General features: G+C 58.0%; 192 protein-coding genes, 4 tRNA genes and 1 pseudogene (1 of these 197 running past the window's edge). 94 read left to right on the top strand and 103 right to left on the bottom strand.

The features are described 5' to 3' along the window. The first annotated feature begins 110 nt into the window (after positions 1-110). Positions 111-1277, top strand: coding sequence for an alpha/beta hydrolase (locus DRW39_RS01175; RefSeq protein ID WP_116105795.1), 1167 nt, complete (start codon positions 111-113; stop codon positions 1275-1277). Between the two features lie 88 nt (positions 1278-1365). Here DRW39_RS01175 and DRW39_RS01170 read toward each other — a convergent pair whose 3' ends face one another. Beyond that, positions 1366-1848, bottom strand: a complete 483-nt coding sequence (locus tag DRW39_RS01170; protein WP_116105158.1) for a ferritin-like domain-containing protein — start codon at positions 1846-1848, stop codon at positions 1366-1368. Between the two features lie 189 nt (positions 1849-2037). Here DRW39_RS01170 and DRW39_RS01165 point away from each other — a divergent pair, with 189 nt between their 5' ends. The 12 genes from DRW39_RS01165 to DRW39_RS22460 all read left to right on the top strand — a co-directional run bounded on the left by DRW39_RS01165 (position 2038) and on the right by DRW39_RS22460 (position 15194). Then, positions 2038-3465, top strand: coding sequence for a c-type cytochrome domain-containing protein (locus tag DRW39_RS01165; RefSeq protein ID WP_157975849.1), 1428 nt, complete (start codon positions 2038-2040; stop codon positions 3463-3465). Positions 3466-3473: 8 nt separating this feature from the next. Beyond that, entirely contained in the window at positions 3474-4496 is a 1023-nt protein-coding gene (locus DRW39_RS01160; protein ID WP_116105156.1) for a twin-arginine translocation signal domain-containing protein, read from the top strand. Between the two features lie 47 nt (positions 4497-4543). Beyond that, positions 4544-7189: a DUF1553 domain-containing protein gene (locus DRW39_RS01155; protein WP_116105155.1), complete on the top strand. Its 2646-nt coding sequence runs from the start codon at positions 4544-4546 to the stop codon at positions 7187-7189. A gap of 1 nt (position 7190) precedes the next feature. Beyond that, positions 7191-8669 carry a DUF1501 domain-containing protein gene (locus DRW39_RS01150; RefSeq protein WP_116105154.1) on the top strand — a complete coding sequence of 493 codons (1479 nt, stop codon included), beginning with the start codon at positions 7191-7193 and terminating at the stop codon, positions 8667-8669. 243 nt (positions 8670-8912) lie between these two features. Beyond that, entirely contained in the window at positions 8913-10478 is a 1566-nt protein-coding gene (locus DRW39_RS01145; RefSeq protein WP_116105153.1) for a hypothetical protein, read from the top strand. 217 nt (positions 10479-10695) lie between these two features. Beyond that, complete coding sequence (locus DRW39_RS01140; protein ID WP_116105152.1) at positions 10696-10878, top strand: hypothetical protein; 183 nt, start codon at positions 10696-10698, stop codon at positions 10876-10878. Positions 10879-10924: 46 nt separating this feature from the next. Then, entirely contained in the window at positions 10925-11239 is a 315-nt protein-coding gene (locus DRW39_RS01135; RefSeq protein WP_116105151.1) for a transposase, read from the top strand. 2 nt (positions 11240-11241) lie between these two features. Next, positions 11242-12096 (top strand): IS3 family transposase, encoded by an 855-nt coding sequence (locus tag DRW39_RS01130; protein WP_232830029.1) that lies wholly within the window; start codon positions 11242-11244, stop codon positions 12094-12096. Between the two features lie 102 nt (positions 12097-12198). Next, positions 12199-13152: a hypothetical protein gene (locus tag DRW39_RS01125; RefSeq protein WP_116105149.1), complete on the top strand. Its 954-nt coding sequence runs from the start codon at positions 12199-12201 to the stop codon at positions 13150-13152. Positions 13153-13837: 685 nt separating this feature from the next. Beyond that, complete coding sequence (locus DRW39_RS22170; protein WP_157975848.1) at positions 13838-14122, top strand: hypothetical protein; 285 nt, start codon at positions 13838-13840, stop codon at positions 14120-14122. A 346-nt stretch (positions 14123-14468) separates the two neighbouring features. Beyond that, entirely contained in the window at positions 14469-15041 is a 573-nt protein-coding gene (locus DRW39_RS01115) for a class I SAM-dependent methyltransferase (RefSeq protein ID WP_198664742.1), read from the top strand. Between the two features lie 6 nt (positions 15042-15047). Next, positions 15048-15194: a hypothetical protein gene (locus DRW39_RS22460; RefSeq protein WP_198664741.1), complete on the top strand. Its 147-nt coding sequence runs from the start codon at positions 15048-15050 to the stop codon at positions 15192-15194. 264 nt (positions 15195-15458) lie between these two features. Here the strand turns inward: DRW39_RS22460 and DRW39_RS01110 are convergent, their stop codons facing one another. Both DRW39_RS01110 and DRW39_RS01105 read right to left on the bottom strand, forming a co-directional pair. Then, positions 15459-16850 (bottom strand): polysaccharide lyase family 1 protein, encoded by a 1392-nt coding sequence (locus tag DRW39_RS01110; RefSeq protein WP_116105147.1) that lies wholly within the window; start codon positions 16848-16850, stop codon positions 15459-15461. Between the two features lie 213 nt (positions 16851-17063). Beyond that, a complete protein-coding gene (locus DRW39_RS01105; protein ID WP_116105146.1) occupies positions 17064-17822 on the bottom strand; it encodes a hypothetical protein in 759 nt (252 codons plus the stop codon). 79 nt (positions 17823-17901) lie between these two features. On the opposite strand from DRW39_RS01105, the gene DRW39_RS01100 reads away from it, so the two are divergent. Together DRW39_RS01100 and DRW39_RS01095 are read left to right on the top strand one after the other, a co-directional pair. Continuing rightward, complete coding sequence (locus DRW39_RS01100) at positions 17902-18201, top strand: hypothetical protein (protein ID WP_157975847.1); 300 nt, start codon at positions 17902-17904, stop codon at positions 18199-18201. 142 nt (positions 18202-18343) lie between these two features. Continuing rightward, positions 18344-19903 carry a hypothetical protein gene (locus tag DRW39_RS01095; RefSeq protein ID WP_116105144.1) on the top strand — a complete coding sequence of 520 codons (1560 nt, stop codon included), beginning with the start codon at positions 18344-18346 and terminating at the stop codon, positions 19901-19903. A 69-nt stretch (positions 19904-19972) separates the two neighbouring features. Here the strand turns inward: DRW39_RS01095 and DRW39_RS01090 are convergent, their stop codons facing one another. Together DRW39_RS01090 and DRW39_RS01085 are read right to left on the bottom strand one after the other, a co-directional pair. Beyond that, the gene (locus tag DRW39_RS01090; RefSeq protein WP_116105143.1) at positions 19973-21370 is read right to left on the bottom strand and encodes a TlpA family protein disulfide reductase; all 1398 of its coding nucleotides are present in this window, start codon (positions 21368-21370) and stop codon (positions 19973-19975) included. 53 nt (positions 21371-21423) lie between these two features. After that, the gene (locus tag DRW39_RS01085; RefSeq protein WP_116105142.1) at positions 21424-22425 is read right to left on the bottom strand and encodes a S41 family peptidase; all 1002 of its coding nucleotides are present in this window, start codon (positions 22423-22425) and stop codon (positions 21424-21426) included. A 9-nt stretch (positions 22426-22434) separates the two neighbouring features. Between DRW39_RS01085 and DRW39_RS01080 the strand changes: the two genes are divergently transcribed. The 4 genes from DRW39_RS01080 to DRW39_RS22165 all read left to right on the top strand — a co-directional run bounded on the left by DRW39_RS01080 (position 22435) and on the right by DRW39_RS22165 (position 24813). After that, a complete protein-coding gene (locus DRW39_RS01080; protein ID WP_116105141.1) occupies positions 22435-23580 on the top strand; it encodes a sensor histidine kinase in 1146 nt (381 codons plus the stop codon). Further along, positions 23580-24284, top strand: a complete 705-nt coding sequence (locus DRW39_RS01075; protein WP_116105140.1) for a LytR/AlgR family response regulator transcription factor — start codon at positions 23580-23582, stop codon at positions 24282-24284. Before DRW39_RS01080 ends, DRW39_RS01075 begins: the two co-directional genes overlap by 1 nt. Positions 24285-24429: 145 nt before the next feature. Beyond that, complete coding sequence (locus DRW39_RS22850; protein ID WP_116105139.1) at positions 24430-24621, top strand: transposase; 192 nt, start codon at positions 24430-24432, stop codon at positions 24619-24621. Between the two features lie 27 nt (positions 24622-24648). Next, positions 24649-24813, top strand: coding sequence for a hypothetical protein (locus DRW39_RS22165; RefSeq protein WP_157975846.1), 165 nt, complete (start codon positions 24649-24651; stop codon positions 24811-24813). A 230-nt stretch (positions 24814-25043) separates the two neighbouring features. Here DRW39_RS22165 and DRW39_RS22765 read toward each other — a convergent pair whose 3' ends face one another. Next, on the bottom strand, positions 25044-25178 hold the full coding sequence (locus DRW39_RS22765; RefSeq protein ID WP_255419224.1) for a hypothetical protein: 135 nt from the start codon (positions 25176-25178) through the stop codon (positions 25044-25046). Positions 25179-25235: 57 nt separating this feature from the next. Between DRW39_RS22765 and DRW39_RS01065 the strand changes: the two genes are divergently transcribed. After that, entirely contained in the window at positions 25236-25844 is a 609-nt protein-coding gene (locus DRW39_RS01065) for a YceI family protein (RefSeq protein ID WP_116105138.1), read from the top strand. Between the two features lie 39 nt (positions 25845-25883). Then, positions 25884-27164, top strand: a complete 1281-nt coding sequence (locus DRW39_RS01060; RefSeq protein ID WP_116105137.1) for a hypothetical protein — start codon at positions 25884-25886, stop codon at positions 27162-27164. Positions 27165-27485: 321 nt separating this feature from the next. Here DRW39_RS01060 and DRW39_RS01055 read toward each other — a convergent pair whose 3' ends face one another. The 8 genes from DRW39_RS01055 to DRW39_RS01020 all read right to left on the bottom strand — a co-directional run bounded on the left by DRW39_RS01055 (position 27486) and on the right by DRW39_RS01020 (position 41565). Next, the gene (locus DRW39_RS01055; RefSeq protein WP_116105136.1) at positions 27486-28331 is read right to left on the bottom strand and encodes a helix-turn-helix domain-containing protein; all 846 of its coding nucleotides are present in this window, start codon (positions 28329-28331) and stop codon (positions 27486-27488) included. A 65-nt stretch (positions 28332-28396) separates the two neighbouring features. After that, positions 28397-30055, bottom strand: coding sequence for a DUF1593 domain-containing protein (locus DRW39_RS01050; RefSeq protein ID WP_198664740.1), 1659 nt, complete (start codon positions 30053-30055; stop codon positions 28397-28399). A gap of 359 nt (positions 30056-30414) precedes the next feature. Beyond that, complete coding sequence (locus DRW39_RS01045; protein WP_116105135.1) at positions 30415-30654, bottom strand: hypothetical protein; 240 nt, start codon at positions 30652-30654, stop codon at positions 30415-30417. 545 nt (positions 30655-31199) lie between these two features. Beyond that, positions 31200-32720 (bottom strand): family 43 glycosylhydrolase, encoded by a 1521-nt coding sequence (locus tag DRW39_RS01040; protein WP_116105134.1) that lies wholly within the window; start codon positions 32718-32720, stop codon positions 31200-31202. A gap of 211 nt (positions 32721-32931) precedes the next feature. After that, positions 32932-35673 carry a beta-galactosidase GalB gene (gene galB, locus DRW39_RS01035; RefSeq protein WP_116105133.1) on the bottom strand — a complete coding sequence of 914 codons (2742 nt, stop codon included), beginning with the start codon at positions 35671-35673 and terminating at the stop codon, positions 32932-32934. 174 nt (positions 35674-35847) lie between these two features. Then, positions 35848-37542 carry a RagB/SusD family nutrient uptake outer membrane protein gene (locus tag DRW39_RS01030; RefSeq protein ID WP_116105132.1) on the bottom strand — a complete coding sequence of 565 codons (1695 nt, stop codon included), beginning with the start codon at positions 37540-37542 and terminating at the stop codon, positions 35848-35850. Positions 37543-37566: 24 nt separating this feature from the next. Next, on the bottom strand, positions 37567-40650 hold the full coding sequence (locus DRW39_RS01025; RefSeq protein WP_116105131.1) for a SusC/RagA family TonB-linked outer membrane protein: 3084 nt from the start codon (positions 40648-40650) through the stop codon (positions 37567-37569). A 522-nt stretch (positions 40651-41172) separates the two neighbouring features. After that, the gene (locus DRW39_RS01020; RefSeq protein ID WP_255419229.1) at positions 41173-41565 is read right to left on the bottom strand and encodes a tyrosine-type recombinase/integrase; all 393 of its coding nucleotides are present in this window, start codon (positions 41563-41565) and stop codon (positions 41173-41175) included. A 448-nt stretch (positions 41566-42013) separates the two neighbouring features. On the opposite strand from DRW39_RS01020, the gene DRW39_RS01015 reads away from it, so the two are divergent. From DRW39_RS01015 to DRW39_RS01000, 4 genes are all read left to right on the top strand, one after another. Further along, positions 42014-43051 (top strand): hypothetical protein, encoded by a 1038-nt coding sequence (locus DRW39_RS01015; protein ID WP_116105129.1) that lies wholly within the window; start codon positions 42014-42016, stop codon positions 43049-43051. A 105-nt stretch (positions 43052-43156) separates the two neighbouring features. Beyond that, a complete protein-coding gene (locus DRW39_RS01010; protein WP_116105793.1) occupies positions 43157-43894 on the top strand; it encodes a class I SAM-dependent methyltransferase in 738 nt (245 codons plus the stop codon). Between the two features lie 148 nt (positions 43895-44042). Next, a complete protein-coding gene (locus tag DRW39_RS01005) occupies positions 44043-45014 on the top strand; it encodes an aldo/keto reductase (RefSeq protein WP_116105128.1) in 972 nt (323 codons plus the stop codon). Then, positions 45015-45857: a helix-turn-helix domain-containing protein gene (locus DRW39_RS01000; protein WP_116105127.1), complete on the top strand. Its 843-nt coding sequence runs from the start codon at positions 45015-45017 to the stop codon at positions 45855-45857. It abuts the gene before it with no gap. A gap of 131 nt (positions 45858-45988) precedes the next feature. Here DRW39_RS01000 and DRW39_RS00995 read toward each other — a convergent pair whose 3' ends face one another. Further along, positions 45989-46243, bottom strand: a complete 255-nt coding sequence (locus DRW39_RS00995) for a hypothetical protein (protein WP_116105126.1) — start codon at positions 46241-46243, stop codon at positions 45989-45991. After that, positions 46209-46688, bottom strand: a complete 480-nt coding sequence (locus DRW39_RS00990; RefSeq protein ID WP_116105125.1) for a hypothetical protein — start codon at positions 46686-46688, stop codon at positions 46209-46211. Before DRW39_RS00990 ends, DRW39_RS00995 begins: the two co-directional genes overlap by 35 nt. A gap of 143 nt (positions 46689-46831) precedes the next feature. Between DRW39_RS00990 and DRW39_RS00985 the strand changes: the two genes are divergently transcribed. The 3 genes from DRW39_RS00985 to DRW39_RS00975 all read left to right on the top strand — a co-directional run bounded on the left by DRW39_RS00985 (position 46832) and on the right by DRW39_RS00975 (position 49162). Then, positions 46832-47929, top strand: coding sequence for an MBL fold metallo-hydrolase (locus DRW39_RS00985; protein ID WP_116105124.1), 1098 nt, complete (start codon positions 46832-46834; stop codon positions 47927-47929). A 414-nt stretch (positions 47930-48343) separates the two neighbouring features. Next, the gene (locus DRW39_RS00980) at positions 48344-48793 is read left to right on the top strand and encodes a hypothetical protein (protein WP_116105123.1); all 450 of its coding nucleotides are present in this window, start codon (positions 48344-48346) and stop codon (positions 48791-48793) included. Between the two features lie 132 nt (positions 48794-48925). After that, a complete protein-coding gene (locus DRW39_RS00975) occupies positions 48926-49162 on the top strand; it encodes a nuclear transport factor 2 family protein (RefSeq protein WP_157975845.1) in 237 nt (78 codons plus the stop codon). On the opposite strand, the gene DRW39_RS00970 is transcribed toward DRW39_RS00975, so the two are convergent. Next, positions 49128-50882: a sigma 54-interacting transcriptional regulator gene (locus DRW39_RS00970; protein ID WP_116105121.1), complete on the bottom strand. Its 1755-nt coding sequence runs from the start codon at positions 50880-50882 to the stop codon at positions 49128-49130. The two genes, DRW39_RS00975 and DRW39_RS00970, sit on opposite strands and share 35 nt — an antisense overlap. A gap of 447 nt (positions 50883-51329) precedes the next feature. On the opposite strand from DRW39_RS00970, the gene DRW39_RS00965 reads away from it, so the two are divergent. Both DRW39_RS00965 and DRW39_RS00960 read left to right on the top strand, forming a co-directional pair. Continuing rightward, positions 51330-51587, top strand: coding sequence for a hypothetical protein (locus tag DRW39_RS00965; protein WP_116105120.1), 258 nt, complete (start codon positions 51330-51332; stop codon positions 51585-51587). Positions 51588-51658: 71 nt separating this feature from the next. Continuing rightward, a complete protein-coding gene (locus DRW39_RS00960; protein ID WP_116105119.1) occupies positions 51659-51940 on the top strand; it encodes a hypothetical protein in 282 nt (93 codons plus the stop codon). A gap of 22 nt (positions 51941-51962) precedes the next feature. Here DRW39_RS00960 and DRW39_RS00955 read toward each other — a convergent pair whose 3' ends face one another. Then, on the bottom strand, positions 51963-53741 hold the full coding sequence (locus tag DRW39_RS00955) for a sigma 54-interacting transcriptional regulator (protein ID WP_157975844.1): 1779 nt from the start codon (positions 53739-53741) through the stop codon (positions 51963-51965). Positions 53742-54279: 538 nt separating this feature from the next. Between DRW39_RS00955 and DRW39_RS00950 the strand changes: the two genes are divergently transcribed. Beyond that, positions 54280-54564, top strand: coding sequence for a hypothetical protein (locus tag DRW39_RS00950; RefSeq protein ID WP_116105117.1), 285 nt, complete (start codon positions 54280-54282; stop codon positions 54562-54564). A 118-nt stretch (positions 54565-54682) separates the two neighbouring features. Here the strand turns inward: DRW39_RS00950 and DRW39_RS00945 are convergent, their stop codons facing one another. Together DRW39_RS00945 and DRW39_RS00940 are read right to left on the bottom strand one after the other, a co-directional pair. Next, entirely contained in the window at positions 54683-54997 is a 315-nt protein-coding gene (locus DRW39_RS00945; RefSeq protein ID WP_116105116.1) for a hypothetical protein, read from the bottom strand. Between the two features lie 86 nt (positions 54998-55083). Beyond that, entirely contained in the window at positions 55084-57603 is a 2520-nt protein-coding gene (locus DRW39_RS00940; RefSeq protein WP_116105115.1) for a T9SS type A sorting domain-containing protein, read from the bottom strand. 197 nt (positions 57604-57800) lie between these two features. Here DRW39_RS00940 and DRW39_RS00935 point away from each other — a divergent pair, with 197 nt between their 5' ends. Beyond that, positions 57801-58454: a DUF1080 domain-containing protein gene (locus DRW39_RS00935; RefSeq protein ID WP_116105114.1), complete on the top strand. Its 654-nt coding sequence runs from the start codon at positions 57801-57803 to the stop codon at positions 58452-58454. Positions 58455-58719: 265 nt separating this feature from the next. Here the strand turns inward: DRW39_RS00935 and DRW39_RS00930 are convergent, their stop codons facing one another. From DRW39_RS00930 to DRW39_RS00920, 3 genes are all read right to left on the bottom strand, one after another. Continuing rightward, positions 58720-61827: a TonB-dependent receptor gene (locus tag DRW39_RS00930; RefSeq protein ID WP_198664738.1), complete on the bottom strand. Its 3108-nt coding sequence runs from the start codon at positions 61825-61827 to the stop codon at positions 58720-58722. A 208-nt stretch (positions 61828-62035) separates the two neighbouring features. Continuing rightward, positions 62036-62617, bottom strand: coding sequence for a Crp/Fnr family transcriptional regulator (locus DRW39_RS00925; protein WP_116105112.1), 582 nt, complete (start codon positions 62615-62617; stop codon positions 62036-62038). A gap of 64 nt (positions 62618-62681) precedes the next feature. Continuing rightward, positions 62682-64049, bottom strand: a complete 1368-nt coding sequence (locus DRW39_RS00920; protein ID WP_116105111.1) for an alkaline phosphatase family protein — start codon at positions 64047-64049, stop codon at positions 62682-62684. 237 nt (positions 64050-64286) lie between these two features. Between DRW39_RS00920 and DRW39_RS00915 the strand changes: the two genes are divergently transcribed. Further along, on the top strand, positions 64287-66662 hold the full coding sequence (locus tag DRW39_RS00915) for a GH92 family glycosyl hydrolase (RefSeq protein WP_116105110.1): 2376 nt from the start codon (positions 64287-64289) through the stop codon (positions 66660-66662). An 81-nt stretch (positions 66663-66743) separates the two neighbouring features. On the opposite strand, the gene DRW39_RS00910 is transcribed toward DRW39_RS00915, so the two are convergent. Both DRW39_RS00910 and DRW39_RS00905 read right to left on the bottom strand, forming a co-directional pair. Then, a complete protein-coding gene (locus tag DRW39_RS00910; protein ID WP_157975843.1) occupies positions 66744-67235 on the bottom strand; it encodes a hypothetical protein in 492 nt (163 codons plus the stop codon). An 83-nt stretch (positions 67236-67318) separates the two neighbouring features. Further along, entirely contained in the window at positions 67319-68500 is a 1182-nt protein-coding gene (locus DRW39_RS00905; protein ID WP_116105792.1) for an MFS transporter, read from the bottom strand. 376 nt (positions 68501-68876) lie between these two features. Between DRW39_RS00905 and DRW39_RS00900 the strand changes: the two genes are divergently transcribed. Further along, positions 68877-69536, top strand: a complete 660-nt coding sequence (locus DRW39_RS00900) for a phosphatase PAP2 family protein (RefSeq protein WP_116105108.1) — start codon at positions 68877-68879, stop codon at positions 69534-69536. Between the two features lie 257 nt (positions 69537-69793). Then, on the top strand, positions 69794-70942 hold the full coding sequence (locus tag DRW39_RS00895) for a hypothetical protein (protein WP_116105107.1): 1149 nt from the start codon (positions 69794-69796) through the stop codon (positions 70940-70942). A 12-nt stretch (positions 70943-70954) separates the two neighbouring features. On the opposite strand, the gene DRW39_RS00890 is transcribed toward DRW39_RS00895, so the two are convergent. The 4 genes from DRW39_RS00890 to DRW39_RS00875 form a co-directional block, all read right to left on the bottom strand. Next, the gene (locus DRW39_RS00890) at positions 70955-72244 is read right to left on the bottom strand and encodes a hypothetical protein (protein WP_116105106.1); all 1290 of its coding nucleotides are present in this window, start codon (positions 72242-72244) and stop codon (positions 70955-70957) included. Positions 72245-72400: 156 nt separating this feature from the next. Continuing rightward, entirely contained in the window at positions 72401-75088 is a 2688-nt protein-coding gene (locus DRW39_RS22160) for a carbohydrate-binding protein (RefSeq protein WP_157975842.1), read from the bottom strand. A 260-nt stretch (positions 75089-75348) separates the two neighbouring features. Then, positions 75349-76071: a hypothetical protein gene (locus DRW39_RS00880; RefSeq protein WP_116105105.1), complete on the bottom strand. Its 723-nt coding sequence runs from the start codon at positions 76069-76071 to the stop codon at positions 75349-75351. Then, the gene (locus DRW39_RS00875) at positions 76068-76925 is read right to left on the bottom strand and encodes an ATP-binding cassette domain-containing protein (RefSeq protein WP_116105104.1); all 858 of its coding nucleotides are present in this window, start codon (positions 76923-76925) and stop codon (positions 76068-76070) included. Before DRW39_RS00875 ends, DRW39_RS00880 begins: the two co-directional genes overlap by 4 nt. Before the next feature lie 431 nt (positions 76926-77356). On the opposite strand from DRW39_RS00875, the gene DRW39_RS00870 reads away from it, so the two are divergent. Next, complete coding sequence (locus tag DRW39_RS00870; protein WP_116105103.1) at positions 77357-78244, top strand: cyclase family protein; 888 nt, start codon at positions 77357-77359, stop codon at positions 78242-78244. Here the strand turns inward: DRW39_RS00870 and DRW39_RS00865 are convergent. The 4 genes from DRW39_RS00865 to DRW39_RS00855 form a co-directional block, all read right to left on the bottom strand. Beyond that, complete coding sequence (locus DRW39_RS00865) at positions 78241-80430, bottom strand: cation:proton antiporter (RefSeq protein WP_116105791.1); 2190 nt, start codon at positions 80428-80430, stop codon at positions 78241-78243. The two genes, DRW39_RS00870 and DRW39_RS00865, sit on opposite strands and share 4 nt — an antisense overlap. A 275-nt stretch (positions 80431-80705) precedes the next feature. Continuing rightward, positions 80706-81191, bottom strand: a complete 486-nt coding sequence (locus DRW39_RS00860) for a hypothetical protein (RefSeq protein WP_157975841.1) — start codon at positions 81189-81191, stop codon at positions 80706-80708. Positions 81192-81471: 280 nt separating this feature from the next. Then, a complete protein-coding gene (locus DRW39_RS22155; protein ID WP_157975840.1) occupies positions 81472-81927 on the bottom strand; it encodes a hypothetical protein in 456 nt (151 codons plus the stop codon). Positions 81928-82031: 104 nt separating this feature from the next. Continuing rightward, positions 82032-82403 (bottom strand): hypothetical protein, encoded by a 372-nt coding sequence (locus DRW39_RS00855; RefSeq protein WP_116105101.1) that lies wholly within the window; start codon positions 82401-82403, stop codon positions 82032-82034. A gap of 62 nt (positions 82404-82465) precedes the next feature. Between DRW39_RS00855 and DRW39_RS00850 the strand changes: the two genes are divergently transcribed. Next, on the top strand, positions 82466-82813 hold the full coding sequence (locus DRW39_RS00850; RefSeq protein WP_116105100.1) for a DoxX family protein: 348 nt from the start codon (positions 82466-82468) through the stop codon (positions 82811-82813). Here the strand turns inward: DRW39_RS00850 and DRW39_RS00845 are convergent. Next, positions 82808-83185 carry a DoxX family protein gene (locus tag DRW39_RS00845; RefSeq protein ID WP_116105099.1) on the bottom strand — a complete coding sequence of 126 codons (378 nt, stop codon included), beginning with the start codon at positions 83183-83185 and terminating at the stop codon, positions 82808-82810. The two genes, DRW39_RS00850 and DRW39_RS00845, sit on opposite strands and share 6 nt — an antisense overlap. A gap of 354 nt (positions 83186-83539) precedes the next feature. On the opposite strand from DRW39_RS00845, the gene DRW39_RS00840 reads away from it, so the two are divergent. Next, positions 83540-86626, top strand: coding sequence for a discoidin domain-containing protein (locus tag DRW39_RS00840; RefSeq protein ID WP_198664736.1), 3087 nt, complete (start codon positions 83540-83542; stop codon positions 86624-86626). Positions 86627-86691: 65 nt separating this feature from the next. Here DRW39_RS00840 and DRW39_RS00835 read toward each other — a convergent pair whose 3' ends face one another. The 4 genes from DRW39_RS00835 to DRW39_RS00820 form a co-directional block, all read right to left on the bottom strand. Further along, positions 86692-87831 (bottom strand): hypothetical protein, encoded by a 1140-nt coding sequence (locus DRW39_RS00835; protein ID WP_157975839.1) that lies wholly within the window; start codon positions 87829-87831, stop codon positions 86692-86694. A 107-nt stretch (positions 87832-87938) separates the two neighbouring features. Further along, on the bottom strand, positions 87939-90047 hold the full coding sequence (locus tag DRW39_RS00830; RefSeq protein WP_198664735.1) for a hypothetical protein: 2109 nt from the start codon (positions 90045-90047) through the stop codon (positions 87939-87941). 375 nt (positions 90048-90422) lie between these two features. Beyond that, the gene (locus tag DRW39_RS00825) at positions 90423-91106 is read right to left on the bottom strand and encodes a potassium channel family protein (RefSeq protein WP_116105096.1); all 684 of its coding nucleotides are present in this window, start codon (positions 91104-91106) and stop codon (positions 90423-90425) included. Between the two features lie 6 nt (positions 91107-91112). Continuing rightward, positions 91113-92861, bottom strand: a complete 1749-nt coding sequence (locus DRW39_RS00820) for a TrkH family potassium uptake protein (RefSeq protein ID WP_116105095.1) — start codon at positions 92859-92861, stop codon at positions 91113-91115. A gap of 298 nt (positions 92862-93159) precedes the next feature. Here DRW39_RS00820 and DRW39_RS00815 point away from each other — a divergent pair, with 298 nt between their 5' ends. After that, positions 93160-93807: an MSMEG_1061 family FMN-dependent PPOX-type flavoprotein gene (locus tag DRW39_RS00815; protein ID WP_198664734.1), complete on the top strand. Its 648-nt coding sequence runs from the start codon at positions 93160-93162 to the stop codon at positions 93805-93807. A gap of 213 nt (positions 93808-94020) precedes the next feature. After that, positions 94021-94431 (top strand): hypothetical protein, encoded by a 411-nt coding sequence (locus DRW39_RS00810; protein WP_157975838.1) that lies wholly within the window; start codon positions 94021-94023, stop codon positions 94429-94431. A 395-nt stretch (positions 94432-94826) separates the two neighbouring features. Here DRW39_RS00810 and DRW39_RS00805 read toward each other — a convergent pair whose 3' ends face one another. Further along, complete coding sequence (locus DRW39_RS00805; RefSeq protein ID WP_116105093.1) at positions 94827-96182, bottom strand: TrkH family potassium uptake protein; 1356 nt, start codon at positions 96180-96182, stop codon at positions 94827-94829. A gap of 133 nt (positions 96183-96315) precedes the next feature. Here DRW39_RS00805 and DRW39_RS00800 point away from each other — a divergent pair, with 133 nt between their 5' ends. Further along, positions 96316-97161, top strand: a complete 846-nt coding sequence (locus tag DRW39_RS00800) for a bacteriorhodopsin (RefSeq protein ID WP_116105092.1) — start codon at positions 96316-96318, stop codon at positions 97159-97161. Further along, positions 97161-98006 carry a Brp/Blh family beta-carotene 15,15'-dioxygenase gene (locus DRW39_RS00795; protein ID WP_116105091.1) on the top strand — a complete coding sequence of 282 codons (846 nt, stop codon included), beginning with the start codon at positions 97161-97163 and terminating at the stop codon, positions 98004-98006. Before DRW39_RS00800 ends, DRW39_RS00795 begins: the two co-directional genes overlap by 1 nt. A gap of 36 nt (positions 98007-98042) precedes the next feature. On the opposite strand, the gene DRW39_RS00790 is transcribed toward DRW39_RS00795, so the two are convergent. Then, positions 98043-98735, bottom strand: coding sequence for an SDR family NAD(P)-dependent oxidoreductase (locus DRW39_RS00790; RefSeq protein WP_116105090.1), 693 nt, complete (start codon positions 98733-98735; stop codon positions 98043-98045). Positions 98736-98805: 70 nt separating this feature from the next. Here DRW39_RS00790 and DRW39_RS00785 point away from each other — a divergent pair, with 70 nt between their 5' ends. Further along, positions 98806-99216 (top strand): OsmC family protein, encoded by a 411-nt coding sequence (locus DRW39_RS00785; RefSeq protein WP_116105788.1) that lies wholly within the window; start codon positions 98806-98808, stop codon positions 99214-99216. Between the two features lie 195 nt (positions 99217-99411). Here the strand turns inward: DRW39_RS00785 and DRW39_RS00780 are convergent, their stop codons facing one another. The 14 genes from DRW39_RS00780 to DRW39_RS22760 all read right to left on the bottom strand — a co-directional run bounded on the left by DRW39_RS00780 (position 99412) and on the right by DRW39_RS22760 (position 116015). After that, positions 99412-100341: a DUF302 domain-containing protein gene (locus DRW39_RS00780; protein WP_198664733.1), complete on the bottom strand. Its 930-nt coding sequence runs from the start codon at positions 100339-100341 to the stop codon at positions 99412-99414. Positions 100342-100540: 199 nt separating this feature from the next. Further along, positions 100541-102007 (bottom strand): cell division protein FtsZ, encoded by a 1467-nt coding sequence (gene ftsZ, locus DRW39_RS00775; RefSeq protein ID WP_116105088.1) that lies wholly within the window; start codon positions 102005-102007, stop codon positions 100541-100543. 96 nt (positions 102008-102103) lie between these two features. Continuing rightward, positions 102104-103432: a cell division protein FtsA gene (gene ftsA / locus DRW39_RS00770; RefSeq protein ID WP_116105087.1), complete on the bottom strand. Its 1329-nt coding sequence runs from the start codon at positions 103430-103432 to the stop codon at positions 102104-102106. A gap of 72 nt (positions 103433-103504) precedes the next feature. Beyond that, positions 103505-104323 carry a cell division protein FtsQ/DivIB gene (locus tag DRW39_RS00765; protein WP_116105086.1) on the bottom strand — a complete coding sequence of 273 codons (819 nt, stop codon included), beginning with the start codon at positions 104321-104323 and terminating at the stop codon, positions 103505-103507. Next, a complete protein-coding gene (gene murC / locus DRW39_RS00760) occupies positions 104313-105695 on the bottom strand; it encodes a UDP-N-acetylmuramate--L-alanine ligase (RefSeq protein ID WP_116105085.1) in 1383 nt (460 codons plus the stop codon). Before murC ends, DRW39_RS00765 begins: the two co-directional genes overlap by 11 nt. Beyond that, positions 105682-106803, bottom strand: coding sequence for an undecaprenyldiphospho-muramoylpentapeptide beta-N-acetylglucosaminyltransferase (murG, locus tag DRW39_RS00755; RefSeq protein WP_116105084.1), 1122 nt, complete (start codon positions 106801-106803; stop codon positions 105682-105684). The genes murC and murG overlap by 14 nt, the downstream gene beginning before the upstream one ends. After that, positions 106793-107953: an FtsW/RodA/SpoVE family cell cycle protein gene (locus DRW39_RS00750; RefSeq protein ID WP_116105083.1), complete on the bottom strand. Its 1161-nt coding sequence runs from the start codon at positions 107951-107953 to the stop codon at positions 106793-106795. Before DRW39_RS00750 ends, murG begins: the two co-directional genes overlap by 11 nt. Then, the gene (gene murD, locus DRW39_RS00745) at positions 107950-109269 is read right to left on the bottom strand and encodes a UDP-N-acetylmuramoyl-L-alanine--D-glutamate ligase (protein ID WP_116105082.1); all 1320 of its coding nucleotides are present in this window, start codon (positions 109267-109269) and stop codon (positions 107950-107952) included. The genes DRW39_RS00750 and murD overlap by 4 nt, the downstream gene beginning before the upstream one ends. A gap of 5 nt (positions 109270-109274) precedes the next feature. Beyond that, positions 109275-110531 (bottom strand): phospho-N-acetylmuramoyl-pentapeptide-transferase, encoded by a 1257-nt coding sequence (mraY, locus tag DRW39_RS00740; RefSeq protein ID WP_116105081.1) that lies wholly within the window; start codon positions 110529-110531, stop codon positions 109275-109277. Next, positions 110521-111999: a UDP-N-acetylmuramoyl-L-alanyl-D-glutamate--2,6-diaminopimelate ligase gene (locus DRW39_RS00735; RefSeq protein WP_116105080.1), complete on the bottom strand. Its 1479-nt coding sequence runs from the start codon at positions 111997-111999 to the stop codon at positions 110521-110523. Before DRW39_RS00735 ends, mraY begins: the two co-directional genes overlap by 11 nt. A gap of 1 nt (position 112000) precedes the next feature. Then, positions 112001-114124: a penicillin-binding transpeptidase domain-containing protein gene (locus DRW39_RS00730; protein WP_116105079.1), complete on the bottom strand. Its 2124-nt coding sequence runs from the start codon at positions 114122-114124 to the stop codon at positions 112001-112003. A gap of 57 nt (positions 114125-114181) precedes the next feature. Continuing rightward, positions 114182-114493 carry an FtsL-like putative cell division protein gene (locus tag DRW39_RS00725; protein ID WP_116105078.1) on the bottom strand — a complete coding sequence of 104 codons (312 nt, stop codon included), beginning with the start codon at positions 114491-114493 and terminating at the stop codon, positions 114182-114184. 142 nt (positions 114494-114635) lie between these two features. Then, positions 114636-115538, bottom strand: coding sequence for a 16S rRNA (cytosine(1402)-N(4))-methyltransferase RsmH (rsmH, locus tag DRW39_RS00720; protein ID WP_116105077.1), 903 nt, complete (start codon positions 115536-115538; stop codon positions 114636-114638). Further along, a complete protein-coding gene (locus DRW39_RS22760) occupies positions 115539-116015 on the bottom strand; it encodes a division/cell wall cluster transcriptional repressor MraZ (protein WP_116105076.1) in 477 nt (158 codons plus the stop codon). A 372-nt stretch (positions 116016-116387) separates the two neighbouring features. Between DRW39_RS22760 and DRW39_RS00710 the strand changes: the two genes are divergently transcribed. Both DRW39_RS00710 and DRW39_RS00705 read left to right on the top strand, forming a co-directional pair. Continuing rightward, positions 116388-116879, top strand: coding sequence for a fatty acid hydroxylase (locus DRW39_RS00710; protein ID WP_116105075.1), 492 nt, complete (start codon positions 116388-116390; stop codon positions 116877-116879). A 10-nt stretch (positions 116880-116889) separates the two neighbouring features. Beyond that, a complete protein-coding gene (locus DRW39_RS00705; protein WP_116105074.1) occupies positions 116890-117459 on the top strand; it encodes a hypothetical protein in 570 nt (189 codons plus the stop codon). A 4-nt stretch (positions 117460-117463) separates the two neighbouring features. Here the strand turns inward: DRW39_RS00705 and DRW39_RS00700 are convergent, their stop codons facing one another. The 5 genes from DRW39_RS00700 to DRW39_RS00680 form a co-directional block, all read right to left on the bottom strand. Further along, complete coding sequence (locus DRW39_RS00700) at positions 117464-118363, bottom strand: histone deacetylase (protein ID WP_232830027.1); 900 nt, start codon at positions 118361-118363, stop codon at positions 117464-117466. Beyond that, positions 118363-119883: an ABC transporter substrate-binding protein gene (locus DRW39_RS00695; protein ID WP_157975836.1), complete on the bottom strand. Its 1521-nt coding sequence runs from the start codon at positions 119881-119883 to the stop codon at positions 118363-118365. The genes DRW39_RS00700 and DRW39_RS00695 overlap by 1 nt, the downstream gene beginning before the upstream one ends. Beyond that, entirely contained in the window at positions 119840-121381 is a 1542-nt protein-coding gene (gene guaA, locus DRW39_RS00690) for a glutamine-hydrolyzing GMP synthase (protein WP_116105072.1), read from the bottom strand. The genes DRW39_RS00695 and guaA overlap by 44 nt, the downstream gene beginning before the upstream one ends. 91 nt (positions 121382-121472) lie before the next feature. Continuing rightward, on the bottom strand, positions 121473-122318 hold the full coding sequence (locus tag DRW39_RS00685) for a bacteriorhodopsin (RefSeq protein ID WP_116105071.1): 846 nt from the start codon (positions 122316-122318) through the stop codon (positions 121473-121475). Between the two features lie 50 nt (positions 122319-122368). Continuing rightward, positions 122369-122689, bottom strand: coding sequence for an ArsR/SmtB family transcription factor (locus tag DRW39_RS00680; protein WP_116105070.1), 321 nt, complete (start codon positions 122687-122689; stop codon positions 122369-122371). 368 nt (positions 122690-123057) lie between these two features. On the opposite strand from DRW39_RS00680, the gene DRW39_RS00675 reads away from it, so the two are divergent. After that, positions 123058-123471, top strand: a complete 414-nt coding sequence (locus DRW39_RS00675; protein ID WP_116105069.1) for a hypothetical protein — start codon at positions 123058-123060, stop codon at positions 123469-123471. A 96-nt stretch (positions 123472-123567) separates the two neighbouring features. Here DRW39_RS00675 and mdh read toward each other — a convergent pair whose 3' ends face one another. Beyond that, positions 123568-124500 (bottom strand): malate dehydrogenase, encoded by a 933-nt coding sequence (mdh, locus tag DRW39_RS00670; RefSeq protein WP_116105068.1) that lies wholly within the window; start codon positions 124498-124500, stop codon positions 123568-123570. 180 nt (positions 124501-124680) lie between these two features. Between mdh and DRW39_RS00665 the strand changes: the two genes are divergently transcribed. After that, the gene (locus tag DRW39_RS00665) at positions 124681-126207 is read left to right on the top strand and encodes a zinc-dependent metalloprotease (protein ID WP_157975835.1); all 1527 of its coding nucleotides are present in this window, start codon (positions 124681-124683) and stop codon (positions 126205-126207) included. A gap of 39 nt (positions 126208-126246) precedes the next feature. Here the strand turns inward: DRW39_RS00665 and DRW39_RS00660 are convergent, their stop codons facing one another. From DRW39_RS00660 to alr, 3 genes are read right to left on the bottom strand one after another with little or no spacing between them, the layout of a single operon-like run. Beyond that, positions 126247-128400: a S46 family peptidase gene (locus DRW39_RS00660; RefSeq protein ID WP_116105066.1), complete on the bottom strand. Its 2154-nt coding sequence runs from the start codon at positions 128398-128400 to the stop codon at positions 126247-126249. 9 nt (positions 128401-128409) lie between these two features. Next, positions 128410-129357, bottom strand: a complete 948-nt coding sequence (locus DRW39_RS00655; protein ID WP_116105065.1) for an NAD(P)-dependent oxidoreductase — start codon at positions 129355-129357, stop codon at positions 128410-128412. A gap of 37 nt (positions 129358-129394) precedes the next feature. Further along, the gene (gene alr, locus DRW39_RS00650; protein WP_198664732.1) at positions 129395-131773 is read right to left on the bottom strand and encodes an alanine racemase; all 2379 of its coding nucleotides are present in this window, start codon (positions 131771-131773) and stop codon (positions 129395-129397) included. A gap of 38 nt (positions 131774-131811) precedes the next feature. On the opposite strand from alr, the gene DRW39_RS00645 reads away from it, so the two are divergent. Continuing rightward, entirely contained in the window at positions 131812-132516 is a 705-nt protein-coding gene (locus DRW39_RS00645) for a hypothetical protein (RefSeq protein ID WP_116105063.1), read from the top strand. A 1-nt stretch (position 132517) separates the two neighbouring features. Here DRW39_RS00645 and DRW39_RS00640 read toward each other — a convergent pair whose 3' ends face one another. Next, entirely contained in the window at positions 132518-133306 is a 789-nt protein-coding gene (locus DRW39_RS00640) for a hypothetical protein (RefSeq protein ID WP_116105062.1), read from the bottom strand. 239 nt (positions 133307-133545) lie between these two features. Here DRW39_RS00640 and DRW39_RS00635 point away from each other — a divergent pair, with 239 nt between their 5' ends. Both DRW39_RS00635 and dinB read left to right on the top strand, forming a co-directional pair. Then, positions 133546-133977: a hypothetical protein gene (locus DRW39_RS00635; protein ID WP_116105061.1), complete on the top strand. Its 432-nt coding sequence runs from the start codon at positions 133546-133548 to the stop codon at positions 133975-133977. After that, positions 133937-135049 (top strand): DNA polymerase IV, encoded by a 1113-nt coding sequence (gene dinB / locus DRW39_RS00630; protein WP_116105060.1) that lies wholly within the window; start codon positions 133937-133939, stop codon positions 135047-135049. The genes DRW39_RS00635 and dinB overlap by 41 nt, the downstream gene beginning before the upstream one ends. A gap of 350 nt (positions 135050-135399) precedes the next feature. Here dinB and DRW39_RS00625 read toward each other — a convergent pair whose 3' ends face one another. The 7 genes from DRW39_RS00625 to rpsO form a co-directional block, all read right to left on the bottom strand. After that, on the bottom strand, positions 135400-136224 hold the full coding sequence (locus DRW39_RS00625) for a methyltransferase domain-containing protein (RefSeq protein ID WP_116105059.1): 825 nt from the start codon (positions 136222-136224) through the stop codon (positions 135400-135402). An 85-nt stretch (positions 136225-136309) separates the two neighbouring features. After that, complete coding sequence (locus tag DRW39_RS00620) at positions 136310-136678, bottom strand: hypothetical protein (RefSeq protein ID WP_116105058.1); 369 nt, start codon at positions 136676-136678, stop codon at positions 136310-136312. Then, entirely contained in the window at positions 136678-137772 is a 1095-nt protein-coding gene (locus tag DRW39_RS00615; protein WP_116105057.1) for a vWA domain-containing protein, read from the bottom strand. Before DRW39_RS00615 ends, DRW39_RS00620 begins: the two co-directional genes overlap by 1 nt. Positions 137773-137915: 143 nt before the next feature. After that, positions 137916-138464: a uroporphyrinogen-III synthase gene (locus DRW39_RS00610; protein WP_116105056.1), complete on the bottom strand. Its 549-nt coding sequence runs from the start codon at positions 138462-138464 to the stop codon at positions 137916-137918. An 83-nt stretch (positions 138465-138547) separates the two neighbouring features. After that, the gene (locus DRW39_RS00605) at positions 138548-139504 is read right to left on the bottom strand and encodes an NYN domain-containing protein (protein WP_116105055.1); all 957 of its coding nucleotides are present in this window, start codon (positions 139502-139504) and stop codon (positions 138548-138550) included. Between the two features lie 207 nt (positions 139505-139711). Continuing rightward, positions 139712-139785 (bottom strand) — tRNA-Lys (locus DRW39_RS00600). An 86-nt stretch (positions 139786-139871) separates the two neighbouring features. Further along, positions 139872-140147, bottom strand: coding sequence for a 30S ribosomal protein S15 (rpsO, locus tag DRW39_RS00595; RefSeq protein WP_116105054.1), 276 nt, complete (start codon positions 140145-140147; stop codon positions 139872-139874). Positions 140148-140291: 144 nt separating this feature from the next. Here rpsO and DRW39_RS00590 point away from each other — a divergent pair, with 144 nt between their 5' ends. After that, positions 140292-141734, top strand: a complete 1443-nt coding sequence (locus DRW39_RS00590) for a lipase family protein (RefSeq protein ID WP_116105053.1) — start codon at positions 140292-140294, stop codon at positions 141732-141734. 21 nt (positions 141735-141755) lie between these two features. Next, entirely contained in the window at positions 141756-142205 is a 450-nt protein-coding gene (locus DRW39_RS00585; RefSeq protein WP_116105052.1) for a GNAT family N-acetyltransferase, read from the top strand. Here the strand turns inward: DRW39_RS00585 and DRW39_RS00580 are convergent. Next, a complete protein-coding gene (locus DRW39_RS00580) occupies positions 142202-143200 on the bottom strand; it encodes a polyprenyl synthetase family protein (RefSeq protein ID WP_116105051.1) in 999 nt (332 codons plus the stop codon). The two genes, DRW39_RS00585 and DRW39_RS00580, sit on opposite strands and share 4 nt — an antisense overlap. Positions 143201-143376: 176 nt before the next feature. Between DRW39_RS00580 and DRW39_RS00575 the strand changes: the two genes are divergently transcribed. The 13 genes from DRW39_RS00575 (at position 143377) to ruvB (ending at position 157801) form a co-directional block, all read left to right on the top strand. Beyond that, entirely contained in the window at positions 143377-144345 is a 969-nt protein-coding gene (locus DRW39_RS00575; protein WP_116105050.1) for a YpdA family putative bacillithiol disulfide reductase, read from the top strand. Positions 144346-144376: 31 nt separating this feature from the next. Beyond that, positions 144377-145735 (top strand): dihydrolipoyl dehydrogenase family protein, encoded by a 1359-nt coding sequence (locus DRW39_RS00570; RefSeq protein ID WP_116105049.1) that lies wholly within the window; start codon positions 144377-144379, stop codon positions 145733-145735. Positions 145736-145786: 51 nt separating this feature from the next. Next, positions 145787-147451, top strand: coding sequence for a DNA polymerase/3'-5' exonuclease PolX (locus tag DRW39_RS00565; protein WP_116105048.1), 1665 nt, complete (start codon positions 145787-145789; stop codon positions 147449-147451). Between the two features lie 225 nt (positions 147452-147676). After that, on the top strand, positions 147677-150685 hold the full coding sequence (locus DRW39_RS00560) for a SusC/RagA family TonB-linked outer membrane protein (protein ID WP_116105047.1): 3009 nt from the start codon (positions 147677-147679) through the stop codon (positions 150683-150685). A gap of 28 nt (positions 150686-150713) precedes the next feature. Next, on the top strand, positions 150714-152048 hold the full coding sequence (locus DRW39_RS00555; protein ID WP_116105046.1) for a RagB/SusD family nutrient uptake outer membrane protein: 1335 nt from the start codon (positions 150714-150716) through the stop codon (positions 152046-152048). Between the two features lie 78 nt (positions 152049-152126). After that, entirely contained in the window at positions 152127-152342 is a 216-nt protein-coding gene (locus tag DRW39_RS00550; protein ID WP_157975834.1) for a hypothetical protein, read from the top strand. A 39-nt stretch (positions 152343-152381) separates the two neighbouring features. Next, complete coding sequence (locus tag DRW39_RS00545) at positions 152382-152594, top strand: hypothetical protein (RefSeq protein ID WP_116105044.1); 213 nt, start codon at positions 152382-152384, stop codon at positions 152592-152594. A gap of 106 nt (positions 152595-152700) precedes the next feature. Then, positions 152701-153237, top strand: coding sequence for an NADPH-dependent FMN reductase (locus tag DRW39_RS00540; RefSeq protein WP_116105043.1), 537 nt, complete (start codon positions 152701-152703; stop codon positions 153235-153237). A 31-nt stretch (positions 153238-153268) separates the two neighbouring features. After that, positions 153269-155857: a type I DNA topoisomerase gene (gene topA, locus DRW39_RS00535; RefSeq protein ID WP_116105042.1), complete on the top strand. Its 2589-nt coding sequence runs from the start codon at positions 153269-153271 to the stop codon at positions 155855-155857. Between the two features lie 37 nt (positions 155858-155894). Then, positions 155895-156230 carry a DUF3467 domain-containing protein gene (locus DRW39_RS00530; RefSeq protein ID WP_116105041.1) on the top strand — a complete coding sequence of 112 codons (336 nt, stop codon included), beginning with the start codon at positions 155895-155897 and terminating at the stop codon, positions 156228-156230. Between the two features lie 68 nt (positions 156231-156298). Then, positions 156299-156373: transfer RNA gene (locus DRW39_RS00525), tRNA-Val, on the top strand. Between the two features lie 24 nt (positions 156374-156397). Next, positions 156398-156471: transfer RNA gene (locus tag DRW39_RS00520), tRNA-Pro, on the top strand. Between the two features lie 301 nt (positions 156472-156772). After that, a complete protein-coding gene (ruvB, locus tag DRW39_RS00515; protein WP_116105040.1) occupies positions 156773-157801 on the top strand; it encodes a Holliday junction branch migration DNA helicase RuvB in 1029 nt (342 codons plus the stop codon). Between the two features lie 782 nt (positions 157802-158583). Here the strand turns inward: ruvB and DRW39_RS00510 are convergent. From DRW39_RS00510 to panC, 5 genes are all read right to left on the bottom strand, one after another. Beyond that, a complete protein-coding gene (locus tag DRW39_RS00510) occupies positions 158584-160023 on the bottom strand; it encodes a hypothetical protein (RefSeq protein ID WP_116105039.1) in 1440 nt (479 codons plus the stop codon). Positions 160024-160128: 105 nt separating this feature from the next. Next, a complete protein-coding gene (locus DRW39_RS00505) occupies positions 160129-161139 on the bottom strand; it encodes an aspartate-semialdehyde dehydrogenase (RefSeq protein WP_116105038.1) in 1011 nt (336 codons plus the stop codon). Between the two features lie 238 nt (positions 161140-161377). Beyond that, a complete protein-coding gene (locus tag DRW39_RS00500; RefSeq protein ID WP_116105037.1) occupies positions 161378-161656 on the bottom strand; it encodes a hypothetical protein in 279 nt (92 codons plus the stop codon). A 182-nt stretch (positions 161657-161838) separates the two neighbouring features. After that, positions 161839-162183, bottom strand: a complete 345-nt coding sequence (gene panD, locus DRW39_RS00495) for an aspartate 1-decarboxylase (RefSeq protein WP_116105036.1) — start codon at positions 162181-162183, stop codon at positions 161839-161841. A gap of 53 nt (positions 162184-162236) precedes the next feature. Next, a complete protein-coding gene (panC, locus tag DRW39_RS00490; protein WP_157975833.1) occupies positions 162237-163112 on the bottom strand; it encodes a pantoate--beta-alanine ligase in 876 nt (291 codons plus the stop codon). A gap of 165 nt (positions 163113-163277) precedes the next feature. Between panC and DRW39_RS00485 the strand changes: the two genes are divergently transcribed. The 4 genes from DRW39_RS00485 (at position 163278) to DRW39_RS00470 (ending at position 168461) form a co-directional block, all read left to right on the top strand. Continuing rightward, a complete protein-coding gene (locus DRW39_RS00485) occupies positions 163278-164102 on the top strand; it encodes a glycogen/starch synthase (RefSeq protein WP_116105786.1) in 825 nt (274 codons plus the stop codon). A 136-nt stretch (positions 164103-164238) separates the two neighbouring features. Further along, positions 164239-165672 (top strand): DUF4270 family protein, encoded by a 1434-nt coding sequence (locus DRW39_RS00480; RefSeq protein ID WP_116105034.1) that lies wholly within the window; start codon positions 164239-164241, stop codon positions 165670-165672. Between the two features lie 191 nt (positions 165673-165863). Further along, positions 165864-167702: a glutamine--fructose-6-phosphate transaminase (isomerizing) gene (gene glmS, locus DRW39_RS00475; RefSeq protein WP_116105033.1), complete on the top strand. Its 1839-nt coding sequence runs from the start codon at positions 165864-165866 to the stop codon at positions 167700-167702. Between the two features lie 75 nt (positions 167703-167777). Next, positions 167778-168461 (top strand): DUF4290 domain-containing protein, encoded by a 684-nt coding sequence (locus DRW39_RS00470; RefSeq protein WP_116105032.1) that lies wholly within the window; start codon positions 167778-167780, stop codon positions 168459-168461. A gap of 85 nt (positions 168462-168546) precedes the next feature. Here the strand turns inward: DRW39_RS00470 and rpsT are convergent, their stop codons facing one another. The 5 genes from rpsT to DRW39_RS00445 all read right to left on the bottom strand — a co-directional run bounded on the left by rpsT (position 168547) and on the right by DRW39_RS00445 (position 174848). Next, the gene (gene rpsT / locus DRW39_RS00465; RefSeq protein WP_116105031.1) at positions 168547-168801 is read right to left on the bottom strand and encodes a 30S ribosomal protein S20; all 255 of its coding nucleotides are present in this window, start codon (positions 168799-168801) and stop codon (positions 168547-168549) included. Between the two features lie 82 nt (positions 168802-168883). Next, positions 168884-171109, bottom strand: a complete 2226-nt coding sequence (locus DRW39_RS00460) for a TonB-dependent receptor (protein ID WP_157975832.1) — start codon at positions 171107-171109, stop codon at positions 168884-168886. A gap of 46 nt (positions 171110-171155) precedes the next feature. Then, positions 171156-171713 (bottom strand): type 1 periplasmic binding fold superfamily protein, encoded by a 558-nt coding sequence (locus tag DRW39_RS00455; protein WP_116105029.1) that lies wholly within the window; start codon positions 171711-171713, stop codon positions 171156-171158. A 228-nt stretch (positions 171714-171941) separates the two neighbouring features. Continuing rightward, positions 171942-172949 carry a serine hydrolase gene (locus tag DRW39_RS00450; RefSeq protein WP_232830026.1) on the bottom strand — a complete coding sequence of 336 codons (1008 nt, stop codon included), beginning with the start codon at positions 172947-172949 and terminating at the stop codon, positions 171942-171944. A 312-nt stretch (positions 172950-173261) separates the two neighbouring features. After that, positions 173262-174848, bottom strand: a complete 1587-nt coding sequence (locus DRW39_RS00445) for a peptide chain release factor 3 (RefSeq protein WP_198664731.1) — start codon at positions 174846-174848, stop codon at positions 173262-173264. A 35-nt stretch (positions 174849-174883) separates the two neighbouring features. Here DRW39_RS00445 and DRW39_RS00440 point away from each other — a divergent pair. Beyond that, positions 174884-174959: transfer RNA gene (locus tag DRW39_RS00440), tRNA-Thr, on the top strand. Positions 174960-175019: 60 nt separating this feature from the next. On the opposite strand, the gene DRW39_RS00435 is transcribed toward DRW39_RS00440, so the two are convergent. The 4 genes from DRW39_RS00435 to DRW39_RS00420 all read right to left on the bottom strand — a co-directional run bounded on the left by DRW39_RS00435 (position 175020) and on the right by DRW39_RS00420 (position 177098). Then, positions 175020-175394, bottom strand: coding sequence for a hypothetical protein (locus tag DRW39_RS00435; RefSeq protein ID WP_116105028.1), 375 nt, complete (start codon positions 175392-175394; stop codon positions 175020-175022). A 23-nt stretch (positions 175395-175417) separates the two neighbouring features. After that, positions 175418-176599 carry a hypothetical protein gene (locus DRW39_RS00430; protein ID WP_116105027.1) on the bottom strand — a complete coding sequence of 394 codons (1182 nt, stop codon included), beginning with the start codon at positions 176597-176599 and terminating at the stop codon, positions 175418-175420. Between the two features lie 36 nt (positions 176600-176635). Then, a complete protein-coding gene (locus tag DRW39_RS00425) occupies positions 176636-176857 on the bottom strand; it encodes a hypothetical protein (RefSeq protein WP_157975831.1) in 222 nt (73 codons plus the stop codon). 76 nt (positions 176858-176933) lie between these two features. Beyond that, the gene (locus DRW39_RS00420; RefSeq protein WP_104420433.1) at positions 176934-177098 is read right to left on the bottom strand and encodes a DUF1328 domain-containing protein; all 165 of its coding nucleotides are present in this window, start codon (positions 177096-177098) and stop codon (positions 176934-176936) included. Positions 177099-177252: 154 nt separating this feature from the next. Between DRW39_RS00420 and DRW39_RS00415 the strand changes: the two genes are divergently transcribed. The 3 genes from DRW39_RS00415 (at position 177253) to DRW39_RS00405 (ending at position 180700) form a co-directional block, all read left to right on the top strand. Next, positions 177253-177846 carry a hypothetical protein gene (locus DRW39_RS00415; protein WP_157975830.1) on the top strand — a complete coding sequence of 198 codons (594 nt, stop codon included), beginning with the start codon at positions 177253-177255 and terminating at the stop codon, positions 177844-177846. A gap of 87 nt (positions 177847-177933) precedes the next feature. Then, complete coding sequence (locus DRW39_RS00410) at positions 177934-178197, top strand: hypothetical protein (protein WP_116105024.1); 264 nt, start codon at positions 177934-177936, stop codon at positions 178195-178197. A 76-nt stretch (positions 178198-178273) separates the two neighbouring features. Further along, complete coding sequence (locus tag DRW39_RS00405) at positions 178274-180700, top strand: S9 family peptidase (RefSeq protein ID WP_116105023.1); 2427 nt, start codon at positions 178274-178276, stop codon at positions 180698-180700. Here the strand turns inward: DRW39_RS00405 and DRW39_RS00400 are convergent. Next, complete coding sequence (locus tag DRW39_RS00400) at positions 180697-182517, bottom strand: M61 family metallopeptidase (RefSeq protein WP_116105022.1); 1821 nt, start codon at positions 182515-182517, stop codon at positions 180697-180699. The genes DRW39_RS00405 and DRW39_RS00400 overlap by 4 nt on opposite strands. Positions 182518-182526: 9 nt before the next feature. Then, positions 182527-184356: a S8 family serine peptidase gene (locus tag DRW39_RS00395; RefSeq protein WP_116105021.1), complete on the bottom strand. Its 1830-nt coding sequence runs from the start codon at positions 184354-184356 to the stop codon at positions 182527-182529. 148 nt (positions 184357-184504) lie between these two features. Here DRW39_RS00395 and DRW39_RS00390 point away from each other — a divergent pair, with 148 nt between their 5' ends. The 3 genes from DRW39_RS00390 to DRW39_RS00380 all read left to right on the top strand — a co-directional run bounded on the left by DRW39_RS00390 (position 184505) and on the right by DRW39_RS00380 (position 188253). Beyond that, a complete protein-coding gene (locus tag DRW39_RS00390; protein WP_116105020.1) occupies positions 184505-185056 on the top strand; it encodes an RNA polymerase sigma factor in 552 nt (183 codons plus the stop codon). A 2-nt stretch (positions 185057-185058) separates the two neighbouring features. Further along, positions 185059-186546: a hypothetical protein gene (locus tag DRW39_RS00385; RefSeq protein WP_116105019.1), complete on the top strand. Its 1488-nt coding sequence runs from the start codon at positions 185059-185061 to the stop codon at positions 186544-186546. Positions 186547-186663: 117 nt separating this feature from the next. Then, positions 186664-188253, top strand: coding sequence for a M28 family peptidase (locus DRW39_RS00380; RefSeq protein ID WP_116105018.1), 1590 nt, complete (start codon positions 186664-186666; stop codon positions 188251-188253). Positions 188254-188282: 29 nt separating this feature from the next. Here the strand turns inward: DRW39_RS00380 and DRW39_RS00375 are convergent, their stop codons facing one another. Then, positions 188283-189563 carry a Pycsar system effector family protein gene (locus DRW39_RS00375; RefSeq protein WP_116105017.1) on the bottom strand — a complete coding sequence of 427 codons (1281 nt, stop codon included), beginning with the start codon at positions 189561-189563 and terminating at the stop codon, positions 188283-188285. Between the two features lie 59 nt (positions 189564-189622). Between DRW39_RS00375 and DRW39_RS00370 the strand changes: the two genes are divergently transcribed. From DRW39_RS00370 to DRW39_RS00360, 3 genes are all read left to right on the top strand, one after another. After that, the gene (locus tag DRW39_RS00370; RefSeq protein ID WP_116105016.1) at positions 189623-190003 is read left to right on the top strand and encodes a YkvA family protein; all 381 of its coding nucleotides are present in this window, start codon (positions 189623-189625) and stop codon (positions 190001-190003) included. 78 nt (positions 190004-190081) lie between these two features. Then, positions 190082-190603: a hypothetical protein gene (locus DRW39_RS00365; protein ID WP_116105015.1), complete on the top strand. Its 522-nt coding sequence runs from the start codon at positions 190082-190084 to the stop codon at positions 190601-190603. Between the two features lie 12 nt (positions 190604-190615). After that, positions 190616-191668, top strand: a complete 1053-nt coding sequence (locus DRW39_RS00360; protein WP_116105014.1) for a PspA/IM30 family protein — start codon at positions 190616-190618, stop codon at positions 191666-191668. 2 nt (positions 191669-191670) lie between these two features. Here DRW39_RS00360 and DRW39_RS00355 read toward each other — a convergent pair whose 3' ends face one another. Next, positions 191671-192717 carry a trypsin-like peptidase domain-containing protein gene (locus DRW39_RS00355; RefSeq protein WP_116105013.1) on the bottom strand — a complete coding sequence of 349 codons (1047 nt, stop codon included), beginning with the start codon at positions 192715-192717 and terminating at the stop codon, positions 191671-191673. A gap of 80 nt (positions 192718-192797) precedes the next feature. Between DRW39_RS00355 and DRW39_RS00350 the strand changes: the two genes are divergently transcribed. From DRW39_RS00350 to DRW39_RS00330, 5 genes are all read left to right on the top strand, one after another. Continuing rightward, positions 192798-194573 (top strand): MutS-related protein, encoded by a 1776-nt coding sequence (locus DRW39_RS00350; protein ID WP_116105012.1) that lies wholly within the window; start codon positions 192798-192800, stop codon positions 194571-194573. A gap of 6 nt (positions 194574-194579) precedes the next feature. Next, positions 194580-195596, top strand: coding sequence for a UDP-glucose 4-epimerase GalE (gene galE, locus DRW39_RS00345; protein WP_116105011.1), 1017 nt, complete (start codon positions 194580-194582; stop codon positions 195594-195596). Further along, positions 195572-196360 carry an MBL fold metallo-hydrolase gene (locus DRW39_RS00340; protein ID WP_198664730.1) on the top strand — a complete coding sequence of 263 codons (789 nt, stop codon included), beginning with the start codon at positions 195572-195574 and terminating at the stop codon, positions 196358-196360. Before galE ends, DRW39_RS00340 begins: the two co-directional genes overlap by 25 nt. Before the next feature lie 108 nt (positions 196361-196468). Beyond that, positions 196469-198322, top strand: coding sequence for an OstA-like protein (locus tag DRW39_RS00335; RefSeq protein WP_116105010.1), 1854 nt, complete (start codon positions 196469-196471; stop codon positions 198320-198322). A gap of 13 nt (positions 198323-198335) precedes the next feature. Continuing rightward, positions 198336-199205 (top strand): hypothetical protein, encoded by an 870-nt coding sequence (locus tag DRW39_RS00330; protein WP_116105009.1) that lies wholly within the window; start codon positions 198336-198338, stop codon positions 199203-199205. An 84-nt stretch (positions 199206-199289) separates the two neighbouring features. Here DRW39_RS00330 and DRW39_RS00325 read toward each other — a convergent pair whose 3' ends face one another. Then, positions 199290-200168, bottom strand: coding sequence for a glycoside hydrolase family 73 protein (locus DRW39_RS00325; protein WP_116105008.1), 879 nt, complete (start codon positions 200166-200168; stop codon positions 199290-199292). A gap of 356 nt (positions 200169-200524) precedes the next feature. On the opposite strand from DRW39_RS00325, the gene DRW39_RS00320 reads away from it, so the two are divergent. The 3 genes and pseudogenes from DRW39_RS00320 to DRW39_RS00310 form a co-directional block, all read left to right on the top strand. Then, the gene (locus tag DRW39_RS00320; protein ID WP_116105007.1) at positions 200525-201367 is read left to right on the top strand and encodes a hypothetical protein; all 843 of its coding nucleotides are present in this window, start codon (positions 200525-200527) and stop codon (positions 201365-201367) included. Between the two features lie 3 nt (positions 201368-201370). Further along, positions 201371-202357 (top strand): 6-phosphofructokinase, encoded by a 987-nt coding sequence (pfkA, locus tag DRW39_RS00315; RefSeq protein WP_116105006.1) that lies wholly within the window; start codon positions 201371-201373, stop codon positions 202355-202357. Positions 202358-202472: 115 nt separating this feature from the next. Then, positions 202473-203387, top strand: a pseudogene (locus DRW39_RS00310) (hypothetical protein); the annotation flags it as partial. A gap of 254 nt (positions 203388-203641) precedes the next feature. On the opposite strand, the gene DRW39_RS00305 reads toward DRW39_RS00310, so the two are convergent. Continuing rightward, positions 203642-206437: a PD-(D/E)XK nuclease family protein gene (locus DRW39_RS00305; RefSeq protein WP_116105004.1), complete on the bottom strand. Its 2796-nt coding sequence runs from the start codon at positions 206435-206437 to the stop codon at positions 203642-203644. Further along, positions 206437-206817 (bottom strand): START-like domain-containing protein, encoded by a 381-nt coding sequence (locus tag DRW39_RS00300; RefSeq protein ID WP_116105003.1) that lies wholly within the window; start codon positions 206815-206817, stop codon positions 206437-206439. The genes DRW39_RS00305 and DRW39_RS00300 overlap by 1 nt, the downstream gene beginning before the upstream one ends. Before the next feature lie 195 nt (positions 206818-207012). On the opposite strand from DRW39_RS00300, the gene DRW39_RS00295 reads away from it, so the two are divergent. From DRW39_RS00295 to DRW39_RS00285, 3 genes are all read left to right on the top strand, one after another. After that, positions 207013-207882, top strand: coding sequence for an RNA polymerase sigma factor RpoD/SigA (locus tag DRW39_RS00295; RefSeq protein WP_099104997.1), 870 nt, complete (start codon positions 207013-207015; stop codon positions 207880-207882). A 69-nt stretch (positions 207883-207951) separates the two neighbouring features. Next, positions 207952-208494 carry a TrmH family RNA methyltransferase gene (locus tag DRW39_RS00290; protein WP_116105002.1) on the top strand — a complete coding sequence of 181 codons (543 nt, stop codon included), beginning with the start codon at positions 207952-207954 and terminating at the stop codon, positions 208492-208494. Between the two features lie 104 nt (positions 208495-208598). Further along, the gene (locus DRW39_RS00285; protein WP_116105001.1) at positions 208599-209636 is read left to right on the top strand and encodes a hypothetical protein; all 1038 of its coding nucleotides are present in this window, start codon (positions 208599-208601) and stop codon (positions 209634-209636) included. Between the two features lie 20 nt (positions 209637-209656). Here DRW39_RS00285 and DRW39_RS00280 read toward each other — a convergent pair whose 3' ends face one another. Then, positions 209657-210400: a hypothetical protein gene (locus DRW39_RS00280; protein WP_116105000.1), complete on the bottom strand. Its 744-nt coding sequence runs from the start codon at positions 210398-210400 to the stop codon at positions 209657-209659. A gap of 238 nt (positions 210401-210638) precedes the next feature. Between DRW39_RS00280 and DRW39_RS00275 the strand changes: the two genes are divergently transcribed. Together DRW39_RS00275 and DRW39_RS00270 are read left to right on the top strand one after the other, a co-directional pair. After that, positions 210639-211064: a VOC family protein gene (locus DRW39_RS00275; RefSeq protein WP_116104999.1), complete on the top strand. Its 426-nt coding sequence runs from the start codon at positions 210639-210641 to the stop codon at positions 211062-211064. A 68-nt stretch (positions 211065-211132) separates the two neighbouring features. Beyond that, the gene (locus tag DRW39_RS00270; protein ID WP_116104998.1) at positions 211133-212371 is read left to right on the top strand and encodes a hypothetical protein; all 1239 of its coding nucleotides are present in this window, start codon (positions 211133-211135) and stop codon (positions 212369-212371) included. Between the two features lie 19 nt (positions 212372-212390). On the opposite strand, the gene DRW39_RS00265 is transcribed toward DRW39_RS00270, so the two are convergent. From DRW39_RS00265 to DRW39_RS00245, 4 genes are all read right to left on the bottom strand, one after another. Continuing rightward, entirely contained in the window at positions 212391-213566 is a 1176-nt protein-coding gene (locus DRW39_RS00265) for an AIR synthase related protein (protein ID WP_116104997.1), read from the bottom strand. A gap of 1119 nt (positions 213567-214685) precedes the next feature. Next, entirely contained in the window at positions 214686-215552 is an 867-nt protein-coding gene (locus tag DRW39_RS00255) for a cation diffusion facilitator family transporter (protein WP_116104995.1), read from the bottom strand. Between the two features lie 26 nt (positions 215553-215578). Next, a complete protein-coding gene (locus DRW39_RS00250) occupies positions 215579-216709 on the bottom strand; it encodes an ABC transporter permease (protein WP_116104994.1) in 1131 nt (376 codons plus the stop codon). Continuing rightward, on the bottom strand, positions 216706-218058 hold the full coding sequence (locus DRW39_RS00245; RefSeq protein WP_116104993.1) for an ABC transporter permease: 1353 nt from the start codon (positions 218056-218058) through the stop codon (positions 216706-216708). Before DRW39_RS00245 ends, DRW39_RS00250 begins: the two co-directional genes overlap by 4 nt. A gap of 102 nt (positions 218059-218160) precedes the next feature. Between DRW39_RS00245 and DRW39_RS00240 the strand changes: the two genes are divergently transcribed. Then, on the top strand, positions 218161-218796 hold the full coding sequence (locus DRW39_RS00240) for an LON peptidase substrate-binding domain-containing protein (RefSeq protein WP_116104992.1): 636 nt from the start codon (positions 218161-218163) through the stop codon (positions 218794-218796). Here DRW39_RS00240 and DRW39_RS00235 read toward each other — a convergent pair. From DRW39_RS00235 to DRW39_RS00215, 5 genes are all read right to left on the bottom strand, one after another. Next, the gene (locus DRW39_RS00235; RefSeq protein WP_116104991.1) at positions 218793-219200 is read right to left on the bottom strand and encodes an HIT family protein; all 408 of its coding nucleotides are present in this window, start codon (positions 219198-219200) and stop codon (positions 218793-218795) included. The two genes, DRW39_RS00240 and DRW39_RS00235, sit on opposite strands and share 4 nt — an antisense overlap. After that, entirely contained in the window at positions 219200-219673 is a 474-nt protein-coding gene (gene greA / locus DRW39_RS00230; protein ID WP_116104990.1) for a transcription elongation factor GreA, read from the bottom strand. The genes DRW39_RS00235 and greA overlap by 1 nt, the downstream gene beginning before the upstream one ends. Before the next feature lie 235 nt (positions 219674-219908). Continuing rightward, positions 219909-220973 carry a PorV/PorQ family protein gene (locus DRW39_RS00225; protein WP_116104989.1) on the bottom strand — a complete coding sequence of 355 codons (1065 nt, stop codon included), beginning with the start codon at positions 220971-220973 and terminating at the stop codon, positions 219909-219911. Between the two features lie 39 nt (positions 220974-221012). Then, on the bottom strand, positions 221013-225119 hold the full coding sequence (locus tag DRW39_RS00220) for a hypothetical protein (RefSeq protein WP_116104988.1): 4107 nt from the start codon (positions 225117-225119) through the stop codon (positions 221013-221015). Between the two features lie 27 nt (positions 225120-225146). After that, on the bottom strand, positions 225147-228851 hold the full coding sequence (locus DRW39_RS00215) for a TonB-dependent receptor (protein WP_116104987.1): 3705 nt from the start codon (positions 228849-228851) through the stop codon (positions 225147-225149). A gap of 251 nt (positions 228852-229102) precedes the next feature. Here DRW39_RS00215 and DRW39_RS00210 point away from each other — a divergent pair, with 251 nt between their 5' ends. Further along, on the top strand, positions 229103-230686 hold the 5' portion of the coding sequence (locus DRW39_RS00210) for a cellulase family glycosylhydrolase (protein WP_116104986.1). Its footprint extends 1023 nt past the window's final position; 1584 of the gene's 2607 nt are visible here — the first part of the coding sequence; it begins with the start codon at positions 229103-229105; its stop codon lies beyond the right edge, outside the window.

Genomic DNA, 230686 nt, shown 5'->3' with positions numbered 1-230686 from the left:
TTTCGCCGTTTATTTACTCAAATATCGGCAATTTCCATTCCGAGGCCACCCATTGCGTACGTTTTGTACCATGGCAATGCGGGTAGCCACCTTGTTTGACCAATTACACTATGCAACACATTATCCTCCCGACGGTAGCCCCTTGCGGGTTGCCCTCCCTTTCCCGCCTTCTTTTCTGCGCCGGACTGACCATTCTGATGGCCGCGTCGCTGACTTCCTGTAGTGACGACGACGATCTCCTCCTCTCTGACGACGAGCTGATCGAGCCCATGGGTCCCAAACCCGACTACGCCCCCGACATGGACGACCAGATGTGGGCCGTCATCGAGCAATTCGTGGCCTTCGGTGACCCGGCGCTGCCCGAGCTAACGGCCCGTCAGGCGCGCATGAACCACAGCGTTACCGATGCTTTGAATACGCTCCTGGCCCGCAACAATCAACCGGCCCCCGTTCCGGAGGTCATGACTGACCAGCGCATCCTGCCTCCAAGCTTTACCCCCCAATCCGCTCCGGACGGAATCCCGGTACGGGTGTACACCCCGACGGAGGGCAGTTCAAGCAACCGCCCCGGTATCGTTTACTACCACGGTGGTGGCTGGGTGATTGGCTCCCTGGAAGTCTATGAGCCTTCGGCGCAGCTGCTGGCCGAACTTACCGGGGCCGTGGTCGTATCGGTCGACTACCGGCTGGCATCCGAGGATATGAATAAGTTCCCCGCCGCGCACGAAGATGCCTTTGCCGCCTATAAATGGGTCCGGGAGAACGCCGCGAGCATTGGTATCGACTCCAGCCGTATCGCCACCGCGGGCGAAAGTGCCGGGGGAAACATGGCCGCCGCCGTTTGCCTGATGGCCCGTGACCGTGGGGTCACCCTCCCCGTGCACCAGCTCCTGGTTTACCCGGTCGCTAACAACGACCTGATGACCGAGTCCTATGAAGAATACGCCAACGCGGTCCCCCTCAATCGCCCCAACATCATCTTCTTCACCGAGAAGTACTTCAACTCACCGGCCGACGGGGATAACCCCCTTATTTCCCTGGTCGACGAGGCCGAACTAACCGGAATGCCGCCCGCCACCATCATCGCCGCGGAAATCGACCCTCTGCAAACCGAAGGCATGCTGCTCGCCCAGGCCCTGCGCGACGCGGGCGTAGCGGTCACGTACGAACTCTACCCCGGAACGACCCACGAGTTTTTTGGCACCTACGCCGCCGTCCCCCTGGCCGGCGAAGCACAGCAACTCGCTGCCGACGAACTGAACGCCGCCTTCCAGTAGCCATCCCAGCGAAACAAAACCGCCGCCCAGATCCGAGGACCTGGGCGGCGGTTTTATTTATACAATTCTTCGCGCCGAAGCGCAGGAACTATACGGCCTTTTTATTGAGCTCCTGGATAGCCAGGTCGTTAAGCTCCTCGTTGTAGCGCGATTCCTCGTCCAGGATGGCGTCTAGTACCTTGACCATTTTATCGTGACCGAGGGTCATGGCGTACTTCGTGGCGGTACCGTAGCCGGCGATTTCGTAGTGGGCGCAGCGCTGGGCCTCGGCGATCAGGCCGGCGTCCTTTACGGCGTCGTTCGTGTCTTCCTCGATCATGCCCTCGCACTCCTTGATGAGTCCGGCCATGGCTTCGCACTTGACGCCGCCCGGCTTGACCTTGATGTCTTCCAGCACTTTGCGGACCCGGTCCTGCTGCGACTTGGTCTGCTTCAGCTGGTCGGTGAACATGGCCTTGAGTTTGGAGTCGGAGGCGGCCGCCACCATTTTTGGCAGGACTTCCGCCAGTTGTCCCTCGGCGGAGTACAGGTCTTTCAGTTGGTGTTCGAGGAGATCTTGTAAGTTCTTCATAGTATTGGTTTTCCACTATTCATGTGGCTATAAGGGCAACCCAGCCATGTCAGGGATGTTCGACTCCGGCAGCGGCAGCCGTCATGCGGCGGAATCCGGAGCTGGTACCCGGGTACCGCGCTGCCATAAAGGGGAGGCAAAATTACGGTGTTCGGGGGACGGGGACCGACAAGCCGGCTAATCACTAACTTGGGACCGGGCGCCAACGCCCTCATCACGATCATGCAATTACCGGTCCTGGCAGATTTCTCCCTCTTCGTCGGTCGCTTTCACCCACTCGTGGGGCACCTGCCCATCGGCTTTCTGCTGCTGGCCGCGGTACTGGAGTGGTGGCCGGGCGATCAGTCCAGATCGGCCGTCCGGGTAGCGTGGATCCTCGGGGGCGCCTCCGCCATTATTGCCGCGGTCTGCGGCTGGTTACTGGCCGCGGAGAGTGGTGGGGGCGACACGCTATTCTGGCACCGCTGGCTCGGCGTGAGCGTGGCGGTCCTCGCGATCGCCGGGATATTCGTGACCGGCCGCGGCGGAAGAGTGGCCAAGGGCTACGGTTTGCTGGTCGCCGGCGTACTTGGCCTGGCCGGACACCTGGGCGGTAGCCTCACTCACGGGGAAGACTACCTCTACCAACATGCCCCAGCAGTGGTCCAACGGCTGGTGGGGCATACGCCGGATTCGAGCGCCTACCGCGACTGGTCCCTGACGGACATTGATTCCATTTCCCTGTACGCTACCTTCCTGCAGCCGGCCCTGGAAGAAAGCTGCGTGAAGTGTCACGGGGCGGGGGAACAACGGGGCGGACTGCGCCTCGACGAGCCGCACTTTGCCTACGCTGGCGGTGACGACGGACCGCTCTTCGAAGCCGGGGAACCGCTACGTAGCCACTGGTTACAACGGGTCACCCTGCCGCGCGACCACGTAAAGGCCATGCCCCCGAACGGCGATCCGTGGACGTATACCCAGGTAGAGCTGCTCCGCTACTGGATCGCGGAGGGGGCGGACACGAATTTTGTCTTCGACGGGGAAGAAATGCCGGAAGCCCTGAAAGCGCTTCTCGAGCGGGATTACGGGCTCGATATGCGGCCGCGCCGGTTCGTGGACAACGTGGATGTCCCGCTACTCAAGGAGGCCACGATGGATCGTTTGCGGTCCCTGGGCTGGCAGCTCTCCGCGCTGCAGCCGGAGGGCGGGGCGCTCGAAGTTCAGCCGAAGCCCGGCAGCCGGATTAGCGCCGGAACCCTGCAACAGCTGGCCGACGCGGCCGCGGAACAGGTCGTCTACCTCAACCTCGACGACCAGGACCTGGACGACGCGGATCTTGCCCCCCTACCCCGCTTCTCCAATTTGAACCGGCTACGCCTTAACGGTACGCGGCTGACCAACGCAACCGTGGAAAGGCTGGTAGAGCTAGCGCACCTGGAAAGCCTGAACCTGTACGGGACGCAGGTGGACGACGGCATCTTCGAGTACCTATCCCGCTACCCTAATCTGGAACGGGTCTACCTCTGGCAGACCGACGTCAGCCTTGAAGCGGCTGCGACCTTCGCGCATAGCTACCCCCACGTGACCGTAGACACCGGTGTCCGAGCGGGAGCGCCAACATCCAGTCAAACGAAATAACATAGACCATGCCGACCAAGCACAGCCGCCGCCAATTTTTGCAGACCGCAGCTACCGTCTGCGCCGCCACGGGTGTACCCACCTTCCTTTCCGGCCAGTCGCGTGCCGATCCTCCTGCAACCGTCGGTCACGGCGACTTTACCTACCGCCCCGACCACCAGTGGGGCAAACTGGATGCGCGCAAAACGCCGGTGGTCCACTTCCACGAGATGGTGCTGGACAGCCGCGGCCGGCTCGCCTGCTCGGTAGTAAGCGACCGGGCGGACGTACTTCTCTTCGATAAGGACGGCCGGGTAGTCGACACCATCCACCACGACCTCCCCGAACCACACGGGCTTACGCTGGCGGGCGAAGGAACCGACCAAACCTACTGGCTCACGGATTCCGCCGCCGGCCGGGTACTCAACCTGGACCTGGACGGACGCATCATCCGCGAACTGAAAGTGCCCGCCGACGAGGTACCCGCCGGAAGCAACTTCAAACCCACCGAAACGACGGTGGCCGACAACGGGGACGTCTACGTAGCGGACGGCTACGGCACCAATAAGATCTTTCACTACGACGGGCAGGGCAAGCTGAAGAACGTATTCGGCGGCCCGGACCACTTCCAGTGCTGCCACGGCATCGTGGTGGACAGTCGCCGTGGCGAGCCGGAACTGCTCATTACCAGCCGGAGCAACCAACGCTTCCAGCGCTGGTCGCTGGACGGCCACCACCTGGCCACCCACGAGCTCCCCGGCCTGAAGATCTGCCGTCCCGTGCTCGCGGGCGAGCATACCCTCTTCGCCGTGATCTGGACGAAGAGCAACTGGAACTATGACGGCATGGTGGCCGTGCTGGACAAGGACTTCCGGGTGGTTTCCCTGCCGGGGGGATCCGCGCCGACGACCCAGAAAAACTTCCGGGACGTCGAGTGGGACGGCAACACTTTCCTGAACCCCCACGACGTCTGCGTGGACGAGGACGGGAACCTCTTCGTCCCCCAGTGGCTCTCCGGCATGACGCAGCCCGTGCGCCTGCGGCGGGTGTAGTGGAGAAAAAACAGTATTTTAACCTGATTGTCGAACACCCGTCTTTCATGCAACGCACGCTACTTTTTCTTCTCGTAACGGTGACCGTCTGGGCCTGCCAGCCGGAGGAGCGGGTGAGCTTCAACGACGACATCCGGCCCATCTTCAACGAAAAGTGCATCGGCTGCCACGGGGGCGTGAAGCAGGCCGGCGGCTTCGGGCTGGTGTTCCGGGAGAATGCCCTGCGGGAGACCGAAAGCGGTGCCTACGCCATCGTGCCCGGAGAGCCGGGACGGAGCGAAATCATTCGCCGGGTGCGCCACGAGGATCCGGAGCTGCGGATGCCCTTCGACGCCGAGCCGCTGGCCGAAGCGGAGATCCAACTCCTGGAACGCTGGATCGAGCAGGGAGCCGAGTGGGAGGAACACTGGGCCTATCAGCCGCCGGTCCGACCGGACATCCCGTCCCTCGGGGGGGAACAAGCGGACAATCCGATCGATGCGTTCGTGCGGGCTTCCCTTTCGGAAAAGAACATTTTACCTGCGCCCGCCGCAAAAAAGAGGATACTGCTGCGCCGGGTCAGCTTCGACCTGACCGGATTGCCCGCCCCGGACGCCCTGGCGGACGCCTATTTGGAGGGCGAGCTGGACTACGAAGCGCTGGTGGACAGCCTGCTGGCCCAACCCAGCTACGGCGAACACCAGGCCGCGAAGTGGATGGAACTGGCCCGCTACGCCGACTCCCGCGGCTACGAACGCGACCGGCCCCGCAGCATCTGGCGCTACCGCGACTGGGTGGTGGATGCCTACAACGAGGACCTGCCGTACGACGACTTCATCACCTACCAGCTGGCCGGCGACCTGCTGCCGGAACCCAGCGAGGAGCAGTTGGTAGCCACCGGCTTCCACCGCAATACGATGAGCAACGGGGAGGGCGGAACCGAGAACGAGGAGTACCGGGTAGCCGCCGTGATCGACCGGGTGAATACGACCTGGGAAGTATTCCAGGGTACCACCATGGCCTGCGTACAGTGCCACGCCCACCCCTACGACCCCATCACCCACGAGGAGTTTTATACCAGCTACGCGCTATTCAACAACACGGTTGACCACGACCACGTCACAGAGGCACCGCTCCTGCGCACGCTCTACGCGGCCGACGAACGCAAATACCAACGCCTGGAAGCGTGGATCCGGGAACGGGCGGAGGCCGACCGGCGGGAGCAGGTACGAAGCTGGCGGCAACTGATCAAGGTGCGGGAACCGCGGCTGCGGCCCGACCGCTTCGAGCACGTCGAGGGCGGCATCTTCACCGCGCGGGCCGACGAGGACGTCATGTATCTGCACGCCGGCAATTCCTTTTCCCTTCCAGCCCGCGATTTGTCGGAAGTCGGTGCCCTCCACCTCGACCTGCGGGCCATGGCCCTGGCCGGTAGCCTGGAGGTGCGGCTGGACGGTAGGGAAGGCCCCCTGCTGGCCGAGCATCCCTTCGCGCGGGGGGATGAAAAGGACCTCCGCTTGCCCCTCGACGCGCCGGACGGCTCCCACGCCCTCTACTTCATCATTCGGGGCGAAGGAACGGGGAAGCTGGCCGCGGTGAACGCCATCGGTTACGAGCCCACGCTTCCCGGCGCGGACCAAGCCGGTATCGAGGAGATTAAAGGTTACATCGGCGACCTGCTCGCGGCGAGGGATTCCGTGACTACCCCGGTGATGGTGGAAACCTCCGGAGAGAGCCGGCGGGAAAGCCACCTGTTCGACCGGGGCAACTGGCTGGTGCACGGGAAGACCGTAAGCGGGGGCGTACCGGAATTGCTGGACGGCGATTCGGATTCCGAGGTGGGAGACCGGCTCGACTTCGCCCGCTGGCTCACCAAACCCGACCAGCCGCTGACGAGCCGCGTGGCCGTCAACCGGGCCTGGGCGCAGCTCTTCGGCCGGGGGCTGGTCCCCACCATCGAGGATATGGGCAGCCAGGGGGAGCGGCCCAGCAACGGGGCACTGCTCGACTACCTGGCTACGGAATTCAGCGGTCCGCTGGGGTGGAGTAAAAAGGCCCTGCTGCGGCGCATCGTGCTGTCGCAGACGTACCGCCAGTCTTCCGAAGCCGGTCCGCAGGAGCTGGACCGCGACCCCAACAACGCCCTGCTGGCCCGGGGACCGCGCAAGCGGCTGACCGCCGAGGAAATTCGGGACCAGGCCCTGGCCGTGAGCGGATTGTTGAGTCGCAAACGCGGCGGGCCCGGCGTCATGCCCCCGCAACCCGACGGGCTGTGGGACAACATCCCCTACAGCAACATCCAGTGGGTGACCAGCGAGGGGGAGGACCGCTACCGGCGGACGCTCTACACCTACCTGCGGCGCTCGTCCATTCACCCCGTCATGACCACCTTCGACGCTTCCAACCGGGAGGTGTGCCTCAGTCGCCGCACCATTACCAATACGCCCCTGCAGGCGCTGATGACGTTAAACGACCCGGCCTACCTCGAAGTGGCCGACCGGCTCGCCGCCCGCGTCGCCGACCGAGGGGACCTGGCCGCACAGATCGACGGGCTTTACCGGATGATGCTGCGCCGCGACGCGGACCCCGGAGAGCGGGAGATTCTGACCTCCCTCTACGAAAAGGCCTACGCCGCCGAGCCGGACGCCCACGAGGCCCTGGCGGTAGTCGCCAATGCCCTGCTCAATACCGATGAATTTCTGACCACCAGCTGATATGGAACCGCTACTGAACGAATACCACCACCGGCAGGCGCATTACAACAGTCGCCGGAACTTCCTCCGCCAGGGGGCGCTCGGACTAGGGGGCGTCGCGCTGGGCGGCTTGCTGGGCTGCGGCAAGGAAACGGCTGCACCGGGAGGCAAGAGCCCCGCCGAACGGGCGATGCAAACCGCGATGCATTACGCCCCCCGTGCCAAGCGGGTGATCTACCTGCACATGGCCGGCGCGCCCTCCCAGCTGGAGCTGTTCGACTACAAGCCGGAACTGCAAAAACTGGACGGGCAGCCGTGTCCGCCCTCCCTGCTGGCCGGGAAGCGCTTCGCTTTCATCCAGGGCACGCCCATGATGCTGGGGCCGCAGGCGAAATTTCAGCAGCACGGACAGAGCGGCGCCTGGATCTCCGACCTCCTGCCCCACTTCTCCGCGGTGGCCGACGAGGTGGCTTTTCTGAAGGCCGTCCACACCGAGGAATTCAACCACGCCCCGGCCCAGCTGCTGATGCAGACGGGCAGTCCGCGCCCGGGCCGCCCCTCTTTCGGCTCCTGGGTGACCTACGGACTGGGATCGGAGAACGAGGACCTGCCGGGCTTTATCGTGCTGGCTTCCGGCGGCCGCAACCCGAGTGCCGGTAAGCAACTTTGGGGCAGCGGTTTTTTACCGTCCATCCACCAGGGCATCCAGTGCCGGACGGCCGGCGACCCGATCCTCTACCTCAGCGACCCGGACGGGATGTCGCGCGACCTGCGCGGCCACTCCATCGCCGCCATCAACGAATTAAATAAGCGGCAGTACGCCGAGGTCGGCGACCCCGAGACGCTGACGCGCATCCGACAGTACGAGATGGCCTTTAAGATGCAGATCTCCGTACCGGAGGTGATGGACATCGAGAAGGAACCCGACTACATCCACGCGCTCTACGGCACGACGCCGGGGCAGTCGACCTTCGCCAACAACTGCCTGCTGGCGCGGCGGCTGGCGGAATCCGGCGTCCGCTTCGTCCAGCTCTACGACTGGGGCTGGGACGACCACGGCACGAGTCGGGATTCGAGCGTCGACGTCGGGCTGCCCGAGCGCTGCCGCGCGATCGACCGCCCGATGGCCGCCCTGATTCAGGACCTCAAACAGCGCGGCATGCTGGAAGATACCCTGGTGGTGTGGGGCGGTGAGTTCGGCCGTACCCCCATGCGCGAAAACCGCGGTGGCGTGGAGATGCCCTATCTGGGCCGCGACCACCACGGCGAGGCCTTCACGATGTGGATGGCGGGCGGCGGCGTCAAACCCGGCGCGGTCTACGGGGAGACCGACGAGATCGGCTATGCCGGCGTGCGCGACCGCGCTCACGTACACGACGTACAGGCTACCGTGCTCAAGCTTATGGGCTTCGACCACGAGAAATTCACCTACGCCTTCCAGGGCCGCGATTTCCGGCTGACGGACGTGGCGGGGCGGGTGATCGGGGAGGTGTTGGCGTAGAGCTGTTTAATTCGGGCGGCGGGGCGCAGGTAATCTGCCTATTCGGAACAAGCAAGATTAGGCGAGCCTCAATCCCATCACCTGTCTGGTGTCCATGTGCAAACATCCGTACGGTATGCCGAACAGCCACGGTAGCGGGCCTCCCATCTGTCCGAGGCGCCGAATACCGAATTAACAAGCACCTGGGGTTGCGTACTTTCGTTCTACAGATATTCTTGCCTTGATCCTCACCCCCACCTCGCTATGCGTTTTTACCTGCTGACGTTTGCCGTCGTACTGTACACCGCCCTGTCCGCGCAACAATCCGGCTTGCATACGGAGCTGGAACTCGGTCCGGAATTGGAGAATCTCAATAAGCGCGGCCCTGAAAACATCTACGACACGCTGGGAAGAATCGGCGATTCCTACTACTATGTTTGTCAACGCATGGAGGGCCTTTCCTCGTTTTTCAAACCAACTATTCGCGCGGTATCGGCCGATCTTTCGGCTGATCGAGTCCTCGTACTGCCGGAGAAATACGGAAAGGCGGATTTCGCCGCCAATCGGGTGACGCGAATCGAGGACGATTTCTACGCTTTTGGCTCCGTTTACGATAAGAAGTCCAAGGAACAGTGGCTGGTGGTCTACACCGTGGACGGTGCGACGCTCGAATTAGTCGGCGAGGGCCGTGTGCTACGGCGGTTACCCCGGCAAGAGGTCGGTCGCGAGGGTCGGTATGCCGTTAGCCAGGCGAACGCATCCGGAATGGTCGTTGTCAGCTACGAATCGAGAACGGCGAATAGCGGAGGCCGGCAGGATCGCATCTACGAAGTACTGGATGCCCGACAGCAACTGCTGTACACCCACATTGTGCCTACACGCGAGGGGAGCAACGAACGCATTATCGCCCACGCGGAATTGGACCCGGCGGGAAATCTGTACCTGATCGGCTACGAGCAGCCTGCCAACGAACGGCGCAGCGACCCTAACGACCGCCATCGCTACATCTATGCGGTCACCCAGGGGGGAAATCAAACCACCGAACGCGAAATCACCCCGGAACTCGGTAGCGCGGCGGATCCCCTGCTCTGGATCGACCAAGGGAATACCCTTTCCCTGACGGGCATCCTCTACGACCGGGCGGGGTCGGGGGCCCTCGGTATTTACCTGCATCGCTTCGACCGCGAAACCCTTTTGCCGGTCTTCACCATGGAGCAACGCATCACCGCTACCGAGGAAAACTGGTTACGGCCGGCGGCGGCGCAGGAAGAAACCGCTACGTTCGCCCGCGATTATCTTGCCCAAGGCGGCATCTGGCACCTGCTCCAGACGGCTGACGGCGGCGGCTACCTGCATCTGGAAACGTACGGCCGGCGGGACATTACCTCCCCCAGCGGGAGGGCGTTGGACATCCACACCTTCTCCGACCAGCTGATTTTGCGCTTCGGGTCTACGGGTGAGATCGCCTGGGTACGGCCCGTTCCCCACCGCATGGACTGGAATGTATTTACCAGTTTCACATCGGCCGGAACGTTCGCAGCCACCCAGGCCGATACCCTCCTGCTCATCTTCCACAGCTCCCGGGAACAAATGGGACACATCGACAGTCGGCCGCGCACGAAGAAGAATTTTGCAAAAGGGAACGTCGTCCTGCGGTGCCTGAAGATCGGACCGGACAACACGGTAGCGGAAGGGCTCATCGACGTCTTCGACGATACCCGCTACGGATACGGCGTCTCCGCCGCCAACTACGACCCGCACACGCGGACCATGTACGCGCTCACCGGCCGTAGTTACAACCGGAAATACGCCCGTGTTGTGGTGCCATAGTTCGATTAGCGGGCTCTGATCGGTCGATCCGGGCTCCATCTTTCCTGCGACCGGTCCCGTCGTTTACCCGGTGGTCTCTACATCCGGTATTAGGCTTCGCCCCCCCTGGCCTACACGCGGCTTATCGCGCAGAGCAACGATACTAGACAGGCATAACCCCACCACCTTATCGTGCATCCTGATTCTCTTCGCCCATCCCAAATTCGAGTAATCCCGGGTGAACCGCGTGCTGATCGACCGGGTGTTGGAATACGGCGAGCAAGGCAACGTCCTGCGGGGCAAACGGGCCATGAGCGTCATCACCACGGGCGGTTCACGGGCTGTGTACTGCGTAGAGGGCGAAAGCAACTTTAGCGTAACGAATTTCTCCGTTGGAGGTGCTCAAATAAATGGACAGTGACTTCGGGTTGTAAAGATTACTACTTTCAAATCCTTAACCCGACATCATGTCAAAACTACGCAAGCGATTCACCCGGGAGGAGCGCCTGGAAATAATAAAACTGAGCTTCGAGCCCGATACCATGGTAACCGAGGTGGCCGATCGGTTCGGTATTTCGGCCACTACGTTATCCCGCTGGCGACAGGAATTTCGCCACTCTAACAACATCGAAACCTCCGGTCAAGGGATTAAGACAATGACCGAAGAGGAGCGCCAGATTGCCCGACTCAAAAAACAGTTACGTGAAACCGAACTGGAACGGGACATCTTAAAAAAGGCCATCGGCATCTTCTCCAAGAGCGACGTGAAATCTACCAATTAATAATGGATCACCGGTTGGAATTTCCCGTTGAGAAGATGTGTCAGGTCCTGGGCGTAAGCCGCAGTGGCTATTACCGGTGGTACAAGCATTTGGAGGAGGTCGAACGGCTGGATGACAACCTGGACGGACTGATCCAACGCGCGTTCGAAACCAGCCGGGAAACTTACGGTAGCCCCCGGATTTGGTACGATCTAATTAAGCAAGGCATCCGTGTCTCACGGGCTACCGTAGGCCGGCGTATGCGGCGTAAAGGCCTCCGTAGCCCCAAGCGTAAGAAACGCTGGATAGCCACGACGGATTCTGCGCACGATATGCCCGTAGCGGATAACGTTTTAGATCGCGACTTCACGGCGGAGCGACCAGCCACCAAGTGGGTCAGCGACATCACCTACTTCGAGGTGGATCACCAGTGGCACTACCTCACCATCGTCTTAGACCTGGCGGATCGGGCGATCGTCAGCTGGGTGATCAGCGATGAGATGACCGCTCAGGCAACGACGGTCGCCGCGCTCAAAAGGGCCGTAGCCAGACGTAAACCGGAAGACGATCTGGTCTTCCATTCGGATCGCGGCTCGCAGTACAGCTGCGGTAGCTTCCGCGAGGAGTTAGCGGCCGTGGGAGCTACCCAGAGCATGTCCCGCAAAGGAAACTGCGGGGATAACGCCGTAGCGGAGTCCTTTTTCAAAACGATTAAAACCGAGTGTATCGACCGGCATCAGTACCATAGTCCCCACCAGGCCTGGTGCGTTATCTTTGATTACATCGAAGGCTGGTACAACACGAACCGTATCCATACTACCCTGCGGGGCCTAACGGTCCGGCAGACCTACGAAGCAAGAACGCAACATCTCAACTAGTCAGACCTTCAGCGAAGTTGCTGTCTACTATTTTGAGCACCTCCACTCAGGTGAGTATAGAAAATGCTCTATACTGACCTGAGAGCCAACATATATTGATAAATGGAATCGATCAATAACTATTTTGCCAGGATATATATTCTAGCCCTCCTATTCATGGTTTCATCGTGCGATAAGAATACGAATCAAATTATAGACCCGGCAACAGAAATCTATGTCGAAGAGTTTTTTAAGGAAGCAAATCTTAGAGGGCTTAATTTAGATAGAGAAGATTATAATCTAATGGTTTCCTTTGAAGATTTACCAGAGGGGGCAGTCGGCCGATGCCTGTCATCTAGCAGGAAAAGGATCGCGTTGGATATTGATTACTGGCAATCGGCTAATGCGTGCGTTCGGAAATTATTAATATTTCATGAGTTAGGACACTGTATTCTAAATCGGGAGCACCTGAATCATAAGAATAGACAAGGCATTTGCCAAAGTATGATGCATGACCCTGAAATTGCACAGTGCCAGCAAATTTATACCTCTGATATATGGAGAGACTACTATTTAGATGAGCTGTTTGGAATTGACCCGGTAGATAATCTCTGGGCCGAATCTCCTATTCCGGCAACTATTGGCGATAAAACCGTAGTTTTTTCAGAGGAGCTTGAAGTTGACGAGGAGAATAACCCATTTGATGTCACGACTTTCGCTGATATCGGAGCTGATTATACAATAGTCGCTGACATCTTGGAGTTTGGTGAAACTGTTGATAGCACATATGGATTAGTCGTAAATGGAAATCTTTTCAACTTTTGTGAATGTCAATCATCAGCTATTCAAATAACAGATACCGCAATTGGTAATAACTGCCATGAAAGCTTTGCTAAGGAAAGACTACTTACTACCGTAAATAAGATACAACTTGACGTTAACCGTGGAATAGCCTCTCTTTTTATCAATGATGTTTATATCCATAGGATTAGTGGCAGTAAGTTTTCTCTTCCTGATCTGACACTTAAAGTTAAATCTAAAGGATCTCGGTCTCTCTTAACAATTTACAGTGAGTAGCTCCTATTTAACGGGTGATGATCAGCCGGGTAGAAGGCCAGCTAGATCGTGAATACTTGTAAAGTGGGGCAGCATGTCACTTGCTTCCAAAAACCTTTCAAATCTTCCCGGCAACCTTTCATATTTCTTCCGAAATGCTCCTTATCTCCGGTATTTTTGCACGGCACGGCGAAATTCGTCGGCTTTGTAAGCGGGTAAAACCAACGAGTAACTGTGACCACGTTTGTCGTCCAACTGGACTTCGAAAGTAATTCCGTCCTGGATAGGGTAACAAGAGATTGCCAGCGATTCCCATGTCCGGTTTAAAAGCTATGCTATTCGTATCGGAAGACTATAATGCGACAATCGTCTTAGGACCTATGTCGTCAGCTAGCCAAATGCGGGCTAATTTCTAGACTCCCGCTGGGGACCGGTTGACAGTCGAAGCGTTTTTTATAGCTTGAATTTCAAAGTGCCTCGCTGGTTTGGCAAAAGCCTTCGGTCTACCGAGCAGCTATTTTTCCTGCGCTCCGTCGCCCAATTAATGCAATTCGAGTATGCGTGCTTTATGTCGATTCGAGTTTTGGTCGATAAGCAGCCGCCTAGTTGCAATCAGGCGCTCTATTTTCGTCCGGCGCGGACAACCCTGCACGGTAGCTGGACCTGGCTAATTATGGTGCACGCGCCCACGAGTAACATCGCTATTATGAAGAAAAGCGCCTACGGCACCCCCCTACTTCTCCAGAACGGCTCAACGCAGGCCTTCGAAAAGGTCGATCCGCCCAGCGAGCTGTTTATTCAGCAAACCGTATTCGAATGCCCGGACCTGCTGCCGTTCAGTGACAATGACGAGTCGTTCAATCCGTGCTTGGCGATCTGTACGGAATTGCGCACGCCTGCCGGTCCGCTGGATATACTGATGGTGACGCCCGACGGGGAGTTGTGCAACGTCGAGGCCAAGCTGTGGCGGAATCCGCAGGCGAGGCGGTAGGTGATCGCGCAGATTCTGGATTACGCCAAGGAGCTCGCGTCGTGGACGTACGAAGACCTGCAACGGGAAGTAAGCCGGAAGCTGGATGCGAAGGGGAACGTGCTGTACCAAACGCCATACGGGGCAGTTGGGAGCTGCTAATCCTACCTCATTGCGCGGATCATAAGATTATCGGTTATCCGGCTGAGGTAAAGCTAATGCTCACCCTGGAATACGTCGGGGAATGGAAAGAGCTACCGTAGGGATTTGCATGAACCCCTGCCTCCTATTCTACCATTCGAAGTTGCCCGAGGAAAGGGAATAACCATAATAACTTCGTTCGCCTTTCCTGAAAAACCATCCGATCGTGCCCCTCCGCCTTCTCCCCCTCCTGTTCTACCTGGCCGTTTGTACCGGCTGCACCGCGCAAGCCGATCCGCCGCCGCCGGAAGACACCGCGCCATATACCTTCCAATCTCCTTCGCGCGACGGTACCGGCAAGTACTACCTCAGCCGGGAGATCAGCCACGTCATGGGCCACCTCGCCGCCGACTGGCTGGAGCGGCCCGAGCGGGAGGCGGAGGAAAACGTCAGCCAGGCCATCGACAATATGGACATACAGGCCGACGAGGAGATTGCCGACATCGGGGCCGGCTCCGGCTACTACAGCTTTCGTATGGCCGAAAAGGCACCGCAGGGGAAGGTGTACGCCGTCGACATCCAACCCGAAATGCTGGACCTTATGCGGCAGCGGATCGAGCGGGAGGGCATCAATAAGGTGGAGCTGATCCGGGCCACCGAAAGCAGTCCGCAGCTGGAAGCCAACTCCGTCGACCTAGCCATCATGGTGGACGTGTACCACGAGCTCGCCTACCCCCGGGAAATGATGCAAACCATCGTCAGCGCTCTGCGGCCGGGCGGGCGCTTCGTCCTGCTGTAGTACCGCATGGAAGACCCCTCGGTGCCCATTAAACGCCTGAATAAAATGTCGGAAGCACAGGCCGTACGGGAGATGGAAGCCGTCGGTCTAACGCTGCGGGAGAACATCGATAACCTCCCCTGGCAGCACTGTATGATCTTCGTCAAGCCGTAGTTGGCCCGCTCCGGAACCTACGCCCCATTCCTCCGACGGGCTAGCGTGCAAGGAGCCTACTAAAAATCGCCCCGGCTGCTTTGAGAGTGGGAATTCTTCGGTCAGTTTCCGGGCTTGGTGCTGTACTCAGCAACCGAATGAGGGACCCCCGCAGGATGAAGCCGACGGAAACCACCGGTCTCGCCGGAAAAGGAAACAATCACCTATCGCACGGAAGAGCCGAAGGACGGGCCACCACTATTCTCCCCCCGGCCGCTCCCCACCCTACCGGATCCCGTTCAAATACTTTTCCAGCATCGTATACCCATCCGGAGCTACCGTATTGCGGTCCGCGGGATTATCCTTGTCCAGGCCGTGGCGATCCTCCCAGGCATCGGGCATACCGTCCCGGTCGGCGTCTGCCGGGACCGGACCGGTGGGAAGCGCGGGCCATCCCCCTACGTCCCGCTGGGTGTCGATGATGCCGGTGACGGTGTTGGCTCCAACCTCCGGGTGGTCGCGCCGGTAGCTACCGCCCCCGTAGGTGGCCCCACCGCTGCGGACGTCCCGAACGATGCGGGTATCGACCGTGTCGCGCCGCGGTAAGATCGCCCCGGCGCTGTCCAGCACGACGGCCAAAGCTTCCCGCGCGAAGTGCGCGGTCACCGGCATCGCCGGCCAGGGATCCGGGAGGCGGAGACTATCGAGGGGCAGGTCGGTTTGCACGCCGCCGTTCCAGTTGTCGGCGGTTACCGTCTCGTTCTCTTCCATCACGTTGCCGGCTACGTACCACCGGCCGTAATCCGCCGCACCGCGGGCTGAGGGATTGACGATGCGGTGCCTCCCCTCCCCCGGTAGCGTCGCCGGGCCGGGTCGGTAGTAGTTGGCGACCACGTTGAAGGTCGAGAAGTTGAAGGCGTCGTTGCCTACCTGACTGGCCTCTCCCCCGTAGGTGCTGTTGTACCCCCAGTTGTAGATGACGTTGTTGCGGAAATCGGTGTAGCCAGAGCCCGAGGCCATGCGGGGGTTGCGGCTGCTGTGGTGGGCCAGTAAGTTGTGGTGGTAGCTCCCGTGGTTCGACCCCCAGATCCCCCCGAAGCCGTGGGTGCCCTTCTCGTGATTGGAGTCGTACATGCTTTCCGTGATCATCGACCACTGCACCGTGATGCTATCGCAGTGGTAGACGGACAGCGTCTCGTCCACGCTCCAGCTCGCCGACAGGTGATCCAGGATAACGTGCTTGTGGTAGCGTCCGGAGACGGCGTCGTAATCCCGACCGGAAACGTCGCCCGGGCGGATGCGCAGGTAGCGGACGATGATGTGGTCGGCGTCGATGTTCAGGGGGTAATTCTTCAGACAGATGCCCGCGCCGGGGGCTGTCTGCCCCGCGATCGTAAGGTACGGATGGCGGACGGTCAGGGGACTCTCCAGCTCGACGTTCCCGCTCACCCGGAAAACCACCGTTCGCGGCCCCGGGGCTTCCACCGCCGCCCGGAGGCTACCCGGCCCGGCGTCGTGGAGGTTCGTGACGGTGTAGACCACGCCGCCCCGCCCCCCGAGCGCGAATTTCCCGTAGCCCTCGGCGGTGGGGAAGGCGAGTTGCTGGGCCGGGAGGCCGGCGCTGATACAGCAGATGAAGAGGAGAACCCAGTAGCGCGGTAGAGAGGCTGAAACCATGATCGATAAGCTTGGGAAAAAGATACGGGATATTCTTACGGGCAGTAGTATGCGGTCATTCTCAACTCAGGCTAGCGATCACCCGGCGGTAGGGCTTCGGCGTGCCCGTTTTTGCGGCGGCGCGCAGGAAATAAGCGATCCCCGGCCAACAGCCTTTGCCAAGCATTTGTATCCCTTGGTGATCATCCGCGTCCATTACCGGGGACTCCATGATTAGTGCGGCAAAAGGAGAACTCCACATAGCCGGTCCAGGCTCTGGTGCCGCAGCTGATGCAGCGCCCTTTCCAGCATCTGCGCAAAACGCGGCGGCCAGTCCGACGACCCCGAGCAGGCAAAGGCGGGGAGGGCGTCGCGGTCACCGCCGCATACGCTGTATTCGTTTTCCCAGCTTGCGGTCCCTTGGATCCATTCGGGAAAGCGGACCACGCCGCCCCCGGCGGCGTAGACACCCAATTCCCCGGTTACGGTTACCGTGTAGGACTGCGTGATCTCCTCCACCCTACCCTCGATGGTTTTATAGTGCTCGATCTCCTTTACCTTCAAGACAACGGTGGAGTCGTTGATCCGCTCTTCGTATTCGATCTTTTCGACGTAGTCCAGCACCTCCTCCTGGTAGATCGTAACGTCCGAGTCCTCTCGCGGACCGTATTCGTAGAAGCTGGTGGGTTGCAGGTCGGCGGTGTAGTCGGGCGGGATGCCGGTCTCCCGGAAGTCGATGACCAGCCAGTCGTCCTCCGCACCGACGTCGAAGGTGCCCAGGTCAATGGCGGCGTTGACGAGTTCGGCTTCCCCGGTGATGCGCACCACGATCCGCACGGTACCGAGAAAGCGCAGCTCCCCGCGCAAGGATGCGAAGTCATTCAGCCGCTCGGGCAGGAAGTACAGCGCTTGCTCGAGATCGTAGTAACCTCGGCGGGCCGCCGCCTTGTCCCCCGCCCGGGCGGCCCGGGTGCCGGCATCGATGCGTGCCAAATAGTACTGCCCCGCGGCGAGTCGGGCGTCTTCGGTGCGCCGCTCCAGTTCCCGGAGACCGTAGCCACCCCGGTAGTCGGTGGGGGCGTTGAGGGGGGAAGTAGTCGACTACGGCGGCGAGCCGCTCGTGCATTTCCCGGTACAGCGTATACAGCTCCGGCCAGCGGTCGGCGCCGGCGGTGGAGTCCAGTTGGCGCGCCGCCCGGTAGTCGGCGGAATGTGCCGCGTCGAAGGTTGCCAGCAGCCGCTCCACGGAGCGAGTCCGCGGCGTCCGCTGCCGCTCCACCTGCTCCAGGGCAAACCGGAAATCGCGCTGCAGCGGAATGACCGGCGGCCCGCAGGCGAGCAGGAGCAAAAGGGGCAGCAAAAGGAAGAGTAGCCGGCCCACCATCTATTTTCGCGGGAGGCTCAGCTTCGTGCCGGTATAGATTGCGGACCACTATCTGCTAGGGTAGATCTAAATAGTGCAGCCGGCGTGTTCGGAGAATCCGGGGTATCATTATAATCTAACCCGGACTTCTATGCTACTACGCTGTCAGCCACCATTTACCCAGCTTCGATTACTGGCCCTGTTCGTGATGGTAAACTTCACCACCCTCGGCGCACAGGCAGACTATGTCAACAGTCTGCTGACCTACGGTGACTTTGCCGTTGGTTTTGATCACCAGGTTAGGATCGACAGCAGCCGCGTATACCGCCGGGAACAGGACTACACCGAAGACCTCCAGTTTCGGGAGATTCCCGTGAGCCGCTGGTATCCCGCAAACGGACCGGGACGGATACGCATGACCGTTAGCGACTACCTGGCGGTGCTCAAGGAGGAAGAAGAATGGGAGGAACTACCGGTGGAATACATTTTCGACTGGTTCTACTACCCGCGCAATGCGGTTACCGAACGAAACGCCACCTACCCCACGCAGGCATTCCGCGCGGCAAGCCCGGTGCCGGATCGCTTCCCGGTGGTGCTGTACGCCCCCAGCTATCAGGCTTCCTCCAGTGAAAACTTTATGCTCTGTGAGTATTTGGCCAGTCACGGCTACCTGGTTCTCGCGGCGCCCTCACGCGGCGCGCGAACCCTCCGGCTGACCGGGGGAACCGTGGAGGATGCCGCCGCCCAGCAACGCGACCTGGAGTATCTGTTCGGCCTCGCTGCGGGACTGCAGCAGGCCGACCTTGAGCGGGTCTACACGATCGGGTTCAGTTTTGGGGGGTTAAGCAATGTCCCCTTCGCCATGGCGAACCGCTTCGTCGACGGGGTGATTAGTTTGGACGGCACGATTAAGTACAATTTACCGGTCGCGGCGGGGCTCCCCGGTTTTGATCCGGGCCGTTTCCGGGTGCCCTTCGTTCATTTTCGGCAGAAGCCCATCCCGGACACGGTGATGGTGGCGGACGGAATCGACCCCAGTCTCGCAGAGCGCTTCGCGTTTCTGGATTCCCTGCACGACGTCCCCGCCTACGAGTTCGAAGCGCCGGACCTTACGCACGGCCAGTTCGCCAGCTACGGTATACTGTTTGCGCCCCGGGACGAGCGGCAGGACCGTCCGGCCGAACGCATTCACCTGGGGTACGCCGGGCTTTGCGAAGCCGTGCTTACCACGCTTCGCCACATGGAGCAATACGCGCCGCAGCAAGGGTGGGATGACACTGCCTACGTAGCGGAGATCGTCGGGACCGGCCAGCAGCTGATCAACCGCTCTACCTCAACCTCCCCCGCGTCCGTACCCGGGGCGGCCGCTTTTTTCGATCGCGTACGGGAAAGGGGCTTTGAACACATTGACAGCGTATACTTAGATCTTCGGCGGCACCATCCGGGGTTCGCCCTACCCGAGGGAGTGCTCAATACCGTCGGGCTACAGCTCGGCCTGAGTGGTGACGTATCGGAGCAGCGGGATGGTACGGCAGTACTTGACTTCGCCGTCGACCGCTACCCGGCGTCGGCTAACCTACACGATAGCCTGGCCACGGTGTGCCTCCACCGCGGACTGAGAGACCGGGCCATCCAACACTTCAAGCGGTCGCTGACGCTGTTTCCGGGGAACGAGCACGCAAAGTGGCAATTGCAAAAATTAGGACAATAGTCATCGTACTTCAGAACCTCGTTAGCAGGTGACCATTGCGGTTCGAAAATACTTGGTCGTGAACCGTATTCAGCGAGAATGCTCCAAGAGGTCTGCGAAATGTAACGGATTCAGACTTTCCACCCGGGATACCTGGATGCGCCCTCCGGCGTCCAGCAGTACCTTTCGGGGGATGCCGGTAATGTGGAAGGCTTCGCGCACCGCCGCCACGTCGGTAGCGCGGTACTCGTGCGGGACCAGGGCGTCACGGTTCTTGCTGAGGTAGGCCGTCCACGGAGCATCGCGTTCGTCGACTGAGATGCTGACGACCGTCAGGAGATCTTCCTCTCGCGCGTAACCGGCGAGTGCCTGAATTTGCGGCTTCTCCGCAATGCACGGCGCGCACCAGGTAGCCCAGAAATCCAGGAGAAGCGGACCATCCGCTACCTCAAGAAGCGAAAGGGTGTCTCCGTTGGCGTTGACCAATCGGATATCCGCGGCCGCTTCGCCCTCCGCGGCGGAGAGGGTACGCGCATACGCGGAACGGTAGAGATCGCGGTAGGGATTCGCTGCGTCGTCCTCCATGAACTCCGTCACCGCCCGAATGGCCGTGGCCGGCTCAGTGCGGGTGAGCAGATAACCGCCGCCGGAGAGCAATTCGTTCAGGTAGACGCTCTGGTAAAGCCAGCGTAAGTCTTTAGGCGGCACCCGTTCGGAGATGAAGGTGAAAAAGCGGTCGATTCCGAGGCTGTCGTGCCGGCGCAGGTATTCCAACTCCAGCCGCTTCACGGCGTTGTCCGGCAGCAGGTAGTTCAGGGTGTCCGTTACGTCGCTGGCGTCCGAAAAATCCAGCGCGGGATGATTGGCGGCCAGGTTGTTTGCCGTAATGGCGTAGAAGTACTGAAAGGACTGAATGTTCTGCCTGGATTTGTCGACCAGCAAAGCGCGTTCCGCGGCGTCCAGATCGGAGTAGTTGCGCTCCACCAGCGCGGAAACCGCCGCGACCATGCTATCGCCGTACGCCATGGCACCTACCGGATCGTCGGCGGTGAACACCGCCCCGGAATAGCCCTGAATGATGGCCAAGCGCTCGTACTGCAGTCGGTTGAAGGCGGCATCAAAGGCCAGGGTGCTGGTCCAGCTGCTGTCGCCGGCAATGCGGATCTCGCGCGAACGTCCCGTCAGATTGGTGATCACGAAGGAAGAATCGGAAGTCCCTAGGGTGACGGTGTACATTTTGGGTACGGCGGGCGTGGTATCCCGGATGGTAAACTCAGTCGTGTCTTCCGCCACCGCTGACTCGGTAATTAGCCGCCGGATCGAAACGGGCAGCTCGGAAACGATGCGAATCTCGGACGCAGGTTCTTCCCGGTCGGGCGAGCAGCCAAGCGCAAAAATGAGGAGCAGCAGCAGGGAACAGGGGTAGCCGGCGCAGCGGGTCAATAGCGCGGTGGTTTCCGCGTACCTCCAGGTCAGGGGATCGAGCATAGTTTCCAATATAGGGTAAGCGTGTCAGTATGACTTCCCGGACCGAGCAGCCGCTATTTACCCGACTGCTGCATGGCGTCCAGCCACGCTTTCGCTTCCGCAAGGGGATCCTCGGTCACGACGTCGGGCACGATCTCCTTTCCGTAGGCGTGTTTCTTCCGGTCGCCGTATACGGAAACGGTCAGGTTCAGCAGGGCGCCGTCGGACATATAATGGGTAAAATTGGTCGTGGAATAGCCCGCCGTCGCCGTGCCGAAACTCCGGGTGTCGGGCCGCCCACGGAAAGACACCGTAACGACCTCCCCGGAACTTCCGGTTCGGCCGTCCGTCAGTACCGCTACGCGGGGATGCGGGTGGTGTAGTTGGTAGGGAGTACCGCTCACCTCCACCATCCGCCGGCCTTTCTGTACCGAAGCACCCTTGCGGTACCCCCAGGAATCAGCGTGGCGGCCGTCCCGATCCATGAAGTAGCCGGCGGTCCCTTCGCCGAGAATGGGCCCCAGGCCCGTGAGCATCGGCCAGCAATTTCCGCCGCCGTTCCCCCGCAGGTCGACCACCCAGCCGGTCGTGTTGGGACCGTCCAGTCGGGCAATAAGGGACTGCAACGAATCGGCAAAGTGCTGCATCGTCGGGCCGTGACCGGTGTGGACCATGGGAACGGACACGTAGCTCACCTCCGGGCTGATGACATGACCGGTGGCCTGGGAAATATCCTGGATACCTCCGGCCGCTTCTTCGTCTCCCCCGCCCGATTGCCAGCGCTCCGTTCTACCGGGATCCATCAGGAAGGAGTGCCGATTCACCCGCCCCAGGATATCCCGGAGGGCGGGATAGGTTTCCGAAGTGGTCGTTGCCCCCCGCGCAAGGCTATCGGCGCGTTGGCGCAGGGCTACCCAGTCGAACCGTTCGTGGTCCAGCGCCAGCCTACTGACGACGGTAAAGAACTCGTCGAGGTAGGCTGCGGCCGGGCTCTGGGCCGGCGGTGGTGGGGAGTGCCGAACGGCGCAGGATTGGACAAAAACGCACAGTAAAAACAGGGGGATTAGATATCTCATGGCCCGAATATGCAAGCTTCTCCCCCACCCCGGAAGGGAAATGACGTGAAGGCGGGTCGTACAGGCGCGGATGCGGGTGCCGGGCCTTTTGGGGCGGGCCGGGGAATGCTACTTTTGCGTATCGAAGCGAAACAACGCGAGCACCGGGCCTACTGGTACTGTCAACTCATCGGCTGGAGTTTGGTGGGGCTGTACTGGTCATACTACACCGATCCGTACTACCTGGGGTTCATTGCCGTTCCGCTTCTCCTGGCCCAGGTAGGCTGGCAGATCGGGGCGACGCACCTCTACGCCCGCACGGCCCGGGTCCACGGATGGACGCAACTTCCCCTGCCCCGCATCCTTCCGGTCGTGCTGACCGCCTGGCTCGTCCTGGTAGCCCAGTACATGCTGATGACCTGGGTAGGCTACCGCGTGCTCCGCACCGACGCCTACGGGGGCTTCCTGACCGTCGTACCGGGGGCCCTAAGCGGCGGAGCGCGCTACCTCGCCATCTGGCTGCTGGCCTTCCACGGGTACCACCTCGCACGCCAGAGCGCCCTGCACGCCGCCGAGGCCGCACGTCAGGCGCAGCTGGTCACCGAAGCGCGGCTGACCAAACTAACGGGGGAACTCAACCCCCACTTTCTCTTCAATGCCCTGAACAGCATTAAGGCCCTTACCCGGGAGGATCCGGGGCGGGCCCGAACGGCCATTGATCACTTGGCGGCGCTGCTCCGCCAGTCGCTCCGGCAGGAAGGCGGCGGGGAGATCACGCTGGCCGCGGAACTGGCGCTGGTGCGCGAATACCTGGCGCTGGAACAACTCCGCTTCGAGGAGCGGCTGGTGGTGGACTGGCAGCTACCGTCCGGTTGCGAAAGCTACCGGCTCCCTCCCTTGAGCCTGCACACCCTCGTGGAGAACGCCGTGAAGCACGGCATTTCCCGGCGCCCGGGCGGCGGATGCATCGCCGTCAGGGTGCGATCGACCCGAGTGGACTGGGCTATTGAAGTAACGAACGACGGCGACTACCCCACGGGCGGTCGGGGGCGGGGGCTCAGCAACCTGCGGCAGCGCCTGGCGCTGCACTACGGAAGCCGGGCCAGCCTGACGCTGGAGCCCGTTGATGCCACGGGAAGCCCGCAAGTGGTGGCCACGCTAAAACTGCCCCGCTGATGATGAATCTACGTTGCTTGGTGGTCGACGACGAGCGATTGGCGCGGGTGGAGCTCGCCGCCCTGCTCGCGGAAGCGGGCGGTTGTCAGGTGGTGGGCGAGGCCGCTTCGGTGACCGGTGCCGTCGCGGCCGTTCGGGCGCACCGCCCGGACGTTGTTTTCCTCGACATCCAGATGCCGGAGGCCAACGGTTTCTCCCTGTTTGACCTGCTCCCCGATCCACCCCTGGTCGTGGTCGTTTCCGCCTTCGACGCCAATGCGGTACGGGCCTTTACGGTGCAGGCGGTCGACTACCTGCCCAAGCCGGTTACGCCCGACCGACTCGCAATGGCCCTGGAACGGGTACGGGAACTCCTTGCCGGCCCTCCGGAACAGGATCCGCTCTACGTGGAGGACAAGCAGGGCGGCCGCTTCGTAGCTACCGACGCAATTTACCTGGTCCGGGCGTACGACCACTACGTCCGCCTTTACCACGGGGACGGCACTTCGCTGCTGCGCCTGCCGCTCCGGGAACTTGAAAAACGCCTGCCCCCGGACGCGTTCTTCCGCTGCAGCCGTTCGGAGATCGTCCGGGTGTCCGCCATCCGGCACTTCCGCTCCCTCAGTCGGGGTCGTTACTTGCTCAGCGTGGGAACGGAAGATGAAGAAGTGATCATGTCGGAAGCACGGGCGGTGAAGTGGCGGCAGCGTTTTACGGCTACGTAAGGTCAGCAATTGCCTCGTGTCAAAAAAGGATTTGACGGAGAATGCATTTGCTTTATTCTCTTATTAGAGCTTGTGTCGGAATATATCTGAGCCGATAAAAGTGGCTGCTGGTCTGTTTTGAAAGGTGACTAAACCGAGTAAAAACATGCAAAGGCGTTACACCCCGCTGACCAACAGCCAGTGGGAAGTTATAAAGCAATTCTTGAACTGTGGTCGCAAACGAAGGCTGTGGCTGAGACGCGTTTTCGATGCGATTCTTTACATCACCCGTACGGGTTGCCAATGGCGCAACCTTTCCCAGACTAGATTTCCGGCCTGGAGCGCGGTGTACTCCTAATTTCACCAGTGGTCCTTGGGTGGCGTTTTGACCAAAATTAATCTGGCGCTCAATCAACTGGAAAGAGGTCAGCTGAAGTGCCCCCGCCTCCGCGAGTTTCTAAGTACCGACCGGGCTATCTCCCAAGCCCTCCTGCACCTGCTGACCGGCCGGGTTGTGCGGGAGAGCGGCCACCTCGTCAACCAGGACTAAGACAGCGTACGCCGGCGCACCGCCCTCGTCCTCGGCGACCTCCAGGAGCGCCACGGCGGGGATGGAGCTGCGGGGTTTGCTGGTTTAAGCGCAGAACCTCGGAGCGAACCCAAGCACCTCCGGGTATACGGCAGCATCACATAGTAGGACCCCCCATCGGGGTACCAAACTGCAATAGCAGGTTCCGTAAGGCTTCGGATACCTCGTGGCTGCGATCGCGGGCCGTCATTTTACCCCGGGATCCGACCGCCGGGAAGAACGCGTTGATTGCGGGCATCTGACGCAGCGTGGGCCAGGTCGAAGGCGCGTCGGTCGACGACGCGGCCCCTCCCCTGTGCTACATCAGCGGCGGCAATGATCTGCATCAGCAGTCCGGCGGGGGTAGCCCGGTACTTTTAGGTTCCTAACCAACCAACTTAAATATGAAGTATCCCATTACGACGCTACCCCTGCTCTTACTTTGCATGCTAGGCGTCAGTCCCGCCGCCAACGCCCAGGCCACTTACGCGGTCGCCGGCGACCGGGACGTCAACGTCCGCTTGCTCGGCACCTCCACCGTCCATGATTGGGAAATGAAGGCCAGTTCCGTAACCGGGGAGGCGGAGTTCGTCTTTTCCCCCGGCAACGCACAGGAACTCACCGCCCTGCCCGCACTGACCTTCTCCCTGGCCGTCAAGGACCTACGCAGCGAAAGCAACAGCATGGACAACAACGCCTACGACGCCCTGCGGGCCGAAGAATACGAGCGGATCGACTACCTGCTGGCTTCCGCCGCCGTATCCCCCGAAACCGGTGGATTCCTGCTGAAGACCAAAGGGAAACTTACCATTGCGGGTACGACCCGGGATATTGTAATGGACGTCCACTTGTCCGTCGACCAAGACGGCACGGTCACCTGCCGCGGCTCCTACGACCTGAAAATGACCGACTACGGCGTAGATCCCCCCACCTTCCTCCTGGGTGTCATGAAGTGCGGCGATGACCTTACTCTCGAGTTCTCGGTCGATTACCGGAAGAATGCCGGCGTCTAGCCTCTTCCCCTTTCTACTACCCCCCCTCAATCAACTACCATGAGAAGTGTACTCCTATTAATTCTCGGTACGCTCGGTACGGTCCTCTACGCCCAGCAACCCGATCTGCAGTTCTTTCGCCCCAACGACGGGCGCGGTCTCAACGTTTTCGAAACCAGCAAGGCCGATACGGTTCCCTTCCAAGGCGTCCGGGTACAGGTGGGCGGGGACTTCGCGATGCAGTTCCAGAGCATAAACCAGTCCAACGACGCCAACAGCCTGGTCGAGCTCGGCACCAATTTCAACTTACCCGTTGCCAATCTTAACCTCGACGTACAGCTACTGGACGGCGTGCGCATGCACCTCACCACCTACCTCTCGTCCCGGCACCACGAGGACGCCTGGGTTAAAGGCGGCCATCTCCAGATCGATCGCCTCGACTTCATCCAGCCCGGTTTCCTGGCGGGGCTCATGGAAGTCGCCACCGTCACCATCGGCCTGGACGAGTTTAACTTCGGGGACACCCACTTCCGCCGCAGCGACAACGCGCGGGTCGTCTTCAATCCCTTCGTCGGCAACTACATCATGGATGCCTTCTCCACAGAGGCCTTCGGCCAGCTTACCCTACAGAAAAACGGACTCCTGGCCGTCGTCGGCGTCACCAACGGCAAACTCAATCAGAGCGTGGTGGTAAACGAAAACACCGATAACCAGCTCTCCTTCTACGGCAAAGTTGGGATGGATAACCAGTTCAACGAGGACTTGCGCGTCCGCCTAACCGCCTCCGTCTACACCAACCAAGGTGCCTCCACCGGCACGTGGCTCTACGGCGGCGACCGTACCGGCGGGCGTTACTACAACGTACTCCACACCCAGCCCGACTCCCTCGGCACTACCCAGGGCGGCGAGTTCGAGGGTCGGTACAACGCCCGCTTCGTGAAGCTCACTTCGCTGCAGGTAACTCCCTTCGTAAAGTACCGGGGGCTCGAATTTTTCGGCGTCTACGAGCGGGCCGGCGGCAGTAATGTCAGTAGCGTGCCGGAAGTCGGCAAGGAAGGCGCCTTCACCCAACTGGCCGCGGAACTCGTCTACCGCTTCGGCAGCGAAGAGCAGTTCTACCTCGCCGGCCGCTACAATACCGTGCGGGGGAAGGCTACCGAGAATGCCCCCCAGGGTCTGAAGATCGATCGCCTCAACGTCGGCGGCGGCTGGTTCCTCTCCAGGAACATCCTCACCAAGGTCGAATACGTCAGGCAGCGGTACACCGGCGACGCCTGGACGGGCCGGTTTGCGGGCGCGGAGTTCAGCGGCGTGAATGTAGAGGCCGGGATCAGCTTCTGATTTTGAAAACAGCTCCGGGTACTTATGTCTTCCCCGCCCCACGGCGACAGTAAATATACCCGTCGCAAGGTAACGAGGGGGCGGGGGCGTTTTTGGGTTGTGATCGTACTAGGTTCTTGGGGTACGGCCGGGAGGTTATGAAAACCACCATGTGGGCAGGAAAACGTCTACTAAAAATAAAACAGCCGTACTCTGTTTCCCTTGAATCATTGATCACCAGCACAGCAAGCGATTTCGCTAGGTTGTAACTTCTGCACACACTGTAACCTAAGGAAACCTAAACGAAATCCCAATCCAGCTAAGCGCGAAGGCTCTGGGCGGCTACCTCCGGTGGCGGTCGCGGTACTCCCGTGGCGTGCAGCGGTTCGCTTTGCGAAAGGCGGCGTTAAAGCGGCTCAGGGAGCCAAAGCCACTCGCGAACGCAATTTCGGTGACGGAATCCGCAGTAGTAACGAGCTGGCGGCTGGCAAACGCAATGCGTTCGGTGGTGAGGTACTCCCCCAGCGTCATACGGAAAGCCCGTTTGAAGACGGTATTCGCGTAATCGGGGTGCAGCCCGACCGCCCTTCCGATGTCGGCGGACCGGATGGGTTGGCGGAAGTTTTGAGCGATGAACAGAGCAATCTGTTCCACCCGGCCTATCTCGTCGCCACTTCCCTGCAGCCCCCGATGACCGCTAGTCGTTTCGGTCGCAGGAGGAGCGAGAAGTGCCATCCGCGCCAGGCGGGCATGGAGTTCTAGTAGCATAACCTTGCGACTGGCCGGATCGCCGGCGCCGGCCGCCCAGTTGGTAAACAGCACCTCGTCCGGAGTGGCCATCTCCTCCCGCTGGTCCATGACCACGCTTCCCGTTAGAATGCGTTCAACGAAGGGAGCCGGCAGGTTCCACTCCAAAAACAGGGAGAAGGGAATGGTTACCACGAAGTAGGGCTCTACTCCCTCGTGGTCAACGATCTGGTGGGAAGTGAGTCCCCAGAAGGCGGCGATCCGCTTGGGCGGAAGGGTGATCCGGCGGTCCTGAAGTAGGTAGGTGACCGAACCGGTGGGGAGGTAATTGAGCTCAATTTCATTGTGCCGGTCCGGCCGCCCCATGAGGCTGGGTGTCCACCGCTCACAGCTTAGTCCGTAGGGTTTAAAAGGGGGGCGGGATTCGTTGAAGGTTGCCATTCCGATGGGTGAACGGATCAACCGTCCGTGATAAATAGTCCTTAAAAAGCAAGCTCGCTTCTTACTCAGTTGCCCATACCCACGTCAATAATCATGCGGCGGTAGGCGACAAGGGACGGAGCTCCATTGTCCCGGACTTCCAGGAGGAGGTGCAGCCTTTGACCCGCCGCTCCTTCGGGAATGTTGACAATGCATGAAGAAGCTTCATTCCCTGCAATGGTGACTGGACCGTCGTAGGAGCTAGCTTCCGGATAGTAATACCATGCGTAGTGCAGCATATCGCCGTCCGGATCCGACGATCCTTCCGCGCTCAGAGAGATGTCCGTGCCCGGATACGCCTCCATTGTCAGCACCTCCCTGGACTGACTGTCATTTAGTACGGCCAGGGGATGGTGGTTTGCCGCAGCGTAGGTATCGGTAATGCTCCAGTCCATGCGGGCGGCGAAGTCGTCGTGAATAGCCCGCTTCCACCGGCTGAAGGTGGCCTCCCCCACCGGAACGTTTCCGTACATGTAGTAGGGATCGTACTTTTCCTCCGCCCCTGCCTCAATTTTGGCGACTTCCGACATGCTGCGGATGCCCGCCCGCTCAGTCGTGTCGAAACGCCCGCCCCAGCCTCCTTGTCCAACCTGCTCCGGATCGTTCAGGCCATTAGGATATACGTGCAAAAATGCAGGTGTGTCGCCCTCGGTGGCCCAGATACGGTCGGGATAAACGGCACCCAGCGGACCGTGGTTCTGTATTTGCTCGTCCAGGTATGAATCCGTGGGCTGCCAACCGTAGACGTCAGTGGCGCGGATATAAAATACCCCAGGGAAAGTGTGGGCGATCCAGGCCCCGGCGTCGTCCTGACCCAGGATGTCGAACAACCTCAGTTTGGCTAGGAAGTTTTCAAGTTCCTCCGGCGAGCGGGTTTCGCGGACGGTCCAGATGGCCTGCGCAACCGTATTCATTCCGCCCCAGCCCATGACCCATACGGGGCGCGGGTCGCCACGGTCTACGGCGGCAATGATGAGGTCTGACCCCGGACTGTCCTTTCCCGTGCCAACGTTTCCCATGCCGTACCCGGTCTGTCCCATCATGGAGACGGACCGCAGATAATCCGGTGTGGGGAAGTCGGGGGCGTGTACCCTCAGGTTCGGATACGCCGCTGCGTACGCGTCGATCAGAGTATCGAGCATAGCCATATTGTACTGTTTCGGCTTCCAGCAGCCCGTCGAGACGATCAATCCCTCGATATCGTATGCGTCGGCGGAAACCAATTGGCGCACCATGGACTGTTTATCGTCCGGGTCGGCACCCAGATCAGTGGTGTTGATGATGCGGGGCTTGGCAAAGTCCGAAACTGGGGCATCGGTCTGCCTCGCCTGCTTGCTTGCGGCCTGCAGTGGCACCAACGAGTCCATATGAAGCTGAGAATCCGCCTGAAAGTCCCGCCGCCACTTTCGGATGCCGACGGGTCCTGGACCGTCTATGTAGTGATTACTGCCGGCTACGTGGACGTAAGTGAGGTCTTCCGGGTTGTTGATGCTGCGTGCGGCGCTGATTAGGTGGAGGAAGGAAGGCGAGTCCCCCTCGCGCACTTTGACCGGGAGAATGCCGGTACTGGTCATGATGCGATAATGGGCCGTAGCCGGTAGGGCAATCAGCAACAGCAAAACAACGAATAGAGAGAAGTGGAAGGGGGAATAAATTCGCAGGTTACGGCCGGAATATATGCCCACTCTAGGCAGTTGTGTAGTTCGCATGAATCGTATCCTGTTGAAATCAAGAATTATACGGAGACAAATGTATTCGGGCATTCCGGTGAAAACAAGTCAAAAAACGGACGCAACTTGCTGGATTCCGAGATTTTGGATGGCAATCACCTAATGCTCAAACGCATTCGCGTTCTTATACTCACGTCTTTACCTCAAACCAGCTACCAACACCCCAGTGCGGCCGGTCAAACACCTCCACCTTCCGCGCGTATATGTCCGTTGTGTTCGACTCTTCGTGTCCGAGCAGCGGGCCCGGCTCCTCGCGGATCATTCCGGCTTCCGTGAGGCAGCGTCGCCCGGGTATGGCGGACGGTGTGGAGACATCACCCGTTTTCGATCCACGCGGCGGTGGCCACCTGGTCGACCAGCTGCTGGATACGGCGATCGGAGTCGGCCTTTCCCTGCCGGCTGCATAACAGCGCGCCGGACTTCCGGTCGCCAAAGTGCAGCCGTAGCATCCCGACTAGCTCCGCGCTGATGATTACCCTGCAGCGCTTGTCCCCCTTCCCCCCCACAACGAGCCGCCGCTGGTCGTATATGGACCTATTGGCACCAGGTACCATAAGATTTCATGACCTTCATTTCAGCGGCTTTCCGCGAGTAAGCACCGTTCCTTAGGGTCGTTGAAAATGTCAGGATTGTGTAATACCGGTCTCTGCAAGTGGAAACGCCCGGTACATCCAACCGCACCTAGGAAACAGCAGAGACCCCACCGAGTTGCCCTACCGTGGTGAGTCGGTAGGCATAAGAACTATTCGCTAACCCAACTTTATGAAGAATTATTCTACTTCCGGCGCTGCCGGCTGAATCTGAAAAGAATGTAGCTTCTCGATAGCTCCAAAGCCTACTTGAACGTGCTTAAAAGTGGTATCGTAGATTAGGCCCTGATCCTAAGGATGATCACCCACCCACCGGTATCCTTCTGCGTAGTCCTTACCACTACGCCACCCCATTTTCCTAGTATTGGATATCGGTAGGGCAAACGTAAGCAGTGTCCTTATACCTGCTGACAGCTAACGTTTCTGCCGCGGCCGTGTCTCAGCAATCGGGCAGATGATCCGTATGAGTTGACCAGATCATATAGACCAATAGAATTGGATCTACAGTCTCAGTCTAGCACCTCAAACTTAAAGTCGCTGAAGCGCACCTCTCCTTCTCCGTAAGCAAAAAAGCCTGGCAGCACGCTGATGAATTCGTAGAGGGTGTTGTGGTGGTAACCGGAGATGTCCATGCCCCAAATCTCCTTAATCCACTCCATTCCATCGTAGCTGTAGTAACCAGTAACGATGTGGTCGACGGTGCGGATTTTTAACCAGAAATGGCCATTTTCCGCCCTTGGCCAAGTGCCACGAACGTCGCCCTTGCGCCAGCGGATCCGCTTTTCGGTATCAATACCGGTGCCCACGTAGAAATCTTCCTTGTAAAAAAGGGTCAGGCCCCCTACGGCGGCGGAATCAACATCAATTTTGGCGCTTATCTCGTAGTTGTGTACGCCGGGTACGAAGAGCATGGGGGCGGATGCACCCGGGTTGGGCCCGAATGCCTGCAGCGTCACCGTGCCGTTGTCCACGGATACGCGCTCCGGGGAGTACTCTTTGAAGAACTTCCATTCGTAACCGATACGAAACTCATTGAGGTGTTCAAGGCGGTCGATTGGCTGTCCGGATGGAATAGGCCTGGTCATCGGCCTTTCTATGGCGGTGCCCGCAGGTGCAACGAGCCAACCGTGGTCATCGATCTCCACGGGTTCGATGAGCGTCTGCCGGCCCATACCCAGGAAGCCGTTTTCGTAGGCGTGGTAAACGACCCACCAATTGCCATCGGGGGTGTCTATGAGGGAGCCGTGCCCCTTGGCCCACCACTGTTCCGAGTCCGCCCGGGTGCGGACCAGCGGATTATTGGGAGCGTTTTCCCAGGGACCATCAATGGTCTTAGCGCGCGCAACGGTGATCATGTGAGAAGTTGGGGGACCGGCCGTACCGCCCTGGGCGGCCAGAAGGTAGAAGTAGTCTCCGATCTTTTTGAGCTTCGGACCTTCCAGGTTGAAGCCGTCCGTTTCCCACTCGATAGGGAACTCCCAGCCGTCGTAGACCTTTTCGAGCGTCCCGTCCACTACAGACAGGCCGTCCGGGTTCAACTGGGCCCGGTAGCCACCGTTCATAAATACCCAGCGCTGTCCGGCGTCGTCAACGACGTGGCCGGGATCGATGCCATCGAGCTGCAGGTCTACCGGCTCACTCCAGGGACCGGCGGGATTATCCGCGTAGACAACAAAGTTCCCCTTGCCGGCTACGGTAAAGTAAATGTAAAAAGTATCCCCGTGCTTACACATATCGGGTGCCCAAACGGAGTTCATGTAAGTATCCAGGGCATTGCTGATCGGCTCCCAGTTAATGAGGTCTCTGGAGTGCAAAACCAGCAGTCCGGGCACATAATACATGGACGAGTGGGTCATGTAGTAATCTTCCCCGTCGCGCATAATGGTCGGGTCGGGGAAGTCACCGGCAAGAATGGGGTTACGAAAAGTAGTAGCGGAGCTATCCCCACCAGCCGGGGTAAGTGTCTGGGCGGAAACGAAACAGGAACCTAAGACCCAGGCGAGGAAAAGGAAGGGGGTGGTGGTTTTCATTCCAGCCAGTTTGTTGGGCTTGGTGAACCCTTGGAGTGCACGACGGGTAGGGTATCGGATGGGAGCACCTCTAATACCTCATGAAGCAAAATCTCAGATAATTAGGTTGTGCAATAGAATGGTGAAATTACTCACACCACAATACCTGACAATACGTTACAATCTTGGTTAGCGGTCCCATTACAGTACATTCCAGACAAGGGCAGAACGCTTACCGCGGATTCAATTCCAACTCGGCGGGGGCTAAACCCGGCGCCGTAACGCGCACAACAATCGGATCGGAGGAATCCTTATTTGCACGGATTATCGCCAATGCTAATCCGCCGAATGCGTTACGCTTAGGATCATGCAAACTTCGCAGGTCGGTCGGATCACCGTTATCCGTTCCCACAACTTCTCCTGGGCCGTTTAGGGTGACGGAAAGTAGGTGGGTGGCGGTGGGAACCCGAAGACCTTGACTATCTAGGACTTCAATGGTAACGAAGGACAAATCCTTACCGTCGGATGCGATTGTGGAACGGTCTGCGGTGAGGGCTATCTTTTGTGCGGTTCCGGTAGTTCGTACCGTATCTTGTGCCCATTCCATACCGTTGCGGTATGCCACCGCTACCAGACTTCCCGGTTCGTATCGGATGGAATCCCATCGCAGGCGGTAGGTAAAGGGTGATTTCGCTTTTTTGCCCATGGACTGCCCATTAAGGAATAACTCAACTGCATCACCCGAGGTGAATACGTGTACCGGAGTAATTTTACCGACGCGCCCCGGCCAGTTCCAGTGGGGAAGAATATGAGCCATGGGAAGCTCTGGCCGCCACCTTGACTGGTAGAGATAGTAGCGATCCTTTGGAAATCCCGCCAGATCAACGATTCCGGAATAGGAGCTACGCGCGCCGTAGTACGGGGTGGGTTCGCCGAGATAGTCGAAGCCCGACCACACGAATTCACCCGCCACGTAGGGATGCTTATCCTGGGAAGCAAATACTTTCTCGGCCGACGACCCGAATGCTGCTGTATACAATTCGTAGGCACTTACGAACTGAGTGACAGGATCGCCGCCGGAGCCGTCTTCAGCCGGTGCGCTGATGCCATCAAAGACGGGAAATAGGTACGTACCGCGTGAACTAAGTGCCGAGGCAGTCTCGCTGCTAATGATCATCCGATCCGGGAAAGCTTCGCGGAAAGAGGGATAAAGTGGTTCTGTATTGATTCCCTGCAAGTGCGAATAAGCCGGGGCGTTGCGAATCCCTTCTCCCTGATAGTTCAGACTTATTACCTCGACTTCCTTGGGGAAGTCCATGGGGGGTTTTGCATAATTCATCGCGGCCGTAGTGGGGCGGGTGGGATCCTCTTCGTGTACGATCGCCTTCAACCGAGCCGACAGGGCTGCGCCAGCGGCCTCGGTGTACTGCTCGCCTACCTCGTTTCCGTAGCTCCACAGAATGACCGAGGGATGATTGCGGTCCCGCCTAATGAAGGATCGGAGATCTGGTTCGTGCCATTCGGGAAAGATTAAGTGAAAATCAAGTGGCGTTTTCTTGCGCTCCCAGGAGTCAAAGATTTCGTTCACTACCAAAAAACCCATTTGGTCAGTCAGTTCGAGAAGTTCCGGGGCGGGTGGATTATGGGCCATTCGAACGGCATTTACTCCTAAATTCCGCAGAATCTGTAATTGCCGCTCCGCGGCCCGACGGTTAAAAGCGGCTCCTAATGCACCCAAATCGTGATGCTGGTTCACCCCCTGTATGCGAATCGCTTCACCGTTAACCACTAGGCCTCTTTCAGAATCGAAGGCAAGCGAACGTATCCCAAAGAGGGTAACGTATTCGTCCACCAGGCGGTCGCCCGCCTGAATCATCGTGACGGCTGCGTATCGATTAGGCGCTTGCGTGGGCGGCGGTCCCCACAGTCTGGGGCGTTCGATTGCTACAGAATCTACCGTGGCCCCCCGAGCCCCGGCTACTAAACTAAGCATTTGCGTCGGCACATTAGCCACCGGGGTTGTGCCTCTCTCCCCGAGGCTATCTACCGAATAAATGCGGGTGATAATGGAGACTTCCTGGGTTGCCTCCGAGTCATTTTGGATGGGTACTTCTACCCGAACCGTAGCTTTAGATTCGTTGACCGTCGGCGTGGAGACAAACGGACCCCATCCGGCGATGTGAGTAGGGTTCGTTTTTACCAACCAGACGCTACGATACAGCCCTCCGCCTGGGTACCAACGTGCAGATAAGGGCGGGTTATCTATGCGAATAGCTAGTTGGTTATCCTTTCCTACCTCCAGGTAAGGTGTAAGATCGAGCTGCCAGGAAGCATATCCATAGGGCCATCCACCCACTAGATGTCCGTTTAGCCACACCATGGCGTAAGACATCGCCCCTTCCACCTCTAACAGCACAGTTGCCGCCGTATCCGCCGCGGTGATATCCAGCTTTCGGCGGTACCATGCAACGCCGTGACTGGGTAAACGGCCCATACCACCACCTACTTCCGCATTCGTCCCCGACTGAAAGGGTTCGGAAATTCCCCAATCGTGCGGAAGGTCCACCGTCTCCCAGTTTCCGTCGTCGAACGAGGCCTTTACGAAAGGGAAATCTTGTCCAGGATTTCCGGACGGTCGCACGTGACGGTCGGAAGGCTCTCTAATAAAGTCGTTTGCAGTGGGTAAAATAAAAGGCTTTAACGTTTGCCGCTCAGCAGTAACCCGCACTGCTTCAGTTGGCCGAGAGTCAGCTACCTTATTGTCATTGCGGTCAGTCACCGCTGGGCGCACGTCGTAAATTAAAGAATCCGGCTGGCTATCATATCGCATGAATTTCCAGCCTTCGTTTAGGGAGATGCGTTGTCGGGGTGAAGTGTTTGCCTCTCCTTTTTGAAAACTAGTGGCTTGACAACTCCATAGGCAACACCCAAGGACTAAAAAACAAATGAACCGACGCTGCCTGCAATAAGGCATAACAAAGGAATTTACTGACGTTGAAAAAATGTTCCCGTTAAGCAGCCTTACCATTCCCGGCGATGTGAGCGCGAGGTTTGTGCGTACGGAAGTCGAAGGGAAAGTGCCCCGAGGAGGGCGTGTAAGGCTACCATACAATGCGAATGCACGATCCTTGCCGTTGTGATGGTAGCACTAATTATATCCTTCATTCTGTTCGAGGGAGCCGCCACGGTTGCGCTCAATTTCCGAGGCGGGAATTGGCCAAAGATTATGGTATGGCTGAATCCCGTCAGCGTAGAAAGGATTGCACATTTTAATCCTATCGTAGAGTTTTCCAAGGCGCATTAATGTAAACATCCGCTTTTCTTCCATGCCGAACTCTCGCATGCGTTCATCGAGAATGTAGTCGATGTCCATCTCGCCTGCCGAAGCTGCGGCGGCATTTGAACGCGCACGGACCACGTTAATATCGGCAACGGCTTCAGCTGGCTTTCCCATTCCAAGATAGGCTTCTGCACGTAATAAATACGTACCTGCCAACCGGAACATGTATTGGTCCGTATACGTTCCCCCGGCGGAGTTTTTTAGGTGCCAGGGGTAATTACCGGGGTTCTCATAAAGTGCAGGCGGGTGATTGTACGGGGTGGTAGCCTTGGACTGATAAGGATACATGCCCCGGTTAGGTACACCCGAAGTGATGGGGACGCCGCTCGTTCCCGTTGTATTTTCGGGAAGGTCGTGAAAGTCAATTAATTGGCCGAAATAAGGACTGGCCGGATTATTCGACTCGAATTTGCGCACGAAATTGTGGTTTGCATTACGGATATCGTTATCCGGATCATCGGCGTAGGCTTCGTCGATAAAGTAGGTAGACGGAGTAAGGAATCCAACTCCACGACCTCCGGTATAGTCTCCCGCTGGCCAAAGAAATGCCGAGACGCCGTCTATCTGAACATCCCGAATCAGGGGAGCATGTACGCGTTCCAATTGGTAAGACCCGGCTCGATCGGTACTCACCGCGCCGCCTCCCAGCACATCCGTTTCGCTCTGAATCACCCATAATGCTTCGGTATTACCGGCACCACGGTTCTGGTTGTTCCTGCGAAAAAGATCCCAGTAAACGTCTCCTGGCTCCTCGGTACTCCGCGTACCAAAGCGCTCCGTCATCAAAGCGGTGGCCGGGTTATCGATCACTTCGGTTGCTACCCGCATGGCCTCTTCAAATTGTCCGTCCGCAAGGTATACTTCGGCCAGAAGGTGTTGAGCTACCGTACGGGAAACCTCTCCGTCCTGCACTTCGGTGATATCTGGTAGGTTGTCAATAGCAAACAGGAGGTCGGTAATGACTAGAGCGTAGACCTCCTCCCGACTTGCCCGGACAAAATCCACCTTTTCTCCGGTCAACTCTTCGGTGAGAATTGGAACACCACCGTATAGGTAGGCTAGCGAGCGGAAGGCAAAAGCACGAAAAAACCGGGCTTTTGCCTCAAAACTGAGCTGCTGTTCTTCGGAAAGTTCGGAGTCCGGAGCACGGCTAATAATGGTATTCGCTTCGGAAACTATTTTATACAACTGCCCCCAATGGTAGGAGATGATCCCGGAATTAGGGCTGAAGTCCGCATCGAGATTTGGAACGGCAGTGGTAATCTGAAAGCCGACATCCGTCCGGTAGAGATACTCCATCGGATTGTAGTCATTTACTGTAAAGAACTCACTCCTTACTCTTCCGTATAGGTTATTCACCGAGGCATTGAAGTCATCTACGTTAGCGAAGGCGTTTTCCGTACTGAAAAAATCTAGCGGCGTCTCGTCCAGAAAATCTTCGCCGCAGGATCCCGTAGTAGCAAGTGCTACAATAAGCAGTAAATAAAAATTTAGACTCTTCATTAGTAATGTTTTGCAGTGATGCGACTAGTAAGTGATGTTTACCCCTACGGCGACTCCTCTCAAGACCGGCCGTCCCCCGGCCAGAAGGCCAACGGGGCGTGCCGTACCTGTACTGTATTCCAGGGACTCGGGGTCCCAACCCTCCCACTTGGTCAACGTTATTAAGTTCTTCCCACTAACAAACACATTGAAATTGCCAAACCCAAGATTTTCAAGGATGCTGTTGGCAAAGTTGTAGGACAGCGAGATGTCTTGTAAGCGTATGAAGCTACGGTCCTGATACATCAAGGGCTCTACGATAGAATGGCTACCGGAAATATTGCGAGGGTATTTACCGTCGGGATTGTTGGGAGACCAGTAATCAATGCCGGCAAAGTCGTTCCAACGGATAGAGTTGTCCTCACGGTAATAGTTGGGGATATCGTTGTAGAGTGAGGGTGCATTGTAGCCGAGGTATCCTTCACCACCTCCCTGCACGGAGTTAATAAGAAAGCTAAAATTCAGTCCCCGGTAGTTGAAGTTGTTCTGGATGCTGAAGCGATAGGCTTCCTCGCGGCGCCCTAGAAATACCCGATCGTCTTCGGGAGTAATATTGCCATCACCATTTTGGTCAACCACACGCACGGACCCGAGTTGAAAACCAGGCAGTCGGTCTTCGCCTAATCGATAAATACCATCCGTTTCGTAGTGATATATGGCTCCAACGGACCGTCCGATGAACAGTCCACTAGTGATAAGGTCATCCTCTACGCCATCTTCATTTGTATCCTGACCCGTCAGGGAGACAATTCGGTTTCGGTTGGTAGAAAAGTTCCCCGTTGCGGACCACGTCAGATCTCCCTGACTAAGGATACGTTGGGTAATTGAAATTTCTATACCCTTATTGTTGATTTGTCCCAGGTTAGTGGCAATCTGGCCAAAGCCGGTTGCATTCGGGATGTTGACATTGAAAAGGAGGTCGTTGGTGTTGTTATTATACATATCGATGCTACCCGTGGTGCGGTAATTGAATAGGCTAAAATCGATGCCTAAATTCAGGCCTATCGTGCGTTCCCAGCGAAGATCATTGTTGCCTAGAGTGTTCACCTCCTGTCCGAACCGAGTGGTTCCCCCGTCCCCGAAAACATAGGCAGCCCCCGTAGTCAACCGCGAAATGGAACTGTACCGAGTGGTTTGGTTGCCAATCTCCCCGTAGCCTAGACGTAGCTTTAGGTTGTCAACTTTGTCAGCACCCGCAAAAAAGGATTCTTCTGAGAGTACCCATCCCAGCGCCAAAGTTGGGAAAACGGCGGTCTTATTATTGCGGGCAAAACCTGAGAACCCGTCGCGGCGGAGAGTCGCGGTTATTAGATAGCGTTCGTCAAATTTGTAGTTGACGCGTACCATTTGGTAGTTAAGCGCTTCTTGGTAAGCGTCGGAACTGGCGAACTGCTGTGTAGCAAGGGCCAAGTCGTTATAACTCAGGGTGAGGCGGGAAAAGCCACGGCCCTCCGTAAAGGTGCTCTCAAAGTCCCGCTCGATGGCCCCGTAGAGCAGGGTGGTCCCAATTTCGTGGCGGCCAAAAGCCTTCGTGAAGGTCAGGATATTGTCCAGGGTGTAATCGTAATACGATTCATCGCGTTTTGTGGCCTGTCCAGTTTGCCCCGCCCCGTAAACACTCGAGAAATAGGCCTTCGTATTACGGAGGTTATTTCCAAAGTTCAACCGATAACTCAAACCCGGCAGAAAGGGAAAATCAATCTGCGTGTAGAGGTTAGCGAAGTAGTAATTGTTGCGATTGTAGTCATCTACCAAATTCCCGATGAAAGCGTTAGGTTCTAGGGTATTGGTAGGCGAGAAAATTAATTCTCCGTCATCATTGTACGGTACTAGCAGGGGTGAAGTACGCTGCAGCGTAGCAAGAGCCGGTTCGGCCCCATCTTGATTGACAAACGATCCCGACGATACCAATCCTACGGTAAACCAATCGAATGGTTTGACTTCAAGATTGGCTCGCAAAGACTTTCGATTGAAGTCATCCCCCACAATGTATCCGGCCTGATCGACTATGGCACCAGAGAGGTAGTAAGTAGCCACCTCGGAAGCTCCCGAAATGCTTAGGTTATTCTCCAGGATAGTGCCATCCTGTGTACCGGCCTCCCACCAATTGTAATCATTGGGCAGCAGATTGCCGTCCGCGTCGAGCATGGAAGGGTCAATTACGTCTTCAATGCGAAAATCTGGGTTGGGTTCGGTGTAACCCGATTCCTCGGTGTAAGCCTGCTCATAAAATGCCTCACGCAGGCCATCTAGGTACCCTTGCCGGTCGTTAGGGACAAAATCACTGACTGTAGGATCCTGGATGGTAAATTGTGAATTAAAGGCAATGCGGGGACGGCTGCCTTGCTTACCCCGCTTGGAAGTGATGAGTAAAACGCCATTGGCTGCCTGTGCACCATAAACCGCAGTGGAACTTGCGTCTTTGAGCACGTCAATAGAAGCGATATCGTTTGGATTAATGGAGGAGAGAGAGCCATTGTACTGAATTCCATCAAGGATGATCAGCACATTTTGGTTACCGTTCAAAGAGACCTGGCCTCTAATAGAAATGGGTGGAGTACCTCCCGCGCTGGTGGCAACACCGACATTAAGCCCCGGGACCGTGCCCTGAAGAAATTGACCAATATTGGTATTGGGTGCCTGTTCAAGTGTTTCCAAATTGACGCTGGCCACCGCGCCCGTTAAATCCGATTTTTTCTGGGTACCGTAACCGACTACCACGACCTCCGAAAGCGAGGCAGCTCCGGGATTTAAAATTACATCGATGGTTGTTTGCTCACCAACCAGTATTTCCTGGGTTTCGTACCCCAAGAATGAGTAGGTCAGCACAGTTTCCTTGCTTGGCACTGTCAGTGAATATGTACCGTCGACGTCGGTAACCGTGCCACTACTTGTTCCCTGTACCACTACATTAACTCCGGGTAACCCCAAACCGGATTCATCAATTACCGTGCCTTGCACTTCGATCTGTGCTAGCAGAGATAAGGATGACCCAAGGGAAAGAAGCACCAGCAGCGCAGTACGGAGCCAATGCGCCCTCGAATGAGAAGAAGCGGTAAAATTGTGCATAACCGATTAAGTTGCGTAAGTGTAAAAATTGATTGCATGAATTGACCTCCTTTCGGAAATCAAGAAAGGACCGGCGATAAAGGTATCCGGGTATTGTGTATGGAAACAAGCGCTAAATCGGGCTTAACTTGCCAGATTCCGAGGGTCTAACTGACTGACTGCGAAACCAGCAGTTCTCATTATCGGCCACCTGGGTAGTCATAGTCAGGTATCAAAAGAAATTTAGGTAAGCTATGGCATGACCAAGCGGGGCAAATTTGCCTGAACAGCATCAGTGTTTACAGCACTTTCTTACCTGACATCGATTATAATGACTAACCTCCCAAGGCCGACCGTGACAGGATATGCGGCACCAAACTACCGAAAATGAGAACTGCACCTTCGAAACGCGCGGCTGGGTCCATCCCGCTCAATGAAGGTGTTCAAATGAATGGACAGTGACTTCGGGTGGGAAAGATTGCTAACTTTCAAATCCTTAAAACCGCTAAGTAAGCAGCCCATTTTGAAGTATCCCCGAAATTTTCAAATTCGCTCCCCCACCCCCCGGTGCGCCCGATCAAACGCCTCCACCGTCAGCACCTGGGCGGTCCGCACGGAGATATCGGTCGTGTTCGACTGCTCATGGCCGAGTAGCGGCCCCAGCTCCTCCCGAGTCATTCCGGCTTCCGTCAGGAGAGTGGCCCGAGTATGGCGGAGGGTATGCGGCGTCACTCGTTTTTCGATCCCCGCCACGGTGGCCACCTGGTCGACCAGCTGCTGGATGCGGCGGTCGCAGTAGGCTTTTCCCTGCCGGCTGCGGAAGAGCGGTCCCGATTTCCGGTCGCCCAGGTGCAGCCGCAGCATGCCGGCGAGCTCCGTGCTGATAATCACCTCGCGGCGTTTGTCCTCCTTGCCGGCACTGACGACAAGCCGCAGATTGTCGTATTGGAAGTACCAGCTTCTAGATTGGTGAATTCGCTTACGCGCATCACCGACTCGTACGGCGTCTGCATCATCAGGGTAATCTTCGGCTCCTGCCGGTGCGCCGCCCGCAGGAAGGCCCGCAGGTTTTCGACGCTGAAGTGCTTAATAGTATTGCGTTCCCGCCCCTTGGGGGTGATAGGGCCAGTTCCTTCCGCACTTCTCAGAAGATGTGCTTGGTCTGATTGTAAGTCTCCAGACCGGATTTGCGGAGTTTGCGGGCGACTTGTTTAGCAAGGGCGGTTATGTCTTCCATTAGAGTTCTAACCCCTGGAATACGTCGTGCTATGGAAAAGGCTTCTGCAGGATTTTAGTAAGCCCTTGCCTCCTCCCTTACCATTTGGATAACTCTCACTGCATTGCGCTTGAAAACCCCTAGCTTGACTATATAAGATTCCTTCCCATGAAAGCCGCGGTGCTCTTATTGCTGCTTCTGGCCCTGGTCAGTCCGTCCCATGCGCAGTCTATCGACTACTTCACGGACTACAACCCGCTCATCACGCAAGCGGAGGACTCCATCGTCGCGGAGAACTACACCTCAGCCCTCGCAGCGTACCAGCTGGCCTTTGGCCGGGTGGAACATCCCTTCAACAGCGACCTCTATAACGCGGCGCTCGCGGCCCGGGCCGCCGACCGGGTGGATCTACTCCGTACGTACCTCTTGCAACTAGCCGGTCAGGGTCCGGATCTGGACTTTTTTGCGGCGAATGCGGACCAATTCGAGCACCCCGACCTGGACTGGAACTCATTGCTGGACTCCCTGCGGCTCGTTGACCGGCAGTACACGCAATCCGTGAACTCCCCTATGCTCGGATGCTTCAATCGGGTGCTGGCCAGGGACCAGGAACTACGTAGCCCGTACGTGCCGGGAGACAGCACCAGCCGGCTGGATTCGTTGAATATGGTGGCGTTTATGGATTGTGTCGCCACCTACGGATTTCCGGCGCAGTGGCAACTGGACCTTCACACCCCCATGAGTATGCTGTATCCGTACGAAATCCCCTTACTCCATGAGTTAAAAATGGTCAACGCCACCGGGCGGGATCGCTTCGGATTGATTCCGCTACTGGACTCCCTCGCCAGAAACGGCACCATCGAAACGGCTACCTATACTAACCTGATGACGACCCAAAATACCCGTATGGGGGGTATCGGGGGATACGGGAATACCGCTATCGCGAAGCTGGACGATGAAACCATGCGCCTGTACCGTATCGTCTACGACGAGGCCACGGTCGCAATCTATAACAAAACCCGAGCCGCCTTGGGCTTGCGATCCTACGAGGATCGGGCCACGTTATTGGTCAAACGCCATACGGGGCAGTTGGGAGCGGCTACCCCCTACCTCATTCCCCGGATCATGGGTTTGATCTCTTATCCCGCCGAGGTAAAGGACATGCTAACCCTGGAATACGTCGGGGAATGGAAAAGGCTACCGTAGGGATTTACATAAACCCACGCCTCCTATCCTACCATTTTGGGGTTGCTCGATGCAGGGGAAGAACCATAATGACTCCTTTCGCCTTTGGTGAAAAACATTGCCATCGTGCCCCTCCGCATCCTCCCTCTCCTGTTCTACCTGGCCGTTTGGACCGGCTGCAACGCCCAACAGGACCAACCGCCAACAACAGACAACTCCCCTTACACCTTCGACACCCCTTCCCGCGACGGTACCGGCAAGTACTACCTCGGCCGAGAGATCAGCCACGTGATGGGCCACTTCGCCGCCGACTGGTTGGAGCGGCCGGAGCGCGAGGAGGAGGAAAACGTCAGCCAGGCCATTGCCAATATGGAGATCCAACCCGATGAGGAGATCGCGGACATCGGGGCCGGCTCCGGCTACTATACCTTCCGCATGGCCCAAAAGGTACCGCAGGGGAAGGTATACGCCGTAGACATCCAACCCGAAATGCTGGACCTCATGCGAACGCGGATCGAGCGGGAAGGCATTGAAAACGTAGAACTGATCCGGGGCACCGAAAGCAGCCCCGAACTAGAGGCCAACTCCATCGACCTGGCCATCATGGTGGATGTGTACCACGAGCTCGCCTACCCCCGCGAAATGATGCAGAATATCGTCGGTGCCCTGCGGCCGGGCGGGCGCTTCGTCCTCCTGGAATACCGGATGGAAGACCCCACGGTGCCCATCAAAACCTTACACAAGATGTCGGAAGAACAGGCCGTGCGGGAGATGGAAGCTGTCGGCCTGACGCTGCGGGAGAACATCGATAATCTGCCCTGGCAGCACTGTATGGTTTTTGTAAAGGATAAGACTCTGAATTAGCCCCCACTATAAACCTAAAGACTTACCCTTCTTTAGTGAGTTGGTAGCTATACCAAAACATCGCGGTGTTGTGGCATGACCCGCACAGACAAGTAATTTGAACCCCTCGGGAAAGTCGCTCGTTGCTCGCCCCCGCTAGTTTTGCGGCATGAACAATCTACCCACCCTCCAACTCGGCCACCATGGCCCTACCGTTTCCAAACTCGGCCTCGGCTGCATGCGCATGTCTTCCATCTGGGGCGGCCCCACGCCGGATGAGGCGGAAAGCATCGCCACCATTCATGCGGCCCTGGACCACGGCATCAATTTTCTGAACACCGGCGATTTCTACGGCGCCGGCCACAACGAACTGCTCATCGGGAAAGCCATCCGCGACCGCCGCGACGACGCCTTCGTCAGCGTGAAATTCGGGGCGATATTTCACAACGGCCACTGGATCGGCCTGGACCTGCGCCCCGTCGCCATCAAAAACTTCGTCAATTATTCCCTTACCCGGCTGGGTATCGACACCATCGACCTGTACCAGCCCAGCCGTATGGACGACAGCGTGCCCGTCGCGGACATCGTCGGTACCGTCGCGGACCTGATCCAGGAAGGAAAGGTGCGCCACTTAGGCGTTTCGGAGATCACCCCCACCCAGCTCCGGGAGGCCCACGCCGTGCATCCCGTCAGCGCCCTGGAGATCGGCTACTCCCTGGCCGACCGCCAGATCGAGGCCGACCTGCTGCCCACGGCGAAAGAACTTGGCATCGCCGTCGTCGCCTTCGCCAATACGGCGGAGGGACTCCTGACCGGCAACCTCACCGCTCCCCTCCCCGCGGACGACTATCGCCAGGCTTTCTCCCGCTTCACCGGCGACAACCTCACCGACAATCTCGCGAAGGTGGACGTGCTAAAGGATATGGCGCGGCAAAAAGGCTGCTCTCCCGTCCAGCTGGCCATCGCCTGGGTAAACGCCCAGGGTGATCACATCATGCCGCTGGTCAGCATGAGCCGCCGGTCGCGCCTGCCGGAGAACATCGCGGCCATGCAGCTGACTTTTACGCCGCAGGAGATGCAAACGCTCAATACTACCTTCGCGGTAGGCCAAATAGCCGGTAGCACCTATTTGCAGCGTTGAATGGAAAGTCCAGCCGAGATCGTTCCGGGCGTGATCTTTTACTCCTACCTCTCCGCAGAGCGGCGGGAGAAGGTATGCTTCTGGAAGCACCACACCCTGGTCCTGCAGGTTTCCGGCCAGTTCACCCTGGAGAGCGCGGCCCAGCGGCTGTCGATGACCGGCGGACAGGTGCTCCTGATCGGTAGAAATCAGGTGGCGACCCTGACTAAGACGCCGCTGCCCGGCGCGCACTACGAAACCATCGTGATCTCCCTCCAGGAGGACCTGCTGCGGCAGATCGTCCTGGAGGAAAAGATCGAAACCGGCGGTCAGTACGTCGGTCCGCCCAACGTCCTGATCCCCGCTAACCGGTTCCTGGAGGGGTACTTTCAGTCCATCGTCCCCTACGCCCGCAGTGCCGGTACGGCCATGACCGACGAAATGGGCATCCTGAAGGTGAAGGAAGGCGTCCGGCTCCTGCTTCTGGCCATGCCGGAACTGCGCACCTTCCTCTTCGGCGATGCGCAGCCCCACAAGATCGACCTGGCGGGCTTTATGCTGACTAATTACCACTACAATCTCCCCCTCGAACGCTTTGCGCAGCTTACCGGCCGCAGCCTCTCCGGCTTCAAGCGCGATTTCCGGAAGGTCTTCGGGGTCCCCCCGCGCCGCTGGCTACAGGAAAAGCGGCTGGAGGAGGCCCGCTACCTCCTCGAATCCCGCCGGCACACCCCATCCGATATCTACCTCGACCTGGGCTTCGAGAGCCTCGCGCATTTTTCCCACGCGTTTAAGAAGCGGTTCGGGAAGGCGCCGCGGGCGTACGTGGCAAACAGAACGACCCGCACGAAAACCACGTCGTAGATCATATTCAAGATCGTGTCCCCAATTGTGTGCAAAGTCCGCTTAAGTGCAATTCGTACCGTCGGGTCAGCAAGCAGCTAAAATAGGGAAGGAACTAGAGGCTTCCCCGATTTTCGCGATCAGCGGGATACCTACCAGAGCAGACTCCGTCCGAAGGGCGAACGGGAGCGCCAGTCACGCCGGCGTTCGTCCGGCAATACGTAAATCAGATAGATGCCCACGAAGGGCGAGGTGGTAGGCTCGGGTTGATTCACTTCCCGGTCCAGGCGCACGAAGAAGTCGACGGCAATCCGCGTCGATATCGCCTGCTGCAGCGCCAGCGTGTGCCGGTGCTCGACGATCTCGTCGCGGTCATCGAAGCGGTAGCGGACCTCGTACTCCGCCACGATGTCCGTATGCTCCCCCGGCGCGTACACCAAACCGAGGCGGGGGCGTAGGGCAACCTCCGGATGCGCGGCCGTCTTCCGTCCATACCCGCTCGTACTGCGTGCGCAGGCGGCCTTCCAGGGCCAGCGGCGTGTCGCCCAGGGGAACCGCGGCGTTGAGGTCCGTAAACAGGCGCAGCACCGTTTCCCCGAGTCCGTAATCCGGGGTAAGCCGGGCCCCTGGGGTGATGTTCAGGTTAGGGGAGATCAGGCGGTTGGCGGCAACCTGGAGCAGGAGACGGTTCTCGCGGCCGGTAGTGAGGAGCTGACGGTGTTCCACCTGGAATTCGTAGCCCCAGCGTTCGGTCACCTCGTGTTCGAAGGAGGAACCGGCGAACAGGCTGAGCTGGGCCGGTAGGAGTCCGGCGCGGAGAAGTAAGAGCAGCAAGAGAAACAGGTATCTCATCGGCGCAATGTTGACGACTCGGCGCTTCGTACGGCGATTAACCCCTGGCCCGGGCAGCTTGTGCGGTCGCTTACGAACGGTAAACGGTCCCTTCCAACCGGGGTGCCCCTAAACTCCCCACTGGCATAGTTGTATTGCTACGCATGCTTATCGCGACAATGCTCCTTGCCGGCTTCCTACTCGTCGGCGCGCTCTTCCTCCGCCAGGAAAAATTGGGGGCCAGGCCCCGGGGGAAACGGTTGGATCGCATCCGTCGGTCGCCGCACTACCGCGACGGCAAGTTTCGCAACCTGACGGAGACGCCGCTGCTATCGGAGGGACACGGCTGGGGGGATGTGCTCTACCGAAACTACCTCAAAGCCAAACCGCGCCACCACCCTACCGATCCGATTCCATCCGTCAAAACGGACCTGCTACGGCTGCCTACGGAGGTGGACACCCTGGTCTGGTTCGGGCATTCCTCTTACTTCCTCCAGTTGGCGGGGCGACGCATCCTGGTGGACCCGGTCTTCAGCGGCAACGCTTCTCCCCTACCCGGTACGCTGAAAGCCTTTCCCGGCACGGACGTCTATACGGTGGCCGACCTGCCCCCCATCGACTACCTCTTTATCAGCCATGATCACTACGATCACCTTGATTACGCGACCATCGTGGGGCTGCGGGATAAGGTCGGCACGGTGATCTGCGGTCTCGGCGTAGGCAGCCACTTCGAGCGCTGGGGTTACCCGGCGGATAAGATTGTGGAAAAAGATTGGTACGAGGAATTTAACCTCGCCGGGGGGATCACGGTGCACGTGGAGCCGGCGCGCCACTTCTCCGGGCGGGGCATCTCCTCTGCCAATACGCTGTGGGCCAGCTACGTATTGCAAACCCCGGCCCGGACCGTCTACCTGGGCGGCGACAGCGGCTACGACCGCCACTACTCCGAGATCGGTCGCAAGTACGGCCCCATCGACCTCGCCATCCTCGACAACGGGCAGTACGACGAAGCCTGGCGGGAGGTGCACCACTTACCGGAGGATGTCTTGCTGGCCGCCCGGGACCTGCAAGCCAGAAGCATTTTTCCGGTGCATTCATCCAAGTTCCCCCTCGCCGCCCACGCGTGGGACGAGCCCCTGCGTCGGATCACCGAGCTAAACGAGGCGTCTAATTTTCACTTGCTTACGCCCATGATCGGACAGCGGGTGGATTTGGGCGACGGAGCGCAGGTACAGACCCATTGGTGGGAAGGAGTGGCGTGAACGACCCTGAGGCCACTAGCCTTACGCGAATTTACAGCGTTGCAGGGCATACCCCGTCGGCAATGGCGTGCAGCTTCGCGGCTGATGCACCGTCCCGCGCCAGGGGTGAGAAAACCTGCACCGTGCAATAGACAAGGGTGGTCAGCGGACACACCTTTCCCTACCACATTTTCACCCCGGAAGTGAATCGGGGGGGGTATCCGGGGCATATAGCGTACGGGGCTGGTCCGGGGGCCGTTGAGGGTGGCTTGCGAAGATCGGCGGGACTCGACCCGCCGGGAGGGCAGCTTGATAACTGGCGCCGCCTTTCCCCGATCACGGGTAATCCCGGTGTTATACAAAGTATAAAACCCCGGCCCGATTAGCCTAGGGTGATAGCGGTTCGTAGCTTCAAAGCCCAAGAATAGTATCGCCATGAAAGTCGTCGTCTGCATTCTGCTTTCTTTACCCCTGCTTGCGTGCTTCCGCGCGGAGCAGTACATCACGGACGTGGGCGATACCCTTACTTCGGAAACGGCGACCATCTACGTCATCAATCCCAACTCGAGTTCCGGTGGCTCGGAGAACAATTTGATTTACCTCGACGAATACCTGATTGGCCGGATCGGCAGCAATACCCACATCAGGACGACGGTGGCTACCGGGGCGGGTAAGCAGTATTCGATACGTACATCTGCGAGGCCCGCGGGCAAGTATGCCTTCCTGGTGGAGCCCAATACGATCCAATACTTCGAATTCGAAGTAACTGACCGGGAGAATAACAACACGCTGCCCCTGCTGCGGAAACTGAGTGAAGAAGATGGAAGATTATTACGCTCCCGGGTTCCCGATACGGTGGCGTACCGGCCGAAATCTGCCCTGTAAACTGCCCGGAAGTACGAGATTTATTGTACTGACTATGGGAGGAATCGGCCAATCATGCTTCCTGCAACTTTATGCGAAATATTACCAGTTATTGTCGCAACCGATGGGGCATACTTTGTAAAGCTTCTTGCGATGCAGGAAAAAAGGAAAGACCTGGTTTTACGCTACTTAGCCGCCTACAACACCTTTGACGTGGACCGAATGATGGCCCATCTATCCCCTGACCTGGTATTCGAGAACATCTCGAACGGAACGGTGAATTTGCGCACCGAGGGAGTAGAAGCATTCCGGCAGCAAGCAAAAGCGGCCACGGCCTACTTTTCGGAATGGAAGCTTATCGCCGAATGCCCAGCTTACGCAGCTTGCTGAACAGCGTTTGGGGATGCATCTGCAGGATTTCGGCCGCCCCGCCCGAGCCGCTTACCTTGCCGCCCGTACTGGCGAGCACGAGCTGGATGTACTTGCGCTGGTACGCCTCGAAGGATACGAACTCGGTCAACGTACCGTCGAACAGATCCAGCACCGGCAGCGCCTCCGTTCGCGGATCGCCAACCGCCGGAACCTCCGGGGCCAGGGGCGGCGGCCCCTCGTGAGCCGTGGTGAAGGCCCGCTCTACCAGCGTTTGTAACTCACGCACGTTTCCCGGGAAGGAATACGCTTCGAGCCGCTGCAGCGTCGTAGCGTCAACACCGGAAATTTCTCGGTCGAACTGCGCATTGTAGCGCTGGAGGAAGTGCCCGATGAGGAGCGCGATATCCTCCCGGCGTTCCCGCAGGGGAATAGCCGCCACACGAGCCCCACTCAGCCGGTGAAACAGGTCGGCCGAGAAGCTGCCTGCTTTCACCCTCGCTTTAAGATCCCCCGAGGTGGTGCAGAGCACCCGCACCGCTACGGTAAACGTCTCCTCACCGTCCACGGACGTCCATTTGCCCTCCCGCAGGACGTGTGCCAACCGCGCCTGTACCGGCAGGGGTAGCTTCTCCACGGCGTTGAGCACCAGGGTTCCCCCGTCCCCCGCCACGAGGCCACCGGGGGTGGTTTGATCCCCAAAAAGCTCGCCCCCGACGAGCGCGGGGGGAAGGACGGCGCAATCCACCGTGATCAGCCGCCGTTCCGCCCGCCGGCTAAGTCGGTGTATCTGGCGGGCGATAAATCTTTTGCCGCTCCCCGCTTCACCGGTCACCAAGACGGGTACATCTAGATCCGCAAGATCCCGTATGCGGTTCAGAACCGCCCCGAAGGCCTCGCTCCGGTAGGCCAGGTCCGTATCGCCGGCCTGGCGTTTTAAACGCACCCGCAGATCGCGAATTTCTCCCGCGCTCGCCTGCGCTTCGCGTTCGGCCGCGGCCAGGGCCGCGTTGAGGGTCGCTTCGTAGGCCAACTGCGCGCCGACGTCACGCGCCGTCAGCAGGTACAGGCGTTCGTTGGGAACCTGACCGGCCCCGATGCTCATCTCCATGGGAAGGGTGGTACCATCCTGGCGGATCAGCGTACCCCGAAAATGGACCCGTCCTCGCTCGCCCACCTCCGCCAGTCGGTGCTGCAACTCCTCGGCACGAAAGCCGTCCAGCAGCTGACGCAGATGCCCTGGCCGCCGCACATCGCGGAGCGCGTAACCCAGGTGCTCGCGCAGCGGATCGTTGAGGTAGGACACCTTGCCCACGGCGTCGAATTCCAGGACGAAAAAGGGGATCGCATTCAGGATGCCGGAGAGGTGGGCCTCAGCAGGATACTCCCCGGGCATCAGCATGCAGCAGAGATAGTTTCCTTCGGAAAGCGCAAGCTTAACGAGGTGGAAGGTGTAGCGCTGGTTCCCTACGGGGCGAAGCTGTCGGACCAGGCACTCGCCAGGCCGCAGGGTGGCCAGCCAGGCCCGTTGGGTAAGCGCGGTTTCCGACGGAGCGGCCAGCAACTGGGCCAGCATATCGTCACCCCGGCTGCCCAGCTGACGCAGCAATTCCGCATACGCTGCATTAGCGAGCAGCGGCTCTCCCTCACCGCCTAGTAGCTGGGTTGGCAGGGGGTTGGCCCGTACCCACTCCGCGATGGGGGGCGGAACTGTGGATGACGAAAAAGCGGAATCGGGCATGCGTAAGTTGGGTTCTGGACACGGAGGCGCACCACCGTGTACCAGATAGTAGGAACGAGAGTCGAGAGAGTTGGGGACGAAATAATTCTTACGTCATTACATAAGTGTTACGGCGGCGCGTAAGGTACCCGGGGGGAAGCAAACAGTAATAATAGCCCCGTTTGTCGAAGTGTTTTGCTTACCGCCCTAGACACGGCAACCAATGTTTACGCCATTTAATAAATGAATTTATGGAGTCTTTTAGGCACGCTTCTGTCCCCTACCTTGGGAGTATGGACGGCTGAGCAGGCGCGTTGGCCCACCCCGAAGCCCCACGAAAAAGGTCTTAACACTATGCGAACACTCCTTTGATTTTCACACCATTGTTTCCACTTGTTGAAGCCCGGGGCCTAACCGTAGGGTAGCCCCGGGTCTTTTATGGTTCGACATCACCTAATTCGATACCCGATGACCTACTCCATCCTTTCCTACGAGGTATTCTGGGACACCGAAACTGCCCGCGGGGGGGTTGACCTGGTCCTCGCGGAGGGCCAATTGGTCCGCCTGACCACCGAGCGGCCGGATATGCTGACGTGCTGGAATACCCTGCTGAGCGGCCCCTGCCCCCATTACTATCGCGAAACCGGTTCGGCCGGCATTTGCACCATTACCTATCCGCGCCTGCGGGCAGTTAGGGTCGCCTCACGGTCACGGGCGGGCCACTAGGTAGTTCGCTGCTGCACGCAAACTGGGGAGAACCGTGGGGAAAGACTGCCTACCACTAGATCTGCTACGCTATGTTCGCTGCTCCCCTTGCCATCGTTACCTACGCCTTGATTAAGGGTCGTTGGCAACTCGTGACGGTCATCGCCGAATTTGAATCCCACCGGCAGAGTCGCGAGGCATTCATCGCGTACTTCGTCGGACATTTCGCCATGGCCGGCGACGACCGATTCGTGTACTGCCTGGCGGAGACGGTGGAACGCGGCATAGTACGGGATTACTACACCAAGGACTGTCTGGATTTTGGTGGAACGGGAGGAGCGCCGCCCCAACGCCCCGGCCCGGATCCGCATTAACGCCCGCTAAGCGGCCGCGGCCTCATCGCCGGATGCCAAGTTTGCGCAGTTTGCTGAACAAGGTCTGCGGATGCATGCCCAGGATGTCGGCCGCTCCGCCCGTACCGCTGACCTTACCCTCCACGCTGTCAAGAACGCGCTGGAGGTACTTCCGCTGGTAATCCTCAAAGAAGATAAACTCGGTCAGCATCCCGTCGAAGAGGTTGAGCTCCGGTGTTTTTTCTCCGCGGTCACCGTCCGTCGTTTTCAGGGAGGATGGCGGTGGCGATTCCCCCGCGGCCGCAAGGTAGGCGTGTTGAACCATCCCCTCTAACTCGCGCACATTTCCCGCGAAGGAATAGGCTTCGAGGTGCCGCAGGGTGGTAGCGTCCACGCCGGACACCGCTCTGCCGTACTGTTGATTGAACTTGTCGATGAAGTGGTGCAGGAGGGGATAGATATCCGTGCGGCGCTCCCGCAGCGGGATACACGCTACGGTATGCCGGTTGAGCCGATCGTAGAGATCCCCCCGGAAACTTCCCGCTTCCGTCGACCGTAGCAAATCGCGGTGCGTGGTGGCAATCAGCCGCACGTCGGCATAACCCTTAGCCTCCGGCTGCGACGCGGTCACACTGGCCGCTTCCAATACCCGCAGCAGCCGCGCCTGTACCGGCAGCGGGAGTGCGCCGATCTCGCGCAGTAACAGCGTACCGCCGCGGGCCGCCTCCAGATAGGCCGGTCCCTGATCGGCGGGCTTCACTAATGTGTCCGTCTGGTTACCGAAGAGCGCGCGCTCCACCAGGGTAGGCGGAAGTGACGCGCAGTCTACCGAAATTAGCGGATGGTCCGCCCGCCAGCTCAGTTCGTGAATGGAACGGGCGACAAGCTGTTTGCCGCTGCCGGTTTCGCCCGTGATGAGTACGGGCGCCTCGCTCGGCGCGACGTGCTGGATGCGGGGTACGACCTCTTCGAAGGCGGCACTTCGGTAAACCAGGCGGGTTTCCTCCACCCGATAATTCAGCCGGGCGCGCAGTTCGTGGTTCTCGTCCTCAACGCTCTGCGCGTATTGTTCCACTTCCACCAAGGCCGTCTTCAGGGAGGCCTTATGGGCGGGACGGGGGGCAATATCCCGCGCCGTAAGCAGATATAGGCTATCGTTGGGCGGCTGACTGGAGACGATGACGATTTCCATGGGGATTACCGCGCCGTCCTTACGGGTAAGCCCTCCGCGAAAGCGTACCTGACCGTGGCGGTCGACTTCCCCCAGTAGCCGGAGCAGCTCTGCGGTCCGGAACTCCTGCCAGAGCTGCCGCAGATGCACGAGGCGGCCGAGCTCGCCAAGCCCGTAGCCCAGCCGTTCCCGCAGCACGTCGTTGAGGTAGGAAATATTACCCCGTGAATCCAGCTCCATCACGAAACAAGCAATGGAATTCAGGATGCCCACGAGACGGGTTTCGGAAATATCGTCACTCGGCATCAGCATGCAGCACAGACAAGCTCCGCCGGAAAGCGAAAGCTTAACCAGGTGAAAGGTGTAACGCTGATTGCCCCCCATCAGCAGTTGCTTCACGAGGCACTCTCCGATGCGCAGGGTAGCAAACCACCCCTGCTGCGAGAGAGGTAGCGTCCACCCGGTGGGAAGCAGGTCGGCCAGCAGATCGTCGGACCTCCGCCCCAGCTGCTCAAGCAGTTCGGAAAAAGCGGCATTCGTGATGAGCACGCCCCCCTCCCCGCTGAGCAATTGGGTCGGTAGGGGGTTGGCCATCACCCAATCCCTGACGGAGGGCGGGGGGCCAAAGGAAGAGGGTTCGGAATCATCCACGGGAAAACGAATTGAGTTTGGCGTTGTCCTGGGGTGGAAAGGCCGGAAAATGTAATATACGGAATCGAACGTGCGCAAGCTCGGCGTACGCTCCCCCCAAATTGGCCCCGGTCAACCGCCTCAAAAGTGAATTACGTTTGGACAAGTGGGGCCAAATGCAAAGAGGATTATCCCCATCCTATCCGGCTCGTTTAGCCCACCAGAGTTCCCTCATCCCCGTCGAATAATCATTTTTTACTTCTACGTCAGCGATCGGCCCTTGTTCGCGCCGGTCAACGGATGCACCACGGATCTATGGAGTAACTGGCGCTTTCCAATTTCGGGCAGAATAAATCGAGGTAAAATTTCAGCCGCCGGCACCAGAGATTTCATTGCCCTTCACCAGACTTGGTGACGAGTTAGCGGAGATTCATACCACTATAAATCGGTTGATTATATCCGACCATACTTACAAGATGCTGTGGGTTCACATCATATAACTGCCTGAACAGCGTCGTGACGTGCACCGTCGTGAACACTTATTCTATACCTTGTAACGATGCGCCTCAAACACCTTTCCCTCCTACTCTTTGCAGGCTCGACCCTGCTGACCCTGGCCGGCGCCATTGTTAAGGTGCAAGGTATCGGAACACCGGTCGTGAGTTCATACCTGTTGGGCGCGGGCTTCTCGCTGCTCATCGCGGCATGCATTGGTTTGTACCTCGCTCCGCCGCATCCGCCGCAAGGAACTACGGAAACACCCCAGGGAAAACCTCAGGATCAGGAATTGCTAGAACTGAAGGAATTGGAATTACGTAAGCGCGAGGATGAGAACCTGGTGTAAGGAAGACGCAGGAGCAAGTTGGCGTTACGCTTCCCGAGACTCACTGAGCCGGCGGCTAAACCGTGCCTGTATATGAAAGTATAAAATATACCGAATCAGCGTAACCCGCTCCCGCACATCAAGCCCCCTGCTTTTTATCGACCTCCACTTCCACCTTCTCCAGTTCCTCCCGCAGCGCCGTTTCGACATCCAGCGGCTGCCCCAGCAAATCCGTAAACCGCCATTCCCCGAAATTGGGCTCGAACTTGTAGCGGCCCCAGGCGGCGGTGCACATGATGGCCGGATTGACGATCTCCGTAAGGTAGATGCCCCATTTCCCGTTCTCGTTCTTGAAGGTCTTGCGGACCGTATACACCTTCCCCTCCGCGGGATGATTCGGGATCTCGGCGGGGATTCGCTTGGCGTCTACACAGATTACTTCCTTACCTAGCATGTTGATCGTGATTGATGCGTCAGCTATTATTACCCACGAGAGGGCGGCTTAGTTTTATCGACCGGTCAAACTCTTTCCGCCCCTCACTACCAAACCACCACCCGCCGCCGGGCAACCGCCCCGCCGGCCCCACGAACCACCAAAAAGTACGCGCCCGACGGCACACCATCCAGTGACAGGGTATGCCGGCCACGCACTTCCTTGACCGTACGGAGCTGCTTCCCGGAAAGATCATACACGGTCAGGTCGTACGCCCCCACCCTATCCGGTAGGGTAACCGTCAGGGCACCGGTGGTCGGATTGGGAAATACTTCGACGGGGATCGCATCCCATACCGGTGGTGCCGCATTGGATACGATGATCTCAGCCGCTTCCAGGTAGATTCCGCAGTGGTATGCCTCCGATCCAAAGTACTGCAGGCGAATCGCCTGCGGCCCCGCCTGCGAAATGATATTATCCACGTGAAAGGGTACCCGCTCAACGAAGACGGGTCCAGGGTTCGCATCCAGTTCCGCCTGATCCAGGCCACAGATCTCGTTTTCCTCAAAGCTCGCGGGGGTAGACAAGCGTTGTTGCATCAGCCCGCAGCTATCCCGAAACACCTTTAAAAGATCCGAGTAACCGCTGCCGAAGAAGGTCGTGTCTTGCCGGGCGCCCGGTTGTCGCATCATATCCGCGGGAAGCCTGGCGTGGTCGAAGGTGAAGACCGTATCGACGGCGAAGGGCACGGCCTGGCCCTGTCGTTTACGGTAGAGATCAGCTTCCACCTCGTAAGTATATACGTCGTCCCGACTGGAATCCACCGCTAGAATAACCGCGGTGACGAAACTCGTCGGAACCCCGCCAGGGACGGTAAACGGCGGAGGTAACGCTCCAGTACCGGAAGCCGCGACCTGAAAGGTATCCCCCACCTCCGCGAGCCCGAATTTGCTTGCCGGTGGAAGTTGAACGCCCACCGCCGGTTCGCTTACTCCGGCCAGGGTCAGCGGTGATCTTTCCCGATCTACCTGGTAAAATCGCGTACCGCCGACCAGTCCCGTGTTTTGGCCAATGGTCACTGTCGGGCCACTGGCATCACCGCCCTCCGTAAAGAAGCCGATCGTTTTTAGGGTATCGGTTATGCCCAGCACGGTAGACGATGCTACAGACAACACCTCCGCGTAAAGTCGAACTCCATTATCGTTCCTGGCCAGCCAGCGGGTTCCCACTACTGCCGTATGGTAAAGGACGAGTTGCTCCTCCCCGTCAAAGTGCATCACCGTGCTGTCCGGCGTCTGGCAGATCCGGTAGCCGAAGGGAGAGGGTACCTTGACCACGCACGCTGCGTCATTTTCGGTAATTTTTTCCAGCGAGCCGTACAGTTCCCCGCAGCCGAGGCTATCCACCCGCACGCCGTAAAATTCGGTATCGAAGCCGTAGGTACGCGACTCGAATTCCGGGTCTTCGTACATATACTGTACCCCCGGACGAAACAGCTGGTAAGGCGCCGTCGCCACTACCCGGATCGACACCGTGCGTAGGGTCGCCAGTCCCGTGGGGGCCGGGGCACCGCTATCCGCCGCGCGAATGACGACAAAGTAGGGCTGCTCCCTTGCGTCAGCCGGCGTGGTTTGCCAGCGGAACGTGCTGCGCTGGGTATCGGACAGCAGATCCTTGGCCGTAGGCAGGAAACTGGCCGGGTTATCCGCCAACCGGAAGGGGTAGCCGTCCGCCGTCAGGCTAACCAGTTGCTCTTCGGCTTCGCCCGCCGTAGCGATGACCTCAAAACTGACTGCTTCACCGGCAATTACGGTCACGTCCGGCTGGGTCAATTTGATCATGGGAGGCGTGTTCAAACAGTCGTCAACGAATATGCTCATATCCCGCACCAGAGTATCCACGGGAAGGCCGTCGCGAAACGACTTCACCATGACGGCCAAAGCATACTCTCCCGGAACGGCGGGGCTATCCCAGGTAATTTGCCCGGTACGCGGGTCGACCTGGAGATTCCCGTTGCCCCCGTTGACCTGGCTGGGCAGTACGTAGCCGGGGACGGGCGAGCCGGGCGCGAAGGTGGGCACGGTGAACTCAAAAGCCAGACTATCGCCGTCCACGTCGTAGGCGCCGGGGTTATGCGTCCACACCGAACCGACGCAGGCATTGTCGACCGGGTCCTGGGTCAGCACGGGGGAGTCGTTCCTACCTTCCAGAAGTGGATTAACCAGCGCAAAGGAGGTCGATACGCTAAAGGGAATATTCACGGACGATGGACCGATGTTGCGGATGTTCGCCACCCGGTTCACATCCTGAAAGCTCAGGACGTAGCGCCCGAAATCAGCGTACCGGTGGCACAGTCGGTATTCGTTGCGTTGAATGCCTGAACTTGTGGTTGACACGATGCTCGTGCGGCCGATCATCACCTGCGCTCCGTCGCCCCAATCTATCTGCAGGCTATCCCGGTCCACCTCCGTCTGGCCGGCATCGGTATAGGTGATGATGGTGGCACAGGCGGTCAGCCCATCTCCACCGGCTTCGGTACGTACGATGATCTCGCCGGCACGGTTGTGGGTCGCCGATGCCACGGCGGGCAGCAGCACGAAGAGGAAAAGGAATAGGGGTAGGCGCATGGGGTTTCTGGTGTTGGTTTAGGTGCTAGCTAACCTTGGTCAAAATAGGGAATCGTAGCAGGATATGCGTGCCCGCCGGTGGGGTTACGTCAAATCGCGCGCAAGGTATTTCACGAGGAAGGCTTTCGATTAGTCTTCCACCTATATATTGGCCGGATCGATTACCGTCTTCTCCAAGTCCTTCATAACATCCTATCATGAAATACTTCCTGTCCGGCTGCCTCCTGCTCCTGCTCGCCTTTGCGTGCAACACATCCAAATCCACCACCAGCGACACCGATACCGACGGCTGGATCTCCCTCTTCGACGGCCAATCCCTGGACGGTTGGAAAGCCAGCGAAAACCCCGCCACCTTCAGCGTGGACGATGGCCGTATCGTCGCCCACGGACCGCGGGCCCACCTCTTTTACACCGGCCCGGTCATGGACCACAATTTCGAGGACTTCGAGTTCAAAGCCCAGGTCATGACCACCCCCGGCTCCAACTCGGGCATCTTCATCCATACCGCCTACCAGGAAGAAGGCTGGCCGTCGCAGGGATACGAGATCCAGGTCAACAACTCGCAATCCGACTGGCGCCGCACCGGCAGCGTTTACTCCTACGACGACGTGCGGGAAGTCCACGTGCCGGACAACGAGTGGTACACCCAGCACATCATCGTACGCGGCAATACGGTCACGGTAAAACTCAACGGCGAAACGGTAACCAAATACACCGAGCCGGACAACCCGCAACGGTCGGAAGGATCAAAAAAGCAGATACTTTCCAGCGGCACCTTCGCCCTGCAGGGCCACGATCCGGAAAGCCTGGTTTATTATAAAGATATTATGGTGAAGCCGCTAGCCCGCTAGCTGTAGCCGCCGATTGCTCCTGTATTCCGGTGATCTCCTTCGTCCAGCGCAGCGTATCGTTCTCGTAAAGGATGAAAACGGGCGAAGCAAGGGGCGGCGGAGCGCAGGTAAAAAGCTGTTCGGAAACGGTGGACTATGCTCAGCCATCCCGATCACTATTCCGTACAGACAAAATTGCCCCCGGCACTCGGGGTGGGCGGGGGCGAAATATTGGTGCTACTGGTTACTGGTTTTTGGTTGCTGGTTACTGGTTGCTGGTGGCTGGTTATTGGTTGAAGGTGTACCGGACGCCCAGCTGAACGCGCCACGGCGTTCCGTTGATGGGCTCGGCGGCCACGCCGGAATTAACCGCGTAGCTATAGGCCTGGGTCTCCTGGTCGAAACCCGTGATGCGCATCAGGCGGTTCTCGCTCGAGTAGTCGTTCGTGACGCCCCAGTCGCGGTTGAGCAGGTTGGCGAAGTTGAATACGTCGGCCGTCAGCTCCAGACCGTGGGGAAGGCCCGGGAACTTCAGGGCGTAGGCCGCGCGCAGGTCCACGATCGCGCGGAAGGGAGAGGAGCCGCCGTTGCGCCGGGCGAAGCCGCCGAAGCTTTCGCGCAGGTAATCCTTATAGTGGCCCGGCACTTCGGGATCGTCGAGGATATCGCGGTAGGCCTCGCGAATGTCCTCCGGGGTAGCCGGATCGGCCGGATCGTAGATGTAGGCAATGTCGTTGCGCAGGTTGAAGTCGCCGTTGGCGCTCCGGTTGCTGTTGACGGTGAATCCGTAGGGCGAGCCGCCGGACCCCAGTACGGTAAAGCCGAGGTTCAGTCCTTTCCAGGTCGGGGTGGAACCGTTCACGACCAGTTTGTGGTCGAAGTTGTTGTCGGAAATGCCGTAGTTGAGGTCGCGCGGGTCACCGGTTACCGGCAGGAAGGTGGAGGTGTTGGCCACGCAGCAGTTGTAGCTGCTGTTGTCCCGCGTCCGGTTGAAGGTGAAAGCGGCATTGAGGTAGCCGTCCTCGCCTATTCGGGCGGTGCCCTCGAAGATCAGGGCCGTCTGATTCAGTTCCCCGTCGGATGTCAGCAGCAGGGTGCGGCCGATCCGGTCGGAGATGCGACTGTCGGTCCAGTCGGTGGAGCCGTTGGGCGTGATGGTTTCGGCGGGTACGAATACGGGGCGGCCGTCGCTGGTGGATTCGAAGTAAGGATCCTTTACCAGGTTCGCCTCCTGGTAGGTGTAGTTGTTTACGGTCCGGCTGACCAGCACGTTGACCCCCAGGCTGTATCGATTGCCGAAGAGGTGGGTATAGTTGAAGTTCCCCTTGAAAGTAGTCGGCACCTCGAAGTCGTCGCTCACGGCATTGATGGTCGAAAATGGCACCTGACCGGCGGGCACGCCGGGTACGGTGGAGGGGTCCTCCCGGTAGCCGGGAAAGTCAGGTGTGGGTACATCGTCACCGGTCACGTCGATGGCTCCCAGCAGTACGCCGCTGTTCTGGATATTATTGACCTGGGCGTAGTAGTGCGGCTGCGAGCTGAATACCCCGCCGCCGAGGCGGAAGATGTCCGTGCTGCGGCCACCCAGGTCATAGGTCAGCTGCAGGCGGGGCTGGATGTTGTCCCAGTCGGAAGGTTTATTATCGGTCCGGATTCCCAGGTCTTCGTCGACCACGGGATTGTAGTCCGCCGCGTCCGAGAAAACGGTGGCGTCCCAACGCACGCCGAAGGTGGCACTCAGGTTCGCCAAGGGTTCGAACTGCACCTGTCCGAAGAGGCTCAGGTCCATCACCGTCTGCTCCACGAGGGGAAGGCCGCGCAGGGGAACTTCGCGGGCGTAGCGCGAGGGATTCAGATTAGCGAAATCTTCGAGGGAGTTGAAGAAAAAGCGGCCGTTCTGCTCGTTGGAAAGCAGGGTTTCCAGGTCCGTGATCAGGTTATCCGTACCGAAGGTAAAGTTGAAACGCCCCGCGCTGAGGTAGGTCGTGTTGGTGAGCTGTACCATCCGCTCGACGTTGGTCTCCGGGGTGTAGCGCTGACCGCCGATCTGGGCGGTGAGGGTACGCTCGCTGCCGTTCGGCAAGGTGGAGGTGATGTCCACGATGGCCCGCGGAATATTCACGCCCGGCAACTGGGAACTGGCCGTATAGGCCCGTTCGGCGTACTGGTACTGTACCTTGAATTCGTTGAGCAGCGTAGGCGTAAAGGCGCTCCGAAGGCTCAGCAGCGTGCTGTTCTCCATGGAGGAGAAATCGCCCCAGGACTCCGCCAAGCCGATCGAGCTGTTGTCGGAAACGCTGAACGGATTGTCCCACTTGTTGTAGTTGTTCCGCAGTGTCAGGGTATGCCGGTCGCTGACCTGCCAGTCCAGCCGGGCGAACCAGGTATTGGCCGTCGTGGTCCGGTCGAACTGCCCCACCTGCCGCTCGTCGCTGACGCCGTACTTCTCGCGGGCGATTGCCTGGAAGCGGTCCAGGTTTTCGCGGGTGATGCCGATGCGGTCCTCGTCCTCGGTGGTTTGCAGGTCCGCGATGAATTCGGGCTCCCCCGCGTCCTGGCGCTCGTAAACGGTGAAGAAGAGCAGCTTGTCCTTGATCAGCGGTCCGCCTAGGCTGAATCCGTACTGGGAGTTGTAGAAGTCGGCCGTCCGGTCGTTGCCCCGGATATCGTAGGAACTCTGCAGGGCGTCGTTGCGGTGAAAGAAAAAGGCGCTACCGGAGAATTCATTGGTCCCCGATTTGGTGGTGGCACTGATGGATCCGCCGCCCTGGCGCCCTTGCGTCACGTCGTAATCGTTGGTCGATACCTCAAACTCACGGACGGCCTCCTGACTGATGGTGTAGGGGCCGCGGCCGATCTCCCCGGCCGTCAGCTGGTTGCGGGCGTTGACCCCGTCGATGGTTACGTTGGTGGAGGTACGGCGCTGTCCGCCGAGGTTGATCTCTCCCCCACCCTGCAGGGGCGAAAGGCTCGTCAGCCGGGTGAAGTTGCGGCCTTCCGTGGGGAGGTTACGGATCTGCTGGGAGGAAATCTCCGTGGTGGATCCGATCTGGTTGATCCGGTTTCGAAGGTCGCTGCCGGAGACCACGACTAGGTCGAGATCGTTGGCCTCGGAGGTGATCTCGAAATCGACGCGTACGGTGTTGCCCTGATTCACGGTGTAACCCGAGCGGCGCGTCAGGCCGTAGCCCACGTACGATACCGTCACGTCGTACGGTCCACCCAGCGGCACCTGTTGAATGAGGTATTCGCCCTCGGTATTCGTGAGCGTACCGGTGGTGAAGCCGGTGGCGGTATTGGTGATGGTTACGGTCGCGCCGATGAGCGTTTCGCCGGCGGCCTCCCGGACCACCCCGGTGAAGGAAGCGTTGGTCGCCTGGGCGGAGAGACACATACTAGCCAGGAGAAATGAGACAAAAACAAGGTAAAATTTACTGCGGAAAGTCATGCAAGTATCAATTGGTTGCCGCAAAACTATCGGGGCCACCGGCCGGCCGGATGTTCGTTTTTAACATCCCCGGTCCCGTCGGGGCAGGCTTGTTAGAATGTTAACCTAGGATGGTCTTCGCTGCGTTCCGCTTAACCCGGAGCTAAAGCTGGCTTTACAATTCCCGCAGCAGCTTGGCCACGGTTTGCCGGGTCAGTCCGGTCAGGTTGGCCAGGTCCGATTGGGTGAGCACCTCCGGCGCCCGGGCGTCGTCGTCGCCTACTTCGCAGAGCACCTGGCGGAGTCGCTCCAGGGGACGCAGGGCGGAAATGCGGTACAGCCGGGCTTCGGCCCGCGCCCAGCGTTTCACCATGAGGCGCGAAAACCATTCCTGTACTGAAGGCTGGGTAGCCAGGATCCGCTTAAAGGTCACCAAATCCAGGGTGTCGACTTCCACTTCGGTGAGGGCGCGGACGAATTCCTGGAACCCGCCCCGGTTACCCAGGTATTTGAGGTTGCCAAAGAAGTCTCCCGGCCCGGCCGTGTCGTAAACCACTTCCCTGCCTTCCGGACTGTAGCTACCGATCTTGACCGTGCCCGCGGAGATGAAGTAGATCAACGTCATCTGGTCCACCGGCCGGTAGACGTACGCACCGGCTACGTACCGCCGACGCCGACCGTGGTCACGCAGGCAGCCGGGTAGTTCCGGGGCGGATTCAGCATGGTGGGACGGATTGGGTATGGCTCGGTCGTGCATACGATGAAAGAACGGCCACGGCCGTTTCGTCCAGGTAAATCCCGCATTAATTTATTGGCAAGCTTTACTTACCGGCCGCGCCCGATGCGGTAGTGCTCAATATCCCGGGGTAGGTCAACCCGTCGCTCTCCGTGAATTCCAAACCGAGGATTTCGGCGATCAGCGGGGCGATGTCGGTCAGTTCCATCTGTTTGACTACGGTACCTTTCTTCGCCCGCCCGGCAAAGGCGATGAAGCCGGTTTGAATGTGGTCGCCGTCAGGGAAGAACCCGTGCGTTCCCCCGCTCGCCGAGCCCACCAAAGCACCGCCGGTACGGGAGCTCATCCCGATACCTTCCGTAGGAGCGATGGCGAGTTCGACACTTGGGTCCGCTCCTACTGTAACCAACTCGTCCTTTTCCACGATCCGAAAGAGCTTTCGCTGATTGGCGGGCAGCGCGTTGAGCAGTTCGCGGACCTGCGCGACCGATTCCGTATCCCGCGCATCGTTCACGTGCAGGAAGGCCGCGGCACCCGAGGTATGAAATTTCGCCTTCCAGGCTTCGCCCTCTTCGCCGATAAAGCCGTGTTGTTTCAGCAGTACATTGGGTGCCAGGGAAGAGTGAATATCCACGAAGCCGTGATCCCCGGTGATGATGAAGGTGGTGGTCTCCATTTTACCCAGCCGTTCGACCGTTTCCAGGATCTGACCGATGGCGGCATCCACCGCGCTCACCGCCCGTCGGGGCATGTAGCCTTCCCGACCGTCGGTATGCTGAAAGTGATCCACGGACAGCAGGTGCACCGCCAGCAGATCGGGCTGGTAGGTCTCGAAAATGTAGGAAGCGGCCGCGGCGAAGCGCTGCTCCCGGGCGAAGTACCCTTCGTTGCCGTAGTTGGTGCTCGTGATTTTACCGGTAGCGTGGGTTTCGATCTCTTCCAGGAAGCCCGCGGGCATAGCCTCTTCCCGCAGGGGGCTCAGGCGCTCCTCGTTCTCATTTAGCGACCACACCTCGGGCAGGTTGTAGTCGATGGGTGCGTCCACGGTGACCGGCCAGGCGATCGCCGCCGAGGTGAGACCCGCTTCGCGGCTCAGGGAGAACAGCGTCGGCGTTTTTATGCTACCGTATTCCCAGTACCAGCGTCCCGTGGCGCCTTCCGGCTCGAAGGGGGCATTGTAGTAAATACCGTGTGCGGCGGGCGTTCTCCCGGTGATGATGGTCGTGTGGGAAGGATAGGTGACCGAAGGGAATACGCCACGTACGGCCTCCGCATGCGCACCGTGCTCCGCCATATGTTGCAGAATAGGCGCCGGCCACGCGTCGTCCAGGTAAAAATCGGGCCGGAAGCCATCGATCGAAATCAGGATTACCTGCTGTTGCTGCTGCGCGAAGGCCGGACCACCGACGAGGGCCAGGATGAGCAGGATAAGGACGGCGAGCCGGAATTGCATAAGGTCTGTTGCTTTATTTGCGATTACTACCGGCCAAAGTAGATCGCCCCGGGGCCCATTTTTGCACGGCCGGCCATGACTTAACCGTAACTTAAATCTCCGTTCACGTTCGTCCGTGCCGCCAAGCGTGGCTAAGGGCAGGTCGCACCAGCGATCCGCACCCTATTTTACGGCCCGCATTTCTTCCCGGTCCGTGGTGCGCCCGATTCGTTCCGGCGCACTGCTTAATGTCAGATCATGAAACGTTTTCTTCCGATGGGATGGCTGCTACCGGCCTGCTTACTAATCGCCCAAATTACCCACGCACAGAGCGTCCTGCGGTACGTCGATCCCGACATCGGCACCGCCCACAGCCGCTGGTTTTTCTACACGCCGGCCGCCCTCCCCTACGGCATGGCCAAGCTGGCCCCCTCCACGAACGGCCACTACGGGAATGCCTCGGGCTGGGAAGCCGTGGGCTACGATACCCGGCACAACTCCATCGAGGGTTTCGTACACTTCCACGAATGGCAGGTGGGCGGCGTGAGCTTCATGCCCACCACCGGAGAACTACAAGTACGGCCCGGTGAGCTTGAAAATCCCGACGGCGGCTACCGCTCCCGTTTCGACCGCGAAAATCAACTGGCGAAGCCCGGCTACTACCGGGTACGGCTCGACGATTACGACATCACGGCCGAGCTGACGGCCACCAAGCGGGTCGGCTTTCATCGCTACACCTTTCCGGAAAGCGATCGGGCCCACATCCTGCTCGACATCGGCAACACCCAGGGAGAGAGCGGCGAGGTGACCGACGCCAGTGTGCGGATGGTGGACGACATGCACTTCCAAGGCTTCGTGAGCACCTACCCCAAGTACGTGCATACGTACGATCCCGGAGGACAGGTCAACATGTACGTCTACGGGGAAATCAGCAAGGCACCGGCCGGCGTGGATGCCTTTACGAAGGAAGGCGTGCGGTCGGGCGAAAAGTCGGCCGCGGGAAAGGGAGCCGGGCTGGCGCTGAACTTTCAAACGGAGGCCAGGGAGACGATCGAACTAAAGATCGGCCTCTCCTATACCTCCATCGCCAACGCCAAAGCTAACCTGCTGGCCGAAGCCGATGACCTCGACTTCGACGCGGCCCGCCAGGCCGCCCAGAGTACCTGGGAACGGGAACTGGGCAAGATCAAAGTCGAGGGGCCGAGCGAGCAGGGCAAGACCAAGTTCTACACCGGTCTGTACCACGCCCTGCTGGGTCGCGGGATCGCCAGTGACGTGAACGGTGACTATCCGCAGCACGGCGGCCGGGTCGGCCGGCTGGAGGCGGACAGCACGGGCAAGCGGCCGGAGTTCATCAATACCGATGCCATCTGGGGCGGCTTCTGGAACATCACCCAACTCTGGGCCCTCTCCTACCCCGAGTGGTACAGCAACTACGTCAATACCGAGCTGCAGGTATACCGCGATAAGGGCTGGTTCGGCGACGGGCTCGCCAACAGCGAATACGTATCGGGGGTGGGCACCAACTTCGTAGGACTGGCCGTGGCGGCCGCCTACCAAACCGGCATCCGCGACTATGATGTCGACTTAGCCTACGAGGCCGTGCGGGCGAACGAATTGGATTTTCGGGACCGTGCCTTCGGCTCGGGAAAGATGGACGTCCAGGCCTTTACCGAAAACGGTTACGTCCCCTTCCGGGACGACTACGAGCAGTACGAGGGCGAATGGTTCCGGACGGATTCGACGGGATCCTACTTCGCCAATTCCCACACGCTGGAGTACAGCTTCAGCGCCTACGCCGCCGCGCAGATGGCGAAGGCACTGGGTAAAACAGCCGATTACGAGCAGCTGAGCGATCTTTCCGACGGCTGGAAGATGATTCTCAACCCGGAGAATAAATTGATGCAGCCGCGACTGGCGGACGGCAGCTTCGCGGATAACTTCGATCCCTACCAGCCGTGGCGCGGCTTTCAGGAGGGGAACGCGATGCAGTATACCTTTTACGTCCCCCACGACCCCGCGGGACTGGTCAGGGCCCTCGGGCGCGATACCTTCAATAACCGCCTGGACAGCATCTTCACCGCCTCGGCTAAAACCGGCTTCGGGGGCGGCAAGGAGATCGATGCCTTCGCCGGCATCCGGGCCATCTACAATCACGGCAACCAGCCCTGTCTGCACATCAGCTGGCTGTTCAATTTCTCCGGCAAGCCCTGGCTGACCCAGAAATGGACGCGCCGGATCTGCGATGAATTCTACGGCATCGACCCCATCCACGGTTACGGCTACGGTCAGGATGAGGACCAGGGCCAACTGGGCGCCTGGTACGTCATCAGTTCCCTCGGCCTATTTGACGTCAAAGGCTTCACCGATGCCCGCCCCGTCGTTGAACTGGGCAGTCCGCTGTTCAGTAGGTCCACCATTCAGCTGGGCAACGGAAACACGCTCGTCATCGAGGCAAAAGATACGAGTAAGGACAACGTCTACGTCCAATCGGCCGAATGGAACGGCAAACCCCTGGACAACTGCTGGTTGTACCGGGACGAACTGATGCAGGGTGGCAAGCTGGTTTTCACCATGGGAGATGAGCCCAACAAGGATTGGGGCACGGAGACGCCGCCCCCGTCGGCCGAGTAACGGTACGGGTCGGTCTGCCGGCCCGCCCCTACCTGCCCGACAGCCGAGTGAAGGACAGGGACGCCAGCTATCAGTCGCCGTCTACCGAACGGTATACCTTCCCCCCACTTCGAAGTGAAAGCCGGTTTCCGTGGTGACGTAACCACGCACTCGCCAGACATCCGCTCGTTCCCGTTGGCCGGATATCTCGCCATTGGTGATGGGTGCCGCGCGCTGCCCGAAACAGAAGCAATTCTCGGCACTGAGAAAGGCGGATGACATTGGTATGGAAGCGCCGACGTAGCTGAAGGAGAGAGCGTCCGCGGCCAGGGGAATCGTGAGGACCAATTCGTGTTCATCATCAATCGCTTCCGGGATTGGGTCGCGGTAGAGTCGGGCTTCCAGCAATAGGCTATCGCCGGATGCAACCCGTTCGAATGTCCGTGTCAATGAATCGACCTCCACGAATCGAACGCCAGTATGCGGCAGCAATTGGAGGACGGGATCACCCACCGAGCCGTCGTCATCGTCTCCGCAGGAGAAAAGCACGAGGCTCAAGAACAGCGTGGCAAGCAAGCAAGGATACACCGACATAATCAGCATTTTTTCTGCAGACGTAGTAGCAACCCCCAAACGTTGGTTCGCCGGGGCGGGCGCATGCTGCTCCTTCCCACGATCTACGGGAGGGGTGCACGCACGCGCCGCAGGGTCAGGGCGTACAAGCCGACCGTCGCCGCTAAAACGGCCGTGCCCACGAACAACACCTCCGCCCCGAAGAAAGCCCAAACCGCTCCCGCCGCCGAACTCGCTACCAGGGTGGCCACGCTCTCCGCCGCGCTGACGGTACCGATCGCCGTGCCGGTTTCGTTAGCCGGTACCAGTTCGCTCACCCAGGCCTTCGCCACGCCTTCGGTAGCGGCGGCGTATAGCCCGTAGGCGGCAAACAGTCCGGCAATCATCCAGACCTCCGTCACCTGCGATAGCCCGAAGTATACGGCCGCGAAAACCAGTAGACCTCCCGCGTATACCCGGCGGGGTCCCAAGCGGTCGGCCAGTCCGCCAAAGGGATAGGCCAGGACGGCGTACACCAAATTGTAAAAGATGTACCATCCGATGACGGCGGTATCGGCCAACCCGATTTCCTTCAGCAGAAGCAGGAGGAAAAGGTCGGAGCTGTTGATGAGAGCAAAGGCGGTCAGCACCCCGAACAGGCGGCGGTAAGCGGCGGGGGCGGTGCGGAGGTAGCGGACGAAGTCCAGCAGCCCGGGACGCCCGCCGGGTTGGGGTGTAACCGCCCGCTCCCGGAGCAGCAGGGTCGCGGCCACCGCCAACAACCCCGGTACGGCCGAAGCTAGAAATAGCCAGCGGTACTGCCCGGGATACCACCACAAAAAACCCAGGGCCAGTAAGGGACCGATGGCCGCGCCGGTCGTATCCATGGCCCGGTGAAAGCCGAACACCCGGGCGCGGGTGGCGGGGGTAGCCGCGCCGGCCAGCATGGCATCGCGACCGCCCGTCCGGATCCCTTTACCCAGCCGCTCGGCGGTACGGGCAATGAAGACCCACCACGGGGCGGTGAAGACCGCCATTAGGGGTTTGGCCACCGCGCTGATGCCGTAGCCCAGGCGCACGAAGGGCAGCCGCCGCCCGGTGCGGTCGGACCACTGTCCGAAGTATCCCTTGGAAAGCCCGGCGGTCGCCGAGGCCAGACCCTCCAACACGCCGATGCCCGCCACGGAAAAGCCAATGCTCTCCAGGTAGAGCGGCATGACCGGGTAGAGCATTTCACTGGCCACGTCGGTGAGCAGGCTCACCAGGCCGAGCAACCAGACGGTGCGGGAAATAATGGATTTTTTCAAACCGTCCGTATTTGGTTTTAAGGAGTTACCTGGCTGCACGACCGGGGTATTACATCCGCCGGTAAGCCCGGTAATTTACCGCCGAAATCACTCGGTTCGGAGAAGATCTTCACCCGCCGGTATGGCAATACGCTAAATTTCGGCTGGCTGTCCGCCCGCTCTGTAAGTTTAAGCCGGTCGGCACTTGCGACACCAGGCATTTGGGCGGCGGCGCGCAGGAAAGATGTCCGTCAAATAGTATCCGGAATTTTTCCGCACCTTTATCCGCCACGCGCGGGGCAGCTTCCACCGAGCGGGTCAGCCCAGCAATCCGGGGCTACGTTTTTCTCGCCCCCCCACCGGGTATTTGCCCTGTACCCCTAATTGCTGAAGGTCCATGATTTCGACGATTAAAGCGGCTATTCGGTACCTGCGTCGCGACGAGCAGTTGGCCGTTCACGTGGTGTTAGGTCTCGTGGCGGGATATATTCTGCTATCGGTTTTCGTCTGGCTGCTGCCGGCATCGGTCATCGACATCGAGTTCTCGGAGGAGTTGCAGGAACATCAGTCCCCGTTGCTCGACTGGCTGATGAAGGCAATCAGTTGGTTTGGGAGCAACTTCGGGGCCATCGCCTCCATTGTGTTGGCCACCCTGGCCTTCTACCTCAGCGGGGCGCGGCGGGAGGCCGGGTTCGTGCTCGCTACCGCTCTCAGTCTGCCGGTCATCGCCGGGGCCAAACTCATCCTGAACCGCCAGCGCCCGACCGCCGATCTGGTGCGGGTCGTGTATGAAGCCCAATTCCAGAGCTTTCCGAGCGGGCACGTCACCTTCTATACCGTCTTCTTCGGCTTTATTGCCTACCTGATGTACCGTATGGATACCTGGCCGATTGGGGTGCGGCTGACGGTCGGGATCCTCTCCCTCAGTCTTGTGTTCACCGTTCCCTTTTCGAGGGTGTACCTCGGCGTACACTGGGGGACGGACGTAGTCGCGGGTTTCTTTCTCGGCCTGATCCTGCTGATCGGCCTGCTGACTTGGTACGCGCACCGCCGGTAGATCATTGCGCCGACATATTTGATATATGCATCGCCCTGGCAAGAAGACAACTTAAACTTAAATCCATTTTATCGACTATGGAAAGCATGATCGTAGGGGCCAATGGGACTCCCTATTGACTTTTCGGTACCGCAGTAAGCATATTCTGCTTATATTTAAGGGGTGGATGCCCTTACGCTCCATAAGGATTGTTTTTTCAAGTCGATGCGGTGAAACTCTTCCATTATTACCTTTTTCCATTATCCGTCCTCCTACTTATGCTGCCGGCCTGCGCGGACGAACGGCCTGAAACGGAAGAAAGCACCAGCGCGAGTCCGCCCGATACATTGATCCTACGGACCGAGAAGGTGGAAGGCAGAGGCTTGTACGAATTTGGCGCGGGGAGTCTGGACTTCGTCGATACCATGGGCTTATTCCCCTACCCGATCGTTTATCCAGACAGGATCTCCGCTATCCGGGGGGCAAGAATGGTGATCGATCTACGGGCGGATGACGCGGACCATATCGACATCATTACGGGCACGCAGGAAGGGTTAGAAGTATTCGTGGTAGACCAAAATGATAACCAAGACTTTACGGACGACCCGGTGCGGTATTTGCTCCGGGCCCATTCAAAGACCGCTGACAACAGTATACTCTGCTATTACCAGCGCCGTGTCGAGGGTACCGTCTTTCGTGATTCCTCCTACATCAAAATTGGTCGTAGTGCTCAAGACGAAGATTGGATTCTATACGGGAGAAACGAGTATCTGCGAACGGAGGTCGCTGTCGGAAAGGACACCTATCAGCTAGGCGCGATCGATTGGATGATGGCCAAGACATTCACGTACGGCAATCGGGCCGAATTAGCCATCATCGGAACAAATGATAAGCAGCTCGACACCCTGCCCCGCCACGATATCATAACGACGGGCGAGTTTCTGACGCTGGCCGGCGAACACTATCGCTTTGACAGCATTACGAACGACGGCAGTTATATCACGCTCGTCAGGGATCCAACCTTCGCTGGTCTCGTAGGTACCCAGGTCGGTATGCTGGCTCCTTCCTTCGTTTTCGTGACTACCGACGGCGATTCCCTACGAAGTGCGGAAATGCAAGACAGACCAATCGTTGTGGCTAATTCCTGCGGATGCGGCGGAGATACCCTATCCGGGGAAGCGTTTACGGCCATCCAAAAGACTTACGAAGAAGACATTTATGCCCTGCGCCTAGACGCCGGTTTCAAACGCCCGTCTCCCGGTTGGAACGTGGACACCCGGGATCCGTACAATGAAGATCTGTACGGCAAGTACCGGAAAGCCTATTGCTCTAGAATCGCGTACCTCGTGGGCAAAGACCAGCGGATTGTAGAGAAGTTCGACGTCATGGACTGGGACACGGCCCTTCCTCGCCATATTACCCCCTGACCTACGGTAATTTTACTCCGGACGTATTTCAATCAGATAAGGCGCCAGTTCCACTCCACCGGGGTCGCGAAAATTGCCGGTCATCGTCAGTTGTTGAACCTCACCCGGTCGGATATCCACGGTGAAGGTGATCGCGGTCGAATCCGGGGCGAACCCAATTACCTCGGTCACCGGCAGCAGGGCCGACGCCCCCAGGGGGCCGTAATCAAAGCCGCGGTAAGGCGGCAACATAGCCTCGGAAAAGTACACCGTAAGTTGATTGCCATCCCGGACCAGTCGTTCCACCCGGGGTTGATCTCGCCGGTACGCGGCCTCTAGTTCGGCCATATCCTCTTCGAAATAACCAATGCGGTTGACGAAATCGGTAACAGCCGTTGAGTCGGCGTAATCCAGTTCGATCAGCTGCCTGATGGCAAGCATGGAATCAGAAGAATGCTGATAATAGTGCTGCGCCAGCCTGTATCCGGTATAATACCCTAGGTCACGGACCCCGAAGTCATTCTCCGCGCTGGACCACAGCCAGTAGCCTACGTTGCGATTAAACAGCTGCCGCCGGAAAGCGGCGAAGACGTCGTCCTCGTTTTCCTTGCCGTAGGTAAGGGCGGGTGATGATGAAACCTTGCCCGAAGCGAGTTCGGCTATAAATTCAGCGCTTCCTTCCCGCAGGGCGGAGGCCAGTAGGCTGACACCGAAGGATTCCCGCTGCTGGGTATGCACGAATTCATGTACGGTGAGGAAGTCGATGTTCCGGACCGGATTCGTAAGCATATAGTCCTTCACGTAATCGAGCTCGGGCGGAAGTTCCGAAACATCCACCGTCTCGTCCCCGAAGGCCAGTTCCGTCCCGATCAGGACGCTGGAATCGACGGTGGTACCAGAAGTGCGCATGTTTCCCATCCCCAGATAGACCGTCGCCGGCCGGGCTTCCGGGTAGAGTTTCCGTAAGCGAGCTAAGTAAATATCCAGGCTATCAATGGTCCCATCGTGCTCTTGGACATTCGAGCGGATAGAGGCGTAATACTTCGGGTAGTTTTTTATGTACCGGACGTATTCCTCCGGGGTATACCGACGCGCCGCGAAGAGCGCTTCCTGACCATCGCTGGCCTTATCGATGAATAACTCGTTGAGGAGACGAAGCGACCGGACCGAATCCGTAGTAACGGACACGGAATCGTAGGCCTCCCAGTAACGGGCAAGGTCGCTTGCTTCAACGGCGGAAGTCTCCGCTCCATCAGTCGCATCGCAGGATAGCAGCAACGTCAGCAGAAAACAAACTGCCAGAATTCGTAGGATATCGGGCATTCGTAGCTTATGGCCCACGCTGGAAAAAAAACGCGGCGTGATTATCCCCAAAGCTAAATAAGAATACTCCCAAAAGTAAACAGCGGTCCCACCCCCGGCCAAAAGTTGGCAAGAAATGGAACCGCTGATCAGTAGGCAACTACCTTAATTAGTCGCTCAACGCTTGATCAATTTATATACCCGGAACGGGGTCTTGACAAAGTAGAATCCGGCGGGGTAATCACCCAGTTGCGCCTCCGTACCCTGTCCGCCGGTCAGCCGCTTCCCTTCTATGGTGAGCAACTCCCAGCGGGTGGCGGCCGAGAAGTAAACCGCACCGTCGGTGGGGTTGGGATAGAGCCGCAGGCTTTGCTGGCGCGAGCCGGCTTGCAGGGATGTCAAATCACAGGGGGCGGTGGTAACGGCCGTAGAAAAATTCAGCGCGTCCAGATTAGCCAGTCCGTCGCCGGATACGGCCACCAACTCGATGACGTTGACGCCGGCGGACAAGGGAACCTTGAGGGTAACGGTACTCCAGGTCGTCCAGCTTCCGGTACTCGGCAGGGCGACGAGGCCGATACTGTCTTCATTGATATAGAGCTGGCCGTCCCGGTTTCCGGATCCGCCGTTGGCGAATACGAAAGAAAGCTCGGTACTGTCAGCAACGGCACTTTCAACTTGCCAGATGACCGCGGTTCCCATTTCGTTGTCGGTATTCACGTAGCCTTCCCCCGAAAAACCGGCGTTGACCGATTCCAGGGTCACGCCGTCCACGTAACAGGCCTCCTCCGCTTCAATGACGGATGCGCAGGGCGTATTTCCGGTATTTCCCGCCACGCATACCCCGCAAGCATCCAGGTATGCCGAGCCGTCCTGGTCACCGTTGCAATCGAGTTCACAGGCTTCCGCTCCCGTCGTTCCGCCAACGCATTCGCCACACTCATCGAAGTAGGCCGAACCGTCCACCTGGCCGTTACAATCCGTGCATTCGGAAACGGCGAGGCTGGGGCTACCGAAGGAGATCAGGTCGACGTTCGGACCGCCGTCATTCGAATTAGCCTGTAGGGCTATTTCATTGGGTCCCTCCCGCAGCGTGAGGCTTACGCTTTCCTGTAGCCAGGTCGTCCAGCCTCCCGTATAGGCACCCTCGATGGTGGCCTGCTGCACGCCGTTGACCAACACGTTAAGGCCCCGGGCGGAGCCCGCGCCATTGGCGTAGCGCACCTGAAAGGCCGCGGTCTGTGCCTCCGTAGCAACCAGGTAGTAGGTGGCCGTAGCGTTCAGTTCGTTGTCGAGATTGAGGTAGCCTTCGCCAATGTATCCTTCATTGTTGGTTTCGGCGACACCGGTAGCCGAACAGAAGTCTTCTCCCTGGAGAGCGCCGGTACAGGCTTCGACCCCGGTATTACCACCGCTGCATACGCCACAATCGTCGATCGATGCCGTACCGTTCTGATCGCCGTTGCAATCCGTGACGCAGGCTTCCAGTCCGGTGTCACCGCCCACGCAGCGATCGCATTCGTCGTAGTAGGCCGAACCGTCCTCAACGCCATTACAGTCTACTACCACGTTAAAATCGCAGGAGCCGTCTCCGCTGACGATGCAACTTAGATATTCTTCGAGGTTGGTATAGCCGTCCTGGTCGTCATCACCTGCGTCGTCCGCGGTGTTCGGATCCAGGCCCCGGTTGATCTCCCAGGCGTCGGGCATACCGTCTCGGTCGGTGTCCGGGGGTACCGGACCACTATTTACGGTCCCGACATTGTTGATGATGCCATTATCGTCTTCGGTCTCGATGATTTGCCCCTTGGTTCCGTAGGATGTCAATTCGTCGATGAGGAATTTATCGACGCTGTCCCGCCGCAGCGAAGCACCAACGTGGTCGACCACGTGACTAACCGCTTCCTGTGCCGTTAGCAGGTCGTTCACCCCCGGATAATCGTAGGGCGTAGGCTCCACCGTGGCCGTTTTATAGTCGGTCAGGAGGGAGCCATCCAGCGTCCCGTTCGTATCGCTATCCACCCAGTTATCCGCGGCATAGACGTGGAACTGCGGCGTGGTGCGGGTGATGTGGGAATCATTACTACTGGAAGGGCCGTAGATAAAGTAGTTACCCACCAGGTTACTTTCCGACAGGCCCTCGGTGTCGCCCATGATGTAGCCATTCTCGGCCCAGTTGTAGAGCACGCTATTAATGAACTCATGCGTACCCCGTGCCTTCGGGTTCCGCGTTTTGTTGTCGATGTACAGCGAACGGATCACGGACCATTTTCCGCTCTGCATCAGGCCACCCGTCGAGTGATTGGTATTGTTGATACCCTGTCCGATGATACAGTCCTGGAAGGTGAGGCTGTCGATGCCGTTCCCGTTCACGTCGAGCGTCCCGTCACGCCCCCAGGATATGGAAACGTGATCGAAGAGGTAATTTTTACCGCCCGAAACGGCGACGGCATCCTTTTCGCTCTCCCCGTTCTTGCCCATCCGGATGCGGATGTAGCGAACGATGTTATCTCCGGACTTATCGTTGAAGGCCAGGCCGTCCCCGTAGATGGTGATGCCCTCCCCCGGCGCCGTTTGGCCCGCGATGTAAATGTGGTGATTGACGACGATCCGGGAGCTGATGTTGATAACGCCACCAACTTCGAAGACGACCATCCGGTACGGCTCGCTTACCGCGTCGCGGAAGGACCCGGGGCCGGAATCGTTCAGATTGGTGACGTAGTAGACCTCGCCGCCGCGACCGCCGACGGCGTGTCGGCCGAAGCCTTCTGCCCCCGGAAAGGCCAGCTGCTGTGCTTGTAGGCAGGGAATAAGGAGGAGGGCAATGGCCGTGAAGGCCAATGCTCGGAAAAACGATTTTTGCATGATGTGCTGGGTTAAAAACTGAAAAAAATAAAAACCATATTACCATGGCGGATCAGTATCGGGCCGGTAATCGCGCAGGCTACCACGCTTTTGCCAATGCCTCAACTGGACTGCCAGGGGTGTAATGTAGAAATTATTGGTTATTGATCGGGAATTTCGGGCTTCCGGCTACCAAATTATTATGCCATGACTTATTCAGTGAAGGCCGGGGTTTCTTCAGCTGCCATACGTCCGCGCCCTCCTGACCCGACCACACACTTTCACCTTTTCAATCCCCAATCCGCAACGACCAAGGAGAGCAATATGACCACCGCGCCCGGCAAGACGATCGAGTGCAATCCCAGACCGGGCTTCAGGCTGGCAATGCCGAAACTGTACGGATTGATTGGCAAATCTGTCAGGTTTATAATGGGTATGCCCGTAACCAAAAGAAGCATACCTACCAGGTAGCCGATACCTGACTTTTGGATCAGCAAAGCCAGCATAAGGTGAAAGAACACTAGCGGGATTAAGGCTACGGTGATCCGAATAAAGTCCTGACTATCGGCCCGCATCAATTCCGAGACATCACCTGCGACCATTCGCTCCTTGAGGGAATAGATAAGTAAGGCGTGAAAAGCTATATTCAGGAAGGTGACGGTCAGGAGCAAACTAAAGATTACCAGAGCCTTCCGCGTAATTAAGCCCATCCAATGGCGTCGGTAGCTCCGGGCATAATGAAGCAAATTCCCCTTGCGCTCCACTTCGACGATTGACTGCGCCAGTACGATTATAAACAGAGGATACAGCAAAGCCGACCATGACCCTACGTTATTCCCGGTAATTACGGCCAGGGGCTGCCCCATAAGTTCATCCCGGTAGAAATACAGAAATACCTCCGTAATCAGAAAGGGTACGGCCGAAAATCCAATGCAGATGAAGACCAGCAAGGATATTTTCAGCTTTCTAAATTCGAGATACAGCTTTGATAGGGCCGCGTTCATGCGGAGTGGGTTGCGTAGAGAAACTCGAGGGGCATGTTGCGGTCGATCCGCCGCCATTCGATCCGATGTGATTCCAGCCAGTCCACCAGAAGGCTGACGGTCCCTTCCTGCCGCATTTGGATCATCACGATTTGGCTGATGGCACGGAAGTCCTGGATATACGGACATGCGTCCAGGCGGTCCAACGCTTCAAAGTCCGGGGGAAAAGTGACATATATCCGCTGCCGTCCCTCCAAATGGGTGGACAAATTGGCTGTTTGTAGCGGGATCAGGGTATGATCCTTTACCAGCAGGGTGAGGTCCAGTATATCCTCAATTTCCCGGAGCTGGTGGGAGGATAGCATGATCGTTCGATTCGTTTCGGAGACATACTGTACAATGGCCTTTTTCAGGGCACCAATCGTATCGACGTCAACCGCCGTAAAGGGCTCATCCAGCAGTACGAGGGGGCTGTCGGTCAGCAAACTCCGGGCGATACCCAGCCGCTGCCGGTAGCCCTGCGAGTACGTACTGAATTTTTGTACGCTCAGGTCAGGGGGGATGGCTACCCACCGGAGCGCTTCCTCCACCCGCCGGGGATCGATGCCCTTCTCGTAACAAACCAAGCGCAGGTTCTCCGCCCCGGTCAGGTTATCGTAGAAGGAGGTATTCTGGAGAAGAAGGCCCGGTTTGTCTATCCCTTCGACGCTTCCTCCGTATTTTCGCTGGATACCCGCAAGAATGGAAAGCAGGGTGGTCTTCCCTACCCCGTTAGGGCCGATGAGTCCGTATATCTTCCCCGCTGCCAGCTCGATAGTTACATCCTCGAAAATGAGGGTATTTCCGTAGCCAAAGGAGAGGTTGTTTATTTTCATCCGAGGGCCAGGGTAATGAAATGAATGAGGGTGTTTCGAGACTATCCGGCTCGGACGGAGTATCGGCCGCACACCACCACAAAGTAGCTTATTGAGCTGGATTTACGCATTTTCAACTTTAGGAGCTGGTACTTTACAGTCGCCGTCATCAGTACTGGCGCGAATGCTGCTGTGCATAGCCGAATACCCTAAAAAAGCTGCCTCTCACCGCTTTGTACCAAACCATTCTTTTGGCGACTATCCCGCTGCTATTCGTTATTTGCAGTACGCGGGTAGTAAGTGGCAACCCTGAAACGTTTGCACCGAATGGGGGATTTGCTGCAACTGTCGACAACCGCTCTCCACCCTCGACTTTCTTAGATTGGCGTTCAGCGATTGAGAAAGTCGGCCTTCCTTATCCGCCTGGATGCCGCATGTCAAATTGACCTACCATGGAAAAACGCGTTCAGTTTGACTTTGAAATTTTCTTCACCAATGGGGGAAGTTTGAAGGGAGAAGATTTCCGACTAGATCTGACCGGCGACTCGATATCCGACGCCGAACTGATCGATTTCGTGGTCCGGGACCTACGGCTGTCGATGGTGGGACGCTGGGCCATCACCGGCAAGAAAATCATTGCCAAACCGCACAAACGAAAGGCACTCTCCCCGTCTCCGGAGGGCCACCGTCTCGTCGACCTGAGTCACACGATCACCGAGGGGCTGGTCACCTACAAAGGGCTACCGCCACCACTCGTTTGCGATTACCTGAGCCGGGAAGAATCCAAAGCCATCTATGCGGAGGGTACCACCTTTCAGATCGGAAAGATCGAGATGGTCACCAATACCGGCACGTACGTCGATTTCCCCTACCACCGCTACGCTGACGGGGAGGACAGTGCGGACGTCGACCTTGACCGACTGGCCGACCTCGAAGCCATCGTCATCCGGGTGCCCCACCAGGTCAGCAAGGCCATCACGGAACACCATCTCACCGGCTACGAGATTCGCCACCGGGCTGTATTGATCCACACCGGCTGGGACGCGTTTTGGAACAGCCCCCAATACTACGAGGATAACCCTTACCTGACCCGCGCGGCGGCGGAATATCTACGCGATTGCTCCGTTAGCCTGGTCGGTATCGATTCCCACAATATTGACAACACGGCTGATGGGGCCCGTCCGGTACATACCGTGCTGCTCGGTGCCGGCATTCCCATCTGCGAACACCTCTGCGGACTCGATCGCCTACCGGAAAGCGGATTTACATTCACGGCCGCGCCACCCAAATTTAGGGGAGTAGGTACCTTTCCCGTACGCGCCTTCGCCCGCCTACGTTAGGCCCCGACGGGACCGATGGCCGGACCGACCGAGTCTTCCCCGCCCCGATTCCGTAACCGACCGCCCCAGGCCTTGCCCATACCGCGGAAACGACGCAGGGGAACGCTGAAGGTGGGATCCTTCAGGTTAGTGGACAAGGTGTCCACCACGCAATCCTGCATCGGGTAAATGAGAATGAAGCTGTTGGTCGTGAAATACTTGTTTAGGTAACCGGGGATTTTACGCATACTCCGGTGGTACGACGGACTGTCCTCCCGACTCATCACCAGGATGAGGTTGTCGTCAATCGTGAAGTCACGGGATAGGATGAGGAAGTCGTCCCAGTCCGAAAAGTCAACGAAAACGGCATCGATCGGAAGTTCCCGATTACGTTCCCGGATCGCTTCCAAGGTATCCACGGTACCGTAGAAAACCATTCGGGCGCCGCTGTTCTTAGCGATGTTCCAGAGACGGTCCAGACAGACGTCGTACCCCTGTTCCTGCTCTGCCCGCTCGGGGAAAATGACCAGGTGGCGCTTGATGGTGGCAAACGGCTGGGCCGGTTTGTAGATCAGCGTCGTGGTATTGCAGCGGGACAGGATGCCTTCCGTTAGGTTTCCAAGGAAGGAGCGGGAGATCCCCTTCTCCACGTGCAGCCCCAGGATGAGATCGCTGATGTGGTTTTCGCGCACCACGCTGGTGATGGCGTTGGATACGTTGAGGTCGTAGCGCAGCAGTTCCACCATCTCGTGATCCGCACCGGAGGCGGTGGTGATGGCCTTATTCAGCACCTTTCGAGCACGGGATTCGGATACCGTATCCTGCAGATCCTGTTCGATCACGCTCAGCGCGAACAGCTGACCGCGGGTCTTGGGCTTCAGTGTGACGCCCAGGTTGATGAGTTCCTCGGCGGTATCGCGATTGCTGACCGGAATAAGGATGCGTTCCGTGATCTCCTCCTCCACTTCCGGTGCTTCCGCCTCTTCCAGTTGCAGGACGTTGGCCGCCCCGCGCTGGGCGACAAGCGAGGCAACCGTACAGGTCACCAGGATCATGAGGATGGTACCGTTCAGTACATTCTCGTTCAGCAGCCGGATGGGGTCACCGGCTGCGTCCGTACCGACTACGGTATTGTAGCCTACCAGCACCGCCGCCAGCGTAGCGGCAGCCTGCGCGCTGCTCAGTCCGAAGATTAAACTGCGCTCGTCTGCGGTATAGCCGTAGGTTTTCTGGGTTAGCCAGGCGGCGGCGTATTTGGTGCCGATGGCAACGACCGTCATCACGGCCGCTACGCGAATCGTGTTAAAATCCTGGATGAAGGCGCGGTAGTCAATCAGCATGCCCACACCGATGAGGAAAAAGGGAATGAAGATGGCATTCCCCACAAATTCGATGCGGTTCATGAGCGGACTCGTCAGCGGAATCAACCGGTTCAGTGCCAGCCCCGCGAGGAAGGCGCCGATGATCGGTTCGATGCCGGCCAATTCGGCCAGCACCGCTCCCAGGAAGACCATCGCGAGCACGAAGACGTACTGCGTGACGCCGTCGTCAAAGCGTTTGAGGAACCACCGGCCGATAATCGGAAAACCGAACAGGACGACCAGTCCGAATACAAGAATACTAACACTCAGCCGTACCCAAAATTCCAGGCCCACCTCGCCGGTAGTCATCCCGACGATGATCGCCAGCACCAGCAGCGCCAGCGTGTCGGTGATGACGGTACCCCCCACGGTAATGTTGACCGCCCGGTTCTTCGACACCCCCATGCGGCTGATCATCGGATAGGCGATCAGCGTATGCGAGGCGAACATACTGGCAAGCAACACGCTCGTGGGCCAGTTGAATTGCAGCACGTAAACGCCGGCCAGCGTACCCACCGCCATCGGGATGAGAAAGGTAAACAGTCCGAAGACCGCGCTTTTACCGCTGTTCTTTTTGAAGTCGGCCAGGTCGATTTCCAGTCCGGCCAGGAACATAATGTAGAGCAGGCCCGCCGTTCCCGACAGGATAATCCCGCTATCCCGGGCCATCAGATTCAGTCCGTGCGGACCGATTACCGCCCCGGCCACGATCAGCCCCAGCAGCTGCGGCACCCGTATCCGGTTCAGCAGCAGCGGGGCCAGCAATATCGTAACGAGAATGACTAGAAACTTGATGACCGGATCGGTCAGGGGGAGGCTTAGTTCGAGGGTGTCCAGTAGGATCACGGGCAAACCTTTAGGTGATGATAGCGCCAAGCCCGTGGCGGCGGTCGCGCAATAGGTATACTATCGCATTAGGTATAAAACACCCCGTCCGGATGGGTTGATCGGTGCTAAAAGCATTAAATTTTTGGACGCCTATTTTACCTGCGCTCCGCCGCCCGTCTGAATCCAAAAATAAAGCATTAGACAGTAAATCACCCATAAGCACTAAGCGCGTGATAAGCTTATGATCGCGGGTCTGCGTCGTGCTCTATGGGAGGTGCGACAAGAAGTCCGTTCTACTTAGCCTCCCGATCGATCATACTTACAAAATCACCAACTACGCGCATTAAGCTATCGACATGACCGGCTAATTCAGGCATACGTAAATAACGTAGTAAGGAACTTTGGCTTCCGACACCAGGCTCTGCCGCTGGTATAGCTGCCGCGATACGTCGTGCGTATTCAAAGCCCCGTTCCTTATCTATACCAAGCTTGTCTAACTGTTTTTCCGTCGGCATCAGGTAGAAATAACTGCGCCGACTGACGACGAATAAAGAAACGAGTACAGGCCCACCGTTCGGGTCAGGGTATTTTACCGCAAATGCGCTTTCCTTCCATTCGATCGAATAGCCCGCATGTTGAGCGGCCTGAAGAATCTCCCGGGCAATGAAGACGTCCTTCTCGGAAGTGTTGGCAAGGAGCTGCTCGAAAAATGCGGTTTCGGTAATTGAGTTACGGTATGGAGTTTCTTCTTGCCCTATGGGCGCTACTTCCGTAGTCACTTGCACAGGTGCGCTTCCGGACTCTGCATTCACGTGGACCACCGCCCGCACCACTTCGCGGGTACGGGTAACTACTCGCAGTATAATTAGAACTTCCTGCGTAATCGGGAACCGGTACAATTGCAACTCCACTTAACCAAGACCGAAACGCAACTGCGGTGCTACCTGAATGTAGTCGGCCATATCCTAAACGCTCTCGTGAATTCCATCGCCGACAATCAAAAGCAACATTTCCCCCCTCTTTAGGGCGCGGTCGATGGCATTGATCAGATACGCTTCGTTATCGGACTCCGTCGCTCCCTTCTGCCGTCAATCGATCAAGTATTCCACAATTACCACTACCGGAGGCCTGATTAGCTGCACGCACCGCTGCATCTAAATCAGAATAAGTCCAACGGCTCAAATCTTTGCCGTAGTCAATTATCTGACCAACCACCTCCCGCCTTGCTTGGGGATTCCGGTATAGTTTTGCCTCTACCAAAGTCAGGTGACCACTCGGAGAAATAAAGACATTGTCAATCCGCCCGCTGTCCGTGCGAAGTTCTCGGCACAGCGAGACGGAATTTCGAAATGCAGAATCCAATTCCTCTAAAGGCAGCAAATCAGGAAATGAGTGCAACTTGTCCTGAATCCAACCTTCACTGATTAGTTTTTCATCAAGGCGTATGCGTTGCAGTCGACTTACTTTCTCCGTGTGGACCAGGTAGGGATGCCCCACTTGCCTTTCTCCTTTCATACGACAAGGATACGCTTTTGGGCCAAGCTACCCACTCCCAAATTTTGATCAGCCATAGACTATTTGCTCACGTTTAACAGACTACTGTACTACCGTACTACCCCCTACCATACTAGAGAAGGTTTCAGCAAAAACGTCCCCAAATAAACCATCCCCCCGATTGCCAGCGCCGGAACCGGCACGTCACCCAGCATGATCTCGGCCACCAGGATGCCCCCGATGTAGGTGCAAAAGAGAAAGAAACCGAGCTTGCTGGTGCGGGGAATCCAGTACAGCACCACGACGATAATCTCGATCAGCCCGATGGGGATCGCGTAATCGTCCATACCCAGTGCCTGCAAGAGCAGGTGGATGTCCGTACCGGGGAAGAACTTCGTGATTCCCGAGATGAGAACCCCGAGGGAAGGCAGGGCGGCGAGGATATACCCCGCTACGCGCCGGGTGCGGGGAACGCCCTTTTCGTGAATGGCAAACATTGCGGTAGAATTTCTATTAGGTCGGGGGCTCACGGGACGACCACGCTCCAAAACCTTCCCGTATGGAGTTTTCGACGCTGGCCACCTTTTTTTCGGGCATCTCGTTTGTGGGTTTTGGCATCAGCTGTCAGACATCGGCCTATATGAAGCAGGAATTCATCCGGTATGGCTACGATCGCCAGCGCCCGCTCACCGGCTATTTACAGATCCTCGGGGGCATCGGGCTGATTGCCGGCTATTACTTTTCGCCGCTACTCGCCATGGCCGCCGCTACGGGCCTGTGCCTGATGATGGCCTACGGCTTCGGCGTGCGGATGTACATACGGGATACCTTCCTCCAGGCCACGCCGGCTTTCCTGTACGCCGTCCTCAATGGCTATTTGGCTTTTTACTACGGCGGCTTGCTATAGGGGGTTAGCCGGGACGAAGGCGATGATCAGGCAGAGCACGAGAAAGAGCGCGGCGGGAAACGATTTGTAGAGGGGATCGCTGATCTTGAAATGCATCAGTACCGAACCGGCGAGCATGGCCGCCAGGCCGATCGCGGCGTAAAAGCGGAGTTCCGGCACCCAGATCGCCACGATGAGCGCTACAGCCAGCACTACCTTGATAACCCCCACCACGTACACCGACCAGACCGGCAACCCATACGCCTGGAACTCCTCGACGATCGTCGTAGCGTTCCCGCCCCGCCACTTGGTGTTCTTTTTTGGCTGGACGACCCAAACGTTCAGGATGCTGAGGCCTACAATGAGCTGGAGGGCGATGATAAGGTAGTTCATACGGTGGTTTCGACTAAAAAGTGAGATGGTAGAATATGCTTCGAGGGCGGAACAGCAATTGACGCATAGGGTTGCAGGCACAAAAGATCGCCAATACGGTTAAGCGTGGTGAATCGGAGCGGCATGCACACAATTTTTGGCGGCAGTCGTCGCTTAATTAGGAATTCCTGGTTCTATAATCAGGAATGAATTTCACCTTCCGCACCAATTAGGTGGGAAGATATGGTCATCTCCAGAGGAAGATTCGAGCCCGGTTACCGTGTTTGCGGTCGATCAGATTGCCGGGCTGGAGTACCGCCTCCGTGACTTGGAATGCAGCGTATGAATGTTACCCGCGCGATACCCCCAGGCCTTGTGCTTCGATGGGTAGGTAGCGCCACCCTTTTTGTCCTCCTCTGTCTCGGTCGGCCCCTCGCCGCACAGGGAACGATTGACCTGGCCCGTAACCGGTCGGCGACGGCTTCCTCTTCTCGGGGGGGTAATGCCCCGGGGCATGCCTTCGACGGCGTCACCAATACGCGCTGGGAAAGTGTGCAGCAATCGGACCCGGAATGGCTGTACGTAGACCTCGGCGCAACTTATCAAATCGATCGCGTCCTGTTAACCTGGGAGGGTGCATACGGCAAAGATTACCTGATCCAGCTGTCCGATGACGCGGTAAACTGGGTGACCGTTCGCTCGGTAACAGGGAATTCCCAGCTTATCAATAATCTTACCGGCTTAGATACCGAAGGGCGTTATGTGCGCATGTACGGTACGGCCCGCGGGACGAGTTGGGGTTATTCCCTTTATGCATTCGAAGTCTACGCCACGGAGGACTTTCCAACCGTTCGGCTGACCGCTCCCGCAGACGGCGATATTTTCGCCCAGGGTTCGGCCATCACACTGACGGCGGAAGCGTTACCCGTAGCGGGTAAAACCATCACGGAGGTGGCTTACTTCGCCGGTTCCACCCTGATTGGTACCGCCACGACGGCGCCATACACCTTCAATTGGGCGGGGGCTTCCGGCGGCTCCCATACCCTCTCGGCCCGAGCTATTGACAGTGATGGCATCACCGCGGTATCGGATCCGGTCCTGATCAATGTGTCCCTGGGAAATCTGGCGCTGAACGCGCCCGCCGTTGCCTCAACCAATACGAATATTGCCGATCGCACTTTTGACGGTGATATCGGAACTCGCTGGGAAAGTGTGCACGGCATGGACCCAAGCTGGATTTACGTTGATCTCGGCAAGGAGTACAATCTTGAACAGATCCGGCTGACGTGGGAAACCGCTTACGCTGCCGAATATAGGATGGAGATTTCTAATGACGCCTCCTCCTGGGCTATCGTAGCCACGCGAACAAACGGCCCCCGACTGGGCGACAATCTCGTCAACAATTTTACCGGCCTCGATGTAACGGCCCGGTACGTCAGGATGTACGGCACCGTCCGATCGACGGAGTACGGGTATTCACTGCGGGAATTCGAAGTGTATGGTTCCGAAGCTACGCACGTCATCACCACACCGGACCGGGAATCGGTCCATACCGCACCCGCCACCGTGGAACTGAGCGTAGACGGCTCGGTCGTATCGGATAATGTAACGCGAATAGACCTGCTGTTGGATGGTGCCCTCATCGACTCCCGGACCGCCAGCCCTTTCGCGTACACGGTGCCAATTAGTAACCTGGCCACGGGCAATTACGCGGTGGAAGCGCGAGTGTACCACGACGGGGGCAGGGTCAGCGGTTTTACCCCCGTGCAGATTTACGTCGTCCCGGCAACCGAGGGCAGCCAAAGCTGTGGGGAAGCCGTAACGCTGACGGCCTCCGGCGCCCCGAGCGGGGGCAGCTATCGCTGGTATAACGTCCCGACCGGGGGAACGCCGATCGCCGGTGCCACGGCGGCAAGCTATACCACCCCCCCGATCGACTTCACCCGCACCTACTACGTTTCCGCGGTGGATGCGGACGGGGAGGAGAGCCGGCGAGCCCAGGTGACGGCCAGCTATCTCAGCCTATCCCAGGCTTCGACAACCGGGCTGACCTCGGCTTTCCCCTTTCACGGCAACCCCGATGACGCCACGGGCCAGGGAAACGACGGCATCGTCAGCGGAGCAACCCTCGTAGCGGACCGTTTCGGACGTGAAAATTCCGCTTACTCTTTTGACGGCGTCGACGACTACATCACCACCTCTACGTCCTTCCCGGCAGACATCGAGGGGACCAACGAGTTTTCCATCAGCCTCTGGTTCAACACCAGCACCACCCGCGGGGGGAAACTCCTCGGGATGGGCACCTCCCAGACCGGCGCGAGCAACGAGTACGATCGCCATATCTATATGAATAACGCCGGGCAGCTCTACTTCGGGATCTACCTGGGCGATCACCTGACCATAAACACCACGGAATCCTTTAACGACGGATTGTGGCACAACGTAGTGACTACGCTCTCTTCCGACGGAATCGAACTGTACGTGGACGGGGAGCTAAAGGCCTCGGATGCCTCCGTCACCGAAGGGCAGAAGTATGGGAGCGTCGGCTACTGGCGCATTGGATACGACAACCTTCAGGGATGGCCTGACCGACCGGCCAACGATCATTTTGAAGGCGTACTGGATGACGTTAATCTATACTACTCCACCAAGCTATCCCCCGGCGACCTGACGGACCTGTACGGAGCTAGCGTAGACACCGTCAGCATCGGCGAAACCATCGAACTTAAGGCCACCTTCCTGGAGGGGGTCAACTACGCCTGGACGGGCCCGCGTGGCTTCACCAGTACCGACCAAAATCCGACCATTCCCGGAGCTATTCCCGAGAATGCCGGTATCTACAGCGTGGCCGTATCCAATGGCAGCTGCACTTCGGAGCCGGTATCCGTGAACGCCGTCGTAATCGGTAGCGCGGTACTGCCCGTGGAACTCTTCTACTTCGAAGGCAACGTGGAAAACCAACAGGTGCACCTCAGCTGGGGAACGATGATCGATGAAAGCACCCGGGGCTTCGAGGTAGAACGCTCATCGGACGGGAGCCATTTTGAGAAAATTGGCTTCGTACTGGGCGGTCGGGACCTGTTCGGCTCCCAGGATTATACGTTTACCGATGCACCCCCATCAAGCGGGACCGTCTACTACCGGCTGCGTCAGGTAGATAACGACGGGGGATACGCCTACTCGAGGGTGCTCTCGTATCGCCTGTCCGCACAAGTAACCGCCAGGTTATTCCCCAACCCCGTTCACTCGGGTGCAACACTAAAGCTGCAGGGACTGTCAAGGGGCACCATCACCCTCGAAGTGATTGACGCCCGTAGCCTGCGGGTATTCCGCGAAGAGATTGCGGCGAATGCCGTGATCGCTCATAACCTTAACTTCGGGACCTACGCCCCCGGGATTTACTGGTTGCTGATCAAGCGGGACGGGCAAATTTTAGATCGAATCCGGGTCGTGAAACAGTAGATCTTCATCTGCAGGTAGCCGTCGACCGCTTTCATTCGGGCGGCGGTGCGCAGGTATAAAGCCAGCTACGGAGCGTAACGGTACCGCAGTTCCCGCAGCGTGGTGTAGAGCAGATCCTGCATGGCATCGTCCAGCAATGAATAGGTGCTGGGTGGATACCCACGAATTCCGGAACAGGCGAAGACCGGTAAGGCCTCCCGGTCACCACTGCATTCCTCGTATTGGTTTTGCCATTCCTCGCTGCCATATACCCGTACGGGTGGCATTTGGGAACGCCCCCATGGAGCGTAGACACTCATTTCCCCGTAAGCGGTGACCTCAAATTTCTGCCGTACTTCTGTGACCGTCGCCGTGATCGTTTTGAAGTGCTCGATCTCTTTTACCCTGGCCACTACCGTCGAATCATCGATACGCACTTCGTATTCCTTCTTCTCCACGTAGTCCAGTACTTCCTCGGAGTAGGTAGTGCTTGTACTCGATTCGAAAGGGCCGTCGGTGTCGTAATCGATCAGCTGTAGGAAGGCCTCGTAGTCCACCTCCTGCCCGGTGTCCTGGAAATCGACGGTATACCATTCTTCCCGGACCGCCGCGAGGTGGTAGGTTAGGTCTTCGGCGAGGGCGGCGAGCTCCAGGTCCCCGGTTACCGATAACCGCACCCGTACGGTTCCGCGATCGGCCATCTCGCCGAGCAACGGCCCAATATCGGGGCGGTTCTCCGGCACGAAGGCTAGCGAACGTTCCAGGTACCGGTAAGCATCCCGGGCGGCTGGCTTGCTTCCCGACCGGGCGACGTCGATGGCGGCATCGGCCAGGTTTAGATAGTAATCACCGGCACCCTGCCGAGCCGTTTCCCTCCGGATAGCGAGGTCGTCGAGCGCATACCCGCCCCGGTAATTGGTGGGTGCGCCGATCGGCAGATAGGCTTCGATCGCGACCAGCCGGTCGTACATATTCGCGTATAGAACATACAGCTCTGGCCAGTCCGCTGCTCGGGAGAGGCTATCCAGACCGCGAGCGCGCGCGAAATCCTCGGCCTGTACCGCGTCAAATTCGTCCAACAAGCGCTGCACGAGCCGCTTTGATGGATTGTCGTAACGCTCCACCTGGCGCAGGGTGTTGCGAAAATCCCGTTGCAGGGGGTCGGTTGGCCTTCCGCATCCCACCAATAGCATCACGAGGATAGACCAGCGTAGTATTGCCCCCATTGCTTTTGGTCGCAAGCTCGTGGACGAGACGGGAGAATTTGGCTAAGGATTCTATAAAGTGGCGTTGTGATAAGGTTAATGCTTGCCGGTTGCAGCGCCCGGGTGCCCTACTCTACCCCAAACATCACCCGGTACGTTTTTACTACCCCACCGTAATCGAAGTGCACCAGGGCAGTACCGTCAACAGCGGTGGCCGGCTCAACCTCGATTTTCACACTCGGATCGCTGGCCGTGGCCGTGACCTGGGCGACTTTATCACCGGCCGGTACCGTCACGGCGTACTGATCCAAGGTAACGAGGCCGTTTTCCTCCGTCGACCGGATGGGGTGATCCGGCAGCTCAACTTCCTCGCCGTTCACCTGGATGCTGACGGTGGGCGGAACGTGGCGCTCGATTTCGTGCCCCGCGGCACTGAAGCCCAGTCCGGCCAGGTCGAAGAGGGAGGTGGAATCCTCGGCTACGGCACGTAGGAAAATGGCGTGCTTCCCTTCCAGGCCGTCTACCGCCGCGGATACATCGGCACGGTAGCGTTGGGTATCCATGGATGCTCCGGCGGGAACGGTAATCGTCGCGATCTGCTGACCACCCCAGGTCTCGTTATCGTAGGGACCGTCCAGCCACACCTCTACCGAAAAGGCCTGCTCCGTAAGCGGCTTAAGCCACAAATTGACTTCCGTACCATTACCGGATTCCGTGCCGGCGAAGGCTTGTACGCCCTTGGTGGCTTCGTTCAGTCCGCCGAAGCCGAAGTATTTGTAACCGATCACGTCGCCCGGAAGTACGCCGGTGACGGGCATGCTATTGTCCCAGATGTCCCAGCTATCGGACTGGCTGCCCTGGTTCGTCAGGTAAGCCGCATAACCGGCGCTGTAGTAGCGGTACGGGTCGAGTCCGAAGATCTGAAAGCCCTCGCTGGTCACCTCCGCACCGCGGTAGACATTACCCTGGCTATCCTCGGCCGACCAAGTTTCGTTCTCGGCGTAGGGATCGTACGCGCGGATGGTCACCTTACCACCTTCGGCCACGGGCGCCTCGTCCCACTCGATCGTCACCGGAGCGACCATCGGTTGGCGGGCGCCACCGAAGCCGCGCGGCGCGCGGTGGTAGAAGGCATACCACTGGTCATTGATTTGCTCGACGCTGCCGTGGGTATTGTGGCCGGAGTAGGTTGTCATAAGTGCCGAGCCATCCTCGTTCGGCACTACGGCGCGGCTGTCCACCAGCACGCCGCCGCTCTTCCAGGGGCCGAGGGGCGTGTCGCCATAGGCGTAACGCAGGGCGGAGTTGGTGCTGCTCAGGCCGTAGTCCGGTCCGGAATAGCCGCTGTAGACCCAGACGTATTTGTTGCCGATCTTCCGGATGGAGGCCGCCTCGAAGAAGTTGAAGGCGCCCAGGTCCTGATCCGGGAAGACGTAGGGATAGCCGGCATCCGGATCGCGTACCTCGCCGTAGCGACGGCTGGAGGGGATGAAGGGGTCGATCCGCTCCGTGCCCGGGCGAATGCTGTACATCGTTTCCGGGTCCAATTCCCCAGCCTGAGATCGTTGAAAGCCCCAATATCCGAAGGCGCGGTAACCGGCTTCGGTATCTACCTCCACGGAGTCGGAACCATACTCGATGTAGACCGCCGGATCGAATCCCATGGTGCTGCCATCGACGGCACGGGTGCTATCCGGGGTCGCATTCAGCACCGTGAAGGGGCCGTCGGGGCGGCTGCCCTTCGCCACCAGGGCCTCCCGCCCCCGCCCGCGACTGTGCGGATAGAGGTAGTAGATTTTGCTTCCGTCGGCTTCCTTTACCTCTACGAGGTCGGGGGCGTACATCACGTCCCAGTTCCCCTCCACGAAATAAGTGAAGATGGAGCCCTCGTCGCGCCAGTCGGACAGATCCTCCACCGGGGCGGACCAGGCACGGATGTCGGGGCCGCAATAACTGCTCACCCGCACGTCGTGCGAGCCGATGATGTAGGCCCGGTATTGGCCCGGATTGTCGGGGTCCTCGAAAACACGGGGCTCGCCGTCGGGCAGGTGCTCCCACAGCGGCAGGTAGGGATTTCCGTAGCCGGGCCGGTTACATTCGGTGGCCGGGGTGATGGTCTCCGACTGCACCTTCTGCGCTGACAACCCATTGGTAGCGAAGAAGAGAAGACAGTTGGCCAGGAGTGCTAAAGAATAGCGCAGCGTCAACGGCTGGCAACGGAATGCGTGATCGATCATACCGCCAATTTAGTTAATCCGCTACGGTCCGCACAATCGTTTGCGCAAACCGACCCGAAGGCCGTTCCGAAACAGGATCTGGGCGGCGGAGCGCAGGTAAGATGCTTGCCAGGGACAATTGCACGACCGTGAACCGGACGGAACCTCCGTTCAGGCTGGGCTGAATTCCCGGATATAGCCGGATTTTCCGCTCGAAGAGCTTACTAAAAGTTTGCGGATGGCCATAACCGAGGGCGAAGGCGCCCTCGCCCGTGCCAGGGGGCACCGAGGGTGCGGATTAAGTAGCCGTTCTTGCTGGCCGGGAATGGCGTAAGGGAAGGAGCATCCCACGGGAGAGAAGCTCATTACCTGCGCACCGTCGCCCGCTTCTTCCGCTTACCGGTTCGTAAACTTCCGCAGGTCGTACTTCGAACCGAACACCACCAGGATATCGCCCTCTTCCAGCAGGTCCTCCGGGCCGGCAACGCCCTGCACCTTGTCTTCGTGTTGTTGGTTGCCCATCGTGGATTTTACCTCCGTGCGCTTGATGGTCGTCAGCACGAGCAGGTTGTACTTCCGGCGAAAGTCCACTTCTACGATCCGCTTGCCTACCAGCGACCGGGGCACCTTGATTTCCACGATGCTGAAGTCCTTGCTCAGCTCGAAGGAGTCCACCACGTCGGTCATACAGAGTTTCTTGGCCCAGCGTTCGGCGGTTTCCTCCTCCGGGTGTACGATCTGGTCGACCCCGATCGCCTGCAGGACGCGCTGGTGTAGCGGATTGATGGCGCGACTGATCAGGCGCTTGGCCTGGAGGTTTTTAAAGAGGGCCGTAGCCATGATGTTAGAGCCCTGGTTTTCACCAATGGCGATAATGACGACGTCGGTATCCCGTAGGGGAAGGCCCGAGACCGTCAGTTCGTCGGTGGCGTCGAGGCGGATGGTGTGCGACAGCCGCTCCTTGAATAGCTCCACCTTGGCCATATTCGTGTCGATGCCGATAACCTCGTGGCCGAGTGCCGTCAGCTTCTCCCCCAGCGAAGAACCGAAACTGCCCAGCCCGACGATGATGTACTTCATGATTGCTTAGTTAATGGTCAGTTCCTCGGTGGGATACTGGTAATTCTTGTGTTTGGTTTTCCGGAAGATGGCGATGAGGATCGACAGCATGCTGACCCGCCCGATGAACATGATCGCGATGATGACCACTTTGCTCTTTGCCGTCAACGCCCCGGTAATGCCCAGGCTCAGGCCCACGGTGCTGTAGGCGGAAAAGCATTCAAAGCCGATGGCCAGTAGGCTCTTATCGGAGTCGAACATGGCGATCAGCATAATGGCGATACCGATCACCAGCAAGGACAGCGATATAATGGCGAAGGCCCGCTTGACCGACACCGATGCAATCTCCCGGCGAAATACCTCAATCCGGGTCTTCCCCTTCGCCAGGCTAAGGATATTGAGCACCGCGATCGCGAAGGTGCTGGTCTTGATACCGCCCCCGGTTGAGGCTGGCGAGGCGCCGATCCACATCAGCAGATAGGTAACCATCACGGTGGGGAAGGTCAGCGCCGCCATATCCACCGTATTGAATCCCGCCGTACGGGGCGTGGCCGCACCGAAGAGGGAGGTCACCACCTTGCCGAACAGCGACCGATCGGCCAGCGTGGCGTTATACTCCAGCAGGAAGTAAGCCACGAAGCCGATCAGCAGCAGGGAGCCCGAAGTAACCAGGTTGATCCGGCTGTTGAGGTTGACCAGCCAGGGACGGTGGATCGTCACTTCTTTCCGCCGGCGAAATAGTTGGAACACTTTGTACTTCAGGTAGCTTACCAGGTTCACCACGATGGGAAAGCCGAGCCCCCCGAGCACGAAGGTGGCAATGATGACCAGCTGCATGCCGTAATTGGTGCGCACCGGCTCCTCGTAGAGTCCGTTGCTCAGGGTGGAAAAGCCGGCGTTGCAAAATGCGGAAATGGCGTGAAAGAGCGAAAAGTAGGCCCGTTCCACGAAGCCGTCAAAGGTATTGCCGCCCAGGCTCAGAAAGATGAGCAGGACGGCGGCGCCCTCGACCACGAGGGTGATCAGGACGATCCGCTTCAGGGTTTCGAATACCTCTCCAATCTTCTCGGAATTGGTCATCTCGCTCAGGGTGAGCTGGTGCTCGTAGGTAGTGGCCCGCTTGAAGAAATAACTGAAGTAGCTGGCGAAGGTCAGGATGCCGAGTCCGCCCATCTGGATCAGGAAAAGGATGATCGACTGGCCGAAGCGGGTGAAGAAGGTTCCCGTGTCAACCACGATCAGGCCCGTCACGCAGACCGCGCTCGTGGACGTAAACAGGGCATCCAGGAAGGAGAGGGGCTGGTTGGCCGCGTTCGGCAGCAATAAGAGCAGCGTTCCGCAGGTGATGATGGCCAGGAAGCTGAAAATGAACAGCTGCGCCGGATTGAGGTAGGTCTGCTTCAGTTCCAGGCGAAGGGAAAAGAATTCCCGAAAGAAGGTCAGGATCACCGCCGCCACCACCCATATGGGATTCTCGAGGATCAGGTCCGTTTCGAAGGCCCGCCCCACGAAGAGGTACATATAAAAGATGTACAGGGTGTACAGCACCGACAGCAAGTCGAAGGCAAACACCCGGCGCTGAAGTAAGCTGGTATTGCGAAAATACCGAAAGAACGTACTGGCCAAGCCGATCGCGATGACCAAAAAATAGAAGCCGTCCAGGAGTTGCTGGGCGAGGCGCGACTGGTCGAAGCCGAAATCGATCACGAAAGCCGCCACGCCAAGCAGGCTCATGTAGAGGGCCGTGCGGTACAGTTGCTGCCGTTTCAGTTGCATAGGAAGGGCGCGGATTCAGGAGCGCCGAATTAAGAGGAACAAATGTATACCGTGGCGCGTGCATTATAATCACAAATCGAAAGGATGTGCGGGACAAGCCTGGCTTTTTTGTATCGCTGCGCGTGGCCGCGTTCTAGTTCCTGGTCCTTGTTTAAAAATGGAGAAGGTGCCCGACGTCAGTCGGGATAATCTTAAAAAGCCGTTTTGTGTAGCTGATCGGCGCACCAAATGGGGTAATACATACTTATGAACTTTTTTACAATAACCCTTATCTTCCGGTGACCAAACCCGCTGTATCATGCCAACTCCTCCTACCGCGACCGACCGCACGTTCCGGAAACCCATCACCACCGAAGCCGAACTTCGCGACATCATGGGTCACCCGGCGGACCTGGTCGTGCGCAAAACCCTAAACCATCTGGATCACCACTGCCGGACGTTCATCGAAAACTCCCCCTTCCTGACCATCGGCTCTTCGGACGGGCGCGGAAACTTCGACGTCTCCCCAAAAGGGGATCCCGCTGGCTTCGTCCGCATCCTGGACGATCGCACGATAGCCATACCGGATCGACCGGGCAACCGCCGGGCCGATACCCTCACCAATGTGCTGCAAAACCCCACGGTGGGACTGCTCTTCTTCATTCCCGGCGTGAAAGAAACCCTTCGCATCAACGGTACCGCCCGGATCGTCCGCGATGAGGAAATTCTGGACCTGATGGCTATCAATGGCCGACGCCCGCTCTTTGCAATGATCGTTACGGTCCGGGAAGCCTTCATGCACTGCGCGAAATGCATCATTCGCTCTCAGCTATGGACGGTCGACGAAACCCGCCCCGGTCGCATCGCCTCCCTGGCTACCTCCCTGGTCGATCAGGCGAAGCTTGACATCTCCGTACAAGAAATGGACGATATGATCAAGGAGGACGAGCGGACGAATCTGTACTAAGACGTGGCAAGGGATGCGCCCAGTGACTATTTGGCTCGTTGGAACTAATTTTCACTGAATTAAATTTTAGGGTTGAACGCACTCCGAGCCGAGACTTCTCGTATAGCCCCTCGACCCAGCGGGTCTCGACCCTGGACCGTGGAGACCCACACGACCATCCAAGGTCGATTACTCTCCGAGCCGAGGCTTCCCGCATACCCGCCCTACTGCGAGATGCTACGCACCGACCAGAGCTACGTGAGTAACGACAAGTCCGACATGGTCAAGTACCGGACGGATCGAACGAAACGAAGGCAATTTATCGAGGACAATTGGGACCGCCTCATCAGGTACGCGCGGGGGGAAAGTTTTCCCTACGTGGAGATTAATATGGCGATGATCGATTACTGCAAATACTGGGCGGCAACCATGACGATGCTACATACGGCGCAGACGAGGCCGCAGGTGTTTTACTCGGACGAAATTGGAGGACTTTTCACCATTGAAAAAGACAGGGGGAATTTGGAAAATACGCCGTTGGTTCAATGTCTTACCATCACTGATATGGGCGACGCTTTACCAAAGGCGGTCAAGTCAAAAGTCGAGGCTGCGGCGGAGCAATGGGGCCTTACACCCCGGAGATAGGCTCTTTTACATAGACCGACGGCTGGTGGCAGTATTCCGTTTCAAAAGGCGACTTTTTACCTGCGCTCCGCCGCACCAAATATCCATTTCCAGTTCCTATTTGGGCTAAAGCTATATCGTATTGAAAAAAATTCGCCGCTATCCGAGCGGGTAGCACCTAACCACCCCAAATTGCACTACCCTACCCCTAACCTTTCTATGCCAGTTCATTCGGGCGTAGCCCCACGGGCTGAAAAGAATGCAACAGCACCGCATTTTTGCCATTTCAGTGAGCTTTTTGCGGCGGAGCGCAGGATATAATGATATTAAAAGGGGGCAAGCGAAATTCGTTCCCGTTGCAGGAAGTAATTATAGAGAACCTGTCGGAGGGAAGGTGGCTTACCGGTGTTGGAGGATTAGCCCTCAATGGCGATGTCGCTGTCCTGGCTTTGCCCGTCGCCGTCGTCCCGCTCCTCACGCGTGTTCGGGGAATAGCCCAGTAGAGCCATGATGACCGATAAAGTGCCCAGCCGACCGAGCATCATCAACACCATCAGCAGCACCTTACCCCCCGCATCCACGGTATCGGTGGTCCCCAGGGATAGCCCCACCGTACCCAGTGCCGAAACGACCTCGAAGATCGGGGCAAAGGAGGCATCCGGGGTGCGCACCAGCAGAACGAAGCCGCCGAACATCACCAGCACCAGGTTGGCGATGAGCAGCGCCACGGCTAAATGGATGCGCCTGCGGGGTAATTTGGCCCCGAGCAACACGACATCCCGCTTGCGCCGTACTACGGCTACCACGTAGGCTACCGCCGTAGCCGCGGTAGTGTTTTTGATGCCGCCGCCCGTACCCGACGGGGAAGCACCAATGAACATGAAGATGGTGAGCAACAGCGCACTGGCCGGACTGAGCCGGTCGATCGGTACGGTGCTGAAACCGGTGGTTGACACCGCGCTGACGGCCTGGAAAGCACCGGCCAGCAGCCCCAGGTTTTCTTGTCCCCCCGTATGGAAGTAGGGGTCGTAAAACATCAGGGTGGCCGTTACGCCTACCAGGCTGACCGCCATCACGAGCGAAATGGCGCGAGTTGAAATACCCAGGCGATTAGTAGCGCCGCGTAGCCGGTCGTACACGTCTACGAAAAACAGAAAACCGAAGGAGCCGGCCAGGCTAAGGGTCATGACCGCCAGGTTGACGGGCACGTTTTCGGTGAATTCATGCAGGCTGTTGTCGAAGAGGTGAAAGCCCGCCGTACAGAAGGCGCTGACCGCGGTAAAGATGCCTTTCCAGACGGGCGTCGACTCGCCCGCCGCGGCAAAGGCCAGCGACAGGACAATGCTGCCGATCGCCTCACAGATCAGCGTGAACCAGAGAAGTTTGATGACGAAACTGCGGTGGTCCGAGCCCTCGGGTACGGTGTAGTCGTTCTCCACCATCTCTTCCTCCTCCGCATCTTCTCGTGACTTAAGTCCGTAGTTGCTCTCCAGCAGCAGCCAGCCGGCCAGGGACATGTATCCTAAGCCGCCAACCTGCATCAGGAGCAGAATGACGATTTCACCGAGTAGCTTGTACGTATCGGCCACGTTGAGCGTAGTCAGGCCCGTGGTAGTCAGGGCCGATGCTGCGGTAAAGCAATGATCGATGAAGGTAGAATCACCTGATCCGCATACCTCCAAATTCAGTACGCCGCACCCCAATAGCAGCAGGAACAGATACCCGAGGAGGAGTTTCTGCAGTGGGGTGAGCCTTGTCAAGAACCGGGTCATCGGTCGCTCAAAGAAGATGTTGCCGGTTTTGGTTTCGATGCGGCACCTTATTTCTGAATACCGGACCTAACAACACCTTTGCGAAACAATTTTTCGTGGGTGCTATTACGCAGATAATCAACACACTAGGAAAATGGATCAACTAGGGAACGCTAATTTTGAAAACTACATCGCCCTGCGGGACGGTCTTTCCGAAATGGCCTACCAGATGGTGGCACACTGTCTGACCCTGGGCTACGCCGTGATGCTGGCCGCCCTGTTCTACTTCGTAGTAACGACTAAGTACGTTTCTCCAAAGTTCCGCATTTCTTCGGTGCTGTCCGGCGTCGTGATGGTTTCGGCCTTCCTGCTGTTGTACGTCCAGTCGCAGAACTGGAACAATACCTTTAATTTCGATTTGGACAGCGGCAGATATGTCCTAACCACAGGCGACGATCTCTTCAATAACGGCTACCGCTACCTCAATTGGCTGATCGACGTACCGATGCTGTTGTTCCAGATTCTGTTCGTGGTGTCGCTTACCAGCAGCAGCTTTTCGAGCATCCGCAATCAGTTCTGGTTTTCGGGCTCCCTCATGATCATCACGGGCTACATCGGTCAATATTACGAGGTGACGAATTTGACGGCCTTTTTCGTCTGGGGCGCTATTTCTACGGTATTCTTTTTACACATCCTTTGGTTGATGAACAAGGTCATCAAGGAAGGGAAAGAGGGGCTCTCCGACCCGGCCAAAAAGGTACTCAACAACATTTGGATCATCTTCCTCGTCTCCTGGTTCCTTTATCCCGGTGCCTACCTGATGCCCCACCTGCTTGGCATTGAAGGCGGGTTCTTCAATGAAACCGGCATTGTCGCCCGTCAGATGACCTACACCGTTGCGGACATCACCTCCAAGGTGATTTACGGTATCCTGCTGACCCAGCTGGCCCAAATTCTGAGCCGCGAACAGGGCTACGATTATTCGGCTTTACACCGGTAATGATACAAGCATCGACGGGTGGCCGGCTCTCCTGGATCATACGTGGGCTTACGCTGCTCATCGCGTTCCTGTCGCCGCCGGCCGGCAGTCTGGGCATAGCTATGGTTTTGCTAGCATTGGGCATCCCGCACGGGGCAGCGGATCACCTGATCTTCCGTAGCCGCCAGTCCGCCGGATCGGCCTTTTCAGTGTTTGCCTTCGCCGTGTATTACGTCGGGGTAATCGGTAGCTATACGCTGATCTGGTGGTGGTGGCCCGCCGTAGCCCTCTTATTATTTCTGGCCGTTTCGGTGTATCACTTCGGGCAGCCCCACGGGGGAAACCTGGCGGACCGGCTGTTGTGGGGTACTTTCGTACTCGGCTTTCCGGTGCTGTACCACTATCCGCAGGCCGAGCCCATCATCACCGGCATGCTGGGTTACCGGGTAGACCTACCCGCCGGCTGGAGCGGCGGCATACCGGCATTGTTGGTGACGGCAAACGTCTCCTTTGCCCTACTCAATCGCCAGTGGGCGCGGCTACTCGACCTGGTCATTCTGGTCGCCGTTTATCTCGGCACCGACCTGCTCCTCGGCTTTGCCGTATTCTTCCTGCTCTGGCATTCGCTGCCGGCACTGGTCGAACAGTGGCGCTACCTGACGCGTCACCGGCTTACCCGTGGGTGGTCCACCTATCTACTGCAGTTGCTTCCGCTGAGCCTGGGCGCCTTCGTATCGATGGGCGTGGCCTACCTGTTGTTGCACGCGCGCGGCCCACAGACACCCGACCTAAGCTACCTGTTTATCATGGTGAGCCTAATCACGCTGCCGCACGCCTTATTGGTGGACCGGGTATACCGCCCGTAAACTGGCCTATCTATAGACTAGCCGAGTCCGATACTTCTACCACTTCACCGGCTCCCCGTCCTTGAAAAATCCTGCCGTGGGGCCGTCATCCGGAATCAGGGCGGCCCAGACGATGCTGCCGGCTCCTTCTTCCACGCTGCGGGGGGCTTCCTGGCCGCCCATTTCGGTTCGCACCCATCCTGGGCAAACGGCATTGACCAGGATTTGATCCTCGGCCATATCCGCCGCCATCTTTACGGTGAGCATGTTCAGTCCGGCCTTGGTGATGGCGTAGGCCGGGGTACCGGGCCACGACTCGACAAAACTTCCGCTCGAGCTGGATACGTTCACGATGCGGCCTCCCCCACCCTTGCGGAGCAGCGGATAAAGCGCCTTGCTGAGCCGCCAGGGCCCGAGCGTATTGACCCGAAACGCTTCCTCCACGATGCCGAAGTCAGCCGTCAGGGTATCCTGGTAGGTGTCGTAATGAATACCGGCATTATTGACCAGTATGTCGATCGTACCGAATTCTTCCCGCAGGTAGTCAACGAGTTCGTCGATGCTCTGTCCGTCGGCCACGTCCAATTGGTGGTACACGACGTCCAGCCGTTGATCCTGAAAGGCTTGGGCCACCTCCTTGCCGCTTTCGGTCCGGCTGGTGAGAATGACCCGCATTCCCTTGCGCGCAAGTTGCCGAACGACTTCCTTACCGAGCCCCCGGTTGGCTCCGCTTACTACTGCAATCTTCATGGTCGGTAAGGTACTAGCTACGAACAAAAGGGGGCCGGTACTCGTAAGGGAGCTACAAAACAAATTACTTATGAAACGTACTGCAACCGCCGTATGGCAAGGATCCGTCAAGGAAGGATCCGGCAACCTGACTACCAAGAGTACCGTACTGGAGCACACCTCCTATTCCTACAAAAGCCGCTTCGAAAACGGCAAGGGAACGAACCCCGAGGAACTGATCGCCGCGGCTCACGCCGGCTGCTTCACCATGGCACTGAGCGCCAAATTGGGCGAAGCCGGTTACACGGCCACGGAACTGACTACCGACTGCGCGGTCGACTTCCAGGATCAGAAGATCGTCGAAAGTCACCTGACCACGAAGGCAAAGGTAGATGGGATCGAGAAAGATGAGTTCGATAAGATCATCAACGACGCGAAAATCAACTGCCCGATCTCGAAGGTGCTCAACACCAATATCACGCTGGATTATACCCTGGGATAGCACCCAAATACCATCCTAACACGCAGAAAGCCCCCCGCCGAAATTCGGCGAGGGGCTTTTACATGTTCCGGTGAGTTAGGCCGGACGCTATAACAGTAATTTATGGGATCAGGTAAGACAAGCCGTCCAAAGACATTTGCTTGTTCCCACTTATATAGGTCGGTCCGTGTGCATTTTGTTCGGTATGGGCTAGGCTTACAGTCCTAATGCACCACGGGCCAGCCCTTCCAGGGCATCGCTGATGGTGCTCAGCTGCGGTGTAGACTCGTCTATGCCATGACGATCCGCGAGATAGTACGGGTCGTTGTAGGCCACCGTTACTTCCCCTGGGGCCGATTCGAATACAACCATCTTTTGGGGCAGGTCGAGGCCTATCGTCTGGGCTTCCAGCAGCAGCGGGGTCCCTAAATTCGGATTGCCGAAAACGATGAGTCGGTTCGGAGGCAGTTCTACCCCAACCTGGGTCGCATTTGCCTGGTGATCCACTTCGGTGATAATGGAAATAGCCCTGTTCGATTGAAGCGCGCCGCGTAGGGCCGTATAGACCGAATCGACCGATCCGCCGGCGGTGTAGGTAATTATTCCCTCCTCTAATTCAGTTGGCTCATTATTTGCGTACACGTTACCGGTAACACCCGATAATTGCGGCAAATTCCCGAGCGTGTTGAGTATGGAACTAAGGATTGAAGCATCCTGTACACCGTAGCGGTCGGCCAAATACTTGGTATCGTTGAAGATCATCAGCACTGTTCCGGCCTCCGCTTCGTAGGTCAGCATTTTCTGGGGAACGTCCAGGCCGGCTAGCGGATTAACTTCGATAAGCGAGCCGTCTTCATTTGGGAAGCTCATCATAACCAAGCGGGTAGGACGCATAGTAAATCCGACGCCGGCGGCATTTTGCGCGTGATCGATCTCGGCTGCCAGGGTAGTAACACTACTGCTACCGACGCGTGCAATTAAACTATCGTAAATGAGGTCGAATTCACCGTCCGGTTCATCCGCATAGTAAATCCCCGGTACGTCTTCTGGGAGAAACCGGGATTGGACGGGCTCAATATCATCGTCGTCCTGGCAGGCGAAAGAGGTAATGAGGACGAGTAGGCAAAATAGGCGGGAAAGGGTCATAGGATAGGATTTTTGTATTACGGTTTGCATGTGCCTTGCTGTAATGGTCAGACACGGATGAAAAAGCGGGCAGCGAGATTGACCCCTCGCTACCCGCTACAAAGCTAAAACGGTGTGAATACTAAGGCTGGGGCACGTGGCGCACCAGCTTCAGTAGAAAACGGATATAATAGACGTATTAAATTGAGACTTAGAACGGTTAGTCGACATTGTCGTGGAGGAAGGAGTTGTTGCGGCGCAGCGGTACCTTCTCATCGTCGGTGATGCTCCAGCGGCTGACTTCCTCCTGCTCCCCGGGCTTGCTGGCGTCCAGCTGGACGTTGCGGCGTAGGTAGGCGGGCTGATTTTCCAGCTCGTTGACCACCTTCGGGTTGCTCAGTTTGGGCAATTCGGTCCGCTGGCGCAGGGCCTCGCGGCGTTCGCGATCGCGCAATTCCATTTCACGGCGCTGGGCCTCACGGCGGGCGTCCTCTTCTTCCTGCAGGTAGTTGCTGGCGAAGCTACCGCTGTCGCGGCGGCGGGCCCGTAGCCGCGCCTTCGCCTCTTCCATATCCTCGAATTCAAAGGTCTTGGTCTGGTCGGGCTTGCCGAATCCAACGGCCTCATCTTCGCCGGTAATATCCTCCAGGGAGGCGCGGCGTTCCTTCTGCCGGTCCTCATCCAGGTGAACGAACTGCCGCTCGGGGGCCACGCCGCGGTTGACGTACTTCTTGTCGCCAAAGCCGGTAGCGATGACGGTCACGCTGACCTTGTCGCCCAGGCTTTCGTCGAAGCAGTTACCCCAGATAAGGTCGGTACCGTAGCCGGCTTCCTCCTGCACGAATTCCGTGATCTCGAAGATCTCATCCATGGTGACTTCGCGGTTACCACTGGTGATGTTGAGCAGGATGTGGTTGGCACCCCGGATATCGTTGTCCTCGAGCAGCGGGCTGTGGAGCGCCTGATCGACGGCTACGCGGGCGCGGTCGTCGCCATCGGCACTGGCCGTACCCATGATCGCTACGCCACTGTCGCGCATGACGGTATTAACGTCCTCGAAGTCAACGTTGACGTAACCGGCAACGGTAATGATCTCCGCGATACCCTTAGCCGCGGTGGTCAGGATGTTATCGGCCTTGGAGAAGGCTTCGCTGAGGTTCAGGTTTCCGTGGATCTGCCGCAGCTTATCGTTGGAGATCACGATGAGGGTATCGACGTTATCCTTCAGTTCCTGAAGACCGTCCATACCGTTATTGGCACGGCGACGTCCCTCGAAGGTGAAGGGCAGCGTTACGATACCTACCGTAAGAATATTCATTTCCCGTGCGGTACGCGCGATGATGGGTGCCGCTCCGGTTCCGGTACCACCGCCCATACCGGCGGTGACGAAGAGCATCCGGCAGTTATTGTCGAGGTATTTACGCACCTCCTCGATGCTTTCCTCGCAGGCGAGCTTACCTACGTTGGGTTTGGATCCCGCTCCGCGTCCTTCGGTGAGGGCGGGGCCGAGCTGGATCTTGGTCGGCACGTTGCTGAGCTCCATGGCCTGATGGTCGGTATTGCAGATGGCGAAGTCGACGCCAACAATACCCTGATTGTACATGTGATTGACCGCGTTGCTGCCGCCGCCGCCTACGCCGATCACTTTGATGATGGGAGATTCTCCCTGTGGGAAGTCGATAGTCATTATTGTATGTTGATCTCGTGCCGCCGTGCCGTTCGCTTGGATGGTCTTGTGCTGCCGAGTGACTTTTGAATGGTTGTTTAGTATGTGGGGTGTTTGCTAGAAGTCGCTGTCGGGCTCGGCTTCGAACCACTCCTTGGTGCGCTTAAAGACGTTGTCGAACCAGGTCGGCCCGCTGGCCTCTTCCTTGATCTGTTCCTCGAGCTCCAATTCGGTGACCGGCTCTTCCTTCTTCGGCTTGGCGACAACGACGCGACCAGCGTCAATATCGGCAAAACCCTGCAGGAGCAAGCCCACCCCGGTAGCGTATATCGGGCTGGTCAGCTTTTCGGTGTATCCATGGGCCAGGTGCTCCACCGGCGATCCGATACGGGCACTCAGACCGGTGTGCAGCTCCGTTAGCTTGTCAAAGTCACGCAGCAGTGCTCCACCGCCGGTCAGCACGATGCCGCCGATCAGTTGACTGCCGTCAAAACCGGCCCGGCGGATCTCCCAGAGGACGTGGTCGAGGATCTCCTCGGCGCGGGCCTGGATGATGAGCGCCAGGTTCTTTTCGCTGATCTCCTTGGGTTCGCGACCGCGCAGCCCCGGAATAACGATCACCCGGTTCTCGTATACTTCGCTGGCCAGGGCGGAACCGTAGTTCACCTTCAGCTTTTCGGCGTGCTGCTCCATGACGGTGCAGCCCGACTTGATGTCCTTCGTAATAACGTGGCCGCCGAAGGGAATGACCGCGGTGTGGCGGATGATCCCCTCCTGGAAGATGGTAATGTCCGTGGTGCCTCCGCCAATGTCGACGAGCGCTACGCCGGCGTGCTTCTCGTCTTCGTAGAGTACCGAAGCGGAACTGGCAATGGGCTCCAGGGTGACGTTGGCCATGTGGAGGCCGGCACGTTCCACGCAGCGGTTGATGTTGTTACTGGCCGTGATCTGGCCGGTAATGATGTGGAAATTCGCTTCCAGCTTGGAACCGGACATGCCGATCGGGTCGACGATACCCTGCTCGTTGTCCACGGTGTACTCCTGGGGGATAACGTGCAGGATCTTATCTCCGGGAGGCAGGACGAGCTTGTGCATATCCGAGATCAGCCGGTCGATGTCACGCTGGCTGATCTCCGAGTGGGAATTATCCCGCATCAGCATGCCGCGGTGTTGTAGCGACTTGATGTGCTGCCCGGCGATCCCGACGTGGACGGTGTCGAAGGACTCGCCACTGGCCTGTTCGGCCAAGCGGCGGGCTTCAGAGATGGCCCGGACGGTCTTCTCGATATTCGAGACGACGCCGCGCATTACCCCCTCGGACTCCACCTTGCCCGTGCCGAGTATCTCTACCCGGCCGTGCTCGTCGCGCCTGCCCACGAGGGCGCAAACCTTGGTGGTGCCGATGTCCAGGGCGGCTATAGTTTGTTTTTGAGTGGTATCAGTCATTATATCCTATTGTTTAGCGAAAAAATAAAGGCGGTGGTTAGGGTCATTAGCCACGGCCCGATAGTTTTTGATTTAGGCTTTTTTAGCGACGACCTGGTCAGCATAACGCAGGTCGAAACTCCGGTACTTCCGCCAACCCTCGTACGGAAGTCCTTCGCGGTAAAATATTTTGAGCCGCTCCAGTCGGGCGGGGGTCATCTCTTCGTCGTAGCGTCCCAGGTACACGACCTGGTCGCCCACCTTGGGGGCCAGCACCAGCTCGCCGGTATCGGTGATGTCAATCTGCTCGATGAGCGCGGCCAGGAACGGATCGTGCCGTAGCAGATCCCCCAGGGCCATCAACTGCCCGAGTTGGTGGTCGGGCTTTTCGCGGTAGTCTTCCGACCAGGGGACCACGTTGCCCGTTACCACGGGTACGCGGACGGTATAGTTCTGGCTCAGGGGCAGCCGGATGCCTTCCCGGTCAAGGTAGTAGTTCTGTCCGTTATCGGCAATGATGCGCAGGAGCGGCACCCGTTGCCGGACACTGATATTCAGCACCAAGTCGGCATCCACGTAGGCTTCCGCGTCGCCGACGAAGGCCTGGCTTTCCAGCACTTCCTCCACCCTTTCGACGTCCACGTCGGAGAGCTTGAGTTGATCCAGCGATTTGGTGAAGCTGGCGGATAGCAGTTCCATAAGTTCTTCGGCCTCGACCAGGTTAGCACCGTCCTCCAGAGGAATCACCTCCGGCCGGATAGCCGAGATATGGGCGGATTCCCGTTCCGAGATCGCGCTGATGGCCAGGGCGACGACGGCCAGGGCGACGAAGATCCAGCCGTAGGTACGGATGCCGATGAAGATGCCCGCAAAGAAGCGGGCTACCCTGCTGCCGTGTTCTTTATTGGTCATCATTCGTTGTTTTACGGTGCTGAGCGACTACCCGCGTTACCAGGGCATCGATGTTGCCGGCGCCGAGTAACAGCAGCACGCCGTCCTTTAGTTCCGCCGTCGCCTCCAGCATTTGCGTTTCGCTGAGCAAGCGGCGTTTTTCGTTCTTCATCATCCCGTAAACCAGCTGGCTGGTCACCCCGGGAATGGGTTCCTCGCGCGCCGGATAGATCGGTATGATGATGGCTTCGTCCAGCAGGTCCAGTGCCCGGGCAAATCCAGCGGCAAAGTCCTGGGTGCGGCTATACAGGTGGGGCTGGAAGACGCCCCGGATGGTCCGGTTCGGATACAACTCACGGGCAGCCGAGATGGCCGCCGTCAGTTCGGTGGGATGGTGGGCGTAATCGTCAATGATCACCAGCCGCCCATTTTTGAGCACGGTCTCGAAACGCCGGGCGATGCCGTGAAAATTGGCCAGTCCCTCCCGCAGATCTTCCTGGTTGCCGCCTGCCAGGCGGGTAACGGCGCAGGCCGCCACGGCGTTCTCTACGTTGTGCCGCCCGGGCAGCGCCGTGCGCAAACCGTTGATGAGGTGACCGTCCGGCTCCCGGAGGTCGAAGTGAAAGGCACCGTCTTCCACCCGAATGTTCTGAGCACAGAAGTCGCCGGCGCCGATCCCGAAGGTCGACACCATCACGTTCTCGATGTCGGCGAAGTGCTCCGCCACGTCGTAGCGGACAATCAGCTGGCCACCCGGCTTCACGCGTTTGGCATAGGCACGGAAACCCGTTTCCAGCATCTGCCCGTGATCGCCGTAGATATCGAGGTGGTCGGGATCGGTGGATAAAACCACCGCGATTTCCGGACTCAGCCGCAGGAAGCTGCGGTCGTACTCGTCAGCCTCCACGACCACCCAGTCGCTATCGCCGTGTACGTAGTTGCCGTCAAAATCCCGGGCTATGCCGCCAAGGAAGGCGGAGGGGTCCAGTCCGGCGGTTGCCATCAGGTAGGTCGTGATGGTCGTAGTGGTCGTCTTGCCGTGGGTACCGGCAATACCCACGCAGCGCATCTCGCGGCTGATGAGCCCGAGTACCTCGGAGCGTTTCATGAGGTGATAACCGCCCTGCTGCACCTGTACCAGCTCGGGAAAGTTCTTCGGGATGGCGGGGGTATAGACCACCAGCAGATCGTCACCGGGCGCCGGGAGCGACTCCGGCTGAGCATCGTAGTGGATAGCCATGCCCTCCTGCTCCAGCCGCCGGGTCAGTACGGTGGAGGTCTTGTCGTATCCGGATACTTCAATCCCCCGGCTACGGAAGTAGCGGGCCACGGCCGACATACCAATGCCACCGATGCCGATGAAGTATACGCGCCCGACGTCAGACAGCTGCATGGATATCGCTTTTTTCTGGGTGTGTAATAATGAGTTGAAGAACCTCGTCGGCAATTCGCTTGACTGCGCCGGGTTTGGCTTGTTCCTGCGCTGCGCCGCCCAACGCTTGCCGCCGCTGCGGATCGTCGATTAGCTCGAGAGCGGTCGGTACGAGCTTTTCGTTGACCTCGCTATCGGCTACGAGAACCGCGGCATTCCGCTCGGTGAGGGCTTCGGCGTTGCGCGTCTGGTGGTCCTCGGCCACCCAGGGCGAAGGTACCAGTATGGCGGGTTTGCCCAGGTACTCGATCTCGGCGATGGTGGTCGAGCCGGCCCGACCGATGACCACGGTGGCCTGGGCGTAGGCCTCGTCCATTTTATCCAGGAATGCCGTGATGGTCACGTTGGGGAGCCGGGCGGTCTCACACTCATGGAACGCATCGAGGTAGTTCTTTCCGCACTGCCATACCCAGCGTACGTCGGGGCGGGCGGCGATCCGGTCGGTCGAGGCGGCCATGGCTTCGTTGAGGGAGCGGGCACCGCCCGATCCACCCATCAGCAAGACGGTGTTCGACCCGTCGGCTTCCATTTGGCGCGCCCGTTCCAGCAGTTGTTCGCGGACCGGATTTCCCGTGATCACCAGCTTCTGGCTGGGGAAGAATTTGGACATGCCGGGAAAGGCCACGCAGATCTTGTCCACCTTGCTACCGAGCCACTTGTTGGCCAGGCCGGCAAAGGCATTCGGCTCCTGAATCAGCGTGGGGATGCCCTGCTTGGCTGCCGCGTACAGGACCGGGCCACCGGCGTAGCCACCGGTGCCGATGACGGCATCCGGCCGGAATTCCCGCAGGATCTGCTGGCTGCGGAACAGGCTGCTCAGCACCTTCACCGGGAAACTCAGATTGTCCAGGGTCAGCCGCCGCTGGAGGCCGCTGATCCACAGCCCCTCGATGCGGTAGCCCGCCGCGGGAACCTTTTCCATCTCCATTTTCCCCTTCGCGCCTACGAACAGGAATTCGGCGTCCGGCCGTAGACGGCGGAGCTCGTCGGCGATGGCGATCGCCGGGAAGATGTGGCCGCCGGTACCGCCGCCACTCACGATAAATCGGAGGGGTCGCTTAGGTTGCATCGGCGTTCACGGCTTCTATGTATTTCGATACGGACATCAGGATGCCTAGCGCAATACAGGTGAATAAAAGGCTAGTACCGCCCATGCTCACGAGGGGGAGCGTCAGGCCGGTTACCGGTAACAAGTCCAGGTTGACGGCGATGTTCAGGAAGGCCTGCAACAAGAGGCTTAATCCGATCCCGAAGGCCACCATCGCCCCGAAGGCTTTACTACTTCGCGTCACCAAGCGGATAACCCGGAAGAACAGCAAGAGGTAGATCGCGATCAGCAACGTACCACCTATCGCGCCGTACTCCTCCACGATAATGCTGTAAATAAAGTCAGACTGGGCACTGTACAGCGTATGACGCTGGGTAGAATTTCCCGGCCCGACACCGATGACACCCCCGTTAGCAATGGCAATCATCGCCCCGGTAATCTGCCGGCGGTCGTCCACCTTCGCCGCGGAGGGGTTGAAGTAGGTCTCGATCCGCTTCTCCCAGGTGGCAGCCCGCGGCACGAGTTGGGGGTATTTCGACCCCACCATGACCAGCATACTGAATACACTGATGCCCAGCAGGATCAGCATCAGGATGTACTGCATCGCCACGCGTCCCACGATCATCATCAGAATGCAGATCACGAAGAGCATGATAGCCGAAGAAAGGTCACTCAGGGCGATCAGTAGACAGATGCCCAGCACTGGTAGGATGATCGGAACGAAGGCTTCCCGGAAGTCCTTGATCACGTCCTGCTTGGATCCGATCGCACGGGCTACGAAGAGGATGAGCGCCAGCTTGGCGAAGTCCGAACTCTGAAAGGTCAGGTTGATGCCGGGTATAGTCAGCCAGCGCTTGGCCCCGTTGATCTCGGTACCAAATACCTGCGTGAGTAACAGCAGGATAATGGCGATGATAAGCATCGTCGGCGCCCATCGGCTGTACTTGGTGTAGGCCAGCAGGTGACCGATGTATACGATGATGAGCCCGAATCCGAGGATCACGCCGTGCTTGAAGATGTAGCCGTTCACCGCGCCGTCGGCATTGCGGTACGCCAGGTTGGCCACCGCGCTGTAGACCGCGACCATGGAGATCAGCGACAGGATGATTATGATGGCCCAGAGAACGCGGTCGCCGCGCAGCTCGGTAGCTATGCGTGTGGAGATGCTCATGCGACTTGACGTTTGACATGCTCGCGGAACTGATCCCCGCGGTCCATGTAGTTCTTGAATAGGTCGAAGCTGGCGCAGGCCGGGCTTAGCAGGATACGGTCACCCGCTCCGGCGTACTCCCGTGCCAGTTCGACGGCCCGTTCGGCACTCTGGCACTCGACCACCCGGTCGATGTCCGCGAAGGCCTCCTTCAGTTTTTTGTTATCTACCCCCAGGCAGATCAGCGTATGCACCTTTCCGTTCAGCAGTTCGCGCAGCGGCGCGTAGTCGTTGCCCTTGTCGGTTCCGCCGGCGATCCAGACGGTGGGACCGTCCATGGCCTCGAGGGCGAAATAGGTGGAGTCCACGTTGGTGGCCTTGCTATCGTTGATCCAGGTACGGCCGTCCGTAGTCGGGATGACCTCCATGCGGTGGGCGGCGGGAACGAAGCTTTCCAGCCCCACCCTGATCTCTTCGGGGCTCACGTTCAGCAGCAGCGCGATGCGGACGGCAAAGAGGGCGTTCATCGCATTGTGGCGGCCGCGTAGCGAGCTGCCGCTCAGATCGAATACCTGCTCCTGCACCGTGATCCGGCTACCGTCGATATCCTTCTCCGGATCGATAACCGTTACAGCGGCCTCCGTTTTATTGCGGCGGCGCGCAGGTGCAATGGTTTCCGGGTCGTCGAGTATCAGCAAATGATCCGAGGCCCTTTGCCGGCGGGCAATTCGGAACTTGCTGTCGGCGTACTTCTCCAGCTTATACTCGTAGCGGTCGAGGTGATCCGGGGTAATGTTGAGGATGGTCGCGATATCCGGGCGGAAGTCGACAATCCCGTCCAACTGGAAGCTGCTCAGTTCCAGTACGTAGATATCTTGTGGTTCATGGTCCACCAGCAGCCGGGCGAAGCTATCGCCCAGGTTTCCTCCGGCCATGACACGCTCGCCGGCGGTCTGCAGCAGGTGGTGGGTCAGCATGGTTGTCGTCGTCTTGCCATTGCTACCGGTTATGCCCACGATGGTAGCGTCCTGTGCTACGTAGCGGAAGGCAAACTCGATTTCGGAGACGATCAGGATGCCGGCCTGGTCGATCATCTTGATGATGTTGGCCGTATCCGGAATACCGGGGCTTTTGACCACGACATCGGCCTGTAGGAGACGGTGACGGCTGTGGCCTCCCGTCTCGAATTCGATCCCCGCCTCCCGCAGTTCCGCCAGGTAGGTGTCGTTGCCGGCACCGGCGTCACTGACGAATACGTCGTACCCCTCGCGCTGCCCGAGGCGGGCGGCACTTGCTCCGGATTCACCGGCACCGAGGATGACTAGTCGTTTGCTCACGGGGATTAGCGGAGTTTAAGGGTCAGGATGGTGGCAACGGCCAGCAGGATACCGATGATCCAGAAGCGGATCACGATCTTGACTTCGGACATGCCGCTTTTCTGGTAGTGGTGATGCAGGGGCGACATCCGGAGGATGCGGCGCCCTTCACCGTATTTCTTGCGGGTATACTTAAAGTAGCCCACCTGGGCCATCACGGACAGGTTCTCGATCACGAAGATGCCGCAGAGGATGGGAATCAGTAGCTCCTTACGCAGCAGGATCGCCAGGGCGGCGATGATGCCCCCTAGGGCCAATGACCCGGTATCGCCCATGAAGACGGAGGCCGGGAAGCTGTTGTGCCACAGGAACCCGAGACAAGCGCCCAGCAGACAGCCGCTGAAGACGATCAGTTCCTGGGTACCCGGCAGGTGCAGGATGCCGAGGTAGTTGGCCGCGATGGCGTTACTGCCCACGTAGGCGAAGACCGCCAGCGTTCCGGCGATGATGGCCGAGGTGCCCGTAGCCAGACCGTCCAGACCGTCGGTCAGGTTGGCGGCGTTGGATACTGCGGTCACGATAAAGATGATGAGGGGCACGAAGATGATCCACACCAGGTGACGGCCGATGTTGAAGACGTCGGCGTAGGTCATCACGCTGTCCTTGATGAAGGGCACGTTCGTAAGGGTGGTCCGGTAGTTGGCCCGCTGCACGATCTGCCCGTTATCCAGTTGGATCGTCTCTACCGGTCCGGCCTGCTGGGCGTCGCTGATGCCGATCTCCTGGGCACTGTCGACGTCGAGGCGCACCACGACCTGCTCGTTGAAGAGCATAATAAGGGCGATGAGCAAGCCGAGGCCAACCTGCCCGAGGATCTTGAATTTACCCGCCAGTCCGTCCTTGTTCTTATGCTTGATCTTCAGGTAGTCGTCGACGAAGCCGATGGCTCCCATCCATACCGTAGCTACCAGCATGGTGATCAGGTAGATATTATCCAGCCGGGCAAAGAGCAGGCACGGAACCAGTACTGCCAACAGGATGATGACGCCGCCCATCGTAGGCGTTCCTTTCTTTTCCATCTGCCCTTCCAGCCCGAGGTCGCGCACGGATTCCCCGATCTGCTTCTTGCGTAGGTACCGGATGATGCGACCACCCGTCACCATACTAAGGACCAGGGAGACGATGATGGCTACCCCCGCCCGGAAGCTGAGGAAGTCCAGCAGGTTCCCACCGGGGAAGTCTCCAAAAGTGGCCTTTAACCAGTCGACTAGCTCAATTAACACGGGCGAATTCTTTTAGGGCTTGAGCTAATTCCTTCCGGTCGTCGAAGGGCAGTCGCTGCCCCTGGATTTCCTGGTAGGTTTCGTGGCCTTTCCCGGCGACGAGAAGAACCTCGTTACCCAGACGAACGGCGGTGCGGATGGCCTGGCGGCGGTCGGTGATGCGCAGCACGCGGCGCATGGCTTCGGCGGATAGGCCCGCTTCCATCTCGCTCAGTATCGCGTCGGGTGACTCCGAACGCGGATTATCACTGGTCAGGATAACCTGATCGGCCAGTTCGGCGGCGATGCGGGCCATTTCCGGACGCTTGGTACGGTCCCGGTCTCCTCCCGCGCCCACCACGCAGGTGAGTCGGTGGCCTTCCGGCAAGAGGGCCCGCAGGGTTTCAAGTACGTTGCGCAGGGCATCGGGGGTATGGGCGTAATCCACCAGCGCGGTCACCCGGCCCGCGGGATCGGCTACCGCCTCCAACCGACCCTCCGCCCCCTTCAGGGCACTCAGGCTAACCAGTATTTCCTGCTCGTACTGACCGAGCAACACCGCCGTACCGTAGGCGGCCAGCAGGTTGTAGGCATTGAAGCGACCGAGCATCGGGAAGAATACCTCCGTACCGTTTATGTCCAGCTGCAGCCCCTGTGGCGTATTTGCGATCAGGCGGCCGTGAAACTCCACGTTGGAGCGCAGGCTGTAGCGATGCTTGGCCGCTGCCGTATTCTGCAGCATAACGTCTCCCCGGCGATCGTCGGCGTTGGAGAGGGCAAAACTGCCCGCGGGGAGCTGATCGAAGAAAGCCTTTTTCGCGGCCAGGTACTCCGCGAAGCTACCGTGGTAGTCGAGGTGATCGTGGGTGATGTTCGTGAATACGCCCCCGTCAAAGTCCAGTCCCAGCGTGCGTTTCTGATGGACGGCGTGGCTGCTGACTTCCATGAAGACGTAGTCCACGCGTGCGTCGCGCATTTCAGCGAGGGCGGCGTGTATGGCCAGCGCGTCCGGGGTGGTATGGGTCGCATCGCGGCGTTCGCGGCCGATACGGATCTCTACCGTCGACAGTAAGCCGGATCGGAAACCCAGCGAAGTATAGAGATCGTGCAACAACGTCGCTACCGTGGTCTTGCCGTTCGTACCGGTAATGCCCACCAGTTTCATGGCCTGGCTGGGTGAATCGTACCACACGTCCGCGATGAGGGCAAGCGCGGCGGCACTGTCGCGGACGGTGATCACCGTTACCGTGTCGTTGGGCAGGACATTATCTGAGACGCGGCCTTCCTCCACTATGAGGGCCGTAGCTCCCGCCTTAACGGCTTGATCGAGGTAGTCGTGTCCGTCCACCCGGGTGCCGGGCACCGCGACAAAGAGGTAGCCTTCGCCGACCTTGCGGCTGTCAAAGGTCACACCCTCGATGGCACGACCTTCCGTTGCCCCGGTGAGGGAGCTGACGGTAAGTGGCGCGATGAGGGCTTGAAGCTGCATGTTATCGGAGTATGAGTTCTACGTCGCGACCGGGCTGTCCGTTGCCGTCGCTCTGCCAGCGCATATTGACCACGCGTCCGACACCGCGGGGGTGGACTACGTAGCCGTCGTTTTCGAGCACGTACAGCGCATCGCGCAGGCGCATGCCCCGCACGTTGGGGAAGCGCTGCCCCGCCGGATTGATAGCCGCCAGTTCGACCGCTTCGTCGCCCGCCCCGATGACCGCCAATTCGGCGTCCGGCAGCGTATCGACGGGTACGTTAACGTAATCCAGCACGTCGACCAGTTCCGGCAGGTAGCCCGCGTCGCGGCTGGGCAACTCGCCGGCGTAGAGTACCGGGCGCGGACCGCGATTGATGGGCTCGTGTACCTCGATCATGCTGTTGTAAATATTGTCGGCAATCTCCCGGAATATTGGTCCGGCCACCTCGCCGCCATAGTAGCCGCCGACGGTGGGATCCTTTATTACCACAATGATACTGTAGGTCGGATTTTCCGCGGGAAAATAGCCGGCGAAACTTGCCTGGTACTTCGTTTTTTGGTTGCGGTGACCGTAGTTCTGCTGACTCGTCCCGGTTTTGGCGGCGAAACGGTATTGCTCCGACTTCAGCCGGCGGGCCGTACCTCTTTCCACTACCCCTTCGAGAAGGGACTGCAGCTCTTCGATGGTTTCCGCACTGGCCAGTTCATCGTCAATGACGGTTGGCTTATAGTTCTCCAGTATACGGCCGCCCCGTTCCACTTTGGTAACCAGGTAGGGCTTCATCATTTTACCCCCGTTGGCCACCGTATTATAGAAGGTAAGCATCTGAAGCGGAGTGAGTCGGCTTTCGTAACCGATGGCCATCCAGGCGCGGGAAATGCCGGAGAAACCATCCTGACTCGGATCGTTAATGAAGGGCGTACGCTCGCCCTCCAGCTCGATGCCGCTCTGGCTGTCGAGGTGGAAGTCGCGCAGGCGTTCGGAGAACTCATTCCCCTTATACAGGCTATCGACGAGCTTGGCCATACCTACGTTGGACGACTGCTCGAAGGCGTCGCGTACGCTCACCACGCGCCAGCCCCGACTGGCCGGACTGGAGTCCTCCATCGTGAGGTCGTAAAACTTCTTCTTGCCGTTCTCAATATCCACCTCACTGTCCAGATCGACGTAGCCGTCCTCCAGGAGCGCCATCATCGTGGCGAGTTTAAAGGTGGACCCCGGCTCGTTGGCCCGGGAGATGGCGTAGTTGTACTGCTCGGCGAACTTGTTCCGGTCTGCGTTCACCGCTCCGAGGTTAGCCATAGCGCGTATGGCCCCGGTTTCTACTTCCATTACGATGGCGGCACCCCACTCGGCCCGGTGTCGACGCACGCCCCTTTCCAGAGCGTTTTCGGCAATGTCCTGCATATTGACATCCAGGGTGGTATGTACGTCCGCGCCGGATGTCGGCTCCACAATGGATAGGTTGTCCGTAGGCAACCAAATGCCATTGCCCATATTGAACATCTCCTGTTGTCCGCTTTCCCCGGCCAGCTGGGCATCGAAGGCACCTTCCAGGCCGACCTTCGCGCCGGATTCCCGGCTGTAGCCGATGGTGCGCCGGGCCAGCCATCCGAAGGGTCGTTTACGGGCGGCCCGCTTCTCCACGATCAGGCCGCCACCCATTCGACCCTGATTGAAAATGGGAAACTTGCGGATCCGCGACAATTCGCTGTAGCTGACACTCTCCTTCAGCTTAAAGTAGTGATTGGGGGAGCCGGCTACGCTGTCGCGCATCATGAGCAGGCTGTCGCGCCAGGACCCGGCGGTGTGCTCGTTGTCGACGTAGCGGGACAAGAGAATGGCCAGGCTATCGATGTTATCGTAATAATCACGCGGGCTGGCCACGTAGGGGTCGAAGTGCAGACTGAAGTAGGGAACCGACGTCGCCAGCAGATTATCGTTGCGACCGTAGATATTTCCCCGCTCGGCCTGTACGGTGACTACCCGGAACCTTTCCTTCCCCAGTTCCTGGAACTCAGCCTGGCGCAGCACCGCGATGTCGAAGGTCCGGTACACCAACAGCCCCGCCACCGGCACGATGACTACCGCCAGGATCGCGAAGATGCGAATAAGTACCTCGTCCTTGAAATTTACGGCCAAAACGGGATTAGTGGTGCTAAAAAGCGATTAACGGGTGTTGAACAGGATAACAAAAATTTATTTCGCCACGGGGGCGTATATCTTTCGCGGCTTGCCCCGGTGCAGTCGCAGTCCGGCGGGGCGAACCTGGTCGACGACTTCGGAACGAAGTCCGTTGTACATGTTTTCGCTCTGCAGCGACATGTAGAGCCAGCGTTTTTCTTTGATATCGGACTCGAGTTCCTGAATCTGGCGGACGTTGTATTCCGCGTAGTGTGCGTTACCAATGTACAGGAGCGCTAACACTCCCAAAAAGGAGAGGTATCCGAGATTGTCCAGGATGAGGGCGGGCACGGAGATGCCTCCGGCGCGCTTGCGCTTAGTTGCCATAATTTATCACACCATTTATAGTCCACGAAGTCCATCAGATTCCAAGTCAAAACCGGAATCGCGTACGACGATCGACGTCAACAAATTCTTTGGCGACGGTGCCGGCCGTACGGTGTCATCCGCACGGCCGGCCCCTGTTGCCTCATATACGCTCCCCGGCCCTCAGCTTGGCACTTCTGGCCCGGGAGTTTTGCCGAAGCTCTTCGGCATCCGGCAGCACGGGTTTTTTCGTCAGGACTTTGTAGGGACGGTCAATTTTCCCGTAAAAGTCTTTGTTGACGACGCCTTCCGCGTTGCCGGTTTTGAGGAAGTTTTTCGTGATGCGATCTTCCAGCGAATGATAGCTGATGACGCTGAGTCGGCCGTGTGTTGGTATCAGTAAGTTGGTGGCTTGCGCCAATAAATCAGTAAGGGCGCCGATCTCATCGTTCACCTCAATGCGAAGCGCCTGGAACACCTGCGCCAGATAGCGCGGGCGTTGGCCCCGAACCCACGGATTGACCACCTGCAGGAAGTCCTGAATGGTCACGATGGGTGCTTGCTCCCGGGCCTCCGCGATGGCGAGGGCCAGTGAGCGCGCGTTTCGTACTTCGCCGTATTCGCCTAGCACCTTCTGCAGGTCCTCCGGACTGTAGTTGTTAACTACGTCGGCGGCCGTGCGGTCGGCTCCTTTGCCCATGCGCATATCCAGCTCCGCGTCGAAGCGAAAGCTGAACCCGCGCTCGGCCTGATCGAACTGGTGGCTGGATACCCCAAGATCGGCTAGCAGGCCGTCAATTTTATCCACGCCATAGAGGCGTAGAAAATTGGTCAGGTTACGGAAGTTGGCGGCTACGAAGGTAAATCTGCTATCGTCCAGGGCATTGGCCGCGGCTTCCTCATCCTGGTCAAAGCCAAACAGGCGAATGTCTTGCGACCCCGCGCGTTCGAGGATGAAGCGGCTGTGGCCACCGCCACCGAAAGTAGCATCTACGTAAACTCCTCCCGGACGGAGGTTCAGCAAACCGACGCTTTCGTCGGCCAGTACCGGAACGTGATAAGCCATCTATAGGCCGGGTTCCGTGATACTCGAACCACCGAGCACGTCCTCCGCCAGTTCGGAGTAGTCTTCCAACTCCCCGTTCAGCATCTCTTCGTATTCGGCTTCCGCCCAAATTTCAATTCTATCGTTCATGGCGTTCAACACCACATTCTTTTCGACTTTGGCCCAGGACAGCAGTTGCTTCGGAAGCAGGAGACGATCCGCGGAATCGGGGACCAGCTCGGTTGCGCCGCGGTAGAAGGCGCGGGTGAAAGCGAGATTCTTGCGATTGAATTTATTGAGGTTATCAACCTGGATTTTGATCAAGTCCCACACTGGTTTTGGATACAGTGTGAGACTTTGATCAAATCCACGGTTAACTACAAATTTCAAAGTGTCTCTATCACCTAGCGTCTTGAGTAGATTACTGGGAAGACGAAAGCGGCCCTTGGAGTCAAGCGCTACGTAATACTCGCCCAGTAAGTCATACTGCTGTGCCATAAACCTAAATACACGGGCAGGTACGCTTACCTACCGTATGCGCTAAGGTAACACCTTGTGACACTTCTTACCACTTTTCCCCACTTTTTTTGCCAGCTTTTTCCTTGAATCCTAACAAGGCGCTGACATTATAGCGACAATGAAACCTTTATGCTGTCATTGTCCGCGCTATTCGCTTTTCGCGTATGCCGATGTGGTAAATTTAAGGCATAAAAATCAATTTGTTTGGCTTCTACCGCACGATCAAACTTACTGGCGGGTGGTAAAATGTGGTAAGGCGGAACCAGCGGGTAGCCCGACAGGTGGGAACGCGTGGTAAGTCCGGTCACGAATGGCATAAACCATCCCCATGCTGCCCCGTTTTATGGAGGTATGGAAGTCCTTTTATATATAGGTATCGTCGTAGCTACCGTAGCCGGAATGGAATTCGTGGCCTGGGCCGCGCATAAGTACCTGATGCACGGCGCCCTGTGGGTATGGCACGAAGACCACCACCGCCCCCACCCCGAAAAAGAAGGTTTTTTCGAGAAGAACGACCTGTTTTTTCTGGTCTTCGCCATTCCCAGTGCCGCGTCCTATATAATAGGTCTCAACGTAGACGGCTGGTTCTGGCTAACCTTCGTCGGTATCGGTATCAGTATCTACGGCGCGATCTACTTCCTCATCCACGACGTATACATTCACCGGCGTTTCTCGTGGTTCCGTCAGCTCGACAATAAGTACAGCCGTGCCATCCTCCGTGCCCACGGCCACCACCATGCCATTACCGAAAAGGAGGGTGCCGAAAGCTTCGGACTGCTCGTCGTGGCTAAAAAGTACTTCGGTAAGCGATCCGAATGGGCACAAGCCGATAGCAAGCCGTAATTTAGCCGGCATGGAGGAACGGTTACTGGATAAGATCGCGGAACCCTTTAACCTGCAGCTTCCGGAGTATGCCACCCTGGAGGAAATGATCGAGGGCGTGCTGCCCGCCGTGGCTCAGTTCAGCGAGCCCAACGTACTGCCCGAAGACAGCCCCCTCTACACCCTCAACTGGGTCAAGATGACCGACCGCCCCGGCGCCACCGAGGTGGAACTCTACAACTTTCAGGATTACGGACGCGGGGAGATCCGCGTGGTAACCGACGGGGTCGTCTCCGCCCAGGCTTACGAAGTGGAGGAAAGTGGGCAACGCATCATCATCGGGCAGAGCGTTATGCGCGACAGCTTCCTTTATGAGTTGGCTTTTCTGGACGAAGACTTCCTCATCCTGCGTCGCCACGGCAACGCCGCGAATATGACCCACCGTTACCTCTTCTTCTGTCGCGAAGCCATCGGCACCCGCCTGACCTGGAACGAAGCCCTCGAACGCCTGGTCGATAAGTATCGCAACAGCCAGTTTCCGCTGCTGGCCGTCGGACTGGTCGTCGCGGCCATTATCGCGATCATGCTCTATTTCCGCTAGTCGCTCAGCCGTACAAACTGGCCGCTATCCGGTAGGTATTCGCGTGCGCCTCGATGATGGTTGCCAGCCGCTCGCTATACCCTCCCCCCATACTGATCGCCACCGGCAGGTTCCGTTGCCGACAGCTCTCCAGCACGAACCGGTCACGTTCCTTGCAGCCACTGAGCGATACGGCCAGGCGGCCGAGTTTATCCGTCTCCAGTATGTCTACTCCACTCAGGTAAAAGACCAGATCGGGTTTTATTCCATCCAGCAGGCCCGGCAAGTGCTGACGCAGCGTTTCCAGATAGAGTTCGTCGCCGCAACCGTCGGGCAATCCGATATCCAGGTCCGACTTCTCCTTGCGTACCGGATAGTTTCGCGCGCCGTGCATGCTGAAGGTGAAGACCCGGGGTTCCTCGGCGAACAGTTTGGCCGTCCCGTTTCCCTGGTGGACATCCAGATCGACGACCAGGACTTTACTTACCTCCCCGGCATGCAGGAGTTCATTGGCGGCGATGGCGATATCGTTGAACACGCAGAAGCCCTCCCCGTGATCGGCGAAGGCGTGGTGGGTACCTCCCGCTACGTTCAGCGCTACCCCATCCGCGAATGCATAGCGCGCGCAGTCCAGTGTTCCCTGGGCAATGATCCGGCCGCGAGCTACCAACTCCGGCCGCATGGGGAAACCGATGGTCCGGGCTTCTTTCCGGCTGAGGGTGTTTTGCTTAAGCTTGTCCCAGTACGCTTCCGTATGCGTGCGTAGGATTGCCTCCTCGCTCAGTGGCCGGGCCGTGAAGAACTGCGATTCCTGTAGGGTCCCTTCGTACAGCAACTGCTCGGGCAGCAGGGTGTACTTTTCCATCGGGAAGCGGTGCTTCGGCGGCAGTTCGTAGCGATAAACCGGGCTAAAGGCAACGCGCACTAGTTCACCCGCTTGAAGGCGTAGTCGGTGTACTTCAGAATGTTGACGAAGCGGTTCTCAAACCGGTCGATCACCGCCTCCTCCACGTTGGCGGCATCCGCCGGAATGACGGCAACCGGGGCAAAGCGGAAACTGGTATGGATCAGATCCTCGGGATTATCCTCGAGCTCGAACTGAAAGCGTGTACCGTAGCGGCCCGCCATTTTAAGGAAGTAGCGGGTGATGTCGTAACCAATGTAAGCTTCATCGCGTGGCAGTGCGGCGTAGTGGTCGTAAAACCGACGGCGAAAGGATTGAACGGCCGGATCCAGCGGGTCGATAAAGACGCTGCTGCTGATGTGTACATTGGTGTTTTCCAGGAAATCGGGGTTGAGCCGTTCGAAATTAGCCCACTGGGGCAGACCATAGACGGCCACCCGATCCCCGCCGTCACCGGCCGTAGCCTGGTAGACCTGCCGCAGGAAATTAGCCACGAAGGTTTCATTGTCGTAGACCGGCACCATAAATACGGTGCGCTGTCCGTCCAATAGGGTATCCAAAGCGGGAAATTCCTCCCCGATCAGCAATTCTTCAAGTGGTGGGGCCTGATCGTCGCCCGTGAGTAAGCGGTACTCATCCTGGAAGTAAGCCAGGCGTGCCCGTTGGCCGGAGGGAGCCACGAGGACGATCCGGTCGGCCCCCTGGGTACGAAATGCGTGCCCCATGAGCTCGCGCAGGTGCGTTTCCAGCGTCGGATTGACCTGGATATAATTGAGGTTTTGCTCACTGATACCGGTAGCCGCACTGTAGGGAGAGATCAGCACCTTTTCCAGGCCGTTGACCGCATCGGCCACCACGGTGACGTTCTCTTTCAGGTAGGGGCCGATGATCAGTTGCGAACGCTGGTACTCGGGAGAAAGCAGCACGTTGCGCATCTGTTCGGGGTTGGCGCGGGAGTCCTGTACCCGGACGTCGTAGGAAATCTCACCGTTCTCGGCGCGAATATCTTCCAGAGCCAGTTCCGCACCGCTGTAGAAGTGCAGCGCCCAGAGTGAATTAGGATCTACGGCCCGGGCACCGTCCAGGTTACGGTCTGAAAGGAAGGGCAGCACGAAGTCGACGCCGTAGCCGCTCAGGATGCGAGAACCGTTCCGGCCGGTACCCAATTGACGTACGGGTGGCAGACCGGCCGCGGCCGGTGAGTTGACATCTACCGGGGTGTACGTATAGCTGGTATCGGTGCCGATGGGCGGATTGTCTATCGGATCAATTACCGTCCATTCGATGGTATCCATCGGCTGGGTGGGTGCGCTTACGTAGACGTAATTGCCGCTTTCCTCGTCAAAAACGCGACGGCTTTGAACGGCATCGAGGTCCTCTCCATCCCGGTCGGGGCGGGTGCTGGTGGTCGGGCCGGTAGTATCGACGGGGCGGAATAATTCGCAGGAAGTGGCGACCGTTGTGAGCAGCAGAGCGAGTAGCCAGTAGCACCAGGCGCTACTCCCACTCAATAGTTGCCGGTGGCTTGGTACTGATGTCATAAACGACGCGGTTAATTCCTTTTACATTATTGATAATCGAGCTCGACACGGCGGCCAGAAACTCGTAGGGCAAGTGGCTCCATTCGGCCGTCATACCGTCGGTGGAGGTGACGGCCCTTAACGCAACAGCCTGCTCGTAGGTACGTTCATCGCCCATCACGCCCACGCTCTGAACGGGCAACAGAATGGTACCGGCCTGCCAGACCTGGTCGTAAAGACCGTACTCCCGCATTTTATCGATGTAGATCGCATCGGCTTCCTGTAGCAGTCGAACTTTCTCCGGCGTAATATCTCCGAGAATACGAATAGCCAGACCCGGGCCGGGGAACGGATGGCGTCCGATCAGATGCGCGGGCATGCCGAGTTCTCCCCCTACGCGCCGTACCTCATCTTTGAAGAGGTTGCGGAGCGGCTCGACGATCTTCAGGCCCATCTTTTCGGGCAACCCGCCCACGTTGTGGTGGCTCTTGATGGTCACCGAAGGACCGTGTACACTGACGCTTTCGATCACGTCCGGGTAGATGGTCCCCTGCGCCAGATACTTAATGTTTGTGAGCTTCTTGGCCTCGCGCTCGAATACTTCGATGAAGACCCGGCCGATCGCCTTGCGTTTTTTCTCCGGGTCGCTTTCGCCCGCCAGCGCCGTATAGAATTCCTGCTTCGCGTCAATGGCCGAGACGTTCAGGCCCATGCCCTCGTAGCTGCGCTCCACTTCCTCGAATTCGTTCTTGCGCAGCAGCCCGTTATCAATGAAAAAGCAGAAAAGGCGGTCGCCGATCGCCCGGTGCAACAGCATGGCAGCTACCGAACTGTCCACGCCCCCGCTGAGTCCGAGCAGCACGCGATCGTCTCCGATCTTGGTGCGGAGTTCTTCCACGGTCTGCTCGATAAAGTGAGCGGGCGTCCAGTCGCCCTGACAGCCGGCGATATTCAGCACGAAATTTTCCAGCAGTTGCTTGCCGTCGAGGCTGTGGTACACCTCCGGGTGAAACTGGATACAGTAGACGGGTGCCTCGAAGCGATCGCCCAGGCTACCGAAGGCCGCAATTTCCACGTCGGCCGTAGATGCCAGCAGCTCAAAGTCTTCCGGAAGGTGCTCGATGGTGTCGCCGTGGGACATCCATACCTGGGAGCCGGTTTCGATGTTAGCGAATAGTCCGTCGGGGCGGTGGATCCGGCCCAGGTTGGCCTTGCCGTACTCTCGTTTCAGGCTGCGGCTCACCGTGCCACCGTAGAAGTCGGCAATGTACTGGGCACCGTAGCAGATACCCAGGACCGGTAGCTTACCAACGATCTTCTTTAGGTCGGGCCGCAGCGCGCGCTCCTCGCGCACGCTGAAGGGGCTTCCGCTCAGAATGACCGCCTTGTAACTGTCGTCCAGCTTCGGGACCTTATTGAAAGGTACGATCTCACTGAAAACATTCAGCTCCCGAATGCGGCGTGCGATGAGTTGGGTGTACTGGCTACCGAAATCGAGAATGAGTACCTTTTCCGTCATGGCCGCAAATATAGCATAAGGGGACTTGGGCGGCGAGCGCAGGTAAAAACAATTCAGCTAAGCCGCTGTCCCTTTCCCCTGCTCGCACCCGTTAGCCGACGTTCATGGCGTATTCCCGCGACTGGATGTCAATCCGCTGGGTCAGCATCGTCGATCCGGCCAGATACACCACGATACCCACGCCTACTTTGTTGATGATGTCTGCAACGGAAAAGGCGATCTGCAGTACGTCGGGATTCATTCCGGTGACCGCAATCAGGATGTAGCCGATGGGATAGACGCCCCATAGCGTCACCACCGTCAGGGCGATGTATCGGAACGCGCGTTGCTCTACGGGTTGCCGGCCGGGAACGTTTTCCTTCCAAACCCGGAACAGCGCATATACAACGGCCAGGTAGCCGATGGTGGAAACCGCTCCCCACACCAGGCGGGGCCCTACCAGGATCTCATTCCCCGCCGCCACCTGCTGGTCGCCGATGTAGCCGGTCACGATCATCCAGACGTCGCCGAGCAGGGCAATCGCCAGCAATCGGTAGCCCCGGCTTTTCCGCACTCCGGCCATCATAAACATTTTGATCAGCAGCAGCGGAGTCGTGATCGTCCAATCCATGTAGCGTAGCTGCCCGATGGCCAGAAAAGCATCCTTGCTTTCCGCGTAGGTTGGTACCCCGCCGGTCGTAGCCAGAAAGGATCGGTAGTAGTCCTGTATGAAGTAGTACGAAATCCCCGCCACCAGTCCGATACACGCCGTCAGCACCCGGCTGGTATTGTGTTCCGGTGCCACGTGGGTACGGGTCTGGGCGGAAAATAAGAAGGAAGCCAGTAGCGAAAACATGCTCACCACCATGGAATACCAGGCCATGGTGGCCAACAACCCGCTTGTAGCCGCAGTAGGCAGAAATACGGTCGACGTGTCCATATCGAACTTTCCATGCATATCAAGGAAAAACGACTGGTGTTTAGTCAACACGCTGTTATATGCTACCCTCACATATTACACTGGCAATTCTCCAGGCACTCGATAATCAGACTCACGTCACGCTCCTTCAACGAGTACATGACGGAGCGGCCGTCCCGCTTGGCGCTTAGGATGCCTTTCAGCTTCATCGTCTGTAGGTGATGACTGACCAATGACTGTTCCGACTCCAGCGCGTCGGTGATGCTGGTCACGCTAAGCCGCGGATGCTGCTCCAGCAAATGGACGATCCCGAGCCGCAGTGGGTGGGCTACCGTCTTCAGGATAAAAGCGATGCGCTCCAGCTTCTCAGCTTCCTGTGGATTGATAACGGTCGGCTTGATTTGGTCCATGCTTGGGGAGATAAGGGAGATTGACATAATATACAAGAATCCACCAATAAGGGTTGAGGAGCCGGCCGGAATGACGAAGGGACCGACGGATCAGCCGCCGATCCCTTTGCATCGTAAATCTGTCCGGTACCCACTAGCTACTATCCAGCCCTTCGAAGAGTGTCGTCACCTCGCGCACGTGGAGGGGTGCGTGCTACGGTTGCGTTGGTACCATCACCGTCGGCTTTTTAAGAGTAGCAAACGATTGCCTAGGGTTTGATAGATTGGTTCACGAACGGAGGCGGCAAATCTTGCTGTCCCCGTTCGTATAAGTGGAAATACCCACTTTTCATAGCCCACCGTCTTTCTTTGAGCCTTCATTTCTGAGTATGCGAACGCTGATACTTTACCTAGTTTTCATCGTAAGCATTACCGCGCTGGCTTTTTCCGCCCGGTATTTCCTGTCACCGGAGAGCTCACTGACCGTCGAACTACTCTATAGTGCGGCGGGACGCTACGTTATACTGGCCACCGGCTTCGTGCTTCTGAAGAGCTTTTCCCCGGGCGATCTTGAAGTGCTTCGTACGGACAGGCTGTGGTGGTGCCCCACCCTGGTCGTTTGCGTCCTACTGGTTTTAATCCTGGCCTGCTTCCGCCTGCCGTACATTATGACGTACCCACCGACCCGCGTAGTTGCGTTCGCGCTGGCCATGGCCGCCGTAGCCATCCTGGAGGAGGTCCTGTTGCTCAGCGGGGTCGGAGTGCTGTTACTCAGATCCGACGGTAGGCCAGCGGCGGACTGAGGTAGCAGCATCGGACCTGAATACCCACAAAACGAAACCACCGGATGCCTCCTAATTGGGCACCCGGTGGTCGGTAATTGTTGGCTACTGAAAAACTCAGATTTCCAGTCCCTCGAAGACCTCCATCACCTCGCGCACGTGGTCGGCACTGGTGTTGAGCAGGTCCATTTCCTTGTCATTGAGTTTTAGCTCAATCACCTGGACGATGCCTTCCTTGCCAAGCTTCACGGGTACGCCCAGGAAGATGTCCTTGAGGCCGTACTCTCCGTCGAGCTGGGCGCAGCAGGGGAAGATGCGGTTCTCGTCGCGGACGATCGTTCCGACCATCTGGGCCGCGGCGGCTCCGGGAGCGTACCAGGCCGAGGTGCCCATCAGCTTGACGAGCTCTCCCCCACCCTTTTTGGTGCGGTCGACGATGGCGTCGAGGTCCTCCTCGCTGATCATCTCCGTTACGGGAATACCACTGACGGTGGTGTAGCGGGGCAGCGGCACCATCGTATCGCCGTGGCCGCCGAGCAGCATGGCCTGAATGTCTTTTGGGCTGACGTCGAGGGCGGTCGCCAGGAAGGCACGGTAACGGGCCGTATCCAGGATACCGGCCATACCGAATACCCGGTTCCGGGGCAGTCCGCTGGCTTTAAAGGCCGCGTGGGTCATCACGTCGAGGGGGTTGGATACAACGATGATGATGGGGTTCTTGCTGTGCTCCATGATGGACTTGGTCACCATGGTCACGATCTTGGCATTGGTAGAGATAAGATCGTCGCGGCTCATGCCGGGTTTGCGGGGAATACCGGCCGTGATGACAACGATGTCGCTGTCGGCGGTGTCCGCGTAGTTCTCCGTGCCGGTGAGTCGGGTACTATAGGCATCGATGCTGGCCTGCTGCCAGGAATCCAGAGCTTTGCCACGGGCCGTATCCCCTTTAATATCGAGCACGACGATTTCCCGGACCAGGTCCATGTGGGCCAGTACGTTGGCTACGGTGGCACCTACGTTTCCGGCGCCGACTACGGTTACTTTACTCATATTATCGCTTAAGTTTATTTTGCGGTTTGCGGCCAGAGGGGCACGAAAGCGCCTCGCTAGAGCCAAGTTTCGGACTGGCGAAAGTAGCCAAATTCTACCGGACCCGGATAAATGCCGCCGACAAGACGGTTCGCTGCGATCAGGTTGGCTACTTTTACGCTTATTCCTTAAATGTTACAGATGTCTGTACGTCTACCCCTGATCTTTGTTTTGTCTTTTCTCGCATTGCGCCCGCTTTTCGCCCAAAACGCCCCGCCCGAAAACGCCTGCGCGACGCCCGGCTATTCCCCCTGGCTTGAAGCCTACCACGCCGGCAAGATCGCCCGCCGCCCGAAATCGGTCGAGGTACAATACGTTCCGGTGCACCTTACACTGCTGGGCGACGACGATGGATTCGGTTATGCCGATCCGCTGACGGTGCTGAAGAGCTTTGAGTTTCTGAACGAGGACTTCGCCAAGATCAACGTCCGCTTCTTCATCGACAACGAGATCGATTACCTGAACAGCACCGCCTACTACGACCATGAGTTCGACGGCGGGAACGAACTGATGCGTAACTACAACCGGGATAATATGGTCAACAGCTACATCGTCGGCCGGGCCGCCGGTGCCTGCGGTTACTACAGCCCGAGTGCCGACGGCGTCGTATTGGACATCGACTGCATCAACGGTATCGACCGCACCTGGAGCCACGAGCTGGGACACTTTTTCGGTCTCCGGCATACCTTCTACGGCTGGGAATCCTTCGAAACCAATAAAGCCGTTGAAGACGCCTACCGCGACAGCCCGGCTCCGGCCACGCTATCGTTGAACGGGCGTACGGTGGAGGTGGAGCGCGTCGACGGCAGCAACTGCCAGGACGCCGCCGACGGCTTTTGCGATACATCACCCGACTACCTGCCGGAGCGCTGGCGTTGTGAGGCGGACGGAAACTACCTCCACAGCTTTCAGGACCCCGACGGCACCGCCTTCGAAGTTCCGGCCAGCAATATCATGAGCTACGCCTTCGACGGCTGCGTCGAGCAGTTTTCCGAGGAGCAAATCACGGCAATGAATACCAACCTGGGCACCAACCGGATCGGACTGGCGAGCACTGTCGTCCCCGAGTTCACGGCCGCGAAAGCGGAAGACATCGACCTGTTGGCCCCGGAGAACTTCGAAAGAGTGCCCTACTCGGACGTCGTCGACCTAGTTTGGAACCGGGTCCCCAACGCGGATTTTTACCTCGTCCAGGTTAATAGCACGGGTACTTTCGGTAATGAAGTAACCTACTCCTTCTTTACCTCGGATACGACAGCTACCGTCCGGGACATCCTCGCCCCTCAGAAGCGCTACTACTGGCGCGTCCGACCCGTAAACCGCTACGACGTGTCGGGAGACTTTAGCGCGACCTACCAATTCTTCAACGGTGCGGTCATCAGCACCGCGACGATGGATCCGGCCCTGGACGCAGCCATCGCGATTAATCCGAACCCGGTTGCCCCCGGTCAGTCGTTCCTGGTGACCGGCAATCGACTGGGACACGGAACGGCCGACTGGCAGCTCTACGATGCCGCCGGCCGTATCGCGAAGGAACAACGCGGCATTCAGGTTACGGGAGATCTCTCCGCCACCGTCCCGACGAACGATCTGACCCCTGGTATCTACTTTTTCCGCCTGTCGCTGGAGGGTCGGATGGTGACCAGAAGGCTTGTCGTTACCCCGTAGGCTATATTTCCTGCGCTGCGTCGCCCACATCTTCGGCCTTTAGTTTATCAGCGTCATTTCCTCGACCAGGTGCGGGGCCTGTCCGAACTTGTCGATCAGGAAGAGGATGTAGCGGATATCTACCATGATGTTGCGGCAGATCGTTGGATCGTAGTAGACGTCGGACATCGTGCTCTGCCAGGTGCGGTCGAAGTTAAGGCCTACCAGCTGCCCCTTTCCGTTCAGGGCGGGGCTGCCGCTGTTGCCACCGGTGGTATGGTTGGACCCGAGCAGGCAGACGGGCATTTTACCAACTTCCGTTGCGTAGGGACCGTAATCGCGTTCCTCGTGCAGCTCGATGAGGCGCTCGGGCACGTCGAATTCGTAGTCGCCCGGCACGTACTTTTCCATTACGCCATCCAGGTAGGTCATATAATCGTAGGTGTTCCCCTCCAGGCCGGTAAAACCCTCGAACTTGCCGTAGCTGACCCGTAGGGTGCCGTTGGCATCCGGATAGAGGCGACGTTCGGGAAAGAAGCGCAGCAGGCCGTCCATATAGGTACGCTGAAGCCCGTTGATGCGGTCCGCGTACTCGTTGTACACGTCAACTACCCGGCTTTCGTTGAGGCGATTGAGCTGCCGCACGAATTGAAACGCACGGTCGGCCCGGATGGTCTCCACGAAAGCTTCGGGATCAGCGGCCAACATATCGAGTACCCGGTCGCCCCGCGTCAGGTAGCTGCGGTCAAACAGATCGTCGATCAGTTCGTCGTAGCCACCGGCGAATTCCCGCTGATCCAGGGCGTACGCAGCCTGGTATTGAGAAGGTAATTTCTCGTAGTACTCCGGCAATAAAGCTCGGGCTACCTTCTTGTCGACGGCGGGGCTGTACCCGTCGTAGATGCCCTGCAGGTACGTAAGCAGCCGTTCACTACGCTGCCGGAAGGCGTCCATACCGTTGTTATCTGCGATGGCGAACTGGGCATCCAGGATGTTAGCCAGACGGAAAAGATCAATATTATAGTTCAATTCACCGACGTAGGCCCGCGTTTTTTCCAGTTCCAGCCGATCCGTGTACAGTCGGTTCAATTCGGGAATGAGTGCCCCGTATTTCTCCTGCGCCGATGGCTTGGCGGCCAGCCGCTCGGCGAAGTCGCGCTCCATTTGGCGACGGTGGGCTACGGCACCGACGGCCTCCACGCCCTGGCTTTCGCCCCGCCATTTCTTCCAGGCGTTGGCGATGCGGGCCTGTTTACTGGCGTAATCGATCCGGATCTGTTCGTCCGCCCGCATGGCACTATCGATGACGGCGAGACTGAGGTCGCGCATCCCGATGCGGATGGGGTTGATGATCTCCGTACGCTGCTCCATAGCCACGGCGGGCAGGTACTGCTCCGTGGTGCCGGGAAAGCCAAAGATCATGCTGAAGTCCCCCGGGTCGATGCCGGCCGTACTGACTTCCAGGTGCCGTTTGGGCCGCATCGGCACGTTGGCCTCGTCGTAGTCGGCGGGGCTGCCATCCGGCGCGGTGTAGATGCGGAAAAGGCTGAAGTCGCCGGTGTGGCGCGGCCACTCCCAGTTATCGGTATCCGCTCCGAATTTCCCGATTGAGGAAGGGGGTGCTCCAACCAGTCGGACGTCATTGTAGGTTTTCGTCCGAAAGGCGTAATAGCGATTGCCCTCGTAGAAGGGTTTTACCAGAACCTCCTCAAACGCGCCTAGCTCACCTCCCAGTTTGAGGGCGGTGGTATTTGCCTGTATGGTTCGCGCCCGTTCCTTCTCACTCATCTGATCCGTAACTCCCGCAAGGATCTGGGAGGTCACGTCGTCGATGGAGACGATAAAGGTGACGAAAAGACCGGGGTTAGGTAACTCTTCCGAGCCGTCCATGGCCCAGAATCCGTCCTGCAGGTAGTTGTTCTCCAGCGTGGAATGATCCTGGATCGCCCCGAATCCGCAGTGGTGATTAGTGAGTACGAGCCCCTGGTCACTGACGACCTCACCGGTACAAAATCCGCCGAAGTGAACGATGGCGTCCTTGAGGCTGCCTTCATTGATGCTGTAGATATCCTCGGCGGTGATCTCCATACCCATTGCCTGCATCTCCTCTTCGTTGAGGTTCTCGAGGAGAAGGGGGAGCCACATCCCGCCACCGGCGTGGGCGAACAGGCTGATGAGCAGCAGCGTCAGGGTCGGTAGGATTCGGTTAGTCATGGTAGCGGCTTATAAATCGGGAAAGGATTCGGTAATCTTTTGGTACAGCGTGCGGGCGTGGCCTTCCTCGGCCTCGACGCTCCAGCCGGCGATATGCGGGGTCAGGACGGTGCGGTCGCTGCTACGCAGGTACTGAAAGGCTTCGGGCAGATCGTCCGGACTGAGCTGGACGAAGCTTTGTTCTTCGTATTCGTTTACGTCGAGGGCGGCGCCGAGTACCCGATCTGCTTCCATGGCGCGCACGAGATCGGCGGTGTTAACGACGAGTCCCCTGGCCGTATTGATGAGGTAAATGGGCTTACGGAAGGCATCGAACCAGGCCTGGTTGGCATAGTAGCGGTTTCCTTCGAGAAAGATGTGCAAACTGACCACGTCGGCTTCCCGCTGCAGCTGCTCCAGACTGACGGCTTCGGCGTAATCGTCGCCGTAGTCGGTTCGAAACTTATCGTGGGTGATGACGCGGCAACCGAATCCGCTTAGCCGGCGGGCGGTCATCTGCCCCATATTGCCGTAGCCCACCAATCCGACGGTGAGGTACTGTAGTTCGGAGCCAACGTTACCCCGCCGGACCCATTCCCCTTCGCGCACCTGGCGATCGGCGCGCCCCAGGTGGTTGAGCAGCATCAGCATCATGCCCACGGTATGTTCCGCTACGGTGTGCTTGCTTCCCTCCGGGCTGTTGAAAACCGTGATGCCCTTTTCTTTAGCATAATCCAGATCGATATGGTCGGTACCGACACCCCACCGCGCAACGAAACGCAAGCGCGAACCACCGGCGTCCAGCATTTCGCGGTCTATATCGAAGCGTGACCGGATCATGAGTCCATCGTAGTTTCCTACTCGTTCCAGGGCCTCCGTCCGGCTTATATCGGTTGCCAGGTCGACCGAGTGACCTTCGGAGAGTAAGCGTTCGCGGAGATAGGGATGGGCATCCCGGTCGAGAAAGAGTACGTTCATGCTGGCAAAGTAAACAGCGCCGGGGCCGGGGAGGGTTTTATTCGCCCACGTAAACCCGGTGGACCCGCTGCCCGATGCCGGTCAGTATCTCGTAGGGTATAGTCCGTGCGGCGGCGGCGAGTAGTTCGATCGGATGGTCGGGACCAAAGATAACGGCCTCATCGCCGACCTGTACATCCCCGACGGCGGTGATGTCCACCGTACACATATCCATACAGATCGACCCGACGGTGGGCGCCAGCACGCCCTTGATGCGCACCCCGAATCTTCCCTCCCCCGCCTGGCGGGGGAGGCCATCGGCGTACCCAATACTGAGCACGGCCAGGCGGGTAAAGGATTCGAGGCGCCCACGCCGGCCGTATCCCACGGTCTGGCCGGACTCCCGCTCGCTGATGGCGGTGACGGTCGTCGTGAGTTTGAGGGCGGGCTTGAGGTGCATGCGCAGGGTTTCATCGCCAAGCCCGTACAGCCCAATCCCCAAACGGACCATATCGTAGGCGGCCTGCGGGAAGCGGGAGATACCGTTGCTGTTCAGGGCGTGCCGCTTCACCTCCGGCGCACCGGTGGAGAGGTATTCACCGTAGAGTTTGTCGAAGACCGTCAGCTGCTGTCGGGTATAGTCGTCGTGCGCTTCATCTTCACTGGCCGCGAGGTGGGTAAAGATGCTGGCCGGCGTTTCCAACAAGTCTCCGCTAGAGTTAGATAATATCTCGCGAAACTCCCGCGCCACGAAACCCAGCCGGGCCATTCCGGTATCCAGCTCCACGTGGGCGGGGAGTTGGAGATTGGCGGCGTACCGTAACTGCTCCGCGCGGTGAACGACCGGCTCCAGATTATACTCTACCAGCATCGGATAGCTGTAGGCCTCCGCATTGAGCACCATGATGGGAAGCTTGATGCCGCCCCGACGAAGCTCTCTGCCCTCCTCCGGATAAGCGACCGCCAAATAGGCCGCTCCGACGTCCTCCAGCACTCGGGCTACCGGGAGCGCTCCGCTACCGTAGGCGGAGGCTTTAGACATGACGATCACTTCGCAGTTATCGGGAAGGTGCCTGTAGTAGGTGCGGTAATTGTGCCGGAGTGCTTCCAGATCGACCTCTAGGATCGTGCGGTGCAGTTGCTGACTGAGCATGTCGGCAATCTGATCCATTCCCTGGTAGTTCGCCCCCTTGACCAGGACGGTTTGCCGGTGAAAGCTAAGCTCCGGTATCTCCCGGGCGAGGTGGGATACGGAATCATACATTTTACTCTCGGGGAAGTCCGCCAGCAGGTACTCGTGGCGGTCACCAATCAGCAGGAGCCGGTCGATTCGGCCAAGCAGCAGGCTTCGTAATCGCTGCTCCAGATCGTCGAGCGGCTGTACGTGTCCGAGGATCAGCGTCAAAGATCCGAAGCCATCCTGTATCTCGGCAAAATCGATGGCGGCGGCCAGGGCATTCAGATCGTTACTGTACGAGTCGTTGATCACGTTGCCACCGTCGCGACCCTGCCGCTGTTCCAGACGGTTGGCGAAGGGAACGAAGTGACCGACCCCGTCACGTATGTACGACCAGTCCACCCCGAAATGGCGTGCTACGGTAGTAACGGTCCGCGCATTGTCCAGGTATACGGGCGGCAAGTCCGGATATTCGATGCCTAAAGCCTCCCCGTCAACGGTTATCCCCGAGCGGCCCTCGCCGGACCAGGTGACGACCTTGCGGGAAGGGACGTCCGATATGTATTGCCGCAGATCGTCGCGCTCGGGCATAATCAAATGCTCCACGGATTCGAACAGCTGGAACTTCTCCCAGGCCATTTGCTCTCGGGAGGGGAAATTTTGCTGGTGGGCCGTTCCGATGGTGGTCAGTACGCCATGGGTGGGCTGGACGATGGCACGAAGTTTCTCCATATCGCCCGGCTCACTGATGCCGACTTCGAATACGGCGATATCGTGTTTGGACCGCAGCTTCCAAACGGAGAGCGGGACACCGATCAACGAATTATAAGAACGGGGGGTCGAACACACGGTATAGTCGGCACGAAGTATTTCGCTCAGCCAGTCCTTGACGATCGTTTTGCCGTTACTCCCGGTAATGGCGATGACGGGAATAGTAAACTGCTGCCGGTGGTAAGCGGCCAATTGCCGCAACACGTCGGCCGGCTCTTCCACTTCGGTAAAAACCGGCATATCTCCGGTTCGCCTCGCTTCCGCGCGTATCTCTTCCCGCAGGCTATCAAAGGTAGCCGCACGAACGACGAAGTGGCGTACGCCGATCTTCAGCAGCTGTGGTATAAAGCGGTGGCCATCCGTACGCTCTCCCTCGAGAGCAAAGAATAAAGATCTTTTAGGATCACTAACTAATCGGCTGTCAATCACCAGATCGAAAGACTGATACTGGCTATAAAGTCGGCCGATGGAATGTGGTAAGGGCTTCAAGTTGAACATCGGTTCCTAAAGATCGTAATTTGGCGCGTATGCAAGTGCCTAAAATAAAAACTTACGTCCGCGAATTCACCGACTGGATGCTGACGGACGAAGCGCAAGAATACCTTCCCTACTGGGAAACGCAGCAAAATTGGCAGGACCACTTCAATGTGGAAGCGAAAGACCTGGCGGCCAGCTACGATGCCGCACTGGACAGCAAAACGAATCGCCGCCACTATCGCCGGGGAGGCTACGACCCGAAGCGCAGCATGCTGGCCATCATGGAATGGGAACCGGACTTCGTGCGCGACGCCTTCCGCGATCTGTATAGCGAAGACCGCGACCTGGAGGGACGCATCCAGCGCTTCGTCTTTTACATCAACGAGCTCTTTAACCGGTACCGGGATGCCAAACCCAAGGCCCGCATCCCTACGCACTACCACGATGATGATTACCAGATCGTATCGATCTATTTGATGGGACAATACCCGGATAAGTATGCCCCCTACTCTACCGATCTGCTACAGACCATCTGTACAAAGCTGGGCGCCAAATCGGTCCCGCCGGCGGCAGACTTTCCCCGGTATACCAAACTGTTGCAAACTTTGCGCCCCTTTCTGCACGAAGAGGAAGTACTAAAGAATTACCGGGAAGTGCTCCGGGACATAGACTACCAGGGGGACAGCGCGCTCCTCATGTTTTGGTTTTTCAAGTACGTCGAACAGGAGGGACAAGCCCCCCAGACTGCACAATAGGTCAGGCGGCGGCGCGCTGCAACTGACGGACAACCTCGGTATCGGCGGGGGTGGTGAATAGTCCCTCCCCTTTGCGGTCGTCGCTGACATCCAGGTGCATGGCCACCGCGAACTCGCGGGCGAGCCTTCCCAATTCGAGGGCGTAAGGAATACTGTATCCCTGTGCGGCGTAGTGATCGACGATACCCACCCGGACACATTCGTACGGGTCGTAGCGCAGCAACAACTCACGTACCCGGTGACTGCGGTTGTAGGCTTGGCCGCGCTCGGATAGCTGTTTACGCAAGTCTTCCATCGTGGTTTTGACGACGTTCTCTACGCGGTATTTGTTCCAGTAATCCTGGGAGCCCGTGCGCCGGATGTAAGCTTTAAGGTGACGTTCCTCGGCGGCGACCTGGCAGGAGAGCCGACTCATGGCGCGGGTTTGCTCCATGAGTTCGAGCGTTTCCTCGGTGGTCAACTGGACGCGGTCGGGAAAGACGGCCTCCTCCTTACTCAGCTTGGTGGCGATAGCCTGCTTGACCTTCGACTTGGTACTGAGTGCGACCAGTCGGGCCATTTCGAGATTGAAGTAATACTCGTGCACGATGCCCGCCTTTGTCTTCGGGCTACGCGCGTAGTCCTGTAGTCCGACCGGTTTGCGGATACCATCGGCGAACTGATACACGTCACTGATCCACCCACGGACATTCGTCTGGTAGTGGTGATCGGCCAGCCCGAGCGCGCGGTGTAGCTCGGTAGCCTTTACGACGCGGGTGCCTTTCTTGCTGATTCGGATGGTAAGGTCCATAAGTGTAACCTGATGGTTGTGCAACAAAAATAGGGCCTGTTGGAATTAAAAGCAAGTTTAAAACAAATTATTTGTAAATATTTTGATTAGTTAGCCATGTAAACCGGTGTAACTTGCTGTTAAAACGATTATCGTCACCAATATAGTTACACCCCGTTGGGTGACGGACATTTTGCCTGCGCCCCGCCGCCCAAATTCAAACGAGCTGTAAAACCTTATATTTGCCTAAACTTTCGGGTATGCGGACTATACTGAAGCTGGCACTATTTCTGGTTATCGGACTGCTGGCCTACAACTATTTCTACGGTACGATCGAGGAAAAGGAACAGAGCAGACAGATCGTGGACAAGGCGCGCGATCTCGGCTCGGAAGCCTGGAACCTGCTCAAGGGCGAACGGGAAAAGATGCGGCAGGGCAAGTACGACGATGCATTGGATAAGTTGGAAAACCTCTACGGATCGTTGCGGGAAGAAGCCCAGGACCTCAGCGATTCCAAGCTGATCAGGGATATAGAAGATTTAACCGAGCGGCGTACCGATCTGGAGCGGGCGCTGGAAAAAGGCGGTGATCTGTCGCGGGCCGCCCAGGAGAAGCTGGACGAACTGACCGCGGACACCGAGGAGCTGATGAATGAAATGGAAGCGAAAAGCAAATCGGGAGCCCCTCGGTAAGACGCGCAAGATCATCCATATCGATATGGATGCCTTCTTTGCCAGTGTCGAACAGCGGGATAATCCGGACCTGCGTGGCCGGCCGATCGCCGTCGGGGGCAGTAAACTTCGTGGCGTAGTGGCGGCGGCCAGCTACGAGGCGCGTAAGTACGGCGTGCGCTCCGCTATGCCAAGCGTAACGGCCAAACGGCTATGTCCGGATCTCATATTCGTAAAGTCGAACTTCGAAAAGTACCGGGAAGTCTCCGATCAGATTCGCGACATCTTCTATTCATACACTGACCTGGTAGAGCCATTGAGTCTGGACGAGGCCTATTTGGATGTCACCGTGGCCAAGAAGGGCCCGGCCTCCGCTACCCTCATCGCCGAAGCGATCCGCGAGGAGATCTTCGAAGTTACCGGTCTGACGGCGTCCGCCGGCGTCAGCTTCAATAAGTTTCTCGCCAAGGTGGCCAGTGACATCAATAAGCCGAACGGGATGAAGGTCATCATGCCCGAAGAGGCACCTGCCTTCCTGGCGGCACTACCGGTAGAAGACTTTCACGGCATCGGTAAGGTCACCGCGGCCCGTATGCACAAAATGGGCTACCGAACCGGCGGCGACCTACGGCAACTCTCGGAGATGGAAATGGCCCAGCGCTTCGGTAAGGTGGGGCGCCACTACTATCGCATCGTGCGCGCCCTGGACGACCGGCCCGTCAATCCCAACCGCAACCGCAAGAGCGTGGGCGCCGAACGTACATACTCCGATGACGTCTCTTCCCTTCGCGTCATGAAGGAGAAGATCGACTGGCTGGCGGAGAAGGTTTTTGACTACCTGGTTGCCCGCGACAACTACGGACGTACGGTCACGCTCAAGATGAAAAGCCCCGAATTCGTGATCCATACGCGCAGTCGCAGTTTTAGCGGGGAGATACGTAAGCTTCAGGATCTGAAGGATATCGCCTACCAGCTGCTGGATGAGAACGTCGAGGAAGTACCTGTCGTACGGCTGCTGGGGCTGAGCGTCAGTAACCTGGAGCGCGAAGGTGGCGAAGGGGTACAATTGCTTCTACCCTTCGAAGAGGAATAGAGCATAGCGGAACCGTGAAAGCTTATCGCCTCGCAGCTGTTGCATATGTATTCCGCGTTGGGTGGATATGCGCGGTAAACCGAATGGCAGGAACCGAGTACGAAAGCTTATGCCATGGCTTGCACAGGCAGATAGCTAACGAGCGGTACAAGTATGTGCACCAGCACCGTAAACATTTAGAAAGTGAGGATTATGCGCATAGTGATCAAAGACCGAAAGCTGTACGTATAAGCGACTAGGTGGTACCCTTAAAGAGCATACCCGTTGCGCGTGCGCAACGGGTATGCTCAATCTATTCGGTCGGTGGGTGCAGCCTTCTCTTTCAGTTGATGAAAGCCGTCCCTCGCCGCCTAGCTGTTCATCTTCTGGAACATCAGGATACCCCAGTCGAGGCAGCCGTCCTCGGCCAGCCGAATGAAGTTCTTGTACGTTTTGACCCGGTCGTTGACGAAGCGCTCGCTACTCTGCTCGATAAGAGCTTCTTTGTTCGCCTGCAGGGTATAGAGGACCTTGGTGTAGTGGTGTACCAGCTGGTCCGACAGCTCGACGCTGTAGATTTGCTGCAGGAAGCCGCGCTTCGCATCGCTGCCGTACTGTTCTTCGGTGATCAACTCTTCGAGGGGGAGCTTTTTGATCAAAGCTTCCGAGTCTTTATCCTCACAGGTTTCGCTGCGCATGAGGGCGCTGATGATGAGCCGTCCCTCGGGCTTGAGCACCCGGTGGATGGCGCGGAAGGTTTCCCGCTTTTTACCCGTCAGGCTGAAGGCGTCCTGTGCGATGACAAAGTCGAAGAAATCTGGCTCGTAGGGCATATACTCCACGAAGCCCTTCGCGACTTTCACTTTTTTGCTTAGTTCAAGCTCTTCAATCTTGCGCTCGTTGTACTCATTTTGCTTCTCGTCGTCGTTGAGGCACCAAACCTTACACTTGTACTTCTCGGCGATGTAGCGGGCCGCACCTCCGAAACCTGACTGGACCACCAAAATCTTGGAGGCGCGCTTGATGCGCGGGAGCAGTTTGATCATCCGCTCCGTGGTCTTCCGATTTGCTTCGTACAGGCTGAGGCTCTTGGGCCGGTAAATACCGATGTGCAAATCATCCCCACCCCATACATTATGATAAATGTGTTGACCTTTTTTCTCTTCGACGAACAGGGGATTGGGGTTGGTAGACATAGATTGTGTTTATCGATACCAACGTAGGTACATGCAATTTGTTCGCAATTTGATTACCGTATTCCGGCTGTCGGGCGAGTCCGTTTCAATCCCGTTTGGACAACTCCTGCTGCCAGGTGCGCACCTCCCCCAATCTGAATCGAACGGGAAACTTCGTAGCCGCCTCGATGTCCAACTCCAGCCGGCAGAAGAAGGCCAGATACGGCTTGGCCGCGGCGAAATCAAACCCACGCGGTGCGGGCATATCTTCCGACAGCAAATAGGGCGGCGGAGCGCAGGTAGAAACATCCTCCTCAAGGGGCAGCTTGGCCATTACCATCATCCCCGGCAAATCGCTAACCAGGTCGCATTCCGGGATCGGGAGTATACCGGCTGCGGTATTCCACCCCAATCCGGACTGCGCACGCAACCCAACCGATAGGATCACCAAAAATAGCATCAGGCAGCCCCGCATTACTTCTTCTTATTCCGTTTGTAGTCGCGGAACACGAAGTCCCCCAGTCCCTGTAAACCACTGTAGTATGCCTTGCCGCCGTTCGTTTCGGTGAAGCTCTGCACGAACTGAACGAGGTAGGGATCGCGCGCGATCATGAATGTGGTCACCGGGATACTGATCTTCCGCAGGCGGGCGGCGAGGTTAAGCGTTCGATTGACGATGGTCCGGTCGAGCCCCATGCTGTTTTTGATGTAGCGCTTTCCCCGCTTGATGCAGGTCGGCTTTCCGTCGGTGATCATGAATATCTGCTTGTTGGGGTTGCGCCGGCGGCGCAGGATGTCCATGGCCAGCTCCAGTCCGGCGACGGTATTCGTATGGTAAGGTCCGACCTGGAGATAAGGCAGGTCCTTAATCTCGACCGGCCAGGCGTCGTTGCCGAATACGATGATGTCGAGCGTATCCTTGGGAAAGCGCGTCGTGATGTACTCGCTCAGGGCCATGGCTACCTTCTTGGCGGGGGTGATGCGGTCTTCCCCGTACAGGATCATGGAGTGACTGATGTCGATCATCAGCACCGTCGACATCTGCGCTTGGTAGTGCGTCTCGTAGACCTCCAGGTCGCTGGTGGTAAGCTTGAAATCGTCGATGCCGTTGTTGATCTGGGCGTTGCGGAGGCTTTCGCTGACGGCCATCTTATCCAGCGCGTCACCGAATTCGAAGGGACGGCGCTCGCTGGTGGTCTCGTCGCCGCGGCCACTGTAGCGGGTGCTGTGATTGCCGCGCTTGGTTTTTTTGATTTCCCCGAAAATATCCTTCAGGGCTTTCTGTCGCAATTCCCCTTCCATCTTGGCGGTGGGTACGTAGCCGGGCTTGCCGGGTCCGTCTCCGGGCTCGATGTAGTTCTTGTCGATCATCTCCTGGATGAAATCGCCGATGCTGTACTGATCGTCCGTGAGTTCGTACTGCCGGTCGAGATTGGTCAGCCACTGCAGAGCTTCCCCGACGTTACCGGAGGTATGCGTGAGCAACTCCTGGAAGAGCTTGAGCAGCTTCTCGAAGGGGGTCTCGTCGTCCGATCCGGGGATGTAGTTTGAAAATTTCCAGCCTATCATACTGGGGGAACAGGTGGGGATTGGGATGGTTTTGGGGAGCGGTGGTCGTCGTAGTCGTCGGGCGGCTAGCGGTTGGAGGGTGTTCGGCGATCCATCGATAAAACAGGGCCCGCCGCCGCTTTGCCCCCGCCCGAGCCACTTCCTTATAATAGCTCCACGAGGGCAGTTTCCGACGGAGTTTCCGGCCACTCGCACGGTATGCCCCGCCTTTCCAATTCCGAACCCGTGCTGGGGCCTATTGCCAGGACCCGGGCGCCAGTGGGTAAACTATAGTGATCCAGATAGGCCGCCACGTTGAGGGGGCTGGTAAAAATGTAGGTATTGGCGTCGATGGCCTCTTCTGGCGGGGCGGCGTGATTCTCGTAGCACACGGCATCCAGTACCATCGCGCGGTCCCGTAGAATAAGTTGAACGCTTAGTCGCGACTGGCGCGCCCGGGGGAAGAAAACCCGGCGGCCGGCGCATACGGACAAAAAGTCTTCCGCTACGCGCTCCGGGGAGCCCGACCCACAGAAATCTACCGGCGCATTTGCCCGAAGGAGGGCCGCCGCGGTGCCGCTCCCAATGGCGGCGGTCTTGACCTCTTCCGGAATGCTACCCGCGTACTGCACGGCCCGGCTGCTGTAAAAGAACCACCAATCCATATTTACCGGCGGGTCGAAGGGCACAGCCACAAACCGAAGCAGGGACATGCCCCGCACGGCAACCCCATGCGCGTTACCCCAAGCTAGCAGCGCGCTGTCGGCCTTTAGGTTACGGCTGATGAAAACCACAGTTACTCCTGTTCGAAGTCGTCGCCCTCCAGTTCGCCCATGAAGTAGACTTCCTGCGCGACCAGCTTCCCCTTGTTGCTGTGTGCCAGGGTGAATTCGACCGGGTCGCCTTCCAGCAGGTCCTCGAAGCGGACGTTCTTGACGTTACTGTGGTGAAAGAAAAGGTTATTGGGTGGGTAAGTGATGAAGCCGTAGCCGCCCTTCAGGCTGAAGATCTGGCTTTCCATGACCTCCCCGATCTCACCGTTCACCGGCTCCTCGAAATTGGCCGCATCGGGCTTCCGATCCTCAACGACCACCTCTTTCTTCTTCTCGGATACGAACAAGCGGTCGACCAATTTTGCCTCCGCGTCGCTGCTGGGGTGGTCGATGATGGATGACATGGTCAAAGGATAGCTCGCCTCGGCCAACAGATCCTGGCTCGTTCGGGTCACCATTCCACTCCCGCTATCGGTGGTGAACTCAAAATCCCAGCCCACGATCATTACCCGGCAACCGAGGGCATTCAGCTTGCGCACCAGGTGGACGTAGTCCCCGTCGCTGGCGATCAACACCACGATATCGAATTTGCGAAGCAGCGCCTGTTCGAATGCCTCGAGGGCAAACCAGACGTCGATGCCTTTCTCGTGGCGCCGGCCGTGGCTCGACCGCAGCGGAGAATAATGAGTGGTGACGCCGCTCGACATCAGGATGTCGTCGAATACCCGGTCGTAGTACAGTGCGCTACCCCGCTGTTGGGCTTCCGTGGCGTTCAGCCGGCCGCGGAAGTAGTGGCTATCGACAATCTTACAGCGGGAGCGGGCCACGCCCTCTTCCATCGCTACCCGCGCTTCGATGAACTCGTGCAGGCCCGTGATGCTGAGGCGGCGGCGCTGCGGGTGGTCGTAATTATAGTAATTGCTTACGTGAAGGAAGTAATTACCGTCGTAAAAGACGCCTATTTTAGTTAGTTGTGGCATATCTATATTTATATCTATTTAATTCGATGCGGCCCAGATAAACTAGTCGGTCTTTCAGCGCGATGACCGTTCTCCGTCTTCCGGGCGCGCCAGGCGGGCGGGTGTTGAAGCCTTGTTACCCGCTCCGAGGATACCGGGCCGGGCGGACGGTGGGCAGGCATACAACAAAGCCCCATTCACGGCGGGCGCGAACGGGGCTTTAGAACGTGAGCCCCCAGGGGCTCGAACCCTGGACCCCCTCATTAAAAGTGAGGTGCTCTAGCCAGCTGAGCTAGGGGCTCTGGGGGTGCCTTATTACTAAGGCGCTGCAAAGGTAAGCACGACTATTCAACTTTTGCAAACGTCGCGCAAACTTCTTTGCGAAAAGCTACTTCCGGATGCCCAATTTGGCGATCAGCGAACGGTAGCCTTCCAGGTCTTTGCGCTTGAGGTAGTTCAGCATCTTGCCCCGGCTACCGACGAGCGACAACAGCGCCTTCCGGCTGCTGTGATCCTTGGGGTGCTCGCGCAGGTGGTCCGACAGGGCCTTGATGCGGAAAGTGAAGAGGGCGATTTGGCCCTCGGTGGATCCGGTATTCTGAGCGGATCCGCCGTATTCGGTGAAGATTTCGTCTTTCTTCTCCTGGGGAAGGTAAACTGGCATAGCTTGGAGCCTTTAGTAAATAGCCTTCCCAACGGGCCGACTAATCAGTTAAAGCGAATAATTTCGGGCCGCAAAGGTAAGGGTAAATTCTTTAATACCTACTTTGAAGGCCGCAAAATGTATAATTTATAAAATCCTGTCGCCATGAAGCACCTGTTTACCTTCTTCATTTTCATCGTGGCGCTGTCAGCCATGCGGGCGCAGACGTATGTCCGCGTGGAACAACAATTGAGTATCCCGGCCATATTGCTTTCCGACGTCCCGGGGCTCACCCCGGAATACAACGTAACCAACTATAAAATCCTGTACCGCACCACCGATGCACTCGGCCGTCCCGATACCGCCAGCGGACTGCTTTCCTTCCCGGCGGAACGGTCGCTGGCCTTTCCTATGGTCGCCTACATGCACGGTACCGTGCTCGACCGCAGCCGGATTCCGAGCAATTTCGCCACCGACGAACGGGTGTTGGTTTACGCGCTGGCTACCAGCGGATACATAGCCGTGGCCCCCGACTACATCGGCCTCGGTGAAAGCGATGGTTTTCATCCCTACGTTCATGCCGACAGCGAATCGCAGTCCGGCAGAGACCTGCTGCTGGCCGCCCGTCAATTTCTCGACGAGCAGGGTATCGCCTACAACGACCAACTCTTCGTCACCGGCTACAGCCAGGGCGGACACGCCGCCCAGGCCCTGCAGCGCGACTTACAGGCCGACCCGGGCCCCGACAGCAGCCTGGTGGTCACCGCCGGCGCGCATCTCTCCGGCCCTTACAGCATCAGCGGCGTGATGCGCGAGGCAACGCTTACCAACGAGCGCCCCACCCTGCCGGGATTCATCGTCTATACCTACGTGAGCTACAATAACGTATACGGGCTCTATGACAGCCTCGGTCAGGCCTTCGTTTCTCCCTACCTGGAAGTGATTGACAGCTTCGACCGGGAGATCATCGACGGAGCGTATTTCAATTTTAAACTGGATACGCTCCTTCGCGAACGGGAAGAACGCCTCATCGACATGTTCCAGGACTCCATCGTCCGGCAAATCGAGGAGAACGATCCGGAAAGCCAAATTATCCAGGCACTCCGCGCGAACGATACCTACGAGTGGGCTCCTAACGTCCCTACCCTGCTCTACTACTGCACCGCCGACGAACAGGTCCCTTACCAAAACGCGATCGTAGCCGACAGCGTGATGCGGGAACTAGGTTCCACTTCCGTTTTGCTGGAAAGCGGGGGCGAATTGGACCACGGCGGCTGTGTCAGTCCGGCCGTCCGACGCGCACTCGCCTTTTTCGATAGTTTGGCCGTCGCAAGTCCGGTTAGTGCCGATAACGGTCGGCTAGAGCTACCAGAACTGCGCATCAGCCCTAATCCGCTGGCCCCTGGTCAGCAGTTGGTCATCACCGGCCTGCCACCGGAAGAGTTTCGGTATGATCTGCTGGATATGGCCGGTCGATCGGTCCAGAGTGGTCAGGTAACGAGCGACCAGCATATTACCACGAGCAGTGGCATCCGCAACGGGGTCTACATGCTTCGCCTGATTCGCGACGACGGCCGTTACCTGGTCCGCAAGGTGATGTTTCGCTAGCCATTCCCGTTCTTCGCGCTTATGAATGTACAGATCCGACAGGGTAACGCCGCCGATCTGCCCGCCGTACACGATCTTGTAGGCGAGCTGGCCGATTACGTCGACGCGCTGCCCCACTTTACCGCTACCACGGAGGACTATCGCGCCGACTTCGCCGAAGGCTTCTTTCACATCATCGTGGCCGAGGACATGGCAACCAAGAAAGTAATTGGCATGTGCCTCTACAACTTCGTCTACAGCACCTGGAAAGGCCGCATGATCTACCTGGAAGATTTCGTGCTGCAACCGGACTACCGGCGCCAGGGAATCGGTCAGCGTCTCTGGGAGGTGCTCAAGGAAAGGGGAAGGGAACGCGGCTGCAAATTGCTCAAGTGGCAGGTAGTCGACACCAATACCGAGGCGATGAAATTCTACACCGCTCAGGAGGCAGACATCGAGGATAACTGGTACAACGGCAAGCTGGAACTCTAGCTAACGCGCTCGAGTAAGCCCTCGGATACGGCACGTAGCACCGCTTTCCATTCCGGATCGCCCTTCACCTGGTCCAGGTGCTCGTAGGCATCCCGTTGAAACTCGTCGCGCATCTTCTCCACCAGTTCGGGAATACCCCTCAGCCGCATCATTTCGGTCACCCGTGCCACCTTGGGGGCGGGATCATCCGGGGTGTGGCTGAACCAGTCGATAAGTTCTTCCCGGTCGCGATCGTTGACCGCTTCGAGGGTTTTTATGTAGAGAAAGGTCTTCTTATTGCGGATAATATCGTTGCCGGTAAGCTTTCCGGTATCCTCGTGGTTTCCGAAGGCATCGAGCAGGTCGTCGTGCAATTGGAAGGCCAGGCCGGTAAGTCGCCCGAAGGCGTAAAGGTGATCGGCATCCTCCTGGTCGGCACCGGCCGCGAGGGCCCCCATCTCGAGGGCGCCACCCAGCAGTACGGCCGTTTTGAGCTCGATCATTTTCAGGTATTCCTCGATCGTGACGTGGCTCTGCCGTTCGAAATCGACGTCGAACTGCTGCCCCTCGCATACCCCGGTTGCGACCCGGTTGAAGGTTTTCAAGAGGGCGGGTACCCGGTGCTGATCCTTCACCGTGGCCAGATAGCCATAGGCCTGAATGAGCATCAGGTCGCCACTCAGGATGGCGGTGTTGGTATCCCACTTGCGGTGTACGGTCGGCTGTCCGCGGCGTAGCGGACTCTGGTCCATAATGTCGTCGTGGAGCAGGGTGAAATTATGGAAAACCTCAACCGCCATCGCTACCGGCATCCCGGCGCGCAGGGTCTCGTCGTCCCCGAACATGCAAGCCGCGATCAGCGCTAAGAGCGGTCGCACCCGCTTTCCCCCGATGGAGAGAATGTATTCGATCGGTTCGTACAACCCCCGGGGGTGCCTTCCATCCTCGGCGTGCTGGAGGCGGTCCAGGAAACGCTGGTATAGGTCCTGAATCTGGGGAAGTTTACGGTAGGGCATCTGGGGCGGAGGCTAAATTCTGCCGACAAACATACAAAGCTCAACCCGAGCCCCGGCGGCTGAACTATGCGGGTCCTTTTGCGTCCTATGGAGAAGTTACGAATACGCGCTTTACGGGCCGGTGCTTCCGCAAGGATACGGCAGCCGCACCCGCGGAAGCGCAAGTACGACCGAATATGCTAGACCTCATCATCATCGGCGGTGGCCCCTCCGGCATCAACGTAGCCATCAGCGCCGAACGCGCCGGACTCGATTACCTAATCCTGGAAAAGGGAGTGATCGCCAACAGCCTGTTCCACTTTCCCATCAATATGACCTTCTTCAGTACCTCGCTGAAGCTGGAAATACAGGATACCCCCTTCATCAGCCACCAGGATAAGCCCACCCGCACCGAAGCACTCGAGTATTATCGCCGCCTGGTACAGAATTACGACCTGCGCATCCGGCTATACGAGGAAGTTTGCAAAATGGAAGCCATCGACGGAGGCTACCGCGTCGAGTCGGCAAAGGGAAGCTACGAGGCCCGCAACGTCGTCGTCTCCACGGGCTTTTACGATACCCCGCGCCTCATGCATATCCCCGGTGAAGACCTCCCGAAGGTGCGCCATTACTACGACGATCCTCACGTTTACATCGGGCAGCGCGTCCTGGTGGTGGGCGCCGCCAACTCGGCCTGCGACGCCGCCCTGGAGTGCTACCGCAAGGGCGCGGAAGTGACGATGGCCATTCGCGGGGAAGCGATCTACGACCGGGTCAAATACTGGATCAAGCCGGACATTGAAAACCGCATCAAGGAGGGCTCGATCAAGGCGTACTTCAATACAACGACGGATGAGATCCGCCCCGACGAGGTTGTACTCGGTACGCCCGACGGCCAGATTACGATACCCAACGATTTCGTGCTGGCCATGACGGGCTACGAGCCGAACTACGAGCTCTTCGAACGGCTTGGCCTGGCCATCGCCGAAGACGAAAGCTGCAAGCCCATCTTCAATCCAGAAACGCTGGAAACCACCCTGCCCGGGGTATATATGGCGGGCGTGGCGTGTGCCGGCCGGCAGACCAGCAAGCTCTTTATCGAAAACACCCGCGACCACGGCGATATTATCATAAACGGGATCACGGCACGGCAGCAGCCTGCCTGAGCCCCCCCCCCAGAAGCATTAAAGAATATACATGTCAGATAAGCAGTACGAGGTAATAGTAGTCGGCGCCGGATCGGCCGGCCAGTCCGTAGCCGTGGCCGCGGCCGGAGCCGGTAAATCAACCGCCATCATTGAAGGCCGGGACTTCGGGGGAACCTGCCCCCTCCGTGGTTGCGACCCCAAACTCGTCCTGCACGCCGCCGCGGAAGCGATGTACCGGGTCGAACGACTCAGCGGAAAGGGGTTTACCAATAAGCCGGGCTTTGCCTGGAGCGACCTGATGAGCTGGAAACGGAGCTTTACCCAACCCGTTCCCGAGAGCAGCCGCCAGAAAATGCGGGATAACGGTATAGAAACCTACGCGGAATACGCCACCTTCACCGACGCTCATACGCTAGACGTAGGAGGCACCACGCTCCGTGGCGAGCTGATCGTACTGGCTACGGGTATGCGGCCCGCGCCGCTCGACATACCGGGTAATGAATATTTGCTGACCAGTGACGAGTTCCTGGAAATGGAGGATCTGCCAGAGGAGATCCTTATCGTGGGTGGGGGCTACATCGGTACCGAAACCGCCCACATCTGCCACGCTCTGGGAGCCCGCGTCACCCTGGTCATTACCGAAGACGTACCCCTGGACAAGTTCGACCACGACCTGTCTGCCCTCCTCCGCCAGGCCGACGAAGATCGCGGCATGACCTACCACATCAATAGCAAGGTGACGGCCGTGCGTTCGACGGATGACCGGTACGAGGTGTCCGTGGAAGATTCCGCCGGCCAAAAAACCACCCTCTTCACCGACCGGGTAATCCACTGCGCCGGCCGCATACCCAACACCGAAAAGCTTGCGCTGGACCGGGCTGGCGTGGCAACGAACGATGAACAGGCTATCAAGGTGGACGATGCTTTGAAAACCAACGTCGACCACATTTACGCGCTCGGCGACTGTGCGGCGACCGGTCTGCCGCTAACCCCGGTGGGCACCTACGCGGCCGCCATTTTGAATGGTAACCTGTTCGAAGGCAAGGACGACCGGGTGGACTACTACCCTATCCCCACCGTAGCCTTCGCCCTTCCCGGGATGGCCTCCGTGGGGATGACCGCCGCGGAAGCGGAAGCATCAGACGACGAGCTCACCGTGCACTATAAGGTTACCACCGAGTGGTTTCAGGCGCACCACCAAAATGCCAGCGTGTCCGCCTTCAAGCTGATCACGAATGATGACCGGGGCGTTCTCGTCGGAGCCCACCTGCTTGGTCCCGGATCGCCGGACCTGATCAACCTGCTCTACGTAGCCATTCGTCAGGAAATACCCATTTCCGAGATCGAGCAAATGATCTTTGCCTACCCAACCGCGGCTTCTAATATTAAATCCATGTTGAAAGCGTAGCGTCCGCGCTGGACGGGCTGACCGATTCGGGAAGCGTCTTACCTTCGCGGCATGACCAACCCCGAAATAGCCCGGCACTTTCGCGAACTCGGCAAGTTGATGGAACTGCACGGTGACAATCCGTTCAAGATCCGTTCGTACACCAATGCCTACAACAAACTGCGCAAGGACGACCGCGACCTAGCCAGCATGTCGGAAGCCGAACTGCAGAAACTGGAAGGGGTAGGCAAAGCCATCGCCGGGAAGATCCACGAGTTGGCTACCACGGGTAAGATGGAAACTCTGGAGAAGTGGCGCGCCAAGACCCCGGAGGGTATCCGGGAGATGCTGGACATCAGCGGTTTCGGCCCCAAAAAAGTCAAGGCCGTTTGGGACGGGTTGGGCGTTACTACGGTCGGTCAGCTGCTCTACGCGATTAATGAGAATCGCCTGGTCGAACTGAAGGGTTTTGGACTAAAGACGCAGGAAAGCCTGAAGCATAAGCTGGAATTTCTGCAGAAAAGCCGCGGCCGCTTCCTATACCGTACGGCGGCCCTGGCCGCGGAGGCCCTGCTGGAACAGTTGACCACCGCCTTTCCGGATGAACGTTTTGAGCCCACGGGGGCACTGCGCCGGGCCGCACCTACTTTAAAGGGACTCGAGTTTATAACGACCTTATTACCTGCGCTCGCCGCCCAAATTCCAGGCTTTCAGGTGAACAGCAGCGATGATCGCTGTACGCAGGGGGAGGTAGATGAGCTGCCCCTGACCCTCTACCACTGCCAGTCGGAAAACTTCGGGAGCAAGCTATTCCGCTACACCGGGAGTGGGGAATTTGTGGAAGCTTTCGTCGCGGCCTTTCCGGATACGAACTTTACGGGGCTGGCGGAAGAGCAACAGGTTTTCGACAAGGCGGGGGTCCCTCCCATACCTCCGGAAATGCGGGAACAGGCGTGGTCCATCGACCTGGCGCGGGAGAGATCCCTTCCGGATTTGATCGAGCAGGAGGACCTGCGGGGCGTGCTCCACGTGCATACCCAGTACAGCGACGGCATTCATTCCCTGCGCGAAATGGTGGACGCTGCCCGCGAGCGGGGCTACGAATACATCCTGATCACCGACCACTCCCAGGCGGCCTTTTACGCCAACGGCCTGAAGCCGGATCGCGTGCGGGAGCAGTGGGCGGAAATCGACGAATTCAATGAAGAGTTCAGCGACTTCCGGATCCTGAAAGGTATCGAGTGCGATATTTTGGGCGACGGAGCGCTGGATTATAGCGGATCCGGGATCCTGGAACATTTTGATTTGCTCGTGGCCTCGGTCCACAGTAATTTGAACATGGACGAGGAAAAGGCAACGGAGCGCCTGCTGGCCGCCATCCGCAATCCGCGCACGAATATTCTCGGCCACCCGACCGGCCGGCTACTGCTGAGCCGGGAGGGCTACCCCATCGACCATCGCCGCATCATCGATGCCTGCGCGGAGCACGGGGTGGCGATCGAACTGAATGCCAACCCCTACCGGCTCGACCTGGACTGGTCGTGGATTCCCTACGCGCGGGAGCGGGGCGTGTGGATCAGCATCAACCCCGATGCGCACAGCATCGGGGGGCTGGACGATGTACGCTGGGGAGTGGCCGCCGCGCGGAAGGGCGGGCTTACCGAGGAGGGCTGTCTGAATGCGCTGAACTTAGAAGAAATAATGTCGTGGGCGGGCAAGAACTTAACGAAACCTTAATAGGTTCGAAAAATTCGCTGCTCCTTTTTATATATTTGCCGCCACAGCAATTGCCCTGACAATTGTTGCTCCTCTGTAAACTATTAGGCAGCGTTTGCTTGCCGCCATGAGTTAGCCAAATACCTACTACTATTCAATGATGACCATTTGCATCCTGCAAAGCGACAACCTACGCTGTTTTCTTCCGGATGCGACCGTGTCAATTCTATTCTAACTAATTAACGTATGAATTCAACTAGACTCCTTTTATGGGTACTGCTCTTCGTGAGTGTGGGTGCCCTGCAGGCCCAGCAAATTTCGGGCACTATAGTCGATGACGAGGGGATTGGCCTGATTGGTGCTACGATCCTCGTTACGGGCACCAACGTTGGTACGGTCACCGATATCGACGGGAACTTTACTATTACGGTTCCCCCGCCCGCCAATACTCTTACCATCAGCTATACGGGTTTCACCACCCAAGTCGTGGATGTATTAGAAGGGCAAGATGTTTATGACATCGTACTGTCTCAGGATGGTATTGGCCTGGATGAGGTTCTGGTAATTGGCTACTCGCCTGTGAAGCGGAAAGACCTCGTCGGTTCGGTATCTTCCATCTCTACTGAGGATATTGATGTGCAGGCTGGATCCACCGTTCAATCTGCCCTACGTAACGCAGCGGGGGTTACCGTGCAGCAGAGCAGCGGCGCTCCCGGTGCGGCCTTCAACATCCGCGTCCGCGGTTCCACCTCCATCACCGCCTCGAACGAGCCCCTCTTCGTAGTGGACGGCGTGCCGGTCATCTCGGGCAACTTCGCCCGTACCGACATCGGCGGTCAGTCTGCCAACGCACTGGCGGATATCAACCCCGCGGACATCGAGTCTATGGAAATCCTGAAGGACGCCTCCACTACCGCCATCTATGGCAGCCGCGCTGCGAACGGCGTCGTCCTCATCACCACCAAGTCCGGTAAGGCCGGCAAGACTCGCTTCAACATCAACCAAAGCTACGGCTTCAACGAGCCCATCAAGCTGATCGACGTGGTCGACAACGTCGGCTACACCGACTACATCGAGGAACGCTACGGAACGCGCAACATCAGCGCCCTCGATCCGGGTCTCGACACCAGCGTCTACAACAACTGGCAGGACCTGATCTACAACCGTAACCCCATCCTGAACACCGACGTGTCGATGTCCGGGGGGACCGGCAACACCAGCTTCTACGCCTCGTTGAGCTACGACGACAACCAGGGCGCCCTGGAGGGTACCCGCTTCCGCCGCTACAGCGCGCGTCTGAACCTCAAGAATACCGCCAGCGACCGGCTGACGACAAGCATCAATATCGGCTACACGAACAGCAACAACAAGCTGGTCCAGAACGACAACAACATCTATGGTGCGACCTCTTCGTCCATCCTGCTACCGCCGACGGTACCGATTCGCAACGACGACGGCTCCTACGGATCGGCCTTCGGTCTGGAAAACCCCATCGCCGCCACCGAAGCCTACGAAAACCGCCTAATCAGCAACCGCCTGATCGGTAACGTGGCCGCCACCTACTACTTCATCGATGAGCTGTCGTTCACTGCCAAGCTCGGTGCCGACGTCCTAAGCCTGCGCGAGAACGTCTTCGAGCCGAGCGCGCTGCAGTCTTCCGCCAACGGCATCATCTCAGAGGGTTCCACCACCGACACGCGACTGATCAACGAGTACACGCTGAACTACAACAATAGCTTCGGCAACACCCAGTTCACCGCCGTTGCCGGTGCGATCTTCCAGCGCGACGACGTCCGCCGCAACTACTTCTCGACCAACAACCTGCCGTCCGACAACTTCCCCAGCGCCGACGCTGCGGCCAGCCCCTCGGACGTACTCGGTGACGTCTCCGGCGACGTGCTCCACAGCTACATCGGCAACGTCAACTTCAACTTCGGCAGCAGCCTGTACGTGACCGCCTCGGTGCGTGCGGACGGCTCCAGCCGCTTCATCAACGACCGCTGGGGTGTGTTCCCCGGTATCGCCGCCGGCTACAACTTTGCTAACAATGGTAACGTTGGCGTCTTCGAACTCTTGAAACTCCGCGCCAGCTATGGCCTCACGGGTAACAATAACATCGGCAACTTCAACACCCGCCAGCTCTACGGTGCCGGCCGCAGCTACCTGAATTCCCCCGGTATCGCGCCCTCGCAGATCGGCAACCCCGACCTCGTCTGGGAAACTACCGGTCAATTCGACGTCGGACTGGACCTCGGATTGCTCGAGAGTCGCATCGGTGCCACCTTCGATTTCTACATCAAAAACACCACTGACCTTATCCTCGATCGCCCGATCCCAACGACTACGGGTTTCCTCACCGTTCCTTCGAACATCGGTGATATGCGCAACGTGGGCTTCGAGGCCTCGCTGACCTTCCTCAACGTGCAGAAGCCGGACTTCGACTGGACCACCACCCTCTTCGGTGCGGTGAACCGCAACGAAGTGCTCTCGCTTTACCAGGACCAGCCGCAGGACTTCGGCTTCGCCACCCGCCTCGCGGTCGGTGAGCCCATCGGCAGCTTCTTTGGCTACGAGACCGACGGTATCTTCCAGAACGCGGACGAAATCGAAGCCGCCAACAACATCAACCCCGGCGATGACAACCGCGACTTCCAGCCCAACGTGGCCCCCGGTGACATCCGCTTCGTCGACCAGAACGGTGACGGCACCATCAACGACGACGACCGTGTCTTCATCGGCAACGCCTTACCAGACTTCACCGGCGGTATCGACAACAAGTTCAACTACAAGGGCATCGGCCTGGCCTTCTTCTTCCAATTCAACCTGGGCAACGAGGTATTTAATAACAACCTAGCCTTCGCCGAGGGCCTCAACAGCGTATTCGCCCCCACCGTCCGGGCGTACGAAAATGCTTGGCGCGAGGAGGGAGATGGCAATACCTTCCCCCGGATCACCGGTGAGCCCGGCGCGGGTAATAACCGTTCGGACAGCGACCGTTTCGTGGAAGACGGCTCCTTCGTGCGCCTCAAAACCGCGACGCTTTCCTACAACCTGCCCAGCACGGTGCTGGAGCCGATCAACTTCCGCTCGCTGCGCGTCTTCGTACGCGGCACGAACCTGATCACCTGGACGGACTACAGCTGGTTCGACCCCGAGGTCAATTCCTTCGGAGACAGCAACGTCGCCTTGGGTACCGACTTCCTTACTTCGCCAGTATCGCGTACCGTCGAATTCGGTATCAACATCGGCCTGTAACCCCCCCTCCAAACTCTAATTTGCAATAATGATTAAGCCATATAAAAGTCTGCTAGGACTCGTCGTCCTGCTCGGCTTCGCCTCCTGCGACTACTACGACATCGACGCCATCGACCCTACCGATTCGGTGGATGCCCCGGTGGCCATCGTCGACGCCCAGTCTGCCCGTGCGGCCCGCGCCGGGGTCTACGACGCCCTACAGGACAATGCCTTCGATACCCACCTCGCCGGTTATCAGTACTTCAGCGACGAGGCTACCTTCACCGGTACCTTCCCCACCCGCGCTGAATTCGACGCTTACAACGTGACCACCAGCAATACCACGATGGCCGGGATGTTCTCTACCCACTATACCACCATCAACGTCGCGAACAACATCGTCGAGACCGTTACCGGGCTGGACGACCCCTCGCTCAACGAGAACGAGGAGCTGCGCAGCAGCCTGGTAGGCGAGGCCCGTCTCGCACGCGCCTTCGCCTATCTGGAGCTAGTCCTGGGCTGGGGAGAAGTGCCCCTGGTGCTGACGCCCACCCCAAACGTGATCGACGACAACCAGAACGTGACCCGTGCTTCGGTATCGGCGATCTACGACCAGATCATCACCGACCTGCAGTTCGCCGTCGACAATATCGTGGACGACCTCACCCTGGGCATGACGCAGGCCGCCGCCAACGCGCTGCTCGCCCGCGTGGCCCTCTACCAAGAGCGCTATGAGGATGCACAGTCCTTCGCCGAGCTGGCCGTCGGCGAGGACTACGACCTGACCGCGATCCCATACATGGAGGACGAGCTGTGGTTCCTGGAATTTAGTTCGACCGACGGAAACAGCCTGGCCTTCTTCTACGGTCCCTCCGCCCTGAACGGCCGCCTGAGTATCGTACCCTCCACCGCCTTGATTAATAGCTACGAAGATGGAGACATCCGCCGCGAGCTCAGCGTCGACAGCCTAGGCACCCGGGCCTACGGCATCAAGTACGACGACTTTGGTGCCGCCTCGGGTAGCCAGAACGACCCCCTGATGTTCATCCGCGGAGCCGAGATGGTACTAATCATCGCCGAAGCCGCCGCGAACCAGGGCGATTTCGACACGGCCACCGACATGATCAACATGGTTCGCAACCGTGCCGGTTTGGACGATATCGAACTCGATGAGGAGAACTTTGAAGACGCTATCCTACAGGAGCGCTTCGTAGAATTGGCGATGGAAAGCGGGCATCGTTTGTGGGACGTGCGTCGTCTTGGTCGCGCCCTCGATGTATTCGGCCCCGGTGGCTACGACCCCTGCGACAATGTCTGGCCGCTGCCACAACGGGACATTGACCGTAACCCGAGCCTGGAGCAGAACGAGTGCTGTAACTGCTAGTCTAGCTGCCCTTAGTACCGACGCCCCGTTTCCCTGTGGAGACGGGGCGTTGTTATTTTAATGCCCAAGATTAATACTTTGTCCAACCTCCTCCGCTCCCCCCGCCACATATTCGTCCTGCTCCTCGTCGCTGCCCTACTTCTGTTCGGACTGTGGAGCGGATTCTCCTACGAAAGTATTCGCGGGGCGAACGGCGCGGGCTACGAACTGGGCCTCCGTCTCTCTCCCTGGCTACTGATCGCCTGGATCGGCGGGCTCCTCCTAGTCCTTTTTCTCTGGCGGCGTCGTGCTTGAACGAAAATGAAGCGTTGTGGTTATGCACTACACCGCCCCATGACCAAATTCAACCTGGCTTTCCTCTTCCTCATTTTGCTGGCCATAGCCATGCTGATCGGAGGATTGATTCGTAGCGGCTCGGCCGGAGAAGCGTTGGCCGGAGAACAGGGCGGCAGCGAGGCTGGCGGAATGCTTGCCTCCCCGCTGATCTACTTCGGGCTGCTCTTACTGGCCCTCGCCTTCGGCTGGCGGAAGTTTGGGAGGAACTGATCCGCCGGACTTTACGACCAGCTTATTACCTGCGCTCCGCCGCAAAATAATCGACGATCGAAGCAGCGCGGCAATTTGCCGTACGTTTGCCCATTACCCGACGCCTATGATCACCCTGATATCCGGTACCAATCGCCCCGAGAGTCGCACGCGCCTGTTCGTCGACTACTTTGCCGACCAACTGCGGCGGCTCGGTGAAGAAGTGGCCATCCTGGACATGGCCGACCTGCACCACGGCTACTTTCAGGAAGAAATGTACCAGGGTAAGCCCGGCAACGCCGACCTGGTGGCGCTGCATCGTAGGTATATTCAGCCAACGCGCAAGTTTGCCGTATTTGCCCCGGAGTATAACGGCAGCTACCCGGGCGTACTCAAATTGTTTCTGGACGGCATCTCCGTCATCGATTACGCCGGCAACTTCGCGGGCAAGCACGTGGCCCTGGTGGGCCTGGCATCCGGGCGGGCGGGAAACCTGCGCGGCGTGGATCACCTGGCCGATGTATTCGCCCACATGGGCGCCTGGGTGCTGCCGAACCGGCTGCCGATCTCCAGTATCGAAAACCTGATCGCCGAGGACGAGCTTTCCGACGAAGAGACGAAAAACGTACTAAGAAAGCTCGCCGAACAACTAATTGCCGCCTAGAACCGTAACTCTAGAGGAACCCAATCAACCTATGTCTAAGAACTTACTTATTGTCGAGTCCCCTGCCAAAGCGAAAACCATAGAGAAGATCCTGGGGAAGGACTACACCGTGAAGTCCTCTTTCGGGCACGTGCGCGACCTGGATAAGGGAGATGGCGCAGTCGACGTTGACCGAAATTTTGCCACTAAATACGTCGTCTCTCCCGAGAAGCGAAAGGTGGTCAAGGAGCTGAAGGCCGCGGTGAATAAGGTTGATACGGTATGGCTCGCGACGGACGAAGACCGCGAAGGAGAGGCCATCAGCTGGCACCTTTGCGAAGTCCTGAAGCTGCCGGTCGATACTACCAAGCGGATCGTCTTCCGGGAGATCACGCCCCCCGCCATTCAGGCGGCAATCAATAATCCGCGTACGGTGGACGTGAATCTCGTCAATGCCCAGCAGGCCCGGCGCGTCCTCGACCGATTGGTCGGCTACGAGCTCTCCGGGGTACTGTGGAAGAAAGTGAAGTTCGGACTGAGCGCCGGCCGGGTGCAATCCGTCACCGTTAAGCTGGTGGTCGAGCGGGAGCGGGAGATCATGGGCTTCGAAGCGAGCCCCTTCTTCCGGGTGAATGCCATCTTCACGGTTCGCAACGAGCAGGGTAAGGAGGTCGAACTGAAAGCCGACAGCCCGGACCGCTTCGCGGACCGGGAATCCGCCGAAACCTTCCTGAAAAAATGTGTCGGTGCCGAGTTCAGCATCAGCGACATCGACATCAAACCTACGAAGCGGAAGCCGGCCCCTCCCTTCACCACCTCTACCCTGCAGCAGGAAGCCAGCCGGAAGCTCTATATGAACGTGGAGCGGACCATGCGTACCGCGCAGCGACTGTACGAGGCCGGTCTTATCACCTACATGCGTACCGATAGCATCAGCCTGTCCGAAACCGCCCTGACCGCCATCGAGAAGGAGGTGACCAAGGAGTTCGGCACCCAGTACAGCAAGGTCCGTCGCTACAAAAGCAAGAAGAAGGACGCCCAGGAGGCGCACGAAGCCATTCGTCCCAGCTACGTCGACCGGCATACGATCAATCAGGGCGACCGCGACGAGCAGCGCTTGTACGAACTGATCTGGAAACGGACCGTCGCCAGCCAGATGGCGGATGCCGAACTGGAAAAGACCACGGTCAACATCGCCGTGGATAAGGCCCCGGATGCCCGCCTCCGGGCGCAGGGTGAAGTCCTGAAATTCGATGGCTTCCTCAAGCTTTACATCGAAAGTAACGACGACGAGGAGGAGGATGACGAAACCACCAAGGGTATCCTTCCGCCGCTGGAGCAGGGACAAATCCTCCCCCTCAGCGAGATGACCGCCACGCAACGCTTTACGCGTCCGCCAACCCGTTATACGGAGGCCAGCCTGGTGAAGCAGTTGGAGGAACTCGGCATTGGTCGCCCGTCCACCTACGCTCCTACGGTATCCAAAATTATGGATCCGAAGCGGGGTTACGTGACGCGCGAGAGCCGCGACGGCGAGGAGCGGAAGTACGAGGTCCTGACCCTGAAAGACGGGAGCATCGATTCCGATACCAAGACGGAAATAACGGGCACGGTGAAGAACCGCCTGTTCGCCAGCGACATCGGTATGGCCGTCAGCGACTTCCTCGACGAGCACTTCGAGAACGTAATGACCTACCAGTTCACCGCCGATATCGAGGATCGCTTCGACGAGGTGGCCGACGGGCACGTGACCTGGACCCAAATGCTGGAAGATTTCTATTTACCCTTCCACGAAACGGTCGAGGAAACCACCGAGAGCGCCGACCGGGTGACCGGCGAGCGAATCCTGGGGAACGACCCGGTCTCGGGGAAAACCATCCTCGTGCGCCTGAGCCGCAACGGCCCGGTGATTCAGTTAGGTGCCCCTGATGAGCTCGTTCCCGAAGAAAAACCCCGCTATGCTAACCTGCCCGCCGGCGTAAGTATGGAGGAGATCGACCTGGAAACCGCCCTCCCCCTCTTCGACCTGCCCAAAGTACTGGGGGAGATCGAGGGCCGGGAAACGGTAGTCGGTATCGGTCGCTTCGGCCCCTACATCCGCTGGGGAGATGATTTCATCAGCCTGCCGAAGGGAGACGACCCCCACTCTACCACGCTGAAGGACGCCAAGGTGCTGGTCGCCGCCAAGAAAAAGGCGGACGAGCCCGTGATGACCTATAAGGGACAGCCGGTCACGCAGGGCAAAGGCCGTTTCGGCCCCTTCCTGAAGTGGAACGGCATGTTCGTCAACATCCCGAAGCGTTACGACCCGGACAACCTGGACAAGGACGAAATGACCGAGCTGATCCAGGCCAAGGAGGAGAAAGAGGCTAACCGCTACATCCAACGATTCGAAGCCGATAAGATCGACGTCGAGCAAGGACGGTGGGGACCCTTCATCCGCTTCAAGAAAAAGTCCATCAAACTGCCGACCGTCGACGGCAAAAAGATGACACGCGAAGAGGCCGCCGAGCTATCGCTGGAGGAAGTGAAAGCCATCATCGAAGATCAGCAGCCCGGTGCCTTCAAGGCGAAGAAGAAAGCCGCGCCGAAGAAAAAGAAGGCTCCGGCCAAGAAGAAGGCCACCGCCAAGAAAAAATAATCCTAACCCCCGCCCGCCGGCGGGCCAACGTGACATCATGGCCGAGGACAAAAAGAACCCGCCCCAACAAAACCAACTCAGCATCGATCTGCCCGAGGATATCGCCGAAGGCGTATACTCCAACCTGGCAATCATTACCCACTCCAGCTCCGAATTTGTGGTAGATTTCGTGCGCATCGTGCCTAATGCCCCCAAGGCGAAGGTGAAGAGCCGGGTCATCCTGACCCCCGAGCACGCCAAGCGCCTTTTGGCGGCCCTGGCCGACAACGTACAGAAGTACGAGCGGCAGTTCGGCCCGATCAACAACAGCAATAACGGCAACAACGGGCCGCAATTTCCACCGACATCCTTCACTCCAACGGCCCAGGCTTAAAATTTGCGGACAGAAGTTTTGTCCCGCCGGTTTACGGGTCGTATATTTGCAGCCGCTTAGATGCACCGGGTCGATTAGCTCAGTTGGTTTAGAGCGTTGCATTGACATTGCAGAGGTCACTGGTTCGAATCCAGTATCGACCACCCGGAAGAATCCGAAGAAGAGTTCGGGATGTGGCGCAGCCCGGTAGCGCACACGCCTGGGGGGCGTGGGGCCGCTGGTTCGAATCCAGTCATCCCGACACCATCGATGAGGTCACCCTGCTTGCAGGGTGGCCTTTTCTTTTTGCATAAATCGCTCCTAGTCAGGCATTTATCTACGAACCGACTTCAAAAATTTCAGGCCGACACAGGAACATCGCGCCGAATTGTGTCCTGGCGTGCCTCCCCTACCCGACCGATATTTGAGAAACAAACGTGCATTAACCCCCACACCCGGCGGAGGACAGCGTAACCCGAACACCTAATCGCTAAATTCCTTTGTCATGATTGAAGACGAACTGATCTAAGTTGCAACAAAATGTTTCGTAACTTGCGCGGGCAATGAATCAGCACCTAGATCCCTCTGCCGCTAATCTGTCGCCCGAAGACGGCGCTATGGAGCGGGCCCTGCGCCCCGACAGCCTGAGCGAGTTCAGCGGTCAGCCCAAGATCGTGGAGAACCTCAAGGTATTCATCCAGGCCGCCGTTCAGCGGGGCGACTCGCTCGACCACGTCCTCCTGCACGGCCCTCCGGGCCTGGGAAAAACGACCCTCAGCTACATCATCGCCAACGAACTCGGAGCCGAGCTCAAGCTCACCAGCGGCCCCGTCCTCGAAAAGCCGGGTGACCTTGCCGGCCTGCTCACCAACCTCAACGAGGGCGACGTGCTGTTCATCGATGAGATCCACCGCCTGAATAACGTCGTGGAGGAGTATCTCTACTCCGCCATGGAGGACTACCGTATCGATATCATGATCGACAGCGGACCGAACGCCCGCTCCGTCCAGATCTCGCTCGAACCCTTTACGCTGGTGGGAGCCACCACCCGGATGGGGCTGCTCACCGCGCCCATGCGCGCCCGCTTCGGCATCAACTGCCTGCTGGACTACTACGATACCCAAACCCTCGTCCGTATCATCAAGCGCAGTTGCGAGATCATGCAGGTGCCGATCACCGACGAAGGCGCCGAGGAGATCGCCCGCCGCAGCCGGGGTACCCCCCGTATTGCCAACGCCCTCCTGCGCCGGATCCGCGACTTCGCCCAGGTAAAGGGCAACGGCACCATCGATAAGGCCATCGCCGACTTCGGCCTCGCCGCCCTCAACGTCGACGAAGGCGGTCTCGACGAGATGGACAACAAGATCCTGGACGCCATCATCCACAAGTTCAAGGGTGGCCCGGTCGGCGTCTCCACCATCGCCACCGCCGTCGGCGAGGAGGTGGGCACCATCGAAGAAGTGCACGAGCCGTTCCTGATCATGGAGGGCTACCTGATGCGTACGCCACGGGGGCGGCAGGCTACCGAAAAGGCGTATTATCACGCGGGGGCTACGCCTCCCGGTGCGGCTGGTACGCTATTCGAGTTTTAATCGGATGCGGTTATGACAACTTTCCTCCCTACCGCAGAGAGCATTCCGAGTGGCAACGGATACGGGTAGAGGACGTCCCGTCCGACATACTTTGCAACGGATACGGGGAGAGGACGTCCCGTCCGACATACTCTGCAACGGATACGGGTGGAGGACGTCCCGTCCGACATACTCTGCAACGGATACGGGTGGAGGACGTCCCCTCCGACATACTCTGCAACGGATACGGGTGGAGGACGTCCCGTCCGACATACTCTGCGACGGATACGGATGAAGGACGTCCCGTCCGACATACTTCATATGTTTGCAAGACCAATAAACCGTTCATCTTAGCGCAAGAGATGAACGGACCAGCTCAATTCAGAGCATGCTTGGACTTCACCAATCAACCTGCAAATGGCCCTTTTCCAACTGCCGACTTAGCAAGCAGCCCCCCCCGCTTCCAAGTTACCAAAAGTGGCTTCGACGACACCGTGGGGCCCCTGAGCCACGCTTCGTGTTGCTACGATCCACCATTGGTTCCTTTACCAGGCGCAAAATGCCTCATTTTAGCTTCGTTGCTATAGCGTGGTCGATCAGAAGTCCAAAGTCGAGAAAAGCGCTTAAGCGTTTCGGGCTATTTCGCCATTTGGAATTATGGAGGAGAAAGAAAATCAATCCGGCTGAGTCACCCCTCTCCTCTGGAGAGGGGCCGGGGGAGAGGGATACGAGCCAAAAGCGAGCACGCCCATGCGGCAGCCCCAATCGTAAATCGCACTTCGTAAATCGTCTATCGTACCTCCCTACTCCTCCTCCGAAAGCACCTGCCCGGCAGCCTTAACCGTATCAACAGCCTGCTGTACCTTATGCGTAGCTACCTCGATAGCATCATCAATGCTCTCCGTAGCCTGCTCCAGCAGGGAAGGAGCGGGCGTGCGCTGCTTCTTCGGGACGTGTACCTCACCGGCCAGCACCTGTGAGAAGGCGGCGTAGTTAGCCATCATATCCTCCGGCGGGGCGGACTTCATGGATTTCCGATCGGCCTTGGCCTGTTTCTTGCCGGCCTTAATCTCCGCGGCGGCGGCGGCCAGCTTGGCTTCCTCTTCGGGGCTGATCTGGCGGTTGCCCATTTCGGCGGCGATCTTGGCCTTGGCGGCCTCCTTGGCCTGGCGCTCGGCGGCCTTGCGGGCGTTCTTTTCGGCGCGCTTCTTATCCTTCTCGATCCGCTTTTCGAGCATGTCCTTGGTCTTGACCATGTCCGCCAGTTTTTCGCCCTTGCTGGCGATGCGGCTTTCGATCATGACGATCTTGGCCTGGCGGATCTGGGCTTCGAGCTGCCCGTCGGTCCGCTCGATGCGGCGGTTCTCGAACTTGAGATCTTCCTTATCGCGGCCGATGCTCTTTTCCATCCGCTCCATGGCCTTCATGAGGCCCTGGTAGCGCGCTTCGTTGCGGCTAAGGGCACCGCCCTTATCCTCACTGCCCTGCCCCCGCTTCTGCTTGACGGTCTTGAAGGCGGCGTCGATGCGGTTGTACACCTCGTCGCGGTCTTTCTTCGTGAATTTGATGCCGTGGAACTTCCGCTGCAAATCGCGCAATTCCTGGAATACCTTATTGAGGTGGGTGCCTTCGGTGATGCGGCCCTCTACCTCCTGGAGCAATTGCCCGAACTTTTCCTTCTGCTTGGCGGACTCCGCTTCGTACTGGGCGTTCACTTCCTGGCGCAACTCCTTGAGGCGGGCGAAAACGGCGTCGGAGCGCTTGCGGAGTTCATTACCCTGTTCCCGGAGGAGGGTCTTATCCTGCAATTGCCCCTGCACCTTCTGCCAGAAGGCCTTGGCCTGATTCCAGAGGTCGCTGCTGTAGCTGCCGGCACGTTCGATGCGGTCTTCGATCTCGGCGAGTTCGCTGCGGTAGGTCTGGGCGAGCTTTTCGCTGAGGACATGGAAGTGCCATTCTGTCTGGGCACGTACGATCATGTCGGTCTGTTCGGCCTTCAGGTCGTCGGGCAGCAGCGACTCGGTGACGCTCAACTCGCGGGCAATGACGCGGTCGGGTTCGGGGAGTTCGGCTTCTTCGTCCTTCCGCCACTTATTCATGAAGGCGGAGTAGACGTCATCGCTGACGACTTTCTCGGGGAAGGTCTCGATCCGGACGATGTTGTCCGTGACCTGTAGTTCGATCGTGATCAGTACGCGTTTTTCCTGGGCGTCACGCCCCCAGACGGCAATTCGGTTTCGCATGGTATGCTCTGTATGTATGGCGGCGGAGCGCAGGTAGAACCCTAATCGCCAAACTTCGGTGTAGGTTGGTATTGCAACAAGGCTAACTTACAAATTGTGTGCCAGCTAAGCCGGAACGCCGGAGCCGATGAGTCGGTTCTCCCGCAGGTATTCGGCGATCTGTACGGCATTGGTCGCGGCCCCCTTGCGGAGGTTGTCGGCCACTACCCACATATTCAGCCCGTTCTCGATGCTTTCGTCGCGCCGTAGCCGGCCGACAAAGACTTCATCCCGGTGCTTGGCCAGCAGCGGCATGGGATACTTATTATTCTTGGGATCGTCCTGTAGCACCAGGCCGGGGACGTCGGCGAGCAGCTTCCGTACCTCGTCCATTTCGAAGGGCTTATGAAACTCGATGTTGACGCTCTCGCTGTGGCCGCCGTGTACGGGCACCCGCACCGCCGTAGCGGTGATCGCGATCGAATCGTCGCCGAGGATCTTGCGGGTTTCGTGGACCAGCTTCATTTCCTCCTTCGTGTAGTCGTTGTCGAGGAAGACATCGCAGTGCGGGATGCAATTCTCGAAGATCGGATAGTGGTAAGCCGGCTCTTCGCTCTTGCCTCCGTCCCGTTCGGTTTCGTACTGGCGTACGGCCTTTACGCCGGTGCCGGTGAACGACTGGTAGGTAGAGATAACGAGCCGCTTGATGCCAAACGCTTTGTGTAGAGGCGCCAGGGCCACGACCATCTGGATCGTGGAGCAGTTCGGATTAGCGATGATGCGGTCTTCAGCGGTCAGCGTATCAGCGTTCACCTCCGGCACCACCAACTTCTTTGCGGGGTCCATGCGCCAGGCACTGCTGTTATCGATGACCGTGGTACCCACTTCGGCGAATTTGGGTGCCCACTCCAGGCTGGTGGAGCCGCCGGCACTGAAGATGGCTACGTCGCAGCGGGCGTCGACCGCGTCCTGCAGGGATACGACGGTATACGTCTTTCCCCGGTACTCGATCGGTTTGCCGACCGAGCGCTCGGAGGCGACGGGCAACAATTCCGTAATGGGGAAATCATGCTCCTTCAGTACTTCAAACATCACGCCTCCCACGAGTCCGGTGGCGCCTACGACGGCAACTTTCATAGCTTTTTCTTTTGGGGTTGGCGAAGATAAGGTTTTCAATGGGTTAGCTCCGGAAATGGCAATGGCTCCCCACCCGAGGGCGTGGAGCCATGCCTGATATCAGGAAGTGGAGGCTGTGTTCCGGCTACTGTTTAGCACCGGTAAGGCTTTTTAAATCGAAATCCGCGGGCAGGAGCACCGGGTCGATCAGGTGAATCATACCCTTAGCTCCCTGAAACGGCTTTCCTATGGTTACTTCTCAGCCGTTGCGTACCTCCGTCAGCGCGGCCGTGGAGGGATGGTCGGCGCTGTCGATAAGGTAGTACGGTAAGAGGGCTATGAGGGCATCGGCATGCTTGGGAAGAAAAAGCGCGACGGTCAGACCGGCGGCGTCAAGTGCCTTAGCCAGAGTGGTTGTCTCGGCATGCTCGTGCACACGGGAGCTGATGGTTGCGGTCGTTTCCCCATCCTGGGCGTGCAGTTCATCGGTCAGGGATGTAGCCACGACAATCAGTAGAAAAGCGAATAAGGATTTCATGTCGGTTGGTTCAAATGCATGAAAACTCAACCGGGATTTTTGTACGTTCGGGGGGATTAACGGCGGCGTGTGGCGGCTAATTGCGGCAGCACGGACTAGGTGGATGTTAAAGTTTGGAAAGGATACAATAAGGGATATTCGCTCCTGTTGCGTAAACAGGCTTCTACCTGCGCTCCGCCGCCCTACAGTTTGTTCCCCTCGCCGGGAAACGCCACCTTGGGCTCGAAGGCGCGCGCTTCTTCCTCGGTCATGTAGCCGTAGGCGATGATGATGACCACGTCGCCGACCTGGCAGCGGCGGGCGGCCGCGCCGTTCAGGCAGATAACGCCCGAGCCTTCTTCTCCGCGGATGGTGTACGTCTCGATTCGCTCCCCGTTGTTGTTGTTGACAATCTGGACCTTCTCCCCTTCGAGGATGCCGGCCGCGTCGAGCAGCTTGCCGTCAATCGTGATACTGCCGACGTAGTTGAGGTTGGCCTCGGTGACGGTAGCGCGGTGAATTTTTCCTTTGAAACGTTGAATCAGCATAATCGAATAAAGTGGTTGGGCTATGTAAAGTCCGGCATTCAAACGCGCGGGTACTAGCTAGGGTTGGCGCGGTAGGCAATACGGTTATCAATGAGGCGGACGTCCCCTACCCTGACTGCCGTCAGCACGGTAAGCTCTTCAACGGGATCACCGTCTTGGTAGGGAAGCAGCGTGTGCCCGTCTACGACTTCGACGTATTCAGGCTTCAGGGCCGGCAGGGCGGCCATGCCCCGTATCGCCAACTGCTCGAGCTCACGGGCGGGCCAGCCGGAACGGAGTCCGGCCGCGACGGCACCCAGGTGCTGATTGATCTTTCCGGCAACCAGTCGCTCGTCGGGACTCAGCCGGCGATTGCGGCTACTCAGGGCCAGACCGTCCTGTTCGCGCACCGTCGGAACGATGTGCAGGCGCACGCCCAAATCGAGCAGTGAAACCATACGGCGGATAACGGCGACCTGCTGGTAATCTTTCTGCCCCAGAAACAACACATCCGGTTCCACGATCTGCAGGAGACGGTGAACGACCTGCACGACCCCGGCGAAGTGTCCGGGCCGGTGGGCTCCCTCCAGCCGATCGGTAAGGGTACCGTAGTCGAGATTCATCACCAGGCTCTCGGTGTCCGGGCCATCCGGGTACACGTCATCGACCTCGGGGAAGTAAAGAAAATCACAGCCGTGTGCTTCGAGCAAAGCGCGGTCACTTTCCGGCGTACGCGGGTAGGTTTCGAGGTCGGCCGACTCGTTGAATTGGGTGGGGTTGACGAAAATGCTGGCTACGGTGACGTCGCATTCCAGGCGACAGGCCTTGACGAGCGCGGCATGACCCCGGTGGAGAGCTCCCATAGTGGGCACGAAGCCGACGGTATCCCCGGGGCGTCGAACGGCGGCCAGGGCCTCGGAAAGCGCTGATGCTGTGGTAAATGTCTGCAAAAGCCGGTTAAATATGTCGGGCGGGAGCTCCGCTAAAGGGCGGCGAAGATAGGGGGTCTGCGCAATATTTTGTAACTTTGCCACCCTTGGGGCCGCGTGAGGGCTCCCGTGTCCGGCGGCAATGGCGGCCGGTTTCGTCAAAAATCTGAAACGCGATCCGAAGATATGAGTAAAACCAAAGTCCTGATTGTAACCCAGGAAATGGATCCCTACACGGAGCTGACCGAAATAGCCACCACCGTGAGGGCCCTAGCCCCGTATTTGCAGAAGAAGCAAATGGAAATCCGCGTGTTGATGCCGCGCTACGGCACCATCAACGAACGTCGTCACCGTCTCCACGAAGTGGTGCGTCTGTCCGGGATGAACATCATCGTCGACGACGACGACTACCCGCTCATCATCAAGGTCGCCTCACTGCCCGACAAAGGCGTCCGTATGCAGGTTTACTTCCTGGATAACGAAGATTTTTTCAAGCGTAAGTTCGTTCACGTCGACAAGGCGGGAAAGCCCTTTGACGACAACGCCGATCGCGCGGTGTTCTTCAGCAAGGGCGTTATCGAAACGGTACGCAAATTCGGCTGGCCACCCGACATTATTCACGTTCACGGGTGGATGACCAGTCTGATTCCCTTCTACCTGCGCACGGCCTATAAGAACGAACCGCTGTTCAAAAACAGCAAGATCGTCTACAGCCTGTACCAGAGCGGACCGGAGCAGCACATCACGGATGATTTCGCGATCAAGGCCAGCATTAACGCCCTGAGCGAGGATGACCTGGCTCCCTACATGGAAGACGGAAAACCCGCCCTCCACCGGGGAGCGATCAAGTACAGCGATGCCGTCATTCGCGGCAGTGCCGAGATCGACGACAACCTGAACGAGGCCCTGGCCAACGCTGATATCCCCGTGCTTAACGTACAGGGAGAAGAGGCCCCGAAAGCCAGCGTCGAGTTCTACAAGGAATTATTAGCCGCCGAAGTAGAAAAGTAGCCAACCCCCAGCGGATCAGGCCCCTCTATACGAATCACGAGTCCTTCCCCGATGTCAGGGGAAGGGCTCGTTTACTTTCCGCCTTTCCAGGCACGCCGGATCAACCTCCGCGCTATCGTTTATAGTAAAGAACCATATGAAACCAGTATTTGCCCTGCTTACCCTCCTTCTACTAGGCGCCTGCACGGATCCGATCACCGTCGGATCGGACCTGCTGGGTGATGATCGGGCCGGCGTAGGGGAATCTACCGCCATTCCCTTCTCCACGCGCGTGGTAGAGGAGGATAGCCTCTTTATACTCAACGGCACATCGGATACGATCTCCCGCTACGTGCTGGGACCGAACTTTTCTTTCGGCGAATTAGACGAACCCACCTTCGGAAAGACCACGCATAGCGTGTACATCGTGCCCTGGCTGCCGCGGGACCGGGGAGTCACCGTGCTTCCCCCCTTCGTTACCCGCGGTGGCGCTACGATAGACTCGGTCGTGCTGATCCTTCCGATCGATACCCTCGCCGGTATTTACGGACCTGGCCGGACCTTCCCCTTCCGCGCGACGGAGTTAACCGAAAACGTGGAAATCAACGGAACGGATTATTACTCGACCTTTACCCGCGAAACGCTGGGTGCCGATTTAGGAGGAGCCGCCACCTTCAGCGTCAGCACGACGCCCATTCCGGTACGGGATACGACCATTACCAGCGGCGCTCCCGAATACGCGCACGCCCGCATCCCACTTAGCCTGGAACTGGGTAATCGCTTCCAGGGATACGATGCATCCGTCTACGAATCGGACGCGGCCTTCAAGGAAGTGTTCTCGGGACTGTATCTCACCCCCTCCGGCCCCACCGATGCCATCGTCAACTTTCAACTTACCGATCCGCAGAACGTAACCCCCTACTCGGGCCTGAACGTCTACTATTCCGATTCGACGGGCAGCCCCAGGTTTTATCGCCTCCCCGTACAACTGGCGATTCCCAACTACGCGTATGACTACGCCAATGCCCTGGTAGAACCCCTGCTGGATGAGGAAGCCGATAACGACCTCGTGGCCATCGCGGGCAAGGGAAGCCTGATGACGGAAATCAATTTTGGCGACCTGAGCCAATGGGAAGGAACCGTCATCAACCGGGCCACGCTCGAGATTCCGGTAGCTGATGTCGTTGGCGTGGATTACGATGAGTATCCTATCCCCCGGCGGGTCGAGCTTTTCTATCGCCCCTCTTCCTCCGGGCCGCTCATCGCCATTCAGGACAAGATCGAGTTGATCCGGACCCGCGCTCTGGCTCCGAACGCCAATTTCTTCCTTGACGGAAATTTGCGGACCGAGGGTGACGCCGCCGCTTACGAGGTCTCCTTCAGTCTGCATATGCAGCGCATCATCGATGGCGAGGTTCCACCCCGCCTTTACCTTCGGGCATACCCCCTCGATCAGAGTGACTACGCAGCTACCTCGGCCGCGCTGTTCGAGCCCGTCGCCGCGAAGGACGTGGCCCGCGTCTTACTTAACGGCCCCGACGCACCGAATAATCCGGCACGGGTTCGCATTACCTTCACCGAACTGAATTAAGTGGGCAACTTTGCCGGAGAATCTTCGTTAGATCAGGTGAATTTGCTAAGATTTATTCTTTATCCGTTTTCGGTTCCTGCCGTTGCTATTAGTTTTGAAGTTTTGGTATGATCGCTAATAGCTTATTCAGGCTCCGAAGGGGAATACGTTCATTACCCTCACCTACCACTTCCTTTTAAAACCCCGACCCTATGTGTGGAATTGTTGGATACATCGGCAACCGCCAAGCTGACGCGCTTATTATCAAAGGCCTCGAACGCCTCGAATACCGAGGATACGACAGCGCGGGTATCGCCATCCTGAACGATTCACTTTCCATCTTCAAGAAAAAGGGCAAGGTTTCCGCTTTGCGCAAGGAAATTGGCAAAAACGATACCACGGGTACGGTGGGCATTGGTCATACCCGCTGGGCTACCCACGGCGAACCGAATGACGTAAACGCTCACCCCCATACGGGAGGAAACGGTCGCCTGGCGCTGGTACACAACGGGATCATCGAGAACTACGCCGTCCTGAAAAACGCGCTGATCGCCGAAGGGCATACCTTCGACAGCGAAACCGATACGGAGGTACTCGTTCACCTGATCGAAGAGATTCAAGACGAGGGTGATCTCCCACTGGAAGAGGCCGTGCGCCTGGCGCTGATGCGCGTGGAGGGAGCCTACGCTATCGCCGTGGTCGACAGCCGCAACCCGAGCGTACTGGTAGGGGCCCGTAAGGCCAGCCCCCTGGTCGTTGGGATCGGCGAGGGCGAGTACTTTATTGGATCGGATGCCTCGCCGTTTCTGGACAGCACCCGCCGGGTAGTTTATCTCGACGACAATCAGATCGCCACCATTACCCTGGATAAGGGCCTGGAGATCAAGAACACGAAAAACGAAACCCAGCCCCCCTTCATCCAGGAGCTCGATATGCAGATCGAAGCCCTGGAAAAGAATGGCTACGAGCACTTCATGCTCAAGGAGATATACGAGCAGCCCACCACCATCTTCGATGCGATGCGCGGTCGTATCAGCAGCAAGGAAAATCGGGTGACGCTGCGCGGACTGGAAGAGTACACCAACCGCTTCGTACGCGCTAACCGGATCATCATCGTGGCCTGTGGTACCAGCTACCACTCCGGGCTCATCGGAGAGTACCTGATCGAAGACCTTGCTCGTATCCCCGTAGAGGTGGAATACGCCAGCGAGTTCCGCTACCGCAATCCCATCCTCAACGAACGCGACATCGTCATTGCCCTCAGCCAGAGTGGCGAAACGGCCGATACCCTGGCCGCCCTCGAGCTCGCCAAGCAAAAGGGTGCCATGATTTACGGGATCGTCAACTCGGTTGGCAGCAGTATCGCCCGCCTGACCGATGCCGGAAGTTACATCCACGCCGGACCCGAAATCGGGGTAGCCAGTACCAAAGCGTTCACCGGCCAGGTAACGGTACTTACGCTCCTGGCGCTGAGCATGGCCCAGAAGCTGAGTACGATCAGCAATACGACCTTCCAGAAGCTGGTCACCGAAATGGAGAGCATCCCTGAGAAAGTCCAGGAATGCCTCAAGGCCAACGATCATATTCGGTACATCGCCAAGGAGATCAAACACCACCATAACGCGCTTTACCTGGGGCGGGGTTACAATTTCCCCGTCGCTCTCGAAGGCGCGCTGAAGCTTAAGGAAATTAGCTACATTCACGCCGAAGGTTATCCCGCCGCGGAAATGAAGCACGGCCCGATCGCGCTGATCGACGAGACCATGCCGGTCATCGTAACGGCCACCAATCAATCGGCCTACGAGAAGATCGTTAGCAATATTCAGGAAGTGCTCGCCCGCAAGGGTGTCGTCATCGCCGTCGTTCCGCAGGGAGAAACCACCATTAGCTCGATGGCCCACCACGTGATCGAGATCCCCAGCACCGAAGAACAGCTTTCCCCCCTACTCTCCGTCATCCCGCTGCAGTTGCTGAGCTACCACATCGCCGTGGAGCTGGGCCGCAATGTGGACCAACCCCGTAACCTGGCCAAATCGGTTACGGTAGAGTAATATCGCTAGCTTTGGGCTTTCGTCCCGGGACAACCCTTTACCCGCGGCAATCATTATTATTTAAAATACTACCGGATGGAGTGGGACATAGCCTACAATACCAGCAAGCAGGAGTTGATCTACAGTGAGTACGGACGAAATGTCCAGGAATTGCTGCAGAAAGCGAATGAGATCGAAGATGCCGACGAGCGGCAGGCCTACGTTGAGCGCGTCATTAAGCTGATGCTGCAGATGCAGCCCAGCGTGAAGCAGCAGGAAAATTACGAGGAGCGCCTCTGGAAGCATGCTTTTCGCATTGCCGGCGGCGAGTTGAACGTCACGGTACCAGAAGGCATCAACGCTACTCCGGATGCCGAAAACAAGACGCCCGAACCCCTACCCTACCCGGACACCCACAAGCGAATGCTGCACTACGGTAAGAACGTTCTGCACCTGATCGAGGAGGGTAAGAAAATGGAGGACGGTCCCGAACGCGACCTGGTCACCTACACCGCCGCCTACTATATGAAGGTAGCGCTGACCGACTGGCGCGACGGGAAGTTCTACAACGAAGACATGATTCGTAAGGACTTATACGAGATCAGCGATAAGGTGCTCGTACTGCCCAAGGACGCCAAGATCGGTGAACCTAGCGGCAACCAGCCCTCCCAGGATACCGGTAGCGGTCGTCGGAAGAAGAAAAAGAAGAAGGGCAGCAGCAGCAGCAGTAACAACAACCGTAGCCGCGGCCGCGGAAACCGTAATCGCCGCCGCCGCTAATCACCGGCACCGTACAAATCAAAAAAGCCCCGTTACGACATCGTAACGGGGCTTTTTTTGCGGCGGAAGCAAAAGATCACGGTGTTTAGCCGAGACTGTTTACGTGCTGAGCTAATCCGGACTTAAGGTTAGCCGCTTTGTTTTGGTGCCACAGATTGCGCTTGGCCAGACGGTCGATCATACTGAAGAGGCGAGGAAGCTGCTTCTCAGCTTCGCTGCGGTCTTCGAGATCGCGCAGTTTACGGATGGCCGAACGGGCGGATTTCTTGTAATAGCGGTTGTGCAGACGTTTTCTTTCGTCCTGGCGAATGCGCTTTTTGGCTGATTTATGGTGTGCCATATAATCTTAATTTTTTCGTTGTTTTACTCCGCCGCGAGGATGGAGTTGAATCAGTCCGCAAAAGTACGACTTTTTACGAAGTTTACCAACTGTAGCTGAGACGAATATTTAAGCTGCGCCCCGGGCTGTCGGCGTAGTAGCGCTGCCGGTCGAGGTAATCGCGGTACGATTCGTTTAGAAGGTTGTCGGCCTCCACTTCCGCCGTGATTTCCCGGCCCCTCCAGGTCCAGTGTTTCGATAGTCGAACACCCAGGAGCGCATAGGCGGGCGGGGGGGGCAGAAAGTCCTGCTCAGGCTCATAGTTTGACTGGCGGGCGACGTACGTTACGGTACCGGAAAGATCAACCGCTTCGCCAAGTGGATAGCTCAGCGTCGTTCTCCAGTTCAGTGGGGGTATGTACACCAGGGGGCGGTTGGTATCCGACTCCGTACCTCTTACATAGGCCAGACGGCTATCAATATCTACGCGTCCGAGCTGAGCCAGCACGCTCACTTTCCCGCCCCACAACAGGGCATCCACACTTTCGTAGCGGAAAACGGGGAATGCACCCCGAATGGTCAACCGCAGCTCTTCCTGGGGCACCAGATTGATGTAGCCCTGAATGGGTTGGTAAAAGGCGGTAGCGTTCAGCGTCAGGTTACCATTGCGACTACCGTAGCGCAAACCCAGGCTGTTTTTAAGCGACCGCTCCGGGCTCAGGTCGGCATCTCCCTCTTCAATTCCGCTAACGCCCTGGTGTAAACCCTGGCTATACAATTCATTGATCTGGGGCGGCCGCTGCCGGTACGTTACTTCGGCATCGAGACTGAAGCCACGGCCGAATCGCCAACTCCACCCGCCACTGGCGCCCAAACTATTGAAATAGTGCTCGAAGCGCTCGATTCGTCGCGGAAGGTCGCGGGAGATCGTAATTGCCTCGTAGTACTGGTGATCGAAACGCAGGCCAAAGTGGTACCGAAATCGCTCGCGCTTATTATGATAGGTCGCGAAAGCCCCACCCCTCGCGGCGTTATAGTCTGGAATGAGTGGAAGGATGCCCGTTCCCGGCTGATTTGTATTGTCGGTGATCTCCAGCTGTGCCCCTGCTTCCAGGTGCTGCGTCGGACCTACCTCCCGGCTATACACGCCCTCCAGCAGATGATTGAATTGCAGCAATTTGAGGGCGGCCTGATCGTCGGAACCGCGGCGCACATCAAATTCCTGTCGCTGGTCGACCTGTCCGCCGTAGCGCAGGGTAATGTCCTCCCGGTCGTTGGGTTTGTAATTGACCTCGCCCTTTAGCAGATGGTGACTTACCCGCTGCCGGGGGGATGCTATCCCGTAAGAGAAATTCTGCTCGGTAAAGAACGGAACCTCCCGTCCGATGGCTTCGGTCAGGTCGCTCAGGTTACCGATGTGAGAGCCGCGTAGCACACCGATCTCGGCGTTGAATAAACTGTAATATCCCCTCACCGTCCACCGATCGCTGAGAAATTTCGCAGCCTGTAGGGCGAGGTTGGCTTCCCTCCGGCCGGTATTGGCCAGATAATAGCCGGGGGCCCTCAGATCGCCGGCCACCTTCAGGCTTCCGCTGACCCGGTACACGATGGCGGCGGAGTCGGTCAGGCGGGCATTCAAATTGTGTCCCCACCCGTTACTGCGTAGTCCGTAGGCTACTTTACCTCCCGATTCGGTACGGTCAGTAAGGGGAGATGGCTCGATCAGTACGGTAGGCCCGAGCGTACTGCCTCCGTAGCGCAGGGCGTCGACGCCTTCTACCACGCGAACGTAGGCGGCCACCCACGGATCGATTTCAGGAGCGTGGTCATTGCCCCATTGCTGGCCGGATTGGGCAATTCCGTTATTCTGAATACTAAGTCGGTTTCCGTAGAGTCCGTCGAAGACGGGCTTGGCCGCGGCACTCCCCGTTCGCAAACTGCTTACCCCGGCAATGCCTTCCAGTACGGTGCTGAGCTGGCGATCCGCCTGTCGATCCAGCCGCTCTTCGTACGGGACGCGGACGGAACTGGAATTGACGGTGACGGTCTCCGTGTAATTATCGTGGTGATGCAAGATCACTTGCAGCGTCGTATCGGCGCGAAAATTGAAGTCCATCTGCCGGGGGTCGCAGCCGATATGACTGAAACGCAGCGTGATGGGCCCCGGACATAAGCCCTCAATAGAAAATCGACCGTTCTCATCCGCCTGAATGCCCCGCTCCGCTTCCACCAGGTATATGGAAGCAAAAGCGAGGCGTTCGGTCTGGTGCTCGTCGGTAAGAATACCACTAATCGTGCCCTGACAATCCTGGGCTGCCAGGGATTTCACGGTAAGGAGTAACAGGCAGGTCAGGAATAACAGGCGCACGCCGGGATCAATTACGGATACTTACCGGAAAGGTAACTTCAATATCGGTTTCGCCACCGGCTCCGCTGGGATCGGTGATGGTCGCACCGGAAGCCTTATCCGGCTCGTGGCGCAGAACGATACGTAGGGTACCGGAAGAGGGCTGGCCCGTTTGCAGCTCGGTCACTACGCCCAGGGGGTTGCCGTTATCGTCGGCATCCGCGTACTCCAGGCTAGCATCGAGACCACCGGCCGGAGTGTAAAAGAATTGGTGTTCATCGTTCTCTTCGAGTACCTCGGCCGTGATATTCTCGGGATCGGATGGATCCGAATTATTGGTCAGCGAAACCACGCCGGTGTAAGTAGTGGCTGCTTCGAGGGAATCGCTAACGGAAATCACCGCTGCCTGCGCTCCGTCGCCATCTGGATCCGAGAAGGACATGGTGACGGCCACCCCGCCCCCGTCGGGGGTGAGTACATACACCAGGTCGGTGATCACTTCTTCCTCGTTGGGTATAATCGGATCGTCATCACTCCCGCAGGCGACAAATAGCGGAAGGGTAAGTAAAAATAGGATACGGTTCATAGTCATTTGATTGGATGGGTTATGTGACAGGCAAAGGTAATCACTAGCCCCGTTATTGCAACAAAGTCGCAACAAATCAAAATAGGCCTGGGTTTATACCGGCGATTGCAACGATAACTGGGGGACGCTTTCGCCGCGGCACAGTTTGACCTAAAACGGACATAGGAATCCAATAAAAAGCCCCCGCGCCGTTCGGCGCGGGGGCTTTTTATTGGGATACCAGGTCTGCTATAGCTTAGCCAGGCCGTCCATTACTTCACCCAGTTCGCGGATGATCTGCTCACCGGCGGGATCTTCCACCAGAGCGGTCATGATGTAGTTCCGCTTTGGGCCCTGCACCAGCGCGCAGTCGGCGTGGTATACGCTCCAGGATCCGGATTTGCGGTAGACCTTCGCACGGGGAGCTACCCGGTCAAGGGTGTTGACGAATTTGTGGTGCAGTTCCGGGTCGACGAGGTAGCTCATCATTTTCTCACTGCTCTGCTGACTTACGAGCTGGCCGTTGGCCAGCAGGAAGAAGTACCGGCAGATTTGCTCGGTGGTAGCCGCATGACTAATGCCCTTCATGGGATCCGGGTAGCGACGGCCACCGGCGGCGTACCGCTTACCTACCCATAGTCCCCCACCGTTATTGGGATCGTAAAGCTGGTGGCGGGGATCGCGCATCGTCCGCTCGATGTGCTCGAAACCGATGCGGTCGATCATGCGGGTGGTGGCCGCGTTGTTCGACTTGGCGATCATAAGGCGCATATCCGCCTTGATCTCGCTGCTTTCCTTCAATTCACCCCGCTCGATGGCATCGTGGGCGGCGGCGAGTACGGCAATCTTCGGCAGACTGGCCGCGTACATCATATGCTTGCCGTTGAGCGTAGCGAAGCGCGGATTGTTTTCGTCGCTCATGTCCACCAGACCGACGGAGAGCTTCTTATTGCGGTAAAGCTTAGCCCAAGTAGGGTTGGCCAGTATGGCAGCCTTTAATTCGGATTCAAAGCTTTTATCTTCAAAGTCACGCAGTTTGGCTGCAACGGGCGCGCTGGGCGTTTCCGGAATTTCAGGAATAATTTCTTCGCGAGGGGTGACCTTCTTGGGCGTTTTCGTCTCCAGGTTAACCGGTACAAAAAAAGCGGAGGCGGTAGAGAATTCACCGTTTACGTAACGGGAAATGTCAAATTCAGTGGTGCTCATAAACAGGGCGGCACCGAGGGATAGTAGGAAGAGAAATGATTTCTTTAGCATAAAAGAGACTTGCTCGTGAGACGATTGCGGACCTTCCGGCAGGAAGAATCCATGAAGCTAAAGTCTTGTGTCAGTTTTTGGAAGGTCGCGTTGGTTAGGCTCGGCGACGGAGCCGGAATGGATACCCGGCTAGGGTACAGACTAAATACAATACAAAGGTAGATAGGGTTGGCAAACAGTCCAATCGAAATGCCGCTTTTTCCCCGTTTAACAGAATCTTAACGGCGCGCTTCGTCCTTAACGTACCCGGACGAGCAACTATTTTCCAAAACCGGAAAATATTTTTTCCAGCCTTCATTTTCTCCCCTTTCCTTAAAATTCCGAGGTTTGGTGAAAAACGATTTCCGGATGGCTCTCCCGGACCATCTGTAGGGTCCAGGCACTCTCGGCCAGGTAAACCAGCTTGCCGTCCTTATCCGTCGCGATTTGCTGCCGGCGGCGCTCGGTGAAGCCCTCAAGGGCTTCCGCGTCCTCACAGCTCACCCACAAGGCCTTATGAAGGTTGATGGGTTCGTAAAGCGCGGTTGCCCCGTATTCGTGCTCCAGGCGATACTGGATGACATCGAACTGCAGCGCTCCGACCGTCCCGATGATCTGCGCGTTATCCACGCCCCGGGTAAATAGCTGAGCCACCCCCTCGTCCATAAGCTGATCCAGGCCCTTCGCGAGTTGCTTGGACTTCATCGGATCGCCGTTGATGACCCGCCGGAATTGCTCGGGGCTAAAGCTGGGGATGCCTTTAAAGTGCAGTTCTTCCCCTTCCGTCAGCGTGTCGCCGATCTTAAAGTTCCCGGAATCATAGAGACCGACGACGTCTCCCGCGTAGGCAGCATCGATGATTTCCTTGCGGTCGGCCATAAAGCTGGTCGGGTTGGCAAACTTCATCTTACGACCCTGCCGCACGTGCAGGTAGTTCGTGTTGCGTTCAAAGGTCCCGGAACAGATACGCAGAAAAGCGATACGGTCGCGGTGCCGGGGGTCCATATTGGCGTGGATCTTAAATACGAATCCGGCAAACTGGTCTTCATTCGGGTTGACCTGCCGCTCCTCCGTGGGCCTCGGTAGTGGTGAAGGCGCTATCCGCACGAAGCAGTCCAGCAATTCCTTGACCCCGAAATTATTCACCGCCGAGCCAAAAAATACCGGGCTCACGCCCCCCTGCAGGTATACCTCGCGGTTAAACTTCGGATACACACCGCGGATCATTTCCACTTCCTCGCGCAGTTCGTCGGCCGCATCCGAACCGATCAGCTTCTCCAGCTCGGGATCTTCCAGGTCATCGAACTCGATGGTTTCCTCCGGTCGCCCCTGCTTGTTGTCCGGGCGGAACAGGACGATTCGCTCCTCGAAAAGGTTATACACCCCCTGGAATCGATCTCCCATGCCGATAGGCCAGCTTAGCGGAACGGCTTTCAGGAAAAGTTTCTGCTCTACTTCGTCCAGCAGGTCGAAGGCCTCTTTTCCCGGCCGGTCCATCTTGTTGATGAAGACGATCACGGGCGTCTTGCGCATGCGGCAGACCTCAACCAGCTTTTCGGTCTGTTCTTCCACCCCTTTGGCCACGTCGATGACCACGATGACACTGTCGACCGCCGTCAGGGTACGGTAGGTGTCCTCGGCAAAATCCTTGTGGCCCGGTGTGTCGAGGATAATTATTTTCTTGTCCGCGTAGTCAAAAGCCATCACGGAGGTAGCCACCGAAATACCGCGCTGCCGCTCGATCTCCATGAAGTCGGAGGTCGTGCTTTTCTTGATCTTATTGCTCTTGACCGCGCCGGCTTCCTGGATCGCTCCCCCGAAAAGCAGCAGCTTCTCGGTCAGCGTGGTCTTACCGGCATCCGGGTGGGCGACGATGCCGAATGTGCGGCGGCGGGCAATTTCTGAATTTTGCTTTGTCATAATCGGCCGCAAAGATATATCTTTGCCGCCCATTGGCCATCCTAGCTCAGTTGGTAGAGCAATTCATTCGTAATGAATAGGTCGTCGGTTCGAGTCCGATGGATGGCTCCACGAAAAAAGCCCCGCTGTCCGGACGGACAACGGGGCTTTTTCTTTTACACCAGGTCGGCTTTACTCCTTCTTCTGGTTGTTTCCGGGCGTGATGCCCCCCTCCGATTGATTGCGGGGGTTCGTAGTGCTGGTGGAATAAGCCGCTTCGTACTCGTCGTCCGTGTACTTCGGCGTAATGACGGCCGAGTCACGGGTCAGCCGCAGAGAATCCGCACGCTGACTGTAATTCGTCGTCTGCGTAGTGATTTCGCTCTGGGTCGATTGCTCCTCGTAGCTCACCTTTCCGTCATTGTTCTGGTCCCCGTCCTCGTAGTCGGCGTCGCTTTCTACGATCTCGGCGGTATCCACTTCATCGCTATCCTCGGCTGCCCCACCGCCACAGGCGGTAAAGGACAGTATGCCGGCAAGGATGAATATTCTGAAGGTCGTTTTCATATTGCTTGGTTTAGGTCCGGGTGTTATTGATTGGTCGTATCGGCGTCTACGGCGTAGCGGTAGATGGCACAAATTCCGGTAGCATCGTCGGGAAGTTGCTCCTTGTCCGTATTGTATACGCGGGCACCGGACAGGAAAGCATTCACCGCGGCGAGATTGTAAAGCTCGGTGGCGTTCTTGTCTTCGTCGGTCATCACTTCGATGCCGTTGGTTTCCTGGTGGTAAGTACCGTAAGCGTAGGCGTTACGATCCATCCAGAGGGCCGCTACCCTACCGTTGATGGAAGCAGGTACTACCTCCTCCAGTTCGTGTCCGGCCTCTCCGTTCACTTTATTATCGCCGTATAGTTTCCGGTCGCGATCGGCTTGCTCGTCGAAGTGGCCGCCGATGACGGACCAGGCTTTCTCGTGCAGAAGACCCGGCTTCACTTCCTCCAGATTGCCGGAGACGTGCCCGTCGGTGTATAAGTGAGCGTAACTGTTGGCCTTCTGGTAGATCGGGATCAATTCTTCCGACCCACCTAACAGCAGGGGAGCTTTATCGTCGCAGAGGTAATCGCTGACCCCTTCGTTTACCCGGTCGAGGTATACTTTGAAGTCCTCAACATCCAAACTGGGATCTCCGCCGCGTCCGAAATACACGGGGCTGTTGCTACCCCGCTGTCCTTCCGCTCCGCCGGAACGGGACAGGTCATTAGTGGGCGTGTCCTGCATCAGAGCTGCATCCATGTTGACGGGTACTAACCCTTTGGTATCCACTTCGGTGATTGCATAGCGGGTAGCGGTGTAGAGCTGAACGGCACCCTTACTCAGGGCGAGCAAATGAAACCGATCCGCATCGCCGAGTAGGGGAACGATAGGACGGAGATAAAATTCCGGCGAGACATAGATCATGGGCTCGAAATCGACCGGACAGGTGTAGTATTCAAATCGGTCTGCAGCCACGAATACGGCAAGACCATCACTCTGATTCTGCCAGAATTCGAGATTATCGGTCAGCGTCCGGGCTTCGGAAAGAAATTTGTCAGCCTCTTGCTCCGACAGATCGTAACGGTCGCGGAGTTTATGATTGGCTTTCTGCAGGGCGTTCTTGTAACGAATCTGGTCCTCTTGGGCGCGTCCTACCCGGTACGTAGGGATATAGATACTGACGGAATAGGGGTTGCGTGCCGCTGCTAATGAATTGAATTGGGTTTGGTTAATCATTATATATGTATATGAAATTATGGTAATTAAAATGTCTTACGAGCGCGTTCGTCCCCGCATCAGGACAAAGGCCAGCAGTCCCACGAATATGATACCACATACGATAGCTACGCCGTAGGTATTAAAAAAGCCACCTCCCGGAGGGGCGTCAACGGTGGAAGAGCTGTAGGGGCTTTCGCCTTCCGCCTGGGCCAACAGCTGGTTTCCGGTCACTAGCAAAAGGCCAAGCAAGGCCATCAATCGGGTTGGGATGTTCATAAAGGAATTGTCAGGAAGTGAAAGGCCGCGACCGGTTATCCCGGACGCGGCCTGTGTTACTAATTTTGGGGCGTTCTTATGCCCGCTTGAACAATCCGGAGATCAGGCTGATCACCAGCAGTACAAGGAAGATATAGAACAGGATCTTGGCAATGCCCGCAGCTGCGCCGGCAAATCCACCAAATCCAAGGAGTGCCGCGACGATCGCGATCACAAAGAAGATAAGGGCATAACGTAACATGATGTAGTGTTTTGGTTAGTAGTGGTCAAGCTCACTGGCAACCAGCGGGTTGTATCTGTTTGCTTTGTTGGTATAACTGATCGGCCATATTCGATGTTCGGTCATGAATAATTTTCCACGCCCAACTTCCATCGGTGTTTATCGTTGATCGCGTATGCCTCCACCACAGCATCGGATCGTGTACCAGAATGTCCAGAGCGACCATCTGCGCGAATGGTTCGCCGAAACCCTGGCGGCCTATCCCGAGCTCCTCCCCCACCCGATCTATCTGCGCAAACTGCCCACCAAGTACAGCACCATGCGGGCGCAGCCGGTGATCAACCTGGCGTTCTTTCGGCGGGCTACGCGACACTACCGCGTCGACTTCAGCAGCCACCTCGAAGTTACCCAGCACGTCCGGGTCCGCGAACTGCCCAAACGGGTAGTGGTCGGCTGGTTCGCCCACGAACTCGGGCATATCGTGGATTACCTCAACCGGCCGTGGCGGGGCATGATTGCCTTCGGGCTCGGATACGCCTTCTGGTCGCGGTATATGCGCGAGGCCGAGCGGCGGGCGGATACGATCGCCGTCGACCACGGCTTTGGCGAGCAGGTCTTGGCCACCAAGCGCTACCTGATCAACCACGCTACCCTGCCGGCGCACTACAAAAAGCGGCTGCGTAAGTACTATCTCTCGGCCGACGAACTGGAAGCGCTCATCAACGCATACGAGGATGACGGCGAGATGCCCGACATTGTAGAAATATAATTGGATTCTGGCGGCGGAGCGCAGGTAATATGCTGATCACACAAGCCGGGAACATTTCGGGTTGTACGACAAACCAATCCCCATAACATGTCCGTCAACAACATCGATCAGCAGTACCGCAACTGGCTTGTCAAGGCACCCCTCGGCCTGGTCCTTACCGGCCTCGGCGCCAGCCTTATCGGGGAGGCGACCGTACGCAAACACCGTGGCACCTCCACCCTTGGCTGGGTCGGCTTCGGAACCCTCGCATTGACCGTCTTCAATAGCGGCCTGAGCATTCTCGCCGACGCCGCCAAACACCGGGCCCACTACGAACGCCTTCGGGATGCGGAAGCACCATCCAGACCGTAAATTCCAGGAAAAGCAGGGGATTAACAGTTGGTGTGTTTACCTTACACATATTGTTCGCCCTTAACCAAATACCGGCATGAGAAACCTCACGCTTTTCCTTTTACTGCTTTTTTGCTGCTCCGTAGCCAACGCCCAGCTCAATCTGGACTACCAAAAGCCCCCCCAAGAAATTCTGGACCTCGTGGATGTCCCCCTCGCCCCGTCCGTGATGCTGGATCACGACCGGGAACGCATGGTGCTCCTTTACCGGGATGCCTACAAGACAATTGCCGAGCTCTCCGAGACGGAATTGCGCCTCGGCGGTCTTCGCATCGATCCAAAGCGGAATATCGGTAGCCGGACCAACTACTTTACAGACGTCAAGGTCCGGGCCGTCAACGCCGAAACCGGAACGGAAGAGGCCATCAGCGGCCTGCCGGAAAATCCTCGCTTGTCCAATTTTACGTGGTCACCCGACGAGACCATGATCGCCATGACACACACCGCCGAGGAAGGCGTGGAACTGTGGGTGGCTGACCTGGCAACCGCTGAGGCCCACCGGCTGACCGGACCGACCGTCAACGCCAATATGCGCGACGTCATTAACTGGAACGAAGACGGGCAATCCGTGCTCGTCAAGATGCTTCCCGAGGACCGCGAGCCGCTGATCGACGTGGCCAGCGCCGTGCCTACCGGTCCGACCATCTCCACCGCCGACGGCGAAAAAGCACAGAACCGGACTTACCAGGATTTACTTAGCAATCCCAACGATGAATTCAACTTCGAGCAACTCGCCCGGGCTACGATACAACGGGTCGACATGGACGGTAACGCGACGGAGTTCTTGCCCGCCGCGATGTACGACGGTGTAAGTTTCAGCCCCGATGGTGAATACGTGCTTATTGAGTCCATCAATCGGCCTTTTTCCTACATCGTACCCTACTACCGCTTCCCCACCACGACGACTGTGTACACACGGGACGGACAACCCGTCCAGACGGTTGCGGAACTCCCCCTGATCGAGGTACTTCCCCAGGGATTTATGTCCACCAATACGGAACGGCGCAGCATTCAGTGGCGGAGCGACCGGCCCTCCACGATCGTATACGTCCAGGCCCTCGACGGGGGCGATCCGGAGCAGGAAGCTGAATTCCGCGACGCCCTCTATCAGCTGGAAGCACCTTTTGCCGGAGAGGGAGAAAGCTTGCTCCAAACCACGAACCGCTACGCCGGCGTGATCTGGGGCGACGATGAAACGGCCATTGCCTACGATCGGTGGTTCGACACCCGCAACATGAAAATCTATGCCTTCGATCCGTCGCAAGCCGACGGCGAACCCAGTGTTCTCTTCGACCTGAATTACCAGGACAGTTACAGCGATCCCGGCAACTTCGTAACCACCCGCAACGAATACGGTAGTACCATTTTGGCTTTGGAAGACGAAGAAGCCTTCCTGATCGGCGACGGCTACACCGCCGAGGGGCAGTTTCCCTTTCTCAGCACGATCGATCTGGAGACCGGCCAGACCGAGCGTCTCTATACCTCCCCGTATACCGACAAATTGGAGGACCTGCTGGACTACGACCCGGACTCAAAGGAATTATTGGTTCGGATGGAGTCTCCCGTCGACTACCCGAACTACTACTTCCGCGAACTCGGGGACGACGACCTCGACCAGCTTACGGATTTCACCAATCCATTCCAGAGCCTGCAAGATGTCCACAAAGAAGTCATCACTTACGAGCGCGAGGATGGCCTGGAACTCAACGGTACGCTTTACCTGCCCGTTGGTTACGACCGGGAAGCCGAAGAAAAAGTTCCCCTGATCCTCTGGGCCTACCCGCGGGAGTACAAGGACAAGAGCAGCGCGGCACAGTCCACCTCCAACCCGAACGAATTCACCTATCCATACTACGGCTCGCCGATCTACTGGGTGACCCGGGGCTACGCCGTACTCGACGATGCCGCCTTCCCGATCGTCGGTGAGGGCGACGAGGAGCCCAACGATTCCTTCCGCGATCAACTCGTCGCTAACGCCAAAGCAGCCATCGATGCGGTGGACGAGCTCGGATACATCGATACCGATCGCGTAGCCGTTGGCGGACATAGCTACGGAGCATTCATGGTAGCCAACCTGCTTAGCCACAGCGACCTTTTTGCCGCCGGCATTGCCCGCAGCGGAGCCTACAACCGTACGCTAACGCCCTTCGGCTTTCAGAGCGAGCAACGCAATTACTGGGAGGCTCCCGAAGTCTACTACACCATGTCACCATTCATGCACGCCGAAAAAATGAAGACGCCCCTGCTGCTGATTCACGGCGAAGCCGACAACAACAGTGGCACCTATCCGCTGCAAAGCGAACGCTACTTCAACGCCCTGAAAGGCCTCGGCGCTACCGTTAGGCTGGTCATGTTACCCAAGGAGAGCCATGGCTACCGGGCTAAGGAAAGCATTCTGCACCTGCTCTGGGAACAGGACAAGTGGCTGGACGAGCACGTTATGAACAAGGAGCCGATGCGTTAACGACCCAACCACCCCTCGCGCCTGCGCTGGCTTTTCGTATCGGCTTTTTCCACGAGGCCGGAACGAAAAGCCGGACTGGCTGCGGCGGTGAAGGTGCCGGACTTTTCCCGCCCGAGCTGCCGGAAGGTGATTGCATACTCTTCTCCGACCCGAAGCTTGCTTACGGCAGCCGTCCATTCGGCCTGGGTAGTTACCGCTGTTCCATTGACGGATAGCAGCGTTGTGCCCCGATCGATGCCCGCGGCGTGCAGCGGATTATTCTCGTAAACCGGACCGGCCACGCTCAGGCCGCCGTCAGCCTCCGACAGTCGCAAGCCGTAGAAACCGACACTATCCGGAACGGCCTGGGCGACTTCTATGCCGTATGGTGCCAGCAACTCACCGTAATCCGGTACTTCGCTTCCGTAGATGTGCCGGTCAAACCAATCGGTCGCCCAGTCCGCATCTCCAGCTACTTCGCCGAGGGCCAGCTCGATGTCACGGATGTGGTAGGGAATTGCCGTTTTGCCGTAACGCTGCCACATGAGCTGCATGACTTCATCGAGTTGGTGGCCGCGCTCACGCAGCTGAAGGTCCAGCGCGAGTCCCAAAGCAGCGCCATAAGTGTAGTAACTGACAAAGGTGTTAGCGTAGTTATCCGGGTCGTTGGCCGTAGCCGCGTCCACGAACGGAGCCAGTTGGCTCATGCCCGCCGGTCCGCGGTAATGCCGACCGGGGGAATTGACCACGTAGTTTAGCTGGCCGGCAAGTCCGTCTGCGTAGTCGGCCGGCTCCAGGATTCCCGCGCGAACGAGCGCCAGATCATCGAAGTAGCTTGTAAAACCCTCCGCGAACCAGAGTTCGCTGCTCATATTGACGTGGTCAAAGTCGAATGGCTCCAGGCTGGCCGGTCGGATACGTTCCACGTTCCAGCAGTGGAAGAACTCGTGACTGATGGTCCCGATCAGACGGCTTTGGTTGCCCTCTAGTCCGATGGGTGCCGAACAGATAGTTGAGTTCCGGTGCTCCATTCCATCCCCCCCGATCCAGGGATTATAGGAGCAGAGAAAAGTGTAGCGGCCGTAATCATAGGCCGGCAGTTCGCCGTAGATTGCTTGTTGGGCACGGACTACCCGTTCCACCCAATCCACGTAGCCGGTAAAAACCGAATCACTGTCCTCACTCATTAGCACCACTTCGATCGTATCGACGCGCTCGCCACTGGCCACGGTAAAAGACTCCCGCATCATGTCCCCGACCAGGGTGGGCGAATCGTAGAAATAGTAATAGTTGGGGGCGGCAAATCGGCGCTCGCCCAGTGCAACCAACTGGGTGGCCACCTGCCAATCCGGTCGCTGATCAGCGGCAAGTTGCAAGAGTACGGGCCGGTCGTTCAAACTCTCCCCGTAAAGAAAGGTCGCCGGCATGTTCAGGTGTAGTTTCCGGTCATCAATCCCGGAATACGTACCGTCTCCACCGTTAGCAAAAAGGGTGTAGGTAAGGCGCACCTTTCCTCCATGGCCGCTGATGGCCCAGGTATTGGGATCTATGGAGGTCACCGCCAGTGAATCGCCTGATGCGCCTGTGGCCCGGAGATCATAGACATTACGAGCGAAATTGTGCTGCGCGTAGCGGCCCGGACTGAACTGCGGCATTTTGACGAAAAAGACGCCGGTGGGGACGGCCGGAAAGTCTACCGTAATGTCGAGTTCGTGTTGTTGCACCCGAATCATGTCCAGCGAGTAGACAATGGTGCCGGGGTGGCCGGCAACCCAGCCCAGCTGGGCATTGAGGGGGAGGGTGCAGCACAGGGAGATGATGGCAGCTAAAAGACGCATGGGGCTTGGTTAACTTAGGGTAGATAGATCGCGTACAAAGGGTCGGTATCCCGCCGCCCGAACTTCTTCGATGTGGGCACGGGCCTGGTCGGCGGTGGCAAATGTACCGACGACAATTTTGTGCAGGCCTCCGGACTCCTCGACCACGACCGGCAGACCGAATGACTGCTTTAGCGCGGCGACGGTTGCCACGACATTCTTGTAATCGCCGTATGCACCCACCTGAAGGCCGTATCCGCTTTTCCGGGCCGGTTCGACGTTGAGCTGGTACGCTCCGGCGGGTGATGCGGGAGTATCGGCAGGAACGACAGGAACGGAGCGCCGCCGTACGGCTTCATCCACGGCCCGTTCCGCGTTCACGCGTCCGTAGCCGAACTGGTTGCTCCACCCACGGGCATCGTAACCGGCCCGGTTGCCGATCTTATCGGCGGTTTGCTCCAGTATCGATTTAACCGCGCTGGCGGTCAGGTCCGGGTTGGCACTAAGCATCAGGGCACAAATCCCGGCCACCAGGGGTGTAGCTGCGGAAGTACCCCCGAAATGTTTGTGGTAGGGCCCCCTGTCACGGCCGTCTACGTAGAATCGCTTTTCCGGCGGCATGTCACTTTGTCCCGGATCCCAACTGCACCGGGCGGCCAGCACGGGCCAGCCTCCGTCGCTGGGCGCTACGACGCTCAGACCTGTTCCCCGGTTGGAATAACCGGGGTGGGTGTCGTTGCTGGTGGAAGCTCCAACGGTTATGACCCCGTCGATCTGTCCGTAATAGTTCACCCGAGCAAGCCCCTCGTTGCCGGCGGCGAAGAGGACGACGCAGCCCTTACCGCCGCGGCCTTCGGTAAGCGCCCGCCGGATAGCCCGTTCGTGCAGTTTACCCGGACGATATCGGTCGTCTACGGTACCCCAACTGCAACTGATCACGTCTGCGCCCTTGGTACGGCAGTGATCGAACATCCGCTCGGTCAGGAAGGCGGAGTAGGTAAGGCCGTGCAGGGGCATGAGGCGGGCATTCGGTGCCGCTCCTACAATCCCGTTTCCGTCGGCCGGTGCCACGGCCAGGCTGGCACAGGGCGTGCCGTGCGTACCGTAGGCACTACCCTCCGGCAGTCCCTGCGACCCCGAGGATACCACGAGCGGGGAAACGATTTTGCCCGCCAGGTCGGGATGTTCTACCTCGAATCCATTATCGATAACCGCTATGGTGATATCCGCCCCGCCCAGGCCGTCGAGCTGTCGCCAGGCTGCCTGGACGCCGGAATCCGCGCCCGCTTTCGTTTCGTATCCCGGCACCCCGGGTATGCTACCCCGGTTTTGGAGCGTCCACTGCTCGGGAAACAGGCCGTCCCTGGGCTGGGAAAAATACTGGTCCAGTGGAACGTCGACGTCCGGGATGGCCTCGACCACCATGTGTAAATTCTCCAGCACTCCGGCCATATGGAGGGGGTTGCGGCTTCGCTCGGTGACCTGCAACACGACGGTTCCGTCCGCTCGCCGCTCCGCCACCTCCAACCCGAGCCTTTCAAAAAGCCGATCGCTTTCCTGCCGCTCTACTCCTTTGGCCAGTTGACAGTAGATGACTCCCGTAGGAATGATAGGGCGATTATCACCCGCGGCGAAATAAACGTGGGAGCCGACCGCCACGCTGTCCTCGCCCCGGAGCCGGTCGAGTCCGCTCTCTACCTCCCCTTCCAGCTCCACGACGGAAAACCCACCGAGATCTGGCATGACCTGCCCGGCCTCGTTGCTTGCGGTGGATCCGTATTTTGTCTTTAAGCCCACGAGACGCCGACTCTTCTGTAGTTCCAGCGTACCGCCCTCCCGTTTAATGTTGATTGCACTCATTGCCGAAAGATAGGGTGACCGGCAGACAAAAGTTTTTCATCGCTGGCAGCAGTGGGCACCCGAAATACGTTTATCTTACGGTATTTCTGTTATCGGCCTACCGCCCCGCAAAGAGGATGGGCCGAAGCAGGTTTACCGGCAACCTTCTATGGACTATACGATCTGGCTAGAAAATGATGAAGAACGTTTCGTCGCGGCATTACGCCGTGGGGAGCGGGAAGCGCAGCGCGTACTTTACGAGACCTACTATGGCTCGCTTATGGCCATCTGTCAGCGGTACAGCGGTACCGAAGACGAGGCAATGGATTTGCTGCACGAAAGCTTCATTAAAATTTTTGGCAAGATCAACCGCTACGAGAGCGGTACCGCCCTACTGGCCTGGATGAGACGCATCACGGTCAATACCGCGATCGACCACTACCGGCGCTCCGTTCGCCGGCGGACGGAAGATATCGAGCGGGCGTACCAGGTCAGCAGCGATGTGCCGGACGTGATCAGCGAGTGTTCCGCTCGCGAGATCCTGATGGCGGTACAGAAACTGCCGCCGACCTACCGTACGATTTTCAACCTCTACGTTATTGAGGGGTATAGTCACAAAGAGATTGCCGAGCAATTAAGTATTACTGATTCCACTTCAAGATCTAACCTGGTAAAGGCGAGAAACAAACTCCAGAAAGCACTTTCCGCCCCGGGCCGCTAGTAATGAAACAAGAAAATCACCCCATCGATAAACTGATCCGCCAGCGGATCGCCAGTCTGCCGCCGCCGCCGACCCGCGGATGGAGCGACCTGGAAGCCAGGTTGGATGAAGTGGCCGATCACACCGCCATTGCCGCTAAGCTTGATAGCTTGGCTCCGGTAGCGCCCGCCGGTAGCTGGGACGCCTTTGCCCAAAAGCTGGACGCCGTTGCCACCGACCAGGGCGATCAGTTGGATGTAACCGTGGCCTCCGGCTTGTTGCAGGCCGAACCCACCACCGTCTCCGGATGGAGTCGCCTGGCCGCCCGCCTGGAAGTAATCGGTCGCCGCCGGGAGATGGTCACTTGCCTGAAGATCACGGAGGCAACCCTACTGCTCAGTCTCCTGCTGCTCTTCGCCCAGTCGGATGACTGGTCATCCATCCGTACCCAGCCGGGCAAAATGGATGCTTCCGTCGAGCCGCTGGCCTCTCTCCTGCAGCCTATCGAACGCTCAGCAGGTAGCGGTGTACAGCCCCCCGATGCGTCGACTGACGTACCGCAGAGCAAAGTTCAGCCGACACGGCCCGTATCCATTACGGCTGAAGCTGTGCCTTCTTTGGTTCCACACGCTCCCGGCCCCGTCGTTTCCCAAAATCAAGCGGTACCCAATCCAACGCTTGTTTCAACCGTGGAGGCTCTTCCTTCCAGCGTGACACCGCTCAACAATGAGCAGGCCCGCATTCTGCCTGCGCTGGATCTCTCCGGATTCCTTGGAGGTGAACCGGTACAGTACTACCTCAGCGGCTTTGTATCTCCCCTCGATATCAATGACATTAGGACGTTGGAGAACAAAGTGCTCGGCATTGAAGCACAGCGGAAGCTGAGTACCGGATATAGCTTAGGGTTGTTGTTTGAAGCCCAGCAGGGAGACAACGCACTGCAGTTCGGCCTCGTTTATGGTCACCGGTCTTACGTGCCCGCCAAGATTCTTCTGATCGAAGAGGATACCTCCGGGGTGGAACAAGAGCACCCGATCAGGTACAGCCGCCTGGCGTACGAGACGGTATCTATCCCACTGAACTATCAAAGACAGCTGAGCAGCAATGACAAATGGCGTATCTCAGCCGGCTTGGGTATGGCCATGAATATCGTGCTGAAATCTCAGGTTAATCTGCCCGCTGATGTCACGCTGGCCGACCTGAACCGCATCATCAAAAATTCTGCTCCGCTGGCTAAGATCGGGCGTGAAAACTCGGGGGCGAGCGAGATCCTGGATCCTACCCAGGGTTATCTACAGGGCGGAGGCCTGCTGGAAAACAGTAGCCTCTACGTCAGCGGAAACGTGCGGATCGAACGCATACTCAACGATCGATGGTCGCTTTACTTCTCTCCAACGGTTGGCCGGTTGCTCACGATTCGGGAAGGCGACGGAGGTCGCGGCCCGCTGGAGGATAGAATCCACAACACCATGATCCAGTTGGGTACCCGGGTACGCTTGTCGGACAAGTAAGCCAATCGTACTTCGCCGTTTTGTATGCCTGCCGTAATCGATACGAAGCGAATCGATCTGGTGGTTAAACTTATCTTAGCGGCGCAACCCCATACGGGTGTCCTACATTTGCTTTCCATGATTCGAATTTTGCTTGCCGGAGCCCTGCTCCTGTCCCTGACCAGCAACGCGCAAGAGCGCTCTCCCCTATCCACCACGGATGAACAGGCGCGCGAATTAGCCGCTACGATCACTGTCGATGATTTGCGGGAGCACCTGACCGTGCTTTCCTCCGACGAAATGGAAGGGAGAGAAACGGGCCAGCCCGGACAAAAACGAGCAGCTGCTTATCTGGCAGCGCAGCTGGATTCCCTGGGGATTGCGCCCATCATCGGAGACACTGCCTACATGCAGACGATCAAATTCAGTCGGCAAAATTGGCAAACGATCGACATGCAGTTAAACGGAGAGCCGCTGCGTCATCTCTGGGAGTACTACAGTGCCCCCAGCAAGAACGCCAGCCGGGATTCAGTAACGATCGACGAGCTTGTTTTCCTGGGCTACGGTATCGACGATCCGGCCTACAGTGACTACCGGGGGCACGACGTTCGAGGTAAATCGATCATCATATTTTCCGGTGAACCCCGCGGTCGCGATGGCAACTTCTACCTATCCGGCACGAAAGATCCGAGCGAGTACAGCCTCGATGACGGACGAAAACTGCGCACCGCCTACGAGCACGGCGTCGAGACCGTTTTTATCATCGACGCCGCGTTCAAACAGAACGTGCAAGACGTACGGCGTGAAACGCTGGACGGTCGGATGCGTATGACAGACAGGACGGAAGCGGAGCGGGACGAAGCGAACAACGTCTACCTCACCCCGGCACTCGCGAAGAAAATTCTCGGCGACGACTACCGCCAGGTGATCAAGGCGCGCAAGCGTATCGAGCGTAAAGGTCGCCTACGTCCCGTTACGGTGGCCACGGATATCAGTCTGACCCAGACTAAAGACGTCCGCGAGCTTATCGGGGAGAACGTGCTCGGGTACATACGGGGCACCGACCCAAAGCTGGCCGAAGAGGTACTGGTCGTAAGCGCCCATTACGACCACATCGGGCGGCGCGGAGACGCCATCTTCAACGGAGCGGACGATAACGGATCCGGCAGCAGTACGATCCTGGAAATTGCGGAAGCTTTCGCCGAGGCCAAAGCGGCCGGTCTAGGGCCTCGCCGCAGCGTGTTGTTTTTGTGGGTCAGTGGAGAAGAAAAGGGGCTGCTTGGTTCCGAGTACTATGCCACCCACCCCGTCTTTCCTCTGGAATACACCATAGCCGATATCAACGTCGATATGGTCGGTCGTATCGATCCCGCTCACGAAGGAAACCCCGATTACATCTATGTTATCGGTAGCAATCGACTCAGTACGGAGCTGCACGACATCAACGAAGCAGTAAACCGGGATTTTACAAAGTTGGAACTGGACTACACTTATAACGCCAAAGACGACCCGAACAACTTCTACGAGCGCAGCGATCACTACAATTTTGCCGAGCGAGGCGTACCCAGCGTATTCTTTTTTAATGGTACCCACGCGGATTACCATCGCGATACCGACACCGTTGAGAAAATCAATTTTGAGAAGATGGTCAATATCGGACGACTCATCTTCCACAATGCCTGGCAGCTCGCCAATCAGGACAAGCGCATCGAAGTAGACGTAGAATAGGTCCTGCCTAACTCCCTCTAAGTGGATATCTAAAATCCGAAAATCCCTGGGCCCGGGCTTCCTACGTACTGGTTGTTGTACATAGAGGCGAGGATGAAGGCGATTACGGAGATGATGATTCCGTACAGGAAGATATTGTAGCAAATGCGCAGAAACGCGTATTTCTGGGCTAATACTACGCCGAGATAGTAAAGGTCGCGCGTCATGCTGGAATAGAGGAAATCCTCGTCCCGGATCATTTCCATCATGCCGAAGTGAAAGTCTTCGATTTCCATATTGTAGAAATTACCGAAGAATAGCAGGTTGCTGCGTCGGGCCTTGATGTCCTCCAGGCTACTCTTCCCTTCCGTAACCTTGGGGCGCGTGGCCTGAATAGCGTAAAAAAGACTGGCCAGACATACCCCCACTAGGATGATAGTAGGAATCGTGAGGTGGGAATTATTATCCAGCTTCGGGAAGAGGTTCGCCGCCGATATACTGAGAATGATGGCATTGACCGAAAGCATGATGTTAGCCTTATTGTCGGCAATGCTGCTGAGGTTGACGTGGGTCCGGTAGGTAGCGCGATACATCGTTTCGACGCCCCGCCCCGGCTTGAAGTCATCCTCCATCCGCCGGTCCTTCTTCTTGATTTTCTTGGGCTGTTTCTTCTTCTTGGACTGCTTTAGTTCTTTGAGATTGCTGGGGGTTTGATCCGGGTAGAGCGCTTCCTTCCGTTTGTAAAGTTGCTTGACGTGCTTGCTTTTCCGCTCTCCGTAGATTTCCCGGGCGGCTTCCGTGTGGTACTCGTGGCTGAGCATAAAGCCCAGTTCGAAGTCAATCCACTCCTGGTCCGACATCACCATCGATCGCGTGAGGGCGAATTCCTGACGTACCCGGCCGCAGCGATCCCAGTAACTGGCGCCGCCAAGGTGACTCAGGTCGGCGTCCGCAATGATCTTCTCGATGAACGTTTGGGGATCCTGGGGCATACGGGTAGCGAGAATCGCGCCGCGGACGTCAGTGATCAGTTCCTCGTCGTGCCCCTGCTTTTCCAAAAACGCACGTGCCAGATCGGCGCTGCGCGCTTCGTGGTCCGACCAACCCTGTGCGTAACCGGTGTCGTGAAACCAAGCCGCCAACTGAATAACCAGCTGATCGCGCTCGTTAAGATCATAGTACCGGGCCAGTTCCGTAGCGGACTCCACGACGGCGTAGGTATGTTGAAAGTTGTGGTACACATAGCTCTCATCTACCTGATCCTGGATATATTGCTCCACGTAGGCCTCCACCGCGTGTAGCAGTTCCTCAGTCGGGGATTGTGTCTCCATGTTGATGTAATAACCGCTTTGGGGGTTTGTGCGTTTTATCTTAAAGTTTAGCTTTTGCCATGACTACCGATAGCTACCGCCGCTTCTTTCGTCTCGGCCCCTTCTGGAAAAAGTTGCCCGGGCTGGCCCGAACCGCCGGATTACGGTCCGTTTACACCGCCCTGCTGCTGTACTACGCCTACGAACGTAAGGATACGCCGGCCTGGGCCAAACGGACTATCCTGGGTGCGCTGGGCTACCTGTTGATGCCCCTCGATGTTATTCCGGACCTAACCCCTATTCTTGGGTATACCGACGACTTTACCGTACTGGCTGCCGGCCTGACTACCGTAGCCGCCTATATCAATAGCGAGGTGAAGGAAAACGCGCAGGCTCGCCTCGCCACCTGGTTCCCCGCCGCCGAGGCGAAGGAATTGAACGAAATAGACGAAAATCTCTGATCATCCCGTTCCTGCTGTCGGGCATCCGTACGGCAACCGACGGAACCTTACATTTGTCCCTGTCCTAAAGATTGTTGCATGTCCGATAGTAATAACCGATTTGCTAATGCCCTGATGAAAGCCCTGGAGAAGAAGAACCTGGAAGGCTTCGATTATCTGGAGTTCAAGCAGTCGGTAGGCCGCCTTACCGAAATCGGCATGGATCTCGACACCGCAATCAATTCCGCCTTTATCACCGGCTCGTCGGTCGGACTGACCAAGGAAAAACTGATCAAGACCGCCAACTACTACTCGGAAGTCCTGCAGGATGAAAAGGGGCAGTTCATGCGCAGCCTCGAAAAGCACCTGGTCGACAACGTAGAGGGTAAGGCCAAACAGACCAGTGAACTGAAGAAAAAAATTGCGAATTGGGAGTCCAAAATGCAGCAGCTTCAGGAGCAGATTAACCAGGCCAAAGCGCAGATCGAGGCTTCCGATAGCCAGATCAATGCCGCCCGGACAAAAGCGGAAGAGAATCAGAAAGGCTTCGATGAAGCTCTGGAGGTCATTACCAATACGATTCGCGAGGACATCAATAACATCCGCCGCGTCCTGTCCTAAATTTCCTATTAAATGACGCCACCAGACACCAGTACGAAAAAATCTTTCTGGCAGCGCCCCGAGGGCGTCACCGGCCTGATTTTTTTGGTGGCCATTTTGGCGGGCTTAGGCTTTGTACTCACCACCTTCGCCGGCGTAATTATTCCCTTTTTGTCCACTACCCTTGGTCTGGTAGTGGCGGGACTCGCGCTACTGGCCATCGTTTTCGCTATTGCCGACCCCCGGTCGCGTACCCTTTTCGGATACATGTATAAAAGCTCCATGCGCAAGCTTACGGGGCTGTTCGTCAACATCGACCCCATTGGTATCCTGAAAAGTTACGTGGAAGAACTGGAGCGCAATCTGCAGGAGATGCGCAAACAAATCGGGAAGATAAGGGGGCAGATGCGCCACCTCACTACCCTCATGGAAACGAATGAGGCCGAAGTGAAGAAGCAACTTAAACTCGCCTCGCTGGCCAAGGAAAAGGGTAAGAACCAGCAAATGATCCTGAGCAGCCGCCGGGCGGCCCGCCTGCGGGAGAGCAATGAGAAATACCAGGTGCTACTGAAAAAGATGGAGGTCCTCAACCGGGTACTGAATCGCATGCACCAGAACAGCGAAGTGCTGCTCGAAGACACCCGCGATCAGGTCGACCTTCGTATTCAGGAACGCAAGGCCATCCGGGCCAGCCACGGAGCCATGAAATCCGCGATGAGCGTTATCAACGGCGACCCCGACCAGCGGGCCATGTTCGACCAGGCAATGGAAGCCATCGCCGAGGACGTAGCCAATAAAGTCGGTGAGATGGAACGCATGATGGAACTGAGCAACGACTTCATGGCCAGTGTGGACCTGCAAAATGGAGTCTTTGCCGATGAGGGCCTACGTATGCTTGAGGAATGGGAGAAAAAGAGTGACCTCCTATTGAGTGAGGGGCACATCGAATTCGACCTGGACGATAAGTCACACACCACCGAAGGGAAGGAAAACCTCGACCTCGAAGACCTCACCCGCCGGCCGGACGCGCAAACCCGCCAGAGCGGCACCGGCCCGGAATCGGGCTACGACCAGTTCTTTAACTAGCACTAGGACCAGCCCGCCCCGTAGGTTTCCACCAGGATGTTATCGTAGGCGTCGGCCTGCTCGAAGAGGTATTCGAAGCGCGGCAGCGCCGTGTCCACCGTGAGGTACCGATCGTATATTAACAGGGAAAGAATGATGTCCCGCCCGTAAGTAGAGAAACTGAGCTGTTGCGTCCGCGCATTCTCCCTTAGCAGATAAGCAAAGAGTTCGGGGGAGGGCACCTCGGGAATCTGACACAGGTAAGCATCTCCCGTAACCAGTCCGCTTTCTTCGTGGTAGGCAATTTGGATGGTCGCGCTGCCCTGCCGGATGTTCCAGAGATTGGGGCCGCGGCGCGCCAGGCGTGGGTCGTGCCCACCGGTACGGATAATCTCCTCGATCGTCGCGGTAACGCCGCTGGGTTGGGCATCCTCAAGCTGGCCAGGCAGAATCAGTTCGGCACCGCAGTTGGGGCAGCGGCCGCGTGGATTGGCATCGACTTCGAAGGTGAGTTGCCGGCATTCGAAGCAGCGGGTCGCCGGCCGTCCTCCTCCGCGGTGAAAATCGTCCAGAACCTCCTTAAGGACGGTCGCGGGCAGTGCAAGCGTTCCGCCGTCGTTTTCCGGGGCGTCCATCATATTGATGCCCAGCAGCCGACCCTCCCCCCCGTAAGCACCACTGCCGCTCTGCGAGCTTCCCTGGCGGGCGTCGTGAACGAAGTAGGAAATTCCGTGGCGCAGATAGCTTTCCCTCGTCACGGTACCGCTAGCTTCCCGCCGGTGTTCTCCGAAATGCTGTCCCAGGGAAGTGACAGCCTCCCCGACCACCGGCATCCGCGTAGCCAACCTGAGCGGCGGCTGCCCGGCCGGCTCCCGTAGCCGAAGAAAAGCGAGATCATAGTAGGGGTCCAGGTAGATGACCGGCGCCAGCTGTTCCTCGGTCCCCTCGCCGCCAATGACGACGGAGGCGCTGTCACGAACCACGTGCTCGTTCGTGACAATCAGGTCATGCTGGGGCAGGTAAATGCCCGTACCGGTACTGAAGGGCGTCGCCACCTGGAAAACGTACATCGCTAGCTGGTTTCCAGCCCAAGGTAAGTAGCCGGCCCGTATAGCGCGTCCGGCCGGAATTATATTGGCATCTTTGCGGCGTGAACGATCCCCTCACTTACTACAACAGCCTGGCCGCATCCCGTCGCGATCTGGCCGGACGGCTACAACAGCAATACGACCGCCTGGCACTCGTTCGACTGCTCGTTTTCTTCCTGTTGGTAGCCGCGTTGATCGTGGCCTGGTCGCAGTCGCTACTGGCGGGACTCCTGACCACCGTCATCCTGCTGCCCCTTGCCGCCGTCGGGATTCGTCGGCATCTGGCCCTGGGTAGACGGGCGGCGGAGGCGCAGGTACAAGCGGAAATCGCCAAAGGTGAGCTTTGTGGCCTGTCCCACGACTTCCGTCACTACCCCGATGGGTCGGCCTTTCTGGAGAGCGGACATCCGTACGCCATCGATCTCGACATCTTCGGCCCCTTCAGCCTGTATCAGTTTATCAATCGAACGGTTACGGCAGTAGGCGCCCGCCGCCTGGCCGATCACCTTTCCGTGCCGGCCACTCACGCGGAAGCACGTAGCCGGCGGGCCAACGGACAGGCTCTCTCGAAGCATCCGGATTGGTGCGTGGAATTCCGCACGGTCGGCCATGACCTGCGCGATGACCCAAACTACACCCAACGCTTACTACAGTGGGTCGACCGACCATCGCGGGCAAGCGGTACCGATGTCCGGGTTATGCGGTGGCTCGCTCCCTTGCTTACGGTAGCGGGACTCTGGTTCTGCTTCACGCAATCTCCCTGGCAACTGGGGCTACTTTTCTTCGTGCCGGCTTTCGCGATGCTTCGGCGATACCATGAACTGGCCAGCTCGGAGCACGCCTACACCGCCGAGGCCGGTCGGATTCTTCAGGCTTACAGCCGTCTCCTGGCCCAGATCGAAGAGCGGTACCCGGAACATTCGGCCGGTGCATCGTCGTCAATTAATCGACTGGCCTACGCCGTCAGCCAGCTGGACGTGCGATATAACCCCTTCGTGTTCCTGCTGGAGATCAGCGGGCTGTGGAGCCTGCAGTGGCTGTACCGCCTGGACCGCTGGCGGGAAGCGAACCGGGAACACCTGGAAAGCTGGATTGACGAACTGGCACGGGTCGATGCCCTCGTCTCCTGGGCCACGCTCCGTTTCAACCGCCCGGACTGGACCGAACCGGAACTGACCACCGCGCCGACACTTGAAGGTCAGGGGCTGGGACATCCCCTGCTGGCGCCGGGCGGGCGGGTCACGAACGATATTGACATTCATACCGACGGACACATCCACCTGGTGACGGGCAGCAATATGGCGGGAAAATCAACCTGGTTGCGAACCGTGGGATTAAATGTCGTTTTGGCAAGAGCAGGCGGTCCGGTGTGCGCTTCTTTCCTGCGCACCGCCGCCCTACAGGTTTGGACCTCCATGCGGACACAGGATGACCTGAGTGAAAGTACCTCCAGTTTCTACGCGGAGCTTAAACGGTTGAAGGCCATCATCGAAGCGGTCAGCACGCCCGGAGAGGACGTATTCTTTCTGCTCGATGAAATCCTGAAGGGTACGAACAGTCGGGACCGGCACACGGGATCCCGGGCGTTGATCCGGCAGCTGATCCACGAAAAAGGAGCCGGGATCATTGCCACCCACGACCTGGAACTGGCCGATCTCGAAAACGAACCCGGCAGCCGGGTAGAGAATTACGCTATGGAGGTACAGACCCGGGACGGTGAACTGGTATTTGATTATAAACTTCACCGCGGGGTAAGCCGTAGTTTTAACGCCACGGCCCTGATGGCCCGCATGGGCATCAAGATCGATCCGAAAGACATCAAACTAACCCACGACTAAGCAAACATGAGTAAAGGCAAAATTCTAGTAACCGGAGGAACGGGCTATATCGGCAGCCACACCGTCGTTGACCTCCTGGAGAACGGCTTCGAGGTGGTTAGCGCCGACAATTACCACAACAGCAAGGCGAGCGTAATGGACGGCATCGAGTCCATCACGGGCGTACGGATCGTCAACCACAATATCGACCTGGCCGACGCCACGGCCACCGCCAAGCTCTTTGAGGAACACCGGTTCGACGGTGCCATTCACTTTGCCGCCTATAAAGCCGTCGGAGAAAGCGTAGAGAAACCCCTGGAGTATTTCCGCAATAACCTGAACAGCCTGATGAACGTCATTGACGGTTTGCGGTCGCAGGGAAGCAGCAATCTGGTCTTCTCTTCGAGTTGCTCGGTATACGGCAATGCGGACGAGCTGCCCGTGACGGAAAGCACTCCGCGCAAAGAGGCGGAAAGCCCATACGCCCGCACGAAGCAGATGGGCGAGGACATCCTTTACGACTTTTGCGCCCAGCATAAAGATTTCAATGCCATCCTGCTCCGCTACTTCAATCCGGCCGGAGCCCACCCGAGTGGAAAGATTGGGGAAGACGCCGCCAACCCGGCCAGCAACCTCGTGCCGGTCATCACGGAAGTGGGATGCGGTAAACGGGATAAGCTGACCGTATTCGGCGACGATTACGACACGCGTGACGGTAGCTGCATCCGGGACTACATTCATGTGTCCGACCTGGCGCACGCGCACACCCTGGCCGTAGAGGCCCTAATGGCCGGCGGCGGATCCGAAAACCCGGCCCTTTACAATCTCGGGATCGGGGAAGGACTGACGGTACTGGAAGTAATTAACGCCTTTGAGAAAGTCAGCGGTAAATCGCTTAATTACGAACTGGGGCCCCGCCGACCAGGCGACGTGGTGGCAGTGTACGCCGACCGAAGCAAGGCGACCCGGGAATTAAAGTGGGAACCTAAATACGGCGTAGAGGACATTATGCGCACGGCATGGGCGTGGGAGGAAAAACGATAGCGCTGCAACTGCGGTTGCTAGGAACGGCGACCTCACAGGGCGTACCCGTAATTGGCTGCCACTGTGCGACTTGCCGCTCCCGCGACCCCCGGGACAAACGACTGCGGACCAGCGCCGTACTCTCCGCCGGCACGGCTAATCTGAACATCGATGCCGGGCCGGACTTCCGAACGCAGATGCTCCGGGCCCGGGTGGAGTGCCTGGACGGGATTCTCCTTACCCACGAGCACAACGACCATACGGCCGGGCTGGACGACGTGCGGCCCTTCTGCTTTATGCAGGAGATCGATATGCCGGTGTGGTGTCTGCCAAGAGTAGCCTCCGACCTGAAGGAGCGCTTTGCATACACCTTTACGAACTATCCCGGCGTACCGCGACTGGATGTCCGGGAGGTGGCCTTCGGGGATGCCGTTCCTTTCGCCGGAGAGGAGCTACGGCTGCTGCGCGTCAACCACGGCAAGCTGCCGATCGTCGGCTTTCGCATTCGCGACCTCGCCTATCTGACCGACGTGAAAACTTTACCCGCCGAAACGCTCGAGCAACTGACAGGCCTGAAGACCCTGGTAATCAGTTGCCTCAACCACCAGGGTACGCACAGCCACCTATCGGTGGAAGAAAGCCTGGGCTATGCCAGGCAAATCGGCGCGGCCCGCACGGTGTTGATACATATGAGTCATCGATTAGGGCCTCACGCCGAGTTTCAGGAAAGCCTGCCTCCGGGCATCGAAGTAGGCTACGACGGCATGTTGCTGGACATCCCCTAGCCGCCATCATACCTGGGGCGTTAACGAGCCGTTAAAGGGCCAGATTGACTCCGCGTTCCGGCGGTGCCGGCCGTTTCCCCGTAGCAAGCGGTTACCTTTGCGCCTTCCATGATTTTACGCCTCCTTCTACTCCTCTTCATCGTATCGATCGCGGCGCCCGGCTTCGGGCAGCAGGCACCGGTGTCGGAGAAAAAGGAAGTAGTGAATATCGATCACGCAAACGAACTGCGGATCCGGCAAAAGGGCACCGCCCAGCGGCTGATCGGGGATGTGGAACTGAGTCAGGACAGTATTTTCATGTACTGCGACAGTGCCGAATTGGTTAGGGAGGTTCAGTTGTACGCATACGATAACGTGACCATCCAGCAGGGGGACAGCATAGCCGCTTTTTCCGAATATTTGGATTACAACGCGGAGACCCTTCTCGCAAAGTTGCGCCAGGACGTGGTATTGCAGCGTGGGGAAACGGAGTTGTTTACGGAGGAGCTGGATTACAACCTGGCCACCAAGCTGGCTACCTACCATACCGGCGGGCGGGTCACTAATGGAACTACGGAGCTTCGGTCAACGCACGGATATTACTACGCGGACGATCGAAATGTATACTTCCGGGACAGCGTGGTCGTGGTGGACGAGCGATTCGAAATGCGGGCGGACACCCTCCGCTACGACCTGGCGAACGAACGCGTCTACTTCCTAGGACCGACGGTGATCCGCAGCGACACCCACAATATCTACTGCGAGGCGGGCTACTACGACGTTGCCCTGGACGAAGCGATATTCCAACAGAACGCCCAGTACCGGAGCGGCGACCGACTCGCGGCGGCCGACTCCATCCGGTACTACGGCGACCGGGAAGTGTACATCCTCAAGGGCGATGCCTACGTAGCCGAGGGCGAGTTCCAACGCGCCACGGCCGACCGTATCGACTACTACCGGGCCGAGGACCGCTACCAGCTACAGGGGAACGCAACAGTCGTTGACTCCGTGCAAACCGTCAGCGGTGACACCATCGATTACAATGCGCTCACCGAAAGTTATTCCGTCACCGGTGGGCGGCCGCAGGTGTCCAATCCCCCCATGGTCCTGACCGCGGACCGGATGTACTCCGACGAAGTAACGGGATTGGGCCGCGCCGCCGGCAACCTCATCTGGCGGGATACCAGCGCCGATCTGCAGATCGAGGCAGAGGAGGCGGATTTCAACCAAACGACGGGTTACCTGAAGGCCTACGGCGGCCGTCGGGGTCGGGCCCTGCTCACTACCCTACTTGAACAGGATACGATGTACATGGCCGCGGATACGCTGCTGTCCGTACGTTCGAACAAAGTAGACGTGAATGGAGACACCGTCCGGACCCTGTCGGCCTACCATGACGTGCGCATCCTGAAGAGTGATATGCAGGCCCTGGCCGATAGCCTTCAGTTTAATACGGTCGATTCGGTGCTGACACTCTACAGTGATCCGATCCTTTGGCAGGATACCAGCCAATTGACGGCAGATACCATCGATTTATACCTGAAAAACAATGCGCCGGACCGGGTACAGCTTCGGCGCAATGCTTTGGTGATCACTTCCCCGGATCTGATTTTTTTCAATCAGGTGAAAGGAAAAGATATCATCGCCTACTTTGATAGCAGCCAGCTGCGTCAAACGGACGTGAAAGGCAATGCCGAAGCGATCTATTACGCACAGGATGAAGAGGGTGGATACATTGGGGTCAACAAGACCGCGTGTAGCGCTATGATCCTTTACTTCGACGCCGGGGCAGTGAATCGAATCAAATTCCTGAGTGCACCGTCCGGACGTCTCGATCCGATGGATGCGGTGGACCACGATGCCTTCCGCCTGGACGGCTTCCGGTGGGAAGCGGACCGCAAGCCGAAAAGCCTCGAGGACCTCTTTTCAACGGGTCCGTCACGGGAACCGGACGTGATTTTATTCGAAGCCGGCGAACGCTAGTTATTTTTGCCCCATGCCGCCAGCCCGTTTGGACTCCTTTAGCCCACCTACCTCCCAACCCGCCTTTGTGGTGCTCTCCCCCGTCGATGATCGTACCGGATGGCAAAGCGCGCGCCACCTGACCCTTGCGGCTACGCTGCTAACACTACTGCTGCTCTTTTTACCGGGTGTTCTCCCCGGCCAGATTGATTACTCCCTTATAAGTGCCGAACAGGCCATCGGATCCGAGGATTACCGTTTGGCATCCCAAATTTTGGATAGCCTGGAAGAGCGTGGCTCAGTCGGCCCGAATTTTTATCTCGCCCAGGGTAACGCGCATTTTGAAGCTGGAAATCCCGGCCGGTCCATTTTAGCCTACGAACGCGGCCTAAGACTACAACCCGCCAATGCGGATCTGATAAATAACCTGGCCTTCGTGCGGCAGTCAGCCGGCATCGCGACACCGGCCGTCTCCGAATTCTTCTTAATCCGGGCCTGGCGCGGAGCGGGTGCGTTACTGGGTAGTACAACTACCTTCATTCTGGCGCTGATCAGTTGGTGGCTGGCCGTCGCCGGCCTGGTCTGGTGGTACCTTCGCAGAGAGGGAATGGAGGAGAAACGAAGGTTTGCCCTGCTTCCCGGTGCGTTACTCTGTGCGCTACTGGCCATACTGTTTTACGGTCTGGGACAAAGTCGTGTCCACTCACTGGAGCGCTCGGACGAAGCCATCCTTCTTCAAACCGCGACACTACGCGTATCACCCACCGCCGATGGATCCGTTGAGGCGGAACTGACCGAAGGAGTGAAGCTGTACATCACCGACCAGGTAAACAGCTATGTAAAAGTGCAATTGGGCGACGGACGAACCGGCTACCTGCTGACCGAAGACATCGGCATCATCTAAAGCTTCTGGTAAGGGGCCGGCAGAGCGATCAGAAGCATACCACTACTCGATGAATTCGCGTACCAACTGCTTCCTCCGCCGGAATCAGACGCCGGCCCGGTCGTAGCGATGCAAGCCCAAATTCTCGATAATGGTGATGAGCTTGTGTCCGTACTTAGGATCGGTAGCGTAGCCGCAGGCCTTTAACCCGTGCGCCCACTTCACGTAGTCGCTACCGTGCTTCTTTAGTTTTGCATACCGTGGCGTATTTAGAAGAATACTGTGCTCGCGGAAGGAATCGGCTACGGAGTCGAATACGCGAAACATGTCGTAGCGGGTGTCGTCACCGTAGTTTCGGCAGGTACAGCCCAGGCACTTGCTGCGGCACTTGATACCGAAGTGGTTGTTGCTGTTGACCGCGAGTTTGCTATCTCCGGCATTGCTTTCCAATAAGGCCTGTGCCAGGGTGATACTGGCCGGGATGCCAAATTCGCTCATTTCCCGCCGGGCGGCGGCTTCGTGGCGGCGGATGTAATCGGTCACCCGTTGCTTTTTCCCGGCAATGATGCGAGGGTCCAGGCCCTTTCGCTCACCGTAATCGGGACTCAGCACCAAAGTGAGATTACTGATGTGGGGGGCAGGGTCGTCGGTCCGGGCTACGCTGGTAAACTCATCCAAACCTTCGTCGGTGTCGTCCGCTACGGTGTAAATGCGATCGCTGACCTGGGTATCGAAGCCATTCATCAATCGGTCGCTGAGCACGGTGAACCAAGCACCAACACCGGCTTCGGTCAGCACTGGAGTAGGATTGACCTGAGAAGATAGCGGGTCATGGACGGCGACCTCGACGGATAGACCCCGGCTAATACATACATACAGGATGATGCAGAGGAGTACCACTTCGACGGAGTAGTGTACTAGATAGTCGACCAGACGAGCAAGGCGGCGTCCGAGATCGGAGGAGGAAATTTGAGGAGCAGGCATGTCTTGAGTTGTTTTGAAGGTGTCGGTATCTAAAGCTGGAACCTGCTGCCGGCCCGTAGGCCAACACAAAGATAGTATACAATTTTTATAAAACAAACAATTTGTTTCATAAAATGGCTTTCCGGTGCCTCTCCTACCGTTTCAAGGTTTGTCTGACCCGTCCGGCCCCTAGGAAGCCATTCTACCTTACCCCATTTCCCGATGCATAAAACGGGTAATGCGCCCGCGTCACTTACCCGCTTACCATGAACGGCGACAAGTGTAACTTACGCACCCTGAGACGTCAGGCTGACTCACCGACCGGGGGCGGCTTAGTGTCAGTTTTACACTACCTTCGTAATTTAATAGTCGATATCATGATACTTGTTGCAGATTCCGGTTCTACCAAAGCCGACTGGGTATTATTACCCCAGGAGGGCGATAAATTATACGTCAGTACGCGGGGCTTTAACCCTGTCGTGCACCCGGTCGACCTGCTCCACAATGAGGTCCAGAAGCTATCCGAAGACCTTCTTCCCAAGGTGCACGTCAACGAAGTCCACTACTACGGAGCGGGATGCTGGGATTTTCGCCGCAAGAAGGTCATCTTCGACTGCATCAACAATGCTTGGCCGGGTGCCAAGGTGGAAGTGATGCACGACCTGCTCGGTGCCGCCCGGGCCACCTGTGGTGACGACCCGGGTATTTCCTGTATCCTGGGCACGGGCAGTAATACCTGCCTGTACGACGGAAAGGAGGTCATCGACAACGTTACCAACCTGGGCTACATGCTCGGTGACGAAGGCAGCGGGTCGCACCTCGGAAAAGCGTTTCTCCGTTCTTACTTTTACCGCGAACTGGACGACGACTTGAACGAGGCTTTCGAAAATTACACTACGGCGGACCGGATGACGGTAATCAACAATGTGTACGAATCGGAGATGCCGAATACCTATCTGGCCGGCTTTACCCGCTTCATGGGTGAACATACCGACCACCCGCTTATTCAAAAGATCGTATTCACTAGTTTCGCCGAATTCCTCGACCGTCACGTCCGAAAGTATAAGGGCCACCTCGAGCTTCCGGTGCATTTCATCGGTAGTATTGCCTTTCACTTTAAAGATATCTTGCTGGCCGCGCTGCACGAACGCGACCTCACCGCCGGCCGATTTATCCATAAACCCATTGAGGCACTCGCCGACTACCACTCCCCCAGTTAGCCTATGAAAAGACAGGATATCCGACGTATTGCCGTATTCACCTCCGGAGGAGACGCTCCCGGTATGAATGCCGCCCTGCGGGCCGTGGTCCGGACCGCCGCCTGGAACAAGTTGCACGTCTACGGTATCGAACGTGGCTACGAAGGGATGATCGACGGCCACTTTCAGCGGCTGGAGCGCCGCGACGTAGCCAACATCATCCAACGCGGTGGTACCATGCTCCGGACCGCTCGCTCCATGCGCTTTATGTCCAAAGAAGGTAGACAGGCGGCGCACGACCACCTCAAGGCCTACGACATTGATGCCTGTATCGCTATCGGAGGGAACGGAACATTTACCGGGGCCAAAATTTTCAGCGAGGAGTTCAACGTCCCCTTCATCGGCATACCCGGTACGATCGATAACGACCTTTACGGAACCGACTATACCATTGGCTTCGACACGGCCGTCAATACGGCTATCGACGCGGTGGACAAGATTCGCGACACGGCGGACAGCCACAACCGCCTGTTTTTCGTGGAGGTCATGGGCCGCAATTCCGGTTACATCGCTCTATACACGGCGATCGGTTCCGGGGCCAGCAGCGTGCTCATCCCCGAGGCGGAAACCAATCTGGAGGACCTGAAGTCCGTCCTGCGGAAGAATAAGGCCCGCGGCAAGTTATTTAGCGTCGTCATCGTAGCGGAAGGGCACCCGATGGGAGGCGCCACCGGTATCGCCGAAAAGATCCAGCACGAGCTGGCCAGTATGGAGCCCAAGGTGACGGTCATCGGTCACCTGCAGCGCGGCGGTTCCCCTACCGCCGCCGATCGCCTGCTGGCGAGCCGCCTCGGTCACGCCGCGGTCGAGATTCTGCTGGAAGGCCAGGAAAACGTGGCGGTCGGCATCGTCAACGGACAGGTCACCACGCACCCGTTCGAAGATGCCATTACCAAGGAGAAGAAGCCTCAGGAAGAATTGATCCGGATGGCGAGCATCCTGGCGATTTAGCCGAAGTATGGCCGGAAGAGAGGCCCGCAAGGATACTTAACCTACAGTTTACACCCCGTAACGAACTTGCGTCGCCTTAACCGTCTTCCACCACCGTCTTCTAGCAAATCATCGAATGGATATATCCCTGGTTATCATGTGGGCCGGTTTTATTCTAGCCGGTTACGCCGTAGTGGGTAATGATTCCATTCAAACGTTAGGCACGTTCCTCTCCTCCAACGAGGACAAAAAGTGGTACGTACTCTGGGCCTTTGCCGGTTCCATTCTCGCCGCTACCCTCCTCTACGGTTGGAGCCAGTACGACGGTGACGTCAGCTACGGTCGCCTGGAGTCTTACGCCTACGTGGAGGATATGGGCTGGCCCTATCTTCTTCCGCCGCTGGTGTTGATGCTGCTGACGCGCACCGGTATACCGGTCTCGACTTCCTTCCTCATTCTGACCTTCTTTAAACCCAAGGGTTTATTTGACATGACCATGAAGTCCATCCTGGGCTACGCACTGGCGTTTTGCGCCGCGATCATCGTCTGGCAACTCGTGACCCGTTGGCTGGATAAGCGATTCATCAACTCCGAGATGAGCCCCGGAGGCCAGCGTACCTGGACGGTGCTCCAATGGGGTTCGACGGGTTTCCTGTGGGGACAGTGGTTGATTCAGGACTTCGCCAATATCTTCGTTTACCTCCCCCGGTCTCTCCACATTTCGGAGATCATCATTTCACTGGTCATCCTCCTGACCATGCTGGCCGTGATCTTTTACAGTAAGGGTGGCAACATCCAGAAGATCGTCAAGGCGAAAACCAATACGACGGATATCCGGTCGGCTACGCTCATCGATTTCATCTACGGGATCATCCTGCTCTTCTTCAAGGAATTCAGCAACGTACCGATGTCCACCACCTGGGTGTTCCTCGGCCTTCTCGCCGGCCGAGAAATTGCCATCCGCTACCGCCTGGAACTGGATGACGAGCCCAGTGACCGTCCCCGGGCCAAAACGGCCTACTTCTTCGGTATGGCGCTGAACGTCGTCATCCTGCTGCTGATCGGCTACGTAGTTTACCTCCGCGACGCCGTCGATAACCTCGTGATCGTTGTCATGGCGGTGGTCATGGTCGCCCGGGCCGGTGTTGCCTACCTGGAAACCAAACCGGGGCAAAAGAACCTCAGCGCGGCCTTCCGCAACATCTTCAGCGACCTCGGCAAGGTGACTTTCGGCCTGTTGGTGAGCATCGCGCTCGTGTACATCATGCGCTACCTGACCACCGGCACCTTCATGGAAATTACCGGTTAACGAATCAGCCCGATTAAACTTTTATAGTCATCGAAGGGCGAGGTGTCGTCCTTCATTTCCAACAGGCTATCGTGCGATAAGTCCTGGTACAGATCTTCCAGGAAGGGAACGGTTTCCCGGCAGCGGACCTCGATTCGCCCGTCGGCAAACTGCTCCCAGCGCCAGTCGAAGGTCTGGCGAATTTTGGAAAGCGTCTCCTTCTGGACCGCTACGAAATCATCGTCAGCCGGCACCGTGTCCGCTCCTTCAAAGGCCAGTTCGTTGCGGCAGATCATCAAGGCGTCGCGCAGGATGTAGTAAGCCGTATGGACGCGGTCACTACCCTGCTGGCGTAAGAATTCGGCGTAGAGGCTAAGTTGAATATCGCTGCCGTTGCGGAGGAGATTGCGGAAGACGGTTTTCCCCCGCCACTTGAGGTCGACTACGGCGCACTCCCGGATGCCGTTGCGTTCCCGTTCGAGCACGAGGTCGGCCCGACCCTGCACGGCTTGTCCGCCCATCGGCTTGAGTTCTCCTCCGACCTTTTCCTCCGATCCCTTAATGCTCCAGCCATTCTGCTGGATGTAGTTGATGAGGGTCCAGGCGGACTTCTTCATCGTAATGAGGAATTGGACCCGTTCCGGTTCCTGGCCGTACTCCAATAATACGGCCCCCTGTTGGCGGAGTAATCGGGTAGCGTTCTCATCGAGCCACCGCTCGACTTGCTCTTTATTCCACTGTTCGTCAGCCCGCGTGATTTCCTGCAGCAACTCATCCACGAAGAGGTGGCTGAGATTTCCCCGCAAACGATTTTCATTTGCGATGGATAAAATCGGGGTGGACTTCAACCGGAGCTGGTGTCGGAATACCCACTTATGGGGATAATACAGCAGATCGTCAATAGAGGATGGCGTCTCCTCCTCCCGCGCGGTCATCGCTTCCGGGCGGGAAAGATGCACCAGGGGCACCGGCGGAGAGAGTTGGCGGATGCTGATCGGCTCGAAGTGCGGAAGAGTAAGCTCACTGAAAAGGTCTTCCGGGCGGCCGCCCTCGTCGATGCGGACGGTTATCCGTTCGAGACTATCGCCACTGAAGGCCGCCTCCAGATCCCCCATCAGGCTATGGCTTTCCATCTCGGAGCCGTCCACGCGCTGAGGGACGCAAAGAACCAGTTGTTTCTCACCGTTCAATACCGGCTGCAGGTTCTGCCAGTGACGCAGCCTGTTGCGTTGATCGGGAGTAACCAAATGGCAACCCTGGCCGCGTAGATAGTCCAGTTCCGGTGGGTAATAGCGGCTGAAGAAGTACGTCGGATCCGTCTCAATAAAATCCCACCAGACCAGCCGGTCGAGCGGATCCTGACTGTCGGGCGCGATTCGGGTAACCGCCGCGGGGTGGAAACAGACCCGCAATGCCCCCTGCTCCGGCTGTCGGAACTGGGTAGGGGCAGGCTGGTAGATGGTCCGTACGAGACGCTCCACTTCGAGGTAAGACAGATCCGCCTCGGGCTGAGCGTCCAATAGTTCGGTGGCCCGTTCGGACTGGGCGGACAGGACCAGTAGCCCGCTCTGGTCCTTATCGTCTTCGTAAGCTTCGAGTGCCCAATTGCGCAGGAAAACGAAGAGGCTGCGGACCTCACTTTTCGGAACTCGTCCGTCGCGGGGGAAGCGGCGTCTCCGGAACCAGAAATCGTACTGTTCCCGGGCGCGGCGCAGTCTTCCCGCCGGATAGCGGCGCTGCTCCATTTCGCGGAAGGCTTCTTCTACGGTAAAGTTCCAGCGGTTGCCAAACAGCCCCGGGGTATCGGCCAGATGTACCGCGAGCCGTTGGCCCAGCCGGCGTTCCAACGGCTTATTAACAAGGCTGACGAATTCCATGATGCGCTCCACCTCTACGGGATCCCATAGGAAGGCAGTTACCAGCTTCAGCACCTGCAAACTTGGACGTGCCAGGCTGGTGGATGGAATGCCCATGCTCGGCAGCCCCTCCATGATCAGCGCATTGTCCAGGGTCTGGTTGCGGACCGTCATCAGTACGCCGGGGCGCCACGTAGGATTATCCCGTACGGTCCTTGCCAGATAAGCGGCAAGATGTGTTTCCCGTTCGGCACGGAGCAGAACCAGGCTTCCGTCACCCCGTAGCTCGAAAGCTTCGGTGTCGGTATCATCGTCCAGGCTGGCCAGCAGCCGCCGTTGCCAGCGGTGTAGGTCGAGGTCACCCTTTATTTGCGGCAGCTCGGACTGGTAACTGATCTGGTCACCGGCTTCCCGGAGTCCTTCCAGCAGTCGGCGTACACTGCCCGGCAGCAGGTTCGCGGGTTCGTTGACTACGATCCGGTGCGTAGGATGATTACGCGACTTCAGCGCGGCTAGCAGGCGGTTCAGGCGGTCCGCCAGGCCGGGCAGCAGTGGCAAATCCCGCTCCGGTTCGAGCAGTAGGGCTTCCAGCTCGTGCAGGACGGCTATTCGCTCGGGTACGTCGCCGTTGGTGGGATGGTGTAGCTGGTAACCGTTTTCCAGTAACTCGTCGCGGCGGGAAAGCAATTCCTCCGCGGTGGCGATCTTATCGGCGCGGAAGGCAGCGGCGTAGAAAGGTAAGGGGCGGTCGCCGTCTTCCAGATGCTGCTGCAGAACTTGGCGGTACTGCTCGATGCGTAGGGCATCGCGGTTGGCGGGGCTGCGGCTGAGAGCGTAAAACTTCTCCAGGTACTGTACCAGTGCGGGGTAGTCCAGAAACAACTCTTCCGTCGAAGTGGCGGCCGGATAAGGCAGGATCGGCCCGGAGAAACTCAGGCCCAGGTATACCGTGATCATTATCCGCCCATCTCTGCACGCATGCGCGTCAGCTGCGTGTCCCAGAGCGCTTTCTGATCCTCTACTTCGTCGTCGTCGGCGAAGTCGGTGACGTAGACGATGGTTTCACCCGTGACCGGGCTTTTGGTGATATTGAATTCGAGATACTCGTCCTCATCGTCCGCGTCTTCCCACGCAAAACGGACCATGTCCCCCTCACTGTCTTCAATCAATTCGGCAGCTTCCGGCGAGCCGCTCCAAACAAAGGTGTAGGTACTATCGTTGATATCAACTTCATCACAGAACCAGCGCGTCAAACAGGCCGGATCGGTGAGAAACTGGTAGACAATACTGGGCGAGGCACGAAAAATGAACTCGGAGGTAAACTTAACACGTTCCATATCAGGGGCTTGGGAAAAAGAGTGTCGGGCAAATAAGGTAATATAAACGAGACTACCAAAAGTTTATAGCCCCCCAACCTATTGTTTCCTTATAGTGTTACCTACTCGTTATGTCATATTGAGCCCGCAGGGTATTGATTTAGTAGCATTTATCCCGTAATTTTGCGGCCAATTTCAGAAAACGTCCCCCTATAGATGAGACAGCTTAAGATAACGAAGTCGATAACGAATCGCGAAAGTCAGTCGCTTGAAAAATACCTGCAAGAAATTGGTAAAGTAGACCTGCTGACCCCCGAGGAGGAAGTCGATCTCGCCAAGCGGATCAAACAGGGCGACCAGATTGCTCTGGAAAAGCTTACCAAAGCCAACCTGCGCTTTGTCGTCTCTGTAGCCAAGCAATACCAGAATCAGGGCCTCAGCCTTTCCGACCTCATCAACGAGGGCAACCTCGGTCTGATCAAGGCCGCTCAGCGCTTCGACGAGACCCGTGGTTTTAAGTTTATCTCCTATGCCGTATGGTGGATTCGCCAGTCCATCCTGCAAGCCCTCGCCGAGCAGAGCCGGATCGTCCGTCTACCCCTGAACAAAGTAGGTAGCCTGAACAAGATCAATAAAGCCTTCAGCCAGCTCGAGCAGACTTTCGAGCGGGAGCCCAGCAGCGAGGAACTCGCCGAACAGTTGGAAATCAACGCCGACGAAGTGGAAACAACGCTCGGCGTCGCCGCGCGACACGTCAGTATGGACGCCCCCTTCGTGGAAGGTGAAGACAACAGCCTGCTGGACGTACTGGCCAACACTGCTACCCCCGGCACCGACTCCGCCCTGGAGTATAAAGAATCCCTGCGCCGCGAGATCGACCGCAGCCTCGGCACCCTCACCGAACGGCAGTGCGACGTCATCAAGCTCTACTACGGCATCGGCGTCGAGCACCCCATGAGCCTCGAGGATATCGGCGAGAAATTCGGCCTGACCCGCGAGCGGGTGCGCCAAATCAAAGACAAGGCCATCAACAAACTGCGTGGGGCTAATCGCAGCAAGTTGCTCAAGAATTACCTGGGTAACTAGTCTGTAAGTCTTTCAGCCTTTTAGTGGGGCCTCTCCGATGAATCGGGGAGGCCCCATTACATTTGCGGTATGACTGGACAGCGCAGAAAGCGAACGATGGCGGAACTCAAGAGAATGTCGCCGCAGGATTTTACCGCCGCGAATAAGCTACCGTTCGGCTTGATCCTGGATGATATTCGCTCGGCCAACAACGTCGGCAGCCTTTTCCGGACCGCGGACGGTTTTGCCCTCGGCCACGTCTACCTCTGCGGCATCACCGCTACCCCACCCCACCGCGATATTCTGAAGACCGCCCTGGGGGCCACGGCAACCGTCTCCTGGTCTTACCACGAGGACTGCGTGGATCTGGTAACCGAGTTATTGGGCGGCGGAGCGCAGGTACAATGCCTTGAACAAACACATGGAAGTACGCCATTGCAAGACTTTCGTCTGGCCGATCCGCTACCGCTATACCTTGTCGTCGGAAATGAGGTTAACGGCGTTCGACAGGAAGTTATCGATGCCGCCAGCGGAACCATCGAAATACAGCAGTTCGGTACCAAGCACAGCCTGAATGTTGCCGTCAGCGCGGGCATGGCGGTTTGGGAGATCAGTCGGCAGGCCAGAAAATAGCGCCGCTCGCACGCCAACTCACGATGAGCCACCATCTGTTAATGGGAAGTAGCCTACCCCGCCCCCCCACTTACGGAGACGCTTCCGGATACATTAATTGCCCCATGAAAGTATTCTTGTCGCTCTTTCTGCTGATCGGTACGACAGCATTGCAGGCTCAGGCTGATACCACCTACTCCCCGCCCATTCCCCGCATGGAGCTGAGCGACCTGGCCGGCTATTATATCAACCTCGATTGGTCGCCGGCCCAGTGGGATTCTTTACAGGGAAGCCTGGTGGAACTAGCCTTCTATGTTGATGAGATTGGGGAGCCCTACCTGAATTACGCCCGGGGTTTTGAAAGCCCGGCCATTTTCGATCGGCTGGTGGAGGCGACGGGGCGGCTGACCTACTTCGAGCCGGCTAAAAGAGGAGACTCCCCGGAAGGCGGTGAGTATCTGTTCTGGATTACTTTCCCTCGTTTCGGAGAAGGCCAATTTCAGTGGGAAAGAATCTACGGTAATCTACCGGCCAAGATGAATACGGATAGTTTACGCAAGAGCTTCTACCGTAGCCGGAACGCGGTGTTCGTGGATATGAATATCTATTACAGCAATTACACGGGTAATGCGGGCACCTACCTCAGCGGTGGCTTCGGGCTAGACGTCACCATCGGCGGTCGGTGGTCGGATCGAATAGGCGCGGGCGTGATATTGGGTCTGGAAGGTAACGACCGTCACCGCAGCTTTCCGGACGACCCCTTCCCGGAACGCGACGAGTGGAGTTCGGGCTTATTTGCCGGCGGTATGCTCGATTACCTCCTGCTCTTGCGAGACAAATCTTACCTGTCCGTACGGCCGGAGGTTGCCTACGGCCTACTCAATGCCGCCAACCGTATCGACCCGGATGACGAGGAAGGATGGGTGCAGTACCGCGGCCTGCACACCGGCGTGGTCATCCACTATTCCTTCCGCCTGGGTAAGTACGTACCAAACCTTCCGTTCAGCAACGACTATACGTCGGCCCGCTTCAATGCCTTCGGCCTCGAAACGGGGTTCCGCTACCGATACTACGGCGACAAAGCCGGGACGGGCGGCTACTGGTTTATCGGCCTGGGTTGGCGTTTCGGCCGGGACGATTTCCGGCGAAACGGGACGCGGTAGTGTTTATTCATCCGGACTTTCTAGAACCCGATTCCGAAGAGGATGCCGACTTGCTGAGCCCGTAATTCGGGGAAGTGGCGACTCCGAGGGTCTTGCTGATCGGGTTCGACTGGTCTCACGGTACTCGCGGCAGCCCAATCGTAGCATAACTCGAGATACCACTCGTAGGCCGGATCATCCTTCACCAGGAAACCGATGCCGGCGTTTAGAAAATTAGTGACCGGAGATTCCAGCCGCGCATCCGGCATCAGGGTGGGTTCGGGCTGATTCTCCAATACACGATAATTGCTGTTGCGGGTATGAACGGGAATCAGCCAGGTGGTTCCCCCCTTCAGGTATATCCTCCCCTTCCCTATCGGAATGAGGCTTGCGCGTACTTCAAGTGGTAGCTCGACGTACATATCGGAATAATCCAGTCTATTGAACCAATTGATCTCGTCCCCGGGGGTGTTGGGCGGGAAGTTCTGCCGGACATAGCGGTCGTAAGTGCTCGCCAAGCGAAAACTACGGGTACCCAATCCGAATCCGGCACCAATACCTACGTGTTGGCCCAGGTTTCGTCTTGCCAGGAGTCGTACGGACTGGCTGCTTTGATTCTCGGAGGTGGTGTAGTCTCTGCCCGTGACGATCTTCGTGAATACCCACGATACACGCCCTTCGAGAAATAACCACGGCGAATCTTCTATTTCTGAAGAAGGGTTTTGCTGAGCGTAAAGGGAAAATGATAGGGCAAAAAAAAGCATGAGGAACAGTCGGAGATGCATGTGTCGGCTTTAGGTTTCTATAAGTTAGGGTTATAAACACGGGGGGGCAAGACCTTATTAAATATTTAACCTTGCTCCCAAAGCGGTACGGCTACCGACCAGTGCTACGACACCGGCAAATGTCTTCGAAGACTCTGGTCGTTACCCCAAACCCATTCCGGCTTAGCAGTGTCCGCATACTAGCGCGTCATACCGTAGCTTTCCGGCGATTTTGTCGCCCTTCAAAAGCCGTTCTCCTATGCAACCCTTCCATTTAGCCGCCCCCGTCGATGACCTCGAAGCCGCCCGCCACTTTTACGGAACCGTACTCGGCTGCCCCGAGGGGCGTACCGATACGGAGTGGATCGACTTCGACCTTTTCGGTCACCAACTCGTGGCCCACCTTGCCCCTAAGAAGGAGCAGCCCGATCACCGCAATGAGGTAGATGGCAAACACGTGCCGGTCCCTCACTTCGGCGTAGTGCTCGAATGGGAGCAGTTCGAAACCTTTGCCGAACGGCTGCGCGGTCACGGGGTCCAATTCGAGATCGAACCCTACGTTCGCTTCGTAGGGCTACCGGGGGAGCAATACACCATGTTCTTCTATGACCCGGCGGGCAACGCCCTGGAATTTAAGGCCTTCAAGGATATCTCGCGGCTGTTTGCCAAGCAATTGAACGGCTGAAGTCAAGAGCGATTGGCGAGCCGGTCGACAGGCATTATTTTGAGTGACTCCTACTACCCTGTTCCGACATGACTTGGCTTCGTAACACCGCTTACGCCTTCTTGGTGCTTCTCCTCCTACCCTTTCCGTTTGTGGTAGGCGACCTGCTTAGTGGCGTCCGATCCTACTACCATCAGCTTTACGACCCCCTGGTTAGTCTGGTTGGCCGCTACTTGCTCGGTACCGGGCCCGTTATCCGGTACACGGATAACGGTAGCGGCGACGGACTGTACAATTGGGTATACCACCTTACCGTCCTGTTGCTAGCTGTCGTGGTGGGTGGACTGATCACGCTAATCTGGAAAGACCGGCCGCGGCGGTCCGTCTGGTCCCGCTGGATCCTTCTGCTGGTGGCCTTTTCCCTATCGTATTACATGTTAATCTACGGCTTATCGAAGTTGTACCGCATGCAATTCGTACGCCCCTTTCTAACGTCGTACTACGAAACCTACGGACGATCCTCCCCCATGCACCTGCTATGGACGTTCATGGGTTACTCCCGGCCCTATGTCATTTTTACCGGTCTGCTGGAAGTTATCGCCGGTGTGCTTCTGCTACCCCGGCGGACCCGCACCGCCGGTGCGCTGTTCACGCTGGGTATTATGAGCCACGTCTTCATGTTGAACGTGAGCTACGATGTACCGGTGAAGGTCTTCAGTGCTCAGCTTATTCTTCTGTCGCTCGTCATTATATGGTCTGACCGAACACGATTATGGGGCTTTATAACCAATCAACCGATAGCACCCCACCCCGCCCGCGGCCCACAGCTTTCTATACGGGGAGACCGAATACTATCCGTCGCGAAGTATACTATCATTACCGCCCTTTGTTTTTTCACGATCCGGTCGAGTCTGGCCATGATGGCTGATTTCCGACAGAAGTCACCCCTTTACGGGGTTTATGAGGTGGCCGAAATGCAAATTAATGAGGAGGTGCTGGCGCCATTGGTCACCAATACTCGCTATTGGAAGCGCATAATCTTCGACCGCGCTCATTCCGCCGTCGTGATCCTACTCGATGACACCATCGTCCCCTATAGATGTGATATAGACTCCAGTCAGCAAAACTTGCAGTTGCTACATATGAGCACCGGCGAGTTTTACATGGCACTACATTACAACCTGACGGATACCGGCATGGAGCTAAGCGGCCGCACCGATAGTGAAACGGTATCCATTCAAACCGAGGCGGTAGATGTCCGTTTGTTCGGCATCAACCGGGGACTACACTGGGTCAACGAAGTTCCCTTCAACCGTTACCAGCAGTAGTTTTCTATTACCGTGGAGACTATTCGGTGTATGTTTCCACTCCTTCGGGCGTGGTAACGCGCACTTCCGCTTTTTCGCCCAGTTCTACGTGGCCGATCACGCGGGCATCGATGCCGAATGCCGTGGCGATGTTGATTACCGTCTGCGCGTCCCGCTCCCCAACGTAAGCCTCCAGCCGGTGGCCCATGTTGAATACCTGGTACATTTCCCGCCAGTCCGTGCCGCTCTCCTTGCGGATCAGGTCAAAAAGCGGGGGAACGGGAAACAGCTTGTCCTTTACGACCACCACGTCCTCGTCGATGAACTTGATGACCTTGGTCTGCGCTCCACCGGTGCAGTGGATCAGTCCGCTGATGCCGGGCCCGACTTCCTCCAGTAACCTTTTCAAAACCGGCAAATAGGTCCGCGTAGGGCTAAGCACGAGCTTCCCTACCGTAGTCTTTTGTCCGTCAACCGTTATGGCTTCGGTCAGCGAGCGGCTTCCGGTGTAGACCACCTCACGCGGTACCTCCGGATCGAAGCTTTCGGGATACTTCTCCGCGTAGTCCTTTTTAAAAACATCGTGGCGAGCACTGGTCAGGCCGTTGCTGCCCATTCCCCCGTTATAAGCATCCTCGTAGGTCGCCTGCCCGTAGCTGGCCAACCCGACGATGACATTGCCGGGGCGGATGTAGTTTACGATCACTTCATCGCGTCGTAACCGGGCGAAGGTAGTGTAGCCCACGTCGATCGTTCGGACGATATCGCCGACGTCGGCCGTCTCTCCCCCGGTAAGGTGCAGTCCTACTCCCTGCTCGGCCATCCGGTCCTTGAACTTCTCCGCCCCCTGAATGATCGTCTTAAGGACCTCCCCCGGGATACGGTTTTTGTTCCGCCCGATCGTAGAAGAAATCAGGATATTGTTGACGGCACCGATGCAGCCCATATCGTCCAGATTCATCACCAGGCTATCCTGGACGATGCCTTCCCACACACTCAGGTCGCCGGTTTCCCGCCAGTAGAGGTAGGCGAGGCTGGTCTTGGTGCCCGCCGTATCGGCGTGCATGACGTTGCACCACTCCTCGTCGCCGCCGACCACGTCCGGCAGGACTTTACAGAAGGCTTTCGGGTAAAGTCCCTTATCAAGACCTTGAATAGCCTGGTGCACTTCGGATTTGGTGGCGCTCACGCCCCGCTGCTCGTATTTACTGGACATGGGGCAAAGGTAGTCAATGGGTGCGGGCTTCGGAACGCTCTGCCTGCTTCTCTTGTATCCGGACACCACGAGGTCAAGCGAGCTCTCGCGGGTCTTGGTGCTATTTCCGGACGGGGAAGCAGCTCAGGACCTCGGAGTGTGGCCGTACGAAGTAGGCGACCTGCGAGTGTCCGGCATCCGGTAGCAGCGCAAGACCTCGGAGCGTGGCCGACCCGGACACCACGAGGTCCTACGTACACTCGCGGGTCCTGATGCTATTTCCCGAAAGGAGAAGCAATTCAGGACCTCGGAGCGTGGCCGTACGAAGTAGGCGACCTGCGAGTGTCCGGCCTCCGGTAGCAGCGCAAGAACTCGGAGCGTGTCCGACCCGGACACCCGGACACCACGAGGTCCTACGTACACTCGCGGGTCCTGATGCTATTCCCCGAAAGGGGAAGCAGTTCAGGACCTCGGAGTGTGGCCGTACGAAGTAGGCGACCTGCGAGTGTCCGGCCTCCGGTAGCAGCGCAAGACCTCGGAGTTTGCCCGACCCGGACACCACGAGGTCCTACTTACACTCGCGGGTCCTGGTGATTTTCCCGAAAGGGGGAAGCAGCTTAGGACCTCGGAGTGTGGCCGTACGCAGTAGGCGACCTGCGAGTGTCCGGCCTCCGGTAGCAGCTGAGGACCTCGGAATGTGGCCGACCCAGACACCACGAGGTCCTACGTACTCTCGCGGGTCCTGATGCTATTTCCCGAAACGGTAAGCAATTCAGGACCTCGGAGTGTGGCCGTACGAAGTAGGCGGCCTGCGAGCGTCCGACCTCCGGTAGCAGCGCAAGACCTCGGAGCGTGTCCGACCCGGACACCACGAGGTCCTACGTACACTTGCGGGTCCTGGTGCTATTCCCGAAAGGGGAAGCAGCTCAGGACCTCGGAGTGTGGCCGTACGAAGTAGGCGACCTGCGAGTGTCCGGCCTCCGGTAGCAGCACGAGAACTCGGAGCGTGTCCGGCCTCCGGTAGCAGCGCAGGGCTTCAAAAAGCCACCGAAGCCGGATGGTAATCATCAAGCCTCCGGCCAAGAACATGTTTTCTACCTGCGCTCCGCCGCAAAATTGGACGTAGGCGGTCCGGATGCTTTAAGCCGGTTCGATGTGGATGAGTACCTGCCCGAGCTGGGGAAGGGCGCCGCGTAGTTCGTCCTGTAGGCGGTGGGCGATGTCGTGTCCTTCGCGGACGGTCAGTTCGCCGCGCACGTGGGCGTGGAGGTCAATGTGGTAGCGCATCCCCGATTTACGGACGTAGCACTTCTCGGTGTCTTCAATGCCCTCCACGCGCTGGGCGATTTGCCGGATTTCCTCGATCAGGTCGTCGTGAAGGTGCTCGTCCATGATCTCGCCCAGGGCGGGGCGAAATATGAGGTAGGCATTGTAGAGAATGAAGGCGGAGGCGAAAAGGGCGGCCCAATCGTCCGCGCTTTCGTAACCCGGTCCGCCGATCAGGGCTATCGTGATCCCGATGAAGGCGGTTACGGAGGTAATGGCATCGCTGCGATGGTGCCACGCATCGGCCTGGAGCGAGCTGCTCCCGCTTTCGATACCCCGTCGGAGTACATAGCGGTACGAAATTTCCTTCCACAGGATAATGACGCCCAGGACGATAAGTGTCCAGCTTTCGGGCACCTGGTGGGGTGTCTGGATATGCTCGAGGCTTTCGAAGGCGATCACGGTAGCCGAGAAAACGAGGAAGGCAACCACCATGAAGGTGATAAGCGGTTCGATTTTCCCGTGGCCGTAGGGGTGGTTGTCATCCGCGGGTCGGCGGGCGTAACGCAGACCGAGCAACACCATAAAGGAGCTGAAAATATCGGTGGTCGACTCGATGGCATCAGCAATCAGCGCGTAGGAGTTGCCGAATAAGCCGGCAACCCCCTTGATGAGCGCCAGGGCGGCATTCCCAACGATACTGAAGTAGCTGGTCCGGATGGCCAATTGCTCGTTGTCCATTCGTCAAAGATACGGCGGAGGGGGTCCTACTCCGACCGGTGCAGACTATTGCAGGCCAGTACGGTAAGCGTGAGGAGTAGGCCCGGAAAGACCGCCAGCCACCAGGCGAATGGTAAGCTCCTGGCATCGTGTAATAGACTGCCCCAGGTAACCTGATCAGCAGGAACGCCGATCCCCAGGAAGCTCAGCATGGCTTCCGCCAGGATGCTTGTCCCGACCATGAAGGAGGCAACGACCACTACCGGACCGGTAGCATTCGGAAGGGCATGCCGGATAAGTAGGCGCAACTCCCCTACCCCACCCATACGTGCCGCTGCGATGTAGGGTAACTCGCGTATCCGCAACAGTTCGGCCCGAAGGAATCGCGCGATGGGCGTCCAGCCCAGCAATCCGATGATGACTACCAGCAAGTAAAGCGGCGGACGGACGAAGAACGACAGGATAGCAATGAGCAAAACAAGCCCCGGTATACTGACGGCCAGTTCCAGCAACAACAAGACGAGCCAGTCAACCGGCAGTCCGCCAGCTTGTCGCCACCAGGCGAACTTCCGACGTAGCGGCCATAACACCATCCACAAGACCGATACGGCCACGGCAACCGTAAGCAGCAGCATCAGGATAAACAGGAATCCGAAGCCAACCAGCGGCAGCAGACAGGCAACGGCGTAGCTTATCCCCACCACCGATCCGAACCCGATGGCTATGCGGTTTGCCCGGCTAAGCTGGAGGCCCGAGTTTCCGAAAAACCCAGCCACCGCCCCTAACGGGATTCCGATCAGGAGGGATATCATCAGGCTTCCCAGGCCCACGAAGACAGCCACCCTCGTACCGTTGATGAGCCCCGCGAGGGTATCGCGACCGAAGTTGTCCGTACCCAGTAAATGGCGTGACGCCCCGGCAGGCGGGGTCTCGAAGGGAGGGACGACGGACTGATCGAAATCGGTGGTGGAAGCATCAAAGGGTACCGGAGGCAAGAGCACCCACTCCGCCGGCCCGAGGGTGCGCGTGGCAAAACGGTCCGACTTGAATACGGCGGGGAAATAGACGCCCTCCGGGTAGACGGACACGAGGGGATAGTCATTTGCCAGGACATTAGCCAGCAGCGCAACGGCCAGCATGAATCCGAGAAAATAATATGCCCAACGTCCACTCCTCATCGTGGCGGATGTTTACCGAGCTTGACCCGGGGGTCAAGCAGCGTATATCCGACGTCAGCCAACACCAGCCCGATGACGGTAAGTAAGCCGTTGATCAGGACCAGCGCGATGATCACCGGCCAGTCACGGGCATTCGCACTGCGGTAGAGCAGTTCGCCCATTCCGGGCAGGTTAAAGATCTGCTCGATCAGGACACTGCCCGCAAGCAGACCCGGTAAAAGACTACCGAGCAGCGTAACGAGCGGGAAGGAAGCGTTTCGGAATATGTGTTTCCAGAGCACTTCCCCGCCCGAGAGTCCCTTCATGTAAGCCGTCCGGACGTACGGGCGATCCATTTCTTCTATCGCGGCGGAGCGCAGGTGACGAGAAACATAGGCAAAACTCGGGTAGGCCAGACAAAAGACCGGAAGCAGCAAATGGGCGGCCCGTATGCGAAAGGCCGTGAGCCAGCTAGCGCCATCCGGGACGAACCCGTAGCCCATACTGGTACTCGGAAATACGTTCATGCCGAAGGCCGGCGTAGTGAAAAAGTTAGCCAGTAAGGTCGCAATCCAGAATGCCGGCAGGCCAAAAGCCAAAAAGGTGATGAAAGTGGTCCAGCGATCGAAAGCGGACCCGCGGTAGTTCGCCATATACAGACCAAGCGGTACGGCCAACAGATACACCAGAAAGAGGGTAACCCCGTTGAGAATAGCTGTCCCGGGTGCGGCCGCGGCAATTTTCTCCGCTACCGGTCGGCCGTCCGTATAGGAGACCCCTAGATCCCCGCTGAGCAGTCCGGTCAGGTAGCGGTGATATTGATTACGGGTACCATGCCAGGTGAAGCGGGGAATGAGAATTCGTTGCGTAGCGGGTTCCGAGATCATGCTTCGGTAGGCCGCCAGCAGGTTAGCGGCATTGGCGTCGCCCTCGATTCGGTCCAGCTCCCGGCTGATGTATGCCGGATCCGTGCGCAGTAGTATGCGCCGGGCGGCGGCCGTGATGGGGCCCGCGTTGGATTTGGCCGCGCGGGTTAATTCCTTGTAAAAGTCTTGTACCCGGGGCCAGTTGCCATATTGCAGAGCCAGTTGCCTGATCTGTAAACGACGGCTACGGGGTATGATGCGGTGAAGGGTATCGGGTAAAGCGGCATTGCCCAGGGTGAAGTAAAAAACGGGCAAATCGTAACCCAGGCGGCGGGACTGCCGGCGGTAGGTTCTTTCGTACGCTTCGGGGTCGTTCAATCCCGGCCGGATTCCCTCTACCGTCATCCGGTCACTTACCGGGTCGGTGGGGATGGCGCGCGACAGGGCGAAGCAGACCAGACTCAGCAGAAAAAGACTGAGGGGCAGGTAAAGCAATTTCTGCAACCCGTAGGTGAGCGTATGATTTTTGAGAGACAGTGGGTAAGGTGATCGGGTTAATCGAATACAAAGTAAGCAACTTAACGGGGATATGCGTTGTGCCCGTATATGCAAACGCTGGCCCTTTTTCCGCTCCAACTCGTCGTCTATCCCGGCGAATCGCTTAATCTACACATTTTCGAGCCTCGCTACCGCCAACTGGTAACCGACGCCGAAAACGAGGGTATACGCTTCGGCGTACCCACCGTCATCGATGGTCAGCTTCAGCCCATTGCCACAGAAGTGTCGCTGGAGGAAGTGGTCAAACGCTATCCCTCCGGGGAAAGCGATATCCGCACGACGGGAACGCGTGTCTTTCGCATCGAAAACTTTCAGCGGGAAGGGCCGGATAAGCTCTATCCATCCGGCCAGGTCGAATTTCTCGATCCCGAGCACGAAGAGGAGAATGTGCAACTGAACCGGGAAATCGTTCGGCTAACCCGTCAGATCTACCGGCGGTTGAACATCGACCGGGCGATCAGACCGGCGGAAGCAGGCTTCCAAACCTACGAGATCTGCCACTACGTTGGGCTGACGCTGGAACAGGAATACGCCCTGCTAACGCTGCAGTCGGCGGAAAAGCGGCAGGCTTACCTACTGAATCACCTGAAAAAGATCAAGCCCCAACTCGGTGATCCGCTAGGCATCCGCGAGCGGGCGCAACTCAACGGTCACTTCAAAGATCTACTGCCCCCCGACTTTTAGTCCTGGCCCGTGGAGTCAATAGCATCCGCAATTTCCCGCCGCAGCTCTTCCATACGCTCGTCAGTTACGGGCACCACCTTACCGAACCGGAAATCCCCTTCTTCCCGGATGGGAACCAGGTGCAGGTGCGCGTGGGGGACCTCCAGCCCTAGGACGCCATTGGCTATGCGCTTGCAGGGTACGGCCTTTTTGAGCCCCCGGGCGACTCGCTTAGAGAAGAGCGTGAGAGCAGTCAGTTCGTCATCGGTGAGATCGTAGTAGTAATCCACCTCCCGTTTCGGGACGCAGAGCGTATGGCCCTCGTGCATGGGCCGTACGTCGAGGAAGGCGATGAACTCCTCGTTCTCGGCCACGATATGGCCGGGAATCTCCCGGTTGATAATGCGGGTAAAGATGGAGGCCATCAGATCGCGATGTTTTTGATCTTGAATTGGATCACGCCATTGGGGGTCTTGACCTCCGCGACGTCGCCAACGGACTTACCCAGGAGCCCCTGCCCCATCGGGCTGTTGACCGAGATCTTTTTGTCCTTCAGATTGGCTTCGCTTTCGGCAACGAGCTGGTAGACCAGGGAGGCCTTGTTCTTTACGTTCTCGATGGTGACCTTGCTCATGACCGTAACCTTGCTGGTATCGAGCTGACTCGAATCCAGGACGCGCGCGTTAGCCATCACTTTTTCGAGCTCGTTGATCTTCATTTCGAGCAAGCCCTGGGCGTCCTTGGCCGCATCGTACTCGGCGTTCTCGGACAGATCGCCCTTCTCGCGCGCCTCGGCGATGGCCTGGGCTACCTCCGACCGACCGGTGGTCTTCAGTTCTTCCAGTTCCTTACGTAGGCGATCGTATCCTTCCTGCGACAGATAATGTGTTCCTGCCATGGTGTTTGTATTTCGGCATCAAGCAGTCAATTCTAACCCTCCCGCATGGGGACCGGATTAAACCTGCCTGACGTTGGTGATGCCGTCCGACCGAATTACCGAACGGAACGGCTGTAAATAATGCGACGCTCCTACGGGAAGTAGGAACGCCAGCTAAAGGTTTTATACTGCAAATATAGGGAAAAGTTGATTGGTGTGGTACGTGGGGTGCGGGGTGCGGGGTCGGGGTGCGGGGTTAGAAAGATAGCGACAGGCCGATGTTGTGCGTCCCGTTGTAGATGCGGGTGTTGCGAAAGGCGTAGTCGATGCTGAAACTGCGGGTAAGGTCGCCGCGGCGGAGGGGGACCTTGACGCCAACACCGGCGCTGATACCGTCGTAGAGGGGCGATTCGTCGGCGAAGGTGCCTTCGCTTTCGTCGGCGGCCTCCAGGTCGGTACGGTAGCCGAAGCGGGCGGTGAACTGTTCGCGGAAGGCGTATTCGAGCCCGGCACCTACCTGATCGCGGCTAAAGGAGTTGGCGGTGAAGTTACCCATGAGGGTGACGCGTTGGTTTTCGACGCCGCCGAGGAAATCGTAGCTGGCTCCGATATTCAGTACGGAAGGCATTTCGAAGCTGGCGGCGCGCTGATCGAGCGTTAGGTTGTAATCGGCGGATGGGTCCGGATTGGGCGCCGTGGTGGCGAGGGCCTGGCCGCCGTAGGTCATGCGGCTACCGAGGTTTCGCAGGCTCAGACCGAATTTGAACTCGTCGTAGTCACCGGTCACGTACTGGACGCCGGCGTCGATGGCGAAACCGAAGGAACTCACATCACTGCTGGCCTCGCTGACTCCCCGCAGGGTGATGCCAACGGAAACCTTATTCTCGAAGCGGTGGCTGTAGGTCAACCCCACATTGATGAAACTCAGGTTGAGCTGCGCGCCGGTACCTTCCGGTTGGGAGGTAGTAGTCACGGCGATATCCCCGAAATCCAGGCTCATCACGCTAAAACCGATGGCACCGTTCTCCCCGAGGGGGCTGGTGACCCCGGCGGCCTGCATGGAGATATCCGTTCCCTGCAGGTAATTGGCGTAACCGAGCATGACCTGGGTGCCGGCGAACCGGCTTACCCCGGCGGGATTGAGCCGCATGGCCTCCACGCCGCTGATGTACGATGTATTAAGGGTATGCAGACCAGCGGAAGGCGCCCAGGGGTTCATCAGCAACTGGGTAGCACCGGCTTCTCCCTGCCGGTCGGGGTTGCCCGCGCGCAAACCGGTCCAAAGCACACTGACCAGAAAAACGAGGTAAAACTTCTTCATAGTTGGGGCTTTACGACCGCGAGGGTCGAAGAACTTTTATTACAGACCAGAGGGATCGAATTGACGCTGGACACCGAAGAACTTGATCGTCCGTTCACCGAGTCCGGGCGCCGCTACGTGAATCAGGTACACGCCGCTGGCTACCGGTATCCCCTTCTGATTGCGCAGATCCCATTCCAGGGCCGGAGAGATTTGGCGCTCCCCTACCGGGCGGTTGTCGCCCCGCAGCATGGATACGGTTTCGTCGCGGTTGTACTGGCGGATGAACTTCCCGTCGAGGGAGTAAATGGTCACCGTAGCCTCCGCGGGGAGGTTCGTAATCTTGACGTTGGTTTCAAACTGGCTATCCTCGTATACGCTGAAGCCGTAGTACGGATTCGGCACTACGTTGACCATATCCAGCGCCCGGTTCACGAGACTGTCATTGAGTTCGGTCCGGGCCTGTTTGCCATCGATACGGAAACGGTAAGTCGGGTACCCGTTCGTTTCGGGCGTTCCCTCCGCGTACTGGTAGGCATTGTTCACCCGTAGCTTGAGTGTGACGTCGTTGGGAATGATTCCGTCGGCGTACGACAGGTATTCCGTACCCGGGGCACTGATCGGGAAGCCGGCCCAGGTGATTTCCTGCAGGGCACGCACCTTACTGGTATTGAGGGGGCTGGGCCGGGGGAAGAGGCGGTCGTAAAGGCGGATACCGCCGTCGTAGGGCTGGTCGGTCACGTAGAAGAAGTGCTGAGCGCCCGCAACAAAGTCATAGACGCTGATATCATTGATGGCCGACTTCTGGAATATGGTATTCGAAGGGTTGAAGATCATATCGTCGCCATTACTGGGCGCGATGTAGTCGTCTCCCAGACGGCGACCGTCGTAGGTACTGTTTTCACCCCAGAAGATCTCCAGGCGCTGGCCGGTTTCCACGTCGACGGCGTAGCCCGGGAACCAACCCATACCGGTCGCGTAATCCGGATCGATTTCAGTGTCCCTGGCGGGGAGGCCATCGGGTCCGGCCTCGCGGGTCACGCTGGGCGCGTCGCGGGTGTCGAACATGGCCCGGTCGCTGTCGGTCTTGATGGCTTGCCCGCGGTAGGCGGCATCTTTATAGAAGTAGCTGCTAGTCTCCACTACCGGGCAGCGGCTCCATAGTGACTTGTCGGAGGTGAATACAATGTTGACGTTATTCAGTTCCGCGAGTTCCTGATTGCTAGCAACCGCGTCGTTGAGCCGGTACTCGGAGAGGTAAACCGGCGTAACGAAGGGGACCCGACCGTCATTCTCCAGCCAGTCCATCAATTTATAGGGAACCACTCCGGGAAACATATCGGTCAGCCCGCGGTCACGGTCGAGCGCGTAGAACCGGTCGTCTAGACCATCCGTGGCGACGTAGTCAAATGCATTCTGATTGATTTCCAGGCTATTCGACTCGATGGAAAACCCGTCCGGGATGAAGAGCAACCAAGGATCCTGCTGGGGCTCCGCATAGGTGAGCGTTGCCCCGATGGCGCCGTTTTCGTCCCTGCCGGTGGTACCGGGTTCGGCCACGTCGCCAATGCGCACCGAAAATCCGTAGGTGCCGATGACCTGCTCGTTGTTAACGTCAATGGGGCGCTCGCTGACGATGGTCGGTACGTTACAGTCTCCAAGGCAGCGGAGCGTCCAGTTGACCGGAGCGGTGAGTTCCCGGTCGTCCATATCGTCGTCGACAAAGGTCAGTTCGTAGTCACCGTCGCGAACGTCCAGTGGGTTGGCGATGAAGACATCGATGGGTCCCGCGCCCCTTTCGTAGGTGAGTTCCGGCAGGCGGTTGTCACCCGCCGCGATGACGGATTCCAGTTGCGCCAGGGTGCTATCGGTCAGGTCGAGGAACGTTCCGTTGTTACCGGTTCCGCTAAGGCGGGTTACCTGCGCACCGTCGCCATATTCCGCCTGTAGCTCCCGGTCGAGAATGGGCCGGGGAATCGCCACGTAGAAATCGTTGCCGGTAAGCGGGTCCCCGATGTTTCGGGTCGACGCAACGTACTGTACGGATTGGCCCGGAGAAACGGCATCGAAGGGGTCGAATTCCTCGTAGTTATTGTAAGCGTAGGCAATGACGGCGAAGTAGTACCGCCGGTGATTGATCAGCCGGGTATCGTTGCCGCTGGCAAAGGCATCCGTCGTGATGCTAATACTATGCCGGATACCCTCGTCCCGACCGTCGACGATCAGCTCGGGCACGTAGTAGGTCTGGTCGATCGGGTTGTTGGGGTCCTGGTCCGGGTTGAGGCCCGTCCAGTTGAATAAGCGGGTAATACCATTGGATATGTCGTAATTGGCGACCTCCCGTACCCGGTCGGGATTGCCGATATCATCGAGGCTTGCGTCCGGGCTAGCCAGCTGAAAAACGCGATAGCCCTCGAAGCGGTAGAGGCTGTCCTGCCCGGGGGGGACACCAAGGCCGGCTTCCTCATAGGCCTCCTCGTAGTTGTTGCTAGTGCGATCGTTGGAGAAGAGCATGACGACTTCCTGGTCCAGTTCCAGCAAGTCGACGTCGGGAGCATCCGGTCCGTCCAGCCGGTCGAAGCAGTTATCGAAGAGCGCCTGGGCGAGGTCGTCCGCTTGCTGGAGCCGTTGAATGGAGGGCGCCGGATAGGTTTGATTGGGTACCCATACGACTCCGATGATCAGCTCATTGACCGCCCCGGGCTGGAGGGTAAAGGGACCGGAAGCCTGGATGGTACGGCGGTCCCCGAAGGGCAGTTCCTCGGTCGTCATGTTCCAGCCGGTTTGATTCGGTGGGTCGGGGAAAGCGTAGCGCGTCACCTCGGCTCCGGCCTCGTCGTAGCCGTCTCCGGCGTTTTGCAATAAGGAACCGTCGCGCCATCTGCCCTGCAGGTAGTTGTAGTACTCTTCGGCCGTGCTGGGGTCGGTGGTGGCATTGGGGGGAGCGCCCACCGCGGCATTGTTGTAGTAGACGAAGGAGCTCATGCCCAGTTCCCGCTCTCCGATCTGGTTACCGTTGACGTCGTAAAGGGGAGCGCGTGGTCCACGGAAATAGTCGACGCCCAGAATGGGAATCTGGTCGCAGTAGGTTTCGACACCGCCGTCGCAGGTACAACCCGAAGCGCCGTCCAGCTCATCTTCGTTGTAGACATAGGCTAGTGACCGGCTCGTGTCGCTGCCGATGTAGTCGTCGGTGGCGCAGCCCAGGTCGGGATCCACCCACATGGCGAAGTAGGTATCCAGGATGTCTTCCTGGGCCCGGTTGATCAGCTTATAACGCTGAAAGGTCATGTTGTTGATGTCGTCGGAGCTGGAGAAGGCGAAGGCTTGGACCTGCACCTCCATCTGAATTTGTAGCGGCGTATTTGACTGCCGGTGTACGTTACCGGCGTCGTTGTAGATCCAGAACGTCATCTCCTCCGGGTATTCGGGGAGTTGATTACAGCCCCGGATTTCGATGATCGGGTAATCGCCCCGTGTAGGATCGTAGAGGCCGTCGAGGTCTTCGTCCCAGAATCCGGCCAGTCCCCCACCCTCGTTCGGATTGGGCAATTCGAAGCCGTTTTGCTCCAGGAAAAAGGGATTACCGACCGAGGGCCAGCCCAATATATCGTCGGAAATGATATCGGGATCCAGGGGCAGTGTCTCGTTCTCCAGCGCTAACTGATAGTCGGCGATAAGTTGCTGGATGTTTTCTCCCCGGACCGTGAAGAAACGGTCCCACCGCTCACAGGTGTCCCGCTGGACGGTGCCCTGGGGGGTGAGTGGGCCGGGGTAGAAATCGAATTCGCCCGATCCTCTGCCATAATCTTGCGCCGCGACCTTCAATCCGCCGCCGGGATCACGCCCCCCGAGCCAAACGGCACCGGCATAGATCGAACTTACTTCCGGCACACCGGGCGGGGTCTTCGGTACGATGTAGCGACCGTTGGTGCCGTCCCACCAGACGTCCCCACCGGTGGTGAGGCGGGCGCGGACGTTATTGATCTCCATTTCCGTTTGCCGGATGGCATTGTCACAGGCCTCCCGGAAATCGATACGCTGTTGCTCGGATGGCGTAGCGGGGCGCGACCTGGCGGGCCCAGGCCCCTTGGCGGCCAGGGGCAAGCCCGGCAGCAGTAGCGCCGTGCAGGTAATAAGAGAAAGTAAAGCTTTTGGCAATCGCATAGCAAAAGGTTGGCTGGGGGGCGGGGATTATATACCAAAGCGCACACCGATGTACATCCGTCGGGGCAAACTAAAAAAGTCAGGGTTCAGGATACGCCACTGGTAGCTATCGAGGTAAGCTTCCACCGGCCGGGTTCCGCCCAGTAGGCTCTCGATCTGGTCACGGCCGAAGCTGCTCTGTAAAAATCCGGGATCGTCCGGTGTACCGGTAGCGGTGTAGACGGCGAGGGTGTTGCGGCGGTTGAGGATGTTGCTCACCCGGAAGTAGACGTTAAGCCGGGGTTGACCGGCCACCATGAAGCTCTTTTCAACCTGACCGTTGAGGGTGAAATTCCAGGGGTTGCGGCTACCATTGAGGCCGCCCTGAGTGCCTGCTCCTTCGAGTTCCCGCGGAATGAAGGTAGCGGTGAACGGCCGTCCGGAAACCGTAACGCCCTGCAGGTTGAAGCCCGACCGATCGAGCCATTTGGGAATGTTTGCACGACGTGCATCGAAGCGGTAGTCGAAGACCAGGTTAAAGCGGTGTCGCTCGTCGAAGGACAGCGGGAATAAGGTGCGCAAGTTACCCCGGTTGGTGAGTCCGCGCTGACTGGTGGAGTTGCTCCCCGTACCGTCAGCGAATTGGAGGGTGTAGTTCGCGTTGACCGTGACGTTGCTGGTCCGCCGCAGGTCGTAGGTGAAGCTGAAACCCTTTACGGTGCCGAAATCCTGATTGTCGTAGGTGGTATACTGATTGACCAACGGCACCGGGAAATACGTACGTAGCTGGATCATGTCGCGCAGTTCCTTATAGTACGCTGCCAGGGTCAGGGCGGAGGTAGCGCTGATCCTGGTTTTAAATCCGACCTCGTAATCGATGGTCCGCTCGGGACGCAGGGCCGGGTTATCGAAGGGGCTGTTGGTCGACCCCGGGCGCTCCACGAAGTAGTAGTAATCCAGGGGGGTAGCGATGACGTTGTCCGGCGGCCGCTGGACCAGCACGTCGTAGTGAGCGAAGAAGTTGGCTTCGCCGGATATCGGAAAGGAAAAAGCCAGGCGGGGCATGATGTTGTACTGCACCTCGTAGTCCTTGAAGGAGCTTTCGACGGTGAAGTCCGTGGTCTTGATGAAGTTATTGGATTCCGCCACGGCGGGATTGGCGTAACTCGGGAAGACGAGTCCCGACCGGATGCCCTCGATCTCCTGGGGGCCGTTCGTTGGGGTACCGTCGGCCTGGAACCAGTTGTCCCCGAAGCGGTAGGCCTGCACCTGATCGCCTCCCTCCTCGGTGGTGTAGACGACGTAATCTTCATTGATATTCCCTGGCCGCTCTCCACCGAAGCGGTCGTGGAAGGTTTCCGCCCCGGCGATCTCGTAGAGGGAGTAGGGGTCCTTCAGGACGCGGGTATTGGCGTCGTAGCGATCGGCGCGGATGCCCGCCCGGAAAATGATGTTGTTGATGGTGAATTTATCCTGTAGGTAGACCGAGCCGTAGATCGGTTTATTGGGCGCCACGAGAAACCGCCGATTCCCCGTAGCCGGATCGATGGCGAAGAAATCGTCGAAGGAGCCATTGACCTCATTGCCGAGGTAATCGTATCCGTAGTAGTCCACCAACTGGGCGAAGGTGAGTTCCTGCGCGCTGAATTGGTCAAGCGACAGCTGGTCCGGCGAGAGCGCATCGATATTAACGTACTGATCGAGGGGAATTCCGAGTTCCTCCCGGATCCGCCGGTAGAAAGTACCCGCGTCCTCCTCGATCGTGGGGGCTACCACCGTGGCGGGTCCCCGGTAGCGGACGTTGTCGGCAACCAGGTCTACTTCGATATCACCGATCACTCGGTTGGAGGTATCAACGGTATTGAGGTGGCGATTGATGAGCTGGCGACCGGTGGTCCAGAGGCCATTCGGATTCACCCGGTATTCCCGGTTGGTGCGCTCCTCGTAAAGAAAGCCCAGCTGGATGCTGTGGCGACTCTTGTCGGAATCCCCCGGCACCAGCTCGAAGTTGGCATTCGCCTGTAGCGTGATGATATCATTGTCGTTTCGCTGGTAAAGATTGTATACGGTTCCCACGTTAGTGTGAAACCCCCAGCTGTCTTGGTACAGGGTCTGGGTACGCCCGTTGACGGACGCGAAGCCGTCGAGGGTGGGAATGGGGGAACCGTCTGGCGTAAACTGTTGCACCCCCAACTGGCCGTAGGCATCGGACGTAAAGAGATTATCGGGCCCGTAGCCGAGGTAGTTATTGTAGTTGGTCAGGATCGGATTAGTCGAGGCGGTGCCGTCGAAGTTTCGCAGCACTTCGCGGTAGTCAACCTGTGTCGCGCCGACGGGGAAGTTGTCCTCGTCGAAATCAATCTCGTATACCGGAATATAATCCACGTCGAACCGCCCGACGTAACCGTAGTCGAAGAAGCGGTCTCCGTGCACCGGATCGTTAATGCCCAGGCGATTGTTCTCGTAAGTCCCCTGTAGGGTGTAGCTGGCATTCTGGATGAGGCCGCGACGACCGCCCGCCTCATTCGCGTCGCCGGCACCGCCAAGACGGTGGCGGAAGCGAAAATTGACACGGTAATCATCGTCCACCCGCGTCGGGTTGCGGGAGGCATTGTAGGTGCGCCAGCTTACGGCGGTGCCATTTTCACTCGGTGTCAGCTGATCATTGTTTTTACCCAGAAATCCGGAGAGGGAAACGTCAATGGCGTCGCTGATCCGGGCATCCAGTTTGGCGTTGATGTTGAGGATATCCTGGCTTTCGTAGGGCCGCGTGTCCAGTGCCAGAACATCCTGGTTCGTCAGGAAATCCGCGGCGACGAAGGGACGGCCGTCCCGGACGATGACCGGGTTGGCCTCCAGCTCGGCCAGTACGTCGTCCCGAACCCGGTAAATGGGTACCGCGCTGGGATCGTCGTCCTCCCGGTAGGTGTAGCGTCCGCTCAGGCGGAAGCCCAGCAGGGCCCGGTCGTTGCCCCGTTTGATGATCGGTCCGGATACGGCCACTCCCACCAGGCTGTTGCCGTAGGGGTCCAGGCCCTCGCTCGTTTCCGCTTCGGCATTGAACCGGAATTCGCTACTCGGCCCCTTGGTCGTGATGGAGATGATTCCGCCGGTAACGTCTCCGTAGCGGGCTTCCAATCCACCGGTAATTACCTGCAGCTGCTCGATTTCGGATTCCGGCAGCATGTTTTCCTGGACCCGGACGCCGTCTACGTAGTAATCGGTCGCATTGCTCCGGGAACCGCGGATGGTGATGGCATCACCCTCATCGGCCGCCGACGCACCGGCCGTGATCGAAGCAAGTTGGTTGATGTTGCGGGTAGGTAAACGCTGAATTTCGTCGGAGGTGATGGTCTGGCCGGAGGTCGTATTGTCGATTTCGATCAGGGGGACTTCGTAGCTGGTGACCACGACGACGTCCAGATTGACCCCACCCTCGTTGGTGACGTCTACGTCGGCGACGTTCGTCCGGCCGGGCAAGACGGGTATATCGTTGATGCGGGTGGGCGGATAGCCGGTGTAGTTGACTTCGATGTCGTACGTACCCGGGTCGATGTTGGAGAAGAAGTAATTACCGCTGAGGTCGGTGGTGACCCCCTGGACGAAGGCATCGTCCTGAAAGAGGGAAACGGCGGCGAAGGCAAGTGGCTCGTTGCCGCTGTCTACGTCTACTACCTTGCCGGAGAGTGCCGTCTGGGCCGTCGCGAAAAAACAGGTCAGTAAAAATAAAAGCGAGAGTAACGTTTGTTTCATACGGCGTCGGTTGGGGAAGCGACAGGTGCGTAGTGAGCGCGGTCCTTACAAAAATGCAAAACTGCCGAGTAGGATTCGCACGCATGAGGAAGGTGGTACCACGAACGACAAAACTTTGCCTCCGAAAGGTAGCAAAGTATTTGGCCACCGGGAAAAGCATATCTTCCTGACCGGCCGCCGGCCCCGTCGGAAGCTCTTTATCCTGCGCTCCGCCGCCGGCCTGTTTCATCTAAAGTCGAACAACGCAACCTATGACCCGATTTTACCTCTTTCTCCTGTGCGCCACGCTCTATTCAGCCGCCAACGCCCAGATCACCCCCGCCGACGCCGTAGCCGAAATGGGCAGAGGCATCAACCTCGGCAATACCCTGGAACCGCCCAACGAAGGCGACTGGAACAACGGCCCGGCTGAGGAGGCCTACTTCGACGCCTACGTCGAGGCCGGCTTTACCAACGTGCGCATTCCCGTCCGCTGGGACGAACACGCCGCCGAAACCGCGCCCTACGCTATCGATTCCGAATGGATGGACCGGGTAGAGCAAGTCGTGGACTGGGGGCTGGAACGCGACCTCTACATCACGCTCAACGGTCACCATGAGGACTGGCTAAAGGAAAGCTACGATGACCCCGCTTCCCGGGCCCGCTACGACGCTATCTGGGTACAGATCGCCGAGCGTTTTCAAGACAAATCGGAAAAGCTACTCTTCGAGATCATCAACGAGCCCTTCGGCATGACCGTGGCGGAAGTCGACGACTTGAATGAACGTGTACTCGGTATTATCCGCGAGAACAACCCGACTCGCCTGGTCATCTTCGGCGGCAACCAGTATGCCAATGCCGAGGAGCTGCTGGCGGCGGCCGTACCGGAAGATGACTACCTCATCGGCTATTTCCATTCTTACCACCCCTGGTCCTTTGCCGGGGAAGGGGTAGATACCTGGGGAACGTCGGCCGACTATGACGCGCTCGACGACAAATTCAGCCGGGTCAACGACTGGTCCGTCGCAAATGATGTACCCGTACACCTGAGTGAGTTCGGCGCGGTTCGTGACGCGGATTACAACAGCCGCATGCGCTACTACGCGGCCTACGTGGAAGCGGCGTTGCGGTATGGCTTCGCTTTTTCGGTCTGGGACGACGGAGGCATGTTTGGCATCCTCGACCGGGAAAATAATACCTGGCCGGAGGTGAAAGATATCCTGGTGAATACCTATGCCGATTCACCGACCGATCTGCTGCTAACGCCTTCGTCGGCTGAGGAAATATTGAATCCGACGGTAGGACTGACATGGACCAACCGGAGCACGGACGATAGCATACACGTCGAACGGCGCATCGACGACCAGCCGTTCGATACCGTTGCCACGCTGGCCGCCACCGCAGAGGTTTACACGGACACCTCCGTCATGCTGGACATGGAGTATACCTACCGGATTACGACCCAGCGTGCTGACGGTACGATTTTGCAGTCCTACCCCGCCCGCGCATTCGTCGGCACCCTTCCGGAAGAACCCGCCGGGGGCGGCATCATCAACTACGCCGATAACCTCGACACGGCGGCCATGCGCTTTAGCGGAACGCCTGATGGAATCACCTATGCGGTATCGGATGGCGTACTGACCATTACCGGGGACGGTTCCTCGCCGAACTACCAAACTTTCCGCTACACCCTGCCCGATGCCCTGCGGGCCGATGCGGCACGGTCCGGCAACCTGCTCTACATCGGTGCCCGCACCCTCAGCGGGGAGGCCGTCAACCTACGGATCGACCTGATCGATGAAAACGATATCCACACGACGAATGCGGGCCGCACCGTCAGTGTATCCGGTACGGAA

It is taken from the genome of Lewinella sp. IMCC34191 (genome assembly GCF_003390935.1).
In the GTDB taxonomy this organism is placed as follows: Bacteria; Bacteroidota; Bacteroidia; order Chitinophagales; family Saprospiraceae; genus Neolewinella.
The sequence above is the reverse complement of the archived record's forward strand: the minus strand, read 5'-3'. Positions and strand labels throughout refer to the sequence as shown.

Excerpts from the sequence above, each read along its gene's own strand:
- DRW39_RS00990 (WP_116105125.1), bottom strand. The coding sequence starts at position 46,688 with ATGAGATACCTGTTTCTCTTGCTGCTCTTACTTCTCCGCGCCGGACTC.
- DRW39_RS00335 (WP_116105010.1), top strand. The coding sequence starts at position 196,469 with ATGATTTTACGCCTCCTTCTACTCCTCTTCATCGTATCGATCGCGGCG.
- rsmH (WP_116105077.1), bottom strand. The coding sequence starts at position 115,538 with ATGGCTTATCACGTTCCGGTACTGGCCGACGAAAGCGTCGGTTTGCTG.
- DRW39_RS00340 (WP_198664730.1), top strand. The coding sequence starts at position 195,572 with ATGGGCGTGGGAGGAAAAACGATAGCGCTGCAACTGCGGTTGCTAGGA.
- DRW39_RS00330 (WP_116105009.1), top strand. The coding sequence starts at position 198,336 with ATGCCGCCAGCCCGTTTGGACTCCTTTAGCCCACCTACCTCCCAACCC.
- DRW39_RS00265 (WP_116104997.1), bottom strand. The coding sequence starts at position 213,566 with ATGTCCAGTAAATACGAGCAGCGGGGCGTGAGCGCCACCAAATCCGAA.
- DRW39_RS00945 (WP_116105116.1), bottom strand. The coding sequence starts at position 54,997 with ATGCTAGGTAAGGAAGTAATCTGTGTAGACGCCAAGCGAATCCCCGCC.
- DRW39_RS01030 (WP_116105132.1), bottom strand. The coding sequence starts at position 37,542 with ATGAAGAGTCTAAATTTTTATTTACTGCTTATTGTAGCACTTGCTACT.
- DRW39_RS00480 (WP_116105034.1), top strand. The coding sequence starts at position 164,239 with ATGAAACCAGTATTTGCCCTGCTTACCCTCCTTCTACTAGGCGCCTGC.
- DRW39_RS22850 (WP_116105139.1), top strand. The coding sequence starts at position 24,430 with ATGCAAAGGCGTTACACCCCGCTGACCAACAGCCAGTGGGAAGTTATA.
- DRW39_RS00750 (WP_116105083.1), bottom strand. The coding sequence starts at position 107,953 with ATGAGCATCTCCACACGCATAGCTACCGAGCTGCGCGGCGACCGCGTT.
- DRW39_RS00625 (WP_116105059.1), bottom strand. The coding sequence starts at position 136,224 with ATGTCTACCAACCCCAATCCCCTGTTCGTCGAAGAGAAAAAAGGTCAA.
- DRW39_RS00725 (WP_116105078.1), bottom strand. The coding sequence starts at position 114,493 with ATGGCAACTAAGCGCAAGCGCGCCGGAGGCATCTCCGTGCCCGCCCTC.
- ftsA (WP_116105087.1), bottom strand. The coding sequence starts at position 103,432 with ATGACTGATACCACTCAAAAACAAACTATAGCCGCCCTGGACATCGGC.
- DRW39_RS00970 (WP_116105121.1), bottom strand. The coding sequence starts at position 50,882 with ATGCCCGATTCCGCTTTTTCGTCATCCACAGTTCCGCCCCCCATCGCG.
- DRW39_RS01015 (WP_116105129.1), top strand. The coding sequence starts at position 42,014 with ATGAAAGCCGCGGTGCTCTTATTGCTGCTTCTGGCCCTGGTCAGTCCG.
- DRW39_RS00255 (WP_116104995.1), bottom strand. The coding sequence starts at position 215,552 with ATGGACAACGAGCAATTGGCCATCCGGACCAGCTACTTCAGTATCGTT.
- DRW39_RS00850 (WP_116105100.1), top strand. The coding sequence starts at position 82,466 with ATGGAGTTTTCGACGCTGGCCACCTTTTTTTCGGGCATCTCGTTTGTG.
- DRW39_RS00820 (WP_116105095.1), bottom strand. The coding sequence starts at position 92,861 with ATGCAACTGAAACGGCAGCAACTGTACCGCACGGCCCTCTACATGAGC.
- DRW39_RS22155 (WP_157975840.1), bottom strand. The coding sequence starts at position 81,927 with ATGAAAGGAGAAAGGCAAGTGGGGCATCCCTACCTGGTCCACACGGAG.
- dinB (WP_116105060.1), top strand. The coding sequence starts at position 133,937 with ATGAAATGGAAGCGAAAAGCAAATCGGGAGCCCCTCGGTAAGACGCGC.
- DRW39_RS00400 (WP_116105022.1), bottom strand. The coding sequence starts at position 182,517 with ATGCGTCTTTTAGCTGCCATCATCTCCCTGTGCTGCACCCTCCCCCTC.
- DRW39_RS00685 (WP_116105071.1), bottom strand. The coding sequence starts at position 122,318 with ATGCATGGAAAGTTCGATATGGACACGTCGACCGTATTTCTGCCTACT.
- DRW39_RS22765 (WP_255419224.1), bottom strand. The coding sequence starts at position 25,178 with ATGCAGATCATTGCCGCCGCTGATGTAGCACAGGGGAGGGGCCGCGTC.
- DRW39_RS00835 (WP_157975839.1), bottom strand. The coding sequence starts at position 87,831 with ATGGGGGCAATACTACGCTGGTCTATCCTCGTGATGCTATTGGTGGGA.
- DRW39_RS00620 (WP_116105058.1), bottom strand. The coding sequence starts at position 136,678 with ATGCGGGGCTGCCTGATGCTATTTTTGGTGATCCTATCGGTTGGGTTG.
- DRW39_RS00250 (WP_116104994.1), bottom strand. The coding sequence starts at position 216,709 with ATGAGGAGTGGACGTTGGGCATATTATTTTCTCGGATTCATGCTGGCC.
- DRW39_RS00365 (WP_116105015.1), top strand. The coding sequence starts at position 190,082 with ATGTCCGATAGTAATAACCGATTTGCTAATGCCCTGATGAAAGCCCTG.
- DRW39_RS00805 (WP_116105093.1), bottom strand. The coding sequence starts at position 96,182 with ATGACCCGGTTCTTGACAAGGCTCACCCCACTGCAGAAACTCCTCCTC.
- DRW39_RS00450 (WP_232830026.1), bottom strand. The coding sequence starts at position 172,949 with ATGCTAAAGAAATCATTTCTCTTCCTACTATCCCTCGGTGCCGCCCTG.
- DRW39_RS01155 (WP_116105155.1), top strand. The coding sequence starts at position 4,544 with ATGCAACGCACGCTACTTTTTCTTCTCGTAACGGTGACCGTCTGGGCC.
- DRW39_RS01060 (WP_116105137.1), top strand. The coding sequence starts at position 25,884 with ATGAGAAGTGTACTCCTATTAATTCTCGGTACGCTCGGTACGGTCCTC.
- DRW39_RS00370 (WP_116105016.1), top strand. The coding sequence starts at position 189,623 with ATGACTACCGATAGCTACCGCCGCTTCTTTCGTCTCGGCCCCTTCTGG.
- DRW39_RS00380 (WP_116105018.1), top strand. The coding sequence starts at position 186,664 with ATGATTCGAATTTTGCTTGCCGGAGCCCTGCTCCTGTCCCTGACCAGC.
- DRW39_RS00290 (WP_116105002.1), top strand. The coding sequence starts at position 207,952 with ATGACTGGACAGCGCAGAAAGCGAACGATGGCGGAACTCAAGAGAATG.
- DRW39_RS00560 (WP_116105047.1), top strand. The coding sequence starts at position 147,677 with ATGAATTCAACTAGACTCCTTTTATGGGTACTGCTCTTCGTGAGTGTG.
- DRW39_RS00545 (WP_116105044.1), top strand. The coding sequence starts at position 152,382 with ATGACCAAATTCAACCTGGCTTTCCTCTTCCTCATTTTGCTGGCCATA.
- DRW39_RS01005 (WP_116105128.1), top strand. The coding sequence starts at position 44,043 with ATGAACAATCTACCCACCCTCCAACTCGGCCACCATGGCCCTACCGTT.
- DRW39_RS00285 (WP_116105001.1), top strand. The coding sequence starts at position 208,599 with ATGAAAGTATTCTTGTCGCTCTTTCTGCTGATCGGTACGACAGCATTG.
- DRW39_RS00455 (WP_116105029.1), bottom strand. The coding sequence starts at position 171,713 with ATGAACCGTATCCTATTTTTACTTACCCTTCCGCTATTTGTCGCCTGC.
- DRW39_RS00880 (WP_116105105.1), bottom strand. The coding sequence starts at position 76,071 with ATGAACGCGGCCCTATCAAAGCTGTATCTCGAATTTAGAAAGCTGAAA.
- DRW39_RS00900 (WP_116105108.1), top strand. The coding sequence starts at position 68,877 with ATGATTTCGACGATTAAAGCGGCTATTCGGTACCTGCGTCGCGACGAG.
- DRW39_RS00790 (WP_116105090.1), bottom strand. The coding sequence starts at position 98,735 with ATGAAGATTGCAGTAGTAAGCGGAGCCAACCGGGGGCTCGGTAAGGAA.
- DRW39_RS00555 (WP_116105046.1), top strand. The coding sequence starts at position 150,714 with ATGATTAAGCCATATAAAAGTCTGCTAGGACTCGTCGTCCTGCTCGGC.
- ftsZ (WP_116105088.1), bottom strand. The coding sequence starts at position 102,007 with ATGACTATCGACTTCCCACAGGGAGAATCTCCCATCATCAAAGTGATC.
- DRW39_RS01125 (WP_116105149.1), top strand. The coding sequence starts at position 12,199 with ATGGAATCGATCAATAACTATTTTGCCAGGATATATATTCTAGCCCTC.
- DRW39_RS00510 (WP_116105039.1), bottom strand. The coding sequence starts at position 160,023 with ATGCGAAACCGAATTGCCGTCTGGGGGCGTGACGCCCAGGAAAAACGC.
- DRW39_RS00280 (WP_116105000.1), bottom strand. The coding sequence starts at position 210,400 with ATGCATCTCCGACTGTTCCTCATGCTTTTTTTTGCCCTATCATTTTCC.
- guaA (WP_116105072.1), bottom strand. The coding sequence starts at position 121,381 with ATGACGGAAAAGGTACTCATTCTCGATTTCGGTAGCCAGTACACCCAA.
- DRW39_RS00695 (WP_157975836.1), bottom strand. The coding sequence starts at position 119,883 with ATGACATCAGTACCAAGCCACCGGCAACTATTGAGTGGGAGTAGCGCC.
- DRW39_RS00225 (WP_116104989.1), bottom strand. The coding sequence starts at position 220,973 with ATGAAGAAGTTTTACCTCGTTTTTCTGGTCAGTGTGCTTTGGACCGGT.
- DRW39_RS00735 (WP_116105080.1), bottom strand. The coding sequence starts at position 111,999 with ATGCAGCTTCAAGCCCTCATCGCGCCACTTACCGTCAGCTCCCTCACC.
- DRW39_RS00915 (WP_116105110.1), top strand. The coding sequence starts at position 64,287 with ATGAAACGTTTTCTTCCGATGGGATGGCTGCTACCGGCCTGCTTACTA.
- DRW39_RS00635 (WP_116105061.1), top strand. The coding sequence starts at position 133,546 with ATGCGGACTATACTGAAGCTGGCACTATTTCTGGTTATCGGACTGCTG.
- DRW39_RS00375 (WP_116105017.1), bottom strand. The coding sequence starts at position 189,563 with ATGGAGACACAATCCCCGACTGAGGAACTGCTACACGCGGTGGAGGCC.
- DRW39_RS00640 (WP_116105062.1), bottom strand. The coding sequence starts at position 133,306 with ATGGACCTTACCATCCGAATCAGCAAGAAAGGCACCCGCGTCGTAAAG.
- DRW39_RS00785 (WP_116105788.1), top strand. The coding sequence starts at position 98,806 with ATGAAACGTACTGCAACCGCCGTATGGCAAGGATCCGTCAAGGAAGGA.
- DRW39_RS00610 (WP_116105056.1), bottom strand. The coding sequence starts at position 138,464 with ATGTCCCTGCTTCGGTTTGTGGCTGTGCCCTTCGACCCGCCGGTAAAT.
- DRW39_RS00960 (WP_116105119.1), top strand. The coding sequence starts at position 51,659 with ATGTTCGCTGCTCCCCTTGCCATCGTTACCTACGCCTTGATTAAGGGT.
- DRW39_RS01075 (WP_116105140.1), top strand. The coding sequence starts at position 23,580 with ATGATGAATCTACGTTGCTTGGTGGTCGACGACGAGCGATTGGCGCGG.
- DRW39_RS22460 (WP_198664741.1), top strand. The coding sequence starts at position 15,048 with ATGGAAGACCCCTCGGTGCCCATTAAACGCCTGAATAAAATGTCGGAA.
- DRW39_RS00305 (WP_116105004.1), bottom strand. The coding sequence starts at position 206,437 with ATGATCACGGTATACCTGGGCCTGAGTTTCTCCGGGCCGATCCTGCCT.
- DRW39_RS22170 (WP_157975848.1), top strand. The coding sequence starts at position 13,838 with ATGAAGAAAAGCGCCTACGGCACCCCCCTACTTCTCCAGAACGGCTCA.
- DRW39_RS00505 (WP_116105038.1), bottom strand. The coding sequence starts at position 161,139 with ATGAAAGTTGCCGTCGTAGGCGCCACCGGACTCGTGGGAGGCGTGATG.
- DRW39_RS00950 (WP_116105117.1), top strand. The coding sequence starts at position 54,280 with ATGCGCCTCAAACACCTTTCCCTCCTACTCTTTGCAGGCTCGACCCTG.
- DRW39_RS00590 (WP_116105053.1), top strand. The coding sequence starts at position 140,292 with ATGAAGCACCTGTTTACCTTCTTCATTTTCATCGTGGCGCTGTCAGCC.
- DRW39_RS01145 (WP_116105153.1), top strand. The coding sequence starts at position 8,913 with ATGCGTTTTTACCTGCTGACGTTTGCCGTCGTACTGTACACCGCCCTG.
- DRW39_RS00780 (WP_198664733.1), bottom strand. The coding sequence starts at position 100,341 with ATGACCCTTTCCCGCCTATTTTGCCTACTCGTCCTCATTACCTCTTTC.
- DRW39_RS00580 (WP_116105051.1), bottom strand. The coding sequence starts at position 143,200 with ATGCCCTACCGTAAACTTCCCCAGATTCAGGACCTATACCAGCGTTTC.
- DRW39_RS00420 (WP_104420433.1), bottom strand. The coding sequence starts at position 177,098 with ATGTTACGTTATGCCCTTATCTTCTTTGTGATCGCGATCGTCGCGGCA.
- DRW39_RS00645 (WP_116105063.1), top strand. The coding sequence starts at position 131,812 with ATGCAAGTGCCTAAAATAAAAACTTACGTCCGCGAATTCACCGACTGG.
- DRW39_RS00385 (WP_116105019.1), top strand. The coding sequence starts at position 185,059 with ATGAAACAAGAAAATCACCCCATCGATAAACTGATCCGCCAGCGGATC.
- topA (WP_116105042.1), top strand. The coding sequence starts at position 153,269 with ATGTCTAAGAACTTACTTATTGTCGAGTCCCCTGCCAAAGCGAAAACC.
- DRW39_RS00570 (WP_116105049.1), top strand. The coding sequence starts at position 144,377 with ATGTCAGATAAGCAGTACGAGGTAATAGTAGTCGGCGCCGGATCGGCC.
- DRW39_RS00530 (WP_116105041.1), top strand. The coding sequence starts at position 155,895 with ATGGCCGAGGACAAAAAGAACCCGCCCCAACAAAACCAACTCAGCATC.
- DRW39_RS00295 (WP_099104997.1), top strand. The coding sequence starts at position 207,013 with ATGAGACAGCTTAAGATAACGAAGTCGATAACGAATCGCGAAAGTCAG.
- DRW39_RS00985 (WP_116105124.1), top strand. The coding sequence starts at position 46,832 with ATGCTTATCGCGACAATGCTCCTTGCCGGCTTCCTACTCGTCGGCGCG.
- DRW39_RS00425 (WP_157975831.1), bottom strand. The coding sequence starts at position 176,857 with ATGAACATCCCAACCCGATTGATGGCCTTGCTTGGCCTTTTGCTAGTG.
- DRW39_RS00665 (WP_157975835.1), top strand. The coding sequence starts at position 124,681 with ATGTCTGTACGTCTACCCCTGATCTTTGTTTTGTCTTTTCTCGCATTG.
- DRW39_RS00540 (WP_116105043.1), top strand. The coding sequence starts at position 152,701 with ATGATCACCCTGATATCCGGTACCAATCGCCCCGAGAGTCGCACGCGC.
- DRW39_RS00825 (WP_116105096.1), bottom strand. The coding sequence starts at position 91,106 with ATGAAGTACATCATCGTCGGGCTGGGCAGTTTCGGTTCTTCGCTGGGG.
- DRW39_RS00965 (WP_116105120.1), top strand. The coding sequence starts at position 51,330 with ATGACCTACTCCATCCTTTCCTACGAGGTATTCTGGGACACCGAAACT.
- panD (WP_116105036.1), bottom strand. The coding sequence starts at position 162,183 with ATGCTGATTCAACGTTTCAAAGGAAAAATTCACCGCGCTACCGTCACC.
- DRW39_RS22160 (WP_157975842.1), bottom strand. The coding sequence starts at position 75,088 with ATGCAAAAATCGTTTTTCCGAGCATTGGCCTTCACGGCCATTGCCCTC.
- DRW39_RS00565 (WP_116105048.1), top strand. The coding sequence starts at position 145,787 with ATGACCAACCCCGAAATAGCCCGGCACTTTCGCGAACTCGGCAAGTTG.
- rpsO (WP_116105054.1), bottom strand. The coding sequence starts at position 140,147 with ATGCCAGTTTACCTTCCCCAGGAGAAGAAAGACGAAATCTTCACCGAA.
- DRW39_RS00445 (WP_198664731.1), bottom strand. The coding sequence starts at position 174,848 with ATGACAAAGCAAAATTCAGAAATTGCCCGCCGCCGCACATTCGGCATC.
- DRW39_RS00220 (WP_116104988.1), bottom strand. The coding sequence starts at position 225,119 with ATGCGATTGCCAAAAGCTTTACTTTCTCTTATTACCTGCACGGCGCTA.
- DRW39_RS00415 (WP_157975830.1), top strand. The coding sequence starts at position 177,253 with ATGCCTCCACCACAGCATCGGATCGTGTACCAGAATGTCCAGAGCGAC.
- DRW39_RS01175 (WP_116105795.1), top strand. The coding sequence starts at position 111 with ATGCAACACATTATCCTCCCGACGGTAGCCCCTTGCGGGTTGCCCTCC.
- pfkA (WP_116105006.1), top strand. The coding sequence starts at position 201,371 with ATGAAAAGACAGGATATCCGACGTATTGCCGTATTCACCTCCGGAGGA.
- DRW39_RS00500 (WP_116105037.1), bottom strand. The coding sequence starts at position 161,656 with ATGAAATCCTTATTCGCTTTTCTACTGATTGTCGTGGCTACATCCCTG.
- DRW39_RS00430 (WP_116105027.1), bottom strand. The coding sequence starts at position 176,599 with ATGATTAACCAAACCCAATTCAATTCATTAGCAGCGGCACGCAACCCC.
- DRW39_RS00585 (WP_116105052.1), top strand. The coding sequence starts at position 141,756 with ATGAATGTACAGATCCGACAGGGTAACGCCGCCGATCTGCCCGCCGTA.
- DRW39_RS00895 (WP_116105107.1), top strand. The coding sequence starts at position 69,794 with ATGCTGCCGGCCTGCGCGGACGAACGGCCTGAAACGGAAGAAAGCACC.
- DRW39_RS00815 (WP_198664734.1), top strand. The coding sequence starts at position 93,160 with ATGCCAACTCCTCCTACCGCGACCGACCGCACGTTCCGGAAACCCATC.
- DRW39_RS00575 (WP_116105050.1), top strand. The coding sequence starts at position 143,377 with ATGCTAGACCTCATCATCATCGGCGGTGGCCCCTCCGGCATCAACGTA.
- DRW39_RS00920 (WP_116105111.1), bottom strand. The coding sequence starts at position 64,049 with ATGCAATTCCGGCTCGCCGTCCTTATCCTGCTCATCCTGGCCCTCGTC.
- DRW39_RS00470 (WP_116105032.1), top strand. The coding sequence starts at position 167,778 with ATGGAGTGGGACATAGCCTACAATACCAGCAAGCAGGAGTTGATCTAC.
- DRW39_RS00925 (WP_116105112.1), bottom strand. The coding sequence starts at position 62,617 with ATGCACGACCGAGCCATACCCAATCCGTCCCACCATGCTGAATCCGCC.
- DRW39_RS01080 (WP_116105141.1), top strand. The coding sequence starts at position 22,435 with ATGCAAGCTTCTCCCCCACCCCGGAAGGGAAATGACGTGAAGGCGGGT.
- DRW39_RS00765 (WP_116105086.1), bottom strand. The coding sequence starts at position 104,323 with ATGACCAATAAAGAACACGGCAGCAGGGTAGCCCGCTTCTTTGCGGGC.
- DRW39_RS00930 (WP_198664738.1), bottom strand. The coding sequence starts at position 61,827 with ATGTGTCTCTCCGCCCAGGCGACCAACGCTTCCTTCACCGGGGTGGTC.
- DRW39_RS00870 (WP_116105103.1), top strand. The coding sequence starts at position 77,357 with ATGGAAAAACGCGTTCAGTTTGACTTTGAAATTTTCTTCACCAATGGG.
- ruvB (WP_116105040.1), top strand. The coding sequence starts at position 156,773 with ATGAATCAGCACCTAGATCCCTCTGCCGCTAATCTGTCGCCCGAAGAC.
- DRW39_RS00300 (WP_116105003.1), bottom strand. The coding sequence starts at position 206,817 with ATGGAACGTGTTAAGTTTACCTCCGAGTTCATTTTTCGTGCCTCGCCC.
- DRW39_RS00275 (WP_116104999.1), top strand. The coding sequence starts at position 210,639 with ATGCAACCCTTCCATTTAGCCGCCCCCGTCGATGACCTCGAAGCCGCC.
- DRW39_RS00675 (WP_116105069.1), top strand. The coding sequence starts at position 123,058 with ATGCGAACGCTGATACTTTACCTAGTTTTCATCGTAAGCATTACCGCG.
- DRW39_RS01160 (WP_116105156.1), top strand. The coding sequence starts at position 3,474 with ATGCCGACCAAGCACAGCCGCCGCCAATTTTTGCAGACCGCAGCTACC.
- DRW39_RS00710 (WP_116105075.1), top strand. The coding sequence starts at position 116,388 with ATGGAAGTCCTTTTATATATAGGTATCGTCGTAGCTACCGTAGCCGGA.
- DRW39_RS00270 (WP_116104998.1), top strand. The coding sequence starts at position 211,133 with ATGACTTGGCTTCGTAACACCGCTTACGCCTTCTTGGTGCTTCTCCTC.
- DRW39_RS00705 (WP_116105074.1), top strand. The coding sequence starts at position 116,890 with ATGGAGGAACGGTTACTGGATAAGATCGCGGAACCCTTTAACCTGCAG.
- DRW39_RS00360 (WP_116105014.1), top strand. The coding sequence starts at position 190,616 with ATGACGCCACCAGACACCAGTACGAAAAAATCTTTCTGGCAGCGCCCC.
- murG (WP_116105084.1), bottom strand. The coding sequence starts at position 106,803 with ATGCAACCTAAGCGACCCCTCCGATTTATCGTGAGTGGCGGCGGTACC.
- DRW39_RS00410 (WP_116105024.1), top strand. The coding sequence starts at position 177,934 with ATGTCCGTCAACAACATCGATCAGCAGTACCGCAACTGGCTTGTCAAG.
- DRW39_RS00975 (WP_157975845.1), top strand. The coding sequence starts at position 48,926 with ATGCAGGAAAAAAGGAAAGACCTGGTTTTACGCTACTTAGCCGCCTAC.
- DRW39_RS00325 (WP_116105008.1), bottom strand. The coding sequence starts at position 200,168 with ATGCCTGCTCCTCAAATTTCCTCCTCCGATCTCGGACGCCGCCTTGCT.
- DRW39_RS01110 (WP_116105147.1), bottom strand. The coding sequence starts at position 16,850 with ATGGTTTCAGCCTCTCTACCGCGCTACTGGGTTCTCCTCTTCATCTGC.
- DRW39_RS01045 (WP_116105135.1), bottom strand. The coding sequence starts at position 30,654 with ATGGTACCTGGTGCCAATAGGTCCATATACGACCAGCGGCGGCTCGTT.
- DRW39_RS00655 (WP_116105065.1), bottom strand. The coding sequence starts at position 129,357 with ATGAACGTACTCTTTCTCGACCGGGATGCCCATCCCTATCTCCGCGAA.
- DRW39_RS01095 (WP_116105144.1), top strand. The coding sequence starts at position 18,344 with ATGCTACTACGCTGTCAGCCACCATTTACCCAGCTTCGATTACTGGCC.
- DRW39_RS00680 (WP_116105070.1), bottom strand. The coding sequence starts at position 122,689 with ATGGACCAAATCAAGCCGACCGTTATCAATCCACAGGAAGCTGAGAAG.
- DRW39_RS01000 (WP_116105127.1), top strand. The coding sequence starts at position 45,015 with ATGGAAAGTCCAGCCGAGATCGTTCCGGGCGTGATCTTTTACTCCTAC.
- DRW39_RS22760 (WP_116105076.1), bottom strand. The coding sequence starts at position 116,015 with ATGGCACAGCAGTATGACTTACTGGGCGAGTATTACGTAGCGCTTGAC.
- DRW39_RS01150 (WP_116105154.1), top strand. The coding sequence starts at position 7,191 with ATGGAACCGCTACTGAACGAATACCACCACCGGCAGGCGCATTACAAC.
- DRW39_RS01090 (WP_116105143.1), bottom strand. The coding sequence starts at position 21,370 with ATGCTCGATCCCCTGACCTGGAGGTACGCGGAAACCACCGCGCTATTG.
- mdh (WP_116105068.1), bottom strand. The coding sequence starts at position 124,500 with ATGAGTAAAGTAACCGTAGTCGGCGCCGGAAACGTAGGTGCCACCGTA.
- DRW39_RS00605 (WP_116105055.1), bottom strand. The coding sequence starts at position 139,504 with ATGCCACAACTAACTAAAATAGGCGTCTTTTACGACGGTAATTACTTC.
- DRW39_RS00935 (WP_116105114.1), top strand. The coding sequence starts at position 57,801 with ATGAAATACTTCCTGTCCGGCTGCCTCCTGCTCCTGCTCGCCTTTGCG.
- DRW39_RS00890 (WP_116105106.1), bottom strand. The coding sequence starts at position 72,244 with ATGCCCGATATCCTACGAATTCTGGCAGTTTGTTTTCTGCTGACGTTG.
- DRW39_RS00435 (WP_116105028.1), bottom strand. The coding sequence starts at position 175,394 with ATGAAAACGACCTTCAGAATATTCATCCTTGCCGGCATACTGTCCTTT.
- DRW39_RS00830 (WP_198664735.1), bottom strand. The coding sequence starts at position 90,047 with ATGATCGATCACGCATTCCGTTGCCAGCCGTTGACGCTGCGCTATTCT.
- DRW39_RS00940 (WP_116105115.1), bottom strand. The coding sequence starts at position 57,603 with ATGCGCCTACCCCTATTCCTTTTCCTCTTCGTGCTGCTGCCCGCCGTG.
- DRW39_RS00845 (WP_116105099.1), bottom strand. The coding sequence starts at position 83,185 with ATGAACTACCTTATCATCGCCCTCCAGCTCATTGTAGGCCTCAGCATC.
- DRW39_RS00395 (WP_116105021.1), bottom strand. The coding sequence starts at position 184,356 with ATGAGTGCAATCAACATTAAACGGGAGGGCGGTACGCTGGAACTACAG.
- DRW39_RS00810 (WP_157975838.1), top strand. The coding sequence starts at position 94,021 with ATGCTACGCACCGACCAGAGCTACGTGAGTAACGACAAGTCCGACATG.
- DRW39_RS00875 (WP_116105104.1), bottom strand. The coding sequence starts at position 76,925 with ATGAAAATAAACAACCTCTCCTTTGGCTACGGAAATACCCTCATTTTC.
- DRW39_RS01135 (WP_116105151.1), top strand. The coding sequence starts at position 10,925 with ATGTCAAAACTACGCAAGCGATTCACCCGGGAGGAGCGCCTGGAAATA.
- DRW39_RS01025 (WP_116105131.1), bottom strand. The coding sequence starts at position 40,650 with ATGCACAATTTTACCGCTTCTTCTCATTCGAGGGCGCATTGGCTCCGT.
- DRW39_RS00215 (WP_116104987.1), bottom strand. The coding sequence starts at position 228,851 with ATGAAACAAACGTTACTCTCGCTTTTATTTTTACTGACCTGTTTTTTC.
- DRW39_RS00795 (WP_116105091.1), top strand. The coding sequence starts at position 97,161 with ATGATACAAGCATCGACGGGTGGCCGGCTCTCCTGGATCATACGTGGG.
- DRW39_RS00910 (WP_157975843.1), bottom strand. The coding sequence starts at position 67,235 with ATGTCGGTGTATCCTTGCTTGCTTGCCACGCTGTTCTTGAGCCTCGTG.
- DRW39_RS00320 (WP_116105007.1), top strand. The coding sequence starts at position 200,525 with ATGATACTTGTTGCAGATTCCGGTTCTACCAAAGCCGACTGGGTATTA.
- DRW39_RS01130 (WP_232830029.1), top strand. The coding sequence starts at position 11,242 with ATGGATCACCGGTTGGAATTTCCCGTTGAGAAGATGTGTCAGGTCCTG.
- DRW39_RS00355 (WP_116105013.1), bottom strand. The coding sequence starts at position 192,717 with ATGTACGTTTTCCAGGTGGCGACGCCCTTCAGTACCGGTACGGGCATT.
- DRW39_RS00390 (WP_116105020.1), top strand. The coding sequence starts at position 184,505 with ATGGACTATACGATCTGGCTAGAAAATGATGAAGAACGTTTCGTCGCG.
- DRW39_RS00235 (WP_116104991.1), bottom strand. The coding sequence starts at position 219,200 with ATGGCCTCCATCTTTACCCGCATTATCAACCGGGAGATTCCCGGCCAT.
- DRW39_RS01170 (WP_116105158.1), bottom strand. The coding sequence starts at position 1,848 with ATGAAGAACTTACAAGATCTCCTCGAACACCAACTGAAAGACCTGTAC.
- DRW39_RS01085 (WP_116105142.1), bottom strand. The coding sequence starts at position 22,425 with ATGAGATATCTAATCCCCCTGTTTTTACTGTGCGTTTTTGTCCAATCC.
- rpsT (WP_116105031.1), bottom strand. The coding sequence starts at position 168,801 with ATGGCACACCATAAATCAGCCAAAAAGCGCATTCGCCAGGACGAAAGA.
- DRW39_RS00855 (WP_116105101.1), bottom strand. The coding sequence starts at position 82,403 with ATGTTTGCCATTCACGAAAAGGGCGTTCCCCGCACCCGGCGCGTAGCG.
- DRW39_RS01065 (WP_116105138.1), top strand. The coding sequence starts at position 25,236 with ATGAAGTATCCCATTACGACGCTACCCCTGCTCTTACTTTGCATGCTA.
- DRW39_RS00405 (WP_116105023.1), top strand. The coding sequence starts at position 178,274 with ATGAGAAACCTCACGCTTTTCCTTTTACTGCTTTTTTGCTGCTCCGTA.
- DRW39_RS00800 (WP_116105092.1), top strand. The coding sequence starts at position 96,316 with ATGGATCAACTAGGGAACGCTAATTTTGAAAACTACATCGCCCTGCGG.
- murC (WP_116105085.1), bottom strand. The coding sequence starts at position 105,695 with ATGCAGCTGTCTGACGTCGGGCGCGTATACTTCATCGGCATCGGTGGC.
- galB (WP_116105133.1), bottom strand. The coding sequence starts at position 35,673 with ATGCCTTATTGCAGGCAGCGTCGGTTCATTTGTTTTTTAGTCCTTGGG.
- DRW39_RS00660 (WP_116105066.1), bottom strand. The coding sequence starts at position 128,400 with ATGACTAACCGAATCCTACCGACCCTGACGCTGCTGCTCATCAGCCTG.
- DRW39_RS00615 (WP_116105057.1), bottom strand. The coding sequence starts at position 137,772 with ATGATAGGCTGGAAATTTTCAAACTACATCCCCGGATCGGACGACGAG.
- glmS (WP_116105033.1), top strand. The coding sequence starts at position 165,864 with ATGTGTGGAATTGTTGGATACATCGGCAACCGCCAAGCTGACGCGCTT.
- DRW39_RS01040 (WP_116105134.1), bottom strand. The coding sequence starts at position 32,720 with ATGAAAACCACCACCCCCTTCCTTTTCCTCGCCTGGGTCTTAGGTTCC.
- DRW39_RS00485 (WP_116105786.1), top strand. The coding sequence starts at position 163,278 with ATGAGTAAAACCAAAGTCCTGATTGTAACCCAGGAAATGGATCCCTAC.
- DRW39_RS00240 (WP_116104992.1), top strand. The coding sequence starts at position 218,161 with ATGCAAACGCTGGCCCTTTTTCCGCTCCAACTCGTCGTCTATCCCGGC.
- DRW39_RS01055 (WP_116105136.1), bottom strand. The coding sequence starts at position 28,331 with ATGGCAACCTTCAACGAATCCCGCCCCCCTTTTAAACCCTACGGACTA.
- greA (WP_116104990.1), bottom strand. The coding sequence starts at position 219,673 with ATGGCAGGAACACATTATCTGTCGCAGGAAGGATACGATCGCCTACGT.
- DRW39_RS00980 (WP_116105123.1), top strand. The coding sequence starts at position 48,344 with ATGAAAGTCGTCGTCTGCATTCTGCTTTCTTTACCCCTGCTTGCGTGC.
- galE (WP_116105011.1), top strand. The coding sequence starts at position 194,580 with ATGAGTAAAGGCAAAATTCTAGTAACCGGAGGAACGGGCTATATCGGC.